192 protein-coding genes, 3 tRNA genes and 7 pseudogenes are annotated in these 194,766 nt (G+C 70.7%); 79 read left to right on the forward strand and 123 right to left on the reverse strand.

Annotated elements, in window-relative coordinates:
- Positions 1 to 114: 114 nt before the first annotated feature.
- From ACGFYY_RS16620 to ACGFYY_RS16635, 4 genes are all read right to left on the reverse strand, one after another.
- Positions 115 to 864, reverse strand: a complete 750-nt coding sequence (locus ACGFYY_RS16620) for a VOC family protein (protein ID WP_393710025.1) — start codon at positions 862 to 864, stop codon at positions 115 to 117.
- Positions 798 to 1,700: a hypothetical protein gene (locus ACGFYY_RS16625; RefSeq protein WP_393710027.1), complete on the reverse strand. Its 903-nt coding sequence runs from the start codon at positions 1,698 to 1,700 to the stop codon at positions 798 to 800. The genes ACGFYY_RS16620 and ACGFYY_RS16625 overlap by 67 nt, the downstream gene beginning before the upstream one ends.
- 84 nt (positions 1,701 to 1,784) lie before the next feature.
- Positions 1,785 to 2,060 carry a hypothetical protein gene (locus ACGFYY_RS16630; RefSeq protein WP_393710029.1) on the reverse strand — a complete coding sequence of 92 codons (276 nt, stop codon included), beginning with the start codon at positions 2,058 to 2,060 and terminating at the stop codon, positions 1,785 to 1,787.
- Positions 2,061 to 2,070: 10 nt separating this feature from the next.
- Positions 2,071 to 2,268, reverse strand: a complete 198-nt coding sequence (locus ACGFYY_RS16635; RefSeq protein ID WP_393710031.1) for a hypothetical protein — start codon at positions 2,266 to 2,268, stop codon at positions 2,071 to 2,073.
- Between the two features lie 423 nt (positions 2,269 to 2,691).
- Here ACGFYY_RS16635 and ACGFYY_RS16640 point away from each other — a divergent pair, with 423 nt between their 5' ends.
- Positions 2,692 to 3,645: a LuxR C-terminal-related transcriptional regulator gene (locus tag ACGFYY_RS16640; RefSeq protein ID WP_393710033.1), complete on the forward strand. Its 954-nt coding sequence runs from the start codon at positions 2,692 to 2,694 to the stop codon at positions 3,643 to 3,645.
- Positions 3,646 to 4,177: 532 nt separating this feature from the next.
- On the opposite strand, the gene ACGFYY_RS16645 is transcribed toward ACGFYY_RS16640, so the two are convergent.
- Both ACGFYY_RS16645 and ACGFYY_RS16650 read right to left on the reverse strand, forming a co-directional pair.
- Complete coding sequence (locus tag ACGFYY_RS16645) at positions 4,178 to 4,813, reverse strand: Eco29kI family restriction endonuclease (protein ID WP_393710034.1); 636 nt, start codon at positions 4,811 to 4,813, stop codon at positions 4,178 to 4,180.
- Positions 4,814 to 5,382: 569 nt separating this feature from the next.
- Entirely contained in the window at positions 5,383 to 6,222 is an 840-nt protein-coding gene (locus ACGFYY_RS16650) for a GIY-YIG nuclease family protein (protein WP_393710036.1), read from the reverse strand.
- Between the two features lie 116 nt (positions 6,223 to 6,338).
- On the opposite strand from ACGFYY_RS16650, the gene ACGFYY_RS16655 reads away from it, so the two are divergent.
- Both ACGFYY_RS16655 and ACGFYY_RS16660 read left to right on the forward strand, forming a co-directional pair.
- Positions 6,339 to 7,664 (forward strand): DNA cytosine methyltransferase, encoded by a 1,326-nt coding sequence (locus ACGFYY_RS16655; RefSeq protein WP_393710038.1) that lies wholly within the window; start codon positions 6,339 to 6,341, stop codon positions 7,662 to 7,664.
- Positions 7,661 to 8,428 carry a very short patch repair endonuclease gene (locus ACGFYY_RS16660; protein ID WP_393710040.1) on the forward strand — a complete coding sequence of 256 codons (768 nt, stop codon included), beginning with the start codon at positions 7,661 to 7,663 and terminating at the stop codon, positions 8,426 to 8,428. The genes ACGFYY_RS16655 and ACGFYY_RS16660 overlap by 4 nt, the downstream gene beginning before the upstream one ends.
- A 97-nt stretch (positions 8,429 to 8,525) precedes the next feature.
- Here the strand turns inward: ACGFYY_RS16660 and ACGFYY_RS16665 are convergent, their stop codons facing one another.
- The 13 genes from ACGFYY_RS16665 to ACGFYY_RS16725 form a co-directional block, all read right to left on the reverse strand.
- The gene (locus ACGFYY_RS16665; protein ID WP_393710042.1) at positions 8,526 to 9,011 is read right to left on the reverse strand and encodes an NUDIX domain-containing protein; all 486 of its coding nucleotides are present in this window, start codon (positions 9,009 to 9,011) and stop codon (positions 8,526 to 8,528) included.
- 128 nt (positions 9,012 to 9,139) lie between these two features.
- Entirely contained in the window at positions 9,140 to 9,394 is a 255-nt protein-coding gene (locus ACGFYY_RS16670) for a hypothetical protein (RefSeq protein ID WP_393710044.1), read from the reverse strand.
- A gap of 463 nt (positions 9,395 to 9,857) precedes the next feature.
- Complete coding sequence (locus tag ACGFYY_RS16675; protein WP_393710046.1) at positions 9,858 to 10,616, reverse strand: creatininase family protein; 759 nt, start codon at positions 10,614 to 10,616, stop codon at positions 9,858 to 9,860.
- Between the two features lie 447 nt (positions 10,617 to 11,063).
- Positions 11,064 to 12,362, reverse strand: coding sequence for a serine hydrolase domain-containing protein (locus ACGFYY_RS16680; protein ID WP_393710048.1), 1,299 nt, complete (start codon positions 12,360 to 12,362; stop codon positions 11,064 to 11,066).
- Positions 12,359 to 13,270, reverse strand: coding sequence for an aKG-HExxH-type peptide beta-hydroxylase (locus tag ACGFYY_RS16685; RefSeq protein ID WP_393710050.1), 912 nt, complete (start codon positions 13,268 to 13,270; stop codon positions 12,359 to 12,361). Before ACGFYY_RS16685 ends, ACGFYY_RS16680 begins: the two co-directional genes overlap by 4 nt.
- Positions 13,271 to 13,381: 111 nt before the next feature.
- Positions 13,382 to 13,525 (reverse strand): hypothetical protein, encoded by a 144-nt coding sequence (locus ACGFYY_RS16690; RefSeq protein WP_393710052.1) that lies wholly within the window; start codon positions 13,523 to 13,525, stop codon positions 13,382 to 13,384.
- Positions 13,526 to 13,636: 111 nt separating this feature from the next.
- Positions 13,637 to 14,503: a protein kinase gene (locus ACGFYY_RS16695; protein ID WP_393710054.1), complete on the reverse strand. Its 867-nt coding sequence runs from the start codon at positions 14,501 to 14,503 to the stop codon at positions 13,637 to 13,639.
- On the reverse strand, positions 14,500 to 15,147 hold the full coding sequence (locus tag ACGFYY_RS16700; RefSeq protein ID WP_393710056.1) for a hypothetical protein: 648 nt from the start codon (positions 15,145 to 15,147) through the stop codon (positions 14,500 to 14,502). The genes ACGFYY_RS16695 and ACGFYY_RS16700 overlap by 4 nt, the downstream gene beginning before the upstream one ends.
- A 4-nt stretch (positions 15,148 to 15,151) precedes the next feature.
- Positions 15,152 to 15,886, reverse strand: coding sequence for a hypothetical protein (locus tag ACGFYY_RS16705; RefSeq protein ID WP_393710058.1), 735 nt, complete (start codon positions 15,884 to 15,886; stop codon positions 15,152 to 15,154).
- Positions 15,883 to 16,515, reverse strand: coding sequence for a hypothetical protein (locus ACGFYY_RS16710; RefSeq protein ID WP_393710060.1), 633 nt, complete (start codon positions 16,513 to 16,515; stop codon positions 15,883 to 15,885). Before ACGFYY_RS16710 ends, ACGFYY_RS16705 begins: the two co-directional genes overlap by 4 nt.
- The gene (locus tag ACGFYY_RS16715; protein ID WP_393710062.1) at positions 16,512 to 18,398 is read right to left on the reverse strand and encodes a radical SAM protein; all 1,887 of its coding nucleotides are present in this window, start codon (positions 18,396 to 18,398) and stop codon (positions 16,512 to 16,514) included. The genes ACGFYY_RS16710 and ACGFYY_RS16715 overlap by 4 nt, the downstream gene beginning before the upstream one ends.
- A 39-nt stretch (positions 18,399 to 18,437) precedes the next feature.
- A complete protein-coding gene (locus ACGFYY_RS16720) occupies positions 18,438 to 18,872 on the reverse strand; it encodes an NUDIX domain-containing protein (protein WP_030845654.1) in 435 nt (144 codons plus the stop codon).
- A gap of 152 nt (positions 18,873 to 19,024) precedes the next feature.
- On the reverse strand, positions 19,025 to 19,621 hold the full coding sequence (locus tag ACGFYY_RS16725) for an ATP-binding protein (RefSeq protein WP_393710065.1): 597 nt from the start codon (positions 19,619 to 19,621) through the stop codon (positions 19,025 to 19,027).
- A gap of 265 nt (positions 19,622 to 19,886) precedes the next feature.
- Here ACGFYY_RS16725 and ACGFYY_RS16730 point away from each other — a divergent pair, with 265 nt between their 5' ends.
- The 3 genes from ACGFYY_RS16730 to ACGFYY_RS16740 are packed head-to-tail and all read left to right on the forward strand — an operon-like array spanning position 19,887 to position 22,511.
- Positions 19,887 to 21,254, forward strand: a complete 1,368-nt coding sequence (locus ACGFYY_RS16730; RefSeq protein ID WP_392577567.1) for a hypothetical protein — start codon at positions 19,887 to 19,889, stop codon at positions 21,252 to 21,254.
- Complete coding sequence (locus ACGFYY_RS16735) at positions 21,251 to 22,090, forward strand: DUF1932 domain-containing protein (RefSeq protein WP_393710067.1); 840 nt, start codon at positions 21,251 to 21,253, stop codon at positions 22,088 to 22,090. The genes ACGFYY_RS16730 and ACGFYY_RS16735 overlap by 4 nt, the downstream gene beginning before the upstream one ends.
- Positions 22,083 to 22,511 (forward strand): NUDIX hydrolase, encoded by a 429-nt coding sequence (locus ACGFYY_RS16740; RefSeq protein WP_393710069.1) that lies wholly within the window; start codon positions 22,083 to 22,085, stop codon positions 22,509 to 22,511. The genes ACGFYY_RS16735 and ACGFYY_RS16740 overlap by 8 nt, the downstream gene beginning before the upstream one ends.
- An 11-nt stretch (positions 22,512 to 22,522) precedes the next feature.
- On the opposite strand, the gene ACGFYY_RS16745 is transcribed toward ACGFYY_RS16740, so the two are convergent.
- The 6 genes from ACGFYY_RS16745 to ACGFYY_RS16770 form a co-directional block, all read right to left on the reverse strand.
- Positions 22,523 to 23,035, reverse strand: a complete 513-nt coding sequence (locus ACGFYY_RS16745; RefSeq protein ID WP_393710071.1) for a hypothetical protein — start codon at positions 23,033 to 23,035, stop codon at positions 22,523 to 22,525.
- Between the two features lie 198 nt (positions 23,036 to 23,233).
- Positions 23,234 to 24,949, reverse strand: a complete 1,716-nt coding sequence (locus ACGFYY_RS16750; RefSeq protein ID WP_393710073.1) for a relaxase/mobilization nuclease domain-containing protein — start codon at positions 24,947 to 24,949, stop codon at positions 23,234 to 23,236.
- Between the two features lie 5 nt (positions 24,950 to 24,954).
- Positions 24,955 to 25,506, reverse strand: coding sequence for a plasmid mobilization relaxosome protein MobC (mobC, locus tag ACGFYY_RS16755; RefSeq protein ID WP_393710075.1), 552 nt, complete (start codon positions 25,504 to 25,506; stop codon positions 24,955 to 24,957).
- Positions 25,507 to 25,978: 472 nt separating this feature from the next.
- Positions 25,979 to 26,893: a DUF2637 domain-containing protein gene (locus ACGFYY_RS16760; RefSeq protein WP_393710077.1), complete on the reverse strand. Its 915-nt coding sequence runs from the start codon at positions 26,891 to 26,893 to the stop codon at positions 25,979 to 25,981.
- Between the two features lie 470 nt (positions 26,894 to 27,363).
- The gene (locus ACGFYY_RS16765) at positions 27,364 to 28,659 is read right to left on the reverse strand and encodes a DUF3631 domain-containing protein (RefSeq protein ID WP_393710079.1); all 1,296 of its coding nucleotides are present in this window, start codon (positions 28,657 to 28,659) and stop codon (positions 27,364 to 27,366) included.
- Positions 28,660 to 28,889: 230 nt separating this feature from the next.
- Positions 28,890 to 29,120 (reverse strand): hypothetical protein, encoded by a 231-nt coding sequence (locus ACGFYY_RS16770; protein WP_393710081.1) that lies wholly within the window; start codon positions 29,118 to 29,120, stop codon positions 28,890 to 28,892.
- A gap of 93 nt (positions 29,121 to 29,213) precedes the next feature.
- Here ACGFYY_RS16770 and ACGFYY_RS16775 point away from each other — a divergent pair, with 93 nt between their 5' ends.
- Both ACGFYY_RS16775 and ACGFYY_RS16780 read left to right on the forward strand, forming a co-directional pair.
- On the forward strand, positions 29,214 to 29,891 hold the full coding sequence (locus ACGFYY_RS16775; protein ID WP_393710083.1) for a transcriptional regulator: 678 nt from the start codon (positions 29,214 to 29,216) through the stop codon (positions 29,889 to 29,891).
- Entirely contained in the window at positions 29,888 to 31,498 is a 1,611-nt protein-coding gene (locus tag ACGFYY_RS16780; protein WP_393710085.1) for a tyrosine-type recombinase/integrase, read from the forward strand. Before ACGFYY_RS16775 ends, ACGFYY_RS16780 begins: the two co-directional genes overlap by 4 nt.
- A 122-nt stretch (positions 31,499 to 31,620) precedes the next feature.
- Here the strand turns inward: ACGFYY_RS16780 and ACGFYY_RS16785 are convergent.
- The 10 genes from ACGFYY_RS16785 to bldG all read right to left on the reverse strand — a co-directional run bounded on the left by ACGFYY_RS16785 (position 31,621) and on the right by bldG (position 48,034).
- A tRNA-Thr gene (locus ACGFYY_RS16785) sits at positions 31,621 to 31,694 on the reverse strand.
- Between the two features lie 162 nt (positions 31,695 to 31,856).
- Positions 31,857 to 33,422: an alpha/beta hydrolase gene (locus ACGFYY_RS16790; protein ID WP_393710087.1), complete on the reverse strand. Its 1,566-nt coding sequence runs from the start codon at positions 33,420 to 33,422 to the stop codon at positions 31,857 to 31,859.
- 185 nt (positions 33,423 to 33,607) lie between these two features.
- Positions 33,608 to 34,819: a DNA polymerase III subunit delta' gene (locus tag ACGFYY_RS16795; protein ID WP_365276495.1), complete on the reverse strand. Its 1,212-nt coding sequence runs from the start codon at positions 34,817 to 34,819 to the stop codon at positions 33,608 to 33,610.
- A 78-nt stretch (positions 34,820 to 34,897) separates the two neighbouring features.
- Positions 34,898 to 38,194 (reverse strand): dTMP kinase, encoded by a 3,297-nt coding sequence (gene tmk, locus ACGFYY_RS16800; protein WP_393710090.1) that lies wholly within the window; start codon positions 38,192 to 38,194, stop codon positions 34,898 to 34,900.
- 284 nt (positions 38,195 to 38,478) lie between these two features.
- Complete coding sequence (topA, locus tag ACGFYY_RS16805) at positions 38,479 to 41,304, reverse strand: type I DNA topoisomerase (protein WP_365276490.1); 2,826 nt, start codon at positions 41,302 to 41,304, stop codon at positions 38,479 to 38,481.
- Between the two features lie 742 nt (positions 41,305 to 42,046).
- Positions 42,047 to 43,555, reverse strand: a complete 1,509-nt coding sequence (locus ACGFYY_RS16810; protein WP_393710092.1) for a methyltransferase — start codon at positions 43,553 to 43,555, stop codon at positions 42,047 to 42,049.
- A gap of 153 nt (positions 43,556 to 43,708) precedes the next feature.
- Entirely contained in the window at positions 43,709 to 44,275 is a 567-nt protein-coding gene (locus ACGFYY_RS16815; protein ID WP_037882805.1) for a small secreted protein, read from the reverse strand.
- Positions 44,276 to 44,438: 163 nt separating this feature from the next.
- A complete protein-coding gene (locus ACGFYY_RS16820) occupies positions 44,439 to 46,841 on the reverse strand; it encodes a sodium-translocating pyrophosphatase (RefSeq protein WP_393710095.1) in 2,403 nt (800 codons plus the stop codon).
- Between the two features lie 288 nt (positions 46,842 to 47,129).
- Positions 47,130 to 47,570: an ATP-binding protein gene (locus ACGFYY_RS16825; RefSeq protein WP_365276482.1), complete on the reverse strand. Its 441-nt coding sequence runs from the start codon at positions 47,568 to 47,570 to the stop codon at positions 47,130 to 47,132.
- A 122-nt stretch (positions 47,571 to 47,692) separates the two neighbouring features.
- Entirely contained in the window at positions 47,693 to 48,034 is a 342-nt protein-coding gene (gene bldG, locus ACGFYY_RS16830) for an anti-sigma factor antagonist BldG (RefSeq protein WP_008743037.1), read from the reverse strand.
- Positions 48,035 to 48,104: 70 nt separating this feature from the next.
- Between bldG and ACGFYY_RS16835 the strand changes: the two genes are divergently transcribed.
- Complete coding sequence (locus tag ACGFYY_RS16835) at positions 48,105 to 50,576, forward strand: DEAD/DEAH box helicase (RefSeq protein WP_393710098.1); 2,472 nt, start codon at positions 48,105 to 48,107, stop codon at positions 50,574 to 50,576.
- A 67-nt stretch (positions 50,577 to 50,643) separates the two neighbouring features.
- Here ACGFYY_RS16835 and ACGFYY_RS16840 read toward each other — a convergent pair whose 3' ends face one another.
- The 8 genes and pseudogenes from ACGFYY_RS16840 to ssd form a co-directional block, all read right to left on the reverse strand.
- Complete coding sequence (locus ACGFYY_RS16840) at positions 50,644 to 51,018, reverse strand: Rv3654c family TadE-like protein (RefSeq protein WP_393710100.1); 375 nt, start codon at positions 51,016 to 51,018, stop codon at positions 50,644 to 50,646.
- A complete protein-coding gene (locus ACGFYY_RS16845) occupies positions 51,015 to 51,401 on the reverse strand; it encodes a TadE family type IV pilus minor pilin (RefSeq protein ID WP_393710102.1) in 387 nt (128 codons plus the stop codon). The genes ACGFYY_RS16840 and ACGFYY_RS16845 overlap by 4 nt, the downstream gene beginning before the upstream one ends.
- Positions 51,388 to 51,585, reverse strand: coding sequence for a DUF4244 domain-containing protein (locus ACGFYY_RS16850; RefSeq protein WP_393710104.1), 198 nt, complete (start codon positions 51,583 to 51,585; stop codon positions 51,388 to 51,390). Before ACGFYY_RS16850 ends, ACGFYY_RS16845 begins: the two co-directional genes overlap by 14 nt.
- Before the next feature lie 49 nt (positions 51,586 to 51,634).
- Positions 51,635 to 51,943 (reverse strand): annotated as a pseudogene (locus tag ACGFYY_RS16855) (type II secretion system F family protein); the annotation flags it as partial.
- 198 nt (positions 51,944 to 52,141) lie between these two features.
- Positions 52,142 to 52,427, reverse strand: a pseudogene (locus tag ACGFYY_RS16860) (type II secretion protein F); the annotation flags it as partial.
- A gap of 215 nt (positions 52,428 to 52,642) precedes the next feature.
- Complete coding sequence (locus ACGFYY_RS16865) at positions 52,643 to 53,485, reverse strand: type II secretion system F family protein (protein ID WP_393710306.1); 843 nt, start codon at positions 53,483 to 53,485, stop codon at positions 52,643 to 52,645.
- A 38-nt stretch (positions 53,486 to 53,523) separates the two neighbouring features.
- Positions 53,524 to 54,672, reverse strand: a complete 1,149-nt coding sequence (locus ACGFYY_RS16870) for a TadA family conjugal transfer-associated ATPase (protein WP_393710106.1) — start codon at positions 54,670 to 54,672, stop codon at positions 53,524 to 53,526.
- A complete protein-coding gene (gene ssd, locus ACGFYY_RS16875) occupies positions 54,669 to 55,805 on the reverse strand; it encodes a septum site-determining protein Ssd (protein WP_393710108.1) in 1,137 nt (378 codons plus the stop codon). The genes ACGFYY_RS16870 and ssd overlap by 4 nt, the downstream gene beginning before the upstream one ends.
- A gap of 539 nt (positions 55,806 to 56,344) precedes the next feature.
- Between ssd and ACGFYY_RS16880 the strand changes: the two genes are divergently transcribed.
- Positions 56,345 to 57,220 carry an HAD-IB family hydrolase gene (locus ACGFYY_RS16880; RefSeq protein WP_365266812.1) on the forward strand — a complete coding sequence of 292 codons (876 nt, stop codon included), beginning with the start codon at positions 56,345 to 56,347 and terminating at the stop codon, positions 57,218 to 57,220.
- 486 nt (positions 57,221 to 57,706) lie between these two features.
- Here ACGFYY_RS16880 and ACGFYY_RS16885 read toward each other — a convergent pair whose 3' ends face one another.
- Complete coding sequence (locus ACGFYY_RS16885) at positions 57,707 to 58,528, reverse strand: oxidoreductase (protein WP_393710110.1); 822 nt, start codon at positions 58,526 to 58,528, stop codon at positions 57,707 to 57,709.
- Between the two features lie 109 nt (positions 58,529 to 58,637).
- On the opposite strand from ACGFYY_RS16885, the gene ACGFYY_RS16890 reads away from it, so the two are divergent.
- The gene (locus ACGFYY_RS16890) at positions 58,638 to 59,660 is read left to right on the forward strand and encodes an ATP-binding protein (RefSeq protein ID WP_393710112.1); all 1,023 of its coding nucleotides are present in this window, start codon (positions 58,638 to 58,640) and stop codon (positions 59,658 to 59,660) included.
- Here ACGFYY_RS16890 and ACGFYY_RS16895 read toward each other — a convergent pair.
- Positions 59,614 to 60,921, reverse strand: coding sequence for a hypothetical protein (locus tag ACGFYY_RS16895; RefSeq protein WP_393710114.1), 1,308 nt, complete (start codon positions 60,919 to 60,921; stop codon positions 59,614 to 59,616). The genes ACGFYY_RS16890 and ACGFYY_RS16895 overlap by 47 nt on opposite strands.
- A gap of 235 nt (positions 60,922 to 61,156) precedes the next feature.
- Between ACGFYY_RS16895 and ACGFYY_RS16900 the strand changes: the two genes are divergently transcribed.
- The 6 genes from ACGFYY_RS16900 (at position 61,157) to ACGFYY_RS16925 (ending at position 69,259) form a co-directional block, all read left to right on the forward strand.
- Positions 61,157 to 63,625, forward strand: a complete 2,469-nt coding sequence (locus tag ACGFYY_RS16900) for a SulP family inorganic anion transporter (RefSeq protein WP_393710116.1) — start codon at positions 61,157 to 61,159, stop codon at positions 63,623 to 63,625.
- A gap of 160 nt (positions 63,626 to 63,785) precedes the next feature.
- Positions 63,786 to 65,783 (forward strand): acetate--CoA ligase, encoded by a 1,998-nt coding sequence (gene acs / locus ACGFYY_RS16905; protein ID WP_393710118.1) that lies wholly within the window; start codon positions 63,786 to 63,788, stop codon positions 65,781 to 65,783.
- 161 nt (positions 65,784 to 65,944) lie between these two features.
- Positions 65,945 to 67,411 carry a Na+/H+ antiporter NhaA gene (nhaA, locus tag ACGFYY_RS16910; RefSeq protein WP_393710120.1) on the forward strand — a complete coding sequence of 489 codons (1,467 nt, stop codon included), beginning with the start codon at positions 65,945 to 65,947 and terminating at the stop codon, positions 67,409 to 67,411.
- Positions 67,412 to 67,471: 60 nt separating this feature from the next.
- A complete protein-coding gene (locus ACGFYY_RS16915) occupies positions 67,472 to 67,930 on the forward strand; it encodes a phage holin family protein (protein ID WP_365266802.1) in 459 nt (152 codons plus the stop codon).
- Positions 67,927 to 68,886 (forward strand): alpha/beta hydrolase, encoded by a 960-nt coding sequence (locus ACGFYY_RS16920; RefSeq protein ID WP_365266801.1) that lies wholly within the window; start codon positions 67,927 to 67,929, stop codon positions 68,884 to 68,886. The genes ACGFYY_RS16915 and ACGFYY_RS16920 overlap by 4 nt, the downstream gene beginning before the upstream one ends.
- A gap of 199 nt (positions 68,887 to 69,085) precedes the next feature.
- On the forward strand, positions 69,086 to 69,259 hold the full coding sequence (locus ACGFYY_RS16925) for a hypothetical protein (RefSeq protein ID WP_167745540.1): 174 nt from the start codon (positions 69,086 to 69,088) through the stop codon (positions 69,257 to 69,259).
- Between the two features lie 21 nt (positions 69,260 to 69,280).
- Here the strand turns inward: ACGFYY_RS16925 and ACGFYY_RS16930 are convergent, their stop codons facing one another.
- The 3 genes from ACGFYY_RS16930 to nth form a co-directional block, all read right to left on the reverse strand.
- Positions 69,281 to 70,483 (reverse strand): MarP family serine protease, encoded by a 1,203-nt coding sequence (locus ACGFYY_RS16930; RefSeq protein WP_365266800.1) that lies wholly within the window; start codon positions 70,481 to 70,483, stop codon positions 69,281 to 69,283.
- A 13-nt stretch (positions 70,484 to 70,496) separates the two neighbouring features.
- Complete coding sequence (locus ACGFYY_RS16935) at positions 70,497 to 71,219, reverse strand: CoA pyrophosphatase (protein ID WP_365266798.1); 723 nt, start codon at positions 71,217 to 71,219, stop codon at positions 70,497 to 70,499.
- Positions 71,220 to 71,397: 178 nt separating this feature from the next.
- The gene (gene nth, locus ACGFYY_RS16940; RefSeq protein WP_393710124.1) at positions 71,398 to 72,246 is read right to left on the reverse strand and encodes an endonuclease III; all 849 of its coding nucleotides are present in this window, start codon (positions 72,244 to 72,246) and stop codon (positions 71,398 to 71,400) included.
- A gap of 271 nt (positions 72,247 to 72,517) precedes the next feature.
- Here nth and ACGFYY_RS16945 point away from each other — a divergent pair, with 271 nt between their 5' ends.
- On the forward strand, positions 72,518 to 73,192 hold the full coding sequence (locus ACGFYY_RS16945) for a Crp/Fnr family transcriptional regulator (RefSeq protein ID WP_003981529.1): 675 nt from the start codon (positions 72,518 to 72,520) through the stop codon (positions 73,190 to 73,192).
- Positions 73,193 to 73,392: 200 nt separating this feature from the next.
- Positions 73,393 to 74,199, forward strand: coding sequence for a nucleotidyltransferase domain-containing protein (locus tag ACGFYY_RS16950; RefSeq protein WP_393710127.1), 807 nt, complete (start codon positions 73,393 to 73,395; stop codon positions 74,197 to 74,199).
- 85 nt (positions 74,200 to 74,284) lie between these two features.
- Here ACGFYY_RS16950 and ACGFYY_RS16955 read toward each other — a convergent pair whose 3' ends face one another.
- From ACGFYY_RS16955 to ACGFYY_RS16975, 5 genes are all read right to left on the reverse strand, one after another.
- Positions 74,285 to 74,584, reverse strand: coding sequence for a hypothetical protein (locus ACGFYY_RS16955; RefSeq protein ID WP_030726713.1), 300 nt, complete (start codon positions 74,582 to 74,584; stop codon positions 74,285 to 74,287).
- Entirely contained in the window at positions 74,581 to 75,426 is an 846-nt protein-coding gene (locus tag ACGFYY_RS16960; protein WP_393710130.1) for an MBL fold metallo-hydrolase, read from the reverse strand. The genes ACGFYY_RS16955 and ACGFYY_RS16960 overlap by 4 nt, the downstream gene beginning before the upstream one ends.
- Positions 75,423 to 76,340: an NUDIX hydrolase gene (locus tag ACGFYY_RS16965; protein ID WP_365266791.1), complete on the reverse strand. Its 918-nt coding sequence runs from the start codon at positions 76,338 to 76,340 to the stop codon at positions 75,423 to 75,425. The genes ACGFYY_RS16960 and ACGFYY_RS16965 overlap by 4 nt, the downstream gene beginning before the upstream one ends.
- A gap of 179 nt (positions 76,341 to 76,519) precedes the next feature.
- On the reverse strand, positions 76,520 to 76,990 hold the full coding sequence (locus tag ACGFYY_RS16970; RefSeq protein ID WP_365266789.1) for a RidA family protein: 471 nt from the start codon (positions 76,988 to 76,990) through the stop codon (positions 76,520 to 76,522).
- Positions 76,987 to 77,148 carry a DUF4177 domain-containing protein gene (locus ACGFYY_RS16975; RefSeq protein ID WP_007264966.1) on the reverse strand — a complete coding sequence of 54 codons (162 nt, stop codon included), beginning with the start codon at positions 77,146 to 77,148 and terminating at the stop codon, positions 76,987 to 76,989. Before ACGFYY_RS16975 ends, ACGFYY_RS16970 begins: the two co-directional genes overlap by 4 nt.
- A 220-nt stretch (positions 77,149 to 77,368) precedes the next feature.
- On the opposite strand from ACGFYY_RS16975, the gene ACGFYY_RS16980 reads away from it, so the two are divergent.
- Together ACGFYY_RS16980 and ACGFYY_RS16985 are read left to right on the forward strand one after the other, a co-directional pair.
- Positions 77,369 to 78,352 carry an ArsA family ATPase gene (locus ACGFYY_RS16980; RefSeq protein WP_393710133.1) on the forward strand — a complete coding sequence of 328 codons (984 nt, stop codon included), beginning with the start codon at positions 77,369 to 77,371 and terminating at the stop codon, positions 78,350 to 78,352.
- Complete coding sequence (locus tag ACGFYY_RS16985; protein ID WP_393710135.1) at positions 78,349 to 79,653, forward strand: ArsA family ATPase; 1,305 nt, start codon at positions 78,349 to 78,351, stop codon at positions 79,651 to 79,653. Before ACGFYY_RS16980 ends, ACGFYY_RS16985 begins: the two co-directional genes overlap by 4 nt.
- Before the next feature lie 29 nt (positions 79,654 to 79,682).
- Here ACGFYY_RS16985 and ACGFYY_RS16990 read toward each other — a convergent pair whose 3' ends face one another.
- A complete protein-coding gene (locus ACGFYY_RS16990) occupies positions 79,683 to 80,033 on the reverse strand; it encodes a WhiB family transcriptional regulator (protein ID WP_365266783.1) in 351 nt (116 codons plus the stop codon).
- Between the two features lie 385 nt (positions 80,034 to 80,418).
- Here ACGFYY_RS16990 and ACGFYY_RS16995 point away from each other — a divergent pair, with 385 nt between their 5' ends.
- Entirely contained in the window at positions 80,419 to 82,749 is a 2,331-nt protein-coding gene (locus ACGFYY_RS16995; RefSeq protein WP_393710137.1) for a transglycosylase domain-containing protein, read from the forward strand.
- A 140-nt stretch (positions 82,750 to 82,889) separates the two neighbouring features.
- On the opposite strand, the gene ACGFYY_RS17000 is transcribed toward ACGFYY_RS16995, so the two are convergent.
- On the reverse strand, positions 82,890 to 83,351 hold the full coding sequence (locus tag ACGFYY_RS17000) for a GatB/YqeY domain-containing protein (protein ID WP_365266779.1): 462 nt from the start codon (positions 83,349 to 83,351) through the stop codon (positions 82,890 to 82,892).
- A 68-nt stretch (positions 83,352 to 83,419) separates the two neighbouring features.
- Between ACGFYY_RS17000 and ACGFYY_RS17005 the strand changes: the two genes are divergently transcribed.
- The 3 genes from ACGFYY_RS17005 to ACGFYY_RS17015 all read left to right on the forward strand — a co-directional run bounded on the left by ACGFYY_RS17005 (position 83,420) and on the right by ACGFYY_RS17015 (position 85,191).
- Entirely contained in the window at positions 83,420 to 84,358 is a 939-nt protein-coding gene (locus ACGFYY_RS17005) for a metallophosphoesterase (protein WP_393710140.1), read from the forward strand.
- A 12-nt stretch (positions 84,359 to 84,370) separates the two neighbouring features.
- Positions 84,371 to 85,078 (forward strand): Pr6Pr family membrane protein, encoded by a 708-nt coding sequence (locus ACGFYY_RS17010; protein ID WP_393710142.1) that lies wholly within the window; start codon positions 84,371 to 84,373, stop codon positions 85,076 to 85,078.
- A 39-nt stretch (positions 85,079 to 85,117) separates the two neighbouring features.
- A tRNA-Pro gene (locus ACGFYY_RS17015) sits at positions 85,118 to 85,191 on the forward strand.
- 109 nt (positions 85,192 to 85,300) lie between these two features.
- On the opposite strand, the pseudogene ACGFYY_RS17020 reads toward ACGFYY_RS17015, so the two are convergent.
- Positions 85,301 to 85,563 (reverse strand): annotated as a pseudogene (locus ACGFYY_RS17020) (tyrosine-type recombinase/integrase); the annotation flags it as partial.
- Positions 85,564 to 85,755: 192 nt separating this feature from the next.
- On the opposite strand from ACGFYY_RS17020, the gene ACGFYY_RS17025 reads away from it, so the two are divergent.
- The 4 genes and pseudogenes from ACGFYY_RS17025 to ACGFYY_RS17040 all read left to right on the forward strand — a co-directional run bounded on the left by ACGFYY_RS17025 (position 85,756) and on the right by ACGFYY_RS17040 (position 87,834).
- Positions 85,756 to 86,223, forward strand: coding sequence for an HAD family hydrolase (locus tag ACGFYY_RS17025; protein ID WP_393710144.1), 468 nt, complete (start codon positions 85,756 to 85,758; stop codon positions 86,221 to 86,223).
- A 58-nt stretch (positions 86,224 to 86,281) separates the two neighbouring features.
- Positions 86,282 to 86,431: pseudogene (locus ACGFYY_RS17030) on the forward strand (GntR family transcriptional regulator); the annotation flags it as partial.
- A pseudogene (locus ACGFYY_RS17035) lies at positions 86,428 to 87,086 on the forward strand (YdcF family protein). The pseudogenes ACGFYY_RS17030 and ACGFYY_RS17035, both read left to right, overlap by 4 nt.
- A gap of 241 nt (positions 87,087 to 87,327) precedes the next feature.
- The gene (locus ACGFYY_RS17040) at positions 87,328 to 87,834 is read left to right on the forward strand and encodes a hypothetical protein (protein WP_393710146.1); all 507 of its coding nucleotides are present in this window, start codon (positions 87,328 to 87,330) and stop codon (positions 87,832 to 87,834) included.
- Between the two features lie 435 nt (positions 87,835 to 88,269).
- On the opposite strand, the pseudogene ACGFYY_RS17045 reads toward ACGFYY_RS17040, so the two are convergent.
- Together ACGFYY_RS17045 and ACGFYY_RS17050 are read right to left on the reverse strand one after the other, a co-directional pair.
- Positions 88,270 to 88,489 (reverse strand): annotated as a pseudogene (locus ACGFYY_RS17045) (IS630 family transposase); the annotation flags it as partial.
- Between the two features lie 558 nt (positions 88,490 to 89,047).
- The gene (locus ACGFYY_RS17050; RefSeq protein ID WP_393710148.1) at positions 89,048 to 89,314 is read right to left on the reverse strand and encodes a hypothetical protein; all 267 of its coding nucleotides are present in this window, start codon (positions 89,312 to 89,314) and stop codon (positions 89,048 to 89,050) included.
- Positions 89,315 to 89,549: 235 nt separating this feature from the next.
- Between ACGFYY_RS17050 and ACGFYY_RS17055 the strand changes: the two genes are divergently transcribed.
- Both ACGFYY_RS17055 and ACGFYY_RS17060 read left to right on the forward strand, forming a co-directional pair.
- Positions 89,550 to 90,254, forward strand: coding sequence for a hypothetical protein (locus ACGFYY_RS17055; RefSeq protein ID WP_393710150.1), 705 nt, complete (start codon positions 89,550 to 89,552; stop codon positions 90,252 to 90,254).
- A 240-nt stretch (positions 90,255 to 90,494) separates the two neighbouring features.
- The gene (locus tag ACGFYY_RS17060) at positions 90,495 to 90,767 is read left to right on the forward strand and encodes a hypothetical protein (protein WP_393710152.1); all 273 of its coding nucleotides are present in this window, start codon (positions 90,495 to 90,497) and stop codon (positions 90,765 to 90,767) included.
- 109 nt (positions 90,768 to 90,876) lie between these two features.
- Here the strand turns inward: ACGFYY_RS17060 and ACGFYY_RS17065 are convergent, their stop codons facing one another.
- From ACGFYY_RS17065 to ACGFYY_RS17085, 5 genes are read right to left on the reverse strand one after another with little or no spacing between them, the layout of a single operon-like run.
- A complete protein-coding gene (locus tag ACGFYY_RS17065; RefSeq protein ID WP_109779051.1) occupies positions 90,877 to 91,155 on the reverse strand; it encodes a hypothetical protein in 279 nt (92 codons plus the stop codon).
- A 56-nt stretch (positions 91,156 to 91,211) separates the two neighbouring features.
- Positions 91,212 to 91,736 carry a DUF5956 family protein gene (locus tag ACGFYY_RS17070; RefSeq protein WP_393710155.1) on the reverse strand — a complete coding sequence of 175 codons (525 nt, stop codon included), beginning with the start codon at positions 91,734 to 91,736 and terminating at the stop codon, positions 91,212 to 91,214.
- Positions 91,737 to 91,785: 49 nt separating this feature from the next.
- Complete coding sequence (locus ACGFYY_RS17075) at positions 91,786 to 92,370, reverse strand: HD domain-containing protein (protein ID WP_393710157.1); 585 nt, start codon at positions 92,368 to 92,370, stop codon at positions 91,786 to 91,788.
- 6 nt (positions 92,371 to 92,376) lie between these two features.
- Positions 92,377 to 93,678: a cytosine deaminase gene (gene codA / locus ACGFYY_RS17080; RefSeq protein WP_393710159.1), complete on the reverse strand. Its 1,302-nt coding sequence runs from the start codon at positions 93,676 to 93,678 to the stop codon at positions 92,377 to 92,379.
- A 35-nt stretch (positions 93,679 to 93,713) separates the two neighbouring features.
- Complete coding sequence (locus ACGFYY_RS17085) at positions 93,714 to 93,881, reverse strand: hypothetical protein (protein WP_158781069.1); 168 nt, start codon at positions 93,879 to 93,881, stop codon at positions 93,714 to 93,716.
- Between the two features lie 97 nt (positions 93,882 to 93,978).
- On the opposite strand from ACGFYY_RS17085, the gene ACGFYY_RS17090 reads away from it, so the two are divergent.
- Positions 93,979 to 95,781 carry a prolyl oligopeptidase family serine peptidase gene (locus ACGFYY_RS17090; RefSeq protein WP_393710161.1) on the forward strand — a complete coding sequence of 601 codons (1,803 nt, stop codon included), beginning with the start codon at positions 93,979 to 93,981 and terminating at the stop codon, positions 95,779 to 95,781.
- 43 nt (positions 95,782 to 95,824) lie between these two features.
- Positions 95,825 to 96,589, forward strand: a complete 765-nt coding sequence (locus ACGFYY_RS17095; RefSeq protein ID WP_393710163.1) for an SURF1 family protein — start codon at positions 95,825 to 95,827, stop codon at positions 96,587 to 96,589.
- A 42-nt stretch (positions 96,590 to 96,631) separates the two neighbouring features.
- Here ACGFYY_RS17095 and ACGFYY_RS17100 read toward each other — a convergent pair whose 3' ends face one another.
- The 7 genes from ACGFYY_RS17100 to ACGFYY_RS17130 form a co-directional block, all read right to left on the reverse strand.
- Positions 96,632 to 97,723 (reverse strand): hypothetical protein, encoded by a 1,092-nt coding sequence (locus ACGFYY_RS17100; RefSeq protein ID WP_393710165.1) that lies wholly within the window; start codon positions 97,721 to 97,723, stop codon positions 96,632 to 96,634.
- Complete coding sequence (locus ACGFYY_RS17105; protein ID WP_393710308.1) at positions 97,720 to 98,340, reverse strand: SigE family RNA polymerase sigma factor; 621 nt, start codon at positions 98,338 to 98,340, stop codon at positions 97,720 to 97,722. Before ACGFYY_RS17105 ends, ACGFYY_RS17100 begins: the two co-directional genes overlap by 4 nt.
- A 417-nt stretch (positions 98,341 to 98,757) precedes the next feature.
- Positions 98,758 to 99,831, reverse strand: a complete 1,074-nt coding sequence (locus tag ACGFYY_RS17110; RefSeq protein ID WP_365266755.1) for an aspartate-semialdehyde dehydrogenase — start codon at positions 99,829 to 99,831, stop codon at positions 98,758 to 98,760.
- On the reverse strand, positions 99,828 to 101,102 hold the full coding sequence (locus ACGFYY_RS17115) for an aspartate kinase (RefSeq protein ID WP_365266754.1): 1,275 nt from the start codon (positions 101,100 to 101,102) through the stop codon (positions 99,828 to 99,830). Before ACGFYY_RS17115 ends, ACGFYY_RS17110 begins: the two co-directional genes overlap by 4 nt.
- A 120-nt stretch (positions 101,103 to 101,222) precedes the next feature.
- Entirely contained in the window at positions 101,223 to 101,870 is a 648-nt protein-coding gene (locus ACGFYY_RS17120) for a DUF5063 domain-containing protein (protein WP_365266752.1), read from the reverse strand.
- Positions 101,863 to 102,462, reverse strand: coding sequence for a recombination mediator RecR (recR, locus tag ACGFYY_RS17125; protein ID WP_030010802.1), 600 nt, complete (start codon positions 102,460 to 102,462; stop codon positions 101,863 to 101,865). Before recR ends, ACGFYY_RS17120 begins: the two co-directional genes overlap by 8 nt.
- A 37-nt stretch (positions 102,463 to 102,499) precedes the next feature.
- Positions 102,500 to 102,844: a YbaB/EbfC family nucleoid-associated protein gene (locus ACGFYY_RS17130; RefSeq protein WP_076044258.1), complete on the reverse strand. Its 345-nt coding sequence runs from the start codon at positions 102,842 to 102,844 to the stop codon at positions 102,500 to 102,502.
- Between the two features lie 269 nt (positions 102,845 to 103,113).
- Between ACGFYY_RS17130 and ACGFYY_RS17135 the strand changes: the two genes are divergently transcribed.
- Complete coding sequence (locus ACGFYY_RS17135; protein ID WP_393710169.1) at positions 103,114 to 103,860, forward strand: SLATT domain-containing protein; 747 nt, start codon at positions 103,114 to 103,116, stop codon at positions 103,858 to 103,860.
- 158 nt (positions 103,861 to 104,018) lie between these two features.
- Here ACGFYY_RS17135 and ACGFYY_RS17140 read toward each other — a convergent pair whose 3' ends face one another.
- From ACGFYY_RS17140 to ACGFYY_RS17150, 3 genes are all read right to left on the reverse strand, one after another.
- Positions 104,019 to 104,669: a hypothetical protein gene (locus ACGFYY_RS17140; protein WP_393710171.1), complete on the reverse strand. Its 651-nt coding sequence runs from the start codon at positions 104,667 to 104,669 to the stop codon at positions 104,019 to 104,021.
- A 177-nt stretch (positions 104,670 to 104,846) separates the two neighbouring features.
- On the reverse strand, positions 104,847 to 105,512 hold the full coding sequence (locus ACGFYY_RS17145; protein WP_365266750.1) for a GntR family transcriptional regulator: 666 nt from the start codon (positions 105,510 to 105,512) through the stop codon (positions 104,847 to 104,849).
- A 149-nt stretch (positions 105,513 to 105,661) separates the two neighbouring features.
- Positions 105,662 to 107,023 carry an aspartate aminotransferase family protein gene (locus tag ACGFYY_RS17150; RefSeq protein ID WP_393710173.1) on the reverse strand — a complete coding sequence of 454 codons (1,362 nt, stop codon included), beginning with the start codon at positions 107,021 to 107,023 and terminating at the stop codon, positions 105,662 to 105,664.
- A gap of 179 nt (positions 107,024 to 107,202) precedes the next feature.
- Here ACGFYY_RS17150 and ACGFYY_RS17155 point away from each other — a divergent pair, with 179 nt between their 5' ends.
- The 10 genes from ACGFYY_RS17155 (at position 107,203) to ACGFYY_RS17200 (ending at position 116,935) form a co-directional block, all read left to right on the forward strand.
- Positions 107,203 to 107,832 carry a DJ-1/PfpI family protein gene (locus ACGFYY_RS17155; RefSeq protein WP_393710175.1) on the forward strand — a complete coding sequence of 210 codons (630 nt, stop codon included), beginning with the start codon at positions 107,203 to 107,205 and terminating at the stop codon, positions 107,830 to 107,832.
- 172 nt (positions 107,833 to 108,004) lie between these two features.
- Complete coding sequence (locus ACGFYY_RS17160; protein ID WP_393710310.1) at positions 108,005 to 108,466, forward strand: MarR family winged helix-turn-helix transcriptional regulator; 462 nt, start codon at positions 108,005 to 108,007, stop codon at positions 108,464 to 108,466.
- 90 nt (positions 108,467 to 108,556) lie between these two features.
- Complete coding sequence (locus ACGFYY_RS17165) at positions 108,557 to 108,946, forward strand: nuclear transport factor 2 family protein (protein WP_365266746.1); 390 nt, start codon at positions 108,557 to 108,559, stop codon at positions 108,944 to 108,946.
- A gap of 406 nt (positions 108,947 to 109,352) precedes the next feature.
- On the forward strand, positions 109,353 to 110,408 hold the full coding sequence (locus ACGFYY_RS17170) for an alpha/beta hydrolase (protein WP_393710178.1): 1,056 nt from the start codon (positions 109,353 to 109,355) through the stop codon (positions 110,406 to 110,408).
- Positions 110,401 to 111,603 (forward strand): acyltransferase, encoded by a 1,203-nt coding sequence (locus tag ACGFYY_RS17175; RefSeq protein ID WP_393710180.1) that lies wholly within the window; start codon positions 110,401 to 110,403, stop codon positions 111,601 to 111,603. Before ACGFYY_RS17170 ends, ACGFYY_RS17175 begins: the two co-directional genes overlap by 8 nt.
- A gap of 22 nt (positions 111,604 to 111,625) precedes the next feature.
- Positions 111,626 to 112,945 carry a sensor histidine kinase gene (locus ACGFYY_RS17180; RefSeq protein ID WP_393710182.1) on the forward strand — a complete coding sequence of 440 codons (1,320 nt, stop codon included), beginning with the start codon at positions 111,626 to 111,628 and terminating at the stop codon, positions 112,943 to 112,945.
- On the forward strand, positions 112,942 to 113,613 hold the full coding sequence (locus tag ACGFYY_RS17185) for a response regulator (protein WP_393710184.1): 672 nt from the start codon (positions 112,942 to 112,944) through the stop codon (positions 113,611 to 113,613). Before ACGFYY_RS17180 ends, ACGFYY_RS17185 begins: the two co-directional genes overlap by 4 nt.
- Positions 113,614 to 113,702: 89 nt before the next feature.
- On the forward strand, positions 113,703 to 115,040 hold the full coding sequence (locus tag ACGFYY_RS17190; RefSeq protein WP_393710186.1) for a sensor histidine kinase: 1,338 nt from the start codon (positions 113,703 to 113,705) through the stop codon (positions 115,038 to 115,040).
- Positions 115,037 to 115,696: a response regulator transcription factor gene (locus ACGFYY_RS17195; protein WP_030755796.1), complete on the forward strand. Its 660-nt coding sequence runs from the start codon at positions 115,037 to 115,039 to the stop codon at positions 115,694 to 115,696. Before ACGFYY_RS17190 ends, ACGFYY_RS17195 begins: the two co-directional genes overlap by 4 nt.
- Before the next feature lie 30 nt (positions 115,697 to 115,726).
- A complete protein-coding gene (locus tag ACGFYY_RS17200; RefSeq protein ID WP_393710188.1) occupies positions 115,727 to 116,935 on the forward strand; it encodes a cytochrome P450 in 1,209 nt (402 codons plus the stop codon).
- 84 nt (positions 116,936 to 117,019) lie between these two features.
- On the opposite strand, the gene ACGFYY_RS17205 is transcribed toward ACGFYY_RS17200, so the two are convergent.
- Both ACGFYY_RS17205 and ACGFYY_RS17210 read right to left on the reverse strand, forming a co-directional pair.
- On the reverse strand, positions 117,020 to 118,612 hold the full coding sequence (locus ACGFYY_RS17205) for an ABC transporter permease (protein ID WP_393710190.1): 1,593 nt from the start codon (positions 118,610 to 118,612) through the stop codon (positions 117,020 to 117,022).
- Positions 118,609 to 119,502: an ABC transporter ATP-binding protein gene (locus ACGFYY_RS17210; protein WP_328962335.1), complete on the reverse strand. Its 894-nt coding sequence runs from the start codon at positions 119,500 to 119,502 to the stop codon at positions 118,609 to 118,611. The genes ACGFYY_RS17205 and ACGFYY_RS17210 overlap by 4 nt, the downstream gene beginning before the upstream one ends.
- A gap of 84 nt (positions 119,503 to 119,586) precedes the next feature.
- Between ACGFYY_RS17210 and ACGFYY_RS17215 the strand changes: the two genes are divergently transcribed.
- The 4 genes from ACGFYY_RS17215 to ACGFYY_RS17230 all read left to right on the forward strand — a co-directional run bounded on the left by ACGFYY_RS17215 (position 119,587) and on the right by ACGFYY_RS17230 (position 123,581).
- On the forward strand, positions 119,587 to 120,105 hold the full coding sequence (locus tag ACGFYY_RS17215; protein ID WP_393710312.1) for a GbsR/MarR family transcriptional regulator: 519 nt from the start codon (positions 119,587 to 119,589) through the stop codon (positions 120,103 to 120,105).
- 147 nt (positions 120,106 to 120,252) lie between these two features.
- Positions 120,253 to 120,672 carry a helix-turn-helix domain-containing protein gene (locus ACGFYY_RS17220; protein WP_030726507.1) on the forward strand — a complete coding sequence of 140 codons (420 nt, stop codon included), beginning with the start codon at positions 120,253 to 120,255 and terminating at the stop codon, positions 120,670 to 120,672.
- A 10-nt stretch (positions 120,673 to 120,682) separates the two neighbouring features.
- Positions 120,683 to 121,099, forward strand: a complete 417-nt coding sequence (locus ACGFYY_RS17225; RefSeq protein WP_150258505.1) for a VOC family protein — start codon at positions 120,683 to 120,685, stop codon at positions 121,097 to 121,099.
- Positions 121,100 to 121,166: 67 nt separating this feature from the next.
- Positions 121,167 to 123,581: an ATP-binding cassette domain-containing protein gene (locus ACGFYY_RS17230; protein ID WP_393710193.1), complete on the forward strand. Its 2,415-nt coding sequence runs from the start codon at positions 121,167 to 121,169 to the stop codon at positions 123,579 to 123,581.
- A 166-nt stretch (positions 123,582 to 123,747) separates the two neighbouring features.
- Here ACGFYY_RS17230 and ACGFYY_RS17235 read toward each other — a convergent pair whose 3' ends face one another.
- Complete coding sequence (locus ACGFYY_RS17235) at positions 123,748 to 124,581, reverse strand: diacylglycerol kinase (protein ID WP_393710314.1); 834 nt, start codon at positions 124,579 to 124,581, stop codon at positions 123,748 to 123,750.
- A 184-nt stretch (positions 124,582 to 124,765) separates the two neighbouring features.
- On the opposite strand from ACGFYY_RS17235, the gene ACGFYY_RS17240 reads away from it, so the two are divergent.
- The 4 genes from ACGFYY_RS17240 to ACGFYY_RS17255 all read left to right on the forward strand — a co-directional run bounded on the left by ACGFYY_RS17240 (position 124,766) and on the right by ACGFYY_RS17255 (position 128,921).
- A complete protein-coding gene (locus ACGFYY_RS17240) occupies positions 124,766 to 126,049 on the forward strand; it encodes an adenylosuccinate synthase (RefSeq protein ID WP_365273268.1) in 1,284 nt (427 codons plus the stop codon).
- Positions 126,050 to 126,253: 204 nt separating this feature from the next.
- Complete coding sequence (locus tag ACGFYY_RS17245) at positions 126,254 to 126,742, forward strand: carboxymuconolactone decarboxylase family protein (RefSeq protein WP_393710195.1); 489 nt, start codon at positions 126,254 to 126,256, stop codon at positions 126,740 to 126,742.
- Between the two features lie 114 nt (positions 126,743 to 126,856).
- Entirely contained in the window at positions 126,857 to 127,693 is an 837-nt protein-coding gene (locus ACGFYY_RS17250; RefSeq protein ID WP_393710197.1) for a PP2C family protein-serine/threonine phosphatase, read from the forward strand.
- A gap of 265 nt (positions 127,694 to 127,958) precedes the next feature.
- Complete coding sequence (locus tag ACGFYY_RS17255; protein ID WP_393710316.1) at positions 127,959 to 128,921, forward strand: MASE1 domain-containing protein; 963 nt, start codon at positions 127,959 to 127,961, stop codon at positions 128,919 to 128,921.
- Positions 128,922 to 129,084: 163 nt separating this feature from the next.
- Here the strand turns inward: ACGFYY_RS17255 and ACGFYY_RS17260 are convergent, their stop codons facing one another.
- From ACGFYY_RS17260 to ACGFYY_RS17310, 11 genes are all read right to left on the reverse strand, one after another.
- Positions 129,085 to 129,963 carry an alpha/beta hydrolase gene (locus tag ACGFYY_RS17260; protein ID WP_393710199.1) on the reverse strand — a complete coding sequence of 293 codons (879 nt, stop codon included), beginning with the start codon at positions 129,961 to 129,963 and terminating at the stop codon, positions 129,085 to 129,087.
- 171 nt (positions 129,964 to 130,134) lie between these two features.
- Positions 130,135 to 131,358 (reverse strand): kynureninase, encoded by a 1,224-nt coding sequence (gene kynU / locus ACGFYY_RS17265; protein ID WP_393710201.1) that lies wholly within the window; start codon positions 131,356 to 131,358, stop codon positions 130,135 to 130,137.
- Positions 131,351 to 132,205, reverse strand: coding sequence for a tryptophan 2,3-dioxygenase family protein (locus ACGFYY_RS17270; RefSeq protein ID WP_393710203.1), 855 nt, complete (start codon positions 132,203 to 132,205; stop codon positions 131,351 to 131,353). Before ACGFYY_RS17270 ends, kynU begins: the two co-directional genes overlap by 8 nt.
- 166 nt (positions 132,206 to 132,371) lie before the next feature.
- The gene (locus ACGFYY_RS17275) at positions 132,372 to 132,785 is read right to left on the reverse strand and encodes a DUF3151 domain-containing protein (RefSeq protein ID WP_365273253.1); all 414 of its coding nucleotides are present in this window, start codon (positions 132,783 to 132,785) and stop codon (positions 132,372 to 132,374) included.
- A gap of 78 nt (positions 132,786 to 132,863) precedes the next feature.
- Positions 132,864 to 133,631 carry a ScbR family autoregulator-binding transcription factor gene (locus ACGFYY_RS17280; protein WP_393710206.1) on the reverse strand — a complete coding sequence of 256 codons (768 nt, stop codon included), beginning with the start codon at positions 133,629 to 133,631 and terminating at the stop codon, positions 132,864 to 132,866.
- Between the two features lie 191 nt (positions 133,632 to 133,822).
- Positions 133,823 to 134,845, reverse strand: coding sequence for a class II fructose-bisphosphate aldolase (gene fbaA / locus ACGFYY_RS17285; RefSeq protein WP_030012792.1), 1,023 nt, complete (start codon positions 134,843 to 134,845; stop codon positions 133,823 to 133,825).
- 507 nt (positions 134,846 to 135,352) lie between these two features.
- Positions 135,353 to 135,892 (reverse strand): orotate phosphoribosyltransferase, encoded by a 540-nt coding sequence (gene pyrE / locus ACGFYY_RS17290; RefSeq protein WP_393710209.1) that lies wholly within the window; start codon positions 135,890 to 135,892, stop codon positions 135,353 to 135,355.
- Between the two features lie 100 nt (positions 135,893 to 135,992).
- Positions 135,993 to 136,781 carry an aldose 1-epimerase gene (locus tag ACGFYY_RS17295; protein ID WP_393710211.1) on the reverse strand — a complete coding sequence of 263 codons (789 nt, stop codon included), beginning with the start codon at positions 136,779 to 136,781 and terminating at the stop codon, positions 135,993 to 135,995.
- Positions 136,782 to 136,813: 32 nt separating this feature from the next.
- Positions 136,814 to 137,662, reverse strand: coding sequence for an SRPBCC family protein (locus ACGFYY_RS17300; protein ID WP_393710213.1), 849 nt, complete (start codon positions 137,660 to 137,662; stop codon positions 136,814 to 136,816).
- Between the two features lie 32 nt (positions 137,663 to 137,694).
- The gene (locus ACGFYY_RS17305) at positions 137,695 to 139,338 is read right to left on the reverse strand and encodes a polyamine aminopropyltransferase (RefSeq protein WP_393710215.1); all 1,644 of its coding nucleotides are present in this window, start codon (positions 139,336 to 139,338) and stop codon (positions 137,695 to 137,697) included.
- A gap of 115 nt (positions 139,339 to 139,453) precedes the next feature.
- Entirely contained in the window at positions 139,454 to 140,002 is a 549-nt protein-coding gene (locus ACGFYY_RS17310; RefSeq protein WP_365273236.1) for a DUF2617 family protein, read from the reverse strand.
- 803 nt (positions 140,003 to 140,805) lie between these two features.
- On the opposite strand from ACGFYY_RS17310, the gene ACGFYY_RS17315 reads away from it, so the two are divergent.
- Positions 140,806 to 141,996: a pyridoxal phosphate-dependent aminotransferase gene (locus tag ACGFYY_RS17315; protein ID WP_393710217.1), complete on the forward strand. Its 1,191-nt coding sequence runs from the start codon at positions 140,806 to 140,808 to the stop codon at positions 141,994 to 141,996.
- A gap of 160 nt (positions 141,997 to 142,156) precedes the next feature.
- Complete coding sequence (locus ACGFYY_RS17320) at positions 142,157 to 143,347, forward strand: glycosyltransferase family 39 protein (protein ID WP_393710219.1); 1,191 nt, start codon at positions 142,157 to 142,159, stop codon at positions 143,345 to 143,347.
- Positions 143,348 to 143,350: 3 nt separating this feature from the next.
- Here ACGFYY_RS17320 and ACGFYY_RS17325 read toward each other — a convergent pair whose 3' ends face one another.
- On the reverse strand, positions 143,351 to 143,896 hold the full coding sequence (locus tag ACGFYY_RS17325) for a YbjN domain-containing protein (protein WP_393710221.1): 546 nt from the start codon (positions 143,894 to 143,896) through the stop codon (positions 143,351 to 143,353).
- Between the two features lie 117 nt (positions 143,897 to 144,013).
- Between ACGFYY_RS17325 and ACGFYY_RS17330 the strand changes: the two genes are divergently transcribed.
- Positions 144,014 to 144,478, forward strand: coding sequence for a hypothetical protein (locus ACGFYY_RS17330; protein ID WP_393710223.1), 465 nt, complete (start codon positions 144,014 to 144,016; stop codon positions 144,476 to 144,478).
- Positions 144,479 to 144,481: 3 nt separating this feature from the next.
- Here the strand turns inward: ACGFYY_RS17330 and clpB are convergent, their stop codons facing one another.
- Positions 144,482 to 147,082 carry an ATP-dependent chaperone ClpB gene (gene clpB, locus ACGFYY_RS17335; protein ID WP_393710225.1) on the reverse strand — a complete coding sequence of 867 codons (2,601 nt, stop codon included), beginning with the start codon at positions 147,080 to 147,082 and terminating at the stop codon, positions 144,482 to 144,484.
- Between the two features lie 123 nt (positions 147,083 to 147,205).
- Between clpB and ACGFYY_RS17340 the strand changes: the two genes are divergently transcribed.
- Positions 147,206 to 147,619, forward strand: a complete 414-nt coding sequence (locus tag ACGFYY_RS17340) for a TIGR03618 family F420-dependent PPOX class oxidoreductase (RefSeq protein ID WP_365273219.1) — start codon at positions 147,206 to 147,208, stop codon at positions 147,617 to 147,619.
- Between the two features lie 134 nt (positions 147,620 to 147,753).
- Here the strand turns inward: ACGFYY_RS17340 and ACGFYY_RS17345 are convergent, their stop codons facing one another.
- Complete coding sequence (locus ACGFYY_RS17345; protein WP_051762453.1) at positions 147,754 to 148,035, reverse strand: (2Fe-2S)-binding protein; 282 nt, start codon at positions 148,033 to 148,035, stop codon at positions 147,754 to 147,756.
- 389 nt (positions 148,036 to 148,424) lie between these two features.
- On the opposite strand from ACGFYY_RS17345, the gene ACGFYY_RS17350 reads away from it, so the two are divergent.
- Positions 148,425 to 149,492 (forward strand): helix-turn-helix transcriptional regulator, encoded by a 1,068-nt coding sequence (locus ACGFYY_RS17350; RefSeq protein WP_365273216.1) that lies wholly within the window; start codon positions 148,425 to 148,427, stop codon positions 149,490 to 149,492.
- Positions 149,493 to 149,572: 80 nt separating this feature from the next.
- Here ACGFYY_RS17350 and ACGFYY_RS17355 read toward each other — a convergent pair whose 3' ends face one another.
- From ACGFYY_RS17355 to dnaK, 4 genes are read right to left on the reverse strand one after another with little or no spacing between them, the layout of a single operon-like run.
- The gene (locus ACGFYY_RS17355; RefSeq protein WP_030755701.1) at positions 149,573 to 150,046 is read right to left on the reverse strand and encodes a heat shock protein transcriptional repressor HspR; all 474 of its coding nucleotides are present in this window, start codon (positions 150,044 to 150,046) and stop codon (positions 149,573 to 149,575) included.
- 1 nt (position 150,047) lies between these two features.
- Positions 150,048 to 151,229 (reverse strand): molecular chaperone DnaJ, encoded by a 1,182-nt coding sequence (gene dnaJ, locus ACGFYY_RS17360; protein WP_030726587.1) that lies wholly within the window; start codon positions 151,227 to 151,229, stop codon positions 150,048 to 150,050.
- Positions 151,230 to 151,268: 39 nt separating this feature from the next.
- Positions 151,269 to 151,922, reverse strand: coding sequence for a nucleotide exchange factor GrpE (grpE, locus tag ACGFYY_RS17365; protein WP_030726590.1), 654 nt, complete (start codon positions 151,920 to 151,922; stop codon positions 151,269 to 151,271).
- Positions 151,922 to 153,766, reverse strand: coding sequence for a molecular chaperone DnaK (gene dnaK / locus ACGFYY_RS17370; protein ID WP_365273210.1), 1,845 nt, complete (start codon positions 153,764 to 153,766; stop codon positions 151,922 to 151,924). The genes grpE and dnaK overlap by 1 nt, the downstream gene beginning before the upstream one ends.
- 253 nt (positions 153,767 to 154,019) lie before the next feature.
- Here dnaK and ACGFYY_RS17375 point away from each other — a divergent pair, with 253 nt between their 5' ends.
- Positions 154,020 to 154,601 (forward strand): sugar transferase, encoded by a 582-nt coding sequence (locus ACGFYY_RS17375; RefSeq protein WP_393710230.1) that lies wholly within the window; start codon positions 154,020 to 154,022, stop codon positions 154,599 to 154,601.
- A 110-nt stretch (positions 154,602 to 154,711) separates the two neighbouring features.
- Positions 154,712 to 157,324 (forward strand): heterodisulfide reductase-related iron-sulfur binding cluster, encoded by a 2,613-nt coding sequence (locus tag ACGFYY_RS17380; protein ID WP_393710232.1) that lies wholly within the window; start codon positions 154,712 to 154,714, stop codon positions 157,322 to 157,324.
- A gap of 96 nt (positions 157,325 to 157,420) precedes the next feature.
- Here ACGFYY_RS17380 and ACGFYY_RS17385 read toward each other — a convergent pair whose 3' ends face one another.
- Positions 157,421 to 158,122: a hypothetical protein gene (locus tag ACGFYY_RS17385; RefSeq protein WP_393710234.1), complete on the reverse strand. Its 702-nt coding sequence runs from the start codon at positions 158,120 to 158,122 to the stop codon at positions 157,421 to 157,423.
- 305 nt (positions 158,123 to 158,427) lie between these two features.
- On the opposite strand from ACGFYY_RS17385, the gene ACGFYY_RS17390 reads away from it, so the two are divergent.
- A complete protein-coding gene (locus tag ACGFYY_RS17390; protein ID WP_393710236.1) occupies positions 158,428 to 159,345 on the forward strand; it encodes a Yip1 family protein in 918 nt (305 codons plus the stop codon).
- 86 nt (positions 159,346 to 159,431) lie between these two features.
- Here ACGFYY_RS17390 and ACGFYY_RS17395 read toward each other — a convergent pair whose 3' ends face one another.
- A complete protein-coding gene (locus ACGFYY_RS17395; RefSeq protein ID WP_030009869.1) occupies positions 159,432 to 159,929 on the reverse strand; it encodes a phosphoribosyltransferase in 498 nt (165 codons plus the stop codon).
- Positions 159,926 to 160,513: a dCTP deaminase gene (dcd, locus tag ACGFYY_RS17400; RefSeq protein WP_030383736.1), complete on the reverse strand. Its 588-nt coding sequence runs from the start codon at positions 160,511 to 160,513 to the stop codon at positions 159,926 to 159,928. The genes ACGFYY_RS17395 and dcd overlap by 4 nt, the downstream gene beginning before the upstream one ends.
- Before the next feature lie 458 nt (positions 160,514 to 160,971).
- Between dcd and ACGFYY_RS17405 the strand changes: the two genes are divergently transcribed.
- Positions 160,972 to 161,045 (forward strand) — tRNA-Gly (locus ACGFYY_RS17405).
- A gap of 51 nt (positions 161,046 to 161,096) precedes the next feature.
- On the opposite strand, the gene ACGFYY_RS17410 is transcribed toward ACGFYY_RS17405, so the two are convergent.
- Positions 161,097 to 161,927 carry a tyrosine-type recombinase/integrase gene (locus ACGFYY_RS17410; protein WP_393710239.1) on the reverse strand — a complete coding sequence of 277 codons (831 nt, stop codon included), beginning with the start codon at positions 161,925 to 161,927 and terminating at the stop codon, positions 161,097 to 161,099.
- Positions 161,928 to 162,190: 263 nt separating this feature from the next.
- Here ACGFYY_RS17410 and ACGFYY_RS17415 point away from each other — a divergent pair, with 263 nt between their 5' ends.
- The gene (locus ACGFYY_RS17415; protein WP_393710241.1) at positions 162,191 to 164,752 is read left to right on the forward strand and encodes a DNA translocase FtsK; all 2,562 of its coding nucleotides are present in this window, start codon (positions 162,191 to 162,193) and stop codon (positions 164,750 to 164,752) included.
- Positions 164,753 to 164,936: 184 nt separating this feature from the next.
- Here the strand turns inward: ACGFYY_RS17415 and ACGFYY_RS17420 are convergent, their stop codons facing one another.
- From ACGFYY_RS17420 to ACGFYY_RS17440, 5 genes are all read right to left on the reverse strand, one after another.
- Positions 164,937 to 165,062, reverse strand: a complete 126-nt coding sequence (locus ACGFYY_RS17420) for a hypothetical protein (protein ID WP_393710243.1) — start codon at positions 165,060 to 165,062, stop codon at positions 164,937 to 164,939.
- On the reverse strand, positions 165,053 to 165,295 hold the full coding sequence (locus ACGFYY_RS17425; protein WP_393710245.1) for a hypothetical protein: 243 nt from the start codon (positions 165,293 to 165,295) through the stop codon (positions 165,053 to 165,055). Before ACGFYY_RS17425 ends, ACGFYY_RS17420 begins: the two co-directional genes overlap by 10 nt.
- 283 nt (positions 165,296 to 165,578) lie before the next feature.
- Positions 165,579 to 165,857, reverse strand: a complete 279-nt coding sequence (locus ACGFYY_RS17430) for a hypothetical protein (protein WP_393710247.1) — start codon at positions 165,855 to 165,857, stop codon at positions 165,579 to 165,581.
- The gene (locus tag ACGFYY_RS17435) at positions 165,854 to 166,222 is read right to left on the reverse strand and encodes a hypothetical protein (protein WP_393710249.1); all 369 of its coding nucleotides are present in this window, start codon (positions 166,220 to 166,222) and stop codon (positions 165,854 to 165,856) included. The genes ACGFYY_RS17430 and ACGFYY_RS17435 overlap by 4 nt, the downstream gene beginning before the upstream one ends.
- Entirely contained in the window at positions 166,219 to 166,485 is a 267-nt protein-coding gene (locus ACGFYY_RS17440; protein WP_393710251.1) for a hypothetical protein, read from the reverse strand. Before ACGFYY_RS17440 ends, ACGFYY_RS17435 begins: the two co-directional genes overlap by 4 nt.
- Positions 166,486 to 166,606: 121 nt before the next feature.
- On the opposite strand from ACGFYY_RS17440, the gene ACGFYY_RS17445 reads away from it, so the two are divergent.
- From ACGFYY_RS17445 to ACGFYY_RS17455, 3 genes are all read left to right on the forward strand, one after another.
- The gene (locus ACGFYY_RS17445) at positions 166,607 to 166,750 is read left to right on the forward strand and encodes an RHS repeat domain-containing protein (RefSeq protein ID WP_393710319.1); all 144 of its coding nucleotides are present in this window, start codon (positions 166,607 to 166,609) and stop codon (positions 166,748 to 166,750) included.
- A 504-nt stretch (positions 166,751 to 167,254) separates the two neighbouring features.
- A complete protein-coding gene (locus tag ACGFYY_RS17450; protein WP_365276230.1) occupies positions 167,255 to 167,557 on the forward strand; it encodes a hypothetical protein in 303 nt (100 codons plus the stop codon).
- The gene (locus ACGFYY_RS17455) at positions 167,554 to 168,258 is read left to right on the forward strand and encodes a restriction endonuclease (protein WP_393710253.1); all 705 of its coding nucleotides are present in this window, start codon (positions 167,554 to 167,556) and stop codon (positions 168,256 to 168,258) included. The genes ACGFYY_RS17450 and ACGFYY_RS17455 overlap by 4 nt, the downstream gene beginning before the upstream one ends.
- 114 nt (positions 168,259 to 168,372) lie before the next feature.
- On the opposite strand, the gene ACGFYY_RS17460 is transcribed toward ACGFYY_RS17455, so the two are convergent.
- The 3 genes from ACGFYY_RS17460 to ACGFYY_RS17470 form a co-directional block, all read right to left on the reverse strand.
- Positions 168,373 to 168,816 carry a hypothetical protein gene (locus ACGFYY_RS17460; protein ID WP_393710255.1) on the reverse strand — a complete coding sequence of 148 codons (444 nt, stop codon included), beginning with the start codon at positions 168,814 to 168,816 and terminating at the stop codon, positions 168,373 to 168,375.
- Positions 168,817 to 169,027: 211 nt separating this feature from the next.
- On the reverse strand, positions 169,028 to 169,462 hold the full coding sequence (locus ACGFYY_RS17465; protein ID WP_393710257.1) for an NUDIX domain-containing protein: 435 nt from the start codon (positions 169,460 to 169,462) through the stop codon (positions 169,028 to 169,030).
- 29 nt (positions 169,463 to 169,491) lie between these two features.
- Entirely contained in the window at positions 169,492 to 169,914 is a 423-nt protein-coding gene (locus ACGFYY_RS17470) for an SDR family oxidoreductase (protein ID WP_393710259.1), read from the reverse strand.
- Between ACGFYY_RS17470 and ACGFYY_RS17475 the strand changes: the two genes are divergently transcribed.
- Positions 169,880 to 170,308 (forward strand): hypothetical protein, encoded by a 429-nt coding sequence (locus ACGFYY_RS17475; protein WP_393710261.1) that lies wholly within the window; start codon positions 169,880 to 169,882, stop codon positions 170,306 to 170,308. The genes ACGFYY_RS17470 and ACGFYY_RS17475 overlap by 35 nt on opposite strands.
- Before the next feature lie 206 nt (positions 170,309 to 170,514).
- Here ACGFYY_RS17475 and ACGFYY_RS17480 read toward each other — a convergent pair whose 3' ends face one another.
- Positions 170,515 to 170,709, reverse strand: a complete 195-nt coding sequence (locus tag ACGFYY_RS17480; RefSeq protein WP_393710263.1) for a DUF6243 family protein — start codon at positions 170,707 to 170,709, stop codon at positions 170,515 to 170,517.
- A 214-nt stretch (positions 170,710 to 170,923) separates the two neighbouring features.
- Positions 170,924 to 171,559, reverse strand: a complete 636-nt coding sequence (locus ACGFYY_RS17485; RefSeq protein ID WP_365276246.1) for a TetR/AcrR family transcriptional regulator — start codon at positions 171,557 to 171,559, stop codon at positions 170,924 to 170,926.
- Between the two features lie 126 nt (positions 171,560 to 171,685).
- On the opposite strand from ACGFYY_RS17485, the gene ACGFYY_RS17490 reads away from it, so the two are divergent.
- Positions 171,686 to 172,624: an alpha/beta fold hydrolase gene (locus ACGFYY_RS17490; RefSeq protein WP_393710266.1), complete on the forward strand. Its 939-nt coding sequence runs from the start codon at positions 171,686 to 171,688 to the stop codon at positions 172,622 to 172,624.
- Positions 172,625 to 172,704: 80 nt separating this feature from the next.
- Here the strand turns inward: ACGFYY_RS17490 and ACGFYY_RS17495 are convergent.
- Positions 172,705 to 172,902: pseudogene (locus ACGFYY_RS17495) on the reverse strand (response regulator transcription factor); the annotation flags it as partial.
- Positions 172,903 to 173,205: 303 nt separating this feature from the next.
- Positions 173,206 to 173,877 carry a TetR/AcrR family transcriptional regulator gene (locus tag ACGFYY_RS17500; RefSeq protein WP_393710268.1) on the reverse strand — a complete coding sequence of 224 codons (672 nt, stop codon included), beginning with the start codon at positions 173,875 to 173,877 and terminating at the stop codon, positions 173,206 to 173,208.
- Between the two features lie 83 nt (positions 173,878 to 173,960).
- Here ACGFYY_RS17500 and ACGFYY_RS17505 point away from each other — a divergent pair, with 83 nt between their 5' ends.
- Both ACGFYY_RS17505 and ACGFYY_RS17510 read left to right on the forward strand, forming a co-directional pair.
- The gene (locus ACGFYY_RS17505) at positions 173,961 to 175,592 is read left to right on the forward strand and encodes an FAD-dependent monooxygenase (RefSeq protein WP_393710321.1); all 1,632 of its coding nucleotides are present in this window, start codon (positions 173,961 to 173,963) and stop codon (positions 175,590 to 175,592) included.
- A 109-nt stretch (positions 175,593 to 175,701) separates the two neighbouring features.
- Positions 175,702 to 176,682, forward strand: coding sequence for a CAP domain-containing protein (locus tag ACGFYY_RS17510; RefSeq protein WP_393710270.1), 981 nt, complete (start codon positions 175,702 to 175,704; stop codon positions 176,680 to 176,682).
- A 29-nt stretch (positions 176,683 to 176,711) separates the two neighbouring features.
- On the opposite strand, the gene ACGFYY_RS17515 is transcribed toward ACGFYY_RS17510, so the two are convergent.
- Positions 176,712 to 178,091 (reverse strand): VWA domain-containing protein, encoded by a 1,380-nt coding sequence (locus ACGFYY_RS17515; RefSeq protein ID WP_393710272.1) that lies wholly within the window; start codon positions 178,089 to 178,091, stop codon positions 176,712 to 176,714.
- A 202-nt stretch (positions 178,092 to 178,293) separates the two neighbouring features.
- On the opposite strand from ACGFYY_RS17515, the gene ACGFYY_RS17520 reads away from it, so the two are divergent.
- Positions 178,294 to 178,758 (forward strand): DUF1772 domain-containing protein, encoded by a 465-nt coding sequence (locus tag ACGFYY_RS17520; RefSeq protein ID WP_365276257.1) that lies wholly within the window; start codon positions 178,294 to 178,296, stop codon positions 178,756 to 178,758.
- Here ACGFYY_RS17520 and ACGFYY_RS17525 read toward each other — a convergent pair.
- The gene (locus tag ACGFYY_RS17525) at positions 178,717 to 179,367 is read right to left on the reverse strand and encodes a TetR/AcrR family transcriptional regulator (RefSeq protein ID WP_393710275.1); all 651 of its coding nucleotides are present in this window, start codon (positions 179,365 to 179,367) and stop codon (positions 178,717 to 178,719) included. The genes ACGFYY_RS17520 and ACGFYY_RS17525 overlap by 42 nt on opposite strands.
- Positions 179,368 to 179,415: 48 nt before the next feature.
- On the opposite strand from ACGFYY_RS17525, the gene ACGFYY_RS17530 reads away from it, so the two are divergent.
- Positions 179,416 to 180,291: an alpha/beta fold hydrolase gene (locus ACGFYY_RS17530; RefSeq protein WP_393710277.1), complete on the forward strand. Its 876-nt coding sequence runs from the start codon at positions 179,416 to 179,418 to the stop codon at positions 180,289 to 180,291.
- An 18-nt stretch (positions 180,292 to 180,309) separates the two neighbouring features.
- Positions 180,310 to 181,560 carry a glycosyltransferase gene (locus ACGFYY_RS17535; RefSeq protein WP_393710279.1) on the forward strand — a complete coding sequence of 417 codons (1,251 nt, stop codon included), beginning with the start codon at positions 180,310 to 180,312 and terminating at the stop codon, positions 181,558 to 181,560.
- Here ACGFYY_RS17535 and ACGFYY_RS17540 read toward each other — a convergent pair.
- Both ACGFYY_RS17540 and ACGFYY_RS17545 read right to left on the reverse strand, forming a co-directional pair.
- Positions 181,550 to 181,969, reverse strand: a complete 420-nt coding sequence (locus ACGFYY_RS17540) for a helix-turn-helix domain-containing protein (RefSeq protein WP_393710281.1) — start codon at positions 181,967 to 181,969, stop codon at positions 181,550 to 181,552. The two genes, ACGFYY_RS17535 and ACGFYY_RS17540, sit on opposite strands and share 11 nt — an antisense overlap.
- 28 nt (positions 181,970 to 181,997) lie before the next feature.
- Positions 181,998 to 182,408, reverse strand: a complete 411-nt coding sequence (locus ACGFYY_RS17545; RefSeq protein ID WP_030714449.1) for a VOC family protein — start codon at positions 182,406 to 182,408, stop codon at positions 181,998 to 182,000.
- A 363-nt stretch (positions 182,409 to 182,771) separates the two neighbouring features.
- On the opposite strand from ACGFYY_RS17545, the gene ACGFYY_RS17550 reads away from it, so the two are divergent.
- On the forward strand, positions 182,772 to 184,622 hold the full coding sequence (locus tag ACGFYY_RS17550) for a galactose oxidase-like domain-containing protein (protein WP_393710283.1): 1,851 nt from the start codon (positions 182,772 to 182,774) through the stop codon (positions 184,620 to 184,622).
- 70 nt (positions 184,623 to 184,692) lie between these two features.
- Here the strand turns inward: ACGFYY_RS17550 and ACGFYY_RS17555 are convergent, their stop codons facing one another.
- A complete protein-coding gene (locus ACGFYY_RS17555; protein WP_030009761.1) occupies positions 184,693 to 185,163 on the reverse strand; it encodes a MarR family winged helix-turn-helix transcriptional regulator in 471 nt (156 codons plus the stop codon).
- Between the two features lie 100 nt (positions 185,164 to 185,263).
- Between ACGFYY_RS17555 and ACGFYY_RS17560 the strand changes: the two genes are divergently transcribed.
- Positions 185,264 to 186,106, forward strand: a complete 843-nt coding sequence (locus ACGFYY_RS17560) for an NAD(P)H-binding protein (protein ID WP_393710286.1) — start codon at positions 185,264 to 185,266, stop codon at positions 186,104 to 186,106.
- A gap of 41 nt (positions 186,107 to 186,147) precedes the next feature.
- Entirely contained in the window at positions 186,148 to 186,576 is a 429-nt protein-coding gene (locus ACGFYY_RS17565; protein ID WP_393710288.1) for a MarR family transcriptional regulator, read from the forward strand.
- On the opposite strand, the gene ACGFYY_RS17570 is transcribed toward ACGFYY_RS17565, so the two are convergent.
- Both ACGFYY_RS17570 and ACGFYY_RS17575 read right to left on the reverse strand, forming a co-directional pair.
- Positions 186,539 to 186,703: a hypothetical protein gene (locus ACGFYY_RS17570; protein ID WP_393710290.1), complete on the reverse strand. Its 165-nt coding sequence runs from the start codon at positions 186,701 to 186,703 to the stop codon at positions 186,539 to 186,541. The two genes, ACGFYY_RS17565 and ACGFYY_RS17570, sit on opposite strands and share 38 nt — an antisense overlap.
- Positions 186,704 to 187,099, reverse strand: coding sequence for an SHOCT domain-containing protein (locus tag ACGFYY_RS17575; RefSeq protein WP_365276293.1), 396 nt, complete (start codon positions 187,097 to 187,099; stop codon positions 186,704 to 186,706).
- Between the two features lie 111 nt (positions 187,100 to 187,210).
- Here ACGFYY_RS17575 and ACGFYY_RS17580 point away from each other — a divergent pair, with 111 nt between their 5' ends.
- Both ACGFYY_RS17580 and ACGFYY_RS17585 read left to right on the forward strand, forming a co-directional pair.
- The gene (locus ACGFYY_RS17580; protein WP_393710292.1) at positions 187,211 to 187,753 is read left to right on the forward strand and encodes a potassium channel family protein; all 543 of its coding nucleotides are present in this window, start codon (positions 187,211 to 187,213) and stop codon (positions 187,751 to 187,753) included.
- 62 nt (positions 187,754 to 187,815) lie between these two features.
- Positions 187,816 to 189,210 (forward strand): chloride channel protein, encoded by a 1,395-nt coding sequence (locus ACGFYY_RS17585; protein ID WP_393710294.1) that lies wholly within the window; start codon positions 187,816 to 187,818, stop codon positions 189,208 to 189,210.
- Between the two features lie 74 nt (positions 189,211 to 189,284).
- Here the strand turns inward: ACGFYY_RS17585 and ACGFYY_RS17590 are convergent, their stop codons facing one another.
- The 3 genes from ACGFYY_RS17590 to ACGFYY_RS17600 form a co-directional block, all read right to left on the reverse strand.
- Positions 189,285 to 189,713 (reverse strand): hypothetical protein, encoded by a 429-nt coding sequence (locus ACGFYY_RS17590; RefSeq protein ID WP_365278644.1) that lies wholly within the window; start codon positions 189,711 to 189,713, stop codon positions 189,285 to 189,287.
- A 107-nt stretch (positions 189,714 to 189,820) separates the two neighbouring features.
- On the reverse strand, positions 189,821 to 191,191 hold the full coding sequence (locus ACGFYY_RS17595; protein WP_393710296.1) for an FAD-binding oxidoreductase: 1,371 nt from the start codon (positions 191,189 to 191,191) through the stop codon (positions 189,821 to 189,823).
- A 52-nt stretch (positions 191,192 to 191,243) separates the two neighbouring features.
- Complete coding sequence (locus tag ACGFYY_RS17600) at positions 191,244 to 191,489, reverse strand: hypothetical protein (RefSeq protein WP_365278638.1); 246 nt, start codon at positions 191,487 to 191,489, stop codon at positions 191,244 to 191,246.
- Positions 191,490 to 191,714: 225 nt separating this feature from the next.
- On the opposite strand from ACGFYY_RS17600, the gene ACGFYY_RS17605 reads away from it, so the two are divergent.
- Positions 191,715 to 192,455: a PP2C family protein-serine/threonine phosphatase gene (locus tag ACGFYY_RS17605; RefSeq protein ID WP_393710299.1), complete on the forward strand. Its 741-nt coding sequence runs from the start codon at positions 191,715 to 191,717 to the stop codon at positions 192,453 to 192,455.
- A gap of 43 nt (positions 192,456 to 192,498) precedes the next feature.
- Here ACGFYY_RS17605 and ACGFYY_RS17610 read toward each other — a convergent pair whose 3' ends face one another.
- The 3 genes from ACGFYY_RS17610 to ACGFYY_RS17620 form a co-directional block, all read right to left on the reverse strand.
- The gene (locus ACGFYY_RS17610) at positions 192,499 to 192,864 is read right to left on the reverse strand and encodes an isomerase (protein WP_365278632.1); all 366 of its coding nucleotides are present in this window, start codon (positions 192,862 to 192,864) and stop codon (positions 192,499 to 192,501) included.
- Between the two features lie 114 nt (positions 192,865 to 192,978).
- On the reverse strand, positions 192,979 to 193,458 hold the full coding sequence (locus ACGFYY_RS17615; RefSeq protein WP_393710301.1) for a hypothetical protein: 480 nt from the start codon (positions 193,456 to 193,458) through the stop codon (positions 192,979 to 192,981).
- Positions 193,455 to 193,994 carry an RNA polymerase sigma factor gene (locus ACGFYY_RS17620; protein WP_393710303.1) on the reverse strand — a complete coding sequence of 180 codons (540 nt, stop codon included), beginning with the start codon at positions 193,992 to 193,994 and terminating at the stop codon, positions 193,455 to 193,457. Before ACGFYY_RS17620 ends, ACGFYY_RS17615 begins: the two co-directional genes overlap by 4 nt.
- 396 nt (positions 193,995 to 194,390) lie before the next feature.
- Here ACGFYY_RS17620 and ACGFYY_RS17625 point away from each other — a divergent pair, with 396 nt between their 5' ends.
- Positions 194,391 to 194,594 carry a cold-shock protein gene (locus tag ACGFYY_RS17625; protein ID WP_030011983.1) on the forward strand — a complete coding sequence of 68 codons (204 nt, stop codon included), beginning with the start codon at positions 194,391 to 194,393 and terminating at the stop codon, positions 194,592 to 194,594.
- Positions 194,595 to 194,766 lie beyond the last annotated feature (172 nt).

Genomic DNA, 194,766 nt, shown 5'->3' on the forward strand with positions numbered 1-194,766 from the left:
GCCCCCCCCCCCCCCCCCCCCGCCCGCCCCCCGCCCCGCCCCCCCCCCCCCCCCCCCCCCCCCCCCGCTTTCCCGTAGATCCGGGCCGCCGGCCCGGGTGGTGTCGCAGACCGTTCAGAACTCCGAGGAGGGCCTGGTGATGCCGAAGACGGCCCCCCAGGGGTCGCGCAGCACCGTCCGGCTCTCCGTCGACCGCCCCATCGGCCGCGCCCCCGCGGCGAGCGCGTCGGCCTCAGCCGTGACCAGGTCGTCCACACCGATGTAGGGGATCCACCCCGGTCGCGCGGCGGGGTCTTCGACGAGCCCGGCCCGGGCGGTGCCGTGCAGATCGAGGGTGACCGGGCCCTCGCCGTCCGCAGCGCCCGCCGGGTGTCGGCCGGTACGGAATCCGAACAGGCCCCCGTAGAAGCGCTCGGCGGCATCGGCCCGGGGCACCACGAGGTCGTGGCCGCACACGGCCCCGACCTCGTCCGCGAGGACGACGCCCTGGGCGTGATGCCCTTCCCAGAAGCCGACCGGCGCTCCTTGCGGATCGACCGCCAGGAACAGCCGTCCGTCCTCACCGGCCGGGACGGGTCCCATCACGACGGTGCCGCCCCCGTCCTCGACGTCCGCCCGTGTCCGGTCGGCGTCCTTGGTGGCCAGGTAGACGTTCCAGGCGGCCCCGCCCCAACGGCCGGGGGGTGCCGTCCCCAGGCCTCCGATCAGCTCCCCGTCGAGGGTGACCAACCGGTAGTCGCCGTCCTCGTCGACGAACTCCCAGCCGAAGAGGTCGCCGTAGAAGCGTTGGGCGCCCGTCAGATCAGGAGTGATGCAGTCGACCCAACAGGGGACGCCCGGCTGATAACTGGTACGTCTGGGCACAGCTCTCGCCTTTCCGAGGTCATGCGGTGATCGATGAGTCCGGCGGCTTCCTCGGCGCCGCCGGACTCCGGTAGCTCCAGCCGGAACGAAGGTGCGTCCGCGATCTCCGGGGCGGCCTCGGGCGGCCAGGTCTGCGTGGGAAAGTCCCACGACTCCAACCTGGCACCCTCGTTGCCGCTCCGGCACAGCCGGAAGAGTTGCGGCGGCCCGAGCCGCGCCCGGACGGGCACGATGTCGCCGAGGGCCTCCGGGCGGACCATCAGCACGTCGCCCGTGAGGGGCGAGGTACGTGATCTCCAGGTGCCCGGAGCGAGCCCGGCGGCGCGTACACCGACGGCCGTGGCGCCGCGGAATTCCAACGGAACGTGGTACGGCATGACGTTTCCGTCGGTGCGGTCGGTGATGAGCAGTTGGCCGGAAACCATTCGCCACGAGCGCTGGGCCAGCGCGAGGGCCACGCCCTCCCGGTCGGAGTGCGGGCTACCGATCAATGCGATGGTCGTCGACCCTTTGGCGAGCACCACCGCCTGGACCAACGAGAACCGTTCACGGAGTACGGAAAACGGCGGCACCGGCGGCGGAACATTGCTCCAGCCACGGAATGCCCGGCGCAGCAACGGTGGCCCATTGTCACGCCGGACCACCAGCTCCGCCCAGGCGTCACCGGATCCAGGATCACCCGGGTTCGGATATCCGAACTCGACCTGGAGTCGGTCTGCGGCTCGGGAGTCGGGCACGACGTGCGGACCGAAAAGGAATTCCAGATCGGATACGTCGCCGGTGGTGGTGGAGACGGAGATCTCGGCACCGAAGAACTCAAGACAGAGGGAATCCATGTCGGAGTTGACGGTTCCTTCCGGTTCAGCGGCGGACGGTGGCGGTCACGGTGACCGGCACCACGGCGAAGACACACGGCGGTCTCACAGCTCCGGCACCAATGCCCAGCCGCCCAGCTGCCGAGCAGCCTCCATCGCCCGTCGGCAGATCTCCGTAGCAGCCGACGAGGCGGCGCACGGACTCTCCGTCGTGTGGAAGAACACCAGCTCAACGCGGCCGGGAGAGCTTCGGACGGTGATGTGCTCGGGACGGTCGGCCGGAGCGGACGTCCCTGTGAGCCAAGCCGCGAGCAGCTCCGGGTCGAGTTCGGGTCGGGCGTCGGCGTCGACGGCGACCAAGGTCACTTCGGTCATCTGCACGCCGGTGACCTCAGTCCCAGTTGAGATTCGCGTGGTAGGCCGGAGCGAAATCCCAGTTGAGATTCGACGGGTGGACCCGCACCGCCGCTGCCGTTTCTCCGGCGGTCACCGCGTCCGCGGTGGCAGCCGGAGAAACGGCGGCGGTGATGCCGGCAGCGAGACAAATGCACGCCGCCGCGGCACGCCAAAAGGAAATGGAAGAAGACATGGTGGTACCCCGTTGGTTGTAGCGAAGTGTCAGCACGCGAGGCGCTGGAATCAGAGCCTGTGGTCTGCGTGGTCGGCGAACATCGGCCCCCGATGATCACAAGTCTGCGCGAGTCGCTTTGCGACGGGAAGGGGGTAAGCCTGGCAGCAAAAGCCGCGTGGCACCTCAGTGCCAAATCAAAATCCTTGAAGCTTGAATCAGCGAGATATTCGCCCCGCCGCACCCTCCGATTAATGTCCATTTTGTAGGCATTTGTTATATTTACATACTCACGTTGCCCGTAAAAGCACGATTTCTTGGCCTACGGTTTACTTGATCTTGGTTGCTGCATTGCGAAGGGTAGGAATGATGGCGCGGGCGGTGACTTCAGGCCAGTGCAAAGGGGGGGTAGGGCGAGCCATGCTCGAGGTGTTGGGGCTTGATATGCGTACGGAGGCGATCTACCGCCTCATGCTGACCAATCACCGCTGGGGCGTGGCCGAGCTCGCCGAGCAAGTCGGCCTCTCCGAGGTCGAGTTGCGCAAGGCTCTCGACCATCTGGCCGACTTGAAGCTGCTGACCCACTCGACCGTCCCCGGCGAAATGGTGCCCCTGGACCCGAAGGTCGGCCTGCAGACGCTCCTGCAACGGCAGCGCTTCGAACTGCAGCGCCAGCAGGAGGAGTTCGAGCGGTGCCAGGCCGCCATCACCTGCGTCCTCGACGAGTACGCCGACCTGTACGCAGGCCGCCAACAGCATGCCGAGCACCTGATCGGCGTCGAGGCCGTTCAGGAACGCATCAAGGACCTGGCCCGCGAGGCCACTTCCGAATGCCTGACCTTCAACCCCGGTGGCGCGCAGTCGGCGTTGAGCCTGGAAGCCAGCAAGCCGCTGGACCGCGACGTCATGTCACGCGGCGTCATGATGCGGACCGTCTACCTCGACAGCGTGCGCAACGACTCCGTGACGGCGGAGTACGCGCGGTGGCTGACCGAGTGCGGTGGTCAGGTACGAACCGTCCCGGCCCTGCCGCTGCGGATGCTGCTGATCGACCGTCGCGTGGCCCTGGTCCCGGTGGACCCCGGAAACTCCCGCAAGGGTGCGGTCCAGCTCAGCGGGATCGGCGCCGTCGCCGGACTGGTCGCGCTCTTCGAACAGGTATGGGCCGGCGCCGCCCCCCTGGGAGCCAGCCCCGAACGCGACGAGCAGGGCCTGAGCCGCCAGGAGCAGGAACTCCTGCGCCTCCTGGCCGAAGGACTCACCGACGCCGCCGCGAGCGTGAAGCTCGGCCTCTCCCTGCGCACGGTCCGCCGCATGATGGCCGACCTGATGGAGCGCCTCGACGCCCGCAGCCGCTTCGCCGCCGGCCTCCGCTCGGCCGAACGCGGCTGGCTCTGACGCCGACCCGAGGCCCAACCCGCGAGCGCCGAGGTGTCCAGGGCCCCGCCGGGCCCCGGGCACACGGACGGGCACGCCATGGGCACGCAGGGGCGGTGCGAAGATCATCGCGTTCCGCCCCCATCGCATGAGGGCATAAGAAAAACCCCAGGTCACGGCGAGTGAGTCCTGGGGCTTCTCTGGAGCCGCCTTCGGGATTCGAACCCGAGACCTACGCATTACGAGGCCCCACAAGATCATCTCGGGTGATGCCGAGCCGTGCCACCAAATCCTGTTTACCCAGGTCAGTGAGGTGCGGCCCGGCCCCCGTGTGCCACCCAATCCATCCCGTGCCACCCCGTCCGCTCACGCAGCGCTCACGCACGGGACTGAATGGAGAAGGGCGCTCCGCGCTGTCGGCACACTACCAGGCTGACCCAAAGATCGACGTCGACTGCGGCTTCACCAAAGCCCCGAGATCAGCTTCCGCTGGGACGTCGCCGCTACCCGAAGATTGGTGGCGCTTCGCAAGAGTGAGTGACACCCGATGTCGCTACACGTTGGTGCCGGCACGACGCCACGGGAGGTCGTCGTAGGCGGCGATACGTTCGAGGATGTGCTGCTCGACCTCCGTCACGAGCTTTGCCCGATCGTGTGGCTCACTACCGTAGGTGCGCTTTCTACCATCGTGAATCGTGTCCCATTTACTCTTGGCACTAGCCCGAGTCGCACTCCCCTGTTCATTGCTGCCGAAGCCGCTGAGGATCGCGTTCCACGCCGGCCGATAGCCGCGAATCAATCCCTTCTCACCAAGGTTGGCGTGCACATCAGGCATACGCAAGGCGCGGAAGAAGAACTCACTAAGAGGGAGTCCAGCATCGCTGACAGAGCGCCGATGCTGCGACATTCTCCCATGCAGCGGAGTTCGGGACTTCACACCTTTGCCCGTAGTGCTGTTATTCGAGACCGCTTGACCCACATATACCGGCATCTCATAGTTCTTGAGCGGTGCATAGAGTTCAATCGAAGCCCCGCGGTAATAGATCGCGTAAAGCCCAGAACCGCCGAATTTCTCCATCTCAAGCGTCATGGGCACGAGGGGCTGGTGCTCGAAGACCTCACAGATGATGTTAGTCAGCCGATCAGTCGACAGGGGATCGAAGTAGTTGGGCTCGTAGGGCGTCGTCACAGGCTCTCCCAGCTAGTCAGGTCATGCGTTGACCGTGGTCCGAAGATCATAGTGACGGGGCCTGACAGATCATCTACCGAGCCCGAGATCACTTGTCCAGGCGTGAACCACGCTCACCACAGATGAGGTTCACCCAGGACCGCCACCCGCAGGGCCGAGTTCTTCCGGCGCATCCAGCAAGGCTTGGGGCGTGCGGGGCCCGACCGGGCGCCTACTAGCTGGCGGATGAGCCCTGGATCCGCGCCTGGAGCTCCCTGCCGGCCACGTAACGGGGCACGGAGATTCGACAGGCTGAAGGCGGGCTCCGTCCGCGGACGCGTGCCCCAATCGCTACGCAACTGGATTTCGGGACGAAGGTGTGCCCAGTTGTGCGGGAACCCCGCGCTCCCTCTGCTTCGCGTGTGGGCTGCTTGATCGCGAGGTTGAGGGATATACCCTTCCAGCCTCACCCCAATTCGAGCCCCCGAGCGTGTCTACGTCTGCAGTTCGAAGGCGAATTCCACCACCACAGAACGGCATTCCGGCCACACCTTGACGCCCATAGCGGGCGCGTCAATTACCCCAGTCGATCAGTCGTCCGCTCCGGACTCATCGTCCTCGATGTCCCCTGCAGGCTCCGCTTCGGGCATTGCGTCGATCGACTGGCCGTCGCGGTAATAGCGCCAGGCACTCTTATAAGTCGTGGGGCTGTCGTCGTACATGATCACGTAGCCCATGAGCGCCGCGACCTGCCACTTGTCTGGTATCTCAACGGCGATCAGCCGGAAGACCTGGTCCGCTGTCATCTCCGCGGCGGGGACGTGGACGCGGCGGGTCTTGAACGCTGCGGACTTCCCGTACCGGAAGTTGTACGGGAGGCCGGCCTTGGCCTTGTCCAAGAGTTCCTGCAGCGTGATCTCGCCTGGCGTCAGGCCCTCGACCGGCCGGTCGAGGTCGATGGGGAACTCGACATCGAAATGGTTCTGCTTGAGGACAGTGCTGTCCCGCTGACGCCCGGGGTCCTTGTTGCCGAAGCCGTTGTTGTTCCAAGGGATGTTGCCCATCTCCTTGTGGTGGCTGATGAGCAACCGTTCCGGGGCCAGAGCGGAGAAGTCCTCCGCCACGTACAGACAGGAGAAGGCCACTTCGTCCAGCGAGATCCTTCGGCGCCCAGAGATCTTGCTCAGGTGGTTGCGCAGGCGGGCCGGCAACGACTTGTCGGCCTTCCCGACGTAAACGAACTCGTCGTTCAGGTAGAGCTGGTAGACCCCGGGCTTCTCCTTGAGCCGGGCGATGTTCTCCTCGTGGAGGGGAACCCTGCCCATCCCGTCGAGCGCGTCCGCCAGCTGGTCGCCGAGCGCCTTGGTGATGCTCAGGGTGAAGTCCTTGTGGTACCGCGTCCCATCGTCGGACCCCACTACCGGCGCCATTCGCCCACTCCCTTGGTCGACGTGATCTCAGAAACCCTATCGGCGGCCTGCGGACGCGGACGAATCTTCGTCTCAAAATGGCTTGAAGATCGCCAACTCCGCGGTATGCTTTTGGAATGGCTGAGCTGCAAGAAGGATCCAAGAAAGATCGCACGGGTGTCGAACTCTTCGCCGGCGCCGGCGGCCTAGCCATGGCCGTACACCGCGCGGGTTTCCGCCCCCTGCTCTTCAACGAGTTCGCCAAGCGGGCCTGCGAGACGCTTGAGGCCAACGGGGCCGACCGACTCCCGGAGGATCAGAAGCCCACCCAAGCCCCCGGACCCCACGAGAAGGTCCCCCTCGTGGCCGGCGATGTTCAGCAGCTTGATTTGAGCTACCTGGCCGGCAAGGTCGATGTACTCGCCGGTGGCCCTCCTTGCCAGCCGTTCAGTCTCGGCGGCGTCGCCAAGGGCGACGAGGACAAGCGGAACATGTTCCCACAGATGTTCAGGGCCATTCGCGAGATCCAGCCGAAGGCCGTTATCTGCGAGAACGTTCGAGGCTTGCTCAGGCCGTCCTTCAAGCCCTACTTCGACTACATCCAGCGCGAGTTGAAGCTCCCGTTCGAGGAACGCGTCGAAGGTACCGACTGGCAGCAGCACGACGAGTACCTGCTGGAGCGCCTGAAGGCGGAGCCGGACGACCTGACGAAGCGGTACGAGGTCGTCATGATGGAGGTGAACGCGGCGGACTACGGGGTGCCTCAAATCAGAAACCGCGTGATCCTTGTCGCGTTCCGCCGCGACTTGGCCGTCGACACGAAGCTCTTCGAAAAGCTCGTGCAGCCGACACACTCCGACAAGGCTCTCATCCGGTCCATGAAGAACGACAGCTACTGGGTTCGGCACTCAGCCGACCCGAAGCGCGCCGTTCCGGACCACGTGCGCGAGCGGGTCATGGCCCGCCTCCCGAAGGACATGCCCGAGGACGACGGACGTTTGCCCTGGTACACCCTCCGGGACGCGATCGCGGGCATCGGCGAGAACAAGCCCCTGCCTGAGGTCGAGGATCTCGATCGCACCGAGCACCTGCTTGGCGGATTCACGGAGCACATCGGCTGGCCCGGAGCCCGTATCTATGACGGTCACACGCCGAACGAGCTCGACCGCCCTGCGAAGACGGTCAAGGCCGGCGTGCATGGAGTACCGGGTGGCGAGTCGGTCATGCTGCTTGACGACTTGGTGGAAGACGAGACCGCTGAGGGCGGCGTCAGGTACGCACACCGGTATATGACAGTCCGAGAGACCGCTCGCGTCATGACTTTCCCCGACACCTGGGAGCTCATGGGCCCGCGCGGAGAGAAGATGCGGCAGCTGGGCAACGCCGTCCCGGTCGTCCTTGGTGAGGTCTTCGCCAAGGCTGTCGCCGCGGTCCTGGACGAGGCGGAGGAGCGTCAGAAGTGACCGAGCCCGCCAGCAGGGCACAGCGCGGCTGGAAACGTGACTCGCCGCCCGACCGAGCGTGGAAAGGGCGGCCCGGCAGAAGCCGGGACGCTCTCGCGGCTGAACAGGATCGCGCGGCTGGCGGTCGCCATCGGCGTTCGGTAGATCTCGGTAACGGCCGACTCGCCCGAGCCTCGGTGGAGCTGAAGGTACTTCCGGACACACGCCGCATCCGCGCCTATCTTCGCTGGTCCAACGCCGGAAAGTCCCCTGCCCGATACCTCGGGCAGGTGGATCACGACAGACGGGCCGCGAATCTCGTCGCGGGATGGAAGCTGGCTTGGGAGAAGGGCCTTCTCGCCGAAGAGCCTCCGGTGGAGGGCTCATGGGCGTCCTCTGCCGCTGTACGCGCCTCAATGCGGGGCAACCGGAACAAGGACACCAAGCCGGAACTTCGGCTGCGGTCGTTGCTGCATAAGCAGGGGCTCCGCTACCGCGTGGCATCGCGCCCCTTGCCCCAGCTACGGCGCACCGCCGACGTGCTCTTCTCCAAGCAGAAGGTCGCCGTCTTCGTCGACGGTTGCTACTGGCATGGATGCCCCGAGCATCTTCGGGAGTCAACCAAGAACGCCGGTTTCTGGCACAGCAAGATCGAAGGCAACCGTGCCCGCGACGCCGAGACTGATCGCCTGCTGCGTGAAGCGGGGTGGACCGTCATACGTGTTTGGGAGCACGAAGATCCTGAAGCCGCTTGTGCACGAATCTCGGAGGTCGTACGACGCTGATACTTACGGTGCTGTCGAAGCCGACACGCTCGTGGCCGTACGACCTGGTGATCGTCGACAAGCTGCCACCGGCCGTCCAGGGCATCGGCGGTGCTGATTAGTCAGGCACCGCTTCTGGCGACTCTCCGTGCTCCAAGTAAGCAGTCAGGCCGTTTGCCCGGGCGTTGATGCCGGCGGAGATGCGGCGCGCGAGGCGGGCGATTGTGAGGTCCGGCACCTGGTCGGCGTCGTGGAAGTCGTAGGCGCGGAGCTCGTCCGCCTGCAGTGCGATCTGACGGCGGTCGCCAGCGCGCAGTCGACCGCCGTCGAAGAGGTAGAGGACCTTGTCTCCTTCTCCGGGGTTCGGTGCCCAGTCGACGACGAGCAGGCGGCCGATGTGCGGCGCGATGCCGAGTTCCTCCTGGACCTCACGTACGCAGGCTTGCCGAGGCGACTCCCCCTCCTCGACGTAGCCCCCGGGGATGTCGCGGTAGTCCTTGTAGGACGGCTCGACGAGGAGGACTCGATCTTCTTCGTCGAAGAAGAGAGCGCCGGCTGCCATGCGGGGGCGGGCCATCTTCGCTTCGTGCTCGTTCTCGCTCACCGGTCGGACTCTAGCTACCAGCGACGAGGCCCACCCTACGGGCCAGGTCAGCCACGGCATGGGCAGGCCGAGCTGGTGCGTGGCCTCTGCCGGACCGTTCCGGGAGCCGAATGAGATCAGAGCTGAGGTTACGGAGGCGTGGTCAATCCGGGTGCACCGAGCTTCACGCTGAGGCAGTCGTTCGAGTCCACCGCCATCCCGGTCGGGGTGTAAGCGATGACACCGTGCTCGGGCCCGGCCAGTGCCCGCATCGCGGAGCAACGCTGACCGGCGTCGCCACTCGTGTACTCGATCACAACTGAGTCCCTGCGGTCGGCCGGGTCTTCTTCATCAGGATTGCCGGGCAGGATGTGGGCCGCCTTCACGTCCTGGACGCGCTTCACCCAAGGGGGGACTCCCGCACCGTAGCTGGGAGCCACGCGGGGGGTGGGTGTGCCATAGGCCTGTGGCGTCGCCGCAGTTGATGGTGAAAACGCCGAGGGGCTGCTCGGTGCTGAAGGTGCCGCCGACACCTGCGGAGTCGCCGAAGCGGCCTCGTCCGGGTCGTGGCCACCGGAGTCAAGAAGGAATGCCAAGGCGGTGACGGCTATGAGTCCGGCACCGGCGAACAGGCCGGCCCGCGAGAGTGGTGGCCGCGCAGCAGCAGGTGGCGTCAGGGAGGTCAGTCTGTCCGGAGGGACGGATAGCTCGCTTCCGGTGCTGAGCATGCGTATCTCGACGTTGCCGTCGGCCGCGTGACCGGTGACATTGGCGCGGTTCCCCAGGTACAGGACGATCGAGCCAACCGGGAAGCTCTGTGGCGCGGGAGTCAAAGCGGGACCCTTCGATTACAGGTGTTGGCTGGCTTCAGTTACTGAGGCCGAGGATCTCCAGGTGACCCGCGAAGCTCTCGGCCAGGCTGGCCAGTACGACCTTGCCCTTGGCCGCGGTCGCATGGGATGGGAAGCCGATCACACCGGCTTCGGTGTACGCACTCATGCCCTGGACCAGCAGGAAGGGACGGCTGCCGCCGTCATGGTCGGCATCGGCGAACCCGTCCCGCACCAGCTCGGGCGCCGCGTGAAGAAGGATGGACGTCTCGATCTCGCCGGCGTGCATGTCGGCGTGGCGGTCCGAGACGAGGTCGGCGTGGTCGCGGGCTCGGTCCCAGTCGGCTCCGAGGGGGAACAGGGAGACCGCGGGCCCGTCGACGTTGGCCTCCTGGACGACGTTGGACAGGACGTAGTTCCCGCCGTGGCCGTTGACGATCACCAGCTTGTGGATGCCGGAGCGGGCGAGGGACGCGCGGATGTCGTCGATCACGGCGTAGAGGGTCTTCGCGCTGATGCTGACCGTGCCGGCGAAGGCGGCGTGCTCGTGGCTGCACGACATGGTGATGGGCGGGAGCAGGTGGACCGGGTAGGCGTCACCGATCTCCTGGCTGATGATGCAGGCGATCGCCGTGTCGGTGATCAGCGGGAGGTACCGGCCGTGCTGCTCGAAAGAGCCGACCGGGAGCACGGCGACGTGGGGCTGCTGCTCCTGGACGTCCGTGCTGGTGGCGGTCGGCAGCAGGTTCACGGCACTCCCCGGGTCGGCTATCGCTCGACCATCATCATCCGCCATCGTCGTTCGGGCAGGTGTTTCGTCTATCTGCGCTGGGGACTGGTGCGGGCTCGGTGGCGGCCTCCGCGGGGGCGGGGAAGCTCATCCATCTCGCTTCGCGTATGGGTGCTGCTCCGGTGAGGTGTATCTCGGAGACGGATGGACTGCCATACCCGCTCGTGGAGTTCGGAGATGCACGGACTGCAGGCGAACATTGGGGCCTGCATGCCCGCGACGCTCGCCGGCCCTATCCATAAGACGCGTGTCCGGCGTTGGCCGCAGTACAGCCAGCAGACACCGTCGACCCACGTGTTCGAGTCATCGGCTTGGGCGGACGTGGGCAGACCTTCGTGGGCGTACGCCGCGATTCCGGGAATCACCAGGTGGTTGAGCATCAGGAGTCTCCAGTTCGGTTCGCGTCTCTACCGGTTGTGGGCAGGCAATCCAGATGGGGCCTTGCGGTGGTGGCTACTGGCGGATGTACGTGAGTCCGGGGGCACGGTCGAGGTCGAGGGTGAAGCGGTCGACCTCGCCTGTGCCACTGGGCACGGTGAGGGTGTAGCCGTTGCCTGCGTAGTTGCCCGAACCCGTGGGGGTGAGCCGGTCGTATGTCCCTCGGCGCCACAGGTGGAGGGTGTCGGAGCCGCGGGTGAGGCGAAGACTGCCGGGGGCCTGGTCGCAGGTGAAGGTGCCGAGCTCTGTGTGCTGGCCGAGGTCGTCGGGGGCGGGCTGATCTTGTACGGCAGTACCTGGGGTTCGCTCCCGGGCTGCTGCACAGACGAGGGCCTCCTTCGGGGCCAGCGTCGGTTGCTGGTGGAGGTCCCGGAGGAGGGCGGCGGTGACGCGGTCGGCCGCGAGCCCGGCGTTGTTGGACAGGGCGATGACGCGTAGCCCTGATGCTTCCACGTGGGCAGCGGCCGAGAAGCCTTGTTCGTGACCGTAGTGGAAGACGGCAGCGTCGCGGCCGGGGCGGGCGTCGGCGTAGAGCCCCGGGCCGTAGAGGTAGGGCTCGTGGTCGCTGGGATCGTAGCCAATAGCTTTCTGCCAGGGGAGTTGGTGGGGGTGCTGCCAGCGCTGGTGGAGGTGGGTGAGCCAGCGGTCGAGGTCGCCGACGGTGGTCCACAGGGTTCCGGGACCGGGCAGGGTGACCGGCACTTCTGTGTGTCGCCAGCCGTGGTGGGTGGCTTGGTAGGCGGATGCGGCTCCGGGGATGACCTGGCGCGGGTCCGCCTTGAAGTGGGTGGCGTGCATTCCGAGCGGGCCGAAAATGCGGTGCCGGGCGAGGTCGGGCAGCGTGGATCGGTGGATCGTTTCGAGGATCTCTGCCAGGAGGAGGTAGTTGGTGTTGCTGTAGAGGAAGCGGCCTTCGGGGACAGCGCGCTGGTCCTGGCGGTAGGCGAGGGTGCGCAGGTCGCCGGCCGTGTAGTGGTCGAGGTCCCGGAAGCCGGCAAGGGAGAGCAGGGACTCGGCATCGCGTATGCCTGACTGGTGGGTGACCAGGTCCGTGACCGTGACATCGCAGATCTTGAGGCGGGGCAGCAGGTCCGCGGCCCGCTGGTCCAGGTGCAGGAGATCGTCATGCGCAGCGAGCAGGATCAGGTGGGCTGTGATCTGCTTCGCGACTGAGCCGACGTTGAAGGTGGTGTCCGGTCCGATGGCCAGTCCGTGTTCGAGGCTGGCGAGACCGGTGTGGAGAAGGGTGGGCTCTTCGCCTGGCCGGTGGACCAGCAGGGACAGCCCAGGCTGCTCGTCGAGGGGCGCGTTCACAGGGCGAGGGCCTGGTGATGGGCGGCAGCGAGGCGGCGGCGCAGACCGTCGTCGCTGATCAGCTCCAGAGCGCGGGCATGATCGGGCGCGGTGCCGACAAGGAGGCTTCGCTGCTGGTCAAGGTAGGCGGTCAGGAACCGGTGCAGGTCTCCCGTGGCGCTGTTCAGCGCGAGGGCGGTGAACAGCATGGTGAGCGGGAACGCCCAGCAGGCGTGGAGGAAGCCGAACGCCGGCCGCATCGTCTGTTTCCACGGGGAGTGGAAGTGCCCGGCGTCGCTGATCTTGCATCCCGTTGCCGCGAGGGCGTCGTTCAGCCAGTTGTGCCCGGCCTCGTGGATGAGGTCGCGGGCCAGGACGACCGGGTCGTCGACGTGGTCCATGAAGACCGTGCCCGGCAGGCGGCTGATGGTCCAGCTGTCGAGGGTCTCGCCGAGGTTCTTCGTCCGCAGCAGGCACAGGACGACGGCGTGCGCGGCGAGCAGGTCACCGAAGCCCGCAGCTGCGGCGCTGGCGTAGGCGTCGGCCGCGAGCTTGCACAGGTGGGGCTGGGCGGGTTCGGTGCCGGGGCCCAAGACGTAGTAGGGGGTCTCTGAGATCGCGGATCGGGGCAGGTCGGCGAGTGTGGGCGCGACGACCACGCGGGCGCCGACCGCTGTGGGGACGGAGCCCGTGGTGGCACCTGCGTCGGGGTGGGCGACGTACCAGTCGAAGGTCGAGGCGTCGCCGGCGCGGGCGGCAGCTTCGGCTCCTTCGAGGGCGTGGTGGGCCAGGCAGTAGTTGGCCGCCGTGCTGGTGCTGGGCTGAGGCGCCTGGGCTCCGGGGCGGACGACCGTGTGAATTCGCTGTGTGCGCTCGTGGTGCAGGTGGTCGATCAGCGGGAGGTCGAAGAGGTCGGCGAGGGTGTGCATGAGGCGGCTCTCCTGTTCGGTGGTGGGCCCGGGGCCGGGCCGCAGGTGCTGGCGGCCCGGCCCCGGGGGTGTTCACCGGCGGCGCTCAGAGCGCCGAGTGGCTACGGGTGTTCAGGCGGTGGTGGTCTCCGACTCGGCCGCCGGCCAGCCCTCGGCCGAGACGCTGGAGGTGTGGGCGGTGGTACGGACGGTCTCGTCCTCGCCGCGCAGGTCCTCGACGTTGGCGAGGAAGTCGGCGATGCGGTCCTGGTTCATGAGGTGTTCCGCCTTTCGGTCTCGTTGGCTTCGGCTCGTTCCGCTTGCTGTGCTGTGGTGCCGGCTAAGGGGCGGAGATCTCGCCCTGGTCATGAGGGCTCCCTCACGTTGTCAGCGCTGGTGTAGGTCGGCCGCGGTGCGGAGCGCAATAAGCAGGTCGTTCATGGCGGGCCGGTCGGCCGCGCCGTCGGACAGCGCGGAGGTCACGACGCCGCGCAGGGGCTCCGGGATGAGGGGGCGCTTCGTGTGGCCGGCCAGGCGGGGGATGTCCGCGCACAGGTAGCGGTAGACGAGGACGGCGAAGCTGAACACGTCGGCTGCCGGGGTGGCCTCGCGGTAGCCGGTGAGGTACTCCGGCGGCCAATGGACCTCGGGACCGCGGTGTTCAGGGCCGCGCGGGCTGGACAGGCGGCGGGCGGCTCCGAGGTCAGTGATCAGGCCCCGGTCCTGGTCGATGAGGATGTTCTCCTGGTAGACGTCGCGGTGGACGATTCCACGCTGGTGCAGGTTGACCAGGCCGCTGGCCACGTCGGCGAGGATGCTGAGGCCCTTGCCGGTGTCCTTCGACGAGGTCATAAAGGCCCGGAAGTTCCCGCCGTCGCAGTGCGGCATGGTGTACCAGTCGAACCGAACCGAGCTGCCCTGTTCCAGCAGCGGGACGATGTGATCGGTTCCTCCGGCGGCGGCGGTCAGCTCCGCCTCGTGGCGAAAGTCTTCGCGGGTGAGAGCGCGTTCGGTCTCCGTCATCTGCGCGTACCAGTAGAAGCCGTACGCGGCGAGCCTCTCGCTTGGGTCAAGCTCGGCCAGGACGTGGTTGCTGCCGAACCCCGCCTTGACTACGACGTCCTCCTGGCCGAAGCGGCTTGCTCTGGCCAGGGTGCTGGCCCGCGTGAACGCGAGGAGGTCGCTGATGTGCCAGCCGTCCGTGCGGAGCTGATCGAGGACCCAGGCTGCGGGATGCATCGGGTGCAGGTTCATCGGCTCGCTCCCTTGTTCGTGGCCGTGGGGCTGCCGGCCGAGCGGAGGTCCTTCATGCAGGCGTTCACCAGAGCTTCGAGGTCGGCATGGGTCGTGCAGGGGTGCTTCAGTACGGGCAGGCCGGTGGCCTTCGCCCAGGCGTCGGCGGCCTCGTTGTAGAGGTCGGCCAGCCGGGCGGCGGCCTCGGGCTGTTCGGTGAAGCGACGCTCTGTCGCACGTCGAGTGATGCGGTCGTGGCAGATGTCGGGCTCGGTGGTCAGCAGAACGGTCAGCTGCGGACGGGCCTCGGTTTGCTCGGCGAGACGCTCGACGTACGTGTCGACGTGCTGCCGGTGGACCAGGGCGAGCAAGCAGGCGGTGGAGAGGGTGAGCCGGTCGGCGAGGACCGGGCCCTCGGTGAGGGCGACGGAGATGTTGAAGCGGGAGTGCAGGGCCAGGTCCTGGGCTGCGGCCTCCTTGGCCTCCTGCTCGTCGCCGCCGTGCCCGGCCCGCAGGCGGATCAGCGTGCGGGTGGCGGGGTGGGAGAGCCAGGAGAACTGGCCGATGTGGCTGAGGGGGATGCGTTCTGCGTGGGCGGTGGCCAGGAGCCGGTCGCGGAGGGTGCTCTTTCCGGCGCCGGCTATGCCTTCCAAGGCCAGGAGCACGCGCTCACCCGGCCGCGTTGGGTTCGGCGATGAGCCAGCTGATGAACTTGGCGACCCGGCCGGCGGTGACCGGGAGTGTTCCGTGCGCGAGCTGGGAGCCGTACAGCAGGGCTGTTCCGGGGGCCGGTGCGACGCTCCAGCGGGTGCGGGGCATCTGCTGGAACCAGGTCGCGGAGTTGTCGGCTCCGTCGTGGGCCAGCCACATGCCCTCCGCGTAGCCGTTCGAGGCGGAGTCGGTGGCCTTGCCGGTCCACAGCCGGTCGCTGGAGGCGGTCTCGACGTAGAAGTCGCCTCCAGCATCGGCCTGGGTGATCACGACGCTGATGCCGGCGATCTGGCGCGGCCAGGCGAGCGGGTCGGGGGCGATGCCGTCGAGGTGGCTGGTGATGTGCTGGCCCATGCCGTACTCGACGTACGTCCACGGGCGGCACAGAGTGATCGAGGGCATGACGCGGGAGAGCGCCGGGCGAGCGCGTTCGAAGGCGTCACCCAGGAGCTTCTCGGCGGCTTCGGGGATCGAGGGGATCTCGACGCGTCCGGTCGGCTCGTAGACGGCCATGGCCTCTTCGGGGCTGTGGCCGGGGATTTCGTGGATGGACGTACGGCGCTCGTCACCGAAGCGGCTGGTGCCGCCGCTGGTCAGGACGTCGTTCATGTGGTCGGCGAGCTGGGTCCGCTCGGCGTTGCTGAGGAAGTTCTCGATGCTTCCGACGCCGACGGTCTCGGCAATGTGGATCACTTCGTGGTTCCCCCTTGCTGGAGCACGCGGTGGATGTCGTTCAGGTCCGTGCAGTGGTTGAGCCAGCTGACAACCGGGCTGCGAGTGGCGGCCAGCGGGTCCTGCCACAGGGCGAGGAGCTCTCCGGTCAACGGCAAGTCGCTGCTGTCGGGCAATAGGCCGACGTCGGGTGCCTCGGCCTGGACCAGGCCGCCGCACAAGGCCCCGTGCTGCTGAGTGAAGACGAGCGCGAGACGACTGGCGGCCGTGGTGCGGCAGGCCCGCACGAGGGGGTCCGCGGGCAGCGGCAGGCCGTACGCGCGGTGCTCGGTGACCATCCATGCATGGGCGATGGCGGCGCCGGAGGCTGCGACGCGGCAGACCGCGCAGCACCAGTGGTCGAATTCCGGGCAGAGGAGGAGGTGCGCGCCGACGGTGGTTGCGATTTCGTCGAGGACCGGCCAAGCGGTACTGGCCAGCACGGCACCGACGTCTGGCTGTCCGAATCCCGCGGTGTCCTTGTGGTTGCAGCAAGGCTCGTCCGCTCGGGGCAGCTCGCTGAAGGTGAGGGCGGGTTCGATGAACAGGGTGTGGAAGTAGGCGATGCGGCCCAGAAGCTGGTGGATGGTAACCGCGTCGCCGGGCTTCATCGCAGCACCCCCTTGAGGGCTTGCGGCAACACCGGCAGCGGGCAGGCGCACGCAGATTCGGCCTTGGGGCGCTCGGCGTCGAGGGCTGCGGCCCACACCGCGGTGGCTTCGTTCAGGCGGGCGAAGTAGCCGTCCCACCCCTGACCTGAGCCGGGGTTCAGGCTCAGGTCGAGGACCGGGGTGGTGGTGCCCGTGTTCTCGCAGGTGAGCTCCGAGCGGCCGACGTTGACCTCGATGCCTGCGGGGAGGAGGGCGCTCGCGAAGGTGGCGGCCCGACATAGAGCCGCGGCGGTACGGGCGTACTCCCGGCGGTTGCGGGCGAGGATCCCGAGGCGCAGCCCCGTCGGGGCTAGGTCCGCGCCGGTGTACTGGTGACCCTGGCAGCTGTCGTACGTGACGAGGCCCCAGGCTCGGGTGACCGTGTCGACCAACGGCCAGACGCCGGGTTCGATGGCCGCCCGCCACATCGGGTGGGCAGGGGTCAAATCGTCGGCCTCGTGGATACCGGCGAGGCCCACGGTGTTGATGTTGCCGTGCTCGCTGGTGTGCAGCCTGACTTCGCTGGCGACGAGGTTGGGAGTGTCCCAGCTGGTCAGGAAGGCTTTCACGTCGCGCATGCTGTTCGGGGTGCGCGGGCGCCAGCGCAAGCTCTGGCACCAAGCGCCGATGGGATGCGCGGGCTGGGCCAGCAGCGCGGCGACGCCGTCGATCATCCGCATGCGGTAGTCGCAGTACGCGTCGTGATCGTTGTCTGGGTCCTGGCGCCAGCGGGTGGCGATGCACCCTCCGCCGCAGGTGGTGCGGTAGTCGCAGGTCGTGCACTTGTCCATCAGGGCCTTGCCCTGATCCAGGAGGAGGGAGTCCTGCTGGGCGCGGACCACCTCGTGCTCGTCGGCCGTGGACTCCAGCTGGGTGAGGCGGGCCTGGGGCCAGGGAAGTTCGTCGCAGCTCCCGAGGCGGCCATCGGGGTAGAGGGTGAAGACGTAATCGCACTTGAGGTCGGAGAAGTGGCAGAACCCTGTCGTCAGACCCCGTAATCGCCGGATCGTGGAGACGGCCGGTTCCAGCTTGACGCGGGCGAAGTGTCCGGCGGTGATCCAGTGAGCGGTGGCGGCAAGGAAGAACTGGGCGTACTCGTCGGGATGGATCGCCCAGGCCGGGCCATCGGCCGCGTTCACGGCAGCCTGCTGAAGCAGTCGGCTGGCCGACTTGCGCCTGCTCGGCAGGGCCGTGGAGCGGCGGATCGTGGAGTCGAAGCAGGGTACGAAGCTGATCGCGTTGACCGAACCGAAGCCGGCGATGTGGTCCAGCACATCTTCGGCGCGGTCCAGCACCGCTGGGGTCACCGCGGCGATCACACCGACGCTCCGGCCCCGCTCCGCGAGCAGGTTCAGGGAGGCAGCGACGCGCGGATACACGGGCTTGCCGTCGTAGCCGAGACGCCAGGCGTTGCCCTGGGCGTCACCGTCGAGGGAGATGCCGATACGGAGGTCCGGGCAAAGGGCGTCGAACATGTCGAGCCAGTCGGCGTCGAGCAGGACACCGTTGGTCTGCAGGCTGACGCGAACGACCTGCGGCATGCCGGCCAGCTCCGCCAGGATCTCGCCGATGTGCTCCCGCCCCGCTGTCAGGGGCTCGCCGCCGTGGAGTTCGACGGCGAGCTTGCGACCCTTGAAGATGTCGGCCAGGCGCCGGATCTGGTCGGCGCTGACCCTGGCACCCCCAGGTGCCTCCTTGCGCTTCTCGTAGCAGTAGAGGCAGTCGATGTCGCACGTCTCGCCGCGCGTCTTGACGATGATCGACACGGCGGTGCCGGTGTCATCGGCGTCCAGGCTCCGGTAGAGCCCGTCGATCGTGTGGCGCTGTTCTGTGCTGAGGTTCATCGGCTGCCCCCTCCTATGCTGCCGTGACCGGATGACTGGCTAGTCGGACAAACGCCCCAGCAGGGCGCCCTGGCCGGACTGGAGAATGTGCGCGGCCTCCAGCGGGATCCAGAAGCACTCGAAGTGAGTCGGCTCCTGCTCGCCGTCGTGGTCCTCCTGGCTCATCCACCGCTCCGGCGTCGGCTCGGTGAGCTCCAGGTGGAAGACGTGCCGGTGCTGGATCTCGAACCGGTACGGGCTGATGTCGTACTCGGCCTCACCCAGCTTGCGGACGATCTTGAAGTCCGACAGACCGGTCTCCTCTCGGGCCTCGCGCAGAGCGGCGGCCTCCGGGGTCTCACCGGGGCGGATGCTGCCTGCGGGGACCTGGATGCCGACCTCCTCGTAGGAGTAGTCAGTGTGGCGGAACACCAGCAGACGCCCGTCGCGCACGACGTAGACGAGGACCTTTTCCTTCGTGACCTTCTCGGGCATAGCGAAAACCTCCACTTGGTACAGGAGCTGATTCGTGGGCCCGGCCCAGTGGAGGACCGGGGACGACGTTTCCCGTGGTCGACCGTGATCGGCCGGAGTCCTGGGGAAGCCCACGAGTCTAGGCCCCCAACTGGCCGTCAAATCAGCGTTATTCAGTCGATCAGATGACCCGTGCAGGTCCTGTCGGCTGCCGCGACCAAGGTCCGCCGCTTGGCCCTCGTCCGGGTGTGCGACGTCGAGCCGGCTGTCGATGTGCGGACCTTCGTCGCCGCGCGATCAGCCACTTCGTCGGCGCGATCGGCGGGCAGTCTCTGATCGCGTCCGCTGCCCTGATCTGCCCTTTGACCACTCGGGCTGCTGGGCAGGTCGAACTCCGCCCAGCAGCGCTTGCCCGTCGCCGTCAGATCAGCACCGTGCCGGTCGGCGAGCACGGACACGAGATACAGACCGCGCCCAGACTCGGCGCTCCAGCTCAAGGCTTCCGGCTGCGGCAGCACCTTCGCCGCGTCGTGCACTTCGACCACGAGCACCGGCCCCTCCTGGCAGACGCTCACAGTGACCGGCCCCGACGCGGTGTGGCGCACGGCGTTGGCGATCAGTTCGCCAGCAGCCAGCTCGATGCCGTCCAGCGTCTCCTCGTCGAGCCGTATGCCCCAGCAACGAATGCCTGTGACGACGCGGTGTCGTGCCTGCTGGGCGTCGGCTGCCGAGTGGGCGACGGTGAACGCGAGCTGGTGGTGCGCTGCCATGAGCGGGCCTCCTGAGCTGCCTGGTTTGCGTAACCACGGCGGAGGATCGGCCTCGCTGGGCCGCTGTCTTGCCGGGGCGAAGACGAAGTGTTCCCGGCGGCTCCTGCCTGAACGAGGCCCTAAGCAACGCCGAACGCGGCCCTTTCGTGCCTAACGGATGTCTATTCGCCGTCCACCTGGAATTTCTGGACAACAGATCTGCGATCGACGGCTGTTGATGTCTAGCGTGGATGCCGGACAAGGACCCCGGCATGAGGGAGCGGCTGTGGAGCCATCAGGACCGACCCTCTTCCAGACCCTGATCAACCAGCGGGGCTGGCAGGACTACCAGGTCTTCAAGCGGCGGTACGAACAGGCGGCCAAGCAGTTAGCCGAGCTGGAGGGCCCGCCCTCGATCGCGACGGCGACGATCGAGAAGCGGCAGTTCTTCCGGTACGCGCACGGAGAGGTCCGAACCCCGCAGACCGTCGGCCGCCGCGTCCTCGAGTTCATGTTCCCGGGCATCCCGGCCGCCCGACTGCTCGGGCCCGCGGAGTCCAAGCCGGGTGTCTCACCGCACCACCCGGCGGCCGACGACCGCAATGCAGTGGATCCATCCGAGTACGGCCTTGAAGACGTGGTCATGGCGGCGGCGAACGAGTCGGCGCAGTTCGCGGCCAGGGCAGAGAGCAGCAACGTGGGACCGCACACGCTGGAGCAGCTGGAAGCTGACATCCGCCGCCTCGTCATGACGTACCCCAACCGGCCCGTCGGGCCCCTGTTTCGCGAGGTACGTGCCTTGCGTGACCGCGCCTTCGAACTCCTCGAAGGACGTCAGCCACCGCGGTACACCTCCGATCTCTACGTGGGCGCCGGCGTTCTGTGCGGCGTACTGGCGAATGCCAGCTTCGACCTCGGCCGCTATGACGCGGCCGAGACACAGGCCCGCACCGCCTTCCTGTTCGGCGAACTCGCGGGCCACAACGGACTGCGTTCCTGGGTGCGCGGGCTCCAGGCGCTTATCGCGTACTGGGATGGGCGTCCGGTAGACGCCGTACGCCTCGCCGACTCGGGAAGCGCGTTCACTCCGGAATCGGGCACGGCCCAGATCCGGCTGGAGAGCATCAAGGCGCGTGCCTTTGGCCAGCTCAACCGGGCCAGCGATGCCTTGGCGGCCCTCAGTGCCGCCGACCGCCTACGAGATCAGCTCGTCGAAGGCGATGAGCTGCCCGGCGGGATGATGGCCTTCCCCGTCGAGAAGCAGCTGTTCTACTCCAGCAGCACGCACCTGTGGCTGGCGGGCACGCAGCACCTCAGCGACGCCGAGGCTCGCGCCGACGAAGCGGTGGAACTGTTCCAGTCCGCGCCTCCGGAGCAGCAGCGACTCGGTGAGATGTCCCTGGCCCGTATGGACCTGGCGATGGCTCGGCTGGGCCGAGGGGACATCGACGGAGCGGCGACCCAGATCCACGCGGTCCTCGGGGTCAGCGCCCGGCGCCGCACAGAGAGTGTTGACCGCCGGATCGGTCACTTCAGCCGTCAGCTCGCGCTGCACCCCGGGGCCGGATCCCCTGCCGCAATCGGGCTTCGTGAGGTGATCATTGCTCATCAGGAACGCATGCCCGCTCAGCTCCCGCCAGGAGGCAGCCAGTGACGACCGTGACCCTCTTGCACCCCGGCGCCATGGGCGCGGCGGTCGCCGCCCAGGCCGTGGCTGCAGGCCACGAGGTGCTGTGGTTGCCGGAAGGCCGCAGCGAGGCGACCCACCGGCGCGCGAGGGAAGCTGGCGCCACCGCCTGTGACTCGCTCGGCGAGGCGCTGGAGCGCAGCGAGATCGTCCTGTCGATCTGTCCGCCGCAGGCTGCCGAAGACGTGGCGACCACGGTCGCCGGCCACGCCTTCGCCGGGGTGTACGTGGACGCCAATGCGATCAACCCCCAGCGCATGCAGCGCATCGCGAAGGAGATCAGGCCGGGCGCCACGGTCCTCGACGGAGCGATCTTTGGTCCCCCGCCCGGTGGTCAACGGGCTGCTCGTCTCTACCTGGCCGGCAAAACCCAGGCCGTGGACACGACGGAGCCCCTGTTCAAGGACACCGCGTTGCACGTCCGCCGCGCGAGCGGCAGCGTCGGCTCCGCCTCCGCACTGAAGATGGCGTTCGCCAGCTACCAGAAGGCCGCCCGGACCCTTGCCGGCGTGGCCCACGCGCTGGCCGACGCCCACGGCGTCGGCGACGAGCTCACGGCCGAGGCGCAGGTGATGGCGTCCAACATTCTCTCCGACCCCGGGTACCTGCCCAGCGTTGCCGCACGCGCCTGGCGCTGGGCTCCGGAGATGGAGGACATCGCTGAGACCCTCCGCGCGGCGGGTCTGCCAGCAGACATGGCCGAGGCCGCGGTGGCGGTGATGTCGCGCTGGGAAGGAGACAAAGACCGGTACGACCTGCAGCTCACCGACGTCTTGTCCCACCTACGGAGCCAGGGTGAGTGAGCAGCGACCAGTCCTCTCCCCGGACGAAGTCCAGCAGCAACCCGTCGCCGCTGCCGTGGTCGTCCACGAGGGGCGGGTGCTGCTGGTGCGACGCCGCGTGGCGGAGGGACAACTGTCCTGGCAGTTCCCGGCAGGCAAGGTCGGGCCCGGCGAGACCGGGGAAGCTGCCGCTGTACGGGAGACGAAGGAGGAGACAGGCCTGCATGTGACCGTGGTGACTCCGCTCGGTGAGCGCGTCCACCCCGTCACCGGCCGGCTGGTGTCATACGTGGCGTGCGCGGTGGAGGGAGGGACGGCCCAGGTCGCGGACGCTGACGAGATAGCCGAGGCCGCCTGGGTGACCCTCGTGGAGATCCCGCGGTACGTCCCGTACGGCTTCTTCGAGCCAGTGCAACAGCACCTCGACGCCGTGATCGGGTGAGCAGAGACGTGTCAGCCCCCGCTTGGTTCCGTCCGCAGGAGTTGGATCTCCTTCTCCAGCGCAGCCACGCGGCGTTCTAGCTCAGCCCGACTGCGTCTTGTCGGCGCAGGCGGCGCAGCCATAGATGGGGTGGGTGGTTCGCCGGCGAGTCCGAGGGGCTCGAAGGCCACGATCGTCGAGGGATTCTTCCCACACTCCGGGCAACAGATCTTGCGGCTGGGTTCGGCGTTCTCGCAGTGACGAGAGGTCTCAACGATGTGCCCGCAGTAGAGCCGAACCCGCCACCGCCTGATCATGTGTTCCGGTGTCTTGAACGACAGCATCAGCTTGCAGACCTGCTCCAGGTTCTTCCGCTGGCGCTCCGCCATTTCGGGACTCTCCCGGACCTCGGCAAGGTGTTCATCGACCTGTCGTCTGGCAAGGTCGCAGATCCCCTCCAGATCCTTCTGCCATCGGTGGTCGCGTCGCGTGAGCTGGTAGTCCTCCAGTGGGACGCCGTGCCTCTTGTATTCGACCTCGCGCATGGGCGGCACCGTAACCGCCGGGGATCGGAGAGCAGGGGAAGAGCATGTTCCCTTTCGCCTAATGACACGACTTAAGCGCGTTGGTCGGTCAACTACTGGGGTTCGGTCAAAGCCGATCGGGTGCTCCTTCTGATCGGCTGTACCTCCGCGAACCGCCGGTACGCACTGTGAAGCCGCTCCCGGCGGCTGCGACCGCGGCTATCGGCGGTGTCGGAGTTGCTGGCTCGCAGGAGGCGTAGGTGCTGCGGGCTGACGGCTACTGGCCGTGTGAGTGGGAGCCTGGGCTCCCACGGAGGTCGAGCGTCGACGGGCCGCGTCGGCACGGCGGTTGGGGGCGGGGTCACGGCTGGTGTGCTGGAGGCGGGTGATCAGGACGCGGGCGGGCTGGCGGGCCGTGGCCAGTTCGCGCTGGGCTGCGGCCTCCTTCAGGAGCTGGTGGGGTTGGTGGCCTCGGGCCTCCGCGTCGGCCAGGAGGGCGGCGAGGGCGGGCCAGCTGGGGTCAGTGAGGATGCGGTCGGCCTGCTCGGGGACGGCGGCGCGTACGTCGTGGGCAAGGGTGCGGCGGGTTTCCTGCTTCGGTTGACGCTGTTCGAGTACGACGAGCGTGGGTGTGAGGGCTTGCTCGGCGGCTGCCTGTAGGTGGTGGAGGGCTTGGCGGGCGGCGTCGGCCTGGTGGGCGTGGCCCTTGGCCTCGTGCCAGCGGTTGGCGATGATCCCGGCCCACAGGAGGGCTGCGATCAGGGCGGCGAGGGCGCTGCCGTCGGGTCCGGTGGCGGTGTGGACGATGTCGCGGGCCGCGTGGCGGATGGTGTGGGCAGCACGGTCTTCCGCGCGGATCTGGGAGCGCTGGGCGCGGGCGAACGCCTTCGATGCGGCCTGGAGTTCGGTGCGGAGGTGGGTGGGGGCTTGCTGGGCGGTGGCTTCGAGGAGTTCGCCGAGGGCGGTGATGTGCGCCTGGGCGTGGGTGTCGTCGGTGAGGTCGGTACGGAAGGTGTCGAGGGCTTCGGTGGCCTGGTGCCAGGGTGTGGCGGGCTGGTTGCGGCGGGCGGTGGGGTGTTCCTCGGGATGGCCGGCTTCGAGGCGGGCCTGGAGCTTGGGGAGGGTGAGGTCGGGGGCGATCTTCCCACCGGGGTGGAAGATCTGTTCGCCGTCCTTGTTGAGGTCTCCGGGGCAGCCTGCGGCATAGCCGAGGAGGTCCCCGGAGGGGCCGCGCCGGGCCTTGACCGCGATGCCGTCGGCTTCGAGGTAGGCGAGGAGTTCCTCGGCGGTGCGGGCGTGGGGGATAGCGGCGCGGATACGGTCCTGGAGCCATTCGCGGCTGGTCTGCTCCCACCCGAGCCGTTCGGCCTTGTGCATCTCCGCCTGGGTGGGAGCGCGGGTCCCGGTGCGGTCGCCCTTCTTCAGGCGGCGCAGGCCGTAGTCCTTCTCTATCTGGCGGCATGCGTCGCCTACGCGGAAGCCGCTTTCGTGGAGCTTGGGTCGGCGGCCGTCCTCTCGGACGGTGGTGGCGAGGATGTGGATGTGGTCGTCGGCGTGGCGTACGGCGATCCAGCGGCAGGCCAGGTCGTCGCCTTCGGGGGCGATGCCGGCCGCGGCGACGATGCGCTGGGCGATCTCGCCCCACTCGGCGTCGGAGAGGTGACGGTCCTCGGGGGCTGCGCGGACGGGGCAGTGCCAGACGTGGTCGGTGATCTTCTTGCCGAACTCGCTGTTGCGGAGGCGTACGGGTTCGTCGAGGTAGTGGGCGAGCTGGGTGAGGGTGGCGTCCTCGTCGCGGCCGGGGTCGGGCATGGCGAGCATGGCGAAGCCAGCCACGATGCGCGGGTCGGTGTGCTCGTCGTGGCGGCCGGGACCGTAGAGGTAGGCGAGCAGGCCGCGGGTGTTCGCGCCGGAGGGCTTGATGGCTGCGATCACTGTGGTCAGGCCTCCTGCGGGTGGGCGGGCTCGCGCAGGGCTTCGGCGATCACCGTGAGCAGGTCATGGAGTTCGTCGAGACGCTGGCGTATGTCGGGCGGGGTGAGATCGCTGTTCAGGGCGCGGGCGATCTGGTTGACGTTGACGCCGATGCGGTTGCACTGGCGCAGGACCTGGGCGCGGAAGACGTGCGTGCGGCGCCGGTCCTCGGACAGGGGCAGGTTGGCGGTGAACCGCCCGTTGATGAAGGCGAGGACGATGTCGGCGGCGAAGCCGGATTCGCCCTTGTAGTTGTGCTCGGCGGCGGCCTCGACCAGGCGGGCGCGCTCGGTGTCGGTGAAGCGCAGCGGGCCGACTCGGTCGGTGCGCTTGTTGCCGGTGAAGCGGCGGATCGTGGGCTGGACGCTCTGCACCGTCGGCTCGCCAGCGGCGGGCTGGTGACTGCGCTCGTTACGGAGAATCTCACGCTGGATGGCGTGGAGCGTGTCCTGGTCGGGGCCGCCCTCGGTCCCGACCTCACGGTCCGGCATCCCCTGGCGCTGGGCCGTCTCCGCCACCCCCGGGGCGGAGATCCCCGAAGACCGGCCTTGAGTCGGACTCGGGGTACTACTGGCTCCGCCAGGGGCCGTCATCCCGAACGCGCGTCGCCAACGGTCGGTCAGCCTAGGCGACTTCGAGGCCAGCGAGGGCGTGGAGTCGAGGTCGTTCGGGTCGAGCGTCACAGGGTGCTTCTCCAGTGCGGGGGTGGCTGGCAAATCCGGGGACAGGCGAGGTCGGCAGGCGGGCACCAGCGGCGTTGACGCAAGGTGCGGCGCGCGGTCAGCGGGGCGATGCCCGGAAGGCCGGCGGTCCCCGGAATCCGGCGGATGGCTGTCTCCCAGTGCAGGCGACCGTGGAGTACGGATCGCGGGCTGGGGACCGAGCTGGTGGTGAGAGGACGGAGTCTGCGGTGTCCGCCGGGGACCGTGGCCATCAGGCAGCCACGCTCCCCGTCCGGCTTTACCGCCGTTGGCCTGCGGTGAATATCGGTCAGTGTCCGGGTGTGGTTCCGGTCAGGGCTTGCTGCTTGCGGAGGCCCGCAAGCTCCTTCTTGACCTTCCCCAGGCGCTCGTTGCTGATCGAGTGGCCCTCGCCCTCGATCGCCGCTCGCATCTGCTTCAGCGTCGGCTCCCCTTCCAGCCTCTCCACGATCGCGAGGAAGTCGTCCAGGTCACCGGTTGTCGGTCGGCCGACCTTCCGGGACGCGGCCGCAGGCGCGGCGGCCTTGCGGGGGCCATCGTCCGGCTCCGGCTCCGGCTCCGGCTCCGGCTCCGGCTCCGGCTCCGGCTCCGGCTCCGGCTCCGGCTCCGGCTCCGGCTCCGGGGCAGTCTCGGCGCCGGTGTCATCGGTTCCCTCTGGCACGTCCCCTATGGGTTCGGGACGGCAGCCGATGGCGCTCGCATCGGCCTCCGGGAGCAGAACGGAGACTGCCGTTGGGCGGCGACGGTCATCCGCGCGGCGTGGGGTGGCGGATTCGGCGACGCGCTCGTGGATCTGGCGCATGAGGACGCCGAAGGCCAGGAGGGCAGCAGCCGGGGGTACGGCGGCGACCACGTAGTCCAGCAGGGGCACCGCAGCGGCGCCCCTGGTGCCGCTGACGCCCGCGACGTTGAGGGCGATGGAGCCGAGGGAGCCGGTGGTGGTGAGGGCAATCGCCCACCAGTCGGTGACGCGGCGCAATCCGGCGCGGAGCATCAGGAGCTCGCCGGCGACTATGAACGCGTCCAGGGTCGCGGGCCAGGCCCACTGGCGGACGGGGGAGGCGCCCAGACCGTGGCGTCCGGCGACCTCGGCGAGGTGCGCGTACGAGAGCCAGAACGCTCCGGCTGTGAGGGCGACGATGACGATCCCGGCTGCTGCGAGCGTGTACCGCTCGGCGGCCTGAGCGGCAGCCGCTTGGCGCATGCCGACGGACGGTGCTGCGTCAGGTCTGGGCTCGCGGTTCGTGGTGGTGCGAGTGGCAAGGGTGGTCATGGGTATGGGGATGCTCCTGCGCGGCTTCGGGGGCGGGTGAGGCGTCTTGGGCGTCTTGGCCGTTGAAATCCCAGGTCAGGCCCGGTACGGGGGCGTGCATGCCTTCCGTCTTGGCGGGCTCTTCGGGCGTCTTCGTGCCATACGAGGGCGGGGCCTGGCTGCCGATTTCGGATGCCAGTGCTCTCGCCCGGGGGATGGCGACCTACTGTCTGCCGTCCCAGGCGGCAGCCCTGCGACCTGGGGCGATACGGCCAAGACGTCGGGGACGGGGCAAGACGGATGTGGGTGCCGTCCTGGGTGGGTTCCGTCTTGGCCCCGGTTGCCGTCTTGGCCGCATGCCTGTTGACCTGCGGTGTCACGGCAGGGACGGCAAGGACGGCAACCAGGGCGCGGCTCGGGTGTCAGCTCTTGCTGGGCGCACCGGTGGGGCCGACGGGGTGGACGGTGGGGTGGACGGTGGGGCAGTATCGCCGCCAGGGGTCGAGGAACTTGTGCCGCATGTAGCCCTTGCGCTGAGTTCCGTCGGCGAGCCGGACGTTGCCGGATCTGATGCCGAACTCGCGCAGCATCGCGCCGAGGTCGCGAGACTTAAGCCCGCCTCGCCCCCACTCCGCCCACGGGCCCTCCGGGTCCTGGCACAGGTGGTGCAAAAGTTCCTCGGTGGTGAGGCTGTCAACCTCGCGCTGGGCTGCGAAGACGCGCCGGATGTCGGCGAGGATCCGCGCTCCGCCGGGGTGTTCCTCCTCGGCCTCGGTTTCGGCGGCGACCATACGCGCGCACGCGGTGCGTGCGAGGGCGGGCCACTGACCACCGGCGAGATCGGCTACGGCGATCAGAGGCTGCCAGGTGTCGGCTGCCCGGTCTCGGACTGGCATGGGCGGCACCAGATCCATTGCCTCCGCGTGACGTGGGAGCAGCCACGCCTTGAGGCGGTCACGCAGACCGTGGAGCTTGGCAACGTCCCGGGGGACGCGGAACTCCTCGACGCTCTCGTCGCCCCCGCGACGGCGCATGCGCAGGACGACGGACCGGTCCATGACCGTGTCGGGCAGGTTCCCGATGCCGGCGAGGGCGGCCATCGCGAAGGTGGGGAACTGGACCACTTCGTGGTTGGGCCCGGACACCCGCAGGGTGGGACGGTTGCGCTGGTGGCCCGCGTTGAGCAGGCCTCGCATCTCCTCGTTCTTCTCTGCCACCTTCACGGAGCCGAAGATCGTGTCGACCTCGTCGACGAGCAGCGTCGGAGGGATATCCGTGATCGACCGGAAGATCGCGGCGGCTGAGGCGTTCACCGTGATCAGCGGGTTGTGGACGACCTCGGTGATGACGTCCAGCAGCCGCGACTTTCCACACCGCCTGGCCGGACCCAGCACCGCCAAACGCGGGGCGTGCTGCCACGCGGTCTGGAGGTGGGTGGCGGCCACCCACAACGTCACCGCCGTGAGGGCCTCATCGCTCGGCAGTACGACATAGCGGCTGATCTCCGCGTACAGGTCGTGCAGCACCTGCGCGCCCTCGGTGAGAGGGCCGACGAGAGGGGCGTCCTCGTTGGCGGACTGGGCCTCCGCCACAGGGTTTTCGGAAGCTTCGTCACCCACAGGCTGTGGATCCTGGAGGTGGGCGCCCGGCTGGCCGGGGATCGCGGTCGGCGGCCAAGTGGCGGGGGTCGACTCGGTGTCGGTTGTCGCAGGCTTCAAGGGGCAGCTCCTTCTCCGGTATCTGCGGGCATGCAGACGGCCGGGGTTGACCGTGTGGTCGCGGGTGGGGATGTCGCTGGGGCCTCCGGCGTCGGCACGCCGGAGGATTGCTCGCCTCTCACGGGCACTTGGCCACGCGGGGCGACGACGAACAGTACGTACGACCCCCGGCACAGTCCAGCGATTCTGTGTCAGCTCAGCGCAGAACGGTCTGATACCTTCCCTCGCCCTCACGCAGCCAGACCCAGCAGGTCCAGCAGGTCTGCGGTCACCACGCGGTACGCCTTGCCCAGCCTCAGCACCTTGCACGGGTACTCACCCCGCTTGGCCAGCTCGTAGCCCTTGCTCCGCCCGAGACCCAGCGCTCGGTTGCTGGTATCCAGGTCAACGGCTACCGGAAGCGCCAGCAGCTCATCCCGACCCATCCCCTTCAAGCCGGTTTCCATCGGGTTTTCGCGCATGTAGGGCACCTCTCGTCACAGCCCTCGGCGAACGCGGCGATCGCATCCGGCTCCAGGCCATAGAAACAACCGTAAGGAAGCTAATGTGTCTCCATGACACAACGCCGTTTCGATGATGAAGACGAGGACGACTTCCCCGAATGGGTCGACCGGATCAAGAACAACGTCGCCAGCGAGGTCCGGCGGCGACGGAAGGAGATGAGGTGGAGCGCACAACGGCTGGCAGACCGGTGCGAGGAACTCGGCCACCCGATCCCGCGCAACGTCATCGCCAACCTGGAGTCCGGTCGCAGGGCGAACCTGCCCCTGGTCGACGTCATGGTCCTGGCCGCGGCCCTGTACACGTCCCCGATCTGCCTGATCTTCCCCGTCGGCTACGTCGAGCAGACCCAGGAACTTCCCTTCCAGCACCTCGTCCCGACCTGGGACGCCATGAGGAAGTTCACCGGCGAGGAGCCGGGATACGACGCCGACGCCGGGCTGATCCCCGACTTCAACCGGCACGCCAGCCTGGTCCGCACCATCGAAGCCGCGCTTCGTGAGGTGGAAAGAGCCGGCTTCGCGGCGGAGACGGCGGCCACGCCCGCCGACCGCGAGGAAGCCGAACGCCGGAAGGCCGACTACGCCAAGCGGGCCGAAGGAGACACCCGACAACTCCTTTGGGTGCGCGAGAGCATCCGCGACGAAGGCGGCACGCCGCCAGACCTTCCACCCGCACTCGCCCCCATCGACCCACCTGATGAAGACACCGACGAAGAGGACGACATTTGAAGGGCTCCACCTACCGCCGTTGCTCCTGCCGCGACCCCAAGACCGGCAAGGAGCTCGGCACTTCTTGCCCCAAGCGCAACAGCAGGAACCACTGCACGTACTCCATACGCCAAGAGCTGCCCTTCCGCGAGGACGGCAGTCGGCGGTCCTTCGCCCGTGGCGGATACACCAACGCCAAGGCGGCGCAGGCCGACCTCGACCACGTGCGCGCCCTCCTGGGGCTCGTGAATGTCGACGACCCCGAAGGCATTCAGCTGGTCGCCGAGATGCTGGCCGAGGTCAGCGGCGAGAAGCTGCCCCTGCCCGACGTGGAGGAGACCCGGCGGCGGCTCAAGGCCGGCCAGGACCTCGTCGGCAGCCTGACCGTGGCCGAGTGGCTGGACCGGTGGCTGGCGGGCAAGCGGATCCGGAAGTCGGGCATCAGCCGGTACGAGACCGATATCCGCGTGCACCTGAAGCCGTACATCGGGCACCGGCGCCTCGACCGGCTGCGCGTCAGCCACCTGAGCGAGATGTTCACGGCCATCGCCGACGGCAATGCCGAGATCCTGGAGCAGAACGCCCAGCGGCGAGCGGCGGTGGAGGAGTTGGCAACGGTCCCGTGGAAGGGGGCCGAGAACCGTGCTCGCCGGAAGGCGCTGAAGGAGGCGATCGACGCGATGCCGGCCTTCCGTCGGGTGACCGGCCCTGCCACGCGCCAGCACGTGAAGGCCACGCTCCGCGCGTCCTTGAACGACGCGATCGGGCAGCAGATCATCACGTTCAACCCGGCGGCCCACGTCGAGATCGATCCGGTGCGCAAGCCGAAGGCGCTGGTGTGGACGGACGAGCGGGTCGCCAAGTGGGAACAGACCGGTGAGAAGCCCTCGCCGGTGATGGTCTGGACGCCGGAACAGACGGGCGCCTTCCTCGACTTCGCCGCCGACGACCGGCTGTACGCGATGTGGCACCTGATCGCGTTCCGCGGGCTGCGGCGTGGTGAGGCGTGCGGTCAGCCCTGGTCGGAGACCAACCTCGACCGGCACTCCCTCACCGTGACTGGGCAGCTCGTCCAGGACGGGTGGGAGGTCGAGGAGTCCGAGCCGAAGACGGACAGCGGCTTCCGCGTCGTCGCGCTCGACGACGACACCGTCGGCGTCCTGGAGCGGCACCGCAAGCAGCAGGAGGCCGACCGCTTGGAGTGGGGGTCGGCCTGGGTGAACACCGGGCTCATCTTCACCCAGGAGGACGGCTCCTGGCTCCACCCAGGCAAGGTCACGGACCTCTTCGAGCGGCTCGTCGCCGCGTCCGGGCTGCCGCCGATCCGGCTGCACGATCTCCGGCACGGGGCGGCGACGCTCATGCTGGCGGCCGACATCGACATCAAGATCGTGTCGGACACGCTCGGGCACAGCGACACCCGGATCACGCGCGACATCTACCAGAGCGTGCTCCCCCACGTCGGCAAGAGCGCCGCCGAGGCCACCGCCAAGCTGGTCCCCCTCCAACGCAAGGCCGACCAGGAGGAGCGGGCCCGGAAGGCCGCCAAAGAGGCGAAGAAGGCCGAGAAAGCGAAGGTCAAGGGGAAGAAGAAAGGCAAGGCCAAGAAGGCCGCACGCAAGGGCTGACAGCCGCTCCGCTCACGCATCGCTCACGCAAGCACTTCCACAGCATCCCCGTCGTGCGGCTCGGCATGCCCCGGGCATGAAAAAACCCCAGGTCACGGCGAGTGAGTCCTGGGGTTAATCCGAGCCGCCTTCGGGATTCGAACCCGAGACCTACGCATTACGAGTGCGTTGCTCTGGCCAACTGAGCTAAGGCGGCACCGCTGGTCAGACAAGTATTCCCTCGAAGAGGGGCGCTCATCAGCAGCGGCGCCAAGTCTACAGGGTGTGGACGGGTGCCCCGAACCAGGTTTCGCTCGGACGGGGCGCGGGACAGTTTTCGGGGTTTACGCGGCTTTCGCGGCCCACCGGGACGGCGGCCTCAGCACTTCTTGCCGTCCTGCGGGGCCTTGCCCTCCAGGAGGTAGCGGTTGATCGCGCTGTCGATGCAGTCGCTGCCGCGCCCGTACGCCGTGTGGCCGTCGCCGTCGTAGGTGAGCAGCGTGCCCGAGTCGAGCTGGCCGGCCAGCCCCTGGGCCCACTTGTACGGGGTCGCCGGATCGCGGGTGGTGCCCACCACCACGATCGGCGCGGCGCCCTTCGCGGTCAGCGCCCTCGCCGTGCCCGTGGCCTTCACCGGCCAGTACCCGCAGTTCAGCGCGGCCCAGGCCAGGCCCGCGCCGAAGACCGGGGAGGCCTTCTCGAAGGACGGCAGGGCGCTGTCCACGGCCTCCGGGCCGCTGAAGGCGGCGGGCTGGTCGAGGCAGTTGACGGCGGCGTTCGCGAACATCAGGTTGGCGTACCTGCCGTCCGCCTCCCGCTCGTAGTAGCTGTCGGCCAGGCTCAGCAGGCCCGAGCCGTCGCCGTTCATCGCCGAGCTGAGCGCCTCGCGCAGCTGCGGCCACGCGGTCTGGTCGTACAGCGCCGCGATCACCCCGGTCGTCGCCAGGGCCTCCCCCAGCGGACGGTCCGGGTCGCCGCTCGCGACGGGCTGCGCGTCGACCTTGCGGAAGAACTCCTTCAGGCGCGCCGCCACCGCGTCCGGGTCGCCCTTCCCCAGCGGGCAGTCCGGCTGCTTCGCGCAGTCCTTGGCGAAGGACGTGAAGGCCGTCTCGAAGCCCTCCGTCTGGTCCCGGTTCAGTTCGAGCGCGGGCCGGGTGGGGTCCATCGCCCCGTCCAGGACCAGCCGACCGACCCGGTTCGGGAAGAGGTCCGCGTACGTGGCGCCGAGCAGGGTGCCGTACGAGGCCCCGACGTAGTGGAGCTTCTGGTCACCGAGCACCCCGCGCAGCAGGTCCATGTCGCGGGCGGCGTCGACGGTGGAGATGTGCGGCAGGACCCGCCCCGACTTCGCCTCGCAACCCGCCGCGAACTTCTTGAAGGCCGCCACCAGCTCGGCCCGCTCCGCCGCGTCGTCCGGCGTCTGGTCCACCTGCGTGTACGCGTCCATCTCCGGGCCGCTGAGGCACTCGACGGGGCTGCTGCGTTCCACCCCGCGCGGATCGAAGGACACCATGTCGTACCGGGCCCGCACGGCGGCGGGATAGCCGATGCCCGCGTACGCCTGGAGATAGCCGATGCCGGAGCCGCCCGGACCGCCCGGGTTGACCACCAGCGACCCGAGGCGCTTGCCGGGCCCGGTGGCCGTACGGCGGGACACCGCGATCTCGACGTCCTGGCCGGAGCCGGGGTTCGCGTAGTCCAGCGGGGCCTTCATGGTGGAGCACTGGAATCCGGGGACACCGCAGTCGCGCCAGGTCAGCTTCTGCGTGTAGTACGGGCGCAGCGCGGCGGCATCGGGGGGCGGCGTCGAGGCGGTGCCGGACTGCGGTGGGGAGACCGCGGCGGCTCCGGGTTCCCCCAGCCCGCCCGAGGTACACCCGGAGAGCAGCAGCCCGGCGGCTGCGATCACGGTTCCGGTGGTACGCAGCAGGCGACTGGTGTCCATCCTTGGAGCGTACGTCGTTCCGGAGGACGTGAGCCGGCGTGCCGGGGCCGGACGGCCGCACGCCTTACGTGGCCCCCGCCGGGCGTGGCGCGGACCGGGCGCTGCCCGGCCCCGACGGCCAGTTCGCCCGTACGGGTGAGCCGGTCAACCGGATGTGGACCGCCGCCCGGCGGCACCGGCCTCGGTCAGCCCGCCCGCAGGGCCATCGTCATCGCCTCGACCGCGAGGAGCGGGGCGACGTTGCGGTCGAGGGAGTCCCGACAGGCGATGATCGCCTCGATCCGGCGCAGGGTCCGCTCAGGGCCCGAGGCGCGGGCGATCCGGTCCAGGTCGTGCCGTATCTCCTCGTTGGCGATGGCCACGGACGAGCCGAGCTGCAGGGCCAGGACGTCCCGGTAGAAGCCGGTGAGGTCGCTCAGCGCCACTTCGAGGGTGTCGCGCTGGGTGCGGGTGCGACGGCGCTTCTGCCGGTCCTCCAGCTCCTTCATCACGCCCGCCGTGCCGCGCGGCATCCGGCTGCCGGCGCCCGCTCCGGCGCCGAGCGCGGCCCGCAGCTCCTCGGTCTCCTTGGTGTCGACCTCGTCCGCGACCTGCTTCGCGTCCTCCGCGGCGGCGTCGACCAGCTCCTGCGCGGCCTTGAGACAGGCACCGATGTCGTCCACCCGCAGTGGGAGCTTCAGGACCGTCGCCCTGCGCTCCCGGGCGCCCTCGTCGGTGGCCAGCCGACGGGCACGGTCGACGTGCCCCTGGGTGACCCTGGCGGCGGCCAGGGCCACCGTCGGCTCGATGCCGTCCCGGCGCACCAGCATGTCGGCGACGGCCGCGACCGTGGGGGTGCTGAGGTTGAGGTGGCGACAGCGCGAGCGGATGGTGGGCAGCACGTCCTCCACGGAGGGCGAGCAGAGCAGCCAGACCGTGCGGGGCGCGGGCTCCTCCACGGCCTTGAGGACCGCGTTGGCGGACTTCTCGTTCAGCCGCTCGGCGTCCTCGACCAGGATGATCTGCCAGCGGCCGGTCGCCGGGGACGTGTAGGACTTGCGGACGGTGTCCCGCATGTCGGCGACCAGGATCTGGCTGCCGACCGCGACGACGGTGGAGACGTCCGCGTGCGTGCCGACCATCGTGGTGTGGCAGCCGTCGCAGAACCCGCAGCCCGGTTCACCGCCGAGGGCCCGATCGGGGCTGGTGCACTGCAGCGCGGCGGCGAAGGCCCGGGCGGCGGTGGTCCGCCCGGATCCGGGCGGACCGGTGAACAGCCAGGCGTGGGTCATCTTGGAGGCCGCGGGCGGCGCGGTCCCGGCCGTGCCGGCCGTGACCAGTGCGTCGGCGTCACGGGCGGCGGCGGCCAGCTGCGCCTGGATCCGCTCCTGTCCCACCAGGTCGTCCCATACGGGCATCCCGCCCACCACCTTTCACTCTCCGTGCACCCATTGTGGCGGGCGCCACCGACAATCCCGTCCCCGCCCGCGTCGGCGTCAGCCGCGGCGGCGCGGTCCGCGCTCGCCCTCGTCGCCGTCCTCGTCGTCCCGGTGGCGGCCCAGCAGTTCGTCCGCCAGCGTCGGCAGGTCGTCCAGCGGGGTCTCCTCGGCCCAGTCCGGGCGCGGCCGGCGCGGCCGTCCCTCGCCGTCGACGACGGGAAGCTCGCGCGTCCGGTCGTTGCCGGAGTCCCGGAAGATGCCCGAGGGCACCCGGTCGGTCGGGTTCTCCTCGGGACGCCGGGCCGTCGGCCGCGTGGCGGACCGGGACCGCCCGGTGCCGGGGTCCTGCGGGGACTGCGGCGCCTGCGGAGACCGCGGTGCGGCCGGGCGTACGGGCGGCAGCACCGCCGTCTCGTCCGTCGCGCGAACCGGCGGCAGCACCGCCGTCTCGTCCGTCGCCCGGACCGGCGGCAGCACCGCCGTCTCCGCGGCGGAGGCCGGGTCGACCTTGGGCACCGGGACGGTCTGGGTGACGTCGTCCGGCTGCACGACCCGCTTGACCGGCTTGGCCTCCGGCGCCGCCGGGGCCACCTGCGCCACCGGGGTCTCCACCGTCACCGCGTCGTCCGGGTGCGGCTCCGGCTCCGGCTTCTTGGTCATGCCGACCTTGGGCGCGGCAGCAGGCGCGGGCGCGGGCGCGGGGGCAGGCGCGGGAGCGGGCGGGGCGACCGCAGCAGCCTCCGCTGCCGCCGCGGCGGCAGCGGCCGCCGCCTTCGCCGCCGCCTCGGCCGCCACCAACCGGCGGGCCTCCTCGGCCTTCAGCAGGGCCTCCTCGGCGCGCCGCTGCTTCTCCAGACGCCGCTCCTCGGCCTCGGCCCGCAGCCGGGCCTCCTCCTCGGCCTGGCGCCGCAGCCGCTCGGCCTCCGCCGCGCGTGCCTTCTCCTCGGCCTCCGCGCGCAGCCGCTCGGCCTCGGCCCGGGCGCGGGCCTCCTCCTCGGCGCGCAGCCGCGCTTCCTCCGCCTGGCGGGCGGCCTCCGCCTCGGCCTTGATCCGCGCCTCCTCGGCCTCGCGGGCCAGCCGTGCCTCCTCCTCGGCGCGCAGCCGCGCTTCCTCCGCCTTGCGCGCCGCCTCTTCCTCGGCCTTGCGCCGGGCCTCTTCCTCGGCGAGGCGCCGGGCCTCCGCCTGGGCGGCCACCTCGGCCTCCGAGAGCGGCAGCATCCGGTCCAGTCGGTGGCGTACGACGGTGGTCACCGACCCCGGGTCCTGGCCCGCGTCGACGACGAGGTAGCGGCCGGGGTCGGACGCGGCAAGGGTCAGGAACCCGGACCGGACCCTCTGGTGGAACTCCGCCGGTTCCGACTCCAGCCGGTCCGGAGCCTCCGTGAACCGCTCGCGCGCCGCCTCGGGCGATACGTCGAGCAGCACGGTCAGGTTCGGTACGAGCCCGTCGGTGGCCCAGCGCGAGATCCTGGCGATCTCGGTCGGGGAGAGGTCACGGCCGGCGCCCTGGTAGGCCACCGAGGAGTCGATGTAGCGGTCCGAGATGACGACCGCGCCGCGCTCCAGGGCCGGGCGCACCACCGTGTCCACGTGTTCCGCCCGGTCGGCGGCGTACAGCAGTGCCTCGGCGCGGTTCGAGAGACCGGCGGAGGAGATGTCGAGCAGGATCGAGCGGAGCCGCTTGCCGACGGGGGTCGCCCCGGGCTCGCGGGTCACCACGACCTCGTGGCCCTTGCCCCGTATCCAGTCGGCCAGCGCCTGGACCTGGGTGGACTTGCCGGCGCCGTCGCCGCCTTCCAGGGCGATGAAGAACCCGGTGGCGGACGCCGCCTGTACGGGCTCCCCGCCGCGCAGCGCCTCACGCAGGTCCCGCCGCAGGGGGACGCCCCGGCGGTCGTCCGCCTTGGTGAGCACGACCACGGCGACCGGCAGCAGCAGGGCGCCGACCAGCATCAGGGTGAAGGCGGCGCCGCCGTGCGCGAAGACGACCTCGGCGCCGGTCAGCCGGTGCGGGCCGATCGCCGCGGCCAGCACGGGCGCGGCGACGGCGCCCAGCGCCACGGCCACCCGGACGACCGCCTGGAGGTGCTCGGTGATCCGGGGCCGCCGGAACTCCTCGGTCTCCTGGTCCAGCAAGGTGTGGCCGGTGTTGGCCGCGACGCCCGCGGCGACGCCGGCGAGCAGCGACAGGAACAGCACGGTCGCCATGTCCGGGACGAGCCCGGTCAGCAGCAGCGCGAGGCCGGTGACCGCTATGGCGAGGGCCAGCAGCCGGCGGCGGGACAGGGCGGGCAGCACCTTGCCGGCCTGGGTGGCGCGGATGCCCACGGCGGTGCCGCCGACCAGGGCGAGGACGAACAGCGCGAAGGCGGCCGGGCCGCCGCCCAGGTCGAAGGCGTGCAGGACGGACACGGACACGGCGCAGGACACCGCTCCGGCGACCGCGGCGCAGCTCAGGACGAGAAGCGGGACGGCGCCCGTACGGCCCTTGTCGGGTCGGTCGCCCGCCTTGGGGGTGCGCAGGCCCTCCAGCGGCGAACGCGGACGCGGGGTCGCCCCGCCCGGCAGGACCAGCGGCAGCAGCAGCGAGACCGACGCGGCGAAGAGGCCGGAGGCCACGTACGAGCCGAGGGCGGCCTGGTTCGCGGCGAACCAGTCGACGCCGAGGCCGAGCGCCTTGCCGACCAGGGTCGCGGCGAGCAGCGCGACCGCGGCGATCGGGAGCGCGGCGAAGGCCGTACGCAGGGTCAGCCGCCGCAGCGCGTCCAGGTGGTCCGGGAGCGGCCGTACGGTCGCCCCCTCCGGCGGCGGCGCGGGCAGCAGGGAGGGGGCCGCGCTCTCCTTGGCCAGGGTCCACAGCCGCTCGGCGGCACCGGAGACGAAGACGGTGGCCAGCAGCGCGGTCAACGCGTGGGCCGGGATCCAGTCGAGCCACAGCGGGGCGACGACGAAGAGCCCGAGGCGGACCCCGTCGGCCCCGATCATGGTCCAGCGGCGGTCCAGCTTGCCGCCGGCGCCCAGCAGCCCGGCCAGCGGGCCGAGGAGGACCGCGCCGAAGAGCACGGTGGCGAGGATGCGGACCCCGAAGACGGTGGCGACGGCGAGGGCCGCGCCGCGGGCTCCGCCGCCGAAGGCCCCTTCCGAGGCCGCTGCCTGGAGGGCCAGCAGCACCAGCACCAGCAGGGCCAGGGCATCGCCGATGCCGCTCACCAACTGGGCGCTCCACAGCCGGCGCAGCCTGGGAGTGCGCAGCAGTGCGCGCACCGCACGCTCGCGGGAATCCGCGGCTAGGGCTTCGTCGTAAGTGGGGTTCGCCGGGGCGGTAACGACCGCCGGCTGCTCGGCTCGCGTCATCCGCCCAGCCTATCCGCTGCGCTTGGCGGCTGCGGAGGGCTGTGCACGACCCCGGGTGTGACCCCGGACCCACCTTTCGGCCCCACCTGTCGGACCCGGCGCGGACGCGGCCCTCCGCCGTCGCCCGGATGCGGCGCCTTTGCGGGGCTCCGCCCGTGACCCCGCGCCTCGAACGCCGACGGGGCCGGAATTGCCGCATGGCTTCTCCGGCCCCGTCAGGGGTTGCTCGCCCGTAGGCGGGCCGGAGTCACCGCACGGTTCCTCCGGCCCCGCCCACCAGGGGATCACTCGTCCGCGGCCACCGGGGTCGCGACCGTCTTCTTGGCCGTCGCCTTCTTGGCGGTGGTCTTCTTCGCGGCCGTGGTGGTCTTCTTGGCCGCCGTCGTCTTCTTCGCGGCGGCGGCCTTGGTCGCCGTCGCCTTCTTCGCCGGGGCCTTCTTGGCGGGGGCCTTCTTCGCCACCTTCTTGGCCGGGCCCTTCGCCCGCTTCTCCGCGAGCAGCTCGTAGCCGCGCTCCGGCGTGATCGTCTCGACGTCGTCGTCCCGCCGCAGCGTCGCGTTCGTCTCGCCGTCCGTCACGTACGGACCGAAGCGGCCGTCCTTGACCACCACCGGCTTCTCGCTGACCGGGTCCGTGCCCAGCTCCTTCAGCGGCGGCTTGGCCGCGGCCCGCCCGCGCTGCTTGGGCTGCGCGTAGATGGCGAGGGCCTCGTCCAGCGTGATCGAGAAGAGCTGGTCCTCGGTCTCCAGCGACCGGGAGTCCGTGCCCTTCTTCAGGTACGGGCCGTAGCGGCCGTTCTGGGCCGTGATCTCCACGCCCTCCGCGTCCGCGCCGACCACGCGCGGCAGCGACATCAGCTTCAGCGCCTCGTCGAGGGTGACCGTGTCCAGGTTCATGGACTTGAAGAGCGAGGCCGTCCGCGGCTTGACCGCGTTCTTGCCCGTCTTCGGGGTGCCCTCGGGGAGGATCTCCGTCACGTACGGCCCGTAGCGGCCGTCCTTGGCGACGATCTGGTTCCCGCTGACCGGGTCCTTGCCGAGTTCGAACTCGCCGCTCGGCTTGGCGAACAGCTCCTCGGCGTACGCGATCGTCAGCTCGTCCGGAGCCATGTCGTCCGGCACGTCGGCCCGCTGGTGGCCCTCCGCGTCCTTCTCGCCGCGCTCGACGTAGGGCCCGTACCGGCCGACGCGCAGCACGATGCCCTCGCCGACCGGGAAGGAGGAGATCTCCCGGGCGTCGATCGCGCCGAGGTCCGTGACCAGTTCCTTCAGACCGCCGAGGTGGTCCCCGTCGGCCGGCACGACCTCGGTCGCGTCCTCCGAGCCGAAGTAGAAGCGCTTCAGCCACGGCACGGACTGGGCCTCGCCCCGCGCGATGCGGTCGAGGTCGTCCTCCATCTTCGCGGTGAAGTCGTAGTCGACGAGGCGCCCGAAGTGCGTCTCCAGCAGGTTGACCACGGCGAACGACAGGAAGGACGGCACGAGCGCCGTGCCCTTCTTGAAGACGTAGCCGCGGTCGAGGATCGTGCCGATGATCGACGCGTACGTCGACGGGCGGCCGATCTCGCGCTCTTCGAGCTCCTTGACCAGCGAGGCCTCGGTGTAGCGGGCCGGCGGCTTGGTCGAGTGCCCGTCCGCCGTGATCTCCTCGGCGGCGAGCGCGTCGCCCTCCGCGACCTGCGGCAGGCGCTTCTCGCGGTCGTCGAGCTCGGCGTTCGGGTCGTCCGCGCCCTCGACGTACGCCTTCATGAAGCCGTGGAAGGTGATCGTCTTGCCGGAGGCGGAGAACTCGGCGTCGCGCCCGTCGGAGGCCCGGCCGCCGATCTTCACGGTGACGCTGTTGCCGACCGCGTCCTTCATCTGGGAGGCGACGGTCCGCTTCCAGATCAGCTCGTACAGGCGGAACTGGTCGCCGGTCAGACCCGTCTCGGCCGGGGTGCGGAAACGATCACCCGAAGGACGGATCGCCTCGTGCGCCTCCTGTGCGTTCTTGACCTTGCCCGCGTAGACGCGCGGCTTCTCCGGCAGGTAGTCGGCCCCGTAGAGCTGGGTGACCTGCGCCCGCGCCGCCGACACCGCGGTGTCCGACAGCGTGGTGGAGTCGGTACGCATGTAGGTGATGAAGCCGTTCTCGTACAGCTTCTGCGCCACCTGCATCGTCGCCTTCGCCCCGAAGCCCAGCTTGCGCGAGGCCTCCTGCTGGAGCGTCGTCGTACGGAAGGGGGCGTACGGGGAACGGCGGTACGGCTTGGACTCGACCGACCGGACGGCGAACGAGGCATCGGCCAGCGCGGCGGCCAGCGCCCGCGCGTTCGCCTCGTCGAGGTGCAGCACCTCGCTCTTGAGCTGCCCGTTCGAGCCGAAGTCACGGCCCTGCGCGACGCGCTTGCCGTCCACCGTGTTCAGGCGGGCGACCAGCGTCGACGGGTCGGAGGCGTCACCGGCGCGGCCGGTGGAGAAGGTTCCGGTCAGGTCCCAGTACTCGGCGGTGCGGAAGGCGATGCGCTCGCGCTCCCGCTCGACGACGAGGCGCGTGGCCACCGACTGGACGCGGCCCGCCGAGAGCTTCGGCATGACCTTCTTCCACAGGACCGGCGAGACCTCGTAGCCGTAGAGGCGGTCGAGGATGCGGCGGGTCTCCTGGGCGTCGACCATGCGCTGGTTGAGCTCGCGCGGGTTGGCGACGGCGTCGCGGATCGCGTCCTTGGTGATCTCGTGGAAGACCATCCGGTGGACGGGGACCTTGGGCTTGAGGACTTCCTGCAGGTGCCACGCGATGGCTTCGCCCTCGCGGTCCTCATCGGTGGCGAGGAAGAGTTCGTCGGACTCGGCCAGCAGCTCCTTGAGCTTCCTGACCTGGGCCTTCTTGTCAGCGTTGACCACGTAGATCGGCGCGAAGTCGTGCTCGACGTCGACGCCGAGGCGGCGGACCTCGCCCGTGTACTTGTCGGGAACCTCGGCCGCGCCGCTGGGGAGGTCGCGGATGTGCCCGACGCTCGCCTCGACGACGTACCCGGGGCCGAGGTAGCCCTTGATCGTCTTCGCCTTGGCTGGGGACTCGACGATGACGAGTCGGCGGCCGCCCTTTGCGGTCTCGCTAGTCGGGGACAACTTGGCTCTTCTCTCCGGTCGGCACTCGGTCGCAGTACGGCGACGCTGCGGAGTGTGACGGTACAACCCGCCCCCGTGTCAAACGGCAGAAGCCCGCAACGGCCACTCGAACGGTAACCCGACAAGTGCCGTTTCTGCCGCCCGGATGCCGCGCCGGGGCGTTCCCGATCACCGGGCAGGGTGGCCGGAGGGCCGTCTGGCCGCGCGTTCGCGCCCGGTTCCGGGCCTGCTCCGACCTCGGCTTTCGAGGCCGGATCCACGGCCGGATCCCGGTCCTCCCGAGGGTCTCGATCCCGGTGCTGGAGCCGCGCGAGGCGTCGCGCTCCCAGGGCCGTCGACGGTCCGCCGGCGCCCCGCCGCCGAGCCCGGCCGGCGCCACGGCCGGGAACGGGCGCGGGAGCGGGCGCGGGCGCGGGAACGGGAACGGGAACGGGAACGGGCGCGTGACCTCCGCCACCGACACGCGGTGGCGGGGCACGCGCCCGCCTCAGGCTCGTGGAGCGGCCCCGAACAGCGGGAACACGGCCACCGCGAAGATCGCCGGACCGTATTCCGCGCCGCTTCCCCCTACCCCCGGGCCGCTCTCGGGATCCCCCCGGATCCCCCTGGGCAGGAGACTGGCAGCCGCACGGGTACAGCGGGCGAACCCCGGGTTACATCCCGGGGCCGACTGCCGCGCGGGGTCCGTCCCGGGGGCTTCAGCGGCGGTCACCGGGCCCTCCACGGGGCCGTCAAGGGGCCGTCAAGGGGCCGTCACGGGGTCCAGGAAACCCTGCTCGACCAGCAGCCGGATGGCCTCCGGCGTGCGGTCCCGCAGCACGATCGGGTCCTCCTGCATCAGCTGCGCGATCGCGTCGAGGATCCGGCCCGCGCTCAGTGAGCCGTCACACACTCCGGCGAAGCCGGCGCCGACCGTGTCGACCTTGGTGGCGCGCCGCATTCCGCGGTTCTGCCGGAGCACGACATGTTCCGGATCCTCCGCGCCGGGCGCGCCGACCTGTTCCTGGACCACTTCCTCGGCCAGCGCGAAATGGGCCTCCAGCAGGGCCGCGTCGTCGTGCTGCCGCAGATAGTCCTGGCGCGCGAAGTGGGCCAGGACGGCCTCGCCGAGGGGCTGCTCCACCGTGTGGGGCCACTCCTCGACCACGACCGAGGGCTCGGCCGCGTCCGTCCGGCGCAAGGTGATCCACCCGAAGCCGACGGACTTGGTCCTACGGGCCTCGAACTCGTCCAGCCAGTCCTCGTACCGCTGCGTGTACTCGGCGGGGTCGGTCCGGTGGTCGCCCGCATCGCGCAGCCACAGCTCGGCGTACTGCGTCACGTCCTGCACGTCACGCTGCACGATCCAGGCGTCGCAGCCGCGCGGTACCCAGGAGCGCAGCCGGTCGCGCCAGTCCTCGCCCTCCACGTGCTGCCAGTTGCCGAGGAACTGCGCGTACCCGCCCTGGTTGAGCCGCGCGCCGGCCTCCTGGACCAGGGTCCGGCACAGGTCGTCGCCGCCCATGCCGCCGTCCCGGTACGTCAGCCGGGCGCCGGGGGAGATCACGAAGGGCGGGTTGGACACGATGAGGTCGTACGTGGCGTCGCCGACGGGCTCGAAGAGCGATCCGGCGAGCAACTCGGCCTCGGGCGCCCCGGAGAGCGCCAGCGTCAGACGGGTGAATTCCAGGGCCCTGGGGTTGACGTCGGTGGCGGTGACCCGGGTGGCGTGCCGGGACGCGTGCAGCGCCTGGATTCCGGATCCGGTGCCGACGTCGAGTGCGGAGCCGACCGGGGTGCGGACGGTGATCCCGGCCAGGGTGGTGGAGGCGCCGCCGACACCGAGGACCACGCCCTCCTCGCGGCTGCCGATGCCGCCGGCCCCGCCGACGGAGCAGCCGAGGTCGGAGACGATGAACCAGTCCTCGCCGTCCGGGCCGCCGTACGGGCGTACGTCGACGGTGGCGTGCACCTCGTCGCCCTCCAGCCGCAGCCAGCCGTCGGCCAGGGCCGTCTCGACGGGCAGTGCCGAGGCGGCGTGCACGTAGGGCTCCGGCTGCTGGAGCAGGAACAGCCGGACCAGGCTCGCGAGCGCACCGTCGCCCGGGCCTCGGGTGGCGCGCAGGGCCGGGACGGTCTCGCTGCGGGCCAGCGCGGCGTAGGCGGGGGCGCCGAGCAGGTCGAGCAGCCCGTCGGCGGTGAAGCCGGCGTAGAGGAAGGCTGCGCGGAGCTCAGCGGCGCGGTCGGGCGTGGGGAGGCTGGTGGTACTCACGCGTCCATTGTGTCCGCTGGGGCCGGTCCTGCCGATCACACCGGGCCCGGAGGGACGAAAGGGCGGCCGCGGCCCCGTTCGGGACCACGGCCGCCCTGAGCGACGTACCGCGCGAAAACACCGCCCGCGCGGGCCGACGGCGCTACCGGGGCCCTACTGGGCGGCCTCCGGCGCCGCCGCGACCTGGCAGCCCTTCTGGCCGTTGATGGCCTCACCCAGGCCGCCCGCCTTGAGCTGGGCGAGGGCGTCCTGGCCGCCCTTCGTCACGTCCTTGAGCCCGCCCGCGACCTCCTTGAGGCCGTCGGCGAACTTCGCCTTGTCCTGAGGGTCGAGGGCGTCCGTCTTCGTCTTCAGGTCGGCGTAGCCCGTGGAGGTCGTCTCGAAGCCCTTGGCCGCCGCCTCCTGGGTCGCGGCCCCGTTCTTGACCGGCGGAACGCCCGCCGACCGCAGGGCGGCCGCCATCGCCTTGTACGACTCGGTCATGGTCCCGAACGCCGCCGAGTCGGTCTTCTGGACCTCATCGGGCTTGCTGCTCTCCGAGGCCACCCGCTTGATCTCGACGTTGGCGGCTTCGATCTTCTGGATCTGGGGCTGCCACTGGTCACAGACCTTCTTGGCCCACGAGCCGGCCTTCTGGTCGGTCTCGTCCCCGCCGCATCCGGACAGGACGAGCATCAGTGCCGCACCGCCCGACAGCGCGGCCGCAAACTTCTTGTTCACCGGATTGGTCCCTTCGAAGGCTTCCGCCCGGAAGATACACGCCCACCCTCCGGAGACGCACAAAGGCGGACAGACGGCGCGTGAGTCCGCGCCGCCCGTCCGCCTTTCGGGCGTACCCGCCGGCCCTGCCCGGCCCGGCCCGTACCGCCGGCCGGACCTGGGGTCAGGAGACCGTCGCGGGGTCGGCCGACTGGGCCACCCGCTCGGCGGCTCCGCCCTCGGCCTCGTCGCCGACGGCGATGCCGCGGCGCTTGGAGATGTACACCGCGGCGATGATGACCCCGATCGCCAGGACCGCGACGACGGCCCGCACGACCGGACTGCTGTCCCCGCCGTAGCTGAACTGCACGACCGCGGGGGCGATCAGCAGCGCCACCAGGTTCATGACCTTGAGCAGGGGGTTGATCGCCGGCCCGGCGGTGTCCTTGAACGGGTCGCCGACCGTGTCGCCGATGACGACCGCGGCGTGGGCCTCACTGCCCTTGCCGCCGTGGTGGCCGTCCTCGACGAGCTTCTTCGCGTTGTCCCAGGCGCCGCCGGAGTTGGCGAGGAAGACCGCCATCAGGGTGCCCGTGCCGATGGCGCCGGCCAGGAAGGAGCCGAGCGCGCCCACACCGAGGGAGAAGCCCACGGCGATGGGGGTGAGCACGGCGAGCAGGCCGGGAGTGGCCAGTTCGCGCAGCGCGTCCTTGGTGCAGATGTCCACGACGCGCCCGTACTCGGGCTTCTCCGTGTAGTCCATGATCCCGGGGTGCTCGCGGAACTGGCGACGCACCTCGTAGACGACGGCGCCCGCGGAGCGGGAGACGGCGTTGATGGCGAGGCCGGAGAACAGGAACACGACGGCCGCGCCCAGGATCAGCCCGACGAGGTTGTTGGGCTGTGCGATGTCCAGGCTGAGGTTCAGCTCCCCGGCCTTGGCACCGACCTCCTTGACCGCGGCGGCGATCGCGTCGTTGTAGGAACCGAAGAGCGCCGCCGCGGCGAGTACGGCCGTGGCGATGGCGATGCCCTTGGTGATGGCCTTCGTGGTGTTGCCCACGGCGTCCAGGTCGGTCAGGACCTGCGCACCGGCGCCCTCGACGTCGCCCGACATCTCGGCGATGCCCTGGGCGTTGTCGGAGACGGGCCCGAAGGTGTCCATGGCGACGATGACGCCGACGGTGGTGAGCAGGCCGGTGCCGGCCAGGGCCACCGCGAAGAGCGCGAGCAGGATCGACGTCCCGCCGAGCAGGAACGCGCCGTAGACGCCGAGGCCGATGAGCAGGGCCGTGTAGACGGCGGACTCCAGACCGACCGAGATGCCGGCGAGGACGACGGTCGCGGCTCCCGTCAGGGAGGACTTGCCGATGTCCCGGACGGGGCGCCGGTTGGTCTCGGTGAAGTAGCCGGTCAGCTGCTGGATCAGGGCCGCGAGCACGATGCCGATGGCGACGGCGACGACGGCCAGGATCCGCGGGTCACCGGTGTGGTTGGTGATCGCCGGGTTCTCGACGCCGACGAGCTCCTTGTAGGTGGCCGGCAGGTAGGCGTAGACGGCGATCGCGACCAGCGCCAGGGAGATCACGGCGGAGATGAAGAAGCCGCGGTTGATGGCGGTCATGCCGCTGCGGTCGCTGCGCCGCGGGGAGACCGCGAAGATGCCGATCATCGCGGTGATGACGCCGATCGCGGGCACGATCAGCGGGAAGGCGAGGCCCAGGTCGCCGAAGGCGGCCTTGCCGAGGATGAGCGCGGCCACCAGGGTGACGGCGTAGGACTCGAAGAGGTCGGCCGCCATTCCGGCGCAGTCTCCGACGTTGTCGCCCACGTTGTCGGCGATGGTCGCGGCATTGCGCGGGTCGTCCTCCGGAATGCCCTGCTCGACCTTGCCGACCAGGTCGGCGCCGACGTCGGCGGCCTTGGTGAAGATTCCGCCGCCCACACGCATGAACATCGCGATCAGGGCGGCGCCGAGCCCGAAGCCCTCCAGGACCTTGGGGGCGTCGGCGGCGTAGACCAGGACGACGCAGGAGGCGCCCAACAGGCCGAGGCCGACGGTGAACATGCCGACGACGCCACCCGTCCGGAAGGCGATCTTCATCGCCTTGTGGGAGACCTCGGTCAGGTCCTTGGCGGGCTCGCCCTCGGCCGGGGTGGCCTCCCGCGCGGCGGCGGCGACGCGGACGTTGGCCCGGACCGCCAGGCGCATGCCGATGTAGCCGGTGGCGGCCGAGAAGATGGCGCCCACGAGGAAGAAGGCGGAACGCCCGCCCCGCTGCGTCCAGTCGTCGGCGGGGAGCAGGAAGAGCAGGAAGAAGACCACGACGGCGAAGATGCCGAGGGTGCGCAACTGCCGGCCGAGATAGGCGTTGGCGCCTTCCTGGACGGCCGCGGCGATCTTCTTCATGCTGTCGGTTCCCTCGTCGGCGGCGAGTACCTGGCGGACCAGGATCTGCGCGACGACGAGTGCGGCGAGTGCCACGGCCGCAATGACGATCACGATGAGCCGATTGTCATCGGTGAGTACTGCGGCTGCCAGATCCGTGGTGCGATCCGGCGCAATGGGGGTGAAGAGCCCCGTCATTCGTCCTCCTTGACGTGATGAGCTCAAGATGTGGACGGATTGTAGGGAGCGCGCCCCGATCAAAACAGTGCGCAGGAAACGTAATTGGCGTGCTCTCGCTCCTCAGCAATAGATCGCGTCACTCCATTACCCTCGAAAGTGGTAATGGGGCAAAGGCATTGACGCCTCGTCATCGATCTGGAGAAGATCCGGAGAAATGAAAAAGGCCCTGCTCAGCAGGGCCTTGATAAAGATCTGAAGATACGAAGGTTTAAGCGCGGGGCGGATCACGACGGCCGGCCGTGGACCTCAGGGGAGCTCGGAGACTCCGGCCACGGGCCAGCTCATCCGGATGGTCCCGCCCGATTCCCCACTGCTCACCTCGACGTCGTCGACGAGCCCGCTGATCACCGCGAGACCCATCTCGTCCTCGGTCTCGCCCTCGGACTCCAGGACGGCGGTGATGCCGGGCACCGCGTCCGCCCCGCCGCCGGACGGCGCGGGGACCTCGTCACCGACCTCGATGGAGAACACCTTGTCGTCCTCGGTCAGCACCACCCGGACGGGCGCGGTCAGCCCGTTGCTCCGATGGAGTCCCACGGCACGCGAGCAGGCCTCACCCACGGCGAGGCGGACCTCGTCGAGGACGGCTTCCTCCACACCGACCCGGCGCGCCACGGCGGCCGCGACCAGGCGGGCCGTCCGGACGTGTTCGGGCTGGGCGCTGAAGCGCAGTTCAACGGTGGCCATGCGCATCCCCCTCGGACTACGGGCGTGCCTTGACAGGGGCCCGGGCCGACCAGGGCCCGGTACCCCCGCTCTCCTTGTCGGCTCCCTGCCGCCCGGAGGCCGCAGGAAGCCGCGCGGAGCCGTCAGTCGGTCGCGTTGACGGCGTCTTCCACCGTGGTGTGGATCGGAAACACCTTGGTCAGACCGGTGATACGGAAGATCTTCAGGATGCGCTCCTGGTTGCACACCAGACGGAGCGAGCCCTCGTGCGCACGGACGCGCTTGAGGCCTCCCACGAGCACACCAAGGCCGGTGGAGTCGAGGAAGTCCACCCGCTCCATGTCGACAACCAGGTGGTAGCTGCCGTCGTTCACCAACTCGACCAACTGCTCGCGCAGCTTGGGCGCGGTATACACATCAATCTCGCCACCGACCTCCACGACCGTACGGTCGCCGACAGTGCGAGTCGACAGGGACAGGTCCACGGATCCTCCAGCACCTTGCTATCGAGCGACGCCCCCTCACCCGAAGGTAGGCGAGGGAATGGCTGCCGCGATGGCATTCAATCACTTACCGGCAGGCGCGCACGACGCCTTCGGACCATTGTCCCGCACGCCGGTGACACACTCGGTTCCGATGGCCAACACATCCGGTCCCGGACGGCCCACGGCACCCGCGGACCCACGACCCACCCCCGACACGGTCCTGGACCGCCTGTCACGGGGGCCTTCCCGTGCTGCGCGCATCACCCATACGGAGCACTTGCCCCCTCGGGCGGGTCGTCATGCAGTCTGGCCCGACCGCATCCGAACAGACGTCGTAGCCGCGATCGGATCGGCCGGAATCGACCATCCGTGGGAACACCAGGCCGCGGCGGCCGAGCTCGCCCTCGACGGAACGTCCGTGGTCGTGGCCACCGGAACCGCCTCGGGCAAGTCCCTCGCCTACCTCGCGCCCGTGCTCTCCGCCCTCGCGGACGGCGCCGAGGCCCCGAACGGCAGGGGCGCGACCGCCCTGTACCTGGCCCCCACCAAGGCCCTGGCGGCCGACCAGCGGCGCGCCGTACGGGAACTGGCCGCCCCGCTGGGCAACGCCGTGCGCCCCGCGGTCTACGACGGGGACACTCCCGTCGAGGAACGCGAGTGGGTGCGCCAGTACGCGAACTACGTCCTGACCAACCCCGACATGCTGCACCGCGGGATCCTCCCGGCCCACCCGCGCTGGGCCTCCTTCCTGCGGGCCCTGCGCTACGTCGTGATCGACGAGTGCCACACGTACCGCGGGGTCTTCGGCTCCCACGTGGCCCAGGTGCTGCGCCGGCTACGGCGGCTGTGCGCCCGCTACGGCGCGGAACCCGTCTTCCTGCTGGCCTCCGCCACCGCGAGCGACCCGGCGGCGGCCGCGTCCCGGCTGACCGGCGTACGGGTGATCGAGATCACCGACGACGCCTCACCGCGGGGCGAGGTGGTCTTCGCCCTGTGGGAACCGCCGCTGCTCACCGAGCTGCGCGGCGAGAAGGGCGCGCCCGTACGCCGTACGGCCACCGCCGAGACCGCCGACCTGCTGACCGACCTGGTGGTCCAGGGGGTGCGCACGGTCGCCTTCGTCCGCTCCCGGCGCGGCGCCGAGCTGATCTCCGTGATCACCCAGGAACGGCTCGCGGCGGTCGACCGGTCGCTGCCCCGCCGGGTCGCCGCCTACCGGGGCGGCTACCTGCCCGAGGAGCGCCGGGCCCTGGAGCGGGCCCTGCACTCCGGCGAGCTGCTCGGACTGGCCGCCACGACGGCCCTGGAGCTGGGTGTGGACGTCTCCGGCCTGGACGCCGTCCTGATCACCGGCTACCCCGGCACGCGGGCCTCCCTGTGGCAGCAGGCGGGCCGCGCCGGGCGCTCCGGCCAGGGCGCCCTGGCCGTGCTGATCGCCCGGGACGACCCGCTGGACACCTACCTCGTCCACCACCCGGAGGCGCTGTTCCGCCGGCCGGTGGAGGCCACCGTCCTGGATCCGGACAACCCCTACGTCCTGGCCCCCCACCTGTGCGCGGCGGCGGCAGAGCTACCGCTGACCGAGGCGGACCTGGAACTCTTCGGCCCGGCGACCGAGGACCTCCTTCCCCAGCTCGAAGCGGCGAAGCTGCTGCGCCGCCGGACGGCCGCCTGGCACTGGACCCGCCGGGAACGGGCCTCGGACCTGACCGACATCCGGGGAGGCGGCGGCCGCCCGGTGCAGATCGTCGAGGCCTCGACCGGCCGACTGCTCGGCACGGTCGACGAGTCGGCGGCCCACACCGCCGTCCACGAGGGGGCCGTCCACCTCCACCAGGGCCGCACGTATCTCGTGAAGCACCTGGACCTGGAGGATTCCGTGGCCCTCGTGGAGCAGGCGGACCCGCCCTTCTCCACCACGGCCCGTGACACGACCTCCATCTCCGTCCTGGAGACCGAGACCGAGATCCCGTGGGGCTCGGCCCGGCTCTGCTTCGGCTCCGTCGAGGTCACCAACCAGGTCGTCTCCTACCTGCGCCGCAAACTGATCACCGGCGAGGTGCTGGGCGAGGCCAAGCTCGACCTGCCGCCCCGCACCCTGCGCACCCGGGCCGTGTGGTGGACGGTGACCGAGGACCAGCTCGACGAGGCCCGGATCTCCCCGGAGATCCTCGGCGGCGCCCTGCACGCCGCCGAGCACGCCTCCATCGGCATGCTCCCGCTGTTCGCCACCTGCGACCGCTGGGACATCGGCGGCGTCTCCGTGCCGCTGCATCCCGACACCCTCCTCCCCACGGTCTTCGTCTACGACGGCCATCCCGGCGGCGCCGGCTTCGCCGAGCGGGCCTTCGGCACCGCCCGCGCCTGGCTGACGGCGACCCGCGACGCGATCGCGGCCTGCGAGTGCGAGGCCGGCTGCCCTTCCTGCATCCAGTCCCCCAAGTGCGGCAACGGCAACGAGCCCCTGCACAAGCGCGGCGCCGTCTGCCTCCTCACCCGCCTCCTCTCCGCGTCCCCGGCCGCCGAGCCCTCCGAGCCCTGACCGGCCCGACAGGACCGGACGTGCCCCGAACGGCCCTGACGGAGGCCCGACCAGGCGCTACGTGGCTCTACGCCGCCCTACGCGGCCCCGCTCCGGGCCCTCGGCCGGCCGGCTCCGCGGGCGGGCCCGCCCGGGCCCGGACCGCCGGGGTGAACGGCCCCGCCGCGACCTCGGCGGTGACCTCGGCGACCTCGCCCCGGACCAGGCACCCGACGAGCGCCGCGCCCTGCGCCCGGGCCACCCGCCGGGCCGTCGCGCAGGCCGTCTCCGGCCCGTGCGCCCAGGTGGCCGCCGCCGCGAGCGCCGCCAGGTCGGCGGCGGCCGCCGCGCGGTGTCGGGCCACGACGACCTGGCCGAGCAACAGCACCCCGCCGAACACCGCGCCCAGCACCGTCGCCACCAGCGCCGCCCAGACCGTGGCCGAACCCCGGTCCCGGCTCACGGCGGCGGCCCCACACTGTCCTCCGCCAAGGCCACCGCCTGCGCGCCGAGCCGCACCGGCAGCCCGCCCGGCCCGGGTGCCGGCGCGACCACCCGGACCCGCCAGAGGTCACCCGCCCGCTCCAGTTCCACCCGCGCCCCCGGGGGCGCGGCCGCCCGGGCCGCCGCCTCCGCCACCTCCACCGGCTCCGACCTGGCCGCCGCCCGGGCGCCCGCCCGGGCCGCGTCCACACACCGGATCTGCGCGGCCGCCGCCATCAGGGCCCACACCAGCAGCGCCGCGAACAGCACCAGCGCCGGGATCACCAAGGCGGCCTCGGCCGTCACATATCCCCGGTCCGCCTTTCCCCTAAGGCTCCGTGACTCACCCTCAGAACGGCACATCGAGCGCCTTTCCGATGGTCGACTGAAGGGCTGTGGCGACGACCTCGCTCGTCACCACCTTGTAGAGGACGGCCGCGAATGCGCAGGCCGCGATGGTGCCCATCGCGTATTCCGACGTGGACATCCCCTGATCGCCCCCACGCGGCCGCAGTGCCGTCCGCACACGAAACCAGATGATCCTCATGACAACCTCCTGTGGATTTCAGTTGTTGCTATCTGTGGTCAATGCGACTTCAGTTGTTCGAGAGAAGTCCCGAGGCCATACCGATCACCACCGGCGCGACCCCGATCGCGAGAAAGGCGGGGAGAAAACACAGCCCGACCGGCGCGGTGACGAGGACCGCCGCCCGCTGCGCCCGCGCCCCCGCCGTGCGGGCCCGGTCCTCCCGCAGCCCGGACGCCAGCCGGGAGACCCCCTCCGCCGCGGGCGCCCCCGTCCGCGCGGCCCGCTCCAGGCAGTCGGCGAGCGCCCGGGCCCCCGGTATCTCCGCCAACCTCCCCCACCCGGCGCCCGGTTCACCGCCGAGCCGTAGCTCGGCGCCGGGGGGGGGGGGCCGGGCCCCCCCCCCCCCCCCCCCCCCCCCCCCCCCCCCCACCACCCCCCCCCCCCCCCCCCCCCCCCCCCCCCCCCCCCCCCCCCGCGCCCAGCCGGCCGCCCCTACGTAAACACCGTGCGGCGGCGGCCAGGTCCGGGGCTTCCAAACTAACCGCCCCAGGCCCCGCCACCCCCCCCCCCCCGGCGCCGGGTTCACCGCCGAGCCGTAGCTCGGCCCCGGCTCGCGCGAGCCGGTCACCCACCGGACCGCCCAGCGACTCCCCCACCACCTCGGCGGCCTCCACCGGGCCCGCCCCCGCCGCCAGGCAGGCCGCCAACAGATCCGCTGCGAAGGGCAACTGACGCTCCGCCTCCCGCGGATCCGCTCCGGCCGGCGGCCGCGCCCTCCCCCGCCATCGCCGCACACCGAACGCCGCCAGCCCACCGGCGGCCACACCCGTCACCCCGCCCAGGAGCACCCAGCCCGCCAGCAGTGCCCCGGCCGGGCCGGCCCACGCGGCCACCGCGCCTCTGAGCGCGGAGCCGAACACCGGCCCGCGGAGCCTCGGTGCGGCCCCCAGCAGAGCCGCGGTCCTGCGCCCGGCCGCCCGTGCCCTGACCTGTTCCGTCACCGCCGACACCAGCCAGAGCGCGGCCACGGCCAGGCAGACGGCGATCCCCAGCCTGTGGACGACGAAGCCGGTCATCACCGCTCCCCCGCCCGGACGATCCGCCGGCACCACATCAGCCCCAGCGCCTCCAGCACCCCGCCCGCGAGCAGGCAACCCCACCCCATCGGGGTGTGCAGCAGCACCCGCAGCGGATCCGCGCCCAGCCCGGTACCGATCAGCAGACCCACCAGCGGCAGCAGGGCGAGTACCAGCACCGTGGACCGTGCTCCCGCCAACTGGGCCCGCAGCGACTCCTGTCGGTCCCGCTCGGCCCGCAGGGCCCCCTCCAGCCGTTCCAGTCCGGCGGCCAGTCCCGCACCGCCGTCCACCGACACCCGCCAGCAGGCCGCCAACCCGGCCAGCCCCTCCGCCCCGGGCTCCCGCGCCGCCTGGCGCAACGCTCCGGGCACGTCCCCGCCGAAGGTCGCGGCGGCCAGCACACCTGCCTCCGCCGCACCCGGTCCGCCGGGACGGACGGCCGTCCGGCGCAGCGCGGCCGTCAGCGCCTGCCCGGGCTGGGCTCCCGCCCGCAGTTCACCCACCACCGCGCCGCACAGGGCCACCACCTCGGCGGCCCGCGCCGACCGGGCCCGCTCCCGCGCCCGTACCCGCAGCCACCGGCGGACCAGCGGCACCGCCGCCGCCCCCACAGGCACCGGGATCACCGACCCGCCGAGCACCGCGACCACCAAGCCCGCCGCGAGGCAGGCCCACTCCTGCCACCGCGCCGCCCGCACCCGTACGGCGACCAGCAGCCGCTCCCGGAGGAGCGGACCGCCCGGAACCACCGGACCGCCCCCGGCGAGCACCACCCGGGCCCGCCGGGACACCCGGTCGCCGCCGGCGAGCCCCCAGGCCGCCGCGCCGGCGCACAGCATCCCGGCGAACAGGGGCACCGGCAGCCCCGCCCCCAGGCTCACCGGACGCCCCGCAGCAGCGGGCGAAGCCGTTCCCAGCCGCGCTCCCGCACGAAGCCCCGAGCCGCCCACCGCAGCGCCGGTACGGTGACCACCAACCCGGCGGCGTCCCGCTCCAGCACGTGCACCTCGGCCAGTCGGCGACGCCCCTCCCGGTCCCGGACCAGGTGGAGCACCAAGGTCAGCGCCGCGGCCAACTGGCTGTGCAGAGCGGCCCGGTCGAGCCCGGCGGCCGTACCGAGCGCCTCCAACCGGGCGGGGACATGGGCCGCGGCATTGGCGTGGACCGTCCCGCAACCGCCCTCGTGCCCGGTGTTCAGGGCGGCGAGCAGGTCCGCCACCTCGGCACCCCGCACCTCGCCCACCACCAGCCGGTCAGGGCGCATCCGCAGCGCCTGGCGGACCAGATCGGCCAGGGTGACGAGGCCGGCCCCCTCCTGGTTGGCCGGCCGGGTCTCCAGCCGCACGACATGCGGATGGTCGGGGCGCAGCTCGGCCGAGTCCTCGGCCAGGACGATCCGCTCGCCGGGGCCGACCAGGCCCAACAGGGCACTGAGGAGGGTGGTCTTGCCCGTTCCGGTGCCGCCGGAGACGAGGAACGACAACCGGGCCTCGACCATGTCCCGAAGCAGTCGGTGTCCGCCCGGCGGCAGTGTCCCCGCGGCGACGAGCTCCTCCAGCGTGAACGCCCTCGGCCGCACCACCCGCAGCGAGAGACAGGCCGAGCCCACCGAGACCGGTGGCAGCACGGCATGCAGCCGGGTCCCGTCGGGCATCCGGGCGTCCACCCACGGGCGGGCGTCGTCCAGGCGCCGGCCCGCCACGGCGGCCAGCCGCTGGGCGAGCCTGCGCACGGCCTCGGCGTCGGCGAAGGTCACCCCGGTCAGCTCCAGCCCGCCGCCGCGGTCCACCCAGACCCGGTCGGGGGCCGCCACCAGTACATCGGTGACGTCCGGATCGGCGAGCAGTGGCTCCAGCGGGCCCGCCCCGACCAGTTCGGACCGTAACTCGGCTGCCACACCCAGCACTTCGGCGTCGCCGAGCAGCCTGCCCTGAGCCCGCAGGGCCGCCGCCACCCGCGCCGGGGTCGGTTCCGCCCCGCTCTCCGCGAGCCGCCGACGCACCGCGTCCAGGAGCACCGCGCTCATGCCGGCACCCCCTGGGCGGAGCCGAGGGCCCGCTGCCAGAAGCCGTCGCAGAAGCGGGCCAGCGAGCCCCGCCCCTGCGCCCCCGGCGGTTCGCCCTCGGCGACCCGCCCCGGGAGCCCCACCTCGACCGGCACCTCACCGGCCAGGGGCGCCCCCAACAGCCCGGCCACGGACTCCGGATCGAGGCCGCCCGGGCAGCGTCCCCGTACGACGACCCGCACGTCCCGGGCCACCATCCGCACCCCGGCCGCCACCCGGCCCGCGGCGGCCACCGACCGCAATTCGCCCGGCACCACCATCAACACCAGGTCGAGCTGGGCCAGCACCTCGGCCACGGCTTCGTCGACCCGCCGCGGGAGGTCGACCACCACCACCCCGCCCCGGCGGCGCGCGGCGGCCACCACGGACCGGACCGCGGCGGGCGGCACCACCACCCGGTCCCCGCGGTCCCAGCTGAGCACGCGAAGGTCGTGCAGCTCGGGCAGGGACTCCTCCAGGGCTCCGGCCCCGACCCGGCCCCGCGAGGCCGCGAAGTCCGGCCAGCGCAGGCCTTCGGCGCTCTCGCCCCCGAGCAGGACGTCCATGCCGCCGCCCAGCGGGTCACCGTCGATGAGGATGGTCCGCTCTCCGGCGCGGGCGGCCCGCACGGCGAGCGCGCAGGCGAGGGTGGAGGCTCCGGCGCCGCCGCTGCCGCCGATCACCCCCACGGCGAGGGCGGGCCGCCCGGCCCCCTCCACGACGTCGGCGAGACGGTCGACGAGCCGGCTCTCCGAATCGGGGAGCCGCAGCACCTCCTCGGCGCCGATCTCCACCGCCCGTTGCCACACAAGTGGGTCGTCCAGGTCCCGGCCGACGAGGAACACGCCGGTCCTGCGGGGCGCCCCGCGCACCCGCCGGGCGGCGTCGTCGCCCACCAGCACGAGTGGCGCCGACTCCCATCCCGCGCTCCCTGCCTCCCCGTCCGCCGCGGCGGCCCCGCCCGGCTCGGGAACCGTGTGGTGCACATGCGGGTCGGCACCGGCCGCGGCGCACAGCCGCAGCAGATCGTCGAGCAGCAGCGGGTCCTCGGTGATGATCAGCGGCCGTCCACCACCGGGGGACGGCCGCCCGCCGTCGGGTGCGGATCCGGCCACGGATCCGGCTCCCAGGCCCGTCCCGACCCCTGTTCCCCTTCCGCCGACCACGGACTCCGGCGTTTCACACGACTTCGATCGGGCCACGATCTCCGCCCCCTTCTCACTGCAAATGCTTCCGCCACGGACTTCGCGGCTGGAATCACCGTGCAGCGATCAGGAAAAAGAAGTGGATCTTGTTGGATAACTGTGGACAACCCGTCGGTTGTGAATAACCCGGTCACCCTCTCAGGTGAGTTCCGGAGCGCGGCGGAACCACTACGCACCGTCACGAGTCTGATGGGGTGAGGGCCTTCGCCGCGTCGGCCCCGCACAGGAGGAGGGGCCGGATGATGGTGACTCGGGGCCGAAGGCAGGGACGCGAACCGCGTCCGGACATGCGACGACCCCCGCCGGGGGGGAGAGCGGGGGTCGTCCCCACGGTCCGACTCGGGGGGGGAGGAGCCAGACCGGGTTAGCACGGTCGCGAACGATCCGTGACTTCCATGGTGTACCCGAGAGCCTTCTCAGGCAAACCCACGCGCCACACCTTACGCCGAATGGTGGGCGCATATGCTCGGGGCGTGGAAAATCAGCCCTTGCCGCACTCCTCGCCTCGCACCGCAGCCTTCTTCGACCTGGACAAGACGGTCATTGCGAAGTCGAGCACCTTGACGTTCAGCAAGTCCTTCTACCAAGGCGGCCTGATCAACCGGCGAGCCGTGTTGCGCACCGCGTACACGCAGTTCATCTTCCTGGCCGGCGGCGCCGACCACGATCAGATGGAACGGATGCGGGAGTACCTGTCCGCCCTCTGCAAGGGGTGGAACGTGCAGCAGGTGCGGGAGATCGTCGCCGAGACCCTGCACGACCTCATCGACCCGATCATCTACGACGAGGCCGCGTCCCTGATCGAGGCCCACCACACCGCCGGCCGCGACGTGGTGATCGTGTCCACCTCCGGCGCGGAAGTCGTCGAGCCCATCGGGGAGATGCTCGGCGCGGACCGGGTCGTCGCCACCCGCATGGTCGTGGGTGAGGACGGCTGTTTCACCGGTGAGATCGAGTACTACGCCTACGGCCCCACCAAGGCGGAGGCCGTGCGCGAACTCGCGGAGTCCGAGGGGTACGACCTCGCCCGGTGCTACGCCTACAGCGACTCGGCCACCGACGTCCCGATGCTGGAAGCGGTCGGACACCCGCACGCCGTCAACCCCGACCGGGCACTGCGGCGGGAAGCCGTGGCACGCGAGTGGCCGGTCCTGGTCTTCAACCGGCCCGTGCGGTTGAAGCAGCGCCTCCCCGGGCTCTCCATGCCGACCCGGCCGGCCCTGGTCGCCGCCGCGGCCGTGGGCGCCGCGGCCGCCACGGCGGGGCTCGTCTGGTACGCGAGCCGGCGCCGCGCCCACGCCCTGGCCGCGACCCGGTCTGCATAAATGTCTGACCTGCGTGGATAAGGCCTGCCCGGTTCGCCCTTGATCGTCCCGGAAAGTAAAAAGTGGAGCCAAGTCGAGCCAGGGGTTTCGCATGGCTCCGAAGCGGAGTACAAATAAAGCAACGGCCCGCGAGACCAAAGAACATCCGAGAGGATCATCTTTAAAACGCAGTAAGGCCCACGGACCGAAGCATGAGCGCCGAGCACCCACGCGACGTCGACCCGTCGATTACGGGCCAGCCGCACCAGGTGACGGGCAAAGACCCCGACCTGATGGGCATATATCGAGGACGCTTGGTAACTGGGCGTGAATGCCAGCGGCGACACCAGAGCAGGACGGTGTCGCCGCAACCCATGTCCGGGGCCTGACCGCCCCGGACGAGGGGACCGAACGGATGGGAACGGGCGGCCGGGCGGCCCGGGCCGCGCCGCGGTGCAGGGCCGTACGGCTCAAGGCCGCGCCGCGATGCCGGCCGGGCCGGACGGCTCAGGCCGCGCCGCGCTGCAGGGCTTCGCAGACCGCCGTCGACTCGCGGACACCCAGTTCGATCGCCCGGCCGCAGTGCGCGATCCAGGCGGCCATACCCTCCGCGGTCCCGGAGACGTACCCCTCGAAAGCGGCCAGATAGGCCTCGCGCCCCTGCTCGGCGTGACCGACCTCCGCCGGGCAGATGGCCTTCGGGTCCAGCCCGCTGTTGATCAGGACGATCCGCTCGGCCGCCCGCGCGACCAGCCCGTTGTACGAGGCGAACGGACGCAGCGCCAGCAGTTCACCGTGCACCACCGCGGCCGCGATGAGGGCCGGGGCGGAGCCGCCCGCGATGATCAGGCGGGACAGCCCGTCGAGACGACCCGCCACCTCCTCCGCGCTCGGCAGCGGCAGTTCGACCAGGGGCTCCGTCACCGGCTCGCCCGCCAGCCGGGGGCGACCCACCACATCGCCGTCCGCCGTCGACCCGCACGCGACCAGGTGAAGCCGTGCCAGGACCCGCAGCGGCGACTGCCGCCAGATGCTCAGCAGCTGGCCGGCCTCGGCCGTGAGCCGCAGCGCCGCGCCCACCGTCAGCGCTTCCGGCTCCGATCCGAAGTCGGTGCGGCGGCGCACCTCCTCCAGTGCCCAGTCCGCGCCGGACAGCGCCGCGCTCCCACGGGCGCCGCGCAGCGCGGCCTCCGAGGTGATCTCACCGCTACGGCGGCGCATCACCCGGTGCCCGTAGACACGGTCCACCGCCTTGCGGACGGAATCCACGGACTCGGCGACACCAGGCAGCCCGGCCAGGGGGGCCAGCGGGTCAGAAGCGCTACTCATAAGTAGGGAGCCTACGCACTGCGCGGCCCTAGCACCGACCCCTCCTTGGAGTGGTCTTCTTCACTCACCTTGACAACACAGTGCTATCGAACCACTACGCTTGGTGAACATGAAGATCGCTTTCGTAGGGAAGGGCGGCAGCGGCAAGACGACCCTGTCCTCCCTCTTCATCCGCCACCTCGCCGCCAACGAAGCCCCCGTCGTCGCGGTGGACGCCGACATCAACCAGCACCTGGGCGCCGCGCTGGGACTCGGCGAGGAGGAGGCCGCCGAACTGCCCGCACTCGGCGCGCACCTCCCCCTGATCAAGGAGTACCTCCGGGGCTCCAACCCGCGCATCGCGTCCGTCGACACGATGATCAAGACCACCCCGCCCGGCCGCGGCTCGCGCCTGCTGCGCGTCACCGAGGACAACCCGGTGTACGAGGCCTGCGCGCGCACGCTGCTGCTCGACGGGGAGCCCGTACGACTCATGGCCACCGGGCCGTTCACCGAGGCCGACCTGGGCGTGGCCTGCTACCACTCCAAGGTCGGAGCCGTCGAGCTCTGCCTGAACCACCTGGTCGACGGCCCGGACGAGTACGTGGTCGTCGACATGACGGCCGGCTCGGACTCCTTCGCCTCAGGCATGTTCACCCGCTTCGACGTGACCTTCCTGGTCGCCGAACCGACCCGCAAGGGCGTCTCCGTCTACCGCCAGTACAAGGAGTACGCCCGGGACTTCGGGGTCGCGCTCAAGGTCATCGGAAACAAGGTGCAGGGCCCCGAGGACATCGAGTTCCTCCAGGACGAGGTGGGCGAGGACCTGCTGGTCACCGTCGGGCACTCCGACTGGGTGCGGGCGATGGAGAAGGGCCGCCCGGCCCCCTTCGAGCTGCTGGAGGCGTCCAACCGGTTCGCCCTTCAGGAGCTCCAGGACGCCGCCGACGACTCGTACGCGCACCGCGACTGGTCCCGGTACACGGAGCAGATGGTGAGCTTCCACCTCAAGAACGCGGAGAGCTGGGGCAACGCCAAGACCGGGGTCGACCTGGCGGACCAGGTCGACCCCGATTTCGTCCTGCGCGAGGGGGCCGAGGCGCTCGTCAGCCCTCGTCCGCACTCCCCCCGGCCGGCTCCGCAGCCGGCTTGACGCCCGCGGGGGCGGCCGGCGCCGCCGGCGGCCCCGCGGTCAGGAACTTCGCCCAGCCCTCCTTCGGCGCCTCGCCGACGTCGAGGGTGCGCATCCACTCCAGGGCCTTCGGGTCCTGCGCGTCCAGCCAGTCCGCCAGTTCCCGGAACGGGACGCAGCGGACCTCCTTCTGGGTGCACATGGTCTTGATGGACTCCTCGACGGCACGCATGTAGGTGCCGCCGTTCCAGGACTCGAAGTGATTGCCGATGATCAGCGGCGCCCGATTGCCCTGGTAGACCCGGTCGAAGGCCTCACGCAGGCCGTCGCGCATCTGGTCACCCCAGTACGCGTGCTGGGAGGGATCGCCCTGCGAGGTCGTCCCGGACTGGTTGACCATGTAGTTGTAGTCCATGCTCAGGGTGTCGAAGGCCCGCCCCGGCATGGGCACCAACTGGAGCGGGATGTCCCAGAGCCCGTCCGTCTTCTTGGGCCAGATCTGCTTGCTGATGCCGCTGGAGTCGTAGCGGAAGCCCATGTCCTTCGCCGCCAGCATGAAGTTCTTCTGGCCCTCCAGACACGGGGTCCGGGCGCCGATGAGCTCCTTGTCGTAGTTGAACGGAAGCGCTTCCTGATCCTTCAGGCCCGAGTTGGTCTTCCAGTTCTTGACGAACGACTTGGCCTGGTTGATCTCGCTCTTCCACTCCTCCACGGACCAGGTGCCGACGCCACCGTCGGGGCCGCAGAAGTGCCCGTTGAAGTGGGTGCCGATCTCATTGCCCTCCAGCCAGGCCGCACGGACCTGGGTGGCGGTGTCCTTGATGCCCTGGAGGTCGCCGAAGCCGATGTCGGAGAGGCCGGACGAGTGCTGGGGCGCCGTATAGAGGGAACGTTTCTCCTCCGGGAGCATGTAGACGCCGCTCAGGAAGTACGTCATCCGGGCGTTGTACTTCTTGCCGACCTCCCGGAAGTGCGAGAAGAGCTTCTGGCTGTCCTCGCCGGCTCCGTCCCACGAGAACACCACGAACTGCGGCGGCTTCTCCCCGGGCTTGAGCTTGTGCGGCTTCTGCACGTTCGGCTGCGTGCCGGTGTACGCGGTCGAGCCGTCGCCGATGGGCCGGTTGACGCTGCCGGGGGCCTCCGGAGCGGCGGCGCCCTTCCGCGCGTTCGGGGCCCCGGGAGCCGGGGACTTGGCGGGTTCCGAGGTGCTGCACCCGGCGGCCCCCAGGACCAGCGCCGTGGCGACCAGGCCGCCGGCGATCTTCTTCGTGGCGGCGATCATCCGCCCCACCTCTCCCTCGCAGTTCCATCGCTGGACTTCCGCGCCGCAACGTCCCATGCGGGCCGCTCGGGAGAAGGTATGACAAGCCGGACAAAATGCTTAATCACCCTTGAGTGCTAATTCGTAGGCCATTTGCCCGTATTATTCACCGCCCACCTTTACTCTCCATTACCATCCATTTACCGAGTGTTGAGACTCCCGCCGCTTCATCCCTCCCCCGAGGAGACGGGAACCCATGACAGTCACTTCCCCCACCCGTACGACCCGGGAGATCCGCAAGGACTTCCCGACCGACCTCTCCGCCTCCATCGCCGTCTTCCTGATCGCCCTGCCGCTCTCGCTCGGCATCGCCCTGGCCACGGGCGCCCCGCTCCAGGCGGGGCTGGTCGCCGCGGCGGTCGGCGGGATCGTCGGTGGGTGGCTCGGAGGCGCTCCGCTCCAGGTGAGCGGGCCCGCCGCCGGACTCACCGTGGTCACCGCCGAGTTGATCCAGCACTACGGATGGCGCACCACCTGCGCCATCACCGTGCTCGCCGGCGTGTGCCAGCTCGGCCTCGCCGCGCTGCGCACGGCACGGTCGGCGCTCATGGTCAGCCCCGCCATCGTGCACGGCCTGCTCGCCGGGATCGGCGTGACGATCGCCCTCGCCCAGCTGCACATCGTGCTCGGCGGCAACCCCCAGAGCTCTGCCGTGGCCAACGTCCTGGGTCTACCGGCCCAGTTGGCCGATCTGCACCCCGCGGCACTCGGCGTCAGCGCCCTGACCCTCGCCGTCCTGCTCGCCTGGCCCTGGCTGCCCGGACGGGCCGGCCGGGTCCTGCGCAAGGCCCCCGCCGCACTGGCCGCCGTGGCCGTGGCCACGCTCGCCGCCTCGATGTCCGGGCTCGCGCTGCCCCGGGTGGACCTGCCGTCCTGGCGCAGCCACGCCCTGCCCGAGCTGCCCGAGGGCCCCGTTCTCGGCATCCTCGCCGCCGTCCTGACCATCGCCCTGGTCGGCAGCGTGCAGTCCCTGCTCTCCGCGGTCGCGACGGACAAGCTGATCGCCTCCGAGCGGCGTACCGGCAACCGCCCGCCGCGCGCCGACCTCAACCGCGAGCTGTGGGGGCAGGGTGCGGCGAACATCGTCTCCGGCGCGCTCGGCGGACTGCCCGTCTCGGGCGTGGCCGTCCGAAGTGTGGCCAACGTCAAGTCCGGTGCGGTCAGTCGGAGATCGACCATGCTGCACGGCCTCTGGGTGGTGCTGGCGGCCGGTCTGCTCGTCCCGGTCCTCGACCTGATCCCGCTGGCCGCGCTGGCCGCCCTGGTGATGGCGGTCGGCGTGCAGATGGTCAGCATCACGCACCTGCGCAGTGTCACCCGGCACCGGGAGATCCTGGTCTACGTCACGACGATCGTCGCCGTGGTCCTCGGTGGGGTCCTCGAAGGTGTGGCCATCGGTATCGCGGTGGCCGTCGCGCTGGCCCTGCACCGCCTCGCCCGGACCCGGATCACCGTGGAACGCCTGGACGACGGGGTCCACCGGGTGCGTGCACGCGGCCAGTTGACCTTCCTCGCGGTGCCCCGGCTGAGCCGCGTGCTGAACCAGATCCCGCACGACGGGCACGCGGTGGTCGAGCTGGACGGCTCGTTCATGGACCACGCGGCCTACGAGACGCTGCACGACTGGCAGGCTTCCCATCTGGCACACGGGGGCTCGCTGGAGGTCACCGGCCGCGCCGGATCGTCCTCGCGACTGCCCGAGGCCGCGCCCATGACCACCCCCGAGGCCACGCCCGCCGAAAGGCCCGACGGCCGCCCCGCCGACACGAGCCACCACGGGGACCGGTCCCGCCGCGCGCCGCAGCGCGGGGTGCACCAGTGCTGCCGGCCCTGGACACCGTGGCAGAACCACTGCGCCCACCGCCCCGCGGGCACCCGTACGATCACCACCGCCGCCGCGGCCGAGGCAGCCGCGTCGGCCACCGAGGCGGAGGCCGAGGACCCCACCGAGCGGGCCGCCGCCGAGCAGGCCGGCCCGACCACGCGCCGACGGCGCGGCGCGGGCCAACTGGCCAGCGGGATCAGTGCCTTCCAGCGCGACACCGCGCCCCACGTGCGGGACGAGCTGGCCCGGCTGGCCCGCGAGGGGCAGCGGCCCTCCCAGCTCTTCCTGACCTGCGCGGACTCCCGCCTGGTGACCAGCATGATCACGGCCAGCGGCCCGGGCGACCTGTTCACGGTCCGCAATGTCGGCAATCTGGTCCCGCTGCCCGGCGCGGAGTCCACCGACGACTCGGTCGCCGCGGCGATCGAGTACGCCGTGGACGTGCTCCAGGTCGACAGCATCACGGTGTGCGGGCACTCGGGCTGCGGCGCCATGCAGGCACTGCTCTCGTCCACACCCGGCGCCCCGATGACCCCGCTGCGCCGCTGGCTGAAGCACGGGCTGCCCAGCTTGGAGCGGATGGCCAGCCGCCACCACGCCTGGGCCCGGATCTCGGGCCGACTCCCGGCGGACGCGGTGGAGCAGCTGTGTCTGACCAATGTGGTCCAGCAGCTGGAGCATCTGCGGGCCCACGAATCGGTGGCAAGGCGGCTCGCCGAGGGCACCCTGGAGCTGCACGGGATGTACTTCCACGTGGGCGAGGCGCAGGCGTATCTGCTGTCCGAGGGTGAGGACTTCTTCGACTGTCGGGTCTTCGACAGCGTGGGTCAGCACGCCTGAACCGATACCCTCCCGTAATCGTGCAATCGTTTGGCCCCTCCCCACCCACCACGGCGGGGAGGGGCCATTCGCACTCCGTTCTCGCGCGGGCCAGGTCGTGATATAGGTCTAAACCAATTCTCGGCTACCCCTTGTCACCTGGGCCGCTGACTGATGAGCTATGCCCGGGGACACAACGGACACCCTGGGAAAGGGAGATGTCGTGAGCAATGAGAGCCTGGCCAATCTGCTCAAGGAGGAGCGGCGGTTCGCACCGCCCGCCGATCTGGCCGCCGCCGCCAACGTGACCGAGGCTGCGTACGCACAGGCCGACGCGGACCGGCTGGGCTTCTGGGCCGAGCAGGCCCAGCGGCTGACCTGGGCCACCGAGCCGACCGAGACGCTCGACTGGACGAACCCGCCCTTCGCGAAGTGGTTCGCGGACGGCAAGCTCAACGTCGCGTACAACTGCGTGGACCGTCACGTCGAGGCGGGCAACGGCGACCGGGTCGCCATCCACTTCGAGGGCGAGCCCGGCGACAGCCGCGCGATCACCTACGCCGAGCTCAAGGACGAGGTCTCCAAGGCCGCCAACGCCCTGACCGAGCTGGGCGTCGAGGCCGGCGACCGGGTCGCCGTCTACCTCCCGATGATCCCCGAGGCGGTCGTCGCGATGCTCGCGTGCGCCCGCGTCGGCGCCGCGCACTCCGTGGTCTTCGGCGGCTTCTCCGCCGACGCCGTCGCCTCCCGCATCCAGGACGCCGACGCCAAGCTGGTCATCACCGCCGACGGCGGCTACCGCCGTGGCAAGCCCACCGCCCTGAAGCCCGCCATCGACGAGGCCGTCGCCAAGTGTCCGCAGGTCGAGCACGTGCTCGTCGTGCGCCGCACCGGCCAGGACACCGCCTTCACCGAGGGCCGCGACGTCTGGTGGCACGAGGTGGTCGGCCGGCAGTCCACCGAGCACACCCCGCGGCCCTTCGACGCCGAGCACCCGCTCTTCATCCTGTACACCTCGGGGACCACGGGTAAGCCCAAGGGCATCCTGCACACTTCCGGCGGCTACCTCACCCAGGCCGCGTACACCCACCACGCGGTCTTCGACCTGAAGCCGGAGACCGACGTCTACTGGTGCACCGCCGACATCGGCTGGGTGACCGGGCACTCCTACATCGTCTACGGGCCGCTCGCGAACGGCGCCACCCAGGTGATGTACGAGGGCACCCCCGACACCCCGCACCAGGGGCGGTTCTGGGAGGTCGTCCAGAAGTACGGCGTCACCATCCTCTACACGGCGCCCACGGCCATCCGTACGTTCATGAAGTGGGGCGACGACATCCCCGCGAAGTTCGACCTGTCGAGCCTGCGCGTGCTGGGCTCGGTCGGCGAGCCGATCAACCCCGAGGCCTGGATCTGGTACCGCAAGCACATCGGCGGCGACCGCTGCCCGATCGTGGACACCTGGTGGCAAACCGAGACCGGCGCGATGATGATCTCCCCGCTGCCGGGCGTCACCGCCACCAAGCCGGGCTCCGCACAGCGCGCCCTGCCCGGAATCTCCGCCACCGTCGTGGACGACGAGGCGCACGAGGTACCGAACGGTGGGGGCGGCTACCTGGTCCTCACCGAGCCGTGGCCGTCGATGCTGCGCACCATCTGGGGCGACGACCAGCGGTTCATCGACACCTACTGGTCCCGCTTCGAGGGCAAGTACTTCGCCGGTGACGGCGCCAAGAAGGACGACGACGGCGACATCTGGCTGCTCGGCCGGGTGGACGACGTGATGCTGGTGTCCGGCCACAACATCTCGACCACCGAGGTCGAGTCGGCGCTCGTCTCGCACCCGTCGGTCGCCGAGGCGGCCGTGGTCGGCGCGAACGACGAGACCACCGGTCAGGCCATCGTCGCCTTCGTCATCCTGCGCGGCAGCGCCTCCGAGACCGAGAGCCTGGTCGCGGAACTGCGCAACCACGTGGGCAGCACGCTGGGCCCGATCGCCAAGCCGAAGCGGATCCTGCCGGTCCAGGAGCTGCCGAAGACCCGCTCGGGCAAGATCATGCGCCGTCTGCTGCGCGACGTGGCGGAGAACCGCGCGGTCGGTGACGTCACCACGCTCGCCGACTCCTCGGTCATGGACCTGATCCAGAGCAAGCTGCCGGCAGCCGGCAGCGAGGACTGAGACACACCGAAAGGGGCACCCGGCGCGCCGCGCCGCGTGCCCCTTTCGCACTTAAAGTGATGATCGCCGGATACGTCCTCGCGTACGCCCTGTAAAGTATTCAAAGCGTAAAGAAAGACCACAGGGTGCGCCGGGAAGTCTGGTCGGCAATGTGTTTCGCCATGCCGTCCAACCGCCCCCCGGAGGTCCCCCTCGTGGCCGCGCCCAGCCCCACCGACCACCAGAGCCGCAAGCTGCTCGGTCGCCTCTCCCTGCCCGAGCTCCGCTTCGTCGGCGATGCCCTGCGCACCGAGACCGTCGGCGGCGTGCTGCTCCTCGTGGCCGCGATCGCCGCCCTCCTGTGGGCGAACATCCCCGCCATCTCCCAGAGCTATTCCAGCGTCGCGTCCTTCCACATCGGCCCCGCCGCGCTCGGCCTGGACCTCTCGCTCCAGCACTGGGCGGCCGACGGACTCCTCGCCATCTTCTTCTTCGTCGCCGGCATCGAGCTCAAGCGCGAACTCGTCGCGGGCGATCTGCGCGATGCCCGGGCCGCCGCCCTCCCGGTGATCGCCGCCCTGTGCGGCATGGCCGTACCCGCGGTGGTGTACCTCGTCGTCAACATCCTGGGCAACGGCTCCACGGACGGCTGGGCCGTCCCGACCGCCACCGACATCGCCTTCGCGCTCGCCGTCCTCGCCGTCATCGGCACCTCGCTGCCGTCCGCCCTGCGCGCCTTCCTGCTGACCCTCGCGGTCGTCGACGACCTCTTCGCCATCCTGATCATCGCGGTGTTCTTCACCAGCGACATCGACTTCCTCGCGCTCGGCGGCGCGTTCGTGGGCCTGGCCCTCTTCTGGTTCCTGCTCCGCCGCGAGGTGCGCGGTTGGTACATCTACGTTCCGCTCGCCCTGGTCATCTGGGGCCTGATGTACAACAGCGGCGTCCACGCCACCATCGCCGGCGTGGCCATGGGCCTGATGCTCCGCTGCACCCGCCGTGAGGGCGAGCGGCAGTCCCCCGGCGAACACATCGAGCACCTGGTCCGGCCGCTGTCGGCCGGTCTCGCCGTACCGCTCTTCGCCCTCTTCTCCGCCGGCGTCTCCCTCTCCGACAAGGCCATCGCCCAGGTGTTCACCCGGCCCGAGGCCCTCGGCGTGGTGCTCGGCCTCGTCGTCGGCAAGGCCGTGGGCATCTTCGGCGGCACCTGGCTGGCCGCTCGCTTCACCAAGGCGGAACTGAACGAGGACCTCGCCTGGCCGGACGTGCTCGCCGTGGCCTCGCTCGCCGGCATCGGCTTCACCGTCTCCCTCCTGATCGGTGAACTGGCCTTCGCCGACGATGCCGTCCTCACCTCCGAGGTCAAGGCCGCCGTCCTGATCGGCTCCCTGATCGCCGCCGTGATCGCGTGCGTCATGCTCAAGCTCCGCAACCGCAAGTACCGGGCGCTCACCGAGGCCGAGGAGCGCGACGATGACCACGACGGCATCCCGGACATCTACGAGGAGCACAACCCCGAGTACCACCTGCGGATGGCACGGATCTACGAGGACCGGGCCGCGGATCACCGCCGCAGGGCCGAGGAGGCGGCGGCCGCCGCGCTGCAAACGGCAGCCGGGTCCACCGCCGAGGGCGACCGTCCGGCATGATCTGACTGACGACGCAGGACAGCCGCGCCGCCCGGCAGCAGACGACAGAGGGAGAGAGCGATGAGCGCAGTGGACCAAGAGGCGCAGGGAGCCGAGCGCACACTCGGCCAACTGGTCGCCTCGGCCACCGCCGAGATGTCCGCGCTGGTGCACGACGAGATCGCGCTCGCCAAGGCGGAGATCCGCCAGGACGTCAAGCGCGTGGGCAGCGGCTCCGCCTCGATGGTGGCCGCCGGAGTGCTCGCGCTCTTCTCCGTCCCGGTGCTGACCTTCGCCGCGGCGTACGGGATCCACAATCTCGGGCTCGGACTCGCGTGGTCCTTCCTCATCGTCGGCGGCGCGTTCCTGCTGATCGCGGGCCTGCTCGTGCTGATCGGCGTACGCAAGTTCAAGAAGGTCAAGCCGCCGGAGAAGTCCATCGCCTCCGTCAAGCAGACCGCCGCGCTGGTCCAGACCGTCAAGCCGCACCCGCGGCCGGTGAGTGACAATGCTGTGGGTGTGGCACGCTCGTCCTCATGACAGCGCCCACGCCGGACCCCAGCGTTCCTCCCACAGCTGCCACGGCGGTACGGCTCGACCTTCCGGGCGCGCGGCCGGTGATGCACCGGGACGTCGCCGCGAACGGCGCCCGCTTCCACGTCGCCGAGCTGGGTGACGGGCCGCTGGTGCTGCTGCTGCACGGCTTCCCGCAGTTCTGGTGGACCTGGCGGCACCAGATGACCGCGCTCGCCGACGCCGGGTACCGGGCGGTCGCGATGGACCTGCGCGGGGTGGGCGGCAGCGACCGCACCCCGCGCGGCTACGACCCCGCCAACCTGGCGCTCGACATCACCGGAGTCGTACGGTCCCTCGGCGAGCCGGACGCCGCGCTCGTCGGGCACGACCTGGGCGGATACCTCGCCTGGACGGCGGCCGTGATGCGGCCCAAGCTGGTGCGTCGACTCGTGGTCTCCTCCATGCCGCATCCGCGCCGCTGGCGCTCGGCGATGCTGTCCGATTTCGGTCAGACCCGGGCGAGTTCACACATCTGGGGCTTCCAGCGGCCGTTCGTTCCCGAGCGGCAGCTCGTCGCCGACGGTGGGGCGCTCGTAGGGGAGCTGATCCGGGACTGGTCGGGACCGCGGCCGCCCGAGGACGAGGATCTGGCCGTGTACCGGCGGGCCATGTGCATCCCGTCCACCGCGCACTGCTCGATCGAGCCCTACCGCTGGATGATGCGGTCGATGGCGCGGCCCGACGGGATCCAGTTCAACCGACGGATGAAGCGCCCGGTGCGAGTTCCGACGCTGCATCTGCACGGTTCGCTGGACCCGGTGATGCGTACGCGCAGCGCGGCCGGTTCCGGGGAGTACGTCGAAGCCCCGTACCGGTGGCGGCTGTTCGACGGACTCGGGCACTTCCCGCACGAGGAGGACCCGGTCGCCTTCTCGTCCGAGCTGGTCAACTGGCTCAAGGACCCCGAGCCGGACCGCTGACGGGACGCCAGGTCACCCCGCTGCCCGAGCGCGCCGCGCGACCGCCGACGGAACGAGCCTCGGAACCGGTGACCGCCCCCTGAAAGGACGGGAGTTCGGTCGTGTGCTTGTCCTACGAGCATTCAATTGCCCGGCGCATAGGCCAATTGGCCGTCCCTGACGAGGTTACGGACCTTGGGGCACGGGCAGAGGTCGGAGTATGAGCTGGACGCACGACTACGGTGACACCGCGCACGAACGCCGCTCGGCAGCTACGCCGGGCACCTACGAGAGGGCCGGCCGACACGGCCACGACCCCCGCCTCGGGATTCCGCTCATCCTGCGCCGACGGGCCCGCTGGGTCTCCGCGCGCCTGCGCCATCCACGGACGTAGGGACCCGGCGGGAGCCTCGGCTCAGAGGGCGCAGCCCTGGCTGTCGACCCTACGTACGGCGTTCTGGCCGACCCGGATGTCGTCGCGGATCTCGTCCACCGTCAGCACGTAACCGGTGTTGGGGTCGTCGAGGGACTTCGCGAAGACCACGCCGTACACCTTGCCGTCGGGCGTCAGCAGCGGTCCGCCGGAGTTGCCCTGGCGGACCGTCGCGTACAGCGAGTAGACGTCCCGTCGCACGGTGCCCCGGTGGTAGATGTCCGGGCCGTTCGCGTTGATCCGACCACGGACACGGGCCGATCGGACGTCGTACCCGCCGTTCTCCGGGAAGCCCGCGACGATCGCGTCGTTGCCGCTCGCCGCGTCCTTCTCGGAGAACTCCAGCACCGGGGCCTTCAACTTCGGCACGTCCAGGACGGCGATGTCGCGCGCCCAGTCGTAGAGCACGACCTTGGCGTCGTACAGCTTGCCCTCGCCGCCGATCTGCACGGTCGGCTCGCTGACCCCACCGACCACGTGCGCGTTGGTCATCACCTTGCCAGGGGCGAAGACGAAGCCGGTGCCCTCCAGCACCTTGCTGCAGCTGGGCGCGGTGCCGACGACCTTCACGATCGAGCGCTTCGCGACCTCGGCGACGGGGCTGCCGGCGAGCGTCGGGTCGGGCGCCTTGACCTCGGTGATCGGCTCGTTGGAGAACGGGCTGAACACCTGGGGGAAGCCGCTGCGCGCGAGGGTGGAACTGAAGTCCGAGAACCAGGTGTCCGCCTGGTCGGGCAGCACCCGCGACACGCCGAGAAGGACCTTGGAGTTACGGACCTCCTTGCCCACGCTGGGCAACGCGGTCTGAGCGACCAGCAGCCCGATCAGCCACGCCACGAGCAGCATCGCGACCACGTTGACCAGGGCACCGCCGGTCGCGTCGAGCGCGCGCGCCGGTGACCAGGTGATCTTGCGGCGGAGTCTGCTCCCGAGATGGGTCGTCAGTGCCTGGCCGATCGAGGCGAAGATGATGATCACGACCACGGAGATCACGACGACCGTGGTGGACACCTGGGTGCCGTTGTCCGTCACCCGGTCCCAGACCAACGGGAGCAGGGACACGGCGATGAGACCGCCGCCGAGGAAGCCGATCACCGACAGGATGCCGACGACGAACCCCTGGCGGTAGCCGACGATCGCGAACCATACGGCGGCGAGCAGCAACAGGATGTCCAGCACGTTCACGTGGGCCACCGTCTCATGCGCGCCAGTCGAGCGGGACCTGCCGTGAGCGGTCCCACGGACGCTCCCAACCCGCGAAATGAAGAATCCGGTCGATCACCCCGGCGGTGAATCCCCAGACCAGAGCCGATTCGACGGTGAATCCCGGCCCCAGGTGGCCGCTCGGATGAACCGTCGTGACCCGGTGTTCGGGGTCAGTGAGATCGGCCACGGGAACCGTGAACACCCGCGCCGTCTCGGCCAGGTCCACGGCTCCGACCGGGCTGGGGTCGCGCCACCAGCCGAGGACCGGGGTCACGACGAACTCGCTGACCGGGATGTAGAGCCGGGGCAGCACGCCGAAGAGCTGGACACCGGAGGGATCCAGGCCGGTCTCCTCCTCGGCCTCGCGCAGCGCGGCGCGCAGCGGGCCGGTGGTGTGCGGATCGCCGTCCGCCGGATCCAACGCGCCGCCGGGGAAGGACGGCTGGCCCGCGTGCGAGCGCAGGGTGCCGGCGCGCTCCATCAGGAGCAGTTCGGGGCCGCGGGAGCCCTCCCCGAAGAGGACGAGCACGGCGGACTGCCGGCCGCGGCCGTCCTCGGGCGGCAGGAACCGGCTCAGCTGCCCCGGCTGGACGGACCGGGCCGCCTCGACGACGGGGTCGAGCCATGCGGGCAGGCCGTCGGTGGTGACGGTCGGGCCGCCACCCTCGCGGGCTCCCACCGTGGTTCCGGTCTCGTCCCGTGTACCGCGCGTCATAGGCACCTCTGTCCGCGTCGTCCTGTCAAGCGCCGTCTCCCACACCGCAAACGCGGTCCGGGTACAGATTCGTTCCTGAGCCCCCGGGTCCACCGGGCCGCACACCCCCGCAGCCCCGCCTCCCACGTCCTTCCCGCCCCTCCCCCGCCACTGCCGCCCCACCGGCCCCGTAGGACCGCTACGGGGCGGCCACGGCCCCGCCCAGCGGCGGGGCGGGGAGGCCCGGGTAGTCCGGGGGCGGGGTCAGCCGCTGGCCGGGCTGACCGCCCTTCTCGTACTTGAGCAGCTTCTTCGCCTTCTCCGGGTCGGTCTCGCCCTCCCCGTACGCCGGGCAGAGCGGAGCGATCGGGCAGGCCCCGCAGGCGGGCTTGCGCGCATGGCAGATCCGGCGGCCGTGGAAGACGACCCGGTGCGAGAGCATGGTCCACTCGCTCTTCGGGAAGATCGCGCAGATTTCCGCCTCGACCTTCTCCGGGTCCTCCTGCTCGGTCAGCTTCCAGCGGCGCACCAGCCGGCCGAAATGGGTGTCGACCGTGATGCCCGGGACACCGAACGCGTTGCCGAGCACCACGTTCGCGGTCTTGCGGCCCACGCCGGGCAGCGTCACCAGGTCCTCGATCCGTCCCGGCACCTCCCCGCCGAAGTTGTCCCGCAGGGCCTGCGAGAGGCCGAGCAGGGACCTCGACTTGGCCCGGAAGAACCCGGTCGGCCGGATCAGCTCCTCCAGATCCTCGGGGGCGGCCGCGGCCATGTCCTCGGGGGTCGGGTAGGCCGCGAAGAGGGCCGGGGTCGTCTGGTTCACCCGCAGATCGGTGGTCTGGGCGGACAGCACCGTCGCGACGAGCAGCTCGAAGGGATTGCGGAAGTCGAGCTCCGGATGGGCGTACGGATAGATCTCGGCCAGCTCGCGGTTGATGCGCCGCGCCCTGCGCACCATGGCCAGGCGGGATTCCGACGTGGCGGACTTCGGTTTCTTGGCCGAAACTTTGCTTTGAGGGGTGGCAGCGACCCTCGCGGGCGTCTTCACTGGGACATGTTCGCCCACGGCTGAATTTGGGGGCTCCGTCACTCCGCCGGACCCCTTGGCCTGTGCTCTCACCGGCTTATTGGACACCCGGCCAGCCTAAGGCCGCCCGCTGACACCCGCCCGGACCTCAGGTAACACCACTCCGATTGGCTTCCCACCACACAGCACGCCCGTCCGTCCGGCATCCTTGTGATTGATCGCACTGATAGAGCCGTCCGGCAAAATGGGGAGCATCGGTCCCCCTGAGCCGGTCGACATAGGAGAGAGACTCGTGGACGACGTTCTGCGGCGCGCCCCGCTCTTCGCGGCGCTCGATGACGAGCAGGCCGCGGAGCTCCGCGCCTCCATGGGCGAGGTGACCCTCGCACGCGGTGACGCCCTGTTCCACGAGGGCGACCCCGGAGACCGGCTGTATGTCGTGACCGAGGGCAAGGTGAAGCTCCACCGCACCTCCCCCGACGGCCGCGAGAACATGCTGGCCGTCCTCGGCCCCGGCGAGCTGATCGGTGAGCTGTCGCTCTTCGACCCGGGCCCGCGTACCGCCACCGCCACCGCACTGACCGAGGTCAAGCTCCTCGGCCTCGGCCACGGTGACCTCCAGCCCTGGCTCAACGCCCGGCCCGAGGTCGCGACCGCGCTGCTGCGCGCCGTCGCCCGCCGCCTGCGCAAGACCAACGACCAGATGTCCGACCTGGTCTTCTCCGACGTTCCCGGCCGTGTGGCGCGGGCGCTCCTCGACCTGTCGCGCCGCTTCGGCGTGCAGTCGGAGGAGGGCATCCACGTGGTCCACGACCTGACGCAGGAGGAGCTCGCACAGCTCGTCGGCGCCTCGCGCGAGACCGTGAACAAGGCCCTGGCCGACTTCGCGGGCCGCGGCTGGCTGCGCCTGGAGGCCCGTGCGGTCATCCTGCTGGACGTGGAGCGCCTCGCGAAGCGCTCCCGCTGACGCCGGCAACAGCCGTTCGAAGGGGTCCTGTCCGCCCGGGCAGGACCCCTTCGCGTGTCCCGGCCCGACCGCACCAGCGGGCCCGACCGCATCCACGGGCACGACCGCGCCTTCGGGCCCGACCGTCGCCGCGGGCTCGACCTGACGACGCACGGCGTCGGCTCGGCCGCCCCGGACGGACGGCCAGGCACAGTGGAGGCATGGAGCACAGAGGGCTGGACGCGTCCGGGTACTTCGAGCGGGAGGGGTCCCTCGGACGGGTGCAGAGGGAGTTCAAGGGGGTCGTGGCGGCCGCGCGGGCCCGGACCGCCGAGGCGTACGGCCGACGGCTGCACAGCGCGTACCTCTACGGGTCCGTGCCCCGCGGGACGGCCCGGCCCGGGCGGTCCGACCTCGATCTGCTGCTCGTGCTGCACCATGAGCCCTCCGACGAGGACCGGGACACCGCCGAGGTGCTCGCCCGCGGGCTCGACGAGGACTTCCCCGAGGTCGACGGGGTCGGCATCCTGCTCCAGGACAAGGACGCCGTGCTGAGCGAGGCGGAACGATTCGACCTGGGGTGGTTCCTCGCCTGCCTGTGCACCCCGCTGCTCGGCGCGGACCTGGCCGAGCACCTGCCGCGCTACCGGCCGGACAGCCTGCTCGCCCGCGAGACCAACGGCGACCTGGCCGAGCTGCTGCCCCGGTGGCGCACCCGGGTACGGGAGGCCTCGACCCCCGAGGAGTACCGGACGCTGAGCCGGATCATCTCCCGCCGCCTGGTGCGCACGGCCTTCACGCTGGTCATGCCGCGGTGGGGCGGTTGGACCAGCGACCTCGGCGAATCCGCGGAGATCTTCGGCATGTACTACCCGGAACGCGCGGCGCAGGTGGAGGCCGCGGCCGCCGTCGCCCTGGATCCCGTCGCGGACCCGCAGGTGCTGCGGGGGTACGTCGAGGACCTGGGGCCGTGGCTGGCGGACGAGTACACGGCCCGGCACGGGACGAAGACACCGCGCCGGGGCTGAGCGCCGGCCTGGAGCCGGGGCCGGAGCCGGGGCCGGCCGGAGCCGGATCGAGCCTTCCGGCCGCATCAGGCCTTCTCGGCCGGGGTCAGGCCTTCTCGGCCTCGGCGAGGCGGTCGACGGCCAGCTTGGCCTCCGCCAGACCCGCGCCGGTGATCCGGCGGTACTCCTTGATCGCCGAGATGTGTCGGTCGGCCCTGAGGTGGGCGCGTACCTCGTCCATCCCCGCCGGCTCCGGCTCCTCGATGCCGAAGTGGTCCAGCACCAGGGCCAGACGGCGCTCCATGCGGTCCGCCTTGTTCTGGAGGCTCTGCACCCGGAGGGTCACCGTAGAGGTGATCCACCCGGCCGTCGCGACCAGCACGACCAACAGGAACACGGTGTTCATTCAGGCCCTCCCGGGATCAGTCCGTGATCTTGAAGGTACTCCAGCTGCGCCCGGACGGACCATTCCGCGGCCGGCCACAGGGAGCGGTCCACGTCCGCGTAGACCTGGGCGACGACCGCCTCCGGGGTCAGGCAGCCGTTCTCCACGGCGGTCTCGACCTGCGCGAGCCGGTGGGCACGATGGGCCAGGTAGTACTCGACGGCTCCCTGCGCGTCCTCCAGGACCGGCCCGTGGCCGGGCAGGACGGTGTGCACCCCGTCGTCCACGGTGAGCGAGCGCAGCCGGCGCAGCGAGTCCAGGTAGTCACCGAGGCGGCCGTCGGGATGCGCGACGACGGTGGTGCCGCGCCCCAGGATGGTGTCGCCGGTCAGTACGGCCCGGTCGGCGGGCAGGTGGAAGCAGAGCGAGTCGCTGGTGTGGCCGGGGGTCGGCACCACCCGCAGCTCCAGCCCGCCGGTCCGGATCACGTCCCCGGCGGCCAGGCCCTCGTCGCCGAGGCGCAGGGCCGGATCCAGGGCGCGGACCTTCGTACGGGTGAGCTCGGCGAACCGGCCGGCGCCCTCGGCGTGGTCGGGGTGGCCGTGGGTGAGCAGGGTGAGCGCGATCCGCTTGCCCGCCCGCTCGGCGGTGGCGATGACCGCCCGCAGGTGTATGTCGTCCAGCGGGCCGGGATCGATCACGACGGCGAGGTCGGACCCGGGCTCGGACACCAGCCAGGTGTTGGTGCCGTCGAGGGTCATCGCGGAGGCGTTGGGGGCCAGGACGTTCACGGCGCGGGCGGTCGCCGGGCCGGAGGTGACGATTCCGCGGGGCTGTCCGGGCAGTGCGGCGGCGTCGGTCATGCGGGGCCTCCGGGACCTGCGGGACGCCCGGGTCGGACGCGCTTGGTGAACTCCTCGTGCCCCGGCCAGCTGAGCACCAGCTCACCGTCCTCCAGCGTGGCCTGGGCCAGCACCGGGGCGAGGTCCTGCTCGGCCGCGGCGGCGAGCGCGCCCGCGGCGCTCCCGTACGGCTCCAGCGACCGCAGCGTGGAGATGGTGGGCGGCATCATCAGCAGCTCGCCCTTGTCGTAGCCGGCGGCCGCGTCGGCGGGGCGGATCCACACGGTCCGGTCGGCCTCGGTGGAGGCGTTGCGGGTGCGTTGGCCCTCGGGGAGGGCGGCGACGAAGAACCAGGTGTCGTAGCGGCGCGGCTCGAACTCGGGGGTGATCCAGCGCGCCCAGGCACCCAGCAGGTCCGAGCGCAGCCGCAGGCCGCGGCGGTCGAGGAACTCCGCGAAGGACAGCTCCCGCGCCACGAGGGCCTGCCGGTCCGCCTCCCAGTCGTCCCCGGTCGTGTCACCGACGATCTCGTCCGGGGTCTGCCCGGCGAGCAGGACGCCCGCCTCCTCGAAGGTCTCCCGTACGGCGCCGCAGACGATGGCCTGCGCGGTGAGGGGATCCGTTCCGAGCCGGGCCGCCCAGTCCTCCCGGGAGGGGCCCGCCCAGCCGACCTGGTGCTCCTCGTCGCGCGGATCGACCCCGCCGCCCGGATAGGCGTACGCGCCCCCGGCGAAGGCCATGGAGGCCCGCCTGCGCAGCATGTGCACGGCGGGACCCTCGGGGGTGTCGCGCAGGAGCATCACGGTGGCGGCGCGCCGCGGATCCACCGGGACGAGCGAGCCGTCCGCGAGCGCGCGGATGCGGTCGGGCCACTCCGGCGGGTACCACTGGCCTCCGGCGGAGGGCTGCTGCTGACCATGCTGACCATTCGGCATGGCCGGATGCTACGGCCATCCGGCCCGATGTTCGAGGGTCACCCGTCGCGGGTGGCCGACACGTCGGACCCGCGCGGGTGGCCGGCGCGGGCGATCCCGTGCCCGGAGCGGACGCGGAACGGGCCGGGACGCGCGCGTGCGCGAGCCGGCCCGTCCTCGCGGAAGCCACCCTGAAGGGCTCAGGCTCCGGCGACCAGTTCCACCTGGATCTCGACCTCGACCGGGGCGTCCAGCGGCAGGACCGCCACGCCGACGGCGCTGCGGGCGTGGACGCCCTTCTCGCCGAGGACCTCGCCCAGCAGCTCGCTCGCACCGTTCAGCACGCCGGGCTGGGCCGTGAAGTCGGGGGCGGAGGCGACGAAGCCGACGACCTTCACGACACGCGCGATCTTGTCGAGGTCACCGACGACCGACTTGACGGCGGCCAGGGCGTTCAGCGCGCAGATCGCCGCCAGCTCCTTGGCCTGCTCCGCCGAGACCTCGGCGCCGACCTTGCCGGTGATCGGCATGCTGCCCTTGACCATCGGGAGCTGGCCCGCGGTGAAGACGTACGATCCCGACCGCACGGCGGGCTGGTACGCGGCCAGCGGCGGGACGACGGCCGGGAGCGTCAGGCCGAGCTCGGCCAGCTTCGCCTCTACGGCGCTCATGCCTTCTCCCGCTTGAGGTAGGCCACGAGCTGCTCGGGGTTGTTCGGGCCGGGCACGACCTGGACGAGCTCCCAGCCGTCCTCGCCCCAGGTGTCCAGGATCTGCTTGGTGGCGTGAACCAGCAGCGGGACCGTCGCGTATTCGAACTTCTTGGTCATGGGAGCGAGGGTAGTGCCTGTCGTGCGGGCCGCATGCCGCCCCCGGAACCGACGGCCGGGCACCTCACCCGAGCAGGCGCCGAGCCGCCCCGACACGGCCCCCGACACGGCCCCGACCGGAGCCGGTGCGGGCCGGACGTAACGGAGCTCACCCCCGAACACTCCGGCAGAACCACCCGGCACCACCGGAGTCGAACCCGAGGAATTAGGCTCGGACGCTGTGAGCAGGCTCCAGGTGGTCAGCGGCAAGGGCGGCACCGGCAAGACCACGGTCGCCGCAGCACTCGCGCTTGCCCTCGCACGCGAGGGCGGCCGGACTCTTCTGGTGGAGGTCGAGGGCAGGCAGGGGCTCGCGCAGCTCTTCGGCGCCGAGGCACTCCCCTACGAGGAACGGAAGATCGCCGTGGCGCCCGGCGGGGGCGGTGAGGTCTACGCGCTCGCCATCGACGCCGAACGGGCGCTGCTGGACTACCTCCAGATGTTCTACAAGCTCGGCTCGGCCGGCCGCGCGCTCAAGAAGCTCGGCGCCATCGACTTCGCGACGACCATCGCCCCCGGACTGCGCGACGTGCTGCTGACCGGCAAGGCGTGCGAGGCGGTACGGCGCAAGGACAAGGCCGGCCGGTTCGTCTACGACCACGTGATCATGGACGCGCCGCCGACCGGGCGGATCACCCGGTTCCTGAACGTCAACGACGAGGTGGCGGGCCTGGCCCGGTTCGGGCCGATCCACAACCAGGCCCAGGCCGTCATGAAGGTGCTCAAGTCCCCCGAGACCGCCGTGCACCTGGTCACCCTCCTGGAGGAGATGCCCGTCCAGGAGACCGCGGACGGCATCGAGGAACTGCGCCGGGCCGGACTGCCCGTCGGGCGGGTCGTCGTGAACATGGTCCGACCGCACCACCTGGACGAGGACACCCTGCGCACCGCGGCCGGCGACCACCGCGCCGAGGTGGCGAAGTCGCTGTCCCGGGCGGGTCTCGGCGGGGCACGGCGCGGCGGGCTGGCCGAGCGGCTGGTGGACCCGCTGCTCACGCAGGCCGCCGAGCACGCGAGCCGGGTGGAGCTGGAGCGCGCGCAGCGCTCCGTACTGGCGGGGCTGGACCTGCCGACGTACGAACTGCCGCTGCTCGGCGCGGGGATGGATCTGGCCGGGCTCTACGCCCTGGCCAAGGAGTTGCGGAAGCAGTCGGTGGCCGAATGAGCGAGGGGGTGGACACCGTGGGCATGGACACTCCGCCGCGGCTGGCGGTCGACCGGCTGTTGGACGACCGGGAGACCCGGATCATCGTGTGCTGCGGGGCGGGCGGGGTCGGCAAGACCACCACGGCCGCCGCCCTCGGCGTACGGGCGGCCGGGCGCGGGCGCAAGGCCGTCGTCCTCACCATCGACCCGGCGCGGCGGCTCGCGCAGTCGATGGGGATCGACTCGCTGGACAACACCCCGCGCAAGGTGGAGACCGTAGGGACGGGCGACGGCGAACTGCACGCCATGATGCTGGACATGAAGCGGACCTTCGACGAGATCGTCGAGGCGCACGCGGACGGCGAGCGGGCCCGGGCGATCCTCGCGAACCCCTTCTACCAGTCCCTGTCGGCCGGCTTCGCGGGCACGCAGGAGTACATGGCGATGGAGAAGCTGGGGCAGCTGCGGGCCCAGGACGACTGGGACCTGATCATCGTCGACACCCCGCCGAGCCGGTCCGCGCTGGACTTCCTGGACGCGCCGAAGCGACTCGGGTCCTTCCTGGACGGGAAGTTCATCCGGGTACTGATGGCTCCGGCGAAGGTGGGCGGCCGGGCCGGGATGAAGTTCCTGAATGTCGGCATGTCGATGATGACCGGCACCCTCAGCAAGCTGATGGGGGCCTCTCTGCTGAAAGACGTCCAGACCTTCGTGGCCGCGATGGACACGATGTTCGGCGGCTTCCGCACGCGCGCGGACGCCACCTTCCGGCTGCTGCAGGCTCCCGGCACGGCCTTTTTGGTGGTCGCCGCGCCCGAGCCGGACGCCCTGCGCGAGGCGGCGTACTTCGTGGAGCGGCTGGCCGCGGACCGCATGCCGCTGGCCGGTCTGGTACTGAACCGGGTGCACGGCAGTGGCGCCGACCAGCTGTCCGCCGAAAGGGCGTTGGCCGCGGCAGAGAATCTTGAAGAAGGCGGCATTGTCGATCAGGAGTCCGGGAAAGCTGGACTTCGTGACTCGGGCTCGGAACCCACCGAGCCCGCCGAAACCACCCGGACCGCGAACCCTCCCGAGACAGGCTCCCCCGGCGCCGAAGGCGACACCGCGGTCGTCGACCGGATCACGGCAGGACTGCTGCGCCTGCACGCGGAACGCATGCAGGTGATCGCGCGTGAACGGCGCACACGCGATCGCTTCACCTCGTTGCACCCCGAAGTGGCGGTGGCGGAGGTGACCGCCCTGCCCGGCGATGTGCACGACCTCGCCGGGCTACGGGCCATCGGAGAACGACTCGCGGCCGGGGTACCGGCCGGAGCGTAGGCGTTCGTACGTCGTGGCGGCCGTGTGATCTACCCGGCTGCCGCGTATGTCTCGTACGACACGTCGATCTCCGCGTCTGCATCCATGGTGAGGATGTCCGTGCTGCGCTCGTACTCCGTACGTGCGGTTTCGAGCAGCCGTCGCCACGAGGTGACGGTGGGACGCCGGCGCAGCAGCGCACGTCGTTCCCGCTCGGTCATTCCGCCCCACACGCCGAACTCGACACGGTTGTCGAGCGCGTCGGCCAGGCACTCGGTCCGCACCGGACATCCGGTGCACACCGCCTTGGCCCTGTTCTGTGCCGCTCCTTGAACGAATAGTTCATCCGGATCGGTAGTGCGGCAGGCTGCCTGCGCACTCCAGTCGGTAACCCAGCCCATCCCGGCGCCGTCCTCTCCCGAATCGAGGCTCCCCCACGGCGGTAGCGGCATATTCACCGCTGCCAGTTGAGGACGTTACGGAAGGCGAGCACAGTGCAACACCCCCGACGGGCCCAATCTTGAATGGTCCGAACGGACTATGGGTAAGCGGCAGATCACCCGACGGAGTGATCCGGCGACATGCCCGACCATTGCGGCAATTCGGGTGTAATCGTCTGTTCGACTTCAGCAGAGGGGCTGGATTCGGACATGTGTCCACCCCATTCGGGAAGGGTGAAAATCAAGCCGAGGGGTTGATGTCGCACCACACTGCTGTGACAGTTGGGGACAGCTTAGGCCAAGGCATTCGCGTGTGTCCGGCGAATGAGAACGTAGGCTGCCCCCTATGGGAAAGAAGCGCTCGGGCGGCGGGCTCACGGGGAGCCAGCAGGCCGCCAAGTTCCTCGGGGTGTCCGTCCTCTCCGGGGTGGTACTGGCCGGCATGGCGATTCCGGCCGCAGGCGCCCTGGGCCTGGCGGCCAAGGGGACGGTCGAGGGATTCGACGAGATTCCGGCCAATCTCAAGACTCCGCCGCTGAGTCAGCGGACCACGATTCTGGACGCCGAGGGTGGCACGATCGCCACCGTCTATTCGCGCGACCGCCAGGTGGTCCCGCTCACGGCGATCTCCCCGTACATGCAGAAGGCCATCGTCGCCATCGAGGACTCGCGTTTCTACGAGCACGGCGCCGTCGACCTCAAGGGCATCCTGCGCGCGGTCAACCGCAACGCGCAGGAGGGTGGGGCCGCGCAGGGCGCCTCCACCCTCACCCAGCAGTACGTGAAGAACGTGTTCGTCGAGGAGGCCGGCGACGACGAGACCAAGGTGCGCGAGGCCCAGGAGAAGAGCCTCGGCCGCAAGATCCGCGAGCTGAAGTACTCGATCCAGGTCGAGGAGGAGCTCGGGAAGAAGAAGATCCTCGAGAACTACCTCAACATCACCTACTTCGGCCAGCAGGCGTACGGGATCGAATCCGCCGCCCAGCGCTACTTCAGCAAGCCGGCCAAGGACCTGACGCTGGAGGAGTCCGCGCTGCTCGCGGGCGTCGTGCAGTCGCCGAGCCGGTACGACCCGGTGAACGACGCGCAGGAGGCGACCAAGCGTCGCAACATCGTCCTGCAGCGGATGGCCGACACCAAGGACGTCTCGCAGGCGGAGGTGGACGCGGCGAAGGCGAAGCCGGTCACCCTCAAGGTGACCAAGCCCAAGAACGGCTGCATCACCGCCCTCAAGGGCGCGGGCTTCTTCTGCGACTACGTGCGCAACTCCTTCCTGACCGACCCGGCCTTCGGCAAGACCCGCGAGGACCGGGCCAAGGTCTGGAACCAGGGCGGCCTGACGGTACGCACCACCCTGGACCCGCAGTCGCAGGACGCGGCCAACGAGTCGATCAAGGACCACGTCTACCAGGAGGACTCGATCGCGACGGCTGTGACCATGGTCCAGCCGGGCACCGGGCGGGTGCTGGCGATGGGTCAGTCCAAGCCGTACGGCTTCGGCAAGAACGAGACGCAGATCAACTACTCCGTGGACAAGCGGATGGGCGGCTCGAACTTCGGCTTCCAGGTCGGCTCGACCTTCAAGCCGTTCATCGCCGCGGCCGCCATAGAGCGGGGCATGCCGGCGACCAAGGTCTACCAGGCGCCGAACAAGATCGAGTACCCGACGCCGATCCCGCGCTGCGACGGCAGCCAGTGGCTGAACCTGCCGATCAACGGAAAGATCCAGACGGCGAAGAACGAGACCGAGGACGAGGTCGGTCCGTACGCGCTACGGACGGCGATGGAGAAGTCCATCAACACGTACTTCGTCGAGATGATCGGCGAGATCGGCCTCTGCCCGGTGACGGAGATGACGCAGAAGCTCGGCGTGGTCCCGGCCGACGGCTCCAAGATCCCCGAGTCCCCGTCGATCGCGCTCGGCTCCGCCGAGCTCTCCCCGCTGACGATGGCCAACGCGTACGCGACCTTCGCCAACCGCGGTGTCTACTGCACCCCGGTCGCCATCGAGTCGATCACCGACGCGCACGGCAAGGCGCTCGCGGTGCCGAAGTCCAAGTGCGAGCGGGCGATGGCCACCGAGACGGCCGACACCATCAACACCCTGCTGCGCGGAGTGGTCGACTCCGGTACCGGTGAGCGAGCCGGCCTGAGCGACCGCGACAGCGCAGGCAAGACCGGTACGACGGACGAGCGCTACAACGCCTGGTTCGTCGGCTACACGCCGAACCTCTCCGGCGCGGTGTGGGTCGGCTCGGGCGGCGCGAAGAAGATCACGATGGAGAACATCGTGATCGGCGGCAGGCCCTTCGACAAGGTCTTCGGTGGTGGCCTGCCCGGCCCGATCTGGAAGGACGCCGTCAGCGGCGCGCTCTCCGGCCGCGAGTCGGGGAACTTCGTCACGGTCGGCATCGCGGAGCCGACCCTTCCCACCGGCGGACCGCGCGGGAACAAGCCGCCCACGACGAACCCGAACCGGCCCGGCAAGCCCGGTGGTGACGGCAAGCCGGGTGGACGACCCGGTGGCCAGACCGGCGGCCAGACCGGCGGAGCCAACGGAGGCGCCAACGGCGGTGCCACGGGTGGAGCTACGGGTGGCCCGGGCGGCGGCGTCGAACCGCAGCCTCCGTTCCCCGGGCTCACCGAGGGAGTGATCGGCGGCCGCGACGACCAGTAGAGGTCGACGCGACGCACCGCACAGCACGAGACGCACGCGAAGGGGAGGGCCCCGGCCGACACGGCCGGGGCCCTCCCCTTCTTGCCCCTCTGTCCTACGGGGCCTTCTGGTCCTACGGGTGCTACGGGCTCTTCGCCGTCCTACGAGAGCTGCTGCTTGACGACGGCGGCGACGCGCCCGCCCTCCGCCAGCCCGGCGACCTTCGGGTTCACGATCTTCATGACGACACCCATGGCGCGCGGCCCCTCGGCCCCCGCGGCCTTGGCCTCCTCGACGGCCTGCGCCACGATCGCCACCAGCTCGTCGTCGCTGAGCTGCTTGGGCAGGTACGTGTCGAGGAACTCGCCCTCCGCGGTCTCGCGCGCGGCCTGCTCGGGACGACCACCCTGGGCGAAGGCATCCGCGGCCTCACGGCGCTTCTTCGCCTCCTTGGCGATCACCTTGAGGACTTCCTCGTCGGAGAGCACACGGGCCTCCTTGCCCGCGACCTCCTCCTTGGTGATGGCGGAGAGGGTCAGGCGCAGCGTGGACGAGTGCAGTTCGTCGCGCGCCCTGATGGCGGTCGTGAGGTCTTCCTGGAGCTTGGCCTTGAGCGTGGTCATGGATGTGAGTCTGCCAGGTGCGGGGGCGGTGGCGCTCACGGGTTTTCCGGGTCTGCGACGATGGGTCCATGCGTGCGCGTTACGGAGTACCCCTGAAGGCGGCTGCCGGAATCGCTGCGGTGGGGGCCGCGGGTGTGGCCTATGCCGCCGGTTTCGAGGCACGGTCCTTCCGCCTGCGCCGGGTCACGGTGCCTGTCCTTCCCCAGGGGATGCGCCCGCTGCGCGTGCTCCAGGTCTCCGACATCCACATGGTCGGCGGACAGCGAAAGAAACGTGCCTGGCTGCAGTCCCTGGCCGGCCTGCGCCCCGACTTCGTCGTGAACACCGGCGACAACCTCTCCGACACCGAGGGCATCCCCGAGCTGCTCGACGCCCTGGGCCCCCTGATGTCCTTCCCCGGCGTGTACGTCTTCGGGTCGAACGACTACTACGGGCCGCGGCTGCGCAACCCCGGGCGCTACCTCCTCGAGAAGGCCCAGGGCCGGCACGGGCTGAACGGCAACAAGCCGGTCGTCGGCGCCGTGCACAACCCGTGGGAGGACATGCGGGACGCCTTCGACGCGGCCGGCTGGCTGAACCTCACCAACACCCGGGGCCGCCTGAAGCTGGACGGGCTGGAGCTGGCCTTCACCGGGCTCGACGACCCGCACATCAAGCGGGACCGCTACGCGGAGGTCGCCGGCGGCCCTGAGGCGGACGCGGCCTTCTCGATGGCGGTGGTGCACGCCCCGTACCTGCGCGTCCTGGAATCCTTCACGGCCGACCGCTACCCGCTGATCCTCGCGGGTCACACCCACGGCGGGCAGCTGTGCATCCCCTTCTACGGAGCACTGGTCACCAACTGCGACCTGGACACGAAGCGGGTGAAGGGGCTCTCCACGCACGAGGCCGAGGGCCATCGCGCGTACCTGCACGTGTCGGCGGGCTGCGGCACCAACCGGTTCACCCCGGTCCGCTTCGCCTGCCCGCCGGAGGCGACGCTCCTGACCCTGACCCCGAAGGGGTAATACGCTGCGCGGATGACCGCTCCGTCGCGCCTCGTCCCGGTGGTGTTCCGCGCCCTGGTCTGCGCCGCGGCCGTGGTGGGGGTGGTCATCGACTGCGTGTACGGCAGCGTGCCCGTCGTCCTGAGCTACTTCACGATCTGGACGAACATCCTGGTCGCGGTCGTGTTCGGGCTGTCGGCGGCGCGTGCCTGGCGGCGCCGGCCCGACCCCGCTCCCCTCTACCGGGGCGGGGTCCTCCTCTTCATCCTGATCACCGGACTCGTCTTCCACCTGATCCTGGCCAATCCCGCCAGCGCCTTCAACGTGGTCCCCGAACTCGACCGGCTGACCGGGGCCAGGGCCGTCGCGAACCAGCTCCTCCACACGGTCACCCCGGCCGGCGCCCTTCTGGACTTCCTCCTCCTGACGACCCCGCGCACCCTGCGCCCGCGCCACGCCGCCCAGTGGTTGGCCTACCCGCTGACGTACCTGACCTTCGCACTGCTCCGCGGCGCCCTGCTCGCCCCCGACAGCGCCCGCCGGTACACCTACCCCTTCATCGACGCGGCCCGGTACGGCTACGCCCGCGTGACCCTGAACGCCCTGGTCCTGGGCGCGGCCTTCTACGCCCTCGGCCTCGTCCTGGTAGCGGCGGACCGCTTCCGCCCGACGCCTCCCCTGGCCCCGCGACCGCTCCGCGAAAACCGGATTTCGTCTCCGGCGAGAGGTCCGCTAAAGTAATCGATGTCGCCAGGGCAGCAAGCACTGCAAGGCGGCGATCGGGGTGTAGCGCAGCTTGGCAGCGCGCTTCGTTCGGGACGAAGAGGTCGTGGGTTCAAATCCCGCCACCCCGACAGAGTAAGACCAGGTGAGAGCCGGTACAGAGGAATCTGTACCGGCTCTCTCTGCGTCTGGGTGACTAACTGAGTGACTACACCTTCGGCGCGGCCCTGAAGATCTCGCCATGGCCGTCGCTCCGGTCTGGATCACGGGCCTGATCTGTTTCCGGTAGACCGCCTCGGTGACGGCAGTACCGGAGTGCCCGACAAGCCGGGAGATCTCCTCGAGCGGGACCCAGTTGTCGGAGAGCAGCGAGACGGAGCTGTGCCGCAGCTCCCGAGGCGTCCACTCCTTCGCCTCGACTCCCTCGGCGCCGGTGATCGCCTGCCGGAAGACGCGCCGGACGTTGGTGGAGTCCAGCCGGTCCCCATGGCGGAGGAGAAGACGCGCCTCCTCTTCGACTTCGACGGACCGATCTGCGACATGTTTCGCGGCACCCCTGCTCCCAACATCGCCAGCGAGCTGGCCGACCTGCTCGTGGCGCTGGCGCCAGCCCTGGAGTCCCTGCGAGGGCCACGGACGACCCCATGGAGGCCCACCGACTTTCGCAGTCAGCGGGCAGCACTGTCCTCGCGGCAGTGGAAGCCGCTTTGACAGCGGCGGAAGTCCGGGCGGTGAAGGTCGCGGGGGCTCCAACCGAGGGCTCCGTTCAAGCGCTTCACGCAGCACGCGACACGGGCCGCCATGCCGCGGTCGTCAGCAACGACTCGGCCGAGTGCGTTCGGGAGTACCTGGCCCTGCACGGGCTCCTGGGAATCGTCGACGAGATCATCGGGCGCCCCATCCTCCGGCCCGACCTGATGAAGCCATCACCGCATCCACTCCTCACCGCCGCTTCGATCTTCGGCGTAACCCCCAGCCGCACCGTGCTCATCGGCGATTCGTTGACGGATATCGAGGCAGCCCAGGCCGCTCGAGCACGGAGCATCGGGTACGCAAACAAGCATCCCAAGGAGACTTCACCAGCCGACGCAGGTGCGGATGCGGTGGTACTCGGAATGCGCGAGATCGCAGACTTCCTGATTCAGCTGAGCCGCACCAGCTAGGACGTGTCAGTCGCGAGAACGCGCGTCGCCACAGCCGACGAGGTCTCAAGCCGCCAACGGGCGAGCCGTGGTGAAGCTTCACCACACGACGTACACCGCAGACGGAACGGTCGTCGAGTTCGCCATGGGGGTACCCGCCGCGTCGCGCTTCGCCCTGGGGTATGAGTTCAAAGTCCCGGACTCGGCCGAGGGTGGCGAACAGCAGTGATCTCTGAGCAGGCGTGGGCGGACGCGGAACTCATTTGGGACTTTCACCAGATGCACCACGAGCCGCGCCCCTGCTCAGTCGCGGGCGGTCTCGGCAGCCACGACCTGGGCATTGCCGACACGACGGTCGGCCTGTACCAGCGCGGCATGGCACCCCTGATCGTGTTCACGGGCGCCACGAGCCCAACGACCCGCGCGGATGCCGCGCGGGGAGGCGGTGCACTACCGCGAGCGGGCGCTGGAGCTGGGCGTCCCCCCTGAGGACGTCCTCGTGGAGCCCAACGCCCGCAACACCGGAGAGAACATTCGACTCACCCGGGCCCTCCTGGAAAACGCCGGCCGTCCCATCGAATCCGTACTGCTGATCAGCAAGCCGTACGAAGAGCGACGCGCCTACGCCACCACGCGGGAGCTCTGGCCGGAGGTAGAGGTCATCAGCGTGTCCACCCCGATGACCTTCGCGGAGTACGTCGATTTCCATCGGCGATCCGAAGCTCGTCATCGACATGCTCGCCGGCGCCCTCCAGCAGCTCCAGCTCTACCCGGGTCTGGGGTTCAGGGTTCACATGCCGGTGCCGACCACCGTGCTGTCCGCCTATCAGCGCCTGTGCGACAAGGGCTTCACTCGCAGGCTAACTCCTGTTCCCACGCCATAAGCGGCCCCGCCGAAGATTGCTTCACTTTATCCGGGCCCACACCCGCCACGGGCGCTGCGGGTATGACCTAATTGGCGTGGACCTGCTCGTGTGCACGAGCAGCCTGAAAAAACCATACTCCAACCTTCGACGTACGCCAGCTTGGTGACAGGTAGATGCGTCTGCGTGCAGATGGGGCCCAGATCCGATATGCAGTACTCAGACAGAGGCAAATGCCGTTTCAACTCTGGAGGAGTGCATCATGGGACAGTCGCTTTTGAACGACATCGACACCGTCGTGGGTAGCGGAAAGGCCGTGATTTCAGCAGAGGAGTGCAGCGTAGTAGAGATCGTAAAGGAGGCTATCAAGAGCGGCAAATCGGCATCTTTTTACCTGACCCCGGACCAAGCCGCAGAGGTAAAGGCTTGGTACTGGACGCCGGAGCAGATCGAAGCCGCCAACATGACGGTAGTGTCCGACGAAGAGAAGTCCAAGATCAAGTCCGAGTTGGGCATTGAAGTAAATGATTTCCGATTCAGTCGCATCGACTGCGTAAACGGGCACACCTACGGTGGATTCGAGTTCCTACAGCAAGGAATCCGCGAGCACGGATTGGATGCAGTTAAGTCTATTTTCGAAATGAAGAATTCTGCATTCCTTCAAGCCAATCCCACCTTTCTAATGATTTGCCCAACCTGTGATGAAATGCTCAGGGGTTGGGGTTATTACGACTGCGACCGGTACGGTGGGTGTTGCAAGGAAATGTGAAGTGGTGTGGTCCGCTGTCATCAGGCGCATACAGACCCGTGTGGCCGTCAATGAGCTCCTGACCATGAGTGTCTAACTGAGCGACAACCGGCGCGAAGGCTGGGGGACGTCCACCGGCGGTCACGGACCTCCGCCGCAGGTCAGCGTCGTGGAACGGGCAGCTCGCCCAGCGACCCGGAATGCTTCGGGACGAAGAGGTCGTGGGTTCAAATCCCGCCACCCCGACGCTGAAGTACCAGGCCAGAGCCGGTGTCTCGCAAAAGACACCGGCTCTGCTTGTTTCTCCCCACCCTCTCAGGAGAATCCTGGGAGAAGTCTCCGCCGGAACGGCGCCCGGCTCGCTCCTACGGGCGGCCCCGCAGCAGCGCGTCGAGGAAGGCCAGGAGCGACCCCGGAACCATCCGCCGGTTCTGTTCGGCCCAGCAGGAGTCCCGACTTGCCCAGCACGGTCGGTCGGGTGGCGGCCGTCCGGAGGACACGGTCCTCGTCGTCACTGCCCAGCAGGCGGGACAGCCTCCCGCCCACTGGAGCGCTGGTATGCGAGGCCGACCTCGGTGAAGCGGTGGTTCACGTCACGGACGGTGTCCTCGTCCGCTGGGACCAGACGCGCGTTCACCAGGACCTGGTTCCCACCGATCGAGGCCGGCAGCATCATCGCCCGCCGGAACCGAACCGAGCTGGTGCTGCCCCGCCGAACGATCTGCTGGAGCTTCTGCCTGGCAAGGCGGCTGAGTGACTGGGCGAGGACGAATGGGTGATGGCAGGGACGACGCGTTCTGCCGGGCAGGCATGAAGTCCGTGCCCGTGTCTACTTTGAGCGACCGATCAGTTGCTTCAGGTGATCGCGCACGCACGAAACCAGACACGGAGGGTACGTATTCATGCACAAGTTCCGGCAGATCATGATCGCCACTGCGGCGGTGGCAAGTCTGGCCGCTCTTGGCGCGGGAGGCGCTCACGCCGCTGATGCCAGTGGCCGCCTCCCCCACGGCGCCGACGTGCGGGGCGGCCGGGCGCCGCTCGCGCCGATCAGCCCGGAGGTTGCCCAGCTGCCGCGGCTGCCAGAGCTCCCTCGACTCCCGCAGCTGCCCAAACTCCCGCGGATGGGCCTGTCGCACCGTGCGCAGCTCCCGCAGGCAAACCCGCAGCTGTGGCAGCGGGAGATGAGGGTCGAGCAGTACGCGCCCTACGCCCCGTACGCCCCCTACGCGCCCTACGCGCTGGACGGGGGCACGCCCAACACCCCGAACACCCCCAACACCCCGAACACCCCGAACGGCGGCGGGAACACGCCGAACACCCCGAATACCCCGAACACGCCCAACACCCCGGGCGGTGGCGCCACGCCAAATACCCCCAACACGCCGAACACCCCGAACACCCCGAACACCCCGAACACCACGAGTACGCCCAACACCCCTAACACCCCGAACACCCCCAACACCCCTAATACACCGAACGCGCTGTAGGCGCTCTTCAAGACCGGCTCCTCACATCACGCGGCGACGCCGCGCAGTGACTCTCACTGCGCGGCGCCTTCATGTGGTGCGGTATTTGATGCGCATCCACCACCTCAGTTAGGGGTGTTCGGGGTGTTGGGCGTGTTCGGGGTGTTAGGAGTGTCACCGCCACCGCCCGGGGTGTTGGGGGTGTTGGGCGTGTTGGGCGTGTTCGGGGTGTTACCGCCACCGCCCGGGGTGTTGGGGGTGTTGGGCGTGTTGGGCGTGTTCGGGGTGTTACCGCCACCGCCCGGGGAGTTCGGGGTGTTGGGCGTGTTGGGCGTGTTCGGGGTGTTACCGCCACCGCCCGGGGAGTTCGGGGTGTTGGGCGTGTTCGGCGTGTTCGGGGTGTTGCCACCACGGCCCGGGGAGTTCGGGGTGTTGGGCGTGTTCGGCGTGTTCGGGGTGTTGCCACCACGGCCCGGAGAGTTCGGGGTGTTGGGCGTGTTCGGCGTGTTCGGGGTGTTGCCACCACGGCCCGGAGAGTTCGGGGTGTTCGGAGTGTTCGGCGTGTTCGGGGTGTTGCCACCACGGCCCGGAGAGTTCGGGGTGTTCGGAGTGTTCGGCGTATTGGGGGTGTTGCCACCGCGGCCCGGAGAGTTCGGGGTGTTCGGAGTGTTCGGCGTATTGGGGGTGTTGCCACCGCGGCCCGGAGAGTTCGGGGTGTTCGGGGTGTTCGGCGTGTTCGGCGTATTTTCGGCGACCACAATCTGGGGCGCGGGTGCGGCAATTGCCACGGCCGGCAGAGCGACTCCTCCAGCCAGCACCATGGAAGTAGCGGCAGCCAGCATGATCTTGCGAGACAGCTTCATCATCGGTCTTCTCCATTCGAGGTCGGGAGGCTCCTGGGATCCGCCCGCTGCAAGTTGCGACACTTTTCGGTCTCTGTGGCATTTACCGGTGAGGACCTGCTTCAAATAAACCCGACAGGGAGGGAGGGGTCATGCCACAGAATCACGTAACTTGACAACAAAAGTCGATCTTGATAGAGCTGGCATTCTGTGCCGAATACGTCCATCGGCCTGATCGCGAGGAAATTGATCTCGCCGGCGCTCGGCCGACCGGCGGGTTGTCATCCACGCCGGGCAAGTGACGAACACCGTCGGCCGCCATGAGTACCGCCACGCTTCGGGCCCGGTGTACCTGGACATGGATCGGCGCATGAAGCGCGTCCTTCGCACAGCCGCCCTGCTCGTCGTAGCGGCCTGCTACCTGTTCCTGATGTGGCGGGGCCCATGGATGGTCGATGGCGGACACCTGCGTACACGCGATCTACAGCCTGCCGACGGCGTGATCGTCACCGGCTTCAGGACCACCTTGGTCGCACTCGGAGCCGGAGTCATAGCCTGCCTGGGCCTGGGTCTGTACTACACGGACCACTCGCTCCAGCACACGCCCGGCTGCACGGCACGGACCTCCGCGGCGCCGACCTGAGCAAGGTCAAGGGGCATGGCTCCGGGCAGATCGACACGGCACCGACCGACGCCACGACGGGCCTGCCGCCCTCGGCGTGATCCCCTCGGGCGGCCCGTCGGCGCCGCCGTCAGTAGGGGCGGGGGGACATGATGTGCGGCTCGATGGCCGGGGCCTCGAAGATGCAGCGGGGGACGCCCGGGCCGGGTGTCGCGCGGACGGAGACCTGGGTCGGTGGGTCCGTCGGCAGCTCGACGTGCACGGTCACGGGGTGATCGTCGTGCGTCGTGGCGTGTCCGGTCTCCTTGCCGTCGACCAGTACCTCCACGACGGCCTTGTGCCCCGTCTGCACCGTGGCGCTGACCGAGTGCCCGTCGTGATCGATGTGGAAGTGATGGCGCCGACCCATGAGATCGCCTCCCGGCAGTACCCCCTCATGACCAGGGTAGCCACGGGCGCGCGGGCTCACAGCTCGCCGGCGGCCCCGAGTGCGGCGAGTTCGGCCCGGGCCAGGGCGAGGAAGGCCGTGGTGGGCCGGGCCGGCGCCGCGCGCGCCCCGGCCGGGTCGTCGAGGTGGTCGAGGTGGTCGAGGACCGCCGCGACGCTGGTGAAGGGGCCGACCGGCCGGAGCAGCCACAGGCGCCCTCGCGGCCGGGGCGGGATCCCGAGCTCGGCGAGGGCCTCGTCGGCCTCGCGGTCGAGGTCCCGGAGGTCGGGTTCGGGCAGCGGGGCGCACTCCACGCCGGTGATGTGACCGTGGCCGTCGAGGGCGGTGTCCACCGCCCAGTGCGTGGAGCGGTCGGGGATCCAGGTGCGGTCCGCGGGGGGCCAGACGTACGGGAGGAACACCCAGCGCAGGTCCTCGGGCGCCGGCTCCCAGCCGAGCACCTCCAGCTCCCGCATCTCGGGCAGCCGGTCCGGCTCCAGTTCGCTGCGGCCGGTGCGGCGCAGTGCGAGCGGGTGCGGTGTTCCGTCCTCGTCCCACGACATGCGGGAACGTTATCCGACCCGGTGTCCGATATGCGCGACCCTCGTGGGCCTAGCCGAGCGGGTTCGCCGCGATCCGGGCGGCCGCGCCGCCGGCCACGTACGCGGCCGCCGCGCACGCGGGCTTGCGGGCGGCCTGGTCCTCGACGAGCGCGAGGAACACGGCGCCGAAGTCGCCCCGCGGGTGGGCGGCCAGGAGGTCGGCGGTGAAGGCGGGATCGAACTCGGCGAGCCGCAGCCCCGAGACGTCCGCGCTGGTACCGACCTGCAGCAGGTGGCTCTCCACGTCCTCGGCGGCGCTCACGTCGTCCCGCATGTGCAGCACGATGATCTCCTCGGCGCGCGCCCGACGGGCCGCGGGCCAGCCCAGGCCCGCCGTCAGGACCCGTGCGACATGGCCGCCCGCCTCCTCGAACGGCAGGGTGTGACTGTCGAAGGGCGCGGTCAGGCCCAGGTCGTGCACCAGGGAGCTGACGTAGAGGAGTTCCTCGTCGTACGCCAGCCCGTGCTGCCGCGCGTATCGGGCCCCGAAGGCGAAGGAGCGGATCGAGTGGTTCAGGAGGGCCGTGTCCGCGTACTCCGAGGCGATCTCGTGCGCGGCGCGGGCCGATGCGGTGTCAAGTGTCCACGTCGTCATGGGGCGTCAGCGTAGGCGTCGGCTGAAGTCGATCTCGGTCGGGGGCTCGCCCGGCCAGTTCAGCCGGGTCGGGGCGGGCGGGGTCTCGGCGAGGACGGTGCCGCGCGAGACGACGTACCGCGGGCGGACCTGGCGGCGGATCGCCTCCTCCGGCGACGGGGCGGGGAGCAGCACGAACGAGGCGGGGGCGCCGGCGGTGATGCCGTATTCCTTCTCCCCGAGGCCGAGCACCCGCGCCGCGCGCTCCGTCACCATCGAGAAGGCCAGCGGGATCTCGTCGGCGCCGGTGAGCTGGGCGGCGTACAGCCCGACGAGCGCGGTCTGCAGCGGGTTGGCGGTGCCGAGCGCGTTCCAGGGGTCCATCACGTCGTCGTGGCCGAAGGCGACGTTGACCCCGGCCGCCAGCATCTCCTTGACCTGGGTGAGGCCGCGCCGCTTCGGATAGGCGTCGAAGCGGCCCTGGAGGCCGAGGTTGGCGAAGGGGTTGGAGACCAGGTTGATGCCGGAGCGGGCGAGCAGGCGCTGGAGTTTGAAGCTGTACGCGCCGTTGTAGGAGCCCATGGCGGTGGTGTGCGAGGCCGTGGCGCGCCCGCGCAGCCCCGAGCGCAGGGCGAGGGTGGCCAGCAGCTCCACGAAGCGGGACTGCTCGTCGTCGATCTCGTCGCAGTGCGCGTCCACCCGCAGGCCGTGCTCCTCGGCCAGCGCGAAGGCCGTGTGCAGGGAGGCCAGGCCGTCCTCGCGGGTGTCCTCGAAGTGCGGGATCGCGCCGACGACGTCCGCCCCGCGGGCGACGGCCTCGCGCAGCAGCCCCTCTCCGCCGGGGAAGGAGACGATGCCCTCCTGCGGGAAGGCCACGATCTGCAGGGTCATGACATCGCGCACCCGGTCGCGCACCTCCAGCAACGCCTCGAGCGCGGTGAGGTCCGGGTCGGTGATGTCGCAGTGGGTCCGCACGTGCAGCACCCCGTGGGCGGCCTGCCAGCGCAGCACCTCGGTGGCCCGCGCGATCACGTCCTCGCGGGTCAGGGTCCGCTTGCGCTCGCTCCAGCAGGCGATGCCCTCCCAGAGGGTGCCGGAAGCGTTGGGGCGGGGCTCGCCCACGGTCAGCGCCGTGTCGAGGTGGATGTGGGGCTCGACGAAGGGGGGCGTGAGCAGGCCGCCGTGGGCCTCGACGAGGACGCCGGTGGCCGGTGGCTCCTTCTGGTCGTCGTACGGGACCACCCGCGCGATGCGGCCGTCCTCCGCGACCTCGACGTCGGACAGGCCGTGGGTGTGCAGCAGCCGGGCGCCCCGGACGATCATCCGCATGGCGCCAGCCTAGAGAGACATCCGACGGAGCGGGCCTAGCCGCGCTTGGCCTGGGCCTTCTGCTGCATGCCGCGCGTCTTCGCGGCGGTGCTGTGCATGTCCCGGACCGCAGCCTTGGCACGGGCCTCGGCGGCCGTGTTCTTCGCCAGCGCGCGCTCGGAGTCCTGGTGGCTGTGGTGGCCGGTGCGGGCCTTCTTGGCCATGATCGTTCCTCCTCGGACGGGACGGCCGATGCGTTCCACTCTCCGCCCCTTCCCGGCGGTCGGCATCCCGAGGAGCCGTGCGGCCACAATGGGGCGCATGACCAGCGACAGTGAGATGACCCCCGACATGCCCGACTGGGAGAAGCGGTTCCGGGCACCGCGCGTCGGGCTCCCCGACTGGGCCGAGGACGCCCCGGACCGTTCGCTCTTCGTCTCCAACGCGACCGGAACCTTCGAGATCTACGCGTGGAACCGCGCCACCGGCGAACAGCGGCAGGCCACCGACCGCCCCAACGGCACCACCGACGGCACGCTGTCCCCCGACGGCGAGTGGATCTGGTGGTTCTCCGACACCGACGGCGACGAGTTCGGCACCTGGGTGCGCCAGCCCTTCGCGGGCGGCCCCGACGAACCGGCCACCCCCGGCCTGGAGCCCTCGTACCCCGCCGGGCTGGCCATCGGGCGGGACGGGACGGCCGTGGTGGGACGCTCCACCGACGAGGACGGCTCGACCGTGCACGTGGTCCGGCCGGACGGCTCCGCGCCCACCGTGGTCTACCGGCACCGGGAGTCGGCCGGTGTCGGCGACCTCTCCCGCGACGGCACGCTGGTGGCCGTCGAGCACACCGAGCACGGCGACGCGATGCACTCCGCCCTGCGCGTCCTGACCCTGGACGGCGGCACCGTCGCCGAGCTGGACGACACCCGCGGCGGGTCCGAGGAGCTGGGCCTGGAGGTCCTCGGTTTCGCGCCGGTCGTGGGCGACACCCGACTGCTCGTCGGTCACCAGCGGCGCGGCCGCTGGGAGCCGATGGTCTGGGACGTGGCCACCGGCGCCGAGCAGGAGCTCGCGATCGACCTGCCGGGCGACGTCAGCGCCGAGTGGTATCCGGACGGGTCCGCGCTGCTGGTCGCCCACAGCTTCGAGGCGCGCAGCGAGCTGTGGCGCTACGACCTGGCCGCGCGGGAGCTCGTACGCGTGGACACGCCCCCGGGGTCGGTGTCGGGAGCCACCGCGCGGCCCGACGGGACGGTGGAGTACCTGTGGTCCTCGGCCGCCGAGCCGTCGACGGTACGGTCCACCGCGGGCGGGACCGTGCTGGACCCGCCCGGTTTCCGGGCGCCCGGCTCGCTGCCGGTCCAGGACGTGTGGGTGGAGGGCCCGGGCGGGCGGATCCACGCGCTGGCGCAGCGGCCGGCCGACGGCGAGGGCCCCTTCCCGACGATCTTCGAGATCCACGGCGGGCCGACCTGGCACGACAGCGATTCCTTCGCGTCGGCCCCGGCGGCGTGGCTGGACCACGGCTTCGCCGTGGTGCGGGTCAACTACCGCGGCTCGACGGGGTACGGCCGCGAGTGGACCGACGCCCTCAAGCACCGGGTCGGGTTGATCGAGCTGGAGGACATCGCGGCGGTCCGGGAGTGGGCGGTGGACTCCGGCCTCGCGGATCCGGCGCGCATGGTGCTCTCGGGCGGTTCCTGGGGCGGCTACCTGACGCTGCTGGGGCTGGGCACGCAGCCCGACGCCTGGGCCGTGGGCCTGGCCGCCGTGCCGGTCGCGGACTACGTGACGGCCTACCACGACGAGATGGAGGCGCTGAAGGCCCTGGACCGCACCCTCTTCGGCGGTACGCCGGAGGAGGTCCCGGACCGGTTCGAGGCGTCCTCGCCGCTGACGTACGTGGACGCCGTGAAGGCGCCGGTCCACATCGCGGCCGGGGTGAACGACCCGCGCTGCCCGATCCGCCAGATCGACAACTACGTGGACCGGCTCGCGGCGCGCGGGGCGGTGCACGAGGTGTACCGGTACGACGCCGGGCACGGTTCGCTGGTGGTGGAGGAGCGGATCAAGCAGGTCCGGATGGAGCTGGAGTTCGCGCTGAAGCACCTGCCGCACTGACCCTGCGGGAGGGCGACCGGTGCACCCCCCGTACCGTGGTGGGGTGCACCGGTTTCTCCTGACCCCGCGCTGGTGGGGGATCAACGTCTTCGTCGCGCTCGCCGTTCCCTTCTGCCTGTACATGGGGTCCTGGCAGCTCGGCCGGTTCGAGGACCGCGTCGACACCCACCGGGAAGCGAACGCGCAGCAGCCCGCGGACCAGGTGGCCGCGCCGCTGGACTCGCTGCTCCCGGTCGACAAGACGACTTCCGGACGGTTGGCCTCCACGGCCGGGGAGTACGGTGACCAGCTGCTGGTGCCCGAGCGGCGGCTGGACGGCGAGTCCGGGTTCTACGTGCTGACCCTGCTGAAGACCGACTCCGGCAAGGCCGTCCCGGTGGTCCGCGGCTGGCTGCCGGGGGTGGCGGATCCCGCGAAGGCGCCCGCCCCGCCGACCGGACGGGTCGAGGTCACCGGGGCCCTGCAGTCCTCGGAGAACTCCGGGACGAAGGGGGTCCACTCCCAGGGCGGGCTGCCGGCCGGGCAACTCGGGGTGATCGGGGCCGCCTCGCTGGTCAACATCGTCCCGTACGACCTGTACGACGCCTGGCTGACGGTGCAGACCCCGTCGGACGGGATGACTCCGGTGCCCGCGCAAGCACCGACCAACACCGGGCTCGATCTGAAGGCCTTCCAGAACCTCGGCTACACCGGCGAGTGGTTCGTCTTCGTCGCCTTCGTGCTCTTCATGTGGTTCCGGCTCTACCGTCGCGAGGTGGAGACCATTCGCGACGCCGAAGCCGGCCTGCTGGAGCCCGCCGCGCGGTAGCCCCGCCGTCCGGGAGGATCCCGGGGCTGCCCCGGGACACCCCTAGGACAGCGGGATCGCGCCTGTCCGGTACACCGTTCCGCCGCAGGCCTCGGGGATCGTGGTCCGCGTGGTCGCCGCCCCCGACTGCGGGGTGTGCGAGACGGCCACTCCGGTCGCGGCCGGGGTCGCGCCCGCCTGCGGTTCCGTGCCGGTCCCGCTGCCCGTACCGGCCGTGGTGCCCGCCGTGTCGCCCTGCGGGGCCTTCGCGCCCGCGCCCGCGTCCGGGTTCGCCGACGAGCAGGTCTCCCCCGACGGCACCCACGCGAAGCGGACCTCGTACGCCGTGTTCGGTGGGAGCACCAGGGTCGGAGCCGCCGTCGCCGGGTCGGGCAGCAGCCCGCTCGCCGGATCTCCCGCCGTGTGGCCGACCACGGCGACCGCGGAGGCCGAGCCGGTCCCGGCTCCGGGCGCCGGGGCCGCGGTCACGGTGTCCTGGCCGCTGACGGCGCAGCCCTGGGCCGAGACGTTGGTGACCCGGAAGCTGCCGTAGACCCTTCCGTCGGTCTCCGGGGCACGGGCCGAGCCCACCACCCCGAGCTGGTCCGCGCCGCATCCGGGCACTCCCGGCGCCGCCACCGGCGGCAGGGGGCCCGTGCCCGGCACCGAGCTACCGGAACCGCCCGGTCCGGCGGAGGTCCCGGCGCCCGACGGGCCTGCCGTCAGGCCGTCCACCCGGGGGCCCGCCGTGGCGCTCGGCGCTCCGGAGCCCCCGGCCGCGGTCGGCATCTCGCCGAAGGAGTGGCTCGACCTCGGCAGGGACCCGAAGCCGTTCTGGTGCGGGTCGGAGGGCAGTGCGGCGCGCTGGTCGCCCGCGGCCGAACCGTGCCCGGCCATCGCCGGGTGGTCGGTGGCCGCGCCCTCGGCGGCGGACAGGTGCAGTGCGGTCGGGATCGTCGTCCCGGCCAGCAGGACGGCCGCGGCGACGCCGACGAGGGCGGCCCTGCGGTTGCGGGTCCGACGCGCGGGGACGGCGTCCCGTAGTCGCTCCAGCGCGTTCGCGGAGGGCAGCAGGCCCTCGACGGCCCCGCGTAGGAGGATGCGCAGCTCTTCTTCCCCGCTCGCCCCGCCCGGCGAAGTGTGGTCGTCCATCATGACTGCGCAGCCTCCATCGCCACCCGCAGCGCGGCAATGCCCCGCGATCCGTACGCCTTCACCGAGCCGAGCGATATGCCGAGCGTTTCGGCGACCTGGGACTCCGTCATGTCCGCGAAGTAGCGGAGCACCAGCACCTCGCGCTGGCGGCGTTGGAGTCCACGCATCGCCTTGATCAGATCGTCCCGCTCCAGTTGGTCGTACGCGCCCTCTTCGGCGCTGGCCATGTCCGGCATCGGCTTCGAGAGCAGCTTGAGGCCGAGGATGCGACGGCGCAGGGCGGACCGCGAGAGGTTCACGACGGTCTGGCGTAGGTACGCCAGGGTCTTCTCCCGGTCGCGGACCCGGTTCCGGGCCGAGTGCACCCGGATGAAGGCCTCTTGGACCACGTCCTCGCAGGAGGCGGTGTCGTCGAGGAGCAGCGCGGCCAGGCCCAGGAGCGAGCGGTAGTGCGCCTGGTAGGTCGCGGTGAGGTGGTCGACGGTGGTGCCGGCCACCACCTCGGCGGCGACGGCCGTCTCGGCCGCCTCAGCCGTCCCCGTCTTCTCGGAGGTGTCGGCCGCTTCGGGCTTCTCCGCCGTCTCGGGCTTCTCCGCCGTCTCGACCGTCTCGACCATCTCGGCCGTATCGGCCTTCCCCGCCTCGCCCTTGCTGCTCCCGTCCGTCTCAGCGCCGTCGCGCGGCGCGGGCACGAGGCCGCCCCGGATCGTTACGGCCGTGCGTACGGGCCCCTCTGTGGGCCCCACCGGCGGGACGGGCACGATCACGGGAAAACCGCCGCCGGGCGCACGGAGACCCCGGCGCGACGGGACGATCCCGATCTGCGCCGGACGGACGGCCGGTTCGAGCAGTGTGTCTGCCACGCCGGTTGGACACGCGTCCCCCCATCAGGGTTGTACGCGCGAGGCATCCTCACCAGCAAAATCCCTCTTGCCCTCATGCGTACCCGCTCTTCCCGATTGCCCCGTCTTTATCGAGACGGCAGTCGGGCCATCGCCTTGATCAAGGGATCAGCACCGATCCTACAAAGCGAATTACGCAAATTCACCCGCGATCAGTTCCGCGATCTGTGTGGCGTTCAGCGCTGCGCCCCTACGGAGATTGTCTGCGCACACGAAGAACTCCAGGGCGTGAGGATCGTCGAGCGAGGCCCGTACCCGGCCCACCCAGGCGGGATCCGTCCCGGCGGCGTCCACAGGGGTGGGGAACTCCCCGGCCGCGGGGTCGTCCACGAGGACCACGCCGGGCGCGGCCTCCAGGATCTCCCGGGCGTGCGCGGCCTCGACCTCGCGCTCGAACCGGGCCCGCACGGTCAGCGAATGCCCGATCAACACCGGTACCTGGACGCAGGTCACCGACACCGGGAGCTGCTCCAGCTGCAGGATCCGGCGCGTCTCCCCGCGTACCGCCAGCTCGTGCGAGGACCAGCCGTCCGCGCGCAGCTCGCCGGACCAGGGCACGACGTTGAGGGCGAGCGGGGCCGCGAAGGGGCCTGTGTCCTCGCCCACGGCGCGTCGTACGTCCCCGGGCTGCTCGCCCAGGGAGGTCCCGGCGACCAGCGACTGCTGGCGACGCAGGGTCTCGGAGCCGGCCCGTCCGGCGGCGCTCGCGGCCTGGTACGAGGAGACGACCAGGTCCCGGAGGGCGTACTCGGAGTGCAGCGCGCCCAGGGCCGCGATCATGGTGGCGGTCACGCAGTCGGGGCCGGCGACGATGCCGCGCGGCCGGATCCGTACGGCGTGTCCGTTGACCTCGGGCACCACCAGCGGGACCTCGGGGTCCTCCCGGAAGGCGGCGGACAGGTCGATGACGACCGCGCCGCGCGTGGTGACCACGGGGGCCCACCGGGCCGAGACGTCGGCCGGGGTCAGGAAGAGGGCGACGTCGCCCGGTCCGAGGCCGTCGAAGGCGTCCTCGGTGAGAGCGACCACCTCGGTCTCCTCCGCGCGGACGACCAGCATGCGGCCGGCCGAGCGCGCGGAGGCGATCAGGCGGATCTCGCCCCAGACGTCCGCCCGCTGGGACAGCATCTGGAGCAGGACCGAACCGACTGCTCCGGTCGCCCCGACCACGGCGAGTGCCGGGCCGGAGGACCGGGTGCGGGTCATCGTCCGGTGCCTCCGTAGACAACGGCTTCGGCGCTGTCGGAGTCGAGGCCGAAGGCCGTGTGCACGGCGCGGACGGCCTCGTTGACGTCGTCCTGGCGGGTGACGACCGAGATGCGGATCTCGGAGGTCGAGATCAGCTCGATGTTCACGCCCGCGTCGGACAGCGCCTGGAAGAAGGAGGCGGTGACGCCCGGGTTCGTCTTCATGCCGGCGCCGACCAGGGAGATCTTGCCGATCTGGTCGTCGTAGCGCAGGGAGTCGAAGCCGATCGCGCCCTTCGCCTTCTCCAGCGCCTCGATGGCCTTGTGGCCCTCGGCCTTGGGGAGGGTGAAGGAGATGTCCGTGAGGCCCGTGGAGGCCGCGGAGACGTTCTGCACGATCATGTCGATGTTGATCTCGGCGTCCGCGATGGCACGGAAGATCGCCGCGGCCTCGCCCGGCTTGTCCGGGACACCGACGACCGTGATCTTGGCTTCGGAGACGTCGTGCGCGACTCCGGAGATGATGGCGTGCTCCACCTGCGCGTCCCCTTGCGGATTCTCGTTGCTGACCCAGGTGCCCGGCAGTCCGGAGAAGGACGAACGGACGTGGATCGGGATGTTGTAGCGGCGCGCGTACTCGACGCAGCGGTGCAGCAGCACCTTGGAACCGGAGGCCGCGAGCTCCAGCATGTCCTCGGAGGAGATCCAGTCGATCTTCTGGGCCTTCTTCACGACGCGGGGGTCCGCGGTGAAGACGCCGTCCACATCCGTGTAGATCTCGCAGACCTCGGCGTCCAGCGCCGCGGCGAGCGCGACGGCCGTGGTGTCCGAGCCGCCCCGGCCGAGGGTGGTGATGTCCTTGGAATCCGCGGACACACCCTGGAAGCCGGCGACGATGGCGATGTTGCCCTCGTCCAGCGCGGTGCGGATACGGCCCGGCGTGACATCGATGATGCGCGCTTTGTTGTGGACCGAGTCGGTGATCACGCCTGCCTGGCTGCCGGTGAACGACTGGGCCTCGTGGCCCAGGTTTTTGATCGCCATGGCCAGCAGGGCCATGGAGATCCGCTCTCCGGCGGTCAGCAGCATGTCGAACTCACGCCCGGCAGGCATCGGAGATACCTGCTCGGCGAGATCGATCAGCTCGTCCGTCGTGTCGCCCATCGCGGAAACCACGACGACCACCTGGTGGCCGTTCTTCTTGGCATCCACGATCCGCTTGGCAACACGCTTGATGCCCTCGGCATCGGCTACGGAGGAGCCTCCGTACTTCTGCACGACAAGGCCCACGTGCGCTCCTCGCTCAGTCCGTCTCATTGCTGGTGCAGTGTAACGAGCGACCGGGATCCGACCGCCTCGTACCACATCATGAGACGAGAAGATCAGAGAATGAGTTCCGTGCCGGATCGTTCACTTGCGGCCGAGGCCGCCGAGCTCCTCCGCCATCACCTGGCCGGCCTGCTCCGCGAGGTCGTCCTCGGTCAGGTCCTCGTCCGTGTCCAGGCCGTCCAGGGCGGCGAGGGGCTGGTCGAGTCGGACGTGGGCGATCAGCGACTGCAGGGCGCGCAGCGTCGCCGAGGCCGTCGGACCCCAGTTGGTGAAGTACGAGAACTGCCACCACCACAGCGCCTCGGTGATCCGGCCGGCCTGGTGGTGGATGAGCCCGTGCCGCAGGTCGGCGACCACGTCGGCCAGGTCGTCGGAGATCCGGTGCGCCACCGGGGCCTTGCGCGGCTCGTACGGATCGAAGACCTCGGAGTAGACGTCGACCGGCTCCAGCATGATCGCGAAGCGCTCGCGCAGGTCGTCCACGTCCGGCTCCGGGCCCAGATCGGGCTCGTAGCGCTCGTCGGGCAGTACGTCCTGGTACGCGCCCAGCCGGCCGCCCGCCAGCAGCAGCTGGGACACCTCCAGGAGGAGGAAGGGCACGGCGCTGTCCGGGTCCTCGCCCTTGGCCACCTCGGTGACCGCGACGATGAAGGACTCGATCTGGTCCGCGATCGAAGCCGCGAAGTCGTCCGGATCCAGTCCCAGGGCGTGCAGCGTTGCGTCAGACATCGAGAAGTCGCCTTCCTTCAAAGGCCCGCCCGAGCGTGACCTCGTCCGCGTACTCCAGATCTCCCCCGACGGGGAGTCCGCTGGCCAGGCGGGTGACCTTCAGGCCCATGGGCTTGATCATGCGAGCGAGGTAGGTGGCGGTGGCCTCGCCCTCCAGGTTCGGGTCGGTGGCCAGGATCAGCTCGGTCACCTCACCGTCCGCCAGGCGAGCCAGCAGCTCGCGGATGCGCAGGTCGTCCGGGCCGACGCCCTCGATCGGGCTGATCGCGCCGCCGAGGACGTGGTACTTCCCCCGGAACTCGCGCGTCCGCTCGATGGCGACGACGTCCTTCGGCTCCTCGACGACACAGATGACCGTGGTGTCCCGGCGCGGGTCGCGGCAGATGCCGCACCGCTCCTCCTGCGCCACGTTCCCGCACACCGCGCAGAACCGGACCTTGTCCTTGACCTCCAGCAGCGCGTGCGCGAGGCGGCGGACGTCGGTGGGCTCGGCCTGCAGGATGTGGAAGGCGATCCGTTGCGCGCTCTTGGGCCCGACGCCGGGCAGCCTGCCCAATTCGTCGATCAGGTCCTGAACCACGCCTTCGTACAACGGACTGCCTTCTTTCGTCGGGTAGGGGTGAGGAGGGTCAGAACGGGAGGCCGGGGATACCGCTGCCGCCGCCCAGGCCCTGGGCCAGCGGGCCCAGCTTCTGCTGCTGGAGCGCCTGCGCGTTCTCGTTGGCCGCCTGCACCGCGGCGACCACCAGGTCGGCGAGCGTCTCCGTGTCCTCGGGGTCCACGGCCTTCGGGTCGATCACCAGGGCGCGCAGCTCGCCGGATCCGGTGACGGTCGCCTTCACCAGACCGCCGCCGGCCTGGCCCTCGACCTCGGTCCGTGCGAGTTCCTCCTGCGCGGCCGCGAGATCCTGCTGCATCTTCTGGGCCTGCTGGAGCAGCTGCTGCATGTTGGGCTGGCCACCACCGGGAATCACAGGGCACTCACTCCATACGTCGTACGTCGAGACCTTCGGAACGCTGGTCAATCCGAGCCTACGTGCTCCCCGAGCGCCGCGCCCTACGCCGTGAGGACCAACTCTTTCGAGTGAGAGACGGGGCGTGCGCGTACCTGCTGGAGACCTCCTTGCGAGCGGAATTCCCGGGAATCGTCGCCCATCGCCCGTCATTCGAAGGTAGGAAGAGCATGCGCATCATTGCGCACACGCGCACCACCACACGTCAGCGCAGGCAGAGGGAGTGCCGGGTGAGCCAGCCGGAGATGCAGCCCGAGGGGCCACCCCGGGATCCCCGGGAGGAAGGCGGCGGACCGATGGCGGCGGGCGATCTGACCGGCCGGCCGTTCCCCCTCGGGGACTGGGGCGAGCCCGCCGAGCGGCTCGACGAGCTCTACCGGCGGGTCGAGGCCGACGCGCTGCGCACCGCCGAGTGGTACCTGTCCGACCGGGCCTGGAAGCGGCGCGGTGCGCGCGTGCTGCGCGCCGGGGCTGCCGTGGGCGCCGTCACGGGCGCCTCGATGCCGCTCCTGGAGCTGACGGGCTCGATCCCGGGCGCCTCCACCTACGGCTACCTCGCACTGCTGCTGGGCGCCGCCGCGCTGGCCTGCGACCGGTTCTTCGGGCTGACGTCCGGGTGGATGCGGGACGTGGCCACGGCCCAGGCGGTGCAGCGCCGGCTCCAGACCCTCCAGTTCGACTGGGCCTCGGAGAACGTGCGCGAGGTGCTCGGCCCCACCGAGGGCACCGCCAGCGAGGCCGCGGAGCGGTGCCTGACCGTGCTGCGCCGCTTCTCGGAGGACGTCACCGAGCTGGTGCGCTCGGAGACGGCGGACTGGATGGTGGAGTTCCGGTCCGGTCCCGCGCCGCTGGTGATGCAGTCGCTGGGGGCCTCCGGAGGGCGCCCTGACGCGAACATTCCGCCGGCCCGCTTCCCGCTGCCGCCGGGCACCAGACCGAACATGCCCCGGCAGCGACCGCCGGAGCAGCCGCGCTGAGACGGGCCGGGCGGCCCTTGCCGGGAGCGGGGCCGCCTTGCCGGGACGGGTCCGCCTCGCCGGGACGGGCGGGGTCTCGCCGGGACGGGCGGGGTCTCGCCGGGACGGGCGGGGCCGAGGTTCCGCGCAGCGGACCCGTACCCCGCCCACCGGGCCGCTCAGCTGAAGATGATCATCGAACCCTGGCCGAGGCTCCGCGTCGCGGCCGCGTGCAGTCCCAGCCACACGTACCGTTCACGGGCGAAGGGACTGTCGTCGTACGGGATCGGCCCCGCCGGCTCCTCCAGCAGCGTCGGCCGCCCCGGCGGCGCCGGTGCGGCGGGCGGGTTCCCCGGGTCTATCCCGATGGCGGGGGCCACGAACAGCAGCTCCCGCAGCAGCCCCTGTACGGACCCCAGCGGTCCGCCCCCGGCCAGCAGCTCCTCGTTCGCCAGTGGAGCCGCGAAGTCCACCGGTACATAGGCCCCGGCGTGGTCGTAGTGCCACACCAGGTGCGACTGCTGGGCCGTGGGCTCGAACATCTCCAGCAGCTGCTCGTAGTCCCCGCCCAGCTCGTCCACCGGGGTCACGGGCAGCCCGCAGAGCTGGAGCATGTACGCCCGCCTCAGGAAATGCAGGGCGTCGTAGTCGAAGCCGGCCACCGGGGCGACGTCCCCGCTCAGGCCCGGCATGTAGGCGAACACGGGCACGGACGGCAGTCCGGCCGCGCCCAGCGCCCTGTCGTACGAGGCGATCTCTTCCGCGAAGGGGTTGTCGGGGCTGTGGCACAGCACGTCGACAAGGGGGACCAGCCACAGGTCACAGGCCACTCGGCCTCCGATCAGTCGATGCCGCCGATCCGGCCAGCGTAGTGGGCCGGACACCCTCAGCGAAGGGGTGCGTAGAACCTCGGGGCTCATCAGGCCTTGTCGGGGCTCGGCGGACCCTGTCCGGGGCTCGTCGGGGTTCCGCCGGGCTCGGCGCGGCTCCGCAGGCCTCCTCGGGCGTCAGAGGCGGGCGGCCCAGGCCAGCGCGTGCTCGTTGTAGCCCTGCACTATGCCGCGCACCGCGTCGGCGTCGGCGAGCGTCACCGCGTCCACCAGCTCGCTGTGGCCGTCCCACAGCGCCGCCCGCAGCTGCGACTCGCGCTGGAGGTGGGGGACGGCGAAGACCCAGCACTGCACGCGGAGGCGGTGCAGGAACTCGGAGATGTAGGTGTTGGCGACCAGCCCGCTCAGCTCCCGCCAGAAGCGCAGGTCGTAGCCGATCAGCACTTCGAGCGAACCGCTCTGCGCGGCCCGGTGGGCCTCCTCGCCCCGGCGGCGCACCGACACCAGCAGCTCTCCGGAGCCGGGGGCCGTGCCGCGCTCGGCGAGGCGGCGGAAGATCCCGTCCACGACGAGCGAGCGGGCTTCGATCATTCCCCGGAAGTCGTCCACGGAGAAGATCCGCACGCGGAAACCGCGGTGCTGGACCAGTTCGAGCAGCCCTTGGGCGGAGAGGTCCACGAGCGCCTCGCGCACCGGGGTGGCGGAGACCTCGTACTGCTCGGCGATCTGCTTGACGGTGAACTCGGTCCCCGGAGGCAGGCGTCCCGCGAGCACCTCGTCACGCAGCGCGTCCGCGATCTGCTGGCGAAGTGTGTTGCGGGTGACAGCTCCGCTGCCTGGCATAGGGGTCCGTCTCCTGTCGTAGAGCTTCGGACACCATAGGCCAGACAAGGCGGCTGAAAACCGATCGGTAGCCAACCGATATCCGACATCCGGACCTGCCGTGCGGGGCGGGTGTCGGATGTCGGATCTCGGTCGTCGAAAAAGCCGGCCTAACCGGCCGTGGTGTGCCGGTCGGCGACCGTCAGCGCCTCGTCCAGCAGGGCCAGGCCCTCCTTGGCCTCCGCCTCCGTGACGTTGCAGGGCGGGACCACGTGGGTCCGGTTCATGTTCACGAAGGGCCACAGACCGGAGGCCTTGCAGGCCGCCGCGAACTCGGCCATCGGCGCGTTGTCCGCACCGGCCGCGTTGTACGGCACGAGCGGCTCGCGCGTCTCCTTGTCCCGTACGAGTTCCATGGCCCAGAAGGCGCCCAGCCCGCGGACCTCGCCGACCGAGGGATGGCGCTCGGCGATCTCGGCGAGCGCCGGGCCGATCACGTTCTCCCCGAGGTGGGCGGCGTGCTCGACGATGCCCTCCTCCTCCATCGTGTTGATGGTCGCGACGGCGGCGGCGCAGGCCAGGGGGTGGCCGGAATACGTCAGTCCGCCCGGGTAGGGGCGGGTGGCGAAGGTCTCGGCGACGGCGGCCGAGATGGCCACGCCACCGAGCGGGACGTAGCCGCTGTTCACGCCCTTGGCGAAGGTGATCAGGTCGGGGGTGACGTCCCAGTGGTCGGCGGCGAACCACGTGCCGGTGCGGCCGAAGCCCGACATGACCTCGTCCAGGATGAAGACGATGCCGTGGCGGTCGCAGAGCTCGCGCACGCCCGCGAGGTAGCCGGGGGGCGGGGTCATGATGCCGGCGGTGCCGGGCACGCTCTCCAGGATGATCGCCGCGATGGTCTGCGGCCCCTCGAAGGCGATGGTGTCGGCGAGGTGGGCGAGGGCGCGGGCGCACTCCTCGGCCTCGGTGGTGGCGTGGAAGGCGGAGCGGTAGAGGTACGGGCCCCAGAAGTGCACCACGCCGGCGGCGGCCGTGTCGGAGGGCCAGCGGCGCGGGTCGCCGGTCAGATTGATCGCGGCGGCCGTGGCCCCGTGGTAGGAGCGGTAGGTGGAGAGCACCTTGGCGCGGCCGGTGTGCAGCCGGGCCATGCGGACGGCGTTCTCGACGGCCTCGGCGCCGCCGTTGGTGAAGAAGATCTTGTCCAGGTCGCCCGGGGTCCGCTCGGCGATGAGGCGTGCGGCCTCGGAGCGGACGTCGACGGCGAAGCCGGGCGCGAGGGTGCAGAGCCGGGCGGCCTGCTCCTGGATCGCGGCGACGACCTTGGGGTGCTGGTGGCCGATGTTGGTGTTGACCAGCTGCGAGGAGAAGTCGAGGAATCGCTTGCCTTCGTAGTCCCAGAAGTACGACCCCTCGGCCCCGGCGACGGCGAGGGGGTCGATCAGGGCCTGGGCGGACCAGGAGTGGAAGACGTGCTTCCGATCCGCGTCCTTCACGGCGGCAAGGGTGTGCGAGGTGACATGAGGGGTCATGTCGTCACGCTAGAAGTGCGCAGGTGGGGCGGGATATCGGCGGACTGTATGGGGGTGGGGGGCCGCTCTCGGCAGTCTGTCTGCGCGGGGCCTGGAGCCCCCTCGCGGGATTGACAGCATCCTGTCGTTATGACAGTCTATTGTCATAGAGCACGAACCCACGCCGGAGGCGAAGCACCATGAGCGAGACCCCGCGCAAGCCCGTCCACCTCGCGGTCTACGACACGTACGCGGACTGGGAGACCGGCCACACCACCGCGCACCTCACCCAGCGCGGCCACACCGTGCGCACGGTCGGCCTGAGCGCCGCGCAGCCGGTCACCACCATGGGCGGCGTCCGCATCCAGCCTGACCTGGCCCTGGCCGACCTGCGACCGGAGGACTCCTCGCTGCTGATCCTCACGGGCGCGTCCCTGTGGGACACGGGCGACGAGCTGACGCCGTTCGCGGCCAAGGCCAGGGAGTTCCTGGCCGCCGGGGTTCCGGTCGCGGCGATCTGCGGAGCCACCGCAGGCCTCGCCCGCGAGGGCCTGCTGGACGGCCGGACCCACACCAGCGGCGCCTCCTTCTACCTGGCGGAGCAGCCCGGCTACGGGGGCGCCGAGGGCTACGTCGAGGCCGACGCGGTGACCGACGGCGACCTGATCACGGCGGGACCGACGGAACCGGTGGCGTTCGCCCGCGAGGTCTTCGCCCGGCTGGACGTCTACAAGCCGGACGTCCTGGACGCCTGGTACGGGCTCTTCCACGACTCGGACCCGGCCGCGTACCCGGTTCTGATGGCGGCATCGGCGGCCGGCGATGCGTGAGGCGACCCACGAGCCGCTGCCCGTCGGGGGCCTGCGGGAGCTGGGGGACGGGGAGCGCGGGGGCGGCGGGGGCGTCGCGGGCGGGGAGCTCGGGTCCTCGGGGCTCGGGTCCGGGGAGCTCGGATCCTCGGGGCTCGGGTCCGGGGAGCTCGGCGCCCGCGACCAGCAGGACCTGCTGAGTCGTACCGCGCTCGGGGTGTTCCGGCTCAACGGCCAGTTCCTCGCCATCTCGGAAGAGCTGGCGAAGCCGGCCGGGCTGACGGCCGCCTGGTGGCAGGTACTGGGCGCGGTGCTGCGGGAGCCGCTGCCCGTGGCGGGCATCGCCCGGAACATGGGCATCACCCGGCAGAGCGTGCAGCGCATCGCGGACCTGCTGGTCGCCAAGGGCCTCGCCGAATACGCCCCGAACCCCGCCCACCGGAGGGCGAAGCTGCTGCGGCCCACGGAGGAAGGGCGGGGCGCGGTCGACCGGATCGGCCCGGGACACGCGGCACTGGCGGCCCGCCTCACCGCAGAGCTGGGCGACAGCGCCTTCGCGGAGACGGTCCGCGCCCTGGAACGGCTGGCCACGGCGCTGGACGCGCTGGAATCCGCGGCCCCGGCCGGCACCGTTCCGGCGCCCGCGCCGGACTGATCCCCGGACTCGCTGAGCGATTGTGTCTAAGTCAATAAGCCTGCAAGCAAAGCTTGTTACGTATAACGGGGCCGGCGGACACTGCGCCACATGGAGCCGTTGAAGGTAGTGGCACAACTGTGGGAGCGAATCGAGGCACGCGACTGGAACGGCGTGGCCGAACTCATCGCCGAGGACGCGGTCATCGAATGGCCCGTGAGCGGTGAGCGGATCGTGGGGCGCGCCAACTTCATCGCCGTGAACAGCGACGACGCCTATACGGACGAGAGATCCGTGGAACTGCTACGGATCCTGGCCGACGGGAGCCTCGTGGTCACCGAAGTGGAGATACCTCAGGACCACGTCGTCTACCGGGCCGTCTCCCTCTGGACCGTGCGGGACGGGGAGATCGTGGGGGCGAGGGAGTACTGGACCAGCCCCGGCCAGGACCCGGCGCCCCGCTGGCGGGCGGGCTACGTCGAACCCCTGGTGGCAGACTGAGCCGCGTGCTCACCGCTCCGCTCGGCGCGAGCGGGCTCCTGGCGGCGCGAGCGGGCTCCTGGCGCTCCTCACCCTCGTCCCCGGCCCGGACAGGGCGAGCGTCACGGAACGGGCCGTCACCCGCGGGCGCGGCGACGGCCGTCCACCGTCGTCGGAATCGCCCTCGGAATCGCCGTCGGAATCGCCGTCGGAATCGCCGTCGGACCGACGATCCGGGACGCCCTCACCGTGGCCGCCCTCGCCCCACCGGGCCCGCGGTCTCTGCCTCGCAGGTATCTCCTGTCATACCTGAGAGCTACGTGCGAACACGGCTCCATGGCGTGACGCCGACCACGGGCCTGGATTTCTAACTTCGGTAGCAGAGAAGAGCGTTCACGGCTCTTCCGGCGACCGGAGGAAGAGGGCCATGGCAACGGAGACGGGGACGGGGACCGGCACGGGGACGAGGGCGGGGACGCGTAGCGGGAGCACGGAGGCGATCCGCTCGGCGGACACGGCGCTCGCCACGGGGAGGGCGGGGACCGGCGGCGGCCGGGCGCGCCGCGGCCTGCTGGCCGCTCTGGTCGCCGCTGCCGTGATCGTCCCCGTCTCCGCCGCCGCGTCCCCGAACGTCCCGGCCCCGACACCCGCCACGTTCTCCGAGAACGCCACCCCCCTCAGCCGGTACGCCGCCAACATCGCCAACATCGCCGATGCGGCCCGTACGGCCGAGGACGCCGACCGTCCCGGCCGGGCGGCCAGGCTGCGCGCCATGAGTGCGGCCGGATCGGCCCGGTTCCTCACCTTCGACGGCCGTGGCAGGGGGCGCGCCGTCGAGGTGTTCGGCGAGCTGGAGAGCGCCGACCGGGTCGCCGTGCTGGTCCCCGGCTCCGACACCACCCTGGACACCTACGAGCGGTTCCGTGCCGGAGCCGCCTCCCTCCAGCAGCGCCTGCGGGCCGAGCATCCGCGCTCCGCCGTGGTCGCCTGGCTCGGGTACGACACCCCCGGCACGGTGAGCACCACCGTCCTGAGCGCCGACCGAGCCGACGAGGCCGCCGCCGAACTGGGCCCCTTCCTCGACCGGTTGAGCGGTATATCGGCGCCCGGTGCCCGGCTCTCCCTGCTGTGCCACTCCTACGGCTCCGTGGCCTGCGCCCGGACCGCCACCGGATCCGCGGTCGGTGACGTGGTGTTGTTCGGCAGTCCGGGCACGGGGGCCGGATCAGCCCGGGAACTGCCGACCGCGGCTCGGGTCTGGGCCGGCCGGGGCAGCGACGACTGGATCGGCAACGTCCCGCACGTCCGGCTCGGCGGGTTCGGTTTCGGCACCGATCCGGTCGACCCCGCCTTCGGGGCCCGGGCCTTCGACGCCGGTGCGGTCGGGCACAGCGACTACCTCAAGCCGGGCACCGCGTCCCTCGACAGCATGGCCGCCATCGTCCTGGGCTCCACCCCCACGTCGGAGGCCGACCATGGTTGAGATCCGCGCCCGCTGGTCCACCCTGGCGGCGGGCATCGACGCGGCCACGCCGGCCGACCGTGACCGTGCCGTGGACGCGCTGCGGGCCTTCGCGATCCTCGGCGTGGTGCTCGGCCACTGGCTGGTCACCGCGCTGACCGCACACGACGGCGGTCTGAGCACCACCAGCCCGTTGGCGCACATGCCCTGGCTGGCCCCGATGTCCTGGGTGTTCCAGACCCTGTCCGTCTTCTTCCTGGTCGGCGGCCATGTCGCCGCCCGCGGGTACGCGTCGGCACGCGAACGCGGCGTCTCGTACGGAGCCTGGGCCGGGCGGCGACTGGGACGGCTGTTCCGTCCGGTCGCCGCCGTACTGCTCCTCTGGGCCGTCGTGGCGGGCGGGATGCTGATCGGCGGGGCGGAGCTGGACACCGTGCGATCGCTGGTCAAGCTGGTTTTGTCGCCGCTGTGGTTCCTGCTCGTGTTCGCCGCCCTCACCGCCGCGACCCCGCTCGTGGCGCGGATCGGCCCGCTGTGGCCACCGGTGGTCGTCGCCGCCGTCGACGTGTGGCGCTTCGGGCTGGACGGCCCCGCGTGGATCGGCTGGATCAATGTGGCGGCGGGCTGGCTCGTCCCCTTCACCCTCGGTGCCGCCTGGTCCCGAGGGGCCTTCGCCCGGCGCGGTCAGGCGCTGGTCCTGGTCGGCGGTGGCGTCGCTGCCACGGCCGCGCTGATCCTCTGGGGCGGGTACCCGGCGTCGATGGTGGGTGTCCCCGGGGCCGCCGTGTCGAACCTGAACCCGCCGACGCTCGCTGCGGCAACCTTCGGTCTGGCCCAGTGCGGGCTCGCCCTGCTGGTGCGGGAACCTCTGGCCCGAGCCATGCGGCGACCGCGGGTCTGGGCGAAGGTGGCCCTGGTGAACCTCTCCGCCATGACCGTCTTCCTGTGGCACCAGACCGCCATGATGGCCGTCACCGCCCTCGGGCTGCTCGTCTCGACCGACCTGCCCGGGCTGCACACGGTGCCCGACTCGATGGGCTGGACAGCGACCCGGCTGTTGTGGCTTCCGGTGTTCGCCGCGGCGTTGTCACTCTGCTGGGCCGCGTTCCGTGTCCACGAGCAGGCCTCGCGCCGGCCGAAGCGGTCCCGTGCCACCCGTACGGCCACGCTCCCCGGCCCCCGGGTGGCCCCTGACAGGGAGATCACCCATGTCTAGGGCCCGCCTTAGCCTGGACGGCGTGAACCAGCAGACCGAGCCACCCGCCGACGAAGTCCGCATCCGCCTGCCGCGCGGCCTGGCACGGGAGTTGTTCACCCTGCGACGGGACCCGCTGCCGAAGCTGTCGCGACCGCGCTGGCTGGCCTGGCTGCCGCATGTGGTCCTCTGCTACGTGGCCATCCCCTGCGGCGTCCTCACAGGGATGACGCTGAACGACCATTACGGGGTCATGGGTTCGGCCGTGCTGGGACTGTCGCTGCTGGCCTCCGCGTCCGTCCTGCTCAGCATGTTCCGGCCGATCGCGGCCTGGTGGCTGGGGCTCGTCACCGCCGGCCTGGTCGCCTGGACCATCCACGACCACATCGGCCCGGGGCAGTCCTGGCCCTGGACGCCCGCAGGGCCGTTCACGCTCGCGCCCGTGCTCCTGATGGTCGCCCTGCGGGTGCCGCCCCGGGTGACGGTCTCGGTCATCGGCATCACCCTCACCCTCAACGGACTGGCCGACATCGTCCTCAGGCCGCCGCAGAGCCAGACGATCATCGGAGGCGCGGCCCTCGTCTTCGGTTTCGTGGGGATCCTCGGCTACGCGCTCCGGGCCACCCGCCTCGCCCGCGGCAAGCTCGTGGAGCAGGAGACCCTCACCGAGGAGGAGCGGGCCCGGCGCACCTTGCTGGAGGAGCGCAGCCGCATCGCCCGGGAACTGCACGACGTCGTCGCCCACCACATGTCGGTGATCTCCATCCAGGCGCAGGTCGCCCCGCACCTGGTGGAGAATCCGTCGGAGGAGCTCAAGGAGAATCTGGCCGGCATCCGGGAGAACGCGCTGGAGGCGCTGACGGAGCTGCGCCGGGTACTGGGCGTGCTGCGGTCCGAGCGGCCCGACGATCCCGCGAACCCCCATCATCCGCAGCCCACCCTGGGCGACCTGGACGGCCTCGTGGACAACGTGCGGGGCGCCGGACTGGACGTCACGACCGAGATCGCGGGGATACGGCGGCCACTGACCCCGGGCGTGGAACTCACCGCGTACCGGATCGTGCAGGAGGCACTGAGCAACGCGCTGCGCCACGCGCCCGGATCGCGCGTGGAGGTCGGTGTCGCGTACGGGCCGCGCGATCTGCACCTGTGCGTGGCGAACAGCGCGCCGACGCGGTCGGCACCGCCGTCGCCCGGAGCGGGGCACGGGCTGCTGGGGATGCGGGAGCGGGCAGGCATGCTGGGGGGCGAACTGGCCGCCGGCCCGCGCCCCGACGGGGGGTACGAGGTGAGCGCCGTACTCCCGATGGATCCGCAGGACCTGCCGGCGGTCCCCGCCCCCGAGACGAAGAAGGCTTCATGAGCACCCCGATCAAGGTGATGATCGCCGACGACCAGATGATGGTCCGGCAGGGCTTCACCGTGCTTCTCGACGCGCAGCCCGACATAGAGGTCGTGGGGCAGGCGGTGGACGGGGCGGACGCGGTGGCGAAGGTCGCCGAGCTGGCTCCGGACGTGGTGCTGATGGACATCCGCATGCCGGGGATGGGCGGGATCGAGGCCACGTCGGTCATCACGGCGGTTCCGGACGCCGCCGTGAAGGTGCTGGTGCTGACCACCTTCGATCTCGACGAGTACGTGTACGAGGCGCTGCGTGCCGGTGCCTCCGGTTTCCTGCTCAAGGACGCGTCGGCCGACCAGCTCGCCGAGGCGGTGCGGGTGGTGGCGGCCGGGGAGGCGCTGCTCTCGCCGAACATCACGAAGCGGCTGATCAAGGAGTTCTCCCGGCTGGGGGCGCCGCGTGCGCCGTCGCGGGCCCGGATCGAGGCCCTGACCGAGCGGGAGACGGAGGTGCTGTCGCTGATCGCCCAGGGCCTGTCGAATGCCGAGATCTCGGAGCACCTGGTGCTGGCCGAGCAGACGGTGAAGACGCATGTGAGCCGGATCCTGGTGAAGCTGGGGCTGCGGGACCGTACGCAGGCCGCGGTGTTCGCGTACGAGACGGGCCTGATCCGCCCGACGGGCTACTGAACGCACCCGGGTAGTACTTGAGAGGGACCCCTGGAAATCCCCATCAGCGGCGACGCGGACGAGGGCGGCACGGACCTACGGTGGTGTGTATGACCGAGACGACCACCGGGGGGACATCCCGGGCACCTGAGTTCCGACTGGCATCCGAGGTGATCGCGACCCTGCGCCGGGATCTCGTCACGGATGCCTTCGCCTACCGGCCGCTGCCGCCGGCGGACACCTCCGGGCGCTTCGTGCGCCGGCTTCCCGGGATGCTGCGCCGGTACGCGCCGTGGCGGCGGCATGCGGCGGTGGGCTTCCTGGCCTTCTTCGTCGGGACGATCTCGCTCAACACGCAGTCGGCCGCCTGGGGTGACCTGGGGCCGATCGCCATGACGTTGCTGACGGTGACGCCGGTCCTGATGACGCTGGTGCGGCCGGTCGGCGCGTGGTGGGCTGCCATCGCGATGACGGTGGTGACCGCCGGCATAGGGGGTGGCATCAACTGGCCTTGGACGGACGGCAGTTTTGCCGCGTACATCGTGGTCATGTTCCTCGTCACGCTGCGGACCGGGCCTCGGGTCGCGGCCTGGATGTGGACGCTGACCCTCGTCCTGGGAACCGGGCTCTCCCTGGTGTTCAACGGCCGATGGGGATCGAACGTGCCGGAGATGGCGCTGACCTCGGCCTTCGCCCTGGTGATCGCCGGCAGCATCCAGATACGTCGGGACGCGAAGGCGGAGGTGAGCGCGCAGCAGGAGGTCACGGCCGTCGAGCGGGACAAGCGGACGCTGTTGGAGGAGCGGACCACGATCGCGCGGGAGTTGCACGATGTGGTGGCGCACCACATGTCGGTGGTGGCCATCCAGGCGGAGGCCGCGCCGTACCGGGTGCAGAACCCGCCGCCGGAGCTGGAGGCGGCGTTCGTCACCATCCGGGAGAACGCGGTGGCGGCACTGACGGAGCTGCGGCGGGTGCTGGGTGTGGTGCGCTCCGCGGACTACGCGGCCCCGGACGCCCCGCAGCCGACGCTGGCCTCGCTGGACGGGCTGCTGGCCAATGTCCGGGAGGCCGGGCTGAGCGTGGAGAAGACGATCACCGGCGCGGTGCGGGAACTTCCGCAGGGCGTGGAGCTGTCGGCGTACCGGATCATCCAGGAGGCCCTGAGCAATACGCTGCGGCACGCGCCGGGGGCGGCGGCCGAGGTGGAGGTCTCGTACGTGCTGGGTGGCCTGGGCATACGGATCGTCAACGATCGGGCGATCGGGGACGCGCAGCCCTCGCCGGGGGCCGGGCACGGGATCACCGGCATGCGGGAGCGGGTGGCCATGCTGGAGGGCGAGATGACGGCCGGCCGGACGCCGGCGGGCGGGTACGAGGTGGCGGTGTTCATACCGGTGCCCCACCGCGGCGAGCCGGCGCCGGAGCCGAAGGAGGGCACGGTATGACGATCAGGGTGTTGATCGTCGACGACCAGGTGATGGTGCGCGAGGGGTTCTCCGTTCTGCTGAACGCGATGGACGGCATCGAGGTGGTCGGGGAGGCCGTCGACGGCCGGGAGGCCATCGAGCAGGTGGCGGCGCTGCGGCCGGACGTGGTCCTGATGGACATCCGGATGCCGCGGATGAACGGGCTGGAGGCCACGCGGGAGATCGTGGCCGCCGACACGGACGCGAAGGTGCTGGTCCTGACGACCTTCGACCTCGACGAGTACGTGTACCAGGCGCTGCGCGCCGGGGCCTCCGGGTTCCTGCTCAAGGACGCGTCGGCCCGTCAGCTGGCCGACGGGGTAAGGGTGGTGGCGGCCGGGGAAGCCCTGCTGGCGCCGTCGGTGACCAAGCGGCTGATCGTGGAGTTCTCGAAGATCTCCGAGGCCCGCAAGCTCGCGGACCCGGCGGGCACGGGGGAGCTGACGGAGCGGGAGACGGAGGTGCTGGTACTGATCGCGCAGGGGTTGTCCAATGCGGAGATAGCCGACCGGTTGGTCGTCGCCGAGTCCACCATCAAGACCCATGTGAGCCGGATCCTGGTGAAGCTGGGCCTGCGGGACCGGACCCAGGCGGCGGTGTACGCGTACGAGACCCGCTTGGTGACACCCGCCTGATCGGGCTCGGCTGCCCTTTAGGGTGCGGGGATGGGCTTTGATCCGTGGGATGCCGCGTTCGTCGCCGATCCGTATCCGGCGTACCGGGAGTTGCGGGAGCAGGGGCGGGCCATGTGGTGGGAGGCCACCGGGCAGTGGCTGGTGCCGCACTACGCCGATGTGAGTGCGCTGCTGCGGGACCGGCGGCTGGGGCGGACCTACCTTCACCGCTTCTCGCACGAGGAGTTCGGACGGCAGGCGCCGCCACCGGAGCACGAGCCCTTCCACGTGCTCAACGGCAACGGCCTGCTGGACCTGGAGGATCCCGCGCACGCGCGGGTGCGCAGGCTGGTGGCGAAGGCCTTCACCCCGCGGACGGTGGAGCGGCTCGTGCCCGCCGTGCGACGGCTGGCCGGGGAGCTGGTGGGGCGGTTGCGCGCGGATGGGGGCGGGGATCTGCTCACCGTCGTCGCCGAGCCGCTGCCGGTGGCGGTGATCGCGGAGCTGCTGGGCGTGCCCGAGGCGGACCGGGGGCCGCTGCGGCCCTGGTCGGCGGACATCTGCGGGATGTTCGAGCTCCGGCCGGACGAGGAGACGGCGCGACGCGCGGTGCGGGCGAGCGTGGAGTTCAGCGAGTACCTCCGGGGGCTGATCGCCGAACGGCGAAGCCGCCCCGGGGAGGATTTGATCTCCGGGTTGATCGCCGCTCACGATGAGGAGGGGCGGCTGAGCGAGCAGGAGATGATCTCCACCTGTGTGCTCCTGCTGAACGCCGGGCACGAGGCCACCGTCAACACGACGGTCAACGGGTGGTGGGCGCTGTTCCGCAATCCCGCGCAGCTCGCCGCGCTCCGCGCGAGCCGCGATCCCGAAAAGTTGTCCACAGCTGTGGATGAACTCATGCGGTACGACACTCCGCTCCAGATGTTCGAACGCTGGGTGCTCGACGACATCCGGATCGGTGACACCGTCATCCCCCGCGGGGCCGAGGTCGCGCTGCTCTTCGGGTCCGCGAACCGGGATCCCGCGCGGTTCGAGGATCCCGACGTGCTGGACCTCGTACGGGCCGACAATCCGCACCTGACCTTCGGGGCCGGGATCCACTACTGCCTCGGAGCGCCCCTGGCGCGGCGGGAGTTGGAGGCCTCGTTCGGTGCGTTGCTGGCGGACGGCGTCCCGCCACTGCGGCTCGTCGAGGAGCCGCGGTGGCGGGACGGGTACGTCATCCGGGGGCTGCAGGAACTGCTGGTGGAGTTCTAGGGCCGCCGGGCCCCGAGCCCCGAGCCCGGCCCCCGAGCCCGGCCCCCGGGCCCCCGGGCCCCGGGCCCCCGGGCCGGCCGGTCTCTACGCGATCATGTCGCGGCGGCGCAGGGCGCCGAGGCCCGCCGCCGTCAGGGCCACCGCCAGGGCGGTCAGGGCCGCCGCCGGGGCCAGGTCCAGGTCCTGTGCTCCGGGGAGCCGGGGCAGGTGGGCGAAGGGCGAGAGGTTCAGGACGGCCTGCGGGAGGTTCAGCGCCGGGCCGACCCAGCCCAGGGCCAGCGCGCCCCCGGCCACCGCCCAGGCGGCCGCCGCGTACCGCGGGACCGCGCCGTGGAGCAGCGCCGCCAGGCCCCCGATCAGCCACACCGCCGGGAGTTGGGCGAGCGTCGCCCCGATGGCCGCGCCCGGCTCCCGGCCGTGCCCGATGCCGAGCCCGAGGCCCGCCGACAGCAGGATGAGCGCCGAGCCGCCGAACGCCACGGCCAGGTGGCCCCCGGCCCAGCGCAGTCGGCCCACCGCGTTCGCGAGCAGCGGCTCCGCGCGCTGCCCCGACTCCTCGCCGGCCAGGCGCAGCACCGACGAGACGGCGTACAGGGCGGCGACCATGCCGAACATGCCGGCCATCGTGGCGAGGAAGGCATCGGTGAGCGCGCCCGATCCGCCCTGCGCGCCCTGCCCGCCCATCCGTTCGACGATCTCGCGGGTCCGGTCGTTGTCGCCGACCAGGTCCGCGGCGCCGTCCGCCATCCCGCCGAAGACGACACCCGCGATCAGGAAGCCCACGCTCCAGCCCAGTACGCTGCCGCGCTGCAGCCGCCAGGCCAGCGCGCCCGCCGTGCCCAGGCGCCCCTCGGCCGGCCCCGGTCGGGACGGCAGGAAGCTCATACCCAGGTCACGGCGCCCGGCCAGCACGTAGGCGGCGCCCGCCTGCGCCACGACGGCGGCGGCGAACAGGAGGAGCACCCACCAGCGTTCGGCGGCGAAGGCCCGTACGTTCTCCACCCAGCCGAGCGGCGAGGACCAGGTCAGCGCCGAGCGTCCACCCTCCGTACCGGCGTCGCCGGCCGCCTTCAGGACGAAGGCGGCGCCGAGCGCGGCCGCCGCGATCCCCTTGGCGGCGCGAGCGCTCTCGGTCAGTTGGGCGGCGACGGCGGCCGTACAGGCGAAGAACATCCCGGTGGCGGCGACGGCCAGCCCGAGGGCGAACGCCCCGGGCGCGCCATGCCCCGCGAGACCGCCCGTCACGAGCAGGGCGACACCGGCGTCGGCCACGAGGGCGGCGAGCAGGGCGGCGGTCAGCGGAGCCTGTCGCCCCACCATCGCGGCGGAGAGCAGTTCCTGACGGCCGGTCTCCTCCTCCTCGCGGGTGTGTCGGACGACGATGATCAGGCTCATGGCGGCCGCGAGAACGGCGGCGTAGACGCCGCCCCGCCAGGCGGTCAGACCGCCGAGGGAGTCCTCGAAGACCGGTCCGTACAGGGCGCGCATCGAACTGCTGGTGTTCATCGAGGTGGCGACCCGGGCCCGTTCGGCGGCGGTGGCGTACACACTGCCCAACGACCCGGGCATGCTCACCACCATGAGCGTGGTGGCCAGGACCCACACCGGCATCATCACGCGGTCGCGACGCAGGCCGAGTCGCAACAGCCCCCCGGTTCCCGCCAGTCGGTTCTTCATCGGGACGCCTCTTCGGTGTAGTGGCGCAGGAAGAGCTCTTCGAGGGTGGGCGGGGTCGAGGTCAGCGAGCGCACCCCCGACCCGGTGAGGGAGCGCAGTACGGCGTCCAGCTTGTCGGTGTCGGCCTGGAGGCGGACCTTGTGCCCCTGCACCTGGACGTCGTACACGCCGGGCAGGTGGGCGAGGCCGTTCGGCGGGCCGGCCAGCTCGGCGCTGATCGACGTGCGGGTGAGGTGGCGGAGTTCGGCGAGCGTGCCGGTCTCCACGGTGCGGCCCTTGCGGATGATGCTGACCCGGTCGCAGAGGGTCTCGACCTCGCTGAGGATGTGCGAGCTGAGCAGGATGGTGCGGCCGGCGGCGCGCGCCTCGGTGACGCAGCTCTGGAAGACCTCCTCCATCAGCGGGTCGAGGCCGGACGTGGGTTCGTCGAGGACGAGCAGTTCGACGTCGGAGGCGAAGGCGGCGACGAGGGCGACCTTCTGCCGGTTGCCCTTGGAGTACGTGCGCCCCTTCTTGGTGGGGTCCAGCTCGAACCGCTCGACGAGCTCGGCGCGCCGGGTCCGGTCGAGGCCGCCCCGCAGGCGTCCGTAGAGGTCTATGACCTCGCCGCCGGAGAGGTTGCGCCACAGGGTGACGTCTCCGGGGACGTAGGCGACGCGGCGGTGGAGGGCGACGGCGTCGGCCCAGGGGTCGCCGCCGAGGAGTTCGGCGGTGCCGGAGTCGGCGCGCAGCAGGCCCAGCAGGACCCGGATGGTGGTGGACTTGCCGGCGCCGTTGGGGCCGAGGAAACCGTGGACCTCGCCGGTGGTGACCGAGAGGTCGAGTCCGTCCAGTGCGCGAGTGCGGCCGAACGCCTTGTGGAGGCCGGCAACGCTGATTGCCTTCGTCATGCTTCCGAACGTACGCTACTTTCACAAATTTATGAAGCTTGAGAATCTCAGGAATCACGTAAAGTCAGGAAGGTGGCAGATGACATGGTGAACGCGGACGCGAGGACCGATACGGATCCCGGTACCGATGCCCGGGACGGCGACGCCGTCTCCCGCTTCGTCGAGCGGTTCGCCGCGCAGCTGACCGAGGCCGGGATGCAGCGGATGGCCGCGCGCGTCTTCGCCCAGCTGCTGGCCAGCGACGGCGGCGCGATGACCTCGGCGGAACTGGGCGAAGCCCTGCGGATCAGCCCGGCCGCGGTGTCGGGCGCCGTGTCCTACCTGACCCAGGTCAACATGGTCAGCCGCGAACGCGAACCGGGCTCCCGCCGCGACCGCTACGTCCTGCACAACGAGCTCTGGTACGAGACCTTCACGCGCCGCGACCAGGTCCTGACCCTGTGGGAGAAGACCCTGCGCGAGGGCGCGGCCACCCTCGGCACGGACTCACCCGCCGGGGCCCGCGTCGCGGAGACGGCGGCGTTCTTCGAGTTCATGCAGGGCGAGATGCTGGGCCTGATGGACCGCTGGCGGGCCCACAAGGCGACGATCGGCCTCGGCTGAGCGGACCGGTCGAAGGCCGACCGAAGGCCGACCGAAGGCACGTCGACTCCGGTCGAAGGCCGTTGGAGGGCCGGTTCGGCCGGTGATCGAATCCGGAAGCACCGATACCCGCAGACGGGACACCTCACGCGTGCCATCCTGGAACGCATGAACCTGGAGGACCTGGTACGGCTGCGCCGCGCCCGGGACATGATGGACCGCGAGTACGCGGAGCCGCTGGACGTTCAGGCACTCGCGAACGTCGCCCTCATGTCGCCGGGACACTTCTCCCGCAGCTTCCGCACCGCCTTCGGGGAAACCCCGTACAGCTACCTCATGACCCGCCGCGTCGAACGCGCGAAGGCGCTGCTGCGCCGCGGCGACATGAGCGTGACGGACGTCTGCTTCGCCGTCGGATGCACCTCGCTGGGATCCTTCAGCTCGCGTTTCACCGAGCTCGTCGGCGAGACCCCCAGCGCCTACCGGGCCCGCAACCACGACGACGGCGCGGCCATCCCGGCCTGCGTCGCCAAGATCCTCACGCGACCGGTCAGGATCGGAGAAGCGAAATCCGCACCCTCCTCGTAGCGTCGACGGCATGGACATCAACCTCTCCCAGTGCTTCATCGCAGTCGACGACCACGACAAGGCGCTCGCCTTCTACCGCGACGTCCTCGGCCTGGAGGTCCGCAACGACGTCGGGTTCGAGGGGATGCGCTGGGTGACCGTCGCCTCCCCCACCCAGCCGGACGTGGAGATCGTCCTCGAACCGCCGCTCGCCGACCCGGGCGCCTCGGCGGCCGACCGCCAGGCCATGGCGGAGCTGCTGGCCAAGGGCCTGCTGCGCGGCGTGATCTTCTCCACCGACGACGTCGACGCCACCTTCGAGCACATCCGGGCCGCCGGCGGGGAGGTGCTGCAGGAGCCGGTCGACCAGCCGTACGGCGTCCGCGACTGCGCCTTCCGCGACCCGGCGGGCAACATGCTCCGCTTCAACCAGCCCCGCAAGCACTGAGGACCGACTGCCTCAGGAGTCCGCGCAGGAGTCCGAGCAGCCGGCCCGCCCGAGAGATGGAGACACGATGAGCAGGGCCACCGAGCCGGACTCCCGCCCCACCGGACCTCAGGCACCGCAGGCGCAGCACGCTGCCGACAGCCACGGTCTGATCCGCGTGCACGGCGCGCGCGTGAACAACCTCAAGGACGTCAGCATCGAGATCCCCAAGCGCCGCCTGACGGTGTTCACCGGAGTCTCCGGTTCGGGCAAGAGCTCGCTGGTGTTCGACACGATCGCCGCCGAGTCCCAGCGGATGATCAACGAGACGTACAGCACCTTCGTCCAGGGCTTCATGCCCACGCTGGCCCGCCCCGAGGTCGACGTACTCGACGGACTCACCACCGCGATCACCGTCGACCAGCAGCGCATGGGCGGCGACCCCCGCTCCACGGTCGGCACCGCCACCGACGCCAACGCCATGCTGAGGATCCTCTTCAGCCGGCTCGGGAAGCCGCACATCGGCCCGCCCAGCGCCTACTCCTTCAACGTCGCCTCCGTCCGGGCCAGCGGCGGCATCACGGTCGAACGCGGCGCCGCCAAGACCAAGACCGTGAAGGCGACCTTCTCCCGCACCGGCGGCATGTGCGTGCGCTGCGAGGGCCGCGGCTCCGTCTCCGACATCGACCTCACCCAGCTGTACGACGACTCCAAGTCGCTCGCCGAGGGCGCGTTCACCATCCCCGGCTGGAAGTCCGACAGCTTCTGGACCGTGCGCGTCTACGCCGAGTCGGGCTTCCTCGACCCGAACAAGCCGATCGCGAAGTTCACCAAGAAGGAGATGCAGGACTTCCTCTACCGGGAGCCCACCAAAGTCAAGGTCGAGGGCGTCAACCTCACCTACGAGGGCCTCATCCCCAAGATCCAGAAGTCCTTCCTGTCCAAGGACAAGGAAGCGATGCAGCCGCACATCCGGGCCTTCGTGGAGCGGGCGGTCACCTTCACCGTCTGTCCCGAGTGCGAGGGTTCCCGGCTCAGCGAGGGCGCCCGGTCCTCGAAGATCGAGAAGATCAGCATCGCCGACGCCTGCGCCATGCAGATCAGCGACCTCGCGGAGTGGGTACGCGGCCTCGACGAGCCCTCGGTGGCCCCGCTGCTCACCGCGCTGCGGCTCACCCTCGACTCGTTCGTGGAGATCGGCCTCGGCTACCTCTCGCTCGACCGCGCCTCGGGCACCCTGTCCGGCGGCGAGGCGCAGCGCGTCAAGATGATCCGCCACCTCGGCTCCTCGCTCACCGACGTCACCTACGTCTTCGACGAGCCGACGATCGGCCTGCACCCGCACGACATCCAGCGCATGAACGACCTGCTCCTGCGGCTGCGCGACAAGGGCAACACGGTGCTCGTCGTGGAACACAAGCCGGAGACGATCGCGATCGCCGACCACGTCGTCGACATCGGCCCCGGCGCGGGCACCGCCGGCGGCACCGTCTGCTACGAGGGCTCCGTCGAGGGGCTGCGCTCCGGCGGCACCATCACCGGCCGCCACCTCGACGACCGGGCCGCGCTCAAGCCGTCGGTACGCAAGCCCACCGGCGCGCTGGAGATCCGCGGAGCCACGGCGAACAACCTGCGCGATGTCGACGTCGACATCCCGCTCGGGGTGCTCACGGTCGTCACCGGCGTCGCCGGATCGGGCAAGAGCTCGCTGCTGCACAAGTCGCTCTCCCCGGACGCGGACGTGATCTCCATCGACCAGGGCGCGATCCGCGGCTCGCGGCGCAGCAATCCGGCGACCTACACCGGGCTGCTCGACCCGATCCGCAAGTCGTTCGCCAAGGTCAACGGGGTGAAGCCGGCCCTGTTCAGCGCCAACTCCGAGGGCGCCTGCCCGAACTGCAACGGCGCCGGGGTCATCTACACCGACCTGGCGATGATGGCCGGTGTCTCGACCACCTGCGAGGAGTGCGAGGGGAAGCGGTTCGACGCGTCGGTGCTGGAGTACCACCTCGCCGGCCGCGACATCAGCGAGGTGCTCGCGATGTCGGTGACCGAGGCCGAGGAGTTCTTCGGCGCGGGCGAGGCGCACACGCCCGCCGCCCACCGCATCCTCACCCGGCTCGCCGACGTCGGCCTCGGCTACCTCAGCCTCGGCCAGCCGCTCACCACGCTGTCCGGCGGCGAGCGGCAGCGGCTCAAGCTGGCCACCCACATGGCGGAGAAGGGCGGCGTCTACGTGCTCGACGAGCCGACCACCGGCCTGCACCTCGCCGACGTGGAGCAGCTGCTCGGCCTGCTCGACCGCCTGGTGGACTCCGGGAAGTCCGTGGTCGTCATCGAGCACCACCAGGCGGTCATGGCGCACGCCGACTGGATCATCGACCTCGGACCCGGCGCCGGACACGACGGCGGCCTGGTCGTCTTCGAGGGCACCCCCGCCGACCTCGTGGCGGACCGCTCCACCCTCACCGGCGAACACCTCGCGGCGTACGTGGGCGCCTGACCTCGCGGCCCCTGACCCCGCGGCTGACCCCGCGGCGCCCGAGCGGCCCCCGGCCCCCTGCCCCCTGCCCGTTTCGGTGGCAGGGGGCCAGGTGCCGGGGAGCCGTCAGCCGCGGGGGCGCCGAGGCGCGGAGGCGCGTCCGACGCTCACCGCGCACCCCGTGTGGTCACCTCGGCACGGTGAGCGTCCATGCCCCCGGCCGCAGGGTCCACGTACGGCGGCGGACCGGGCCGGTCAGCGCCGCGTCGGCGCGGTAGCGGAAGTCCGCGCCCGACACCGTCACCGTCTTCGCCCGGGCCGTGACCGTCGATTCGGCGGAGCTTCCGCCGCCCGTCCGGACCACGACCTCCGCCGGACCGCCGTCGTCCCGGGTGCGAACCGAAATGTCCTCCACGGGCCGGTCCACGTCCGCGAGCAGCACCCCGTCGGCCTCGACGCGCAGCCGGTGCCGGCTCGTGGCCGCGCCGCCGGCCGCCGCCACCGGCCGCACCAGCGTCCGGACCAACGAGCGGTACGCACTCCACACCGACGGCCCGGCGGGCCGCGGGACCCCGTGCACCGGCGGAATCCGCAGCGCGCCGAGCACCACCCCATCGCTGTCGTCGACCAGCAGGTCACAGCTGCGCACCGCCCCGTCGAGGACGGCTCGGGCCGCGGTGACGGCCGACAGCGGCACGCCGAGGGACCTCGCCAGCCCCAGCGACCCGACCGGGCCCACCGGAACCAGCGCCAGGGGTCCCTCGCCCAGCCCGCGCTCCCGGTGCAGCAGCCCCACGGCGCGCACCAGGGCGCGGTCGTCACCGACGATCACCAGCCGTCGATGACCCCGGCGGGCAAGAGCCCGCGCAAATTCCTCCTGCGAATCCGGGAGGCAGATTTTCGCTGCCGCGCCCGCTGACAACACATCCTTCGCGATCCGCACGGACTCGCCGTCAAGACGGCGGGCGACCGGGTCGACGAGCACGAGCAGGCCGCCTACCGGCGCGCCCGCTTGGCTCATGGTGGGCTCTGGAGCCGACACCTCGGTCCTTCCTCGGGTAGCATCTTTGTGCAAGAGGCCCTTGCGCTATTGCGCCAGGGCCTTCGTCTATTCCGGGGTACCGGTCCGACGGCTCAGCCTGCGGTGTACATCGTCGTACGCCCCCTGACCTTGGACATGCCCCATCCGGAAGAGGTGTACGCCTGTGCCCGCTCTTGTGCTGCTCGGAGCTCAGTGGGGTGACGAGGGCAAGGGAAAGGCCACCGACCTGCTCGGTGGATCCGTTGACTATGTGGTGCGCTACCAGGGCGGCAACAATGCCGGCCACACGGTCGTCGTAGGCGACCAGAAGTACGCGCTGCACCTTCTCCCTTCCGGCATCCTCTCCCCCGGATGCACCCCGGTCATCGGTAACGGTGTCGTCGTCGACCCGGCCGTCCTGCTCTCCGAGCTGCGCGGCCTGAACGAGCGCGGCATCGACACCTCCAAGCTGCTCATCAGCGGCAACGCGCACCTGATCACGCCGTACAACGTCACCCTCGACAAGGTCGGCGAGCGTTTCCTCGGCAAGCGCAAGATCGGTACCACCGGTCGCGGCATCGGCCCGACGTACGCGGACAAGATCAACCGCGTCGGTATCCGCGTCCAGGACCTCTACGACGAGTCGATCCTCATCCAGAAGGTCGAAGCGGCGCTGGAGGGCAAGAACCAGCTCCTCGCGAAGCTGTACAACCGCCGCGCGATCGAGGCCGGCCAGATCGTCGAGGAGATGCTCCAGTACGCGGAGCAGATCAAGCCGTTCGTCGCCGACACCACGCTGATCCTCAACAACGCGCTGGACGAGGACAAGGTCGTGCTGTTCGAGGGCGGACAGGGCACCCTGCTCGACGTCGACCACGGCACCTATCCCTTCGTCACCTCGTCCAACCCGACCGCCGGCGGCGCCTGCACCGGCACCGGCGTGGGCCCGACGAAGATCAGCCGCGTCATCGGCATCCTCAAGGCCTACACGACCCGAGTCGGCGCCGGCCCGTTCCCGACCGAGCTGTTCGACCAGGACGGCGAGGACCTGCGCCGCATCGGCGGCGAGCGCGGCGTGACCACCGGACGTGACCGCCGCTGCGGTTGGTTCGACGCGCCGATCGCACGTTACGCCACCCGTGTGAACGGACTCACCGACTTCTTCCTCACGAAGCTGGACGTTCTGACCGGCTGGGAGCAGATCCCGGTCTGCGTCGCGTACGAGATCGACGGCAAGCGCGTCGAGGAGCTGCCGTACTCGCAGACGGACTTCCACCACGCGAAGCCGATCTACGAATACCTCCCCGGCTGGTCCGAGGACATCACCAAGGCGAAGACCTTCGAGGATCTCCCGGCGAACGCCCAGGCCTACGTCAAGGCCCTGGAAGAGATGTCGGGCGCCCCGATCTCCGCGATCGGCGTGGGCCCCGGTCGTACCGAGACGATCGAGATCAACTCGTTCCTCTAGGAGACCCGGTCCCCCCGGAGGGGCGGCAGGCGCACCCGCGCCCGCCGCCCCTCCGGCGTTCCCGGCACCGCCGCGGGCCCGCCGAAGGGACCACCGGGCGACCGCCGGAGCGACCGCCGAAAAGAAATGTCCCGCCCCCTGTCACATCCGTCCGCCGCCCTCCGTCAGTGCTGTGAAGACACCGACCGAAGGAGAGCAGCAGCCATGACGAACACCTCCCTCTCGCGGATGCCGAACCCGGCCGAGTTCGTCCCCGAGCTGAACGACATCAGCGCCGCCCTCTTCCGGGCGACCGGCAACCGCTCCGTGCCGCGGACCACGACGAGCCTGGTCCACCTGCGCGCCGGGCAGATCGTCGGCAACACGTACCTGACCGTCCTGAACACCGGCTTCCTGCGCAAGGCCGGGGAGTCCGAGGAGCGCATCACGGCCGTCTCCTCCTGGGCGGACGCCCCCTGCTTCACGCCCGCCGAGCGCGCGGCCCTCGCCTTGGTGGAGGCCACCCTCCAGCCCGCCCCGCACGGCCGGGAGCGGGTCACCGACGAGCTCTACGCCGAGGTCGCCGCGCACTACGACGAGAAGGCCCTCGCCACCCTCACCATCGCGATCGGGCAGATCGGCTTCTTCATCGCCCTGGCCGTGATCGGCAAGCCGCAGCCGGTCGGCTCGCTGGCCGACGAGCAGTGGGGCTGAGGCGCAGGGCGGGAACGGTCTCGGGGAGCGGGTTCCGGGTGGGCGGAAATATGATGTCCACGGGCTTTTCGCGCAGCGGAAGCAGGGACGAATGGATGCACCTCGGAGCGTTCCATGACTCCTCGTCGTGCCCCGCGGGCGGCCAGCGCCGACCTGCTCAGCACGCTCGGGCGGCTCGCCGACCAGGCCCGCCGTGGGGTGGAGCTGCAGCAGGCCCGCGTAGAACTGGCCGAGGCGCTGCAGAGCGAGATGCTGCCCGCCTCGCTGCCCGCGCTGCCGGGCCTGCGGACCGCCGCCCGGTACGCGCCCGCCCGGAACGGCCTGGACATCGGTGGCGACTGGTACGACGGCTTCCGGCTGCCCGAGGGGGCTCTCGCCTTCTGCATCGGTGACGTCCAGGGGCACGACGTGGAGGCGGCCGCCTTCATGGGGCAGGTCCGGATCTGCCTGCGTGCCGTGGCGGCCGTCGTCGTCGATCCGGGCGAGGTGCTGAGCCGGGCCAACGAGGTGCTGCTCTCCATGGACCGCGACCTCTTCGCCACCTGCAGTCTGCTCCGCTTCGACCCGGAGACCCGGGAACTGGAGACGGCCCGGGCCGGCCATGTTCCGGCGGTGTGGGCCACCGTCGACGGCGAGTACGGCATCGCCGAGGACGACGGCGGTCTGCCGCTGAACCTGGGTCCCGGGGCGGGGTACGCGGTGACCCGCCGCCGCCTGACGAAGGCCGGGTCGATCGTGCTGCTCACCGACGGTGTGGTCGAGGGGCCGAAGTTCCCGATCGAGGTGGGACTGGAGCGGGTGGCCCAGGTGGTGCGGGAGGCCGCGGGCACCGATCCGGGCGAGCTGGCCGCCGAGGTGATGAAGGTGGCCGACTCCACCGGCCACACGGACGACGCCGCCGTACTCGTCCTCACCCACGACGCCCGGCCCGACCCGCGGGAGACGCCCTAGTGCCGTGACCGGAAAGGTTTGCCGGGTCGCGTTGTCCGGTGCGGTGCATCGCAAGGCGGAGGGCCACGGCTCGTACCGGACGTACCGCCGTGGTCCGACAACGCGGCGAGGTGCCGTGCCGGGCAGCGCAACCCGGTGAACCTTTCCGGTCACGGCACTAGGCAGCCCCCACCGGCCCCGCCGGTCCGCGGGCCCGGCCCGGTCGGCAAGAGCCCCCCTCGCGCGTGTCACGGCCCGCGGGGACGCCGGGCTGTTGTCTGATGCTGTGGTGCGCACCGAGGGATGGCGACGTCTGCCCGCAGCTCTGCTGCCGATCCTCGCCGTCGCCGTCGCCTACTACGTGGGCGGGCTGATCGGCCTGCACCAGCGTGTGGTCGTCAACGGCGCCGAGGTGACACCCCTGTGGCTGCCGACCGGCATCGCGCTGGCCTCCCTGCTCTGGCTGGGGCTGCGGGCATGGCCCGGGATCGCGCTCGGTACGTACCTGACCATCGAGCAGATCACCGATTTCGACCTGCCCGGCCTGATCATCGTCGCGGGGAACGTCCTCGCCCCCGTGTGTGCCTACCTGATGCTGCGCCGGGTCGGCTTCCGTACCGAGATGGACCGGCTGCGGGACGCCCTGGCGCTGGTCTTCCTGGGCGGTCTGCTGCCCATGCTGATCAGCGCCACGATCGGGACCTGCACGCTGCTGCTCACCGGGGACCTGCCGACGTCGCAGTTCTGGTCGGTCTGGTCGGCCTGGTGGGCCGGGGACGCGATGGGCGTGCTCGTGGTGACCCCGCTGCTGCTGGTCCTGCGCCGGATCACCACGGTCCGACGGCCCCGGGAGGGCTATCGCACGGTCGAGGCGGCCGCCCTGGTGGTCGCCTCGGTCGCCGTCAGCCTGGTGGCCACCCGCAGCCCCCTCTCGCTGCTCTTCCTCGTCTTCCCGCTGATCATCTGGGCGGCCGTACGCTTCCAGCTCGCCGGGAGCGCTCCGGTCACCTTGTTGGTGTCGGTCCTGACGATCGCGGCGGCCACCGCCCACGTCGGGCCGTTCGCCCATCACACCCTCTTCGAGATCATGATCAACCTCCAGGGCCTCAACGGCGCGGCGGCCCTGACCGGACTGCTGCTGTCGGCCCTGGTCACCGAGCAGAACAACGTCCGGCTGAAGATCGAGCAGGTCTGCGAGGACCTCGCCGAACTGGTGGAGCACCTGGCCCCGGGCAAACCGGAGCGATAGAGGCCGGCTGTCGGAGCCGGTCGTACGCGCGGGACGTGCCCGGCCCGGCCTTCCCGGCCGGGAGGCGACCTGCTCCGGATCCTGGGGTGCCCGCCGTCCACGAGAGCGCCCGTACGCGGCCGCACCCCGGCCGCACCGGCGGCGGGGGCCCCGGCACCGGGTGCTACCAGGCCAGCTGCGAGATCTCCTCGGCGACCACCGCGCACGCGTCCGCCGCCGGGTCGATCAGCGGGAAGTGGCCGACGGCGTCGAGGAGGGTCAGCCCGACCATCTCCCCCGCCTTGGCCGCCGCCGCCACATACGCCTCGGCGACCTGCTGCGGGACCACGATGTCGTCCCGGCCCTGGACCACCGCCGTGGCGATCCCGGTCGGCAGCAGCGCCGCCGGATCGGCGTACGGCAGCCGTTCGTCCCAGTGGTCCGGCCCGCCCAGCAGCTGCGCGCTCGCGCCGCCGCACACGCCCAGGTCCTCCGCCACCGCGAAGTCGGCGATCGGGGCCAGCGCCACCACGCCCCGCAGCATCGGCGCGGAGGGCAGTCGCCACGGGGAGCCGGCCGGGAGTACGTGCCGGGCCGCGGCCCACAGCGCGAGGTGGCCGCCCGCCGAGTGGCCGGTGACGACCGTGCGGCGGACATCGGCCTGCGGGAGGGCGTCGGCCGCCAGCCCCGGAAGGGCGTCCATCGCGGCGGCGACGTCGTCGAAGGTCTCCGGCCAACGCCCGGCGACCGGCCCCTCGGCGTTCTGACGCGGCAGTGAACTACCGCGCCGGTACTCGACGTTGGCTACGGCGAAACCCCGACGGGCCAGGAAGTCCGCGAACGGCGTGACGTGCTGCCGGTCGTACGGGGCCCGCCACGCGCCCCCGTGCAGCAGGACCACGAGCGGGGCCGGCCCCTGGGTCTCACCGCGCGGGGCGTAGAAGTCGACGACGTGGTCGGGGTGTTCCCCGTACGCGGCGGTCGCGTCCGGCGCCACGGCCGGGTGGGCGAAGGCCGAGTCCGCCTCCGCTGCGTCCCGTTCCACTGCGGCGGGGTCCGTCATCGGCTCAACCTCTCGGTAACGCGTGGGACAGCGGGGACAGATGTTCCGGTGTTCCGGCAGAGCGGGACCGTATCAGTCCGGAACAGGCAGTTCCGTGCGGGGCCCGGAATATGACCGGGCGGACGGAGCCGTAGCCCCGCCCGCCCGGTGATGTGACGTTTCGCTACCGAGTCACCCGAAAATGTGACCCAGTGTCCGCGCCGCACGCTCCGCGTCGGCAAAACCGACGTAGAGCGGGGTGAAGCCGAAGCGCAGGACGTCGGGTGCGCGGAAATCACCGATGACGCCCCGGGAGATGAGCTCCCCCATGACCTCGCGGGCGTTCTCGGTGCGCAGCGAGATCTGGCTGCCGCGGCGGCCGTGCTCGACGGGGGTGACCGACTCGACCCGGCCCTGCGGGACGTACGCCGCCACGCAGGTGAGGAAGAAGTCGGTCAGGGCGAGGGACTTGGCCCGTACGTCTTCGACGGACACCCCGTCCCAGGCGTCGAGCGCCGACTCCAGGGCCAGCATGGACAGGATGTCCGGGGTGCCGACCCGCCCACGGGTCGCGCCCTCGGCCGCCTCGAAGGCCGGGGTCATCGCGAACGGATCCGCGTGACCGTTCCAGCCCGGGAGCGGGGAGTCGAAGTCGGCCTGGTGGCGGGCGGCGATGTACAGGTACGCGGGCGCGCCGGGGCCGCCGTTGAGGTACTTGTACGTGCAGCCCACCGCGAGGTCGACGGCGTGCGCGTCGAGGCCGACGGGGAGGGCTCCGGCGGAGTGGCACAGGTCCCAGACCGTGATCGCCCCGGCGGCGTGGGCGGCCGTGGTGAGGGCGGGCAGGTCGTGGAGCCGACCGCTGCGGTAGTCGACGTGGTTGAGGAGGACCACGGCGGTGTCCGCGTCCATGGCCTCGGCGGCGTGCGTGGGGTCCACCGGGACGACCGTCAGGCCCGTCATCCGGGCCGCGGACTGCGCGATGTAGCCGTCGGTGGGGAAGGTGGCCGCGTCGACCAGCAGCTTCGTCCGGCCGGGGGCCGCGAGACGGGCGGCACCGACCAGGGCCTTGAAGAGGTTGACGCTGGTGGAGTCACCGACGACCACCTGGCCGGGGGCCGCGCCGACGAGCGGGGCGAGCTTGTCGCCGATCCGCTCGGGCGCGGTCCACCAGCCGCTCTCGTCCCAGGACCGGATGAGGAGCTCGCCCCACTGCCGGGCGACGACGTCCGCGGTGGTGTCCGCGACGCCGGCCGGGAGCGCGCCGAGGGAGTTGCCGTCCAGGTAGACGACCCCGTCGGGGAGGGTGAAGCGCTCGCGGAGCTTGGCGAGCCCGTCGGCGGCGTCCAGCTCGGCCGCCCGGTCACGCAGGTCCGCCGAAGGCTCCGTCGCTATGTTCGTGGAGGCGTCAGACATAGCTGCGGGCCGTCCAGAGCTCCGGGAAGACGTTCTTCGTCGCCCGCTTCTCCAGCCAGGTCACGCCGGCCGAGCCGCCCGTGCCCGTCTTCGCGCCCATCGCGCGTCGGGTGGCGACCAGGTGGTCGTTGCGCCAGCGCCAGACGAGCTCCGCGACGTCCGTGAGGACCTCGCCGAGGCGGTGCAGGTCCACGGTCTCGTTGTCGTCCGGGGCGGCGTACAGGCCCGTCCAGACGGCCTCGACCTCGGGGGACGGCTCGTAGCGCAGCGACAGGTCGCGGTTCAGGACGGCCTCCGGGACCGGCAGGCCGCGGCGGGCGAGCAGGCGCAGCACCTCGTCGTAGAGGCTGGGCTCGTGCAGGGCCTTCTCCAGCTCCGCGTGGACGCGCGGGGCACCGCGGTGCGGGACCAGCATGGAGGAGGACTTCTCGCCGAGCAGGAACTCCATCCGGCGGTACATCGCCGACTGGAAACCGGAGCCCTCGCCGAGGGCGGCGCGGTAGGCGTTGAACTGTCCCGGGGTGAGCTGGGCGAGCGGGCGCCAGGAGGCGTTGAGGGCCTCCAGCTCGCGGAGGGAACGTTTCAGCGCGTCCATCGCGACCGGGATCCGGTCCTCGCGCAGGGCATTCGCCGCGGTCTCCCACTCGTGGACGATGACCGTGAACCACAGCTCCATGACCTGGGTCGTCACCAGGAAGACCATCTCGCCCGGGTCGTCCGAACGGAGGTGCTGGAGGTGGGTGAGAACGTCCGCCTGGACGTAGTCCTCGTACGGGGTGGTGCCGTCGAAGTCGAGGTTCGGGGTTTCAGACCCGCCGACTCCGGAGGCATCAAGGGTTTTCGACATCGCTGTCTCCTCGACACGTGCTTCCGGGTAGCGGTCCGCCCCTTCCGTGAGGTGAGTGGAGCCCCGGTCCCCTGCCCGCATCATAGGACCCCGTCGCGCCGGCGCTCCAGCGGAGAGTGACACGAACCACACAATTTCGGTGCGTGTCACTCCCCGCCGTACGGAGTCAGGAGCTCAGCGTGTCCGCGGCCGTCGGGGACGAGTCACGCAGGAAGGTCGAGCAGCGCTCGTACTCCTCCTTCTCGCCGATCGCCTCGGCCGCGCGAGCCAGGGCGTGCAGGGCGCGCAGGAACCCGCGGTTCGGCTCGTGCTCCCACGGGACCGGGCCGTGGCCCTTCCAACCGGCGCGGCGCAGCGCGTCGAGGCCACGGTGGTAGCCCGTACGGGCGTAGGCGTACGACTCGACGGTGCTGCCGGCCGCGAACGCCTCGTCGGCGAGGACCGCCCAGGCGAGGGACGACGTGGGGTGCGCGGCGGCCACCTCGACGGCGGGGGTGCCGGCGGCGATGGCCTCGCGGCCCGGCTCGTCGGGCAGGTGGGTGGGGGCGGGACCCCCGAGCAGGTTCTGGTGAATGGACATGCCCCCAGTCTGCCGGGTGCGGTGGTCCGCGGAACCCGCCGTCCCCCCGTTGTCGTCGCCCGCCGGGTGCGGGCGGCGTCAGTTCGCGGGGGCGGTCGCCCCGACCGGCTCGCGGGGCGCGGGCGGAGACTGGGACGGGGGCTGGGACGGAGACTGGGACGGGGGCTGGGACGGGGGCGAACAGTCGCACGGCGGGGGCCCGTCCGAGCCGTGCAGCACCCGCGCGCCGCGCCCCGGCGCGGTGTCGAGCCGGGCCGCCACGGCCGGGACCACCAGGCTCGGCAGCACGTTCGTGTAGAGCGCCGAGATCTCCCGGTCCAGGTCGAGCCCGAGGGTCTGCGACATCACGTTGAGCCCGGCGAAGGCACCGACCACCAGCCGCGAGGGCTCCGACGGGTCCACGTGCGGGAGCAGTTCGCCGTGCTCCTTCGCCTGCACCAGCAAGGCGGTGTGCAGGTCGATCCATCCTTGGTACGGCTTCGCCCGGTCCAGCTCCCGACCGATCTGCTCCAGGGTGAGCCGGGCGCTGCCGCGCATCAGCACGTCGTGACGGAGGCGGTGCGAGAAGACCATGCCGACGTCGACGAACTCCTGCGCCCTGAACTCCTGCGGGGTGACCGGCGCGTGCATGATGACCTGCGCGTCGATCACGGCCTGCGCCAGGTCTTCCTTCGAGTCGAAGTGGAAGTAGAGCGCGCCTTTGGTGACATGGGCGAGCTTGACGATGTCCGTCAGTGTGGCCGCGCCGTAGCCCCGGTCCTCGAACACCACCGCGGCGGCTTCCAGGATCGCCCGGCGGGTGCGCACGGCTCGGTCCTGCTTCGCCTGCGTTCGTTCGGCCCTCATGTGCACACGCCCTCTCCCCCGCCCCCGACCGATCGGTCCGTACATGCCCCCGACACGTACTTCCGGGGGCAGTTCACACCATCGTGCGGTCGCCGTCCACCATCGCCGTCACCCCTGACGGGGACGCCGAAGGGCCCGGCCTCCGTCGTGGGACGGGGGCCGGGCCCTTCGGTTCGACTCGCTGCGGCCGACTACTTCAGCTTGGTGCCGGTGGAGCGCAGGTTCGCACACGCCTCGGCGACGCGCGCGGCCATGCCCGCCTCGGCGGCCTTGCCCCAGGTGCGGGGGTCGTACTTGGACTTCGTACCGACCTCGCCGTCGACCTTCAGCACACCGGCGTAGTTGCTGAACATGTGGTCCACGACCGGGCGGGTGAAGGCGTACTGGGTGTCGGTGTCGAGGTTCATCTTCACGACACCGTTCTCCAGCGCGGTGGCGATCTCCTCGGCCGTGGAGCCCGAGCCGCCGTGGAAGACGAAGTCGAACGGCGAGGCCTTGCCGTACTTCTCGGCGACACCGGCCTGGAGGTCCTTGAGGAGCTCCGGGCGCAGGACGACGTTGCCCGGCTTGTAGACGCCGTGGACGTTGCCGAAGGACGCGGCCAGCAGGTAGCGGCCCTTCTCGCCCAGGCCGAGGGCCTCGGCGGTACGGATCGCGTCGTCGACGGTGGTGTACAGCTCGTCGTTGATCTCGTGGCTGACGCCGTCCTCCTCGCCGCCGGTCGGGGTGATCTCGACCTCAAGGATGATCTTGGCGGCGACGGCCTTGGCGAGCAGCTCCTGGCCGATGGCCAGGTTGTCGGCCAGGGTCTCGGCGGAGCCGTCCCACATGTGCGACTGGAAGAGCGGGTTCAGACCGCGGGCCACGCGCTCGGCGGAGATGTCGAGCAGCGGACGTACGTAGCCGTCCAGCTTGTCCTTCGGGCAGTGGTCCGTGTGCAGGGCGACCGTGATGTCGTACTTGGCGGCCACGATGTGCGCGAACTCGGCCAGGGCGACCGCGCCGGTGACCATGTCCTTGTTGTGCTGGCCACCCAGGAACTCGGCACCACCGGTGGAGATCTGGATGATGCCGTCGCTCTCGGCCTCCGCGAAGCCGCGCAGGGCAGCGTGCAGGGTCTGGGAGGAGGTCACATTGATGGCCGGGTAGGCGAACTTGCCTGCCTTCGCCCGGTCGAGCATCTCGTTGTAGACCTCGGGGGTTGCGATGGGCATCTGCCGGCTCCTTGGATGTGCGGGGAGTGTGCTTATTGCGGGCCCTGACCTGGGGGCGACGTCATCGTCGCGCCTATCTTTCCAGACTTGGCGCAGGGGTCCAGACTGCCGGTCTCACGTGGTGGGCGAACGGCCCGGGATGTTTCACGTGAAACACCCCGGGCGTCCGGGAAAGGGCAGGTCAGGTCGGTCCCAGGAGCGGCCGAGGACCTTCTCCACCAGTTCTCGCGGTGGCCGGACCGGGCGGGACGCGGCCGGGACCGGGGCTGACCCCGGGCCACGGCGGGCGGCCGGGCCCGGCAAGATCCGGAAGAGACCGGCTAGTGCCGTGACCGGAAAGGTTTGCCGGGTCGCGTTGTCCGGTGCGGTGCATCTCCCCCAGCTACCGCTGGGAGGGGCCCCCGGGCGGAGGGCCACGGCTCGTACCGGACGTACCGCCGTGGTCCGACAACGCGGCGAGGTGCCGTGCCGGGCAGCGCGACCCGGTGAACCTTTCCGGTCACGGCACTAGGACAGGCCGAGGTCCTGGAGGAGGTAGCCGGTGAGGTACGGCAGGCCGGCCGCGGCGATCGCGTCGGCCGCACCGCGGTCGACGATCGTGGCGACGGCGACGACCTCGCCACCGGCCTCGCGGACCGCCTCGACGGCGGTCAGCGGCGACCCGCCGGTGGTCGAGGTGTCCTCGACCACCAGGCAGCGCTTGCCCTTCACGTCGGTGCCCTCGATACGGCGCTGCATGCCGTGGGCCTTCTGCGCCTTGCGGACGACGAAGGCGTCCAGGCGCTCGCCGCGCGCCGCGGAGGCATGCAGCATGGAGGTCGCGACCGGGTCGGCGCCCAGGGTCAGGCCGCCGACGCAGTCGAATTCGAGCTCGGCCGTGAGGTCGAGCATGACCTGGCCGACCAGCGGGGCCGCCTCGCCGTCGAGGGTGATCCGGCGGAGGTCGATGTAGTAGTCGGCCTCGAGGCCGGAGGAGAGGGTCACCTTGCCGTGCACGACGGCCTTGTCCTTGATCTGCTGCAGAAGCGCATCGCGTACGTCACTCATGCCTCTGAGCTTAGAGGTGCCCCCGCGAGCGACCTAGGCGGCGTCTCGTCGGTCGTGCCGGACTCGCGGGGGCTGCCCGGCCTGATCCGGAAGAGAGGGCCTAGCCGAGGCGGCGCCAGGTCCAGGTCGTGGAGACCTCCAGCGGATCGACCGGGGTGACCAGGCGCGGAAGGGAATTCAGCCCGTTCGGCGGACCCGACTGCGGCTCCACGCAGACGGCCTCGGGCTCCTCGTCGTAGATGACCACCCATTCGGCCCGGCTGGTGACCCGTAGTTCGAGGGCGCCCGGCCAGGTGAGGGTGACGTCCACGCCGTGCGGCATGCCGAAGCAGTCGTCCCAGGGGCGGGGCTTCGGGTCGATGCGCCTGCCGGTGGGGATGTGGTCCTCGCCGCGCTCCTCCTGCCATCCGGGCTCGAAGGAGACCTCCGCGTCCGGGCCGCCGGTCCCCAGGTTGCGCAGGAACCAGGGGTGCCAGCCGACCTGGGCCGGGAAGGAGTCCGCGTACGTCTCGACGCCCATGGCGAGCGTCAGCGAGTCCTCGGCGAGCGTGACGACCTGGGTCACCCTCCCGGGGTACGGCCACGGGTCGGCGAGGTCGTAGGCGAAGGCGGCCTCGGTGGCGGTGGCCCCGGCCGGGCGCCAGGGCGCGTCCCGGCCGAAGCCGTGGAGCGCGTGCGGCGGGTGGTTGAGCGGCATCTGATGGACGGTCGCGCCGTCATGAAAGCGTCCGTTCGCGACCCGACCGCACCACGGGACCATCGGGAAGGCTCCGAACCTCGGTCCCTGGCGCAGCAGTTCCGTTCCGTCGATGCGCAGGCTGCTGATCCGGCAGCCGTTCTCCTGGTCGACCGTCACCTCGGCGCCGCCGGCGCTCAGTTGCGTACTCATACGGTCGACCCTAATGCGGTCGGGCCCCCGGATCAGCGACGACGGCGCAGGGCACGGCCGATGACGACCGCCGAGGCCAACGCGAAGGCGGCGGCCGGGGCGATCCACCGCAGGCTGTCGCCGGCGCCGGCCGAGGCGGGCGCGGGGACCGGGGCGTACCGGCCGCGCGGTGGCGCGTGGTCCACCTCCTCCGCACTGCGGCCGATCATGGTCCGGCGGGCGTGAGCGGCCTCGGCCGGCGGCCGCGGGGCTCCGTCGGAACCCTCGAACCGTCCGGCGAGGAAGGGGTCCAGCGACGGCGGCGGGACATCGGTCTCGAAGAGGGAGGCGGTGACCTCGGTGACGTCGTCCTCGACGTATCCGGGCCCCTGTCCGCCCGCTGCGCCCTCGCCGCCCTCCGCCTCCTCGGCCTCGGCCACCGGGTCGTGCACGGCGTCGGGTCCGGCCTCGGGCGCGGCGCCGAGGGTCAGCTGTCCGGCGGCCCGGTCCAGCAGCCGCACCACGGCGGTGGCCGTGGCCTCGGGCGGGAAGGCGGCGGCGCGCCCGTCGGCGGTGGCCCCGGCGGTGAAGTCCAGCCGGGTCCCGTCCGGGGTCGGGGTCAGGCGCAGTTCGAGGGAGAACTTCACCGTTCCGCTGCCTCGGACCTCCGTGCCCTCACCGTCGAAGGCGAAGTGCCCGGGGTCCCGCTCGGTGACGGTCAGGGCGCCCCGGTAGGTCACGGTGCTCCCGCCGACCCGGACCTTGAGCCGGCCCGAGACCGGCCCGGCGTCGGTGTCGGCGTCCTGCTGGAGTCCCGGCACGCACCGGGCCACCCGGGCGGGGTCGCGCAGCACGGCGCGGAGATCGTCTGCCGGTACCGGGACGAACACCTGATGCTCCATGTGGTCGAGCCTACCGACGAGACCGCATCGGGTCACGAATAGCGCGGGTGCGGCAGGGTCGACGGGGGGAGTCCGGGCAGCCGGGTGCGTTCCGCGTCGCGTGCGGCGTCCTGCAGGGAACGGGTCGAGAGCGAGCGCAGCGCGGGCGTGTCGCGGTCCACGCGCAGGGGCGGTTCCTGGTCCCGGGCGGCCAGGACGAAGCCCCAGTCCTGCGGCGGTACGTCGGTCTCGCCGTGGGGGGTGCGGTCGGGTCCGGCGGCGAAGCCCGCGAGGCGACCGCCCGCGCTGTAGGGGGCGGTGCGCAGGCCGGCCGCGCGGAGGGTGGAGTCGACGGTCCAGTACGCACGCGGGCGCGTGGTCGGCGGTCCGGCGTGCACGGCGATGCGGCCCCCGGGGCTCAGGGCCCGTGCGGCCAGCCCGTAGAACTCCTGCGAGTACAGCTTCGTGCTGGGGGTGATGCCCGGGTCGGGGAGGTCGGAGACGATGACGTCGAAGCGGTCGCCGGAGGCCGGCCCCCGCAGCCAGCGGAAGGCGTCCTGCGTGACGACGGCGAGGCGCGGGTCCTCGTACACCCGGGCGTTGAGCGCGGAGAGCATCGGATCGGTGCGGGCGAGGCGGACCACGCCGGGGTCGAGTTCGACGACGGTGACCGAGGAGACGTCCGGGTAGCGGAGCACCTCGCGCGCGGCGAGCCCGTCGCCGCCGCCGAGGACGAGGACGCGGTTGTGCGGGCCGGTCATCGCGGGGTGGACCAGGGCCTCGTGGTAGCGGTACTCGTCGTAGCCGCTGACCCGTAGCCGTCCGTCCAGGTAGAGGTCGAGGGAGCGCGGGGAGCCGGTCCCCGGGCCGGTGAGCACCAGCTCCTGCACCTCCGTCCGGACGGCGACGCGGACCTCCCCGCCGTAGACGGCGCGCCGGGCGTTGCGCTCGAAGTCGTCGGCGAGGACGGTCGCGGAGGCGAGCACGGCCAGAACGGTCAGGTTCGCTCCGATCAGCAGCCAGCGGCAGCGTCTGCTCAGGTCGCGGCGGAACAGCCACAGGACCAGCCCGCCGCCGACGATCACGTTGACGGTGCCGGTGACCATGGCGCCGGTGAGCTGGCCGAGCATCGGGAGCAGCAGGAAGGGGAAGGCGAGGCCGCCGACCAGGGCGCCCACGTAGTCGGCGGCGAACAGGTCGGCGACGGCCCCGCCCGCGTCCTGTCTACGGATGCGCTGGATGAGGACCATCAGCAGCGGGATCTCGGCGCCGATGAGCACCCCGATGGCGAAGGAGAAGGCGACGAGCGCGGGGCGGGACTCCCCGAGCCAGGCGAAGCTCGCGTACAGCGCTATGGCCGACAGCCCGCCGAGCAGGGCCAGCCCGGCCTCGATGGCGCCGAAGCCGAAGGCGGGCCGGTGCCGGAAGCGCTTGGCGAGCAGGGAGCCGACGCCCATGGCGAAGACCATGACGGACAGCACGACCGACGCCTGGGTGACGGAGTCGCCGACGAGGTAGGTCCCGAGGGCGAGCAGCTCCAGCTCGTACACGAGCCCGCAGGCGGCGCAGATGAACACGGTGGCCAGGACGAGGAGTCGGCCGGTCCGGGGCCGTACGGGCAGGGCGGCCGGGACGGTCGCGGCGCCCCGCGGCTCCGGGGCCGGGAGCACCCGGCGCGGGACGGAACGGTCGATCATGAAGCGAACCGTACGTCACCACCCACCTGCATCCGGTCACCCACATGGGTGCAAGTGACGTACTGATCCCGCCAGTTGGCGTAACCATGGTGGGACGATCGCGCCCCCGCGCCCGCTACAGGAGCGCGGGGGTTTCCAGCGCCGCCCCCGCGGGCGCCCCGATGCGTACGCCCACCCGTGTCCGGGTGGCCACCAGCTGACCCTCCTGCGGGTAGGCGTGCCAGGTGCGCCAGCGCACCTGCCCCTCGTAGCGCTGCGCGAGCATGGCGGTGAAGGCGTGCGGACTTCCGGGAAAGGTCCCCGCTAGTCCGTTCGGGTGGTCCGCCACCAGTGCGAGCAACTCCTGGGCCCGCCCGGCGAAGGAGCCGCGGGAGAGGGTCTCGACCCGCGCGGCGAACTCGTACTCCCAGTCGCCGACCCGCTTGGCCACGCCGAGGGGCAGCGGCGTGCTGCTGCCGGGCATACAGGCGACGGTCTCCGAGCAGAGCACCTCCCCCTCCTCCAGAAGCACCTGGTGGGAGGCCCCGAGCAGGCGCAACTCCACCTTCGCCCCCGAAAGTTCGAGGTTCAGTACGGCCAGGGCGGGCAGCCGGTCCCGACCCAGGGCCCAGGCGAGATCGGCGGCACGCGTGTCGGTGTATGAGGTCTGGAGGGTCGTGAGCATGAGTCGGCTCCGCAAACGCGCGAGGGAGATGGGCCGGGGCCCGCCAGCGGTAGCAAGCACGGGTGGGGGGAAACCGGCACGGGTCCACAGGAAGTCCCGGGAGGTCCGAGGACTGGTCTACTCAACCGAGGGAATCATGAAAGGCACGGCACTCACAGCGTTATTACCCAACTTGACGGGGTTTACATCCCCCCGGGGGCTCCGCAGTTCACGTGTTCAACAGGTTGCGTCCCGCGCGTCGTCATGCATCGACGAACGAGAGGGCGCCGGACGGTGATCGAACCGTCGAACGCCCTCGTCCACGCGGTGCGGCGCGGGTGCCGGGCATGTGCCGAGCGAGTACCCGGAGAGCACCGGACGCGTACCCGGCGGTGCTCGACACACGGTGCTCGACACACGCCGTCCGGTGCCCGGTGCCCGGTGCCGGCCGGCCCGGTGTCAGCTGGACCCGCCACCGCACCCGCCGCCACCACCACACGAGGAGGACGATCCCCCGCACGACGAGGAGGATCCGCAGCCGCCCCCCGAGTCGCCGCCACCGTCACCCGACCACCAGCTGCCGTGGCCACCGCGGCCACGGCGTCGGGACGAGCTGCGTCGCGTGGACGACCGGACCAGCTTGGTAAGGAAGTACGCCGCGACGAAGAGCAGGATCACTACGAAGACGAACCCCATGTCCGCCACCTCTCTCACACCCCGGTCTTCCCGGGGGAGCGGGATCCCCGCGTCCCGCGTGAAGGGGGAATGCCCGCGTGCCCCGCGACCCAAAGCACACTTGAGGAAGTCCAGAGGTTGCCCTCAGGATGACGACCATGAGCACCCCCGTGAGCAGCGACCGCCCCTTCCTGAACCGCCGCCTGGCGGCCTTCGGCACGACGATCTTCGCGGAGATGTCGGCGCTGGCCACGCGCACCGGTTCGATCAACCTCGGCCAGGGTTTCCCCGACACCGACGGCCCGGCGGAGATCGCCGAGGCGGCCTCCCGCGCCGTCCTGACGGGACGCGGCAACCAGTACCCGCCGGGGCCGGGCGTCCCGGAGCTGCGCACCGCGATCGCCGCCCACCAGCAGCGCTTCTACGGTCTCGCTCACGACCCCGACACCGAGGTCCTCGTCACGGCGGGCGCCACGGAGGCCATCGCCGCCGCCCTCCTCGCCCTCCTGGAGCCGGGCGACGAGGTCATCGCCCTGGAGCCGTACTACGACTCGTACGCTGCCTGCATCGCCATGGCCGGCGCGGTCCGCGTACCCGTCACCCTGCGTCCGCACGCCGGGGCCTTCGCCCTCGACCTGGACGAGCTGCGCGCCGCCGTCACCCCGCGCACCCGCCTGCTGCTCCTGAACACCCCGCACAACCCGACGGGCACCGTCCTGACCCCGGCCGAGCTGACGGCGATCGCCGAGCTGGCGGTCGAGCGCGACCTGCTGGTCGTCACGGACGAGGTGTACGAGCACCTGGTCTTCGAGGGCGCCCACACCCCCTTGGCCGGCCTCCCGGGCATGCGCGAGCGCACGGTCACCATCTCCTCTGCCGGGAAGACCTACTCGTTCACGGGCTGGAAGGTCGGCTGGATCACCGCCTCCCCGGAGTTGATCACGGCGGTCCGCTCGGTGAAGCAGTTCCTCACCTACGTGTCCTCCGGCCCCTTCCAGTACGCGATCGCCGAGGCCCTCGCCCTGCCCGACAGCTACTACGACACCCTCCGCGCCGACCTGGCCGCCAAGCGCGACATCCTCGCCGACGGCCTCGCGGCGGCCGGCTTCGAGGTCTTCCGCCCGCAGGGCACGTACTTCATCACCACGGACATCACCCCCCTCGGCGAGAAGGACGGCCTCGCCTTCTGCCGCGCCCTCCCGGAACGCTGCGGCGTGGTCGCCATCCCGAACCAGGTCTTCTACGACGACCGGAGCGCGGGCGCCACCCAGGTCCGCTGGGCCTTCTGCAAGCGCGAGGGCGTTCTGCGCGAGGCCGCCGAGCGGCTGCGCCGGCTCTAGGGGGTGTCTGCCGGCTCAGGCCGGAACTGCCGTTCCCACAGCGGACATCCCGCGTCCTTGCGGGGTTGTGGGGGCGGTGTGAAGCTGTGCGTCGTGCACGTGCCCCAAGCCCTCACCGCCGGGTGAGCGGACCCACCGCGAGCTGGAAAGTCGGGGATCGATGGCAACGGGCAGAATCGGCGTGTCCGTGTCGCCGCTGGAGATGCGCGCGGTTCGGGCCGTGCGCTCGGCCGCGCCGACCACGGTGATCGCGCTCGGGGTGTTCGCCGCCGTGCGCGGGGCCGGGGTGCTGGTGCTCGGCCTCGGGGCCTGGTGGACCGGGCGGGATCCGCTGAAGGTGCTCGGCAGGTCCTGGGACTCCGACTGGTACCTGCGGATCGCCGCGCACGGCTACGGGCGGACCCTGATGTGGCCCGAGGCCGCCACCGGGACCGGGTCCGTGCAGAGCGACCACGCCTTCTTCCCGCTGTACCCCGCCCTGATACGGCTCGTCTCCGGGATACTGCCCGGCGGGGCCGTCCCCGCCGCGCTCCTCGTCGCCTGGGTCTCCGCCGCCGTGGCCGCCGTCGGGATCTACCGGGTCGGAGAGCGGGTGATCGGCCCGCGCGCCGGGCTGCTGCTCGTGGGTCTGTGGGCGGCGCTGCCGCACGCGGTGGTGCTCACCCTGGCCTACACCGAGGCCCTGCTGGCCGCCTTCGCCGCCTGGGCGCTGTACGCCCTGCTGCGCGAGCGCTGGCTGTGGGCCGCCGGTCTCGCCGTACTGGCCGGACTGACCCGACCCACCGGGCTGGCCGTCGCGGCCGCCGTCTCGGTCGTGGCCCTGCACGCCCTGGTCGTACGAAGATCCCGGGCACCCGAGGTGTGGCTGGCCGGGCTGGTGGCACCGGCGGGCTGGACGGCGTACGTCCTGGCCGTGGGCGTGCGGGTGGGCGACCCCCTGGGCGGCTACTTCGCCGTCCAGCGCGGCTGGGGCTCCCGCTTCGATTTCGGCGTCGGGGCGCTGCGCTCGGCCGAGCGGGTGCTGACCGGCGGGCACGTGCCGCTCGCCACCACCGTGACGGTGGTCCTGCTGGCCGCGGCCGGGCTGCTGGCGGTACTGCTGGTACTGGACCGCATCCCGCTGCCCCTGTTCGTGTACACCGCGATCCTGCTGGTCATCGGCTTCGGCGGGGCCGGCTTCTTCGAGTCCAAGCCGCGCTTCCTGCTGCCGGCCTTTCCGCTGCTCCTGCCGATGGCCGCCGTCATGGCGAGAGCCCGGCCTCGCACCGCGGTCGTGGTGACCGCGGTGGTGGCCGGGCTCGGTTACGGCTACGGGCTGTATCTGCTGCTCATCGCCCGCGTACCGCTGTAACGGCTAGGCGTTGGCTTCGCCGTTGCTGTCGTCGTCGCCGTCGGTGGAGTCGATGTCCTGCTCCAGGCCGAGCTGCTCGACGAGCCACTTGTCGAATTCGATGGACGCGCGGACCCAGCTGACCGTGGAGGACACGAAGTGCTCCAGGTTGACGCCGGTGCCGATCAGCATCTGCGCCTCACCGATCAGACGGACCGAGCCGTCGTCGTGCGTGTGGCTGTAGACCTTCGGCCACAGGGTGCGGCGGTTCCAGTCGTCGATCGACTCGAGAAGCTGCGGCTTCTCGTCGATCTTGTGCGGACGGTCGTAGAAGGTCCGCACCGAGAAGACCTGCTGCTCGTCCTCGCCGCGGAACATGAAGTACGTGCGGAACTCCTCCCACGGCGCCGCGAGGTCACCCTCGTCGTCGACGACGTACTTGAGCTCCATCTGCTCCAGCAGCTGCTTGACCAGATCCTGGTCGGGGACGACGGGGCCCGCCGGTCCTGTGGCCTGCGGATCGGGCTGCTGCCCTCCGAAGTTCGGAATCGAGGCCGGGTCGATGCTCACCGTGTTTTCCCTTCGTGCGGATACCTGCATCCTCCCCCATCGCGCCCACCTTGTGTCCAGCCCCGCACGTACGATCCGCTTCGGGCGGAACGAGTAAGAACCGAGTAAGGGGGATGCATGGCCACGCGCGGCGTGTCGAAGCCGGTCCTGTGGGTGGCGGTGGCCGTGGGGCTGGCCGTGGGCGCCGGGGTGCTGTGGTCGGCCGTGGGGGATCCGGACGACGCCGACGGCCCCCGGGGGACGGCCGACTGCGCGGCGGTCCTGGAGTTCGCCCGGATGGCCCCACCTGCGGGTTTCCGGGACGGGAGGTGCGACCGGACCGCCGCGGCGGACGGCCGCGCGAGCGTCCTCGGCTCGTTCCGCATGGAGCACGCCGATGTCGAGGCCTGGGTCGCGTCCTTCCCGAAGGCACCGGAGCGGGTCGCCTGCCCGGGACCGCATCCGGACAACTACGACCCGGAGAGCGAGGGCTGCTTCGGCCTCGTCCACGACGTGCCGCAGCCCGGCCGGGCGGCCGGGCTGCGGCTGCGGATCACTCCGGAGGTCGGGACGACCGCGAAGGTCCGCTTCGACGCCTCCTGAGGCTCAGAGCGCCTTGCCGACGAGCAGGTCCTCGCCCGCCACGTCGACCCGTACGGTGTCGCCGTCCCGGACCTCGCCGGAGAGGATCTCCTTCGCCAGCCGGTCGCCGATCGCCGTCTGGATCAGGCGGCGCAGCGGCCGGGCGCCGTACGCCGGGTCGTTGCCCTTGTCGGCCAGCCAGGCCAGGGCCTCGGGCGTGACGTCCAGCGTCAGCCGGCGGTCGGCCAGGCGCCGGGCCAGGCGGCCGATCTGGAGCTCGGCGATGTGCGCGAGCTCGTCCTGGGTCAGTGCGGAGAAGACCACGAGGTCGTCCAGGCGGTTGAGGAACTCCGGCTTGAAGGAGGCCCGCACCACGTCCAGGACCTGCTGCTTCTTCTGCTCGGGCGGGGTCAGCGGGTCCACCAGGAACTGGCTGCCCAGGTTCGAGGTCAGGATCAGGATGGCGTTGCGGAAGTCCACGGTCCGGCCCTGGCCGTCCGTGAGCCGGCCGTCGTCGAGGACCTGGAGCAGGACGTCGAAGACCTCGGGGTGGGCCTTCTCCACCTCGTCCAGGAGCACCACGCTGTACGGGCGGCGGCGCACGGCCTCGGTGAGCTGGCCGCCCTCCTCGTAGCCGACGTAACCGGGCGGGGCGCCGACGAGGCGGGCCACGCTGTGCTTCTCGCCGTACTCCGACATGTCGATGCGGACCATGGCCCGCTCGTCGTCGAAGAGGAAGTCGGCGAGCGCCTTGGCCAGCTCCGTCTTGCCCACGCCCGTCGGGCCGAGGAAAAGGAAGGAGCCGGTCGGACGGTCCGGGTCGGCGATACCGGCCCGGGTGCGGCGCACGGCGTCCGAGACGGCCCGTACGGCCTCGCCCTGGCCGATCAGCCGGCGGCCCAGCTCGTCCTCCATGCGCAGCAGCTTCTGGGTCTCCCCCTCCAGCAGGCGGCCGGCCGGGATGCCGGTCCAGGCGCCCACCACGTCGGCGATGTCGTCGGGGCCGACCTCGTCCTTGACCATCGAGTCCTTGGAGGATCCGGTCTTCGAGGCTTCTTCCTCCTCCTCGGTGGCCTCCGCCAGCTCCCGCTCCAGGGTCGGGATCTCCCCGTAGAGCAGCTTGGACGCGGTGTCGAAGTCGCCGTCGCGCTGGGCGCGCTCGGCCTGCCCGCGCAGGTCGTCCAGGCGCTCCTTCAGCTCACCGACACGGTTGAGGGACTGCTTCTCCTTCTCCCAGCGGGCGGTGAGGCCCCGCAGGTCCTCCTCCTTGTCGGCGAGGTCCTTGCGGATCTTCTCCAGGCGCTCCAGCGAGGCCGGGTCGGACTCGTTCCTCAGCGCCAGCTCCTCCATCCGCAGGCGGTCGACCGAGCGCTGGAGTTCGTCGATCTCCAGCGGGGAGGAGTCGATCTCCATGCGCAGCCGGGACGCGGCCTCGTCGACGAGGTCGATGGCCTTGTCGGGGAGGAAGCGGGAGGTGATGTACCGGTCGGAGAGGGTCGCGGCGGCCACCAGCGCGCTGTCGTTGATGACGACCTTGTGGTGGGCCTCGTAACGGCCCTTGAGCCCGCGCAGGATCGCGATCGTGTCCTCGACGGACGGCTCGGCGACCAGCACCTGCTGGAAGCGCCGCTCCAGCGCCGGGTCCTTCTCGATCCGCTCGCGGTACTCGTCGAGCGTGGTCGCGCCGACCATCCGCAGCTCGCCGCGGGCCAGCATGGGCTTGAGCATGTTGCCCGCGTCCATGGCGGAGTCGCCGCCGGCGCCCGCGCCGACGACGGTGTGCAGCTCGTCGATGAAGGTGATGATCTGACCGTCGCTGGACTTGATCTCCGCCAGCACGGTCTTCAGTCGCTCCTCGAACTCGCCGCGGTACTTGGCGCCGGCGACCATGGCGCCGAGGTCCAGGGAGACGAGGCGCTTGTTCTTCAGGGACTCGGGGACGTCGCCCTTGACGATGCGCTGGGCCAGGCCCTCGACGACGGCGGTCTTGCCGACGCCGGGCTCGCCGATGAGCACGGGGTTGTTCTTCGTACGGCGCGAGAGCACCTGCACGACGCGCCGGATCTCCTGGTCACGGCCGATGACCGGGTCGAGCTTGCCCTCACGCGCGGCCGCCGTGAAGTCGGTGCCGAACTTCTCCAGGGCCTTGTACTGGCCCTCGGGATCGGGGGTGGTCACCCGCCGTCCTCCTCGTGCGTTCTCGAAGGCGTCGAGCAGCTTCTTCGCCGTCGCGCCCTGGGTGGAAAGGACCTCGCCGACCGCGCCGCCCTTGGCGGCGACGGCGATGAGGAGGTGTTCGGTGGAGAGGTAGTCGTCGCCGAGCTTGCCCGCCTCCGCGTCCGCCTCGGCGAGTACGGCGAGCAGCTCGCGGGTGGGCTGCGGGGGCGCGACCGTGGAGCCGGTGACGCTGGGCAGGGCGGCGAGCAGGCGCTCGGCTCCGGCCCGTACGGCGGCCTGGTCGGCGTCGGTGGCGACCAGCAGGTCGATGACGTTCTCGTTGTCCTCGCCGGCGAGCAGGGCCAGCAGGAGGTGCGCGGGGGTCAGATCCGCGTGGCCGTCCTTGACGGCCCTGCTGGTGGCCGCGTTCAGCGCGTCCCGGCTCTTGTTGGTCAGCTCGGCGTCCACGGTGTCCTCTCCTCTCCCCAAGGGGTAGCTCCGACAACAACACTGACAGAGTCAGCGTATGCAAAGTTGAGTCTATTCCACTCAAGGCAAAGGGGGACACCGTTGGGCCGTACCCTTCGGGCCATGTCTCATGACGTACTCAACCCGACGCCCGAGTACCTCGCCTTCTGGCGGGAGCGGCACGTCTGCACCCTGACCACGCCACGCCCCGACGGCACGCCCCACGTGGTGCCGGTGGGGGTGACGTACGACCCGGAGGCCGGCCTGGCCCGGGTGATCAGCAACCGGCACAGCAAGAAGGTGCGCAACATCCTGGCGGCACAGGAAGCGGACCAGCGGGGCGCGCGGGTCGCGGTCTGCCAGATGGAAGGGCGCCGCTGGGCCACGCTGGAGGGCCGCGCGGTGATCCGCACGGACGAGGCGTCGGTCGCCGACGCCGTGGCGCGCTACGCGGAGCGCTACGGACGCACGCCGTCACCCAATCCGGACCGGGTCGTCATGGAGATCACCTTGGACCGGGCCATGGGGCGCGCGTAAGCCGTTGATTCTTCATCTTGTCCGATTCAAACACTGGACGCGGACATCACAACGGCGCCATCGTGGTCAGGTCCACGATGGCGCCGTTGTGTGGGGGTAGCGCCTGAGCGATCTGGAACGACGGGGGAATCGCGTCAGGCACTGCGGGGGGTGGCGGTGGTGATATCGGGTTCGAAGAGCTGGTGGTCACGCTGATCGAGATTGACGAAGACCATTCCGTAGCGCACCTCGCAGCGGACGGGCTGCGGCGCGCCCCGCGGGCGGCGCAGGCACCGGTAGGCACGTACGTCCTCGTCCTCCTCGCGCACGACGACGATCGGTTGACCGAACAGGGTGACCATCAACGAGTCGCCCGGGTGGGGGATGGCCGTGGCGAGATCGATGAACTGCCAACCCGACCGGTAGGCCGAGGCCATCTCGCGGCGGAAGCCGCGATCGTCGGGGGTCACGCGGACACCGTCACAGGGGCGTCGGTCCAACCCGTATCGCCGCCGTTTCCGCCCAGCTGGTGGCTGGTCCAGCCGGTGTCCGCGTACTTACCCGCGGGCGCCGTGGTCCAGCCCGTGTCGTCCGTGCTCGTCAGGCTCGTGCCCTGACCGTCCCTAGCGCTCCCCGCGTCACTTTCGACGGCGCTGACTGCCCCAAAAACCGCAACGGCGGAGAAAACTATGGCAAGCACCGAGCGAAGCATTCTCTTGTACATGGTCGGCTTCGTCCTCACTTGATGGAATCCTCTCCCCCGCGTGACAGACGATGGCTCATTCAGGCACGTCAATGCCACAGGGACGATGCATCATGTTCTTGCATGTTCAGGACCCTGGGGGGTGGAGATTTGACGCGAAACGACACAAAGGCGACACATCCCCACCCTGTGACGTCCATGTGTGCCGAGGGGACGCGGCTCTACGCCACCGCGCTGAGCACCGGCCGGATCGCCCGGGGCGAGATCCAGAACGCCCCCTGCCTGCTTGAATTCGCTCTTCTGCAGCCCGACCCGGATGACGCGAACCAGCTCCGTCCGGTTCCGCCGGCCGTGGCTTTGGCTCAACGGCTCCATCCGATTGAACGCGAGATCCAGGACCGCCGACGCAGCGCTGTAGATCTCACCGACACTTTCGAGCCTTTCCTGGCCATCAGCGCACAGAGCCCGGCCAACACCCACGCCATCACGGTGCTGGAGGGCTTCGAACAGATCAACGCCGCCCTGAACCTCGCGACGGCCGAATGTCATACCGAGGTGCTGACGGTCCAGCCGGGCGGCGCCCGGCCCTCCCTGGCCCTCACCCAGGCCCTGGAACGCGACCAGCCGCTGATCGACCGCGGGGTCAGCATACGGACCCTGTACCAACACACCGCGCGGCACAGCCAGGGCACGCTCGCGTACGTGGAGCGGATCTCGACGGGCAAGGTGGAGATCCGCACCCTCGAGGAACTGATAGAACGCCTGATCATCTTCGACCGCACGGTCGCCTTCATCCCGGTGAGCGACGACCGCCGGGTCGCCCTGGAACTGCGTCACCCGGGCCTGGTCGACTACCTCATCAAGGTCTTCGAGCAGCTGTGGCACCGGGCCGTGCCGCTCCAGGAGGAAGTGACCTACCGCAGCACCCCCGGCGGGATCTCGGGCGTGCAGCGGACCATCGCCCAGTTGCTGATCGAGGGCCACGTCGACGAGGCCATCGCGCGCCGCCTCGGCATGAACGTCCGCACCTGCCGGGCGCACATCGCCAAGCTCGCCACGACCCTCGGCAGCGGCAGCCGCGCACAACTCGGCTACCTCATCGCCCAGGCAGGCATCCTGGGCCGGCCCTCCTGCCCGGAGGAGGACGCCGACGGGCATCCGGACCACGAACCGGATCCCGAAGGCCTCTGAGAGCTCCGCCGAAACCCCGCAGGCCCCACCCTGGGAGGGGCGGGGCCTGCGGGTGTGCGAGAGCGCGACCGGGGTGCCGGTCAGTCCATCGGCCGCTTGGGGCTGGGCCGCCAGACCACCAACGCACTGCCCGGCTGCGGAGGCTGGTACGGGACCAGGTCGCGCCGGTACGAGGCGTGCACCTGGGCCTCGCGGGCCTGCAGCGTGGCCGCCGCCCCGTCCACGGCCGCGGCGAGCTCGGCCACGCGCTGCTGGAGCGCGGCGACCTGGTTCTCCAGTTCGATGATGCGCTTGATGCCCGCCAGGTTGATGCCCTCGTCCTGCGACAACGCCTGCACCGTACGGAGCAGTTCGATGTCACGGGCCGAGTAGCGCCGGCCGCGTCCGGCCGTACGGTCCGGGGAGACCAGGCCGAGACGGTCGTACTGGCGGAGGGTCTGCGGATGCAGACCGGAGAGCTGGGCGGCCACCGAGATCACGTAGACCGGGGTCTCGTCGGTGAGTTGGTAGGCACCACTTCCCAGACGGGAGGACTGTCGTCGGCGGCCGTCCATGTCATGCTCCCTTCGCGGACTCGAACAGCGCGGAGCGCGGGTCCTGCGACTCCGTCGCCTCGCGGTACATCTCCAGGGCCTCACGGGCCTTGTCGGACAGCTCGGTCGGGACCGCGACCTCCACCGTGACCAGCAGGTCGCCGCGGGTGCCGTCCTTGCGGACCGCTCCCTTGCCGCGGGCCCGCATGGTGCGCCCGTTGGGGGTGCCCGGTGGCAGCTTCAGCGTCACCGACGGGCCGTTCAAGGTCGGAACCTTGATGTCGGCCCCCAGCGCCGCCTCCGCGAACGTCACGGGCACGGTCACCGTCAGGTTGTCGTCCTTGCGGCCGAACACCGGGTGGGAGCCGACGTGCACGACCACGTAGAGGTCACCGCCGGGACCGCCGCGCTCGCCCGGCGCCCCCTTGCCGCGCAGCCGGATCCGCTGGCCGTCGGAGACGCCCGCCGGGATCCTGACCTGCATGGTGCGGGAGCTACGGGCCCGCCCGCTGCCCTTGCAGACCTCGCACGGGGTCTCCGCGATCAGGCCGCGGCCCTTGCAGTCGGCGCAGGGGTCGGTCAGCGAGAAGCCGCCGCCGCTGCCCCGCGAGACCTGGCCGGTGCCGACACAGGTCGGGCACACCCGGGGGGTGCCGTTCTTGTCGCCGGTGCCCGAACAGGCCTTGCAGGGAGCCTGGGAGGACATGCGGAGCGGGACCGTGGCCCCGTCCACCGCCTCCGTGAAGGAGAGGGTGACCTCGGACTCGATGTCCTGGCCCCGGCGCGGCTGGGTACGGGTGCCCGTACCGGGGCCGGCGCCGCGGTTGAAGAGGCCGCCGAAGACGTCACCCAGGCCGCCGCCGAAGCCGCCGGCCTGGCCGGCGCCCTGCTGCTGACCCCCGAAGAGGTCACCGAGGTCGAAGTTGAACGAGCCGCCGCCGCCCGGCCCGGGGCGGAAGCCACCGTTGCCGAACAGGGCGCGCGCCTCGTCGTACTCCTTGCGCTTCTTGGCGTCGCCGAGGATGTCGTTCGCCTCGGAGATCTCCTTGAAGCGCTCCTCGGCGGAGGCGTCGCCCTTGTTGGCGTCCGGGTGGTACTCGCGGGCGAGCTTCCGGTACGCCTTCTTGATCTCGGCCTCGGTGGCGTCCTTCGGGACACCGAGGACCTTGTAGTAGTCCTTCTCGACGAAGTCCTTCGTGCTCATCCCCGGTGTCCCTCCTCCCGTGCTTCTCCGTGTGGTGCATCAGCCCTTGTCGGGGGCATCCGCGTCCAAGCCGTCCGGCGCTTCGCCCTCCGCGGACTCGGACTTGGGGGCCGCCCCCGGCTGGGGCTCGGCCACCGCGACCCGTGCGGGACGGATCGTGCGCTCGCCGATGCGGTACCCCGGCTGGAGGATCGCCACGCAGGTGTCCTCCGTGATGTCCGGCGCGTACGAGTGCATCAGGGCCTCGTGGATCGTCGGGTCGAAGGGCTCGCCCTCCTTGCCGAACTGCTGCAGGCCCATCTTGGCGGCGACGGTCTCCAGCGATTCGGCCACCGACTTGAAGCCACCGACCAGCTCGCCATGTTCCCGCGCCCGGCCGATGTCGTCCAGGGTCGGGAGCAGTTCCGTCAGGAGGGACGCGACCGCGATCTCCTTGACGGTGATCCGGTCCCGCTCCACCCGGCGGCGGTAGTTCTGGTACTCGGCCTGGAGCCGCTGGAGGTCCGCGGTGCGCTCGGAGAGCGCGGTACGGGCCTGGTCCAGCTGCGCCAGCAGCGCCACGTCCTGGCTTGCGTCCCCGGCCGGGGCCGCCGCCTCCTCCTTGGCGGAGTCGGCGGCCTTCGGCTCGGCGTCGTTCTGACCGGCGTCGGGGACTTCGGGCTTCTCGTCGAAACCCGGGGTCTCCTCCGACATCAGGCAGCGCCGCCCTTCGGCTTCTCGTCGTCGACGATCTCGGCGTCGACGACGTCGTCGTCGGCCTTGGCCTGGCCCGCGTCACCGGCGCCACCGGCCGCCTGGGCGGCCTGCGCGTCGGCGTAGATGGCCTGGCCGAGCTTCTGGCTGACCGCGGCGAGCTTCTCCGTCGCGGTGCGGATCTCGGCCGTGTCCTCGCCCTTGAGCGATTCCTTCAGCTCGGAGACGGCGGACTCGACCTCGGTCTTGACGTCGGCCGGGACCTTGTCCTCGTTGTCCTTGACGAACTTCTCCGTCTGGTAGACGAGCTGCTCGCCCTGGTTGCGGGACTCGGCCGCCTCCTTGCGACGCAGGTCCTCGTCCGCGTACTGCTCCGCCTCCTGGCGCATGCGGTCGACCTCGTCCTTGCCGAGCGAGGAGCCGCCGGTGACGGTCATCTTCTGCTCCTTGCCCGTGCCGAGGTCCTTGGCCGTGACGTGCATGATGCCGTTCGCGTCGATGTCGAAGGAGACCTCGATCTGCGGGACGCCACGCGGGGCCGGGGGCAGGCCCGTCAGCTCGAACATGCCGAGCTTCTTGTTGTACGCCGCGATCTCGCGCTCGCCCTGGTAGACCTGGATCTGCACGGACGGCTGGTTGTCCTCGGCCGTCGTGAAGATCTCGGAGCGCTTCGTCGGGATCGTGGTGTTGCGCTCGATCAGCTTGGTCATGATGCCGCCCTTGGTCTCGATACCGAGGGACAGCGGGGTCACGTCGAGGAGCAGGACGTCCTTGACCTCACCCTTGAGCACACCGGCCTGGAGGGTGGCGCCGATGGCGACGACCTCGTCCGGGTTGACGCCCTTGTTGGCGTCCTGACCGCCGGTGAGCTCCTTGACGAGCTCGGCGACGGCCGGCATACGGGTGGAGCCGCCGACCAGGACCACGTGGTCGATCTCGGACAGCGCGATGCCGGCGTCCTTGATGACGTTGTGGAACGGGGTCTTGCAGCGGTCGAGCAGGTCTGCGGTCAGCTGCTGGAACTGGGCGCGCGTGAGCTTCTCGTCCAGGTGCAGCGGGCCCTCGGCGGAAGCCGTGATGTAGGGCAGGTTGATCGTGGTCTCCGTGGAGGAGGACAGCTCGATCTTCGCCTTCTCGGCGGCCTCGCGCAGGCGCTGGAGCGCCATCTTGTCCTTGGAGAGGTCCACGCCGTGGCCGTTGGCGAACTGCTTCACCAGGTAGTCGACGACGCGCTGGTCCCAGTCGTCACCACCGAGGTGGTTGTCACCGTTGGTGGCCTTCACCTCGACGACGCCGTCGCCGATCTCCAGGAGCGACACGTCGAAGGTGCCACCACCGAGGTCGAAGACGAGAATGGTCTGGTCGTCCTTGTCGAGGCCGTAGGCCAGGGCGGCGGCCGTCGGCTCGTTGACAATACGCAGGACGTTCAGGCCCGCGATCTCGCCGGCCTCCTTCGTCGCCTGACGCTCGGAGTCGTTGAAGTAGGCCGGGACGGTGATGACCGCGTCCGTGACCTTCTCACCCAGGTACGCCTCGGCGTCGCGCTTCAGCTTCTGCAGGATGAAGGCGCTCATCTGCTGCGGGTTGAAGTCCTTGCCATCCAGGTTGATCTTCCAGTCAGTGCCCATGTGGCGCTTGACGGAGCGGATGGTCCGGTCCACGTTCGTGACCGCCTGGCGCTTGGCCACCTCGCCGACGAGGACCTCACCGTTCTTGGCGAAGGCGACGACGGACGGCGTGGTCCTGGCGCCCTCGGCGTTGGTGATGACGGTGGGCTCGCCGCCTTCCAGAACGCTGACGACGGAGTTAGTGGTGCCCAGGTCGATGCCGACCGCACGTGCCATTTCAATTCCTCCAGCTGACTTGAGTGGAACAGACTCAACCATGCCGCATCGCCGCGCTTGCGTCAACAGAGCTGAGCCGGGTCGACTCAACCTTTAGGTCATACTTACGCGCAACCCGCCCTTGATCCGGGCCCCGCCGCCCTTCGAAGCACCGGATCCGGGGGCGGAGCCCCGACGGCGCCTGGACCGCCGAACGGGTCACGGCAGCGCGCGCCACCGCAAGACCGCCGGAGGCGTACGGCAGCGTGCTGGCATGCCCCTCCTGCTGCCCCACCCCGCCGCACCAGGGCCACGACTCCGACCCCGGCTCCGACTCCGGCTCCGGCTCCGGTTCGGACCGGCCAGGCCACCGGCCAAGCGGGTGCTCGACCTGGTCGGGGCGGTCGCCCTGCTGGCCCTGTGCGCCGCACCCCTCGCGCTGGCCACCGCACTGCTGTACGTGACCCAGGGCGGGCGCCCCTTCGTACGGCAGCCCGCGGCGGGCCTGGCCGGACGCCCGTTCCGCACCTGGCGGCTGCGCACCGACGACGGCACCGGCCGGATCGGAGCGGTCCTGGACCGCTGCGCCCTCGACTGCCTCCCGCAGCTGCTGAACGTGATCCGCGGCGAGATGTCGCTGGTCGGGCCGCGCCCGGAGGCCTGTACCGACCACCCCGAGCGACTGTTCGTACGTCCCGGAATGACCGGATTGTGGCAGGTCAGCGCGCGTTCGGACCTCCCCTGGGAGGAGATGGCTCTGCTCGACCGGCATTATGTGGAGAACCACTGGCTCGGGATGGACCTCGCGATCCTGGCGCAGACCCCGCGTGCGGCGTACCGGCAAAGGGTCGCCTGAGCGACACAGATCACCGCACGCTCAGCTACATTGCGGCGTCGGGAATGGGTAACCTCAAGCCTTGACTTCATAAGTTACCGCTTAGTAAGTGCCGCCCGAGGAGCCCTTCCATGCAACTCGCCGCGATCATCGTGTCGCTGGTCCTGACCGTGGTCGGCGTCGCGCTGCTCGCACGAGCCGTGGCGCAGATCTACCGCTTCGTGAAGCTCGGCCAACCCGTGCCGGCAGGCAGCCGCACGGACGACCCGAAGGCCCGAACGTTCACCCTCGTCCGCGAGTTCCTCGGCCACAGCCGGATGAACCGCTGGGGCATCGTGGGCTTCGCGCACTGGTTCGTCGCGATCGGCTTCCTGACGCTGCCGCCGACCCTGGCGCAGGCCTACGGCCAGCTCTTCGAGGCCGACTGGGTGCTGCCGATCGTCGGCGGCTTCCTGCCGTTCGAGCTCTACATCGAGTTCATCGGCCTGATGACGGTCCTCGGCATCGTGGTCCTGATGGCGATCCGACTGCTCAGCCTGCCCTCCCGGGCCGGCCGCAAGTCGCGCTTCACCGGCTCGAAGGCCTGGCAGGCGTACTTCGTCGAGTACATCATCCTGACCATCGGCCTCGCGATCCTGTGCCTGCGCGGCCTCGAAGGCGCGATCCACCACGTGGACAGCTACGAGCCGGCGTACTTCGTCTCGTACCCGCTGGTCCTGGCCTTCAAGGGGCTCTCGACCAGCGCGCTGCAGAACGCCATCTACTTCACCGCCATGATCAAGATCGGCACCTCGCTGATCTGGATGATCGTGGTCTCGCTCAACACCAACATGGGTGTCGCCTGGCACCGCTTCCTCGGCTTCCCGAACATCTGGTTCAAGCGCAACGCGGACGGCTCCACGGCCCTCGGCGCCCTGCAGCCGATGACCTCGGGCGGCAAGGAGATCGACTTCGAGGACCCGGGCGAGGACGACAACTTCGGCGTCTCCCAGGTCGAGCAGTTCTCCTGGAAGGGCATCCTCGACTTCTCCACGTGCACGGAGTGCGGTCGCTGCCAGTCGCAGTGCCCGGCCTGGAACACGGGCAAGCCGCTGTCCCCGAAGCTGCTCATCATGTCGCTGCGCGACCACGCGCACGCCAAGGCCCCGTACCTGCTGGCCGGTGGCGGCAAGGACATGGAGGGCAACGAGAAGGCCACGGCGGAGCAGCTCGCCGGGGTCCCGGCCGCCGCTCTCGCGGAGGCCGAGCGCCCGCTGATCGGCACCGCCGAGGAGAACGGCGTCATCGACCCGGACGTGCTGTGGTCCTGCACCACCTGTGGTGCGTGCGTGGAGCAGTGCCCGGTCGACATCGAGCACATCGACCACATCGTCGACATGCGCCGCTACCAGGTGATGATCGAGAGCGCGTTCCCGTCGGAGGCGGGCACGATGCTCAAGAACCTGGAGAAGAAGGGCAACCCCTGGGGCCTGGCGAAGAAGCAGCGCGTCGAGTGGACCAAGGAGGTGGACTTCGAGGTCCCGATCATCGGGAAGGACGCGGAGGACCTCTCCGAGTTCGACTACCTCTACTGGGTCGGCTGCGCCGGCGCCCTGGAGGACCGGGCCAAGAAGACCACGAAGGCCTTCGCGGAGCTGCTGAACATCGCGGGCGTCAAGTTCGCGATCATGGGCGGCGACGAGAAGTGCACCGGTGACTCGCCGCGCCGCCTGGGCAACGAGCCGCTGTTCCAGCAGCTGGGCCAGGAGAACGTGGCCATGCTGAACATGGCGTTCGGCGAGGACGACGAGGACCCGTCGACGAAGAAGCCGAAGTCGGCGAAGCGGATCGTCTCGACCTGCCCGCACTGCTTCAACACCATCGCGAACGAGTACCCGCAGCTGGGCGGCGAGTACGAGGTCATCCACCACACGCAGCTGCTCCAGCACCTGATCGACGAGGGCCGCCTCACGCCGGTCACGCCGGTCGACGGCCTGATCACGTACCACGACCCGTGCTACCTGGGCCGGCACAACAAGGTCTACACGCCGCCGCGCGAGATCATGTCGGCCGTGCCGGGCCTGCGCCAGCAGGAGATGCACCGCCACAAGGAGCGGGGCTTCTGCTGTGGCGCCGGTGGCGCGCGGATGTGGATGGAGGAGCGGATCGGCAAGCGCATCAACAACGAGCGCGTCGACGAGGCCCTGTCCCTGAACCCGGACATCGTCTCCACCGCCTGCCCCTTCTGCCTCGTGATGCTCACCGACTCGGTGAACGGCAAGAAGAACGACGGCAAGGCGAAGGAACACGTCCAGGTGGTCGACGTGGCGCAGCTGCTGCTCGACTCCGTGAAGGCCCCGGGCCCGACGGAGGAGGAGCTGGCCGCGCTGGCGGCGCAGGCCGAGGCGGAGGCGGCGGCCGAGGCGGAGGCGGCGGCCGCGAAGGCGGCGGCTGAGGCGGAAGCCAAGGCGAAGGCGGCGGCTGAGGCGAAGGCGGCGGCTGAGGCGAAGGCGGCGGCTGAGGCGAAGGCCAAGTCGGAGGCGGAAGCCAAGGCCAAGGCGGAGGCGGAGGCGGAGGCCGAAGCGAAGGCTGCGGCCGAGGCTGAGACGAAGGCGGCGGAGGCAGCGGAGGCAGCGGCGGAGCCGGAGGCAGCGGCCGAGGCCGAGGCCGAGCCTGAGGTCAAGGCGGAGGCCGAGGCCGAGCCGGAAGCCGACGCCGAGACCAAGCCCGAGGCCGACACCAAGCCCGAGGCCGACACCAAGTAGGACGCGGGGCGCGGGAACGCCGCCCAGCCGCAGTACCGGAACGGCCGGTCCCCCACCCGGGGGACCGGCCGTTCCGTCGTACGGGAGGGGAGGGCCTCAGCCCTGGCGGCTCAGCCCGGCCGCACCGACCCCCGCCGGGTCGACCGTGTACTTCTCGATCAGCCTGCCGTCGAAGTCGTAGACCCAGCTGTTCCCGCCGCCCTTGCCGTCGATGACGACGAACTTCACGTGCTGCTTTCCGTCCCGGACGAGCTTGTACGTCCAGCCGTCGTGCTGGGCGCTCGGACGTCGCGGGTCGATCGTGGCGAGGGCGTGGCCCTTCGGAGTGGAGAGCTCGACCCGCTTGCCGTTCGGGCCGTCCACGAGCTGGGCGATCCGCCCGTCGGGCAGGGTGATCCGCACCGAGTTCTCCTTCGTGATCTCCGTCTTGGCTGCGGGCTTCGGCTTCGGCTTCGACGTGCCGTCCATCCAGGAGGTCACGGTGCCGTCCGGCCGGAGCACGACGTGCAGGCCGTCGCTCTGCCCGTACGACGCGGCGGCGCCCTTGCTGACCAGCCTGTCCGGCTTCGTGGAGCCGGCGTGGATCTCCGCCTCGAAGTGGTTCGCGCCGACCTTGTGGACCGTGGCTACGGACCCGTCCGCCAGCTTCACGGTGGTGACGTACGCGCGGACGCTCGGAGCGGGCTCCCGTACGGCCGGCGACGCCGCGAAGGCGGTCCCGACCGGGAGGGCCAGCACGGTGGCCGCGCCCGCGACGACGGCGGCGCTGCGAAGGGTGGTTCGGCGAGTGGTGCGCATGTGGGGGCTCTTCTCGTGTCTCGTGCTCGTGCTCGTACTCGTTCGTGGTCGCTCGTGGTCGTTCGTCCTGCGTGACGGCGACGCGTACGAAGCTACGGACCCGATATGTGCGTATTCCATCGAGAATGTAACGGAAAGCCGCAGAACACACCGCAGCCTCGCAAATCGGGCACCCAACGGGGCCGGACACGGGGTGGGGACCGCCCCACCGGGATCCCCTAAGGGATGTCACAGGTCAGCCGCAAAGGGTGCCTGTTCCGGCTGCCCGTCCACCGATGCTCGCCGGACCAGGTACGTTCGATCACGTGGCTGGATTCAGGATCGGACGCGGCAGGGACAACAACCGCTCTCCGCAACAACCCCCGCAGCAGCAGCAGTCGTACGGTCAGCAGCAACCGCCGCCGTACGGCCGCCCGCCCTACCCTCCCGTCGGCGGCCCGCCACCGCAGCAGCAGTGGCCGCAGCCGGGCGCCGGAGGTCACGGCGAGCCGGAGTACTTCGACCCGTACGGGCAGCAGCAGCCGCAGGCGCAGCAGCCCCCGTACGGCCACGGGGGTCACGGGGGCGGTGGGGGCTACACCAACGACAACCCGGGGCACACCCAGGTCTTCGCCGTCGGCGAGGACCCGTACGGCCAGGGCGCGACCTACCAGGCGGGTGCGGCCTCGGCGGCGCCGTCCGGACCGCGGCTGCCGTGGAAGGAGCTGCTCCGCGGCATCGTGACGCGCCCCGGGCAGACCTTCCTCCAGATGCGCGACTACGCGGTCTGGGGTCCCGCGCTGATCGTGACCTTCCTCTACGGGCTGCTCGCGGTCTTCGGCCTCGACGACGCCCGCGAGGACGTCATCAATGCGACCGTGCCGAAGGCCATCCCGATCGTCCTGTCCGCCGGTGTGGCCTTCGTCATCTGCGGCCTGATCCTGGGCGCGGTCACGCACACGCTGGCCCGCCAGCTGGGCGGCGACGGCTCGTGGCAGCCGACGGTGGGCCTGTCCATGCTGGTCATGTCCATCACGGACGCGCCGCGCCTGCTGTTCGCCGTGTTCCTCGGCGGCGACAACATGGTCGTCCAGGTACTGGGCTGGGCCACCTGGGTGGCGGCGGGAGCCCTGTTCACCTCACTGGTGAGCAAGTCGCACGACCTGCCGTGGCCGAAGGCCCTGGGCGCGTCCGCGATCCAGCTGGTCGCCCTGCTGTCGATCATCAAGCTGGGCACGATCTAGCCCGCACCCCGCACACCTCGCACCCGCACACGAAGGGCCCGCCGCGCATCGCGCGCGGCGGGCCCTTCGCATACTGCTGTCGTCCGTCAGGCGTCGAGGACCTGGCCCTCACGCTTGACGACGGGCGGCTCGACCGACCACGGGAAGTTGATCCACTCGTCGGTCTTCTTCCACACGTACTCGCACTTCACGAGGGAGTGGGACTTCTCGTAGACGACGGCGGAGCGCACCTCGGCGACGTGGCCCAGGCAGAAGTCGTGGACGAGCTTCAGCGTCTTGCCGGTGTCGGCCACGTCATCGGCGATGAGGACCTTCTTGTCGGTGAAGTCGATCGCCTCGGGCACGGGGGCCAGCATGACCGGCATCTCCAGCGTGGTCCCGACGCCGGTGTAGAACTCCACGTTCACCAGGTGGATGTTCTTGCAGTCGAGCGCGTACGCCAGGCCGCCGGCGACGAACACCCCGCCGCGGGCGATGCTCAGGATGATGTCGGGCTCGTAGCCGTCGTCGGCGATCGTCTGCGCCAGCTCGCGGACGGCACGCCCGAAACCGTCGTAGGTCAGGTTCTCGCGTACGTCGCTCATGCCTCGTGCCTCACCTGGGTGCGGTGGAAGTTCTGGAAGGAGCGCGAGGCGGTCGGCCCGCGCTGCCCCTGGTACCTGGATCCGTAGCGCTCACTGCCGTACGGGAACTCGGCGGGCGAGCTGAGCCGGAACATGCAGAGCTGCCCGATCTTCATGCCCGGCCAGAGCTTGATCGGCAGGGTGGCGAGGTTCGACAGCTCCAGGGTCACGTGCCCCGAGAACCCGGGGTCGATGAACCCGGCGGTCGAATGCGTCACCAGGCCGAGGCGGCCCAGGCTGGACTTCCCCTCCAGTCTGGAGGCGATGTCGTCGGGGAGCGAGATGACCTCGTAGGTCGAGGCGAGCACGAACTCACCGGGGTGGAGGATGAACGCCTCGTCACCCTCCGGCTCGACCATGCGGGTCAGGTCCGGCTGCTCGGTCGCCGGATCGATGTGGGCGTAGCGGTGGTTCTCGAACACCCGGAAGAACCGGTCGAGACGTACATCGATGCTGGAGGGCTGCACCATCGATTCCTCGAACGGGTCGATGCGAACCCGTCCGCTGTCGATCTCGGCCCGGATGTCTTTGTCAGAGAGAAGCACGTCCCGAGGATACGCAGAGCGCGCGGGCCACCCCCAATCGAGAGCGACCACCCGCGCGCCCGCCCGGCGACTACCGCTTCGCGCCGCCCACCGGCACCGCGTGCCGCAACCGCGCGCACCGCGGACACCGCAGCAGCCGCCCGGGCCCGATCCGGCCGGCACCGAGGTGCTGCAGCGGGAAGGAGGCGGTACTGAAAACGTGCCCTTCGGCACAACGGACGACGGTGTGCTCCATCGAGTCCCTTTCCCCAACGAGCCGTACTGCGACGAATCGCCACATTAGGGGATGTTCGGCACCCACTCCAGCCGCCGCTCCGCGTCACACGGTACGCCCCAACTCCCGCACCCACACGTCCCGGTGTACGCCACACGCGACAACGACCCCGCGGCAAATACGCCGGGGGTCGATCATGGGGTAGAGTGAGCAAAGCCAGGGATCCAGGCAACTGGCCCGCTGTGCGGATGTGGTTTAATGGTAGAACATGAGCTTCCCAAGCTTATAGCGCGGGTTCGATTCCCGTCATCCGCTCCATGACAAAGCCCCAGGTCATCGACCTGGGGCTTTTGTGTTGCCTAGACCTCTCTACCCCTCACGTGCCAGATCCGTGCCAGATGCCTTGGCACGCATGGCCTGCACCCGCGCATCGATCCCCGCGGCGACTTCGCGCTGACGCTCAAGGTTGGAGTGCTGGTAGATCATCGCTGCCTTCTCCGAGGACTGGCCGGCCCGCACCATCGTGTCCTTGAGCGTCGCCCCGGACTGCGTCGAGAGCGTGTGCCCGGTGTGACGAAGGTCGTAGAGCGTGAACCCGTCGGGCAGTCCCACTTTCTTCCGGGCCTTCTTCCACTTCCGTCCAAAGGTCGTCCGCCGAAAGGGCCCGCCCCGCTCCCCCACGAAGAGCAGCCCGTCCGGCTTTTGCTCCGCGTACAGATACATGTGGGGCTTGAGATCACCCTTCATGAAGTCCGGCAGGACGATGAACCGCTTACCCGCCTCGGACTTGGTCTCGCCCGGCGCCCGCTTCCCCGTGTTCAGCTCGGGCTCGGCGGACCGCACCCAGACACCGATGTTCGCCAGGTCGACGTCATGCCGCCGCAGGGCCGCTTGCTCCTCAGGCCGGGCGGGACCGTAAGCCGCGATGTAGACGAGCAGCCGCCAGCGCCGACCCAGCTCCCGGGCGAGTGCATCACGACCGCAGCCGAACCCGCGCCATCGTCCTCGCCGACCTCGGCGGCGTCCGCCTCCGCCGAGGCGGCGTCGACGGCACCAAAGCCACCTGGCGCGACTTCCTCGACTGCGCCGATACAGCGGAGTCCCGGAAGCCCAGGAGCTCCGCGAGCGGGCGCTCCACGTCGTGAGCTGAGGCCACCCGCCGCATCTGACTGCCCTACGGGACCAGGTGTAGCCCATCATGATGACAGCTGCCGGTGCAGCTCATCGGCGGTCTCCTGCAGCCCGCGTTTCACGACCCGTTGAAACGCGTAAGCCGCGGAGTTGAAAGCCCCATCTCCCATCGGCCTGCATAGCGGTCTGAGCCGCCCTGACCCGGGGGCCGGCTCAGGGCCTTCCTCGTTGCATAGGCCGGTGCGACCGTAGGATCGTTCCACCCGCATTCCCCGCCCGTGAGGCATGGGACGGGGGCGTGTACAGGCTGTCGGCTGCTGGTGGAGGGCGTGATGCAGTTGAGCCAGATCGGTGGGCGTTACCGCCTGATCGAGGTCGTAGGCGCGGGCGGCATGGGGGAGGTGTGGCGTGCCCACGACCATCGTTTGGGCCGGGACGTCGCGGTGAAGACATTGACTGCCGCACGCGGCGGTCTGGACCCCACCACTAGAGCTCGCTTCGAGCGCGAGGCGAAAGCGGTAGCCCGGCTCGACAGCCTGCACATCGTGACCATCCACGATGTCGGCGATGTCGAGATCGATGGAGCCCAAACCCCGTACATCGTCATGGAACTGCTGCGTGGGCAGCCGCTGGATCGAGTCATCGCCCACGGCAGGCCAGCCATCGACGACGTCACCAAATGGGCCGATCAGATCTGCACCGCCCTATCGGCAGCTCACGCCGAGGCCGTGGTGCATCGCGATATCAAACCAGCCAACATCATGATCGCCCAGAGCGGCTTCGTGAAGGTTCTCGATTTCGGCATTGCCGCCTTCCTGGACAACACAACACCCCATACGACGCTCACCGAGATGGGGGCCGTGCTCGGCACTCCTGCGTACATGTCGCCCGAGCAGGCGCAGGCTTCTCCCATCGATCACCGCAGTGACTTGTACTCGCTGGGCTGCGTCCTCTACCACCTCATCACCGGGCGCCCGCCCTTCAGCGCCGCCAGCCGAATCTCCATGCTCGTCAAGCACGTAACTGAGCAACCAGTGCCGCCGAGCTGGTGCGTTCCGCACCTGCCTGTCCATTGGGACGAGTTGGTGATGGCTCTGCTCGCGAAGGATCCACGGGGCCGCCCGCAAGGCGCAGATGAGGTGCGAGCTCTCCTGCGTTCGGTCACCCATGCGTGTCCAGAGGTGGTCGGCAGGCCTGTCGCCCGGAGGAAACTTGTCAGTCGTCTGCGGGACAGGTGGTTGGGGACACCCGCGTTGCCACCTCCGTCAGCGCATCCGCTCAAACTGCCGACGGCCAACCCACTTCATGGCACCGCCGTGGCGACTCGTCCATTGCCTGCCGCCGCCCCGCCTCGACCCCAACAGCCTCCGATATTGCCTGATCGGGGTCTTACAGAGTCCGACGCCACCTCGACGTCCACGCGTGGGGACATCACGTACGCTCTGCCCTCGCTGGACCTGCTGAAGCTCGGCGGCTCCCGAAGGCATCGCAGCGCCGCCAACGACGCGGCCATCAAAGCGCTGACGACGGTCTTCACGGAGTTTAAAGTCGACGCGCGGGTTACCGCCTTCACTCTGGGGCCAACGGTCACCCGGTACGAGGTCGAGCTGGGCCCAGCCGTGAAGGTCGAGAAGATCACCGCCCTGACCAGAAACATCGCCTACGCCGTGGCCTCGCCGGACGTCCGGATCATCAGCCCGATCCCGGGCAAGTCCGCGATCGGCATCGAGATCCCTAATAGCGATCGCGAGATGGTCAACCTGGGGGATGTGCTGCGGCTCGCGGACGCGGCCGGTGACGACCACCCGCTGCTGGTGGCGCTCGGCAAGGACGTCGAGGGCGGCTACGTGATGGCCAACCTCGCCAAGATGCCGCACGTGCTCATCGCAGGGGCGGCCGGATCCGGCAAATCCTCCTGCATCAACTGCCTGATCACCTCCGTCATGGCCCGCGCCACCCCCGAAGACGTCCGGATGGTCCTCATCGACCCCAAGCGGGTCGAATTCACACCCTACGACAGCATTCCGCACCTGATCACGCCAATCATCACCAACCCCAAGCGGGCCGCCGAGGCGCTTCAGTGGGTCGTGCGCGAGATGGACCTGCGCTACGACGACCTCGCCGCCTTCGGCTACCGGCACATCGACGACTTCAACCAGGCCATCCGGGACGGCAAGATCAAACTGCCGCCGGGCAGCGAGCGGGAGCTCAGCCCCTACCCGTACCTACTGGTGATCGTCGACGAGCTGGCCGACCTGATGATGGTGGCCCCGCGCGACGTCGAGGACTCCATCGTCCGGATCACCCAGCTGGCCCGCGCGGCCGGCATCCACCTGGTGCTCGCCACCCAGCGGCCCTCGGTCGACGTGGTCACCGGTCTGATCAAGGCGAACGTGCCCTCGCGCCTCGCCTTCGCCACCTCCTCGCTCGCCGACAGCCGGGTCATCCTCGACCAGCCGGGCGCCGAGAAGCTGATCGGCAAGGGCGACGGGCTGTTCCTGCCGATGGGCGCCAACAAGCCGGTCCGCCTCCAGGGCGCCTTCGTCACCGAGGACGAGATCGCCGGCATCGTCCAGCACTGCAAGGACCAGATGGCGCCCGTCTTCCGGGACGACGTCACCGTCGGGCAGAAGCAGAAGAAGGAGATCGACGAGGACATCGGCGACGACCTGGACCTGCTGTGCCAGGCGGCGGAGCTGGTGGTCTCCACGCAGTTCGGGTCCACCTCGATGCTCCAGCGCAAGCTGCGGGTGGGATTCGCGAAGGCCGGGCGGCTCATGGACCTCATGGAGTCGCGGGGCATCGTCGGCCCGAGCGAGGGCTCGAAGGCGCGCGACGTCCTGTTCCGGCCAGACGAATTGCGAACAGCACTCTCGGTGATTCGCGGGAAGTAGGAGCAAAGTCGTTTGGGGGCAACCCTTACGAGTTCGAATCTCGTACCCTCCGCCGCCAGGAAGGCCCGGACCGGTTCACCGGTCCGGGCCTTCCGCGCCATTCGTGGCAATGCCTGCCGAGACTGCGTCCGCCCGGTTCATCCGCTGGGCTAGGGTGGAACGGCTGAAGCCACCCGCCTCGCGGTCAGATCAGCGCGCGGGCCCTGCGCTCCCAGTCCGCGATTCGGGTCATCACGCCACTCACCTGCTTGACCGCGGCCGTGAGGTCCCGGCCCGGCGCCCGCAGCTCCCGGCTCATCTTCACAGCCATCGCATACCCACCTCAACCTCGCCGAACACGCCGACCACCTCGTGGGTGGACTCGGCGGTACTGATCATCTGCTCCAGGAAGCTGGTCGGCGAACCGATGCGTTGCTCGGGCGGCATCGCCTCGATGACATCGAACGCCGTCTGGACCGCCGCGTCCATCTCCACCATCTGCCCGGCGAAACGCGGGCACGATTCCCGGAGACCGGAGGCCGGCTCGGTCATCGCCTTGGCCAAAGCACCAAGTGATCGCCCGATGCCCCTTCCACCAGAATCGTCTCCCCGGGTGGATACTGCCGCGGGGAACCGATACTCAGCAGTTCCTCCCCGGCCGCCCCCGACAGGCTGCCTAGGAAGCGGCCGGGCTGCCGCTCCCTGATGTCATACGTACTGCGCTGTGCTGTCCCCTGAATCGCGCGCTCCATATCCCACCTCGTGGTCGAATCCGAGTGCGGATTCGAGCGGAAAGAGCTCGCAGACCCGGGCCTTCCACGTTGTCCAACTCCGCCAGGATCGTTGGTCAGAGCAGGTGCGGCGGCGGCACGACCAAGACCACGGCGAGGAGGCGCGGCCTCATCCGAGGGAGCGCCTGGGTCTCGAACCATCCACCGGAGGGGAGCGTGTGGCGGCGTGCAGTACCGGGGGTGGGGTCGCCGAGTTCGGACGGGTCGATGCCGAGGTTCGCAAGTTCGACGATCTGGTCCGCGACGGCCTTCACCTCATCGCGGACGGCCTTCGGGTAGCCCACATCGTCCTCGGCGTGGAAGGCGTACTCCCACACCCAACGGTCGTCGGTCACCGGGCGGCCCCACCGGCGGTACGGACGCCCGCCTCGGCAGCAGCCTCGTTGCGGATGCGGCTGATCTCCGCGGCGATGACTCGCGCCTCGCCGAGGTTGGTGACCTCTCCGGCAGAGGACTCAAGTGCGCGGAGCCGGGCGGCGGTCTCCGGGTACCGGGCGATGGCCACCTCGACGGCCCATGCCTCGGTGAAGGTGCGTAGGGGCACGGCGGACACCTCGGCGCGGGCGCGAGCGGTGCTGGACGCGCGATCGCGGTCGAAGTCGGTGAGGAGGTGAGGGGCGACCTGAGCGAGGGCCGCTCGGATTGCCTCGGGATGGACAGGCGGCTGCGGGATGGCGGACGGCTGGGGCGCAGTGCTCATGCGGCTTCGGTCCTCTCCTCCTGGTCCAGTTCGCCCGCTTGGTATGCGTTGGCGAGGGTGGTGACGTGCTGGCGGGACCAGCCGACGCGGCGGCCTACCGCTGCCTTCTGCCCGTAGCGGTCGGCGGAGCCGATGCGGCCCGCCGTGCGATTGAGGTGTCCTTGCGCCCGCGCGAGGGCCTGCTCGGCCCGACGGACGGCCTTGAGGGCGTCGTCCAGGTCCGCTTTCTCGTCGCCGGTCAGGGGGTCGCTCGCAGCTCTCACAACACGAGCATAAACCGTCACCTTCCCTTGACGCTATGAAGCTCAGACGTCGCCCACGACGTCAGCGATCGGGCGCCGCACCCTCCCTGCGGCGGTCACGCCGCTGCTGGAACGCTGACACATCCCCCGCTATCAGTACGACAGTGCCGGGCGCGTGATCAGCCGTACCGATGCGCTGGGCGCAACCTGCCTCCAGGAATACGACGAGGCGGGGCGGATCACCCGGTCGATCCGTCCCGACGGCCGCACCGCGGGTACCGAGTAGTGCCGAGTGATTCCCAAGCTTATAGCGCGGGTTCGATTCCCGTCATCCGCTCTTGAACGAAGGCCCAGGTCAACGACCTGGGCCTTCGTCGTTGCCTAGACCTCTCGACTCTTGCCACACCCTCCCGCGCGCCCCAACTCACTCGAACGCCCTGGCCGGAAGCTCTTCAGCGCACCACGCGCACCGCGCAGGCAGACTCCGTCTCGAATGGCGAGACGCATTCCACGGGACCGGCGTCACGGTCAGGTATGGATTCGCGGCTTCGCCACCTCAAAGACGGCGATCAACCACCATCCCAGAAGGGCCCGTTGACGGAGTCGGCCCGGAGGTCCGCCCGAAGCGCGGGGCGCAGGAGCGGGTCACACCTGACCCGGACGACACCGGCCAGCGATTCAACAGATGATCACAAATAGCGACCGAGCAGTGACCTGTTGTCAGTGGTGGGTGCTTTCATGAGTCGGTTACGCAGGGAGTCGTAACGCGACTGGTGAGGGGGATGCAGCTGTGCCCTGGATCAAGGACTACGTGCGCTCGGACGGCACACCGGTAAAGGGACATGTCCGGCTGCCGGCCGGCGCACGACGCGAGACCACACTGCTGGGCCTCTTCGTGATCGGAGCGTTCATCCTCGGCAACGGCGGCACCACGGCGGGGGCGGGTTCCGGAGCCGGGCAGGAGTTACCCCGGCCGCAGTCGACGGTGATCTACCCGATCAAGTGGCCGGCCTGGGAGAAGCAGACACAGCCCCAACCGACACCCACTGTCTCCTACCCCATCGTCTTCCCGAGCTCGGGAAGCGGACGGTGACCCGGCGCCCGCCCGCGAGGCGCCGCAGGCGCTGTGGCACCACGCGCCGCAGCAAGCACTCCAGCTCCGAAGGCCTGGTCTTCCTCGGGCTCGTCGGCCTCGTGGCCATCAGCCTCATCGCGGCGATCCTGAACTGGCTGGCCACCCACCCATGGGTCGTAGCCCTCCTGCTCCTGGCCGCAGCCGGTGCAGGCGGCTTCTGGATACGGCGACGACAGGAGGCAGCCCGCTGGGAACAGGTACGGGCCCAGGGCCTGCGCTACGCCGTCGAGCACCTCGACAGCCTCCACCACAACGACTTCGAGTTCGCCGTGCGGGACCTCATGCACCGCGACGGCTGCGCCGACGCCCAGAAGGTCGGCGGGCGGGGTGACAACGGCGCCGACGTGAAGGCCACCGACCCCTTTGGCCGCCGCTGGGTGATCCAGTGCAAGCATCGCAAAGCCGGCTGGTCCGGATCCGCGGTCGGCACCCCGGACCTCCAGGTCCTCAACGGCACAGGCCGCCAGATACACGGCGGCGACGTTCTGGTCATGCTCACCAACGGCCGCTTCTCCGGCCCCGCCCTCGACTTCGCCAAGTCCCAACGTCTGCACCTGGTCGACCGCAAGCTCCTCGCCGAATGGGCGAGCGGCTCCCGCCCTCTGTGGGAACTCCTTCGCGCCGTCCCGCCACCTCGAAAGCCACCATCACTGTCCTGACCCCCCGAGAAGGGCCCGGCCATCCCCTGGACCGCAGGCACAGGAGCCACGCCGGTGGGGTGGGTGCATCGTGGGGCGCCGACCCCACCGTTGCGAGTTACTGCGCCCGTGCGATCAGTCCAGGCCGAGGGTTTCGAGGTGAGCGAGGAAGGCCGCGACCAACCGAGGGCGTGTGACATCGGGGACCGGCTCGTCCGGGGCATCTTCCTCGATGCCCCACTCGGTGTTGAAGGTAACGATCTCGTTCTGAGGCACGACCTGGTCCCGGAGCCAGATGACGAAGTTCGCCGCTTCTTGTGCTGTGCAGTTCTTCACCGCCACCCCCTCCGGGGACAGCAGTGCGAAGCCCTCCAATTCCTCTTCGCCCAAGGTGACCCCGAACTGCAGGCCGACGTTGCGCACTGGGCCGGTGTGGCCTTCGTCGACCTGCAGGAAGGCTTCCGGGTCCCCTGCAAGCAGGTGGGCCCTGAAGCTGTCGAAGGTGAGACCCCAGGTTTCTCCGCCAATGGGTGTGAAGACGTACATCGTGCGGAGTTCGGCAAGGTCGGACGGGTTCACGCGGGTGCTCCTTGGCGTGGAGAAGCGGATCAGGGAACGTAGCGGGCGGTGGTTCCTGGGCCGGTGCCAGGTGCGATGGGGACTTCGTATTCGGGGTAGCCGGCCACGCGCAGCTGATGGGCCACAGAGCCCGAGGGCCGCCACCATCACTGGCGGCGGCCATGTTCGCCCGGGAGCACAGCAGGTTTTCCCCGAAGCGCGCCCGGATCGTTCAGTGACTGGCCAGGGCGAGAGTCCCGGCGCTGATGGCGCCCCGCAGGACGTGGGCGATCTCTTCGGGCTTGAGGTCGATGCCGTCGAGCCCCTCCACGGTCAGCGGGATCTGCTCCAGCGCGTACGCGCCGCGGCCCTCGGTGCTGAACTCGGGACCGGTGCGGTCCTCGAAGGACCAGGTCGCGATGCGGGCGAGGTAGAAGAGCTGGCGCTCGTCGTCGGACTCCAAGGTGTGCAGGAGCCGGACGATGTCGGCCTTCCCGGCGATCTCCTCGTGGATCTCCCGGTGGAGGGCGGCCTCCCGGGATTCGTCGCCGGGCTCGACGCCGCCGCCGGGGAGCACCCAGTACTCGGGAATGTCGGGCTTGCTGCGGCGGATGACCAGCATCGTGTCGTCGGCGGTGACGAGGACGGCGCGGACTCGTTCCTTCATGTCGGTCTGTCTCCTTGCTCGTTGGGGTCTCAGTGCAGCAGCCGGCCGCCGTCGACGTGGACGGATCGCCCAGCGATGAACGACACGGAGGGGGCCACCAGGAACACCACCAGGGCCGCGGCGTCTTCGGGCCGGCCACGGCGAGGGACGCACTGCCGCTCGATCTGCTCCTCCGGGCGCGCTCGGTGCTGGGCGGGGATGGTGTTCTCGGGCTCGACCTGGTGGCGCCGGGCAGGACGGTGTCGACGCCCTGGGGCCGAGCGGCGAGGACACCGGCCCGCACCAGTTCCCGAGCATCCTGGAACGCAAGCTCTTCCCCACCGTCCCCGAGACCCATGGTGAACACCTTCTACCAAGTGTCCCCGCAGGCGGTCGGGTTGGAGCGGATCCAGGACAGGTTCACTACCGAAGGAGTGCGTGCCGCGCAGGCCCGGCACCCCGTGGGCCGTCACCGCCGCGTTCGGCCTGCCCTACGGCCGTAACGCCTACACGCTGCCTTCGCCCGGCACCCTCGGCACCGTCCTGTCCGACACCGCGCTCGGCGTCCTGGCCGGGGCAGCCGTGCCGGCCGGGGCCGCGGCCGTCGCGGTCACCCTCGGCGCACTGCTGCGCCGGCCGATGCGCACCTTCCTCGCCGGGATGCTGCTGCTCGTCCTGGTGGTCCGCACCTCCGCCGCCTCGGGGCTGGGCGCCTGGCTCCCTGGCGGCGCGCCGGCCGACCTCGTCGGCTTCGGTGCGGTGGACGGGGCCCGGGACCACTTCTGGATCTCCACCGACCCCTCCACGGCCGGCGTGGCCGCTCGGGCGGGGCTGCGTTCCGAGCGCGCGCCACGGCCCGTCGACTGACGGCATGCGTGTGGGTGCGGGGGAGGTCGTACCACGCCGTGCCCGTCGGAACGGCGGGGCACCGGATCCGTTGTCGGCAGTGGCGCAGGTTCGATCCGCGTCTTCCGCTACGGAGAACAGGCCCAGGTCGGCGACCTGGGCCTGCTTCGTCGTCCCTAGCTCTTCGGACCCGTGGCCGCGACCCGGGCGGGTCCGGCAGCGGTGCGTCAGCTCTGGTCGGTGTTCTCGGCCGCGGCGGCCTTCTCGCGCATCTTGCGCACCAGCTCGGCCTTCTGGTCGGCGGCGTTCTTGCGGTCGAGGTTGCGGTGCGGACCGTTGTTCTGCCGTTCGGCGCGGGACAGCTTCTTGCGCTGGCCGCCGCCCTGGCCGACGGGGTTGTTGATGTTCTTGCTGTCGGTCATGGGTTCTCCCGGTGGTGATGTGAAGTGATCTACGGATTCGTCGGTGGGGGACGGGAGCGGCGACATCGGTGGACGTCGGCGGGGGCCCGTCACGCTCTCACTCGTGAATCGGCGTATGGAAGAACATGTCGAAGACGGTACCCGTTCCCGTCGGCCCCGCACACCAGGCTCCGAGCCCCGAGGCCGGGTGCTCGTGGCGCCCCGCCACCGCGCGTCAGGTCGGGTCCGTTCCCGCCCCTGAGGTGTCGGCCGGCGTGAAGATCCGGTCCAGGTGGTGGCGGAGCACCGCGGCGGCCGACTCCGCGCTCCGCTGCCCCACGAGGATGCTGGTCCCCATGGCCGCCGCCATCGCGAGCAGGCTGATCGCCTCTGTGCGGGCGTCGACGCCGGGGCCGGCCGAGCCCTCCGCCTGGGCCCGCTCGAGCAGCTCGGTCAGGGCGTTCTCGGCGGCGACCGGGTCGTCGACGAACGGCTGGGCGGCCGGCGTCCCGTCGGTGACCGACAGGATCGCGTAGGAGCTGTACAGCAGGTGGAAGGTACGGCTCTCCTCGTCGGTCGGCAGCGAGGCCCGCAGTAGCGCCTCCACCGTGGCCCGCGGGCCCGGTCGCGGGCCCGCGGCGGCCAGGTGGGCGCCCGTCCGCGCGGTGAAGCCGTCGGTCAGGCGCCGGAGGCAGTGGAACAGCAGCCGCCCCTTGGTCTCGAAGTAGTACTGCACGAGTCGCAGTGACACCCCGGCCTCCGCGGCCACGTCCCGCATGCCGACCGCGTGCAGCCCCCGCCGCCCCGCGACCCGGATGAGCGCGTCGGCGATCTGGGCGCGCCGCTCCTCGTGATCCACGCGCTTCGGCATGTTCCCGTCTTCCCGCCCGTCGGTGGTGGGTTCGTCGTCCGCTCCAGGGGCCCTTCATGGTACCGCCGTACCATGAACATGATACGGTCGTACCACGAAGAATCGATCTTCCCAGGAGGTGCCGCCGTGCCCGAGAACACGACCCGCGTACGCCGCGATGTGGGCCGCTACGTCAGCGACTCCCTGCGCGACCGCTACTTCGCCGCCGCCGACGCCCTCTACGCCATGGGCGCCCCGATCCGTTCCGAGACGGACGTCGAGACCAGCTTCGGCACCACCCACGTCTACCGGTACGGCCCCGCCGACCCCGCCGCCGAGTCCCGCACGCCGGTGGTGCTGATCCACGGCGCGGGCTACAGCTCGGCGATGTGGTACCCCAACACCCCTGCCCTCAGCGGCGAACGCCCCGTCTACGCGCTCGACACCCCGGGCGACGCCAACCGCAGCGTCCACCGCGAGCCCATGTGGCAGCCCGAACGCGCCGCGCAGTGGATGGACGAGGCCCTCGACGCGCTCGGCCTCGACCGGGTCCACCTCGTCGGCTCCTCCTACGGCGGCTGGCTGGTGCTCAACCAGGCGCACCGGCGCCCCGAACGGCTCGCCTCGGTCACCGCCCTGGACCCCGGCGGCCTGGAGAAGGTGGGCCTGCGCTTCTTCGCCTGGGTGTTCGTGAGCCTCTTCGCCAGCTTCGCCCCCAAGGCCCTGCGCCCCCGGCTCGCCCAGTGGTTGGAGCAGCCCGTCATCTCCGTCCCCGAGCTGCGCACCTGGGTCCAGGCGGGCGCCCGCGCCTACCGGATCCGTCGACCCGCGCCCCGCCCCTTGGCCGAGGACGCGCTGCGCTCGATCCGCACGCCCCTCTACGTGATCATGGGCAAGCGGAGTCTGCTCGTGCACCCGCATCGGCAACTGGAGCGCGTACCGAGGCTCGTCCCCGGCGCCCGCGCCGAGATCATCGCCGCGACGGGTCACGGCCCGCAGATCGACCACCCCGACGTCGTCAACGCCCGCATGCTGTCCTTCATGGAGGACATCGACTCCCTCGACCCCGCCGCGATCGACATCTAGGGCACCGGGGAATCCGGGGGATCCGGGGGATCCGGGGGCCTCAGGTCACGTCGGTGACGTCGGTGACGTCCAGGGACGGCTCATCCTGGCTCACGGTCTCCCGGCGCCACGAGCCCTGACTCGTACGCCACGATCACGAGCTGCGCCCGGTCACGTACCGCCAACTTCCCCATGATCCGGCTCACATGGGTCTTCGCGGTGAGGGGACTCAGGGCCGGCGCGTCGGCGATCTCCGTGTTGTGCAGGCCCCGGGCCACGAGGGTGAGGACTCGCCTCTCCGCCGGGCAGCTCCTCCTGGAGTCGGGCCACGCGTGTCGAGTCCGCTCCCGACGGCAGGTAGTCCGCCGGCCGGTCACGCTGTACGTCCGCGAGCTTGCCCGCGAAGGATCCGGCGACGGCGATCGCGATCACCCACAGCACCACCACCGCCCACGGAACCGCCTTGCCGCTTCCGTTTCCTGCCGTTCGCCGTGTCTGCCCCATCTCGGGACCCTCCGCATGGACTCAGCCCGGTGGCCCCGACTGCCCGCCCGGTCGCCTCTCCATCGTCCCGGCCCCGAAGGGCCGTGCGAGGCGTTCCGTCAGAGCCCCGCGGGGAGGGCACGCTCCAGCGCGTCGAACGCACCGTGCACACGCGCCCGGTGGTCGTCGACCACGTCGGCCGCGCACTCGCCCGCGAGCAGCCGCCGGGCCGTGGCGACGTAGACGGCTCGGTACGCGGCGACGGTCAGGGCCGCCGCGAGGCGGGGGCCGGGGCCGTCCCCACCAGGGGCGGTCTCGGCCATCACGTCCCCGAGCGCCCGCTCCACCTCCTCGACACCTTCGCGCGCCCTGGCCCGCAGGGCGGGGGAGCCCAGCACGATGCGCCAGAAGTACGGGAAGTCGTCGCTCACCGCCGCCAGCGGATGGCGCTGGTCCAGGAGGTGGAGCAGCAGGGCGCGCAGAGCGGCCGAGGGGGACTCGCCGGCCGGGCGGTCCCGCACCGCGGCGGTGAACAGCTCGACGGCTTCGGGGATCCGGTCCAGGAAGAGGTCTTCCTTCCGGGGGAAGTGGTTGAAGACCGTCATCGTGGATACATGGGCGGCCTCGGCGACCTCCGCCACGGTCACCTGGTCGAAGCCCCGAGCCGCGAACAGCATCGTCGCCTCGTCGGAGATCCGCTGCCGCGTCTCGCGCTTCTTGCGTTCCCGCAGGGTCAACGCCCGCTCGTCCCCGCGCTGTCCGGAACGAGGCCTCTCAGTTTCCTCCGCCACGGAGAACACTATAGCGACTACAAATTTTTAGTGACTACAGTGAAATTATGAATCTCACGAACGGCACGCACCTCACGAACGGCATGAGCTCCACGGATTCCACGAACGCCCACTGTGACGTGGTGGTGGCCGGAGGCGGCCCGGTCGGACTGATGCTCGCCTGCGAGCTCAGGCTCGGTGGCGCGAGCGTGATGGTCGTCGAGCGCCGCACCGAGGTGGACGGGACCGTGAAGGCGGGGTCGATCAACACGTCGACCGCCGAGGCCTTCTACCGGCGCGGGATGCTGCCCGCGCTGGCCGAGGTACAGCAGCGCTCCGTCGAGCGGTTCCAGGCCTTCGTACGCGAACGACAGGCGCCCGGAGCGGACGGAGGGAACGGAGGGAACGGAAGGCCTCCTCGCGCACCCTCCCGCTTCGCCGGGCACTTCGCCGGGATCATGCTGCGCGGGGAGCTGGTGGACACGACCGACCCGGACCTCCTGGACGCCGGCCCCGCCCACGCCGTCGGCCTCGTACCGCAGCAGGAGATCGAGCGGCTGCTCGCCGAGCGCGCCCGCGAGCTCGGCGTCGAGGTGCGCGTCGGCACCGAGGTCACGGGATTCGACGCGCACGAGGGCGGCATCGAGGTCCGCGTGGCCCGGGTCGCCGACGGGACGGGCGAGAGCGTCCACGCACACTGGCTCGTGGGCTGCGACGGCGGCCGCAGCACGGTCCGCAAGCTCGCCGGGTTCACGTTCCCCGGTACGGATCCGCAGATCACCGGCCATCAGGCGCTCGTCGAGATGACCGGGTCCGAAGGCCTGCGGCCCGGGTGGAACCCGACGGACACCGGGATGTACGTGCACGGGCCGATGCCCGGCCGCATCCTCACGGTCGAGTTCGACGGGCCGCCGGCCGATCGGGAAGCGGAAGTCACCGCGCGGGAGCTGCAGGCGAGCCTGCGGCACGTCTCCGGGGCCGAGGTCACGATCGCCGAGGTGCACACCGCCACCCGCTTCACCGACCACGCACGCCAGGCCGCCGACTACCGCGCGGGCCGGGTCCTCCTGGCGGGCGACGCCGCACACGTCCACTCACCGTTCGGCGGCCAGGGACTGAACCTCGGCCTCGGGGACGCGATGAACCTCGGCTGGAAACTCGCCGCGGTCGTCCGCGGCCGAGCGCCGGAAGGGCTGCTGGACTCGTACACGGCCGAACGGCACCCGATCGGAGCATGGGTACTCGGATGGACCCGGGCACAGATCGCGTTGATGCGGCCGGAAGCACCGGCCCGCGCCCTGCGCGATGTGGTCGCCGAGCTGGCCGGGTCCGTCGCCGGCACCACGTACTTCGCCAAGAAGATCTCCGGGGTCTCGCACCGGTACGTCCTTCCCGGCGACCATCCGCTGGTCGGCCGCAGCGCTCCGGATCTCGAACTGGCCGACGGGACGCGCCTCGCGGACCTGCTCCACGACGGGCGGGCGCTGCTGCTCGATCTCGCGGACTCCGCGGCGCTGAGGGTGCGCGCCGAGGGGTACGACGAGCGCGTGCGCGTCGTCACCGCCACCTGCCCCGGCAGGCCGGAGCCGGCCGGGCTGCTCGTCCGCCCGGACGGGATCGTCGCCTGGGCCGCCGACGCCGGGGACGGGTCGGACGGGTCGGAGGGGCCGGACGGGCTCGCCGACGCCCTGTCGCGCTGGTTCGGGGACCCGTCGGGCGAGGCGCGGAGCAAGTGAGGAACCCTGTCGGCCGGCACATTCCCGCGAGAAAGGTGTTATCGCCGAGGCCCTCGTGAGTCTCCTCAAGTGTCAGGCCAGGTGGGGCCGTCACCTTCGAGGAGATGCGATGCAGTTTCACGACGATGAGTTCACCTACGGCGCGGACGTGACCGCGGACACGGACGTGGAGGTGGAGGTGAACGGTGCCGGCTCCCGGGCGGAACGGCGCGGCCGGGCGCGCGCCGCGGGCAGGGCGGCCGGCGGTCACCGCAAGGGCCGTCGTCGGGCTCCCCTGATGGCGGCGGCCGCCGTGGTGCTGCTGGCCGGGGTCGGGAGTGCCTACGCCCTCATATCCGACGAGGCTCCGGAACGCACGGCGGCGACCGGCTCCCCCTCGGCGCTCGCCGGCCGGCCGGAGGCGGTGGACGGCCTGTCGAGCGACCCGGCGTCCCCCACCGGCGCGGCCGATGCGACGGCCGGCCCGGAGGGCACCGCGTCGGCCTCCGCTTCCGCATCGGCCTCGGCATCGGCGTCCGCCTCGGCGCCGGGGTCGGCGCCCGCGCCCGGCGCGCAGTCCAAGGACGGGGAGCGGCGTTCCGGAGCCCCCGCCACGGAACGCGCGCCCAAGCCCAGCACCCCGCCCACGCGCGGCACCTCGGGGAGCGGTCCGACGGGGCCGGACCCCAAGGTGCCCGGCCCCCGCACCACGACGCAGGACGTCGCGACGGCCCAGTCGCTGTCCCTGCAACTGCTCAACAACGAAAGGGCCGCTGTGGGCCGCCCTCCGCTCGCGCTCAAGCAGGACCTCAGCGCCTTCGCCCGTAAGTGGGCCGAGCACATGCGGAACAACGGCTTCGCCCACTCCTCGTCGGACGACCGCGCCTACCTGAAGACGGGCTCGCGCACCTGGACCGGCGAGAACATCGTCTGGTTCAGCGATGCCTCGATGACCGCCCAGGAAGCCGCCGAGAAGTTCCAGTCGATGTGGCGCCACAGCTCCGGCCACTACAAGGCGCAGGTCAACCCGGACTTCACCGAGGTCGGCGTGGGCCTGTACCGCGACTCCTCGGGCTGGTGGGGCGTGCACAACTTCTCCGACGGCAAGTGACGCGGCCCGGAAGACAGCCAGGACAGGCCCTAGCGAAGCACCCCCGCCGCGCGGGCGGCCTCGAGCCAGTCCGGGAACTCGTTCATGAGGTGGTCGTAGAGATCCGCGTCCGAGCGCGCGGCCGGCTGCCGGCCGGCCGCGAAGAAGCCGGCGTTGTCGACCGTACGGCGGTCGAGGGTGTCCAGGCTGCGGAGGAAGCGGAGATCCCGGCTCGGTCCGAAGCCGACGAACTGCCAGAAGATCGGCAACGCGCTCGCCCGGCGCAGTAGTTCCCGGGTCGCCTTGCGGTCGAAGGGTTCTCCGTCGGTCTGGAAGACCACGAAGGCCGGATCGCGGGAGCCGGTGGCCTGGTAGTGCTCGATGACGGCCAGCATGGCCGGGGTGTAGCAGGTGCCGCCCCAGTCCAGCGGCGCGTGGAGCCGCTCGATCCGGCCGCGGTAGTTCTCCAGATTGAGGTCCGCCACCAGGTCGACGCCGTTGGAGAAGAACAGGAGCGGCACCGTGCCGTCGTCGTCGAGGTTGACCGAGAGCCCGAGGACCTGTTCGGCCAGCTGCTGCATGGTGCCGTCGCGGTAGAACCTGCTCATGCTCCCCGAGTGGTCCAGCACCAGGTAGACGGCGGCGCGTTGGCCCATGACGCCGCTCTTGGCCAGGGAGACCTGGGCGGCCTTGTAGAGGTTGACCAGCCCCGGCGCCGCCCGCCGGACCTTCTCCAGGCTCATGGCCGCCGCCGGAACGGGGGCGGGAACGGCGATGGGAACGGTGACGGGAACGGTGACGGTGACGGGAACGGCTGTCGGCACCGGGATCGGGACGGGTGCCGGGGCCGGGGCCGGCGCCTGGACGGGCATCGCCACCGGGGCCTCCGTCCCGACTGCCGCCGCCCGGGCCGGTGCCGCGTCGTCGACCACGATGCCGAAAGCGGTCGCCAGACCCGCCAGTCCCGTGTCCCAACCCTGGCCGACCGCCCGTACCTTCCACGCCCCTGCCCGACGGTAGAGCTCCACGAGGACGGCGACCGTCTCCCGATGCGTGAACGGCGGAGGCTCGAACCCGATCCGCACTCCCCCGCACTCGACCACCGCCCGCGGGGTGTCGGCAGCGCTGAAATGAGCGGCCGGAAGCATCGGGTCGATGCCCACCACGATCGCGATCCGGTCCACCGAGGCGGGCACCACCGGCAGGTCCACGACGATGGTCCGGCCGTCGAGGACCACGCCGTCCTGGGCCGGGTGGTTGTAGAAGACCAGGTCGTCGTCGCCGCGCACCCTGCCGTCCGGGGCGAGCAGCACGGCGCAGACGTCGGTCGCCGGTCCGGACGCGGTGGCGGTGGCGGTGACGGTGACGGTGATCGCGCAACGCGCCGTGGGGAGAGGCGCGTTACCGCCTTTGGAGAGCATGACGGACATGGGCGGCTTCCTTCCGGCGGGCCACTCGGACCTCAGCGGACACGTGCGCGGCCAGTCTTGCCGAGGCGGCGGTGATCCCGGGGCGGAACCCCGGAAGCGGTCGCGGGGAACCACCGCTCAGGGCGGCTCCGTCTCGTCGCACGAACGGCCGTACCCCCCCACCCCACCGCCGTGAGCGCCGACACGACCGGAGCCGACGAACATGCGTACACGCCTTCTGCTGGGCCTGGCCCTCCTCTCCACCGGACTCCTCGCCGGCGCGTTCGGGTACGGGGCGGCCAACCTCGTCCCCACCTTCAACGCGGTACCGGTCGACATACGACTGTCGTTCCACACCGAACTGATGAAGATGAACGGCATCACCATGCAGGCGGCGATGGCCGTCTCGATCGTCAGCTCACTGACCCTCGCCGCCCTGACGTCCGGCCGTACGAGGCTGCTCGCGGGCGGGGCCGGTCTGCTGGCCCTCACGTCCCTCCTGGTCACCCGCTTCGGCAACGTCCCGATCAACAGCCGGATCAAGGAGTGGGCGCACACCTCGGCGCCCGCCGATCACACGGAGATCCTGCGGCACTGGGAGATGTTCAACGACATCCGCACCGTCGCCGCCGTGATCGCGTTCGCGCTACTGATCTCCACCGCCCTGAGACCCCCGACCCACGACTGATCCGGCACCGGCATCGTTACCGGCACCGGACTGCGCCGCGCGGACGACGGCCACGGCCGCCCGGGACGCCGCCAGGACCGGATCGGTGCTCCGTGCGGCCCGGCCGAGCATGAACGCGCCCTCCAGCAGGGCGATCACCGAGCTCGCGGTCTCGTGCGCGGCGGGCTCGGCGATACCACCGGCGCGGTAGAAGGCGGCGAGGCCGTCCGTCCAGCTCGCGAAGACCTCGGCGGTGGCCAGACGCAGCGGCTCATGCGTGCCGGCCACCTCCAGAGCGACGGTGGCGAGGGGGCACGGGTCGGTGAAGTCCAGCTCGCTCAGGGTCTGCGCCGCGGCCGTGAACGCGTCGCCGGTGACCGTGGCCATGTCCGCGGCCCGCGAGGTGGGGAAGAGGTCGGCGATCAGTTCCAGGTAGGCAGCGCCCGACGTACGGATCACCTCCTCGCCGAGCTGCGCCTTGCCCCCGGGGAAGAAGTGGTAGGCCGAGCCGTACGGGGCGTCCGCAGCCGCCACGATCTGTTTCATGCCGCTGGCGGCGTAGCCCTGGCGCCGGAACAGCTCGGTCGCGGCGGTGACGATGCGCGCTCTGGTGTCGCCTGTGGTTCTCACACTCGCTAGTCTCTCACTAGATCGGTCTATCCAGTCGGAGGTAGCGCCTTGTCCGAGATCGAACTCAGCGCGGGAATCATCGACTTCACGGACACCGGAGGAGACGGCGAGGTCGTGGTGCTCGTCCACGGGCTCGGTTTCGACGAGTCGGTCTGGGACCAGGTGGTACGCGAACTGCGGGGCGCGTATCGGGTGGTGGTACCCGTCCTGCCGATCGGCAGCCACCGCCGGCCGATGCGGCCGGACGCCGACCTCTCGGCGCACGGGGTCGCCGCCCTCCTGGCCGAGTTCCTGGAGCGGCTCGACCTGCGCGACGTGACCCTGGTCCAGAACGACGCGGGCACGGCCCAACTCCTGGTGGGCGTGCGCGACGAACGCATCGGCCGTCTGGTCCTCACCTCGTGCGAGGCCCTGGAGAACTACCCGCCGGGCATCCAGGGCCGGACCTTGCACGCGGCCAGTCGGATCCCCGGCGGCCTGTTCCTGCTGTTGCAGTCCTTCCGCGTCCCCTTCCTCGTACGGATGGGGAGCTCGCTGGGCGGGATGGCGAAGCGACCGATCCCGTACGCGCTGGTCCGGCGCTGGTACCGGCCGCCGCTCACCCGGCGCGCGATCCGTCGGGACCTCGCCAAGTTCTGCCGTGGCATCCGGAAGGACACCTACCTACGGGCCGCGGCGAAGCTCGCGCACTTCGACCGCCCCGCGCTGGTCGCCTGGGGTGCCGAGGACCGCATGATGCCGCCGGCGACCGGCCGACGGCTCGCCGAACTGCTGCCGCGAGGCCGGTACGTGGAGATCCCCGAGGCGGGCACCCTCGTCCAACTCGACAACCCGGAGGCCCTCTGCGCGGAGCTGCGCCGCTTCATCCGCGAAAACCCCACGGAGGCCGCCCGCGGGCAGGAGGCAGAATCAACTCCAGGCTGACGAAAGAGGAGTTGCTGCATGCGTGTAGTGCTGGTGGCGTACGGGTCGCGCGGGGACATCGAGCCGATGCTCGGACTCGCCGGGCAGTTGCGGGATGCGGGCGCCGAGGTGCGGATGTGCGCGCCGCCCGATTTCGCCGAGCTGGTCGAGGGCTCCGGCGTCCCGATGACCCCGATCGGCCGCTCGCTGCGCGAGATGGTCAAGGGAGCGGTGACCGGGACGAAGCCGATGCCGGCGGAGGGGCTGCCGGAGCGGGCCGCCCGGATGGTGGCCACGACGTACGAGGCGGTCGCAGCGGCGGCCGAGGGGTGCGATGCGATGGTGGCGACCGGACTGTTCCCGGCGGCGGCCGGTGCGCGGTCGGTGGCCGAGAAGCTGGGCATTCCCTATGTGTTCGTGGCCTACTTCCCGACCTACCTGCCCTCCCCGCACCACCCGCCGTTCGCGCGGATGGGCCGCCCCTTCCCGCCGGAGGTGACGGACAACCGGGAGCTGTGGGACCTGGACGTCGAGAACCTGAACGCGCTGTTCGGCACGGGGCTCAACGCGCACCGGGCGACGGTGGGCCTGCCGCCCGTGGAGAACTTCCGCGACCACGTCCTGACCGACCGGCCGTGGCTGGCGGCGGACCCGACCCTGGCCCCGTGGCAGGAGCCCGCCGACCTGGACGTCGTACAGACCGGTGCGTGGCTACGGCCCGGCGGACTCCCGCTCCCCGCCGACCTGGAGGCCTTCCTCGACGCCGGCACGCCGCCGGTGTACGTGGGCTTCGGCAGCATCCCCGTACGCGACGCGCCGGACGTCGCCCGGGTGGCCGTCGAGGCCGTCCGCGCCCAGGGCCACCGCGTACTCCTCTCCGGCGGCTGGGCCGAACTGGCTCTGATCGACGACCAGGACGACTGCTTCCGCGTCGGCGAGGCCGACCATTCCACGCTGTTCCCGCGGGTGGCCGCCGTCGTGCACCACGGCGGCGCGGGCACCACGACCACGGCCGCCCGGGCCGGGACACCGCAGGTGGTGATACCGCAGATGGCGGACCAGCCGTACTGGGCCGGCCGGGTGGCCGAGCTGGGGATCGGCGCGGCGCACGAGGGCTCGGACCCGACCTTCGCCTCCTTGTCGGCCGCGCTCCGGACGGCCCTGGACCCGCGGACGCGGGCGGACGCGAAGGACGTGGCCGACCTCGTCCGCACGGACGGGGCAGCGGTGGCCGCCGCGCTGCTGCTCGACACCGCCGCCACCGCCGCTCTGTCGGGAGTCAGCCCGTGAGGGCCGGTACCGCCCGGATCCTGACCGGCTCGGCAGGACCTCGCGCCGTACGGGGATACGCGTCCGGAACCGTCCCCACCAGCTGGGCGAACCGGGCGCGGAAGATGCCCGGGGTCGCGCAGCCGACGGCCCGGCCGACCTCGGTCACCCCGAGGTCGCCGGCCCCCAGCAGTGCCGCCGCGCGCTGGATGCGGCGCGCCGTCAGATAGGCGTACGGGGATTCCCCGTAGGCGAGCCGGAACTGGCGGCCGAGGTGCCCGGCCGCCATGTCCGCGGCGCGGGCGAGCGCCTCGACGTCCAGCGGACGCGCGTACTCCCGGTCGATCCGGTCCCGGACGCGGCGCAGCCGCGCCAGGTCCTTCAGGTGCGATGCCTCGATCAGTGCCTGTCGCCACGCGGGATGACACATGACGGACCCCCTTCGTCGACGGAACCGTTCAGCGGAGTTCCTGGATGCGGATCAGGTTGCCCGCAGGGTCGCGGAACGCGCAGTCGCGCACGCCGTACGGCTGCTCGGTCGGCTCCTGGACGACCTCGGCGTCGCCGGCCTGGATCTTCTCGAAGGTGCTGTCGAGGTTCTTGGTGGCGAGGAGGATCCAGCCGTAGGTGCCCTTCGCCATCATCTCGGCGATGGTGCGGCGCTCCGCCTCGGTGACACCGGGGTCGACCGCCGGCGGGGCGAGGAGGATGGACGTGCCGGGCTGGTCGGCGGGGCCGACCGTGATCCAGCGCATCTTGCCCTGGCCCACGTCGCTGCGGACCTCGAAGCCGAGGACGTCGCGGTAGAAGGCCACGGCGGCGTCCGGGTCGGTCTGCGGGAGGGTGCTCATGTGAATGCTGATGTCCATGTCCGTCACCGTAACTGCGCCCGGACCACGGCCGCTTCTCGAATCCTGACCGATCCGGGACCCTGCTCCGGGGCGGTCCCCCGACGGCCTCCGGGGCCTCGGTGACCCGGTTCGTCGGAGGGCCGGTCCGGCGCCGGTGATCACTACGGGTTGCGGCCGGGCGGGGGACCGGGAAGTGGTTCCCGGGCGACCATCGGCGCAGCTCAGGGCGGTGCCGTCACCCGGGCGGCCCGAGGCGCGGGTGATCTTCCCGGTGTGCGGCTCCCGCCGCGTCGGCATAGGTCTGTGCTCGTAGGCGTCGTAGGCGTCCTGTGCCCCCGCACGGACATCTGCCGCGCTCCAGCACCCCTGGTGAGGAGTCACATGTCACGTATCAAGCGCCGGTCCGCACGCCGGTCAGCCGACCGGGCCGCCCGCCGGACCGCCCGCCGGACCGCGATCTCCGTCCTCGCGGCCACCGCCGCCCTCGTCGCCGCCGTGCCGGCGGCGACCGCGCACGACGGTTCGGCCCGCCCCGAGGAAAGAGCGGCCCTCGGCGCCGAACACGCCCAGGAGCATACGAAGGTCCGCGAGCAGCTGCTCAAGCTGGGCGGGTACTCCCAGCTCGCCCGGATCGACAGCCTGAACTCTCTGACCCGGTCCCAGGCGGACGTGAACGCGCGCTTCCACCCCAAGGCGTTCGGGCAGTTCGCCGAGTACTTCCAGTCGCCGGACTTCGCCGCCCACATCGCCATGCTCCCGACCGGCAAGGTGCTGCTCTTCTCCTTCGAGCGCATGGAGACCGACCCGACCGAGGAGCCCGCGCCGACCAACACCCTGGGCAAGGCCAACGCCGGCCGTGCCTTCCTGTGGGACCCTCGCCGCGGCACCGGGGCGGACGCCTTCAAGAAGGTCACCCCGCCCGAACTGGTCGTGCCGGACGGCACGGGCGAGAAGCGCCCGGCGCCCTTCTTCTGCGCCGGACACGCCTTCCTGCCCAACGGCATGGTCGGCGTGTTCGGCGGCAACCTCGGCTACGGCGGCGGCGCCGGTGCCAAGCTGTCGCTGGTCTTCGACCCGTGGACCGAGGGCTGGTCCGTGAACAAGGACATGGAGGTCGGCCGCTGGTACCCCTCCGTGGCCACCGCCCCCGACGGTCGCCTGCTGATCATGTCCGGGCACACCGACCAGGGCTGGGGCACCTCCACCTCGGTCATCGAACGCTTCCCCGCCAAGAGCCACCCCGTCCCCTTCGAGAAGACCGTGATCCCGAGGGACGTCCCGACCGACACCCTGCGGGTGGACGCGCCGTTCGGCGCCGACAGCGACTACCCGCACCTGTTCACCCTGCGCGACGGCAAGGTGTACGGCCTGGGCCGCCACGCCACCCGGCAGTGGGCCTTCGACCCGGTCGCGGAGACCCGTACGGACCTGCCCGCGCGCCCCGACGGCGTCCACCGCGGCTACGGCTCCGCCGTGCCACTGCCCGCGGGGCTGCGCGGCCCCGACTCCGTACTGGTCCTCGGCGGCGACCGGGACGACCCCAACACCTACCGGCTCACGAGCGGCGGCGGCTGGGAGAAGCAGCAGCCCCGAGCCTTCGGCCGGACCCAGGACGACACTCTGCTGCTCCCCGACGCGAGCCTGCTGACCGTCAACGGAGCCCATGGCATCCGGGACTACGGCAACGGCGACTACAACCCCAAGTCCGAGCTGAAGTACCGGCAGATCGAGACCCGCAACGCCCTCGGCGAGTGGAAGCTGGGCCCGGCGCAGCGGCTGCCGCGCGGCTACCACTCCAACGCCGTCGTGCTCCCGGACGGCCGGATCATGGTGACCGGTGACGAGCTGCAGCAGCTCGCCAACGACCCGAAGATCGACGACGACATGAACGGCAGCATCGAGATCTTCGAGCCGGCCTACCTCCACCAGGGCAGTCGCCCGGCCCTCGACCGTGTCCCCGACGGACCGCTGCGGTACGACACGGCCTTCAGCGTGGGAACCTCCACGCCCGACAAGGTCAAGAAGGCCGTCCTGCTGGCCCCGACCACCGCGACGCACTCCCTCAACACCAGCCAGCGCCACGTGGAGCTGAGCATCGTGCGGCGCCAGGGGAACAACCTGCGCCTGCAGGCACCGCCCTCGGCCGACGACGTCCCGCCCGGCTACTACATGCTCTTCCTGCTGGACGAGAACGGGGTGCCGAGCGCGGCCAAGTGGGTCTCCTTCCGCTGACCCGCACCCCACCGCCGCGAGACGCGGAACACCGCAGCCCCGGGCCGTCTGCCCGGGGCTGCGACGGTCGTCAGCGGTGGCGCAGGGCGTTCTGGGCGTCGACGTACTTCAGCATGAGGCGGGCGAAGTCGAGGCGGTCGCGCTCGCTCCAGTCGGCCGTCACGTACTCGAAGGCCGCGCGCTGGTGCCGCCGGAAGCGATCCATCATGTCCCGGCCCTCGGGGCTGAGGTGAAGGATCGTACGGCGGCCGTCCTGCTGGGAGGCGGCGCGGACGAGGTAACCGGCGGAGATGCTGTCGGACACCATGCGGCTGGCCACGGAGGGGTCGACGGCCAGGTATTCGGCCACGGCGCCGACGGTGATCTCGCGGCCGTCGCCCTGTTCGGCCTCCAGGACGATGTTGAGGACCAGGGTGCGGCTGAGGTCCTTCTGGGAGATCGGGTTCTCGACCTCCAGGAGTGAGGAGCGCCGCAGTTTCCCGAACGCCGGACCCACGGCGTCCAGCAGTTCCTCGTCGGTCGCCGGCTCGTGCTTCGTCATGCCCCTCATCGTACATACGTGAGACTCCACAAACATGTGTTGACATGAAAACGTGTGCATGTGAGCATGCATATGTCAGTACGAACGAATGGAGTCTCCCGTGACCACCCTCATCACCGGCGCCCGCGGCAAGGTCGGCCGGGCCGTCGCCGGCCGTCTGCACTCCGCCGGCCTCCCCGTCCGCGCCGCCAGCGCCCGCCCCGGCGAACTCGCCGTCCCCGCCGGGATCGAGACCGCCGAACTCGTCCTCGACCGGCCCGAGACCTTCGCCGCCGCGCTCCGCGGCGTCCGCCAGGTCTTCCTCTATCCCGAGCCCGCCGGTATCCACGACCTGGTCAAGGCCGCCGAGGCGGCCGGGGTCGAGCACGTCGTCCTGCTGTCCTCGTCCTCGGTGCTCGCCCCCGGCGCCGAGAGCGACCCGCTGGCGAGCCACAGCCTGCGGGTCGAGCGCGCCCTCACCGAATCCGACCTGACCTGCACGTTCCTGCGACCCGACGCCTTCGCGAGCAACTCGCTGGGCTGGGCGTGGCCCATCGGCCGGTCGATGCCGGTCCAGCTCGCCTACCCGGACGCGCGGATCGCGCCCATCCACCCCGAGGACATCGCGGACATCGCCGCCCTGGCCCTGACCGGGGACTCCCTCACCGGCCGCTCGATCACCCTGACCGGCTCCGAGTCGCTGTCCTTCCGCGAGCAGCTCGCCGTCCTCGCGCAGACCCTCGGCCGTGAGATCCCGGTCGAGCACATCACGCGGGCCGAGGCGCAGGAGCAGATGGGCCGGCACATGCCCGCCCCGATGGTGACCTCGCTGCTCGACCTGTGGGAGGCCGCCGACCACGGCCCGGCCGCCATCGGCGAGACCACCGAGACCCTGCTCGGCGTACCCGCCCGTACCTACCGACAGTGGGCCCAGGAGAACGCGAGCGCCTTCTCCGGCCGCTGACCCGCGGACCCGCGGACCCACCGACCCCCCAGGAGCAGGACATGAAGCCCATCGGCTATTGGCTCAACCGCACGGACCAGGCCCTCACCGCGTCCATGGACGCCCTGCTGGCCGACTTCGACCTCACCCGACTCGACTGGCAGGTCCTCAATGTGGTCAAGGACGACCCACGGGCCACCGACACCACCGTCCTGACCGCACTGGCCGCGGGCGCCGACGCCGAGGCACTGACCTCGTCCGTCGCGGCGGTGCTCGCCGGCGGCTGGGTGACCCGCCCGCGGCCGGACCACCTCGCCCTGACAGCCACCGGCCGAAGCCGCCTCGCCGAGGCCGCCCTTCGCGTGGAGGCCTTCCGCGAGCTGTCGGCGCGGGGGATCACCCGCGCGGAGTACGTCACCGCCGTCACCGTCCTGGAACGCATGACCCGCAACCTCACCGAGCCGCGAGCGGGGTCCGCTGCTCGGCCGTGACCGGCCGCGGGGGGAGGCCGCGCAGCACGGTGAGGGCGATGAGGAGCACCGCGACACCGATCGTGAACACCGCGGTGCCCGCGAGGAGCATCCGCTTGCGGCCGATCAGGTCGCCGAGGCGCACCACTCAGGCCAGGATCTTGGCCTTGGCCCGGTCGAATTCCTCCTGGGTGATGTCGCCCTTGTCCTTGAGGGCGGCGAGCTTGTGCAGCTCGTCTGCCGAGCCCGCACCGGCCCCGGCTCCGGCCGTCTGCTGCACGTACGAGCGGAAGGCCGCCTGCTGCTCCTCGGCCTGCTTGCGGTCCCGTTCGTGCATGCCGTGACCACGTGCGATCAGGTACACGAAGACGCCGAGGAACGGCAGCACCAGCACGAAGATGATCCAGCCCGTCTTCCCCCAACCTCCGAGGGTGTGGTCACGGAAGACATCCGTGATGACCTTGAAGAGGAGGAAGAACCACATGATCCACAGGAAGAACCACATCATCGTCCAGAAGACGTTGAGCAGCGGGTAATCGTCCATGCTCGACTCCGATCATGCGCCGTCATTCATTCATACAGGCGCCCCCGCCGGTCCGCATGCGCAGGACCGGCTCCGGTCGCGCGACGGCCTCCGGCCCGTTCTCCTGAAGCCATGGAACGCAACGCCGCCGATCAGCGTCGGCTCGTCCTGCTGGGCCACCTCCTGCGCTCGGTGCTCGCGGTCGCCCTGCTCGCGGGGCTCTACTACGTCGTCCCGCTGGAGGGCGGCTTCGGCATCACCACGGTGCTGACGCTCGTACTCGGCCTGGTCTTCTTCGGGTTGCTGACGGCCTGGCAGATCACCGCCATCTCCCACGCGCAGTTTCCCCGGATGCGCGCGCTGGAGGCGCTGGCCACCGGCGTACCGCTGTTCCTGGTGCTGTTCTCCGCGACGTACTACCTGCTCGCCGCGCAGGACCCCGCGTCGTTCTCGGAGCCGTTGACCCGTACGGACGCCCTCTACTTCACGATCACCACGTTCGCCACCGTGGGGTTCGGCGACATCGTCCCCACCACCCAGGGCGGCCGGGTGCTGGTCACCTTCCAGATGGTCGCCGACCTGATCCTCATCGGCGTCATCGCCAAAGCCCTGGTCGGGGCGATCAAAATCGGCATGCACAGGCGCAGTTCACAGACCCCTGGCCTGGACGACTAGGGCCTGAGCGGCGAAGTACGCCCCCGAGGTGGACCATCGAGGAAGCGGAAAGGAAGTGACCCATGCCGCAGTCGCGCCCTCGATCCGAACCGCCCCCCGGCGGAACGCAGCCGCAGGAGGCCGACGTCCTGAGGCAGACCCTCCGCAGCCCCGGATATCTGAAGCTGCTGCTCTTCTGCGCCCTGATCAGCATCCCGGTGTCCCTCGCGTCGTTCTGGTTCCTCGCCCTGCTCCACAACATGGAACGCGCGATGTGGACGGACCTCCCCAAGGCCCTGGGCTGGGACACCCCGCCCTGGTGGTATCCGCTGCCCCTGCTGCTCGTCGCCGGCGTCGTGGTCGGCCTGGTCGTCCCGCACATGCGCGGCAACGGCGGACACCTCCCGGCAGCCGGTCTGCACACCGGCGGGGCCTCGGCCTCCTACCTTCCCGGCGTCATCATCGCGGCGGTGGCGAGCCTGCCGCTCGGCGCGGTACTGGGTCCGGAGGCCCCGCTGATCGCCCTCGGCGGCGGACTCGCCCTGCTCTTCCGCAACCTCGCGCAGGTACCGGTGACCCCGCAGGGCACCGCGCTCGTGGGCGCGGCGGGTGCCGCCGCGGCCATCGCCACGATCTTCGGGAACCCGCTGATCGCCGCGGTGCTGCTGATCGAGGTGGCGGGTGTGGGCGGACCCCAGCTGTTCGCGGTGATGTTGCCGTCCCTGCTGTCGGCCGGGGTCGGGGACCTGGTCTTCACGGGCCTCGGACGCTGGACCGGGCTGAAGATCGGGAGCCTGAAGCTGGAGCTGGGCGTACCCGTGCCCCACCTGGACGTTCCCGACGTGCTCTGGGCGGTGCTCATCGCCGCGGCCCTCGCCGTCGCCCTGCACCCCATCCTGACCGGAGCCCGGCTGATCGCCGCGTACGTGCTCGAGAAGCCCTTCCTGCGGACCGTGCAGTGTGCGCTGGGCACCGCGGCCTGCGCCGGCCTCTACGCGCTCATCACCGGCCTCTCGCCCGCCGACGTCACCGGGTCGGGCCAGGCGATGATCGGCAGACTGGCCGCCGACCCGCACTCCTGGGGCGTGGGTGCGCTGATCGGCGTCCTCGTCTTCAAGGGCGCCGGTTACGCCATCTGCCTCGGCAGCCTGCGCGGCGGTCCCATCTTCCCGGCGCTCTGCCTCGGCGCCGTGGCGGGTGTCCTGCTCGGTCCGCTACCCGGACTCGGCATCGTGCCGGCCATGGGGGCGGGCATGGCCGCGACCGCCGCCAGTGCGCTGCGGCTGCCGGTGAGCAGCGTGGTGATGGTGGTCCTGATGCTCGGTGGCACCGCGATGATCCCGGTCGTCATCATCGCGGCCGTGGTCGCCTTCGTGGTGACCGAGCTGCTGCCCGTGGGACCTCCGATCCCCGAGCTGCCCGCCGTACCCGCGAAGCCCACCGAACCCGCCGCACCGGCCGCGCCTGCCGCGAGCTAGGGGGGTCTTCCAGGCCGTCCACGGAGAAGGACCCCGCCCGGGGAGTCGGGCGGGGTCCTCCGTCTGCCGATCGGTCAGCAGCGCAGGCCGCTGGAGGCGTTCGCGGCGGCCGCGTCCAGGCTCTCGATCTGCGGCTGCAACTGGGTGCGCGCGTCCTTGCCGGTCGTGTCGCCGGGCAGGTCCTGGTAGCTCTTCTTGAGGTTCTCGGCGGCCGACTGGACCGCGGCACGCTCCGCGTCCTTCATCTGCTTCGCGTTCTCCTTGACGTTCTCCCAGTCCTGCTGGACGGCCTCATAGGCGTCCTTGACCTGGTCCTTGGTCGCGTTGGCGGGGTCCAGGGCCTTCAGCTTGGCGTTGTCGGCCTTGAGCGCGTTCAGGTCGGTGCACAGCTCAGCGGCGGCCTTGGTGGCCTCCTCCGCGGGTGAGGAGCTGTCGTCGGAACAGGCGGAGAGACCGAGAATCGCGCCGACGCAGAGCACACCGACCACCGGGAAACGCTTCATGGGAACGGACCTTCCTCAATCTGACAAACCGGCTGTACGGGACCTTCCGGTACACCCGCTCAAAATATGCAGATAAGGGAACAGTCCGCATCCGCACCGCTACGGGATCAGGGCCGGATGTTCTGGTTCAGGTGGAACAGGTTCTCCGGGTCGTAGGCGCGCTTGACCGCGACCAGCCGGTCGTAGTTGCCCTTGTAGTTGCTCCGGATCCGGTCCTGGTCGTCATCGGCCATGAAGTTGATGTAGCCGCCCTCCTCGGAGTGCGCGGCGGTCGCGTCGTAGTAGTCGCGTACCCAGGCCGTGGCGGTCTCGTTGTCGGCGGGGTCGGGCCACATCCCGGCGATCACCGTGGCGAACGACGCGTCCCGGTAGGCGAAGGCCGTCGCGTCCGGTGCGACGCGGTGGCAGGCGCCGTTGATCGGGTAGATGTGGACCGTCGAGTTCACGGCGGGCAGGCCCGGCGCGTGCCGCAGGTGCGCGTCGATCACGTCGTCGGTCAGCTCGGTGACGAAATTGGCTTTCCAGTAGTGCTGGAGGCCGGGCGGCACGAGTGCGTCGAAGGCGCTGTTGAGCGCCGGGTACGGCATCGGGCCCACGTGCTCGGCGACCACCGGCGCGATGTCGTGGAAGGCCTGGAGGGCGCGCTCCCCCTCGTCGAGCGGCCCGCTCCAGCACGCCACGATCAGCGCGAAGGTGTCACCGTGCCGGTCCGCCGGGATGAACGGGAGCGGCGGGGCTATCTGGAAGGCCGGGAACCCGCCGAGTTCCTCCGGAGCGTCGGCGATGAGGTCCGCGAAGGAGCGCAGCACGGTCGGCGCGTCCGCCAGCTCGAAGAGCATCGGTCCGCCGTAGATGTCCTTGACGGGACTCAGCCGGAACTCGAACGAGGTCACCGCGCCGAAGTTGCCACCGCCGCCGCGCAGCGCCCAGAAGAGGTCGGCGTTCTCCTCCTCGCTCGCCACGACGAGTCGGCCGTCCGCGGTCACCACATCGGCCGAGATCAGGTTGTCGCAGCTCAGGCCCAGCCCGCGGGCCAGGTAGCCGATGCCACCGCCGAGGGTGAGACCGCCGACGCCCGTGGTGGAGATGATCCCGCCGGTCGCGGCCAGCCCGAAGGCGTACGTGGCGGCGTTGAAGTCGCCCCAGGTCGCCCCGCCCTCCGCGCGCGCCGTGCGCGCCGCGGCGTCGACGCGGACCCCGCGCATCCCGGACAGGTCGGCCACCACTCCGCCGTCGCAGGTACCGAAGCCGGGCACGCTGTGCCCGCCGCCCCGCACCGCCAGGTCGAGCCCGTTCTCGCGGGCGAAGTCGACCGCGGCCATGACGTCCCCCGCGTTGGCGCAGTGCACGACGGCCGCCGGCCTCCGGTCGATCATGGCGTTGTGGACCTTGCGCGCCTCGTCGTAGGACTCGTCGTCCGGGGTGGCGACCGCGCCGCGTACGCGTTCTCGCAACTGGTCGATCGAGAGCTTGCCCATGGCCATCGCTCCTCGTACATCACGTCGTTCCACGCTGCGTGGCCGCGTCGTGCTACGGCTGCAGGTGACTGAAGCCCACCTCGAAGCGTTCGACGGAGACGATCCGCTGGCCCTCCCGCCGCGCCGTCCGCTCACGGATCCGGGCGGCCTCTTCCTCGCTGTCCAGCATCGTCCGTTCGTCGTCCCACAAGGTCAGCGTTTTGGCCACGCCCGTGGCCCGGTCGACGAGGTAGTAGACCCCCCGGAATCCGGGAACGTCCTGGACCTGCCTGACGATCGCCTCGGAATTCGCGCTCACGTCTCCCTCCGCCGGGACCGGTGATCCCTGGTAGGTGCTCAGCCTCGCGAACATCTGCGGCAGTCCTTCCTCGCAGGGCCACCGGTCGGGGAACAGGCGGCTCCACGACCAGGGTGCTCCGGCGCGCCGGAGCCCGCATGCCGGAGCGGCGCGACAATGGTGAGGACGGACGCGTGCCGTTGCGCTGCCGTCGCCCCAGCCGTTGCCGAGAGGCGGGACGTCGAGGTGCCGTACATAGCTGTGACCGCCCTGAGTCATGTCGGGCTGGTGCGAGAGCACAACGAGGACAGCCTGGTCATCGGACCGTGGACCCTGTGCGGGACCGTGACCCAGAATCCGCAGACCCTGGTCTTCCCCTTCGGCCGACCGCTCGTCGTCGCCGTCGCCGACGGACTCGGTGGTCAGCCGGCCGGCGAGGTCGCGAGCGAGCTCGTGGTGCGCCAGCTCTCCTCGCTCGGGCCCACGCTGGACGGCCCGGAAGCCGTCGGTGACGCGCTGAGCCTGTGCAATCGCGCCGTGTACTCGGCGACCGAGGGGCGGCCGGAGCTGGCCACCATGGGGACGACGGTCGCGGGCGCCCTCGTCCTCGCGGACTCGCTGCTGATGTTCAACGTCGGCGACAGCAAGGTGTTCCACGCGACACAGGACGGGCTCCGCCAGGTCAGCGTGGACGACAGCCCGCCGCCGCTCCCCGGGCACCGCACCACCTCGGCGGTCACCCAGGTCCTCGGCGGCACCCGCGGGTACAACGAGATCACCCCCCACATCGAGGCCTTCCCGGTGTCCGAGGGGGACCGCTACCTCGTGTGCAGCGACGGGCTCACCGACCCGGTGCCGAACGAGGAGATCGAGGGGCTGCTGCGGGTGCACGACGACGGCCGGGCCGCGTTCGAGCTGTGGCGGGCCGCCATCGACGCCGGCGGCCCCGACAACATCACGCTCGCCCTGCTCCGCATCGGCGCATGAGAGGTCTCCCGGCGCGTCAGGGCCGTCAGGGCTGTCAGGGCCTTCAGGGCGTCGTCATGCTCTTGGTGTAGGCCGCGCCCAGGTCCCGTACGTCCACCGAGGCGTGCACCTCCAGGCCGGTGGCCTTGGCCGTGTGGCGCTCCACCAGCTCCAGTACCGCACGGGTCAGGCGCGACTTGGTCTGCTCCGTGCGCCCGTGGGCGATGGCCAGCTCGACGTGGAGGACCACCGCCCGGGCGTCGGTGCCCTCCCCGACGACGGACTCCTCCAACCGGTGGAAGCGCGTCTTGCAGTTGCCGATCGCGGTGTCGAGGATCTCGACCTCCAGCGCGTGCAGTTCGAGCGCGAACGCCCGCCGGTCGAAGGCACCGGTCAGCGAATCCGAGTAGTCGACGACTGCGTGGGGCACGGGGCCACTCCCTGCTCTACGGATTCGGGGCGACGGGCCCCGGTGCCGCGCCGGTCGGCGGGTACCCGAGCGACGGTAACCGAGCCCGCCCCGCCAGGAGCGCTGTCCCGGCCCTCACCCTCCGGGCTCCGCCAACCGGGCGGTGAGCCGCCCCAGCGCCCTGGCGGCCGGCGGCGCCATCAGCGGGCGCAGCAGCGGATCGGCCGCGCGGATGCCCGGCAGACGCAAACCGCCGAAGAAGGCGAGCCGGGTGCCGTCCCGCTCCGCCACGGCCGCCATGCCGCCGATCAGGAACCGGCTCTGCATCAGGCACCAGCCCGGCCGCAGCACGATGTCGAAGCGCGCCCGCATGCCCAGCGGGCTTCGGGCCCTGGCTTCCAGGCGCTCCCCGGCGGCGGACGTGACGGTGAAGGAGCGGATATCGCCGATCATGAGGGGCATCTGGTGCTCCAGGTCGGAGACGAGCCCCCAGACCCGCTCGAAGGGGGCGTCGACCAGGCGCTCCGCGAAGCCGGTGCCGGGGGTGCCGCGGGCGATCACCCGCAGCCTGCGTACGGCGTCGAGTTCGGCGACGACCGGCCAGGAGTCGTTCAACGTTCCCACGCCTTCCGGAAGTTGCGGCGGGCCCGGAAGAGCCGGGTCCGCACGGTGGGTTCGGGCACGCCCAGGAGGGCGCTGACGGCGTGCTCGTCCAGCCCTTCGAGGTCGCGCAGGACCAGGACGGCGCGGTGGGCCGGGGAGAGCCGCTCCAGTACGTCGCGCACATCGGCGGCGAGCTGCGGATCGTCGCGTGCGGGCACGTCGTCGAGCGGGTCCGGTACGGACCGGGCCGCCGCGCGGGCGATCCGTACGGCCTCCCGTACGGCGATGACCCGCGCCCAGCCGAACAGGGCGGCCGGTTCACGGAGTCGACCGATGTTCCGGAAGATCACGATCAGCGCCTCCTGGGTGGCGTCCGGACCGTCCTGCAGCGCGATCGGGCCGCACAGCCGCCCGACGTACGGGGTCAGCAGGTCCAACATCTCCTGGACGGCCAGGCCGTCGCCGCCCTGGGCCGCCCGGACGAGCGGGGCCAGGTCGGCCCGCCCCGCCGTCCCCGCGACGCCGTCCGCGCCCGTCGTCGTGCTCATCGGGCCTCCTCCTTCTCGACGGGCTCTCAGGAAGAAGGAGGGCGCGGACCGCCCGAACATTCCCGTGACCTGCGCCACACCCGGGCGCCGAACCTGCCACGCAAAACATTCCGCCGTTCATATGATTTTCTGCTTCGAATTTCTGCCACCCGGGCGCGAAACCAAAAGCGGGGCACGCCGAAATTTCCCGGGCCGCCGACATCTGCTGTGCTACCGTGACGTTCGTTGCAGTTGTGGTTCCCAAAAACTTACAAGTGCTCTCACCGGATTTTCGGTGGGCGCACTTTTCATTTCCGGTACATGCAGTGAATCTACTCGTTCCGGTCGGGGCAATCATCACGGCGACACCGGTCCCGCACAGTGCGGATCCGGGCACTGCCCCAAAGGAGAATTCATATGGCATCTGGCACCGTGAAGTGGTTCAACGCGGAAAAGGGCTTCGGCTTCATCGAGCAGGAGGGTGGCGGCGCCGACGTCTTCGCCCACTACTCGAACATCGCCTCTTCCGGCTTCCGTGAGCTTCAGGAAGGCCAGAAGGTCACCTTCGACGTCACGCAGGGCCAGAAGGGCCCGCAGGCCGAGAACATCGTTCCCGCCTGACCTCTGACGCCCGAGGTACACGCCGACGCCCGCGTCGGCGCGCAGACGCGGGCGGGGGCCCCCCCCCGGGGGGGGGGGCGCCGCCCGGCGGGGGGGCGGCCCCCCCCCCCACACGCCCCACCCCGCACGCCCCCCCGCCGGGGGGCCCCCCTGTGGAGGGTGGCGGGCCCAG

Source organism: Streptomyces sp. NPDC048331 (genome assembly GCF_043201215.1).
Classification (GTDB): domain Bacteria; phylum Actinomycetota; class Actinomycetes; order Streptomycetales; family Streptomycetaceae; genus Streptomyces.

What these genes read in the sequence shown, in the direction of transcription:
- ACGFYY_RS17330 (WP_393710223.1), top strand. Translation starts at nt 144,014, where the DNA reads ATGGCCACGCGCGGCGTGTCGAAGCCGGTCCTGTGGGTGGCGGTGGCC.
- ACGFYY_RS17005 (WP_393710140.1), top strand. Translation starts at nt 83,420, where the DNA reads ATGCGTGCGCGTTACGGAGTACCCCTGAAGGCGGCTGCCGGAATCGCT.
- ACGFYY_RS16690 (WP_393710052.1), bottom strand. Translation starts at nt 13,525, where the DNA reads ATGAACCAGGACCGCATCGCCGACTTCCTCGCCAACGTCGAGGACCTG.
- ACGFYY_RS16625 (WP_393710027.1), bottom strand. Translation starts at nt 1,700, where the DNA reads ATGGATTCCCTCTGTCTTGAGTTCTTCGGTGCCGAGATCTCCGTCTCC.
- ACGFYY_RS17480 (WP_393710263.1), bottom strand. Translation starts at nt 170,709, where the DNA reads ATGACCGACAGCAAGAACATCAACAACCCCGTCGGCCAGGGCGGCGGC.
- ACGFYY_RS17225 (WP_150258505.1), top strand. Translation starts at nt 120,683, where the DNA reads ATGGACATCAACCTCTCCCAGTGCTTCATCGCAGTCGACGACCACGAC.
- ACGFYY_RS16900 (WP_393710116.1), top strand. Translation starts at nt 61,157, where the DNA reads ATGACAGTCACTTCCCCCACCCGTACGACCCGGGAGATCCGCAAGGAC.
- ACGFYY_RS17420 (WP_393710243.1), bottom strand. Translation starts at nt 165,062, where the DNA reads ATGGCTGTGAAGATGAGCCGGGAGCTGCGGGCGCCGGGCCGGGACCTC.
- ACGFYY_RS17150 (WP_393710173.1), bottom strand. Translation starts at nt 107,023, where the DNA reads ATGACCCCTCATGTCACCTCGCACACCCTTGCCGCCGTGAAGGACGCG.
- ACGFYY_RS17590 (WP_365278644.1), bottom strand. Translation starts at nt 189,713, where the DNA reads ATGAAGCGTTTCCCGGTGGTCGGTGTGCTCTGCGTCGGCGCGATTCTC.
- ACGFYY_RS17120 (WP_365266752.1), bottom strand. Translation starts at nt 101,870, where the DNA reads ATGTCTGACGCAACGCTGCACGCCCTGGGACTGGATCCGGACGACTTC.
- ACGFYY_RS17550 (WP_393710283.1), top strand. Translation starts at nt 182,772, where the DNA reads ATGTCACGTATCAAGCGCCGGTCCGCACGCCGGTCAGCCGACCGGGCC.
- ACGFYY_RS16715 (WP_393710062.1), bottom strand. Translation starts at nt 18,398, where the DNA reads ATGAACCTCAGCACAGAACAGCGCCACACGATCGACGGGCTCTACCGG.
- ACGFYY_RS16995 (WP_393710137.1), top strand. Translation starts at nt 80,419, where the DNA reads ATGGGAAAGAAGCGCTCGGGCGGCGGGCTCACGGGGAGCCAGCAGGCC.
- ACGFYY_RS17305 (WP_393710215.1), bottom strand. Translation starts at nt 139,338, where the DNA reads ATGATCGACCGTTCCGTCCCGCGCCGGGTGCTCCCGGCCCCGGAGCCG.
- ACGFYY_RS17230 (WP_393710193.1), top strand. Translation starts at nt 121,167, where the DNA reads ATGAGCAGGGCCACCGAGCCGGACTCCCGCCCCACCGGACCTCAGGCA.
- ACGFYY_RS17295 (WP_393710211.1), bottom strand. Translation starts at nt 136,781, where the DNA reads ATGAGTACGCAACTGAGCGCCGGCGGCGCCGAGGTGACGGTCGACCAG.
- ACGFYY_RS17620 (WP_393710303.1), bottom strand. Translation starts at nt 193,994, where the DNA reads ATGAGCACGACGACGGGCGCGGACGGCGTCGCGGGGACGGCGGGGCGG.
- tmk (WP_393710090.1), bottom strand. Translation starts at nt 38,194, where the DNA reads ATGACGCGAGCCGAGCAGCCGGCGGTCGTTACCGCCCCGGCGAACCCC.
- ACGFYY_RS17165 (WP_365266746.1), top strand. Translation starts at nt 108,557, where the DNA reads ATGGAGCCGTTGAAGGTAGTGGCACAACTGTGGGAGCGAATCGAGGCA.
- ACGFYY_RS17145 (WP_365266750.1), bottom strand. Translation starts at nt 105,512, where the DNA reads ATGCCAGGCAGCGGAGCTGTCACCCGCAACACACTTCGCCAGCAGATC.
- ACGFYY_RS17535 (WP_393710279.1), top strand. Translation starts at nt 180,310, where the DNA reads ATGCGTGTAGTGCTGGTGGCGTACGGGTCGCGCGGGGACATCGAGCCG.
- ACGFYY_RS17585 (WP_393710294.1), top strand. Translation starts at nt 187,816, where the DNA reads ATGCCGCAGTCGCGCCCTCGATCCGAACCGCCCCCCGGCGGAACGCAG.
- ACGFYY_RS16935 (WP_365266798.1), bottom strand. Translation starts at nt 71,219, where the DNA reads ATGACGCGCGGTACACGGGACGAGACCGGAACCACGGTGGGAGCCCGC.
- ACGFYY_RS17200 (WP_393710188.1), top strand. Translation starts at nt 115,727, where the DNA reads ATGGGCTTTGATCCGTGGGATGCCGCGTTCGTCGCCGATCCGTATCCG.
- ACGFYY_RS17250 (WP_393710197.1), top strand. Translation starts at nt 126,857, where the DNA reads ATGACTCCTCGTCGTGCCCCGCGGGCGGCCAGCGCCGACCTGCTCAGC.
- ACGFYY_RS17555 (WP_030009761.1), bottom strand. Translation starts at nt 185,163, where the DNA reads ATGACGAAGCACGAGCCGGCGACCGACGAGGAACTGCTGGACGCCGTG.
- ACGFYY_RS16795 (WP_365276495.1), bottom strand. Translation starts at nt 34,819, where the DNA reads ATGCCCGTATGGGACGACCTGGTGGGACAGGAGCGGATCCAGGCGCAG.
- ACGFYY_RS17485 (WP_365276246.1), bottom strand. Translation starts at nt 171,559, where the DNA reads ATGCCGAAGCGCGTGGATCACGAGGAGCGGCGCGCCCAGATCGCCGAC.
- pyrE (WP_393710209.1), bottom strand. Translation starts at nt 135,892, where the DNA reads ATGAGTGACGTACGCGATGCGCTTCTGCAGCAGATCAAGGACAAGGCC.
- ACGFYY_RS16955 (WP_030726713.1), bottom strand. Translation starts at nt 74,584, where the DNA reads ATGAACACCGTGTTCCTGTTGGTCGTGCTGGTCGCGACGGCCGGGTGG.
- dnaK (WP_365273210.1), bottom strand. Translation starts at nt 153,766, where the DNA reads ATGGCACGTGCGGTCGGCATCGACCTGGGCACCACTAACTCCGTCGTC.
- ACGFYY_RS17345 (WP_051762453.1), bottom strand. Translation starts at nt 148,035, where the DNA reads ATGGCCTCGGCCTACCGGTCGGGTTGGCAGTTCATCGATCTCGCCACG.
- ACGFYY_RS16965 (WP_365266791.1), bottom strand. Translation starts at nt 76,340, where the DNA reads ATGCCGAATGGTCAGCATGGTCAGCAGCAGCCCTCCGCCGGAGGCCAG.
- ACGFYY_RS17185 (WP_393710184.1), top strand. Translation starts at nt 112,942, where the DNA reads ATGAGCACCCCGATCAAGGTGATGATCGCCGACGACCAGATGATGGTC.
- ACGFYY_RS17010 (WP_393710142.1), top strand. Translation starts at nt 84,371, where the DNA reads ATGACCGCTCCGTCGCGCCTCGTCCCGGTGGTGTTCCGCGCCCTGGTC.
- ACGFYY_RS16970 (WP_365266789.1), bottom strand. Translation starts at nt 76,990, where the DNA reads ATGAGCGCCGTAGAGGCGAAGCTGGCCGAGCTCGGCCTGACGCTCCCG.
- ACGFYY_RS17170 (WP_393710178.1), top strand. Translation starts at nt 109,353, where the DNA reads ATGGCAACGGAGACGGGGACGGGGACCGGCACGGGGACGAGGGCGGGG.
- ACGFYY_RS17350 (WP_365273216.1), top strand. Translation starts at nt 148,425, where the DNA reads ATGTTCAGGACCCTGGGGGGTGGAGATTTGACGCGAAACGACACAAAG.
- dnaJ (WP_030726587.1), bottom strand. Translation starts at nt 151,229, where the DNA reads ATGAGCACGAAGGACTTCGTCGAGAAGGACTACTACAAGGTCCTCGGT.
- ACGFYY_RS17065 (WP_109779051.1), bottom strand. Translation starts at nt 91,155, where the DNA reads ATGGGTCGGCGCCATCACTTCCACATCGATCACGACGGGCACTCGGTC.
- ACGFYY_RS17075 (WP_393710157.1), bottom strand. Translation starts at nt 92,370, where the DNA reads ATGACGACGTGGACACTTGACACCGCATCGGCCCGCGCCGCGCACGAG.
- ACGFYY_RS17300 (WP_393710213.1), bottom strand. Translation starts at nt 137,662, where the DNA reads ATGGAGCATCAGGTGTTCGTCCCGGTACCGGCAGACGATCTCCGCGCC.
- ACGFYY_RS17040 (WP_393710146.1), top strand. Translation starts at nt 87,328, where the DNA reads ATGGGACAGTCGCTTTTGAACGACATCGACACCGTCGTGGGTAGCGGA.
- ACGFYY_RS17060 (WP_393710152.1), top strand. Translation starts at nt 90,495, where the DNA reads ATGAAGCGCGTCCTTCGCACAGCCGCCCTGCTCGTCGTAGCGGCCTGC.
- fbaA (WP_030012792.1), bottom strand. Translation starts at nt 134,845, where the DNA reads ATGCCCATCGCAACCCCCGAGGTCTACAACGAGATGCTCGACCGGGCG.
- ACGFYY_RS17595 (WP_393710296.1), bottom strand. Translation starts at nt 191,191, where the DNA reads ATGGGCAAGCTCTCGATCGACCAGTTGCGAGAACGCGTACGCGGCGCG.
- ACGFYY_RS16870 (WP_393710106.1), bottom strand. Translation starts at nt 54,672, where the DNA reads ATGAGCGCGGTGCTCCTGGACGCGGTGCGTCGGCGGCTCGCGGAGAGC.
- ACGFYY_RS17270 (WP_393710203.1), bottom strand. Translation starts at nt 132,205, where the DNA reads ATGTCGAAAACCCTTGATGCCTCCGGAGTCGGCGGGTCTGAAACCCCG.
- acs (WP_393710118.1), top strand. Translation starts at nt 63,786, where the DNA reads ATGCCCGGGGACACAACGGACACCCTGGGAAAGGGAGATGTCGTGAGC.
- ACGFYY_RS16640 (WP_393710033.1), top strand. Translation starts at nt 2,692, where the DNA reads ATGCGTACGGAGGCGATCTACCGCCTCATGCTGACCAATCACCGCTGG.
- ACGFYY_RS17385 (WP_393710234.1), bottom strand. Translation starts at nt 158,122, where the DNA reads ATGCGCACCACTCGCCGAACCACCCTTCGCAGCGCCGCCGTCGTCGCG.
- ACGFYY_RS16775 (WP_393710083.1), top strand. Translation starts at nt 29,214, where the DNA reads ATGACACAACGCCGTTTCGATGATGAAGACGAGGACGACTTCCCCGAA.
- ACGFYY_RS17395 (WP_030009869.1), bottom strand. Translation starts at nt 159,929, where the DNA reads ATGAGCGACGTACGCGAGAACCTGACCTACGACGGTTTCGGGCGTGCC.
- ACGFYY_RS17355 (WP_030755701.1), bottom strand. Translation starts at nt 150,046, where the DNA reads ATGGACGGCCGCCGACGACAGTCCTCCCGTCTGGGAAGTGGTGCCTAC.
- nhaA (WP_393710120.1), top strand. Translation starts at nt 65,945, where the DNA reads ATGCCGTCCAACCGCCCCCCGGAGGTCCCCCTCGTGGCCGCGCCCAGC.
- ACGFYY_RS17090 (WP_393710161.1), top strand. Translation starts at nt 93,979, where the DNA reads ATGACCAGCGACAGTGAGATGACCCCCGACATGCCCGACTGGGAGAAG.
- ACGFYY_RS17195 (WP_030755796.1), top strand. Translation starts at nt 115,037, where the DNA reads ATGACGATCAGGGTGTTGATCGTCGACGACCAGGTGATGGTGCGCGAG.
- grpE (WP_030726590.1), bottom strand. Translation starts at nt 151,922, where the DNA reads ATGTCGGAGGAGACCCCGGGTTTCGACGAGAAGCCCGAAGTCCCCGAC.
- ACGFYY_RS17435 (WP_393710249.1), bottom strand. Translation starts at nt 166,222, where the DNA reads ATGAGCACTGCGCCCCAGCCGTCCGCCATCCCGCAGCCGCCTGTCCAT.
- ACGFYY_RS17375 (WP_393710230.1), top strand. Translation starts at nt 154,020, where the DNA reads ATGCCCCTCCTGCTGCCCCACCCCGCCGCACCAGGGCCACGACTCCGA.
- ACGFYY_RS16975 (WP_007264966.1), bottom strand. Translation starts at nt 77,148, where the DNA reads ATGACCAAGAAGTTCGAATACGCGACGGTCCCGCTGCTGGTTCACGCC.
- ACGFYY_RS16925 (WP_167745540.1), top strand. Translation starts at nt 69,086, where the DNA reads ATGAGCTGGACGCACGACTACGGTGACACCGCGCACGAACGCCGCTCG.
- ACGFYY_RS16895 (WP_393710114.1), bottom strand. Translation starts at nt 60,921, where the DNA reads ATGATCGCCGCCACGAAGAAGATCGCCGGCGGCCTGGTCGCCACGGCG.
- ACGFYY_RS16745 (WP_393710071.1), bottom strand. Translation starts at nt 23,035, where the DNA reads ATGCGCGAGGTCGAATACAAGAGGCACGGCGTCCCACTGGAGGACTAC.
- ACGFYY_RS16920 (WP_365266801.1), top strand. Translation starts at nt 67,927, where the DNA reads ATGACAGCGCCCACGCCGGACCCCAGCGTTCCTCCCACAGCTGCCACG.
- ACGFYY_RS17410 (WP_393710239.1), bottom strand. Translation starts at nt 161,927, where the DNA reads ATGATGGGCTACACCTGGTCCCGTAGGGCAGTCAGATGCGGCGGGTGG.
- ACGFYY_RS16865 (WP_393710306.1), bottom strand. Translation starts at nt 53,485, where the DNA reads ATGCTGTGCGCCGGCGCGGCGGCCTGGGGGCTCGCCGGCGGCGACCGG.
- ACGFYY_RS17085 (WP_158781069.1), bottom strand. Translation starts at nt 93,881, where the DNA reads ATGGCCAAGAAGGCCCGCACCGGCCACCACAGCCACCAGGACTCCGAG.
- ACGFYY_RS17565 (WP_393710288.1), top strand. Translation starts at nt 186,148, where the DNA reads ATGAAGCCCATCGGCTATTGGCTCAACCGCACGGACCAGGCCCTCACC.
- ACGFYY_RS17315 (WP_393710217.1), top strand. Translation starts at nt 140,806, where the DNA reads ATGACGACCATGAGCACCCCCGTGAGCAGCGACCGCCCCTTCCTGAAC.
- codA (WP_393710159.1), bottom strand. Translation starts at nt 93,678, where the DNA reads ATGCGGATGATCGTCCGGGGCGCCCGGCTGCTGCACACCCACGGCCTG.
- ACGFYY_RS17260 (WP_393710199.1), bottom strand. Translation starts at nt 129,963, where the DNA reads ATGACGGACCCCGCCGCAGTGGAACGGGACGCAGCGGAGGCGGACTCG.
- ACGFYY_RS17520 (WP_365276257.1), top strand. Translation starts at nt 178,294, where the DNA reads ATGCGTACACGCCTTCTGCTGGGCCTGGCCCTCCTCTCCACCGGACTC.
- ACGFYY_RS17625 (WP_030011983.1), top strand. Translation starts at nt 194,391, where the DNA reads ATGGCATCTGGCACCGTGAAGTGGTTCAACGCGGAAAAGGGCTTCGGC.
- ACGFYY_RS17465 (WP_393710257.1), bottom strand. Translation starts at nt 169,462, where the DNA reads ATGAAGGAACGAGTCCGCGCCGTCCTCGTCACCGCCGACGACACGATG.
- ACGFYY_RS16720 (WP_030845654.1), bottom strand. Translation starts at nt 18,872, where the DNA reads ATGCCCGAGAAGGTCACGAAGGAAAAGGTCCTCGTCTACGTCGTGCGC.
- ACGFYY_RS16985 (WP_393710135.1), top strand. Translation starts at nt 78,349, where the DNA reads ATGAGCGAGGGGGTGGACACCGTGGGCATGGACACTCCGCCGCGGCTG.
- ACGFYY_RS17515 (WP_393710272.1), bottom strand. Translation starts at nt 178,091, where the DNA reads ATGTCCGTCATGCTCTCCAAAGGCGGTAACGCGCCTCTCCCCACGGCG.
- ACGFYY_RS16770 (WP_393710081.1), bottom strand. Translation starts at nt 29,120, where the DNA reads ATGCGCGAAAACCCGATGGAAACCGGCTTGAAGGGGATGGGTCGGGAT.
- ACGFYY_RS17190 (WP_393710186.1), top strand. Translation starts at nt 113,703, where the DNA reads ATGACCGAGACGACCACCGGGGGGACATCCCGGGCACCTGAGTTCCGA.
- ACGFYY_RS17220 (WP_030726507.1), top strand. Translation starts at nt 120,253, where the DNA reads ATGAACCTGGAGGACCTGGTACGGCTGCGCCGCGCCCGGGACATGATG.
- ACGFYY_RS17070 (WP_393710155.1), bottom strand. Translation starts at nt 91,736, where the DNA reads ATGTCGTGGGACGAGGACGGAACACCGCACCCGCTCGCACTGCGCCGC.
- ACGFYY_RS17275 (WP_365273253.1), bottom strand. Translation starts at nt 132,785, where the DNA reads ATGTCCATTCACCAGAACCTGCTCGGGGGTCCCGCCCCCACCCACCTG.
- ACGFYY_RS17340 (WP_365273219.1), top strand. Translation starts at nt 147,206, where the DNA reads ATGTCTCATGACGTACTCAACCCGACGCCCGAGTACCTCGCCTTCTGG.
- ACGFYY_RS16695 (WP_393710054.1), bottom strand. Translation starts at nt 14,503, where the DNA reads ATGAACCTGCACCCGATGCATCCCGCAGCCTGGGTCCTCGATCAGCTC.
- ACGFYY_RS16885 (WP_393710110.1), bottom strand. Translation starts at nt 58,528, where the DNA reads ATGAGTAGCGCTTCTGACCCGCTGGCCCCCCTGGCCGGGCTGCCTGGT.
- ACGFYY_RS16845 (WP_393710102.1), bottom strand. Translation starts at nt 51,401, where the DNA reads ATGTGCCGTTCTGAGGGTGAGTCACGGAGCCTTAGGGGAAAGGCGGAC.
- ACGFYY_RS17205 (WP_393710190.1), bottom strand. Translation starts at nt 118,612, where the DNA reads ATGAAGAACCGACTGGCGGGAACCGGGGGGCTGTTGCGACTCGGCCTG.
- ACGFYY_RS17310 (WP_365273236.1), bottom strand. Translation starts at nt 140,002, where the DNA reads ATGCTCACGACCCTCCAGACCTCATACACCGACACGCGTGCCGCCGAT.
- ACGFYY_RS16635 (WP_393710031.1), bottom strand. Translation starts at nt 2,268, where the DNA reads ATGTCTTCTTCCATTTCCTTTTGGCGTGCCGCGGCGGCGTGCATTTGT.
- ACGFYY_RS16835 (WP_393710098.1), top strand. Translation starts at nt 48,105, where the DNA reads ATGGCATTCAATCACTTACCGGCAGGCGCGCACGACGCCTTCGGACCA.
- ACGFYY_RS16850 (WP_393710104.1), bottom strand. Translation starts at nt 51,585, where the DNA reads ATGAGGATCATCTGGTTTCGTGTGCGGACGGCACTGCGGCCGCGTGGG.
- ACGFYY_RS16890 (WP_393710112.1), top strand. Translation starts at nt 58,638, where the DNA reads ATGAAGATCGCTTTCGTAGGGAAGGGCGGCAGCGGCAAGACGACCCTG.
- ACGFYY_RS17540 (WP_393710281.1), bottom strand. Translation starts at nt 181,969, where the DNA reads ATGTGTCATCCCGCGTGGCGACAGGCACTGATCGAGGCATCGCACCTG.
- ACGFYY_RS16915 (WP_365266802.1), top strand. Translation starts at nt 67,472, where the DNA reads ATGAGCGCAGTGGACCAAGAGGCGCAGGGAGCCGAGCGCACACTCGGC.
- ACGFYY_RS17155 (WP_393710175.1), top strand. Translation starts at nt 107,203, where the DNA reads ATGAGCGAGACCCCGCGCAAGCCCGTCCACCTCGCGGTCTACGACACG.
- ACGFYY_RS16880 (WP_365266812.1), top strand. Translation starts at nt 56,345, where the DNA reads ATGGTGGGCGCATATGCTCGGGGCGTGGAAAATCAGCCCTTGCCGCAC.
- ACGFYY_RS17100 (WP_393710165.1), bottom strand. Translation starts at nt 97,723, where the DNA reads ATGATGGACGACCACACTTCGCCGGGCGGGGCGAGCGGGGAAGAAGAG.
- ACGFYY_RS17175 (WP_393710180.1), top strand. Translation starts at nt 110,401, where the DNA reads ATGGTTGAGATCCGCGCCCGCTGGTCCACCCTGGCGGCGGGCATCGAC.
- ACGFYY_RS16725 (WP_393710065.1), bottom strand. Translation starts at nt 19,621, where the DNA reads ATGGCAGCGCACCACCAGCTCGCGTTCACCGTCGCCCACTCGGCAGCC.
- ACGFYY_RS17415 (WP_393710241.1), top strand. Translation starts at nt 162,191, where the DNA reads ATGCAGTTGAGCCAGATCGGTGGGCGTTACCGCCTGATCGAGGTCGTA.
- ACGFYY_RS17000 (WP_365266779.1), bottom strand. Translation starts at nt 83,351, where the DNA reads ATGACCACGCTCAAGGCCAAGCTCCAGGAAGACCTCACGACCGCCATC.
- ACGFYY_RS16760 (WP_393710077.1), bottom strand. Translation starts at nt 26,893, where the DNA reads ATGCGCCAAGCGGCTGCCGCTCAGGCCGCCGAGCGGTACACGCTCGCA.
- ACGFYY_RS17575 (WP_365276293.1), bottom strand. Translation starts at nt 187,099, where the DNA reads ATGGACGATTACCCGCTGCTCAACGTCTTCTGGACGATGATGTGGTTC.
- ACGFYY_RS17235 (WP_393710314.1), bottom strand. Translation starts at nt 124,581, where the DNA reads ATGAGCCAAGCGGGCGCGCCGGTAGGCGGCCTGCTCGTGCTCGTCGAC.
- ACGFYY_RS16820 (WP_393710095.1), bottom strand. Translation starts at nt 46,841, where the DNA reads ATGACGGGGCTCTTCACCCCCATTGCGCCGGATCGCACCACGGATCTG.
- ACGFYY_RS16950 (WP_393710127.1), top strand. Translation starts at nt 73,393, where the DNA reads ATGGAGCACAGAGGGCTGGACGCGTCCGGGTACTTCGAGCGGGAGGGG.
- ACGFYY_RS17580 (WP_393710292.1), top strand. Translation starts at nt 187,211, where the DNA reads ATGGAACGCAACGCCGCCGATCAGCGTCGGCTCGTCCTGCTGGGCCAC.
- ACGFYY_RS16650 (WP_393710036.1), bottom strand. Translation starts at nt 6,222, where the DNA reads ATGGCGCCGGTAGTGGGGTCCGACGATGGGACGCGGTACCACAAGGAC.
- ACGFYY_RS16960 (WP_393710130.1), bottom strand. Translation starts at nt 75,426, where the DNA reads ATGACCGACGCCGCCGCACTGCCCGGACAGCCCCGCGGAATCGTCACC.
- ACGFYY_RS17320 (WP_393710219.1), top strand. Translation starts at nt 142,157, where the DNA reads ATGGCAACGGGCAGAATCGGCGTGTCCGTGTCGCCGCTGGAGATGCGC.
- ACGFYY_RS16790 (WP_393710087.1), bottom strand. Translation starts at nt 33,422, where the DNA reads ATGGACACCAGTCGCCTGCTGCGTACCACCGGAACCGTGATCGCAGCC.
- ACGFYY_RS16825 (WP_365276482.1), bottom strand. Translation starts at nt 47,570, where the DNA reads ATGGCCACCGTTGAACTGCGCTTCAGCGCCCAGCCCGAACACGTCCGG.
- ACGFYY_RS17510 (WP_393710270.1), top strand. Translation starts at nt 175,702, where the DNA reads ATGCAGTTTCACGACGATGAGTTCACCTACGGCGCGGACGTGACCGCG.
- kynU (WP_393710201.1), bottom strand. Translation starts at nt 131,358, where the DNA reads ATGTCTGACGCCTCCACGAACATAGCGACGGAGCCTTCGGCGGACCTG.
- ACGFYY_RS17215 (WP_393710312.1), top strand. Translation starts at nt 119,587, where the DNA reads ATGGTGAACGCGGACGCGAGGACCGATACGGATCCCGGTACCGATGCC.
- ACGFYY_RS16675 (WP_393710046.1), bottom strand. Translation starts at nt 10,616, where the DNA reads ATGGCGGATGATGATGGTCGAGCGATAGCCGACCCGGGGAGTGCCGTG.
- ACGFYY_RS17505 (WP_393710321.1), top strand. Translation starts at nt 173,961, where the DNA reads ATGAGCTCCACGGATTCCACGAACGCCCACTGTGACGTGGTGGTGGCC.
- ACGFYY_RS16655 (WP_393710038.1), top strand. Translation starts at nt 6,339, where the DNA reads ATGGCTGAGCTGCAAGAAGGATCCAAGAAAGATCGCACGGGTGTCGAA.
- ACGFYY_RS17110 (WP_365266755.1), bottom strand. Translation starts at nt 99,831, where the DNA reads ATGACCCGCACCCGGTCCTCCGGCCCGGCACTCGCCGTGGTCGGGGCG.
- ACGFYY_RS17545 (WP_030714449.1), bottom strand. Translation starts at nt 182,408, where the DNA reads ATGGACATCAGCATTCACATGAGCACCCTCCCGCAGACCGACCCGGAC.
- ACGFYY_RS17280 (WP_393710206.1), bottom strand. Translation starts at nt 133,631, where the DNA reads ATGAGGGCCGAACGAACGCAGGCGAAGCAGGACCGAGCCGTGCGCACC.
- ACGFYY_RS16685 (WP_393710050.1), bottom strand. Translation starts at nt 13,270, where the DNA reads ATGCACACCCTCGCCGACCTCTTCGACCTCCCGCTGATCGACCACCTG.
- ACGFYY_RS17210 (WP_328962335.1), bottom strand. Translation starts at nt 119,502, where the DNA reads ATGACGAAGGCAATCAGCGTTGCCGGCCTCCACAAGGCGTTCGGCCGC.
- ACGFYY_RS17380 (WP_393710232.1), top strand. Translation starts at nt 154,712, where the DNA reads ATGCAACTCGCCGCGATCATCGTGTCGCTGGTCCTGACCGTGGTCGGC.
- ACGFYY_RS17105 (WP_393710308.1), bottom strand. Translation starts at nt 98,340, where the DNA reads ATGGTCGAGACGGTCGAGACGGCGGAGAAGCCCGAGACGGCGGAGAAG.
- ACGFYY_RS16710 (WP_393710060.1), bottom strand. Translation starts at nt 16,515, where the DNA reads ATGAAGCCCGGCGACGCGGTTACCATCCACCAGCTTCTGGGCCGCATC.
- ACGFYY_RS17245 (WP_393710195.1), top strand. Translation starts at nt 126,254, where the DNA reads ATGACGAACACCTCCCTCTCGCGGATGCCGAACCCGGCCGAGTTCGTC.
- ACGFYY_RS16990 (WP_365266783.1), bottom strand. Translation starts at nt 80,033, where the DNA reads ATGGGCTGGGTTACCGACTGGAGTGCGCAGGCAGCCTGCCGCACTACC.